The following is a 230,686-nucleotide window of genomic DNA, read 5'->3' as shown; positions in this document are numbered from 1 at the left end:
CAACCTGCGATCAATCGACACGACCATCGACACCTGCGAATACTACAAAGACCGCCAAGGTGAGGATTGGGAGGACATCAAGCCCAAAATCTACCGCAACTTTGGACACTATTTAAATAACAAAGCCGGAACCGATTACCTCTACCTCTTCCAAGACGGCAAATGGCATTTAAAAGAATAATAAACAATGAAACTACGGAATTTTATAGCTTGCCTGGATCAAGCGAAGCGCAATCTGCAAAAGCAGTGTGCAGATAACGGATTTACAGTTGATCTACTCGAAATCAGTGAGAATGCCGATATATGCTTGCTACACGAAAAGTACCTGCAAATTACCTACACCACCGATGATTATCAAACCTATATAATTGCGGAGATAGAGGGCGACAAACTGACTTTTATCGAAGTTGAGTTTCAAGAGTACGAATAATACATATAGTAGAACGTTCACTATTCCCCCGGTTTTTCTGACCGGGGAATAGCTCGTAAAATAATCGCATAATTATCTGAAAATGAATACATAACCGACGCAGTAAGCGAGAGTAGAGGCAAGCTTGCTTGACTATGCCGAGCTATAAGGAGGAAATCGAGCGATAGCGAAGATAAAGATGCGAAATGACTGGCGTGTTCGGAAAGATTGTGTTACCTTAGATTCAAGATAAACAACTAATACAAAGCAAATTATGGCAAAGAGAATAACAACCGCAGAGGCAACCGAAATGGCACAATTCTTCCTCAGTAAGAAATACGCAGGTACAATATCAGACTTCAGAGTCCACACAGAGGCCGGCGGTTCAAAAGCCATCGCAACCTGCAAGGTGGATTGCAAAATGTGGAATCAACACTTCAAAGTAGAGGTGGTTATGGATGCGGTTTACAATACCATCGAAGCCAGAGAGTATCACCACGAAGACAACCTTTCATTCTACCGCAATCCCGACCTGCAATAACTCTAAACAGTTAATAAACTCCACCCTTTATCCGAGGCGATCTGTTTGGTTGCTTCGGATATTTTGTTTGCGAGGGCTTTGGTGAGGGTGACTGTTCGAGGCTGTAGCGGTGAGGCGACAAGGGCGGTCATTATGCTGATGACAGAGGTTTCGGCCAGATTGTCGGCATAGAGGGTGATGTTTTGCGAGATTGTGCCGTTTACCCTAATAATTGTAAGAGAGTTGAGTTTGGTATAGAGGTTTTGGCCTATATTTATTTCCGTTTGCGATGAGCTGAAATCGATGCCTTCGATCCGCTCAAGTGCGGTGCATCCATTGATAAAATTGGTGAATTGAGTGGCTTTTGTGGTATTGAGTTCCGGCAATATCTGCAAACTACTGCATCCATTGAAAATATCGACTAACATTATCGCGCCGGAAAGATCCTGCCGATGGATTCGCTGAATGCTGTTACATCCATAAAATGCCTGCCTCCAAATCTTGATATTATGGCTACTGGGCATATCAATCTCAACCATGCCTTTGTTGTTGAAACAGATGGCACTCACATCCTCCACGCTACTCCAATCAAGTGTTGGCAGAGATAACAGAAAGGGATTGCCTCGAAAACGGTTCGACATATTGGGTATTACCTTATCTTGGAACGCTGGAATAAAATGAGATGAAATATCCCGACAGTTGGTATAATCAGTAATTTTCTCGCAGGTGACAATGCTCTCCTGCAGGACTCGTTGGAGCCAGGAATTGTCAAACCGCCCTTGTTGCAGGAGTGCATCAATTACACCGCCACTTGACGGTGGATCCGGAACAAACTCTTGAATCGGCATATCCTGTGTTCGGAATTCCAATTTTAGAATGTATGGGCGTGTTTCGGTGTATGCTACCGTTGCCGACAACTCCTCTTGGCTGATCTCCACTTTAATCTTCATAGACTTTTCCCCCGATTACATAAGGTTGCCAATACATCTCCACTCGCTCTTTACAAATCAATACCGCATCAGCTGAGTAGACTGCAATCTCCATCCGCAAATCACCGCAGAAGTTTTTGGTAACGCTGTTTGGAAGCGTAAGCGAATAGACACCTGCTTCGATTTGCTTGATATCATCGGGAGAACTCCCTTGGTATTTCACCATATTGTGGCTATTGCAGAGAATGAGTTTTATTCTTGTGGATGGCTCTAAGGCTTTGGGAGTGATTCCATCGCTTTCAAAGAGCCGAAAGATAATCTCTGTGGTTGCACCTTGTTTTAGCATAGTTGTTCGAGTTCGTTGATTCGGTTGCGTAGTAGTTGTCGCTCGGAATGGAGGTTAGCAAGGTAATATGGTAGCGGTTGTCCGGTTAATGCATATTCGTATGATTTGATAATCAGGTAGTCGGTGGCGGTTAGTTCGGATTTGAGGCGATCAATCTCGGCGGTGATTCTGTCAGGGTTGTTATCGACTACTTCGTAGTATCCGACAATCTGAAAGCCCTCGTCTCGGTATCGTAATTCTTGGGATTGAAATTCGGATAGCTGTATAGTTTGTGGTTGCTCCTCCACATAAATTTTAAATCCATCGGCGACCATCTGATTGATTATATCTTTATCTTGATCATCAGCATAAGTAGTGATTAGTTGTCCGTTATCAAGTTTTGCAAGTTGCATACTACCAGAATTTAGAGGTTAGAAAACAAAAGAAATAGAACTCGGCATCGTTGGCCGAAGCGTCATCCCCGGTGTATACCGTAAAGTTGCCGCTTGATTTGGTTACGGTATAAGCATATCCATAATTCGTGGCAAAGAGCACGAAGTAGTCATCAGAACCATAAAAGTAGCTTGAATTGGAAAAATTCACCGTATATCTGCCTGCCGATTGTCGGGAGGAGGTGATGTAACCACCCATAAAACTGATTACCCAACTTCGGAGTAATGTCCCATTAGAAGCCACCCTTCCGGCACAACTCAATCCGCACAATACATTGTTTGATCGATGTTTGGACGCATCACCTTGGAGGAATATTCCACCTGTGGCAAAAATGGCGGCAAACTTATCCGTTCCCGATGATGTGCTTTGCGAGGCAGAGAGATCGATGTAAAGTCCGGTTTTATATTTACCTGTGTAAGAGTTGCTGTAAGATTGGAGGATGCAGTTTTGAGCAATCGTTTCAGGCTGTCCCCAAGGCAAAACGGGAACGGATATTCCACTGCCTTCGGAAGAGTTTTGAAGTATGCCCTTATAAATCGAGATATTGGAGTTCGGATGCTTGACCTGCACCCCGGAGCCTTGACCCATATAAATGCCATCACTTGTGGTCTTTATCTCTACCACCGGATACGACTGAATGCCATCATAGAAGGCGATTGCATTGTTGTACTGTGTAATCTCCACTCTTTGTCCTGAAGCGGATGTTCGCAGATTTTTAACACCCAAGTTTTCAATATAGGCAAGTTCGGCCAACAGAATGCCTGTGGCCACGCTGTGAAATTCCCCTCCGAACGACTCCCAGTTGGCAGCGTTCCACGCTCCGGCAACACCGTTTGTCCCTTTGTAGATATAGTAACTCGAACCGTACTTGACCACGTTTCGTTGGTTGGCGGTATTGAAATAGGTGGTGGTTGATGAGAATATACCCCGATAGGTCAGCGTCTTGGCTGCATTGGATATAGCAGCATCGTACTTTTCGGTGTCGTTCATATCGTAAACTGTTGATGATGCCACATACCAGGTTACGGGAGCTGCACCGCCTGACAGATAGTAATGATTGATTGTGGAGAAAGTTCCTGTTGGGCCGCAGACCACCCGCCAGAGATAGATCTCGTATTTGCCTGTGCCGACCATCGGGGTCAACGCAACCGTTGTTCCCCCATTGCCATAAGCGTTGTGGGCGTTGCCCATCGTATAGCCGACAGGGATTTTGGCGATAATTCGAGAGACAAACACTCCGTTGGCACGAGTTTGAACGGACTGAACGTATCCTCCGTGATTAGGTGATGCCACACCATTTGTAGTAATCTGTAGGCAATAACCCGATGTGCTTGGGCAGTCGGATGGCCGTACGATCCGAGTTACGGAAACATTTCCGTTGCCTGCATTATTGTAGATGCCACAACTATTCACTCCGACCAAGAATTCAGGATCACGAAAAATCATTCGTCCGGTGATGCTATCGCCAATTTCGCCTTTCTCTCCTGTGTTGCCTGTATTGCCTTTCTCTCCGCTGATCCGCACAGCTCCGCTCCACGAAGTAGGTGTGGTGGCAGGTGGCACGACCGTTCCGGTTCGCATCCACAGGTATTCTCCAGTTGCGAGTGCCGGAGGAGTTGCCGTCCAACCCGATGTCGGGGCTGTGGTTGCCGAGCTGTTTTTGGCAAAGTTGTAGACGGTGTATTGTCCGTCTTTCCCATTTGAGCCATTCGATCCGTTATTGCCATTTGTACCATCAATCCCCGTAATCCGCACCGGAACACTCCACGTGCCTGCCACTCCGGTTGCACCGTTTACAGTAGCTTTCGACATCCACCACACGCCCGTAGCTGTCGGAGCATCCACCCAACCCGAAGGAACGGGAGTCGTACTCGTTGGTTTGGCAGGTTGAGTAGTCGAGGATTTGAATACATAGGCTGTCCAATTCCCTGTTGCTCCCGGATCGCCCTTTTCGGCGATATGAACCGTTATTTGTCCTCGTGCGATTACTGCCATGATTATTTCTCTATTTCAACTGTAAAAGTTGCCGCCACCGAAACTTCATCTCTCGTTACGGTAATGCTGCGCCCTGTTTTGATGCCCGATGTTCCCCAAGCGGCATCCTGAACACCAAGTTTATTGAACTTGCGCCATTTGCAAGTGGCTCCGGTAAAGAACGAATCCGGCAACAACGTTCCGTTCTGCCAACAGTTGACGGTCAGAACCGTAGAGGTCAATCCAGAAGTGAGTGTCGTGCCGGAGGGGGCAACAATCTCCACCTGGTACGGATCGGACATATCGGCAAAAGAGATAATATCCGAAACGGAGGTGTTGTATGTTCCACTGGCAGCATCGGTATCTTTGATTTCGCATTTGAACGACTCGAAGTTCAGCACCGCCGCTTCGGGAATGGTGATTTCGTTGGTGGTGTAACCCGTGATGCCGCCTGCATTGGCCGAGGTGATTTCTGCCCACGTTCCACTGCCGAGTTTGAACCATTTGTAGGTCACGTTGGTGTTGTCGATGGTCGAGCCTCGCCACATATCGCAATGAGCTTTCAGAGTTGCCGCATCGCCATTCTTAAACACCGTTCCGAGCGGAGCATAAGCAATGGCGCAGATTAACTGCCCGGCATTGGTAGTTTTTGTGTAGGTGATGGAGGTTTTAGCTTTTGTCTCGGCAGTTGTGTCGGGATCGACATAAATCACCTCGCACTCCACCTGCAACTGATTGACCGCAGTCATATTGTTTTTGATGGTCAAAGCATAAGGCGAAGCGGTCGCCGCCGTTGCTCCGTATGTCGAAAGCGTGGTCGAGCCATTGATTTTCCAAACGGGTACACCTTTGAGTCTCGATACCTGATTGGTCGCCACTCCCGTCACATAGACTTCGGGGGTAATCACCAAGAAGGGCGATGCCGTCCAGTTCGGAACATAGCTTGAGTTCTCCTTATTGAAAATCTGTGTGGTAGCCACATTGCTACCCAAATAGAGATTGATGGATTTACCATCGCTGAGATCCACAATCGTAATCTGACCTCTTGATATTACTGCCATATTAATCCAGGTTAAAGGTTTCTTTGATGCTCTCCACCATATCCAATCGCTCCCAGCCGAAAAACTCAATGCCGTCAACTGTGTAGGGCTTTCTACCGAAATGTCCATACGATGCGGTCGGCAGATAGATCGGACTCTTGAGCCCGAATCGCTCAACTATTGCCGCAGGACGCAAGTCAAATAGTTCAGAAGTCACCTCGGCAATCTCGGCATCGGTCAACTCCACTTTGGCAGTCCCGAATGTGTTCACCGAGATGCTCACAGGATCGGCCACGCCTATGGCGTATGCTAATTGTACCTGTACTTCATCGGCCACACCTGCCACTACAAGGTTTTTTGCAATATGTCGGGCCGCATAAGCCGCCGAGCGATCCACTTTCGAGGAATCCTTGCCCGAAAACGCCCCTCCACCGTGAGCTGCACGACCGCCGTAGGTATCCACAATAATCTTGCGACCCGTAAGTCCCGTATCACCTGCCGGGCCACCGATCACGAATCGTCCAGTTGGGTTGACCAATAGGCGGTAGTCGTCTTGGAATAGTTCGGCCAGTTGCGGATCTTTTGCCTGAACCCTCGGAATCAGATGTTCGGTGATATCATTTAGAATATCGTATGCCGAAACGGTATCATCGTGCTGTGTGGAAATCACAATCGTATCGACCCGAAGCGGTTTGCCATACTCGTTGTACTCGATGGTTACCTGGCTTTTGGCATCGGGCCGCAGATAGGTCATCACTTTGCCCTCTTTGCGAATGGCATCCAACTCCTGCAACAGTAGATGCGACAGAGCGAGTGTGGCCGGCATAAACTCTGATGTTTCATTGATGGCATAGCCGAACATGATGCCCTGGTCTCCGGCTCCCTGCTCGACTTGATCTACTCCTTGTCGAATATCAGGTGATTGCTCGTGGATTGCCGACAGAACTCCGCACGAGTTTGCCTCAAAACGGTACTCGGCATTGTTGTAGCCAATATCGGCAATGGTTTTGCGAACGGTTTGCTGGATATCCACATAGGCGTCGGACTTGACTTCGCCTGCCACAACCACCAAACCTGTGGTGCAGATTGTTTCACAAGCTACTTTAGCATTGGGATCTTGACGCAAAAATTCATCAAGGATCGCATCGGAGATTTGATCGGCTATTTTATCGGGGTGTCCTGCCGATACGGACTCAGAGGTAAAAAGGTAATTCTTCATTTTGCTTTATTATTATCATTGATTTGTACTTCACATTCAAAAGTGGCTCGGCGGTAAACATCCTCATTACTAATCATAACCGATTTGCCTGCGCCTTCGTGTTGCTGACTCCACACGGCATCGCCTTCTGGATTGTCAGATATCCGAAACCAGTTGAAGGCGTTATCAGGCAACGTGTCGGTAATATCTTTTGCCCCTTTGAATACTTTGGCTCGAAGCATCGTGGCAATATCGCTGTTGATAAAGTTCGAGCCGTTGCTCGAATAGATCTGTACCGAATAGGCATCCTCACCATCGTAGAGTTTGGTGATGGTGATAATGTCGTAATAAACTCCGCAGGCGAGGTAGCGCAAAGTGAGCGTGCGTTTTTCTCCCCATAGTTCCGAATCAGGAGATAGCTCAAAGGTGAGTGAACCGCTATCGGGAATGGTAATCCACTCCGAACCGTTTTTGTATTGCCACTCCCGTGCATCCTCCGGCGATGTGATGCCGAGTTCGGTGGCGGCCAGTGTTATGGTGGCAGGTTCGGGGATGTTGTCTTTGTAACGGAACACCTGCTCGCCCTGCACCGAAACTGCTCCCACAATCCAATCCTCACCCGTGTCGGGGTTGCGTTGCACCAAGCGTCCGCAGATGTAGGCATTTTCGAGCAAAGCTCCGTAGCCCTCAAGTTGCCCGAACACGGGATGGTTGATTTCCGAAAGGTCGCCAAGCTGCACTTTGATATTGCGTTGTTCGATCTTATCATCCGTCACCTTGTCGATGATACGGATATAGTTATGCCGCCCATCGAGGTAGATTGAACCTTGTCGGTTGGGATTGGGTTTGTTGCCCTGACGAGCCAAGGTCATAAACCGTTCGGGAAGAACGCCATTGAGTGAAATACAGTCAAAATGAACATCGTCAATGATTCCCGTTACTTCAAAGTAGGCGGTTTTGAATCCGGTAGGTTTGCCGTTCTCGTCCTGCGTGTAGAAAATACCTCGCAGAATATCCTTGTACTGAAAGTTGATCGTTACCTCGCCGGGCTTCTCTTTGAGGGTAATGAGAAAAATACCATCGTCATCATCCAATACATCGTCAATTACTCCGGCATCAGTTACCCAAAACTCGTTTCCGGTGGCGGTGATGCGGTTGTATTTGAGTTCGGGAACTTCGAGATACTCCTCAATGCTAAGGTTCTTCATTCGGGTATTGCCCGTCACACGCATATCGCCCGTGATTGCGCCGCCTGCCTTGTCGAATTTCTTTTCCAACTCCCCCGGCAGACCATCCACCTCCTCCAACGGATGAATGTGCTTCTCCGTTCCGATCGCCTTTTTCAGTTCCGCACCCGATACCTTGAGTGTAGCATCGGGATCGGGCGAATCCACCACAAACTCAAACAGATCGAACCCTTGCTCAATCACCGACTTGGCACTTTGTAGGTCTTTTATGCGTACTCCACTCATTCTTTATCAATTAGATGCGTGAAAGTACAGGCAGATTCATTAACTTTGTGGAAACTTTGTCACACTTGTATATAGGATTGCAGAGATAGTCGAACGGCAAAGGAGTTTGATAACATTATCTCTAAATAAAAATCCAATACATAGATCATATCAGTATGGCGTTAATTAATAAAATACTTCATCCGACGTTGAAACTCATTGACTCATTCAAAAGGATGAGGACAGGGCATGTAACAGGACTCTCTTTTGGATCAGATGCTGTAACGCTGATTTCAAAATCAGAGAATAGCATTAAATTGAAATTTGTAATTCCTATTACAGATTACTCTGCTGTAGACAATGCAAAACAGTCTAATCTACCAGAATTTCATTTCACGCATAACCACAAAAAATGGATAATACCTGCAAATGTGTCCAGGATTGAAAACATTCGTGATAATGTGCTTTGTGGTGGCTCTAATGATTTCTCATTAGCTTTAGATTCGCAGGCAATTTATGACGCAAAAATAGATATCAATCGCAAATACTTTTTTCGATATATAGTCCCGATCCCTAACCGTGCGTGGCATGATGACTATGATAGATACCATTATGAGAGTCATGGGAAGAATATTGATGGTTTGATTAAGATCACATGCCCTACAGATCAAATCCATTTATTTCAATTCGAATATAAAAAGCAATACTACCTCGTAATCGAATCAGGTGAAAAATATGAACTTGATCAGTTTGAAAAGGTGGCTTTTAATACACTTCTTACTCTTGGTTTTTTAAGTGGAACTTTGCATTTGAACGAAGTATTTATCGTTGCTGCCAATAGAAAAAGTTTCAATGTACCTGTTGGAATATATTTCAAAACATTGCGAAAATCCATTAAAGGTCAATACTCTATATTCACAACTAATGCTTATTCTGTTCTTATGCCATTGTCAGCAAAAATGACGGCTAAGGATGCCAAAGAAAGAATGTTGACGCTTATAGAAAGGCATTGGAAGTTCAGAATAGATAGGATTTCTATGGAAGTATTCTCAAATATGGTAACTCTTTTCAATGACCATGATTCAATAGCAAGAGCGGCATTAATGACTTTGTCTGCATCATGGTTGGAGCACGAAGTGCAGTCTGGGGTATATTGTATAGCATTCGAAACGCTTTGTAGTAAAATATATAAAACACATAGTCTCATTGCTCCTCGTGCTATCAGCGAGTGTAGCTGGAATTCATTAAAACCTGTATTTTCGGATGTAGTTACAAATACTACTTGTCTATCTGAAGACGAAATAAAGTTTATCAAGAATAAGCTGGAAAATTTAAATCAACCGACTAATGCAAGTAAGTTAAGACTGCCTTTTGAAGTTTTAGGATATAATTTGTCTCAAGCAGAAATTAAGGCTATTAACGATCGCAACAAATTTTTGCACGGTCATTTGAATATTGATAAGGGAGACAAAGAAATTGACAAGCTATTTTATACAAGTTTAATGTTTCATAAATTATGCTGTGTATTAATCCTTAAATTGAGTGGCTTTGAGGGGTATATCATAAATAATATTCCACTTCATGCACCATTCGTTAATTACGCCATACGCGAGTGGGGATTCAAAAGAATATAAGAACAAAAAATGTATAATTACTTATTTTCGGCTTATTCCATCATTTCCATATGCCGAACGATTAGCTTGAAAATAATTTGGCTCCATATAATATATATGACTACCCTCCCAACACATCAATCTTAAAATTCTCTTTACCGAGCACATATACCAAATCCCTGCCCTTGGCTGTCAGTTGACCGCTGAGGGCAATTTGTATATTCTGGGAGCCTCTGCCGCCGGACATCATTCCCTGTAGTTTGGATAGCGGAGCGATTACCTCCGGGTCAATTCGTGCATTGGGGTTATCACCCACCATTGCATAGGTTGGCCCGTAGGCAAGTCCACCCTTGGCAAGTTTCGGAGCGTTCTTCTGGGCATTTTTGTTGATGAGTGCCGTCATCACGGCTGCCGCCGCAACCATTGCCGCACCAATGGCAATCGCCGCCCAAGGGTTGGCAAGCACCGATTTGAGAGCCATCTTGAACGCAATAATCATCACGCCGAACTCGATCAACTGCGCCCCGATCTGCTTGAGAAAACTCGCCAACTGCAATAGAATCGCCTTCATCAATCCGTCAAAACCAAAATCCCCGGAGATAATCTGCCCGATGGCTTCTGCAGCGGCCTCGATACTTCCGGCGATAAAATTACTCAGCGATTCATCAAACCCCTTCATTACCTCGCTCACCTTATCCGACACAAAGGTCAGAGCCTCCGAGAACTTCCACCCTTTGGCAACCAGAGCCTCGGTGTATTTGCCGACAATGGCTTCGGTCTCCATAATGGAAGATTGTAGCCCCGAACTTGTCACCTCCGCCCAACCATAGATCCCCTCGGTTACGGTCTTGCGGATCTCCATCATCTGTTGTTGCGCCTTGGTGATAATGGGTTTCAGATCAGGTAATTTCACCTCAAGGGCAGGCATAATGGGTTTTACGGTTGCTGGCAGTATCGGTTCGAGTGGTTTTCGGTTGAGTTGTTCGGGCGTGATGTTTTGCAGGCGGTTTAACTCCTCTTTGAGTTTGGCAATCTCGGCATTGGCGGCGGCAATATCCTCTACGGTGGCATTGGGCAGTAACTTTTTCTTCTCCAACACCTCAATCTTGGTGGTCAAGTCATTGATCAACCCACTGCCACGAGTGGTTTCGGTATTGACACCCTTGAGAGCATTTGCCATATCATCGGCGATCTTTTTTGATTCTGCCTCGACACGTTGCCGCTCCTCGTAGGCTTGGGTGTTTCTGCGGATCGCCTCAGTCAGGGCTTCCTCCTCCATTTTGAGGTTGTCCCGCCGTTTGCCTTTGTTCAGGGCGTAGGTCAGTTTGGAGTAAGGAGAGTTTCCCTGCCAAGGAGACTCCCGTTCGTTGACCTCCTGCAGACGCTTGTTCTCTTTGAGTCGCTTTTCGAGTGTGCCGAGCGACAGTCCCTCGAACTGTGTAGTCATATCCTCCTGCAACTCCTTCTTGCGTTGGTAAGCATAGAAGAATGCAGCACCCAACGCCAATACAGCGGCAACGATCAACCCGACCGGAGAGAGCAGAGCCGTAAATCCGGCAGAGAGCATCGGCAGCATTCGGATAATACCACCCACGCCCATTGCCAATGGCCCGATAGCGGCAGCAATACCCGCTACGATAACGATCACCTCACGCATCTGAGGATTTATATTTTGAAGCACCGCCACTACTTGCGACAACGCTCCGACAATCTTGTTCACCACAGGCATCAGAGTTGCCCCTATCTGTTCCAAGAAATCACCCCATGAGTTTTTGAGTTGTTGCAATGCGCCGAGTCCCACTTTGGCTGCCGCTTCTGCCTGACCACCGTATTGTCGCTCCAACTCCTCCAATATCAACCCCTGCGCTTCGGCAAGGCGATTGGTCTCAGCAAGGTGTTTAATCGTAGCCGTATGCTCTTTGGAGAACTGAATACCTGCACGGGAGAGTGCCGTCAGATTTTTAACCGGATCGTTAAGTGCCTTACCCAACTGTATGGATGCGGACTTCAGATCACCGTCTAAGACGGTCGCCAGGTCGAGAGCCACCGCCTGCGTCCGTTTGAAATTCTCGCCTGCGATATTAGTAAAAGTGAGTAGTTGAGCGGTGGAGTCATTGAGTATCTTCTCATCCCCGAAGATGGTTTTGCCTTGTAGTTCGGAGGCAAAGCGTTTGAGTTGGTCGAAGTTGAGTTTAGCTGCACCGCCTGTCGATTTGATTGCCTGCTGTACCTTGGCTTCGGCTTTCGCCTGTGTATCGGCCAACGAAAGAGATACCGCACCCAAAGCGACAAGGGGAGCTGTCACTTTGAGCGACATCTCCTTACCGACTTTGTCCAACCGTTTGGTCAGCGCGTCCAATCCTTTCTCTACCTGCTTGGCTTTTTGCTGAAACTCATACGAGTCCGCACCAATCTTAATCAGCAGGTCGGCTATTCTTCGACTCATTTATTTAGAATATCATTTACTCGTTTTTTGCGTTCTTCCATCGTTAGTTCCTGCTGAATTGAGACGACCTCCTCCCAAGGCAGAGGAAACATCTGCGTCATTGGTTGCCGATCCTTTTTGTCGAGTTGGATACAGGTGGCAACCCATACAGACCATCGTTCCCGTTCCCACGCCTGTTTGGTGCGATTTTGCTCCAATTCACTCCAACCGATCCATGCGTAGATAAATTCAGCAGGAGTCAGCGCATTGAAATCATCGGGCCGCAAACCCATTTGTCCGACAGCAACGGCAAACCATTTTTCGTAGGTTACTCGCTCTGACTCTCCATCGCTATCGGCTGTACGTTTGGGTTTAATGCTCCCAACTTATCGGTCAGCGGAATCACCGCCTCCATAAAGATTTCCGATACTTCGAGAATCAGTTTCGGGTTCTCATCAAAGAGATCCCATACCTCGTCTTCGGTATATCGAACCTCGGATTTAGATTTTCTCGCTCCCTCATTCAGTCCCGAAACGGTCAGTGTAACAATAGAGTCCAGGCTACCGAGCGAATCGGTGGTGGTTACCGTATCGTGGAAATCTCCGTTTTGAAGTTTCGTGAACTCGTTGATCGCCTTGAGTCCGAAATGAATCGGCAAGGCTTTACCGTTTACGATAATCTCTTTCATGCTTGCGGAGTTTTAGGGGTTGGAGCCAGGTTGCCGCTTCCGGTGAGGCTGTACGAGTATGTTGCATTGTCGCCTGCAGGAGCACCAAGTGAGAATGAGGTGATAAATGCCTTGCCCGAATAGGTTTTGGTCAGTCCGGCCATCGGCGATTTGATCACCACATCGACAATCTTTTTGCTCAATACGATGCCGAGAATATCCTCGGAGGTATGAGCATTCTCGACCGAATCGTCTATTACCACCAAACCGTCACCATCCACCGACCACGATATGTCGCCCGGAGATTTCTCTTTGCCATTGGTATCTTTCGTTCGCAGTTCTTTGAGCTCCAAATCCACTTTTAGCGTATGCGTGGTGGCGTGAAGCGTGGTTTTCTCGTCCACCAAGAGGATAATATCCTCACCCTGTATTACTTTCTTTTCCATTTTTATATGATTCTGAATGTGAGTATATAGCCGTGAATATTATAATCCGGATAAAAACCATACTCCGAAGCCTTGTAGTAACATCGCTTGTCGGCAACGGGTTCTCCCTCCAACGCATGAATCACCAGATGCTTCAACTTCTCAACCTCCGACATTTTGGAGTGGTAGACCGACAAGTCAAACAGCGTGTTGTATCCGGCAATGCCGTGAATTGTTCGTACCGGAGTCTCCTCCGGCGTAGAGTATGCAGCATATGGCACAGGCGTTTCCGCATCCACCGCCCCGGCTTGTATCTTATCTCGGAGTTTGGGGATTGCCGCCTCCAACTTGGTAATCAACTCTTTTTTGAAATCGGTCATCATTTGACTGGTTTAAAATTCTTTGTTACAAATTTCTCTACTGCCGAAGCGAGTTCATCTCCGAAGATGGCTACCGTCCGTTCGTTGCTCTCCCGATAGGCTTGCTCTAAGAATGGGTTGGCTCTTATGCCTTTGACACTCTTAACAAATACCTTTTCGCCTTGCTGATTCACAAAGACGAGCATCTTACCCTTTCGGGATTTGCGGACATCAGATGTTCCTTCGTGGATGAATTTGCCGTAGTATTGATTGATCGCACCCTTTTTCTTGGTGCGCTCAAATACAGGCTTTACCGCTACCGACACCTCCGATTTCGATGCTTTGCGATCTTTGAACCGTACCACCCGAAGCATCTTTTTGAGTTTGCCACTTTTGATCGGCACTTTCCCCTTTGCCGATTGCAGCATTGGTTTGGCAGAACCTTTCAAAGCTGCAAGCAGCATACGTTTCTGCATATTGTTCGGCAGCTCGTCCAATATTGCTTTGGCCTCCTTGTATCCCTCAACTTTAATCTTCAACATTGGACTTGATGGTTTTTAGATGCAAATACTTTCGGCGCCCCTCCTCGTGAACGGAGGTGATCTTCATATCCCGACCATCGAGTCGGACAAACATTCCCGATTTGATTTTGTTGGAGTATCGAACCGTGAAGACCACTTCATTTTCGTGGATGATACGGCTGGCATAGAGATTCTCCCGACCACCACTTTCGGTTTTCTGGGCGTAGAATACGCCTATTTGCACAAGTTCCATCGTTCGCTCGTTGTAGTCATCTCGCTCTTGGCTGTAAGCCATTATTTCAATTCGAGTGTCAAACATCGCCGTAAGGTGTTACCCGCCAGGGAAGCAGAAGTTTTTCAGCGGTGAGTGAGAGTTCTGAAACAGAGCGGCCCACAATATTATCCGACTCATTGTCGTAGAGCGTTCCGAGAATCAAGAGGATAGCTGCTTTGATAGTATGAGGAATGTTCTCTTTCGAGTAGCCCACTACTGCTTTGATGGTGATTCGTTTACCGACATATTCGGAATCTACAAACAGAATGTCCTCGTAATCGGAGTTCAGCAGCGTATATTTATCTTCGGAAATGAGTTGTTGAGCTACAGAAAGCTCCAAGACCTCGGCAGTATGAATGGGCATACGGAGCAATATCGTGTCATCAGCAGGAGCAAGCAGATCAAAAACGACTACTTTTTCTCGAATAATCCGCCCGGTCATATCCTCCGCCACTGCAACTGCCATTTCGAGTTTAGCGGTAACCAACTCGTCGTTATAAGTGGAGTCACCCAATCGCAGATGCTGCTTGGCAAGTTCCAAAGTCAATGGAAACTCTCTGTACTGACCTTCGGTCTTCCTCCTTCGCACCTCGGCAGAGTCCAAGCGAGCTTGGCTCTGCTTTCGGTTTGTCGTCGGTTCAACTACTCTCATCGCCTAAGCATTGGCATGAACCAGTTTCTTGACAGGGTGCGTTCCGGCATCCAACAGAATACCGTCCACACGAGCGAAGCCGAACAATCCGATAGAGAGGTACTCTGCCAAGAGTTCGTTCAAACGAATCACCCGGAAATTCTTCACCATACGGATTTTGTACTTGGAGAAGTCCCCGAACAGCATCGAAGCATTACCTGCACCTATATTGGCCACATCGTCATTGAGAATATAGCTCTTGCCAAAGAGTGTCGGAGGTGTACCGTCTTTTGCTCCCTCTTGCCAGATGTAGCGTCCTGTGGTATCCTTAATTTTCACGAGCGACCACAGTGTCTCACGATTGAACATAAATCGTCCGTTACGTGCGTATGCGGAGTCCACCGATTTAAGCAGGTCGATAATATCGTCCAACTTAATGGCTGCGGCGGCAGGAGCGGCATCCGATGCGGTTGCCCAATTGATAATTCCTTTCGGTTTGCCTGTTCCATTGCCGATAGTCAAGTCCTCATTGATACCACGCCCAAAACTCTCCGCAAGCAGTCCACTCAGTAGTGACTCCAAGTCAAAGTTGCTATCCTGCAGTAACTCCTGCGACACAGGGACAATCGGAGTGCGGTAGGTGTAGGCTTTGAGCGTTTCCGAACCGAAGCTCGGTGCTTTCTTGGTCGATTGGTTGTACTCGGCAACGACTGTTGCTTTGGAAGTCGTGTCGTTGATGGTCGGCATAATCAGATCGCCTCCGGTCGAGGTGGTTAGAATCGTTCCGGCTTCGAACATACCGCCATATGCTTTGAGGGCGATTTCGATGTTGTCAGCGAGCGTTTTGGGAACAATCACACCGCCCGACAATCCGGTAATACCTGCACGTTTCTCAAAGATGGAACGGCTTTCGGGAGTGATCTCGTTACCACCACGCATCAGGTACTCCATAAAGGCAGTGCGGTACTCCTCGTCGGATGGTTGGTTTTGATTCTCTTTGCCTTGTGGTTTGTGGCGACTCTCGTAGGTCTGTTCCGCTTGGCGGCGTTCTACTTCTTGGAATCGCTCCTCCTGCTCGACCACCTTGTCGGCCTTCTCATAGTCGGACAACAGCGTGTCCCATCGGGTCTGCTCCTCGGCGGTCATCTCACGACCATCGGCACTCTTACGGAGTTCATCAATGGCGGTGTAAACGGTTGCTCGTTTCTCTCGGAGTTCTTTTAGTTTGCTCATTTTCTAATCGGATTTTTGATTGTTTTGAGGCAAACTTACCCTGAGACAGCTATGCTTTACTGAAACTTTGTCTCGGTTTGGAATATGATAATCATAAAGTTAGTATCTTTGCATCGATAACCAATTGAAAAATGAAAGCATATAAATACCGTTCAAATTTACTGGATGCTAAAACTCAGAAAAGACGAGATACGGATTCGTTATTGAACTATGAGTTTTATGCTTCTCGGTTTAGAGATCTGAATGACCCATTTGAAGGTTCATTCAAATTAAAAATGATAGATTCAGATAAAACAAAATTTTATCAAGGAGTGAATCCGATTGATAAAGGAATATATTCATTAGTGCTACCAAAGCAAGAAGACATATTTCCTTCAAATGAGTTGATGTGGGCGCATTATGCTGATTCACATAGAGGATTCTGTATCGAATATGAATTGGCGGAATTTGAAAATATCCTTACTCCTGATTTCGACATAAGAAATAGGATTAATATAGACTATCAACCCAATATGCCGTCAATTACAAATGCTGATTTTTTAGACGCTTTCGGCATTCAAAAGAAAGTGTTTGGCACAAAATCGTTGGCTTGGAGTTATGAAAATGAAATACGGTTGGTTTTTGAGAAGGCGGGAATTAAAAAATATTCCGATAATACAATAACAGGGATATATTTTGGATTACACATTGGTATTGATGAGCGAAACTTGATAGTTGATAGCCTAAAGAATAGGAATATATCTTTTTATCAAATAAACTGGATAGGAAATACGTATCAACTTTCATTTAGTCAGCTTAATGAAACAGATTTATACAACTATCAAATTGTCAGACAAAGTAGTAACCATATCGTAGATAACTATAATATTCTGTACAATGGAGTAAATAAAGATCGAGTTACGATGCAAAATTTCGTTAATGCGTTTAGAAGAGGAAAATCTAAGCCTATAAACATTACTATTTTTGATGATATGGACGTAGATAATTGCATTGATAAAAAGTCATGGGAAACAACAGAACAAGAACATCAATTATTAGCTAAACATTGGGTTGCTTATTCATCATTTGATGCTCCTGAAACTATTTGGATGTATCCTGAACGATGCTAATATTATCGAATGGATAACAGTTGCACCAACCGTTCCCTTGACTGACTTTCAGCAACGGAGCGGTTGGTTTCTTTTTGCTCCGGTTGATTGGTTTGCAGAAATTTCGTTTTGCGTTGTTCCAGGTGACGAACAGATGCTTCGGTATCCTTGTATGCCGGAAAAACTACGAGAGCGACATCAATCAGTTTGGAGAATTCGAGAATGGTGCGTTCATCGTATTCGAGACCGTTTTTCTCATCGGCATAAAGCCACTCGTCAGCCTCAACGATAAATTTGAAGGAACATTTATTGATATCGCCTCGGTGGACGAGTTCCAACATATCGTTGCCACGAGTCGTGTTCGGAGCTTCGAATGAGAACTTGAGACCGATATCGTCAACGGATAGGTTCAGAGTTCCGCTGATCGTCCGGGCCAGAATGTCATCCACATTGTGATTGAAGCACATAATCACATCCGAGAGGTCGCACTTCTCAAAAGCTGAACGAGCGATTTTCTCCCGAAACCAGCCCATAATCGGTTCGCTCCACGATTCGAACTTGGCGGCATACCCTGCAATGGTGCGACTGGCTGTGCCGACTTCTCGTTGCTCAATATGTAAATCGGAAATGAGGCATCTAATCTCGATTTCCTGTGGTTGAATTCTTTGGTTCTCCATTTATTGCGTTTTTAACGGTTTGCATATTCATTTGAACGAAATACTCATCACCACCCTCGTAGGCGTTCATATCTTCGAGCGAACGGATCTCATTGGCATTCATCGCACCAACGAAATTCATATTTTTATAATACTCAGAGCGGGTTTTTGCATCGCCACGTAACAGTCCATTAAGCCCGAACAAAAAGTAATACTCCTCAAACTCATCGTAGCGGAGCAACTTGCGATTGAACTCCTCCTCAAGTCGGACAAGGTATGGCATCAGGCAGTAGGTGACGAACTCCATTCCTTGGTGCTCAATGTTATTATTGGTGGCACGTTCCAAGTCAGCGATCATGTGGGGCGGAATGCCGTAGATGGTGGCAATCTCAGTCTTCTGAAACTTGCGAGTGGCAATAAACTGTGCATCTTCGGGAGGTATTGAAATGCGCTCATAAGTCATACCTCCTTCCAAAAGCAATGGGATATGGGCATTATGTAGTCCGACAGACTGTGCCACTAAATCTTTTTTGAGTCGTTGATATGCTTCGGGTTTGAGTGTCGATGGATATTTGAACACTCCCGACATATTACCACCTTGGTTGAAAAAACGTTCACCATACTCTTGTGCCGCCATTGTCAGAGACAAATTGTCCCGATGAACAGCTATCGGACTTTTGCCCTTAATGCCGTTGGTAGACAGACCTCGTAGGTGAATCAATTCATCATTGGGAAGCAGTTCTCCGTTATCCAATCTATAAAATAGCTCTTCGTTGGAATTGAGGATAGGTTCTACTTTAGCCGGATGAATCAGTTGAAGTCGGATTGGACGGGTATCCTTACCTCGGTGAATTCGGGCATACCCATTGCCCCACAATGCACACGAGATCATCAGGTGGTGCATCAGATCAAACCGATTGGAAAATGAGTTAGGGAGTTGGAGTAGCTTATGGCAAGCGTGAGCATATTGTCTCTCCCGACCTTTATCGGTACGCTTATAGAGGTGTATCGGTAGCGTTCCGACAGTCTCTGACAGGATACGCACACAAGCCCATACCGCCGAGAGATTCAATGCACCTTCTTCGGAAATATAAGGCTTGCGAGTCGCATCAGCAACCGTATCCGCCGTGAGAGCCTTGTTTACGGCATTCTCGAATTCGGCTGATACAACTCGCTCTTCACTACGGAATATATTAAAAGGAAACCACCTCATCAGTTACTCATTTTTGAGCAAACTTAATGAGGTGGCGGTGTTTTTTACCGAAACTATGTCTCAGATTTGGAGCATATTGGCAATTGTAGTAACTTTATGTGAAAATAAGATAGAATCATGGATGCAATACTGAGTTTTATAGTGAGTTATTTTGCAGGGAAATCATTAGATTACCTATTAGAAGATAAAGAAAATATAGCTACTGCAATTTCTGAAGTATATAATGAGACAAGGAAAACATACCCAAATACAGATGATATTGTAGATGGTGATATTAAGAAAATGCATTTTACATCTGCAAAAATCACAGAAGAGGCAGTTGTAAAATGGCTATTTGATGCCACATATTCTGTCAACGATTTGTGTGATGAACTTTCAGAAAGAAACAACATACAAGCCTTTACCACAAATGATATAGACAAATTTCTTTGTAAAATAGAAACTTGCTCAAAGCATCATGCCATTTTATCACCAATTATTGCAATTAAAAAAATTGAGGTTCTATCAAGTGATATTAAAACAATACTTAATCCTAATTTAATTATTTCTCCTGAAGAGTTTATTATTCAATATGAGCAACCTTCCCTTAGAATCGCTACGCCATTGAGTAATACNTAATGTTTGGCATAGGTCAGAAGATTACATCGGTTCGTACAGGCAGGTCGTGGTCTTCTGTATCAAAACCAACAACCCGAAGAATTTTCGCATTAGGATAGCGTTTACGGAGGTTGGCGGCCACCACATCGTATTTGGCGAAGTCGGCGGTATAAGCCGAGTCGCCATACTGTTCCCGATTCCTGCGGAGCGATTCGATCTCGTACTCGTGCCACTTCTCAATCTCGCCATTGTGCGTGGAGTATTTCCGGCGGCCATCCTCCAACAGATGGATTACTCGTTGATATTTCATGTTTAAACTAATTTGCGGTGATAACTTTTGAGTTTGATAAAGAGTTCCAATTCCAACCGGACGATCTCCAACGTAGGGAACTGTCCACGCTTGCGACCTTTGACATACTTTGTGTGCATCCGGCTGATAAAGACTTCCGCATCCCGACTGTCGATCTGCCGGGCGATAACTTTTGCACCTACAGGGATATTCCGTTTGCTATCCATCGGATTAGGAAAGAACTCGTGTTGTTGCTCCGAATAGTAGAGCGTGATGATTTCTATACCTTTCATAACTTTCCAAGTTACCGCAGGCTTTCGCCTTTGAATTCAACAATACGGCACAGATGCCCCAAACGGTCGAGAGTACGTTCACCATAGCGTTCCAACAACTCTTTCTTTGTCAGATTGGTGGTGGCGAATATGGGACGGTGGTACCTCTCGGCGGCATTCATAATCAGATTAAACCCCTCGCTCTTTTCGCCGTAATCATTCACCAGACTCTCTACACCCAATTCGTCAATGATTGGAAACGGTGTCTTGAGCAGATAGTCCAGATTGGTTTCCGGACGTTGGCCGTAGTAATACACCTGTGCCGATGGGGTCGGTTTGGTCAGTTCCTGACTGTGAACGACTCGAATCCATCTGTTTTTCAATCTCAGCAACACAGGTATTACACCCGAAATGATGATGCTTTTGCCTCTACCGCAGTCGCCCATCAGAAGCAGACCTTGATCTTTGGTATCGGTCATCCAGTCAATCACCTCCTCGTATTCGGGCAGGTGTTGGTAATTGTCGAACGTGGTATCCACCTCGCAAAAGATGGTGACGAACCCTCGGCGGCACTGTTCGTGGTCGCCCCACGACATCGGATTGGGTTCTCGGATGTCAAGACGTTTCTCTTTGACCATCTGTGAGATAATTTGTGATAATGTTTGCATATGGCTATTTTTTAGGTTTTCCGAATTTTTCGAGAATGCGGTTTTTATGCTCCTCCGTTTCGGGCTGTTTGATCTGCCCGATATGTTGTCCTGTGGCAGGTAGTGGCTGCCCTCGTGGTGTATATGCTTGCCGCTTGAGTTCGAACAGCCCTGCCCAATTGTTGGCCATGCTCTGGTCGATGATTGCCGCTGCGGTTTCCAGATTGTTTCCCGACAGATTACGGAGCATTGTCAGACATTTTCGGATGCCGATTTCACTTCGATAACTCTCCTTGCGAAGCCGTTTGTACTCCAACCAGGTGTGCATTAGTTCCCGCCAGGGCGGTTCGATGGTTTGCAGGATAGCATTGGTGTCCAATTGGGGTGCTTCTCTTTTTTCTTTCTTTTTGGCGCAACTTTTTCTTTCTTTTTTCTCTTCGGGGGATAGACTCGGAGGAGCATCTGCTCCGACCTCCATTTTCTCAGAATCTTCTTTTTCTGATTTTTCTTTATTACTCTCTGTATAGTTTAGTTTATATATAATAGTCGCATTTTGTTTCTCACTCTGAGACTCTAAATGCTGTATTCGATCCTCGTTTACCGCACTTTGCGTCTCACCGTGAGACTCTAACTGTTGTGAAAGAGAATAAATCGTGTAGAGACAACTTGCTTTTCCACCCTTGGTCGAGAAGTCAATCAACCCCGCCTCACGCAATCGCTCTCGTTCCCGATAAATACTTGCGCGTGGGATCATTGTCCGGGACTCTATGACAGACAGCGAGATTGGGAGTGGATTTTTCCACCCCGAACGATTGGCTATAAACATCAGTCCGTGCCACAACGTAATCGAAGCAGGGGTCAGCGAGTGAGTTTCGAGCCAATCATAGAACATCTTAATCTCTGCCATATAATTCATCATCTGCTTATTCCGTTACAAATTCGCTCGAACTCACTCATCTTTGTTCGGATAGATTCATTATCCTGTAAGGCTCCAATATGGCATAATACATCGCGCTTACTGATCCGGATTCCATTATTAAAAGGCTTACGACGAATTCCGTAACGCTTGCAGTCACGATCCATTTGACGCATCGACTTTCCCATCAGATCCGCAGCCTCCTGGCGGGTGATGTAGATATCATCAGCCATCGTACTATCCAGGCAACGCAACTCCTCCAATACCTTCTGCACCGAGAAGATACTATCCTGTAACTTGTTTATTATTTCTGCGTAATTCATACCTTGACACTTTACCGTTTCTGACTGCAAAGTTTGGGATATTAGCACACGCAAAAAAGGACGTCCGAGCGGACGTCCGATGAATAACCCATTGGAAAGTAATTACTTTTTCTCTTTAGGTGGGTAATTTATTTGGTTGGTATTCTTACCGAGAACCTGACTGCGAAGTTCATCCAGGAACTTGGTTTCGCCACGTTTCCGATCATAAAGTTCACTTTTGATTCTCCGTTCTCGGCCATTGAATGAAAAGCTAAACATCCACTCAAAGGCTTGTACGATTTGGATAAATTTGGCAGGTTGATTGTCAATCCCCTGAAGAATTTGGGACTCGTATATTGGAGCAATTATCTCCATTAGATTGAGAGCCTTGAACTCTGGCGTGAGATGGAGTGGTGATTTTGGCTTTGAAGAATATATGTGAAAGCCACTGGGGTATTTGAGTTTCAGGTTCAGCAACTCTTTTTCAACATCTATCTGTTGAATTGCTCTATTTAGCAGTTCGTTAGTAATTGTAATATTTTTCCCCCGCCTCACAATTTTGGGCGACTATCCCTCGCTGTAAGGTGGAGAATTCTATTAACAAGGAGCCAAGGTATCTATATTTAACTGCAAATTCCATTTCCGAATCCAATATAGCTGATAGTTCTCCTTGAAAATTTTTAAATACTTCTGATGCATCTAATTTTGAGATAAGCGTGTTGTCATGTACCGCAACATTTAATATTGCCAAAAAATCAGAGTTAACAATTTTATTCATTTTTATCATTTTTTTTAGTATTGTTAGTTTTGAAACATAAATAAAAAAGGCTCGCTTGTCATACCATGACAAGCGAGCCTCGGGAATAATATTCTTGGTAATCCTCCTTTATGCCTTTAACCTTAATTATAGACATTGTAAGTCTTTATAAGTAGGCTAATATTGCGATTGTCAACGACCAATCTGCTTGGCTTTTGCTGAGATAGAAGTTATTTTTAAGCGGAGAATTTCTGTTCTGTGAAATGATTTCTCCGCATATTTCAACCCTCGCTCCATATCATTAGGCGAGTATTTCTGAAGCAACATTTTAAGAGCATTCATTCGCTCTGTATCTGCCAGTCCTCTCTCAAGTTGTCCTCGGACAACAACACTCTGATAAGCTGTTGTAAATTTTTCAGATATAACTTCTGTGCGACCAACTATGGTAAAACTCACCTCATTGGATATATCCAAACAGCTCATTTTATACCCATCAGGGGCGCAATGAAAGTATATATAATCTTCATTCAAAACGTAATTCAGCGGAATACCATAAGCGGCAACAGCCCCGCATCTTGTCTCGACAAATGACAGAATGCCATATTCAGAGACTCTTAGCAAATCAAGAGAAGACTCCTCTGAAAGGAGTCTCTCTTGTCTGCGCACCGAGCTATTATCAAAATTTATCATCTCTGTGTTCGTGGTTTTTTAGCATTCATGGCCGCTTGCTGTTTCACTGGAATTGCTATTATCAGATACTTTCCCCTCAATAATAGCGTGAATACCAGCAATAGAATGGATATAATCCACGTAAGCACGCACATAGGCGCGACCTTGCTCTGGGGAGGCATCCTTCTTAACCTCAAGGGCTTTCATTTTATCATACTTAGCCTTTAACACTTTATTCATATGTGCATTGAGCTTCGAAAGCAACCCGTCAATATCTCCTGTCAAAATAGCATCATCGCTCATTTTTATAATAGGCTCTACACTATCAGATGACTTCAATCCCGTATAAGATGCGTTTTCCGAAGCTCGATGTAGACGCACTAATGTTTCGATAAAATGCTGTTCAACAACTCGATACACCTCCTTATCTCCATTTCGCAAGGAGTAGGTTTTGGTAAAAAGATCATTGATCTGCTTTTCATCGTCGGGGGTAATCCATTTGTAGAGTAGCTCAACCTTGTTAGTTTCCAAGGCTTTCTGTGCGTCTTTAATAACTGGGCCTGCGAATGAGTCACAGTGAGCGAAGGCCTTAGGTGACCCCGCCAGCAAGAATACGACACAGAAGAGTCCGGCAATAATCCAGTTTTGTTGGTGTTTTCTTACGGTTTCCATAGTGCTGATTATTTTAAGATAGTTTCAATAGCGGGCTGCGACCCTATGTTAAAGTTCTCAACGAGTACTTTAGTGACATTTGGCGAAAGGAATGCGGGAAGCGTTGGGCCAAGGTGAATATTTTTAACGCCGAGCGACAGCAAGGCCAACAATACAATCACGGCTTTTTGTTCGTACCATGCAATATTGTAGACAATCGGCAGGTCGTTTACATCTTTTAGTCCGAAGGCATCTTTTAGTGCAAGGGCAATCAAAGCCAACGAGTAACTGTCGTTGCACTGCCCAGCATCCAACACGCGAGGAATACCCCCAATATCTCCAAGTGGTAACTTATTGTAGCGATATTTGGCACATCCGGCGGTCAGAATTACCGTATCTTTCGGTAGAGCCTCTGCAAATTCGGTGTAGTAGTTGCGATCTTTCATACGTCCGTCGCAGCCCGCCATTACCACAAATTTACGGATTGCTCCCGACTTTACAGCCTCGACAACCTTGTCGGCAAGTGCTAAGACCTGTGCATGGGCAAAGCCTCCGACAATCTCGCCACTCTCAATTTCAATCGGAGCGGCGCAACGTTTGGCGTGCTCAATTACGGCTGAGAAATCTTTCTTACCATTTTTACGTTCCCCGATATGCTTAAAGCCTTCAAAACCTGATGCTCCCGTTGTATAAACACGGTCGGCATAGGTCGCCGTTTTGCGCGGTGGAACAATGCAGTTGGTCGTAAAGAGAATCGGGCCATTGAAGGACTCGAACTCCTCGGTCTGCTTCCACCACGAGCTGCCGTAGTTTCCAACAAAGTGGCTATATTTCTTAAATGCCGGATAATAGTGGGCAGGCAGCATCTCGCTGTGGGTGTACACGTCTACACCTGTACCTTCGGTCTGTTCCAGTAGATCCTGCATATCGCGCAAGTCGTGACCAGAGATCAAAATCGCAGGATTTTGGCGAACTCCGATGTTTACCTTCGTGATTTCGGGGTTGCCATAGGTAGAGGTGTTGGCTTTGTCCAAAAGAGCCATCGTTTTGACACCATATTCGCCACATTTCAACACGAGAGCAATAAGTTCATCCACACTTAGATCTTTTGTAGTTGCAACGAGCGCTTGCTGCATAAACTCATAAATATCGTCATCCTCATAGCCAAGATTTGTGGCGTGCTCGGCATAAGCAGCAACACCTTTCACACCATAAATAAGCAGCTCGCGCAGCGAGCGGATATCTTCATTCTCGGTTTGTAGTATCCCGACCTCAGCAGCTTTCTGCTCCATTTGTTCGAGCGTCGTGCCACTCCACGTCTGACATCCACAGTTGCATTCAGCCTTTGGGAGCGAATCTCTCAGAGCAATGGCCTCTTGGATGCCAGCGACAAAGCGCGTCTTGTCGAAGTTGGCATTGGTGATAGTCATAAAAAGTGACTCCATCACAAAACGATTGACCTTTGCGGGGACAAGCTCACCAACCTCTCGCATTCGGATCGTGCGCTGTGAAATCCCCTTCAATAGATAGATCAACAAATCTTGCAGACCTGCCACCTCCGGCGTTTTACCGCAAACACCCTTAACAGTACAGCCCTTTCCTAAGGCCGTCTCCTGACATTGATAACAAAACATAACTTTTCGTTTTAAATTGTTAATACTATAAATTATCTCTTTCTATGTTGATTGCCGTTGGAAAGACCACATTGTTCTCCAAATGAATGTGTTGATGTAGCGCACCATTAAACGCTTTTAATTTTGCCATCAAAAGTCGATAACTACCACAGCCATCCGAGGGTGTTTGGTAGCCTGCTGTCAATTCCTCCATGCGATGATAACGATCGCCTTCGGCTTGATGCTCGGCCATCATCACCGATATGGGAGCCTCGACACTGCCGCAGTGAAAATCAGGAATCGGCAAGCCGCTACTTACTGATTCACACATAACATATATATGTGGGAACAGCATAATCTCCTCCTTTTGCAGATGGTTTTCCAAATCCTCCAACGACCTTTCGAAAAGCTCTTTCACCTCCAGCAGCTCCGGGTGGCTGCATGAGTGAACATCGCACACTTTACGGAGTAACTCCATAATCTGTGGCCCTTGGGTGCGAATATTGCGGTGGTGAAACTTTAAGATGTAGTCACACAACAGATCGAGCGGCCAGCTCTTGAAGTCGATGACTTCGGAACTTTCGTTCTTGGGCTTATTCAAATCCTCGATCACTGTATCGACCTCAATACCGACTTTTGCACACGCATCAGGCAGCATATCCAATCCGTTACAGCAAAAATCAATGCCATATTTTTCGAAAATTGATGCGTTCGCAAAACTATTTGCAACGATCTGACCCACAGTCATCTCTTTATATTTTTCCATATTACTTTGTTTTAGTATTATACAGCAAAGTTAAGGCCTAAACAACATGTTGATTGTAACATTTGTTACGTACCTAAAAAGTTATTACCTTTGCAAAGGTTAAAATTCATTTTTATGGAAAAACAAGATCTGCTATTCTTCTGTACGATGTGTCGAGATAAGTCTGCGGAAGAGATCGAGAAGATACAATGTACGATACCTCATAGTTTGAAAACTTTCAAACGAGGTGAGCATGTTGCCTTTCAGGGCGACAAAGTTTTATTTTTAGCTATGCTTATCAGGGGGAGAGTCAAAACAGAAATTGTATCCAATTCGGGGCTAACTCTGCCTATGGAGGAGATAGCTGCGCCTTATCCGTTGGCAGCGGCATTTTTGTTTGCTGACGACAATCGATTTCCTGTTGATGTAATAGCAATGGAGGAGTGTGAAGTGCTGTTCATATCGAAAGAGTCCATCGAAAAGCAGATTGCCAAATGTCCCGGTTTTATGCGTGGTTTTATGGCGTTCAATGCCAATAGAATGCAGTACATCTCCGAGAGGCTGAAGATATTTGCACAAAAAGGAATCAAAGCCAAGTTGGGCTATTATATACTTTCCCGAGAAAAGAAAGGAGAATTTGATTTGGGTCGAAGTGTTGCTTCGTTGGCAAGTTATTTCGGCGTTGAGCGCCCATCATTGTCACGAGCCATCTCTGAAATGGTGGGGGACGGGACTATTACGTTCCGTTCGGGTAAGGGTACAATTTTAGACTTTGATGCACTCGAAGACATTCTCCTTTAATAGACATGTACACTACCTTGAGCTGCCGGAAGATAGCTAACACCGAGCCAAGTCGCCATAAGCAATAGGAATGAAATTAAAACGAGCCACAATGCAACGTTTTTCGACCAAACATCTCGACGTAGTCTTATATGTATATAACCGATGTATGCAGCAGCCGTAGCAGCAGCCCAAGTTTCTTTTGGATCCCACGACCAGTAGTGTCCCCAAGCCTCTTTCGCCCAGATTGCACCCATAAGTAATCCCAGCATTAGAAATCCATAGCCGACATAGATCATATTATCTATAAAATGGAACATCTTTCCATCGGATTGTTTTCGAGTCAGAGCAATAATAGCTCCGATAGTCGCAGCACCGAACATAGCATAGGAGAGGATATAAGAGGTTACGTGTGGAACAAACCAGATGCTTTGAAGTGCAGGTATCAAACTCTTAGAGTGTATTTCGGGTTTTACAAGGTTGATGATAACAAACACACTTGCCACCAGATTAGAAAAAGTGAGTACCCACGCATACTTCCAACGTCGGTAGGCTACGTATCCGACAGCGGAGATAAACAACGAGTACCATAGTCTGGTTTCACCCATCGTTCGCATTGGAGGGCGCTCGATGTGAATCCAAAAACCAATGACAAAAAGCAGAAAGAGGACGATTCCCAATAGCGTTAAGAGGTTTGCCGTCTTTTCAAGTCGATTGAAATTGACAAATACACCTGCCGACAACCACAACAGAATAACCGGCAATGCAAACCATATAAAATTACTCCACATCATGGACAGCCTCCTTTCTTTCTTTACCCCTCCATATCATAGCAACAGAGCCAATCATCATCATAACAATTCCCACATAAACAGGTATAAGCCAAGGATCGTAAACCAATTCAAAGCTACTGTATGCCGATAATCGCCCTGCATTGTTATCGTATCCGTGCTGGTATATTGTCCAATGATCTACGCTCAAAGGTTTATTGACTTCGAGCACCGTTTTTAAGTGTTTTTCGCTTTGGGTGAATACCTCTATATCGGAGGTAAAAATGCGTGGTTCGGCAACGGTCATCACCAGAGATGTTTGCTCATCGAGCGGCATTGTCATGAATAGTTGCGCTTGGTTGCCACCACAAATCCAACCGCTGTGTGTCGTGCCGTTTTTTGAGGCAGTAACCCTTACGGCCGCAGTCGCCCCGGGCATCGGAGCCTCACGGTAAGTGCTGTCACTGCCGCGTACGGCCTGATGAATATACCGATCAACCTTCACCTGCCAACCGTTGAGTGTTCCGCTTGGCATATCCTTATCTATCTGAAGAAAATGCGGTTTCCCGACAGGCAACAGATCTCCTGTTGTTTTATCAATAACGGCGAGTTTGGGCGGATAGTAGTCCATGTCGAAATCGTTCAAGGTAATGGCTATGGGAAGCTCTTTTACATTTTTTTGCTCGTCATAGACTCGCCACTCCGTCTCTCCCTCTGCAACATACATTACATAACGCTCCATATCGGCATAGCCCAATCCCGACGCTGAGAGAAAGAGCCATAACCCGATGTGGTTGAAGTAAAATCCCCAATCTCTCCGGTTGAATCTCTTTAATCGGCGCACAATCAGCCCCCCTAGAGCAATCAGCAATAAAGAATAGATAAAAACAAAAGCCCAATGACGAGTCATAGCATCCAATCCAAGCGGTGTAACACTCTTTGCGGAGGCCTGAGGCACAAGTCCCATAATGACACTCCCCAGCACAAAGGCTACGATCAGCGTAACACTCATTTCAACACTTGTAAACCATCGGGCGATACCTGTTTTTGGAGCAAATAGACCAAGCGCTATTGCGATTAATGCGACCAATCCTACCACTGCATAGTTCACAGGACGAGCAAACAGATAGAAATCAAATTCACCGACAACCATCTGCAAGCCTATGCCGACAGCGATTATAGTCCCTATGGAGATAATGCTTTCTGCATATCCCCAAGGAGTTTCCCATATCTGTTTTTTTCTATTGAGCATTAAATGTTGGTTGAAATAATTTTACCTTCAGCTTTAGCCTTCTCAACCCAAGAGGGCAGCGTTGTTTTTATCCACTTATCCTTTTGATCCTTTAGTAATTCCATATCCAGACCTATGTATTTCTGGGCTTTGTTTTTGGTTGATATGTCCGGCATTGACACATCGTTGATTCCAAGCGAAAAGAGAACTTTCTGCAACTCCAACTGTGCCTGCATAGAACGATCGAGGCTGTGAGCTAAGATACGTTGAGTCTCGACCGGAGCGTGGAACGATGCTCCGTGCGAAGCTACGGCAAAGTCCCAACGCCATTGTGCTTGACGAATCAGTTGTAGTGCCTGCTGCATTTTAGCTTCATCAGCACCATTGTCCCAAGCAGTTTTAGCCATAATATGAGCCTTACTTAATTCGGTTTCTACACGATCACGTATTTCGAGAGCCTTATCCTGATAATCATAAACATACTTTTTAAGATTCTCTTCGCTATCTCGGTGGCAAGTTTGACACGTTGAGGATATGTTCTTGAGCGGACTGACAATCTGATGGTCGGAGTATTTGATACCTCCTTCAACTTTATAGGGCATATGGCAGTCGGCACAACCCAGCCCTCGTTGAGCGTGTGGGCCCAACAGAAATAGCTCATAATCGGGGTGCTGTGCTTTAAGCATCGGAGCCCGACTGAGAGAGTGTGTCCAATCGGCATACTGGGCGTTATCATAATAGGCTTCCATTGACTCAACCGTCATTCCTCCGTCCCAAGGAAATGTTAGGTACTTGCCATCACCTTTAAAGAAATACTCAACGTGGCACTGTGCACACACCAATGTGCGCATCTGCTGAGGCGTAGCATCGTCAATATTCAGTCCTTGGCGCTGAAAAGCCTCAATAAGGGCGGGGCGCGTAATTGTAAGATTCATCGTTTGCGGGTCGTGACAATCGGCGCAACCTATCGGGTTGACCACCTCGCTACCGTGTGCACTCCACGCTGCCTTGTAAAACTCCTCTACACCTTTTTCTTGCATCAAGCGCGGCACATCGGGACTCTTGCAACTCCAGCAAGTCGAAGGCTGCATATCTTTGGTGCTGGCATCGGGCGTGCCGGTTCTGAGCGTATGGGTAACATCCTCCACAGCGTGCATATGGCCTCGTGGAGCCGAATAATCTCTCGAAAAAGCATATCCCGCCCACAGCACAACCATAGCAGGACGACTCTCCAGCACATCTTCGGGCATGTTGCCCAAGTGCTTGCTCTTGAAGTCCATATCTTTGGTCTTGCGCCATGTGTCGTATTCACGAGGATAGTTCAGACCCCACTCCTCGTTTTTGGCGTTTATACCCGTTATTTCGATCTTCTTATTGGCGTACAATGTTGCAATCTCTGCCCTGCGCTCTGTGATAGAGGCCGCCAGAAGTCCCAATAAAAAGACTCCAACCATAACAACGGTAAATATCAACCAACCGATGGCAGGGCGACGCCTGATTGTTTCTGCTAATTTCTTAAACATATCGTTATTGAGTTTTTTTGTTCGTTATTATCTTCTTGAGCCACTTAGGAACCGGAGATTCGGGCATAGGCGCTATCACATTGGGCGACGACGAAATATTGCTAACAGTCGTATGCGGAGTATTGCGATGACAATCCCAACACGCCTTACCCTCACCCTCTTTTGTCTGGGCAAACTCGATCATACCTGTCTTTACAAACTCCGTATTCAACTGCGTATGGCAACGGATGCAGTTGTTCATGATCACTCCGCTACTGGCATCACGCGGACGAATTACCTGCGGCTCTGCCTTGAATGTAAAAACAGTCGAGTGGTATAATCCATCCATCGCCTTGAAAGTATATTTATTGAAAACATTATCTTGCGGCACATGACAATCATTACACGAAGTCCACTTCCCGTGTGAGCTGTGCGACCAAGATTGATAATAGGGAGTCATAATATGGCAATTGATACACGCCGATGGATCATCGCTTGCATATGTATGGACTCTGGACATATAGATCGTATATACACCAAGACCCGCGAGAATTCCACCGATAACGAAAAGAGGAATTACAAACGGTCGCGGAATTGTAGCTAAAAACTTCTTCATATTAATAACGGCATGCAAGTTAGCAATATGCAAAGATAAAGACGTCAAATTAACAAAGCGTGATATTTGTTACATTTTGGTTTTTACTCTCAATTATTTCTACATCAGAAGAAACGGAGTACTTTTGAAATTAAAGCCACTGACTCTCAACAAAACAATAGATATATCTGTATTTTGGAATAATATTTGGATTATATTACAGATATATCTATATTTGCATTGAGTTAGGTGCATCTTGGAAAACGAAGTAAACCTAACTGCATTTAGCTAATCGTAATTTTTGCAAAAACAATACAGCTATGCACAGCGAAATATATGAAAAAACAGGTAGCGAACTCATTCGTGAAGTAGCACTAAGATACAGTAGCTACCGGAAAAGAATGGGATTTACGCAGAAAGATGTTGCACAAAAATCGGGATTAAGCCTCTTTACCATCAGTTCTTTTGAAAGCGGTTCTTCGACAGGTATTACGCTCGCATCGTTCATTAAGCTACTTCGAGCAATTGATTGCCTTGATGAGATAGAAAAGCTACTGCCGGAGCTGCCAGAAAGTCCCAAGCAATTATTTGTTAAACAGAATAAAATCAGATAAAATATGGAGACTAATGTTGTACGGGTTAGCTTATGGGGTATGGTTGTTGGCTATCTGTCATGGGACAAGAAAGGAGGGGTTGCCAACTTCGAATACGAATCTTCGTTTCTTGAGCAAGGGTTAGACATAGCTCCGCTGACAATGCCTATAAACTCTGTTCGTAGTAAAAAGGGATTGCCATGGGTGGGAGATAGGGATAAACTATATCAAGGATTACCCCCGATGATTGCAGATTCACTGCCCGATAAGTGGGGCAATTCACTCTTTACGGCATGGCTTCGGAGCAATAATATTTCAACTAAAAAGATAACGCCTATTGACCACCTTGCCTTTATCGGCAGTCGGGCAATGGGCGCATTAGAGTATGAACCTGCAAAGGAGCTTGGTGACAATTCGGCTTTCTCGGTCGATGTTCAACACCTGTACGAATTTGCAAAGAAGGTACTCAACGAAAGAGAGACAACGGTTCTAAACAGTGGAAACTCGATCCTTTGGCAGGACTTAGTAAAGATCAGCTCATCACCGGGTGGTAAACGCCCCAAAGCGATTGTTGCGCTCAATAACGATACGGGAGAGGTTATTTCGGGACAAGGATTTGTCCCGGCTGGATTCGAGCACTATATTCTAAAATATGACGACAACTCAGCCTATCCTTTTGCAAAATTGGAGTATGTCTATTGTCGTATGGCTGTTGATGCAGGCATCCATATTATGCCGTCCGAACTTCGCAGTTACGAAGGTGTTACACATTTCCTGACAAAACGATTCGACCGCCGAGGGAATGAAAAAATACATATGCAAACACTTGCTGCAATTTCTCCTGAGAGCGACAGCTATGAGGACATTTTTGCCCTTATCCGTAGGCTGAATCTGCCCTACGAGGATAGTCGCCAGCAATTTCTGCGTATGGTGTTCAATGTTATTGGTCGTAATGTTGATGATCACTCTAAAAACTTTGCTTTCTGCATGGACAATAGCGGCACTTGGCGATTGTCTCCTGCCTACGATTTAACTTATAGCGTTGATTTTGCAGCACCTGCCTACTCAAACAAGCATTCGCTGACAGTAAACGGCAAGAGTGAGAATATCACGCGTGCAGATTTAGAGAAAGTTGGAGCCGACAATGACATTATCGAATACAAATCATTGATAGACAAGGTCATTTCCGCAATCTCAAAATTCGAGAATTATTGCACAGAATTGGGCATTGACCATACGCTTGCCAAGAGCATTAAGGAGGATTTTGTAAAAATGTAAAAATTGATAATGTTGCAGATTCCAAAACTAAGACGCTTATTCTCAGAGAATAAAGAGTTGGAATAGGTTACAAATAACTTGACCGTCCGGAGAAAGAGTGTTACCTTTGGAATATAGATGCTGGAAGGCAATAAAGCGTTCTTTGACAAGGTAAAAGTATAGCTCACGGCGAGCTCGTAACCCAAATGTAACCCGAACCCTTTTTGAAATGGTAATTCTCTTACAAATAGCAGATTACAAACACAAGGTTCGGGAGAAAGCTGCGCCGAAAAGAGAGAAAAAACCTCAATATTTGGAGTTGAGAGAGGGCGAAAAATAGAGTGAAAATGAGCGTGTCTACATTTGTCTACTCAAACACGATTAGGATAGACATTTTCGTGTAACCACGCTGTAACCGAACCCTAAAAATGGCAATCGTAACTATCTGATAAACAAACAGGTTATATCAAAAACAGCTCAATCCCTATCTCTCCGCTGAACACTAAAGACAAATGGTGGAAAAGCTAAGATAAGTCCCGTAAAATTAAGGTTTTACGGGACTTTTTTATTTTGTCGACAGACAAGCAAAAGACAAGAAAATGCCCTGTTTGGACAAAGTAGTGTTACCTGATTGTATCCCTTGAAAGCAAAAACCGATGGTACAGTTCCAATTTCAGGGCGTATCACAGTCGGAAAACCATATATTTGCAGATATAAGCGGATTATGATATGGTGAATTTTAATGAATATATGAATGAGATTGATTTTTCAGAGTTTAAAAAGCCTTTTTTAGAAAAAGGAAAATCGATTGAATTTAAGAAGAGGGATTATTTTGTTAGGCAAAATGAGCCGTGTAAATTTATAGGATTTGTCCGAAGCGGTATTTTTAGATATACTTGTATCAATAATGATGGCAACGAACATATTGTTGGTTATAGCTTTGCGGAAGATTTTGTATGTGATTACCCGTCATTGGTGAAACATTTAGGTTCACTAACCAATATTCGGGCTGCTACAAATTCTTGAATTACTTTAAGGTTTTTACTATCCTCTTGAACTACTTTTGTTCTCATTTGTGATACACACTAAATGATATGGCAGCCCAAAATATAGGTAACACTTCGGATGCCGCTCCACTTGAAGAGTGGTTACAAACCATAGAACGAGTAGAGCAACAGTTTACCAATGTGAAGTATATTATTCCCGGTCATGGCAAATATGGAGGGAAAGAGTTATTCAAGCATTCCAAAACAATTATAGAAAATGAATTGCAGCGCCAAAGAAGACTGTAAAACGAGATATTTACGGAGGTGCTCTATTTACACTCTATGTTTGTTCACAAAGACTTTCAGGGTAAAGGTATTGCTACTCTACTTTTAAAAGAAATAGAGCGGTATGCAATTACAAAAGGGATTATGCGGATCACATCAGAAGTGAGTATAACCGCTCGCCCTTTCTTTGAAAAATGGGGCTATACAGTAGATATAGAACAAAAGCGTAGAGCTAATCAGCTTTGTTTGACTAACTTTTGGATGGCAAAAGAATTGAAAATAATAAAACCTTATTATGGTCGTATTCCTGCTTGTGGTGTATTTTGTGGTGGCTGTCCAATCTATGCACGAGATAAAAAAACTTGTTTGGGAGCAGATGTAAATAAAGTTCGTTGTGGAAAATGTAAGACATTTCATCTTTGTTGTGTGGAAAAAGGAATTACATGCTGTCATCAATGCGAAGTATTTCCTTGTGCAAAGTTTAAGAGCTTTGTTAAAAGGTGGTTAAAATATGGACAGGATTTTGTCGAAAACCAAAAACTGTTGAAACAGGTTGGTGAGATAGAGTTTTTGAAACGATATAATCAACAAACTTTCTAAAACTTGAAAGAATAATAATTGAGAAATAAAAATATACTCCTTATAAGATTCTTGTTTTTGAATGTTGTTATGATTGTCTATCCTATGGATAAAGTTCGACAAAAGGGTGGTATATTTGTTGTCGAATAGATAAAGGCAATTGTTTATGATAAAAAATATTCGTATGGCCAGCCAGCAATTGGCATCTCCTAATTTTGAAGAACCAAAAGCTCTCGTCTCGTGGATGGGAGCTATTCAGGCACAGGATTATGCGATGTCGAAGTGGGCTGTGGGTTCCAGATTGCAATCAGGTAGTTTGAAAACAGTAGATGAAGCTTTAAAACGGGGTGAAATACTGCGTACTCATGTACTACGCCCGACATGGCATTTAGTTGCTGCGGAAGATATTCGCTGGATGCTCAAACTTTCGGTACAGCGCATTAAATCGGCTTATGTCTCGTTTGCTAAAGGGCATCAGTTGGATATTACCGAAAAACAATATGGCCAGTTCAATGATTTAATCGTAAGAATACTTGAGGACAATAAAAGTCTAACGAAACAAGAGATTGAAGTAGAGATAAACCAAAGAGGAATAAAGACAGTAGAGCCTCTGCTAAGACGACTTCTTGGGAACTCCGAAATCGAGGGTGTGATTTGTAGCGGTGTAGACAAGGGCAATAAACCAACCTATGCGCTTCTTGACGAGCGTGCGCCACGGGTAGATAAAATTCATAAAGAAGAGGCATTAGCACGGTTGGCAAGCAGATATTTTCAGAGCCATTCCCCTGCCAGTCTCGTTGATTTTTCTTGGTGGTCGGGGCTTTCACTTACCGAAGCCAAACAAGCCATTGGACTTATCAAGTCAGAACTTATTACAGACTCCGACAATCTTTTTATGCACGAATCATACGAGGAAATCGCTCCATTACAAAATGATATTTTACATCTGTTGCCATCCTTCGACGAGTACCTTATCAGTTACAAAGACCGAACAGCTGTACTTGATTTGGAGCATCATCCCAAGGCTTTCAACCGTTTCGGTACGTTCTATCCAGTAATATTACATAATGGCAAAGTAGTTGGTAACTGGAACAAAACGATTAAGAAAGGTCAAGTAGTGATTAAAACCTCCTTTTTCGATGCGAAGTACCGGATCCGCAGAGAGTTGATCCAAAAAGCGGAAAGCAGATACAAAAGTTTTATCTGCAATCAATAATAAACAAATGCTCTTCGCCTCTTTATCTATTGGAGTTAGAGAAATATTCGCAGATTAGATTTAATTTGAATTGGCTTTTTGTATATAATTGGTACTGTGAAAAATAAGTATTGCAATATTCTTCTATATTTTGTTATATTTTAGGTAAAGGCTAAAAATAAATAGGAAAATGATAATTAAAGATTTTACAGATAACGATCTATATAAATTTACCACAATGAATGCTATTCAGAAGAAGTTTCCGGATGCTGAAGTGGTTTATCGTTTTGTGAATCGGGGAGAAACTGAATTTCCTGCTGGTTTTGCAGATGCGTTGCTTAATGAGATAGAAGCTATGCAAAATTTGTTTCTTACTCCTGAATCGGAGAAATTTATGCGCGACAAATGTTATTATTTTGATTCGGTTTTCTTTGATTTACTGAAAGGTTTCCGATTTAATCCTGCAGAAGTTTCTGTTATACAAGAAAGAGGTAAGCTGGATGTTGAAATTCGGGGACTTTGGTATCGTACGGTTTTATGGGAAGTTCCGTTGATGGCTATTATTTCAGAACTTTATTTCCGTATGACAAGGCAAACAGCCCATGAGGTAGAGAAGAGGGCGATTGCTAAAGCATATCAATTGGCAGAGATAGGAGCTGAACTGTCAGAATTCGGCACACGTCGTCGTTTTTCTTATGAAGTGCAGGACAAGGTTGTGGGTATTTTGAAAGAATATATGGGTACTTATATGAAAGGAACGAGTAACGTATATTTGGCAATGAAATATGCCCTTACACCAATGGGGACACATCCTCATGAATGGTTCATGTACCATGGCGCACATTATGGTTATCGTTCGGCAAATACTTTGGGGTTAAGTAATTGGGTGGATGTTTATGACGGAAATTTGGGAATTGCATTAACGGATACTTATACATCCGACAATTTCTTCTCTAGTTTTGATACCAAATATGCCAAGTTGTTTGACGGCTTAAGGTGGGATAGTGGTGACCCTTTCGTGTTTACTCAAAAAGCGATAGAACATTATAGAAAAAAACGTATAGATCCTCGTACAAAGACAATTGTTTATAGTGATGCATTAGATTTGGATAATATACGTAAGATTAAAGAATTTGTGGATGGAAGATTGCATGATGTATATGGAGTTGGAACTTATTTGACAAATGATGTAGGAGTAAGGCCTTTGAATATGGTTATTAAACTATTTGAGTGCAAACCTAAAGGTTATAAATTCTTTTTGCCGACAGTGAAACTATCCGATGTAGAAGGAAAACATACAGGTGATCCCGGAGAAATAGCATTGTGTATCCGGACTTTACGTTTGTGAGTGGTAAAAATGCCCAAAAGTAAATGAGATTTAATGATAATCAAGATTTATTTGAAATATAATTTGTACGTTTGTGAACTTTAAAACAATTTTATTTATAGGGTTCGCTTAATGTTGGACAAGTATTTCAAGAAGGACAAATTATTTGTTTTAGTCTTTCTTATTGGTGTTTTTATTTGTATCATGCTTGTTATTTCATATAATGAGCACGAGACGAAGAAATACCATATATTATTAATTCATTCTTTTGACCAGAATTGCAAATGGAAGGATGAAATGAACAATGGAGTAAAAGATTGTTTTGAAGATAATGGGGTTCATGTGGATATACAAACATTTTATTTGAATGCAGAATATCTTCCTGCTCAAGCAGAGTTGGATACCTTAAATTTCTTAATGGATCAATATCTGGATAAACCTCTTGATTTGATTTTGGTCTGTGATGACCAGGCTACTTTTTCTTTACTGGCAACGAATCATCCGCTTTCGCATAAGATTCCAATTGTATTTAGTGGTGTCGATTATGTAAATAATAAAGTTTTAGCAGGACATACAAATATAACAGGATTCACGACAAAGCCAAATTTTGTAAAATGTTATCACTTAGCTCAAAAATTATTTGGACGGATTGATGATTTAGCTATTATTGCGGAAGACACTTATTTAGGACGTGTTGGTGCAGATGAAGCTAGGTCTCAATTTGAGAATTACCAGGAAACAGCAACAATTTATAATTCTTTTCCTAATTATAATAAAACAGATACAATCCGTCCACTTTCTTCCATTGAATATCCTTTGCATATACGAATAGAACGTGTAGATAAACAAGAAGCAGAAGTCTTGAAAAAGATTTTATTTTACCGTTTGCATAGTTGTTGTATTTTACCGAAATGGAGTCCGTTTTATTCGGCTTTGGCTAGTATGGGGACTGCGCCTTTCTTAATGGTAAATAATGAAGGATTTGGTGATGGACGTATTGGAGGATATATGACTCCTAGCTATAATCAGACTTATGATGCTGCAGATTTAGGAATTAAACTTTTACGTGGAGGAAAAATTACAGATTTTCCGATAACTGCAAGTAAACAATATCCCGTTTTTGACTGGGATCAATTGAAATATTGGAAGATTAATTTAAATTCGTTGCCGCCAGATAGTATTATTCCAAATATGCCTTTAACTGTAAAATATAAGAAACATATCTGGTTTGGAGTCGTGTTTGTTGTTGTTTTAGTTATGTCTCTATTTCTTGTACTTATGCGTCTTTATAAGCGAGAGGCTTTAAATAAGAAAAGAATACGTAATAGATTATCGAAAGAACAATTAGAATTAAGCATCACAATTGATGCTTTGGATGAAGGTGTGGTTTATTTAGACAGGAAAGGGACAGTTCTTTCTATTAATAGAGCTGCTTTACAATGGCTTAAGTTAAGCGGCACACCTGATATTTATGTAAAATGTAATATCCGTGATTTATTCAATATACAAAATAAAGGGGAACCATATTATTTACAAAACCTGATAAATCGAATGGCACGGCAACAAGACAGCTGTAAGTTAAGCGATACGGCGGTCCTGGTCACAACAGATAAACATATATTTCCTGTTTCCGGTAATATAAGTAGTACAAATAGGAATGGTGATTTTTATGGAGTGATAATAACTTTTCGAGATGTGACGGATGAATATTCCGAAAAAGAGTTTCTTGCACTTAGTATGGTTGCAGGGGATGTTTTTGCTTGGAGGTATGATAACAGCTGTGATTATGTCATGTTTGATGAATCGTTTTTTCATTCATTTAATATACCTCATGAAGGGATGAATGCTATTTCTGCCCAGAAATTTAGAGATATCATTTATCCGGAAGATTATACCAGATGGAAAAAGGCGATTAAAGGCATCTCTTCCGGGAAAATAACGAAATCGACAATCCAGATTCGTCAAGACTTCAATGGCATGGGCTATCAGTGGTGGGAATATCGTATTACGTCATTACCTAAATCATCATTAGGAAATCATTATAAACTATTTGGTTTATGTTTAAATGTTGATAGGTTTAAGAAGATAGAAGAAGAACTGGTACGTGTGCGTGATGAAGCACGGGAATCTGATAGAATGAAAGGTGTATTTTTGGCAAATATGAGCCACGAAGTGAGAACACCTTTAAATTCGATAGTAGGTTTTTCTACTTTGCTTATTGAAGATAATGAACTGGGAGAAGATGAACGTGGAAGTTTTATTGAGATAATAAATGAAAACTGTCGTTTGCTATTGAATTTGATAAATGAAATTTTGGATATATCACGTGTGGAAAGTGGTATTCTTTTTCGCGATGAAGAATGTAATTTGACACAAATAGTGGAAGACTCTATTGAGGCGAGCCGTTCAGCATGTCCGGATTCTGTATGTCTGAAGGTTGAGGTTCCTGAAGAACCGGTATGCATATTAGGTGATAAGTTCCGTTTGAAACAATTGTTGGATAACTTGATAGATAATGCTTTTAAATTTACTGAACAAGGAAGTGTGACCGTTGGATACATTTTATCTGAAAACCTTAAAAATATATGTATTTATGTTCGTGATACCGGTATAGGCATATCCGAACAGGAGATACAAAAGATATTCAATCGTTTTTATAAAACAAATGATTTTGTGCGTGGAGGCGGTTTAGGCCTATCTATTTGCAAAGAAATTGTTCGGCGATTGGGTGGTGTGATCCGGGTAGAATCAACACTTGATAAGGGTAGTTGCTTTATTGTTGAAATTCCTTTTAAAACGGTCTGCAAAAAGAACGAATAAGATGTTCAAGTGGAATTTACATATTATTTTATCGGGGTTATTCTGTATTTTATGTATAGGGTTTACTGCATTGTGTGTGGCTTGTCATCAAACATATTCTAATGCAAATAATCCATACAATATATTATTAATCCATTCGTATCGTGCTGATTGTCCATGGAAAGCAGATTTAAATAAGGGAGTTGAAGATTGCTTGAAGGATTTCCGTATTTCTGCAGATATTAAGACCTTCTATCTGGATTCCGAATATTTTTCGAGTACAGAAGAGATCTCCGTATTGAATACATTATTGGATGGAACCTGGAGGCCTGATTTAATATTACTTTGTGATGATCCGGCTACTTTGGCACTAATAAAGACACAACATCCGTCAACATACGAAATTCCTATAGTTTTTTGTGGTGTAGACTATTACTGTGATTCATTATTGGAAGGACATACCAATATAACAGGATATACAACACGGCCTGATTATGCAAAATGTTTGGAATTGGTACATTCTTTATACCCTTCTGTTAAAAAAGTAATATTTGAAATTGAAGATAATACATTGGGTAAATTAGCTTTGAATGAATTAAAAAAGCAATGTAAGGCTGATATTATTCCGGATTCAATGCGGGTACAAATAAGTAATATGGATAAGGAGAAAGGAAAGCAGATTATGTGGAATTCTGTTTTTGCAAGTAATGTACCTCATATTATGCCGGTATGGAGTAATTTTTATTCCGGACGTGCACGAAATACGAATGTTCCTTTTTTTGCCGTGAATAGTGAAGGGTTTGGATTAGGTTATTTGGGCGGATATATGACTCCGGCCTATGATCAGACATATCAGGCTACTAAAACAGGGATTAGTATTCTGTCAGGTGAGTCCGTATCTGATTTTCCCGTTGTTTCGAGTAAACAAATTCCTGTATTTGATTGGGAACAAATGAAGAAGAGTGGTGTTTCAATGGACCAGTTGCCTCAGGGAAGTGTGGTCGTTAATATATCTTTTGGCGAAAAATATCATGATTCAATAGTTGTGGTGGTTATTGTTCTTTTGTTATTTGTAGGACGTCTGGCTTTTATGTTGGTTGGTTTATATCGGACGGAAAAGAAACAAAAGAGAGAGACTCAGAATGAACTGAAAGAACATCGAAAGAACCTGAAAACAATAATGTCATCTATTCGTGAAGGTGTTATTTCTATAGACTTAGAGATGAATATTTTTGCTATAAATCCTGCAGCTTTGCGATGGTTGCATTTGGATGGATGCGAAAATGGTTATATAGGGCGGAATATTTTTTCATTAATAGATATTGCTTTACCTGGCAGAGACCGGTACTTAAAAACTTTATTACAATCAGTTTTAAATAAAGATAAGTGTATTCATTTTGAGCAATCCAGCCAGATGTTTTCATTCGATAGCCAATATCATTTTCCTGTAGTAGGTGCATTATCTGCAATATATCAGAGCCGGCAGTTATATGGTGCGGTTATCACCTTTCATGATATTACGGAAGAATTTACTCAAAAGGAGTTTCTGACTTTGACAATGGGAACAGGAAATGTTTCATATTGGCATTACGATGCGTCAGGAATGAGACTTTTGGCCGATTCTTCATTCTTTACTTGTTATGACATACCGGACGATGGCTCTCATAGTATTTCTCTTAAACGTTTCCGTGAAATGATACATCCGGATGATTTGGAGGCATGGATAAATATTAGTAATAAAATGTTGCGGGTCGAAAATAAGAAGTTAAGAATGGAAATGCGTATAAATTTTAATGGCAAAGGATACCAATGGTGGGAATGCCGTTTTGCAAACCGATTCTTATCATCGTTCGATACTCGACAACTTTCTGTTTTTGGTATTTGCATTAATATACAAAAATTTAAACAAACACAAAATGCATTAGTTCTGGCACGTAATAAGGCACGTATGTCGGACAAGCTGAAAAGTGCATTTCTTGCCAATATGAGCCATGAAATACGAACACCGTTGAATGCCATTGTTGGTTTTTCTAATCTTCTAACTTCGGGAGATGACTATAGTGCTGAAGAGCGCAGACTTTTTATAGAGACAATTCAGAATAATTGCGATTTATTGCTTGCTCTTATTAGTGATATATTGGATTTGGCGCAGATAGAAAGTGGAACGATGTTTTTCAAAGACGAAAACTGTGATGTAAATGAATTGATAAATCAAATTGTAATCACTCAGCAGGTAATCATTCCAAATCGTTTGAAACTGATAGAGAAAATTCCATCAGAGACAATATGTATTATTACAGATAAATTGAGATTGAATCAAGTAATAACGAATCTGATTAATAATGCTGTTAAGTTTACGGAAAAAGGATCGGTTACTGTCGGTTATATTAAAGAGCCTGGTAATTATCTTTGTTTTTTTGTTGAAGATACAGGATGCGGTATACCTGAAAAAGATCAGAAAAATGTATTTGAGCGTTTTTTCAAAAAGAATGATTTTACGCAAGGAGCCGGCTTGGGACTTTCTATTTGTAGAATGATTGTAGACCGGATGAACGGAACAATAGAAGTTGAATCAAAAGAAGGAGTAGGTAGTCGTTTTAATGTAAAAATTCCTTATATTGCAGCCGGAAATAAACACAGTGGTGATGAATCATCTATAATTTGAGGGAAATACATAAAATATATAGTATGAATACAGAGACGAATGAAGCTCTACCAAGTGAGAGCCCGATAACAATTTTAATTGCAGAAGACGAAGAGAGCAATTATTTGTTGCTTAAAACGATTTTACAGAAACATTGTAATTTACTTCGTGCTAAAACAGGAAAGGAAGCTTTAGCCCTTTTCAAGGAAAATTGTGTCGATTTGATTTTATTGGATATAAAGATGCCTGAAATGACAGGAATTGAAGCATTAGGTGAAATTCGCAAAATGAATAAAGATATTCCGGTTATTATGCAATCTGCCTACGTTTTTGATTCGGATATGGATGCTGCTCGTAATGCAGGAGCTTCAGACTTTATTACAAAACCAATCAATTTGAAAATCTTCAAGGCTACAATTAGTAAATATTGTCCTTCTTTTGTGTGGTAAAAAAGGATTCATTCGGATGGGTTTGGAGTTTCTTTCGAAAGAAATTTTAGTTTCATCCGAATGGATATGTTTTATCATTTTGCCTTAATTTGAATGTGTATTAAGATGTTTTAGACTTTTGTGCATTTCATTTTGTTGATTTTTTTGTTATTTTTGTAGAAAAACGTCTCCCCGGCGTGTTTTTGTTATATTTCTGATCAATAAAATGAATTGCTTATGATAAAAAGAGAATCCCTTACATCCGACATTTCCAAACTGAGAAAAGAGTATAAACAAAATTTTCCTCAACTGTATAATATAGCAGAAGAGAGTGAAACTGTAGATACTTTTAAAAAAGTATTACGTTCTTATATCTCTACTTTTACTAGCATACGGAAAGATAATCAGAAACTAAGAAATGCGGCAGTAGTACGGATTCTTAATTTAATTGATCATGATGATACTTTTGTGGATGAATTATCAACCGGCGAGAAACTCCCTATCCGTACAATCCATTATTTATGGCATTTTCTTAGAGGAACATTGAATGAAAATGTTTCATCCGATTTGTTTATAGATGTTTATCATCAGTTTGAATTGTTGATGTGTCCTGAAATTATTTTGCCCGAACGTTCATTGGTAAAACGCCAGATGCATCGTTGGCCAACAGGATTGGATGAAAATGTTATTGCTATTCGCAATGCAGGCATAGAACGGATTATAGGCTGCTTGATACGTAAAATAGAACGTAGGCATGCCCCTTCTTCAAAATATCAATTTGAAGAAGGAATGTCTTATGAAGAGAAATACAGACAAGTTCATGAATGGTGGAATACGGCACGCTTCCATTTGGCAATGGCCATTAAAAGTCCTACGGAATTGAACTTTTTTTTAGGATACTCTCTTTCGGATGAAACTATGCAATTGTTGGCCAAAGCTAAAAAGAAAGGAATGCCTTTTTTCATAACCCCATATTATCTTTCTCTTTTAAATACAGGGAAAGAAGGTTTTGATGATAAGACAATTAGATCTTATATCCTTTATTCAAATGAGTTGGTTGATACTTATGGTGAAATAAAAGCGTGGGAAAAAGAAGATGTTGTAATTGCAGAAAAACCAAATGCCGCCGGCTGGTTGTTGCCGGAAGGGCATAATATTCATCGTCGTTATCCGGAGGTGGCAATCCTGATTCCGGATTCGATGGGACGTGCCTGTGGCGGGTTATGTGCATCTTGTCAGCGGATGTATGATTTTCAAAGCGAACGCTTGAATTTTGATTTTGAAGCACTGAAGCCAAAAGAAACATGGGATAAGAAATTGCGCCGTCTGATGCATTATTTTGAAGAAGATGCGCAACTCAGGGATATTTTGATAACAGGTGGCGATGCTTTAATGAGCCAGGATGCTACTTTACGTAAAATATTGGAGGCTGTTTACAAAATGGCGGTCCGTAAACGAAAAGCGAATGAAAGTCGTCCGGAAGGAGAAAAATTTGCAGAACTACAACGCGTACGTTTAGGTTCCCGTCTTTTAGCTTATCTACCTTTGCGGATAACGGATGAATTAGTGGCTATCCTGAAAGAGTTTAAAGAAAAGGCTTCGGCTGTTGGAGTTTCGCAGTTTTATATACAAACACATTTTCAGTCTCCTTTGGAGGTTACGCCGGAGGCAAAACGAGCTATTGAAGCTATTCAATCGGCAGGATGGACGATAACAAATCAGTTGGTGTTTACCGTAGCTGCATCCAGACGCGGACATACTGCAAAATTGCGTCAGGTATTAAATGCTTTAGGCGTGGTTTGCTATTATACTTTTTCTGTGAAAGGTTTTAAGGAGAACTATGCAGTGTTTACTCCTAACAGTCGTTCTTTACAAGAGCAATATGAAGAGAAAATATTTGGTATAATTCCGATAGATAAGCGTAAAGAACTACATTCATTGATCCGAAATGGATATCCGTTGGGTAAGAAACTGATGCATTTTTTGAAAGAAAATGATTTGTTGTTTGCATCAACGGATCGTAATGTATTGAACCTTCCTGCTATTGGTAAAAGTATGACATTTACTACCATTGGATTGACGGAAGAGGGGCAGCGGATCCTTAAATTTGATCATGATGCCAGTCGCCGGCATAGTCCGATCATTGATAAGATTGGAGAAGTTTATATAAAGGAAAATAAATCGATAGCCGCTTACCTTCGCCAGTTGAAGGAAATGGGTGAAGATATAAAAGAATATCATACTATTTGGTCATATACTGAAGGTATAACAGAACCTCGTTTCAGTATTTATGAGTATCCTGATTATCCGTTCGGTATAACGGATATAATGACGAATTTAGAGCTGGAAAATCATTAAAAGTGTATCTTTGTTTATAATTCAACTAAACCAATAAAAGGATGATACAAAACGAAAGAGAAATCAGGCGTCAATTGGTGTTACAGGCTGCAAATCAAATGATGATTGCTGCTCGTACAGCTCCAAAAGGTAAAGGCATAGATATTATTGAAATAGCAGTTGTTACGGAAGAGGATATACGTAAGTTGTCGGAAGAAATGCTGAAGCTGGCATCTGAAACGGGAATGAAATTTTTGTTGCGTGACGCGGACAATATATTGAGTGCTGATGCTGTTTTGGTTATTGGCACAATGCAGAAAACTCAGGGACTGAACTGTGCTCATTGTGGATATGCGACGTGTGTAGAAAAACCGGAGCTGGTTCCGTGTGCTATTAATATTGTAGATTTGGGAATTGCTATTGGATCTGCGTGCGCTACAGCTGCCGATTTGCGTGTTGATACCCGGGTGATGTTTAGTGCTGGTTTGGCTGCTCAACGTTTGCATATATTAGGTGATTGTAAATGTGTTATGGCAATTCCGGTATCTGCATCTTCTAAAAATCCTTTTTTTGACAGGAAACCCAAAGAGCAACCGATTGGATAGATATCAGTTATCAAATATGATACTTCATTATTATATAGATCCGGCTTTTGAAAACAAAGTGCTTAAATCTATCTTCTTAAAAAGTATTATCTTCATAAACTCTCTTTATTTGTAATCTGTTCCTTTCCAAATCAGATCAAGTAAAGATGAGTGATAATACAAACTTACAGGTGTCGGATGGTGTTCCGGTGCCACGTCGTTATTGGGCGATATTGGCTATCGGACTCGGTATTACTGTTTCCGTGTTGGATGGAGTAATAGCGAATGTTGCTTTACCTACCATTGCAAAAGACCTGCATACGAATCCTTCTCTTTCTATTTGGGTTGTTAATGCATATCAGTTGGCTATAACAATCTCGTTGTTGTCTTTATCTTCCATCGGCGAAATCTGGGGATATCGTAAAGTTTATACCTATGGGTTATTATTATTTAGCTGTACTTCTTTGGCTTGTGCATTATCCGATTCTTTGCCTACATTAATAATAGCTCGTACCTTACAAGGCTTTGGTGCGGCGGCAATCACTAGTGTGAATACGGCATTGATACGTATAATATATCCGAAACGTTTTTTGGCGAGAGGTATGGGGCTTAATGCTTTGGTCATTTCAGTGTCGGCAGCTGCAGGGCCTACAATTGCAGCGGGGATTTTATCTGTTGCCAATTGGCCGTGGTTATTTGCGATTAACATTCCTATCGGGGTGACAGCTTTATTGATAAGTTATAGATATCTTCCTCCGAATCCCATTAAAATAAAAGGGCGTCGTTTTGATATTGAAGGCGGATTGCTTAATGCTGTTACATTTGCTTTGCTGATTGCTATTATTGAAGGCTTTACCCATGATATAAATATTTATATTATTCTGATTGTTGTAACAATAGCGATTCTTACAGGATATGTTTATATCAAACGTGAAACAAAACAGGATTATCCGTTATTTCCGGTCGATTTACTTAAGATCCCAATTTTTTCATTATCGATTCTTGCATCTGTCTTTTCATTTATGTCGCAAATGTTGGCAATGGTATCTCTTCCTTTCTTTCTTCAACGAGTATTAGGCAAGGATGAGGTTGCAACCGGATTATTATTGACGCCATGGCCATTGGCAACCATGATCTTTGCCCCGTTAGCCGGTTTTCTATCTGATAAGATTAAAGCAGGAATGCTTGGTTGTATCGGAATGTTGATTTTTGCTACAGGCTTATTCTTGTTGGCAACAATGCCTTCTAATCCATCCAATATTGAAATTATTTGGCGAATGGCTATATGCGGATGTGGTTTTGGCCTATTTCAGACACCCAATAACAGTACAATTATAGGTTCTGCTCCGTCAAGCCGGAGTGGTGGAGCCAGTGGAATGTTAGGGACAGCCCGTTTGATGGGGCAGACAATGGGAGCTTCATTAGTCGCTTTGATGTTTAAACTATTTCCTGGCCACAGCATGCATGTTAGTCTTTTATTAGGATGTATAATTTCAGTGGTCGCAGCGTTTATAAGTGTTTTAAGGGTTGGAAATAAAATATAAAACAGACTTGGGATATATCCCCACTTTGTCACCTTCTGTCACCTTCTTCGGGGGGTATTCCTAAATTGCAAAATGATCTGATATCGGCTGTATGTTGTTGATTTGTATATTATTGTATCGTTGTTGCGAAATCATGCCTGTAACGCTTTAGTGCTTCCCGCGAACACTTTTTACTACTTTTCTCCTGACAGAAAAGTAAGCAAAACGTCCAAGATCGTTTCTGTCACTTTTGGCTTGACCCAAAAGTAACCAAAAGGTCAAGGCTGCACCGTCCGGGCTACTCCGGCAAAAGACTTCGCTTAACCAGCGGAACTCGCTTCGCTCAGACAGCCGCTGGTTTCGTCGCTACGTCTTTTACCTGCGTTTAACGCCCGGCCGCTGATGTCGGAGAGAAGAAAGCTAAGCTTTCTTTTAGGATGGCCGATAGAGCTTGCTCTTTTATGGCTTCAGCCTGGTTTCAATTGCCGTCTGCTTCAGCGAACGGATTAAGAGGGGATATATCTGTATTGGCTTCAGCCAAATTTCTTTCTGGGAATTCTATGTCATTTGTATGCAATAAACAGCTTATTTAAGCATCAGGGAAAGTGTTCGCGGAAGTGTTAAAATGAAATCTGTATTGACCGTTTTTAGGCGTTTGAAAACCGCGTTAGTGTATTGTAATATTGTCTATATTAGCAAATTGTATATTTGTATGGAGTGTCTATGGATAATTTTTCAGATTTTGAAACACCCCCCGAAGAAAGTGACAGAAGGTGACAAAGTGAACCCTTAAACGACCCTTTGTTGAGACTTTGATTCCGTGCTTTTTAGGTAGATAACTAAATTGAACAGGGTAGGCAATGAAACAACAAAGGGTAGGCAATTAAAAAGGGACAGCCTGGCAAATGAGATTTGTTAGACTGATCCTTTGTTCTTTTATTATTTCTTTTTTCCTTGATTGGCAACAGCTTCCATCAATTTTTTGATTTCTTCAGGATCGCCCAGGAAATAATCGCTCATTAGTTTTAGATCGTCATTAAACTCAAATACATAAGGTATTGCCGTCGGCAGATTCAGATGAACAATCTCTTCATTCGAGATATTTTTTAAATATTTGATAATGCCTCGTAGACTGTTCCCATGTGCTACTACTAATAATTGATTTGACGTTTTCAGGGAGGGGAAAATAACTTCTTTCCAATATGGGACAATACGGTCGACAGTATCTTTCAATGATTCCGTACGAGGTAATTCTTTATCAGGAACATCTTTGTAACGGATATCAAATCGCGGATTGCGCGGATCATCTTCCGGTAAAGGCAATGGAGCAATATCATAACTGCGTCTCCATATAAGCACTTGTTCATCGCCATACTTTTCAGCAGTTTCACTTTTGTTCAGCCCTTGTAGCATTCCATAATGTTTCTCGTTTAACCTCCAGCTTTTTTCTATTTGGATCCAATCCTGATCCATTCTGTCTAGTACGCAATTTAAAGTTTTTACTGCTCGCTTTAAGTAAGATGTGTATGCTTTATCGAAAACATATCCTTTTTCTTTCAATACATTGCCTGCTTTTAAGGCTTCTTGTATACCCTTTTCAGTTAGGTCTACATCTGTCCAACCGGTGAACCGGTTTTCTTTATTCCATAGACTTTCTCCATGGCGGAGTAACACTATACTTTTCATATTATCTAATTTATATGCTTGTTTATATATAACAAGACACAAACGAAAAAGATTATAGTTCCGTCAAAATGCTTTATCTTTACCTCTTGATTGATAAAAAATAATTATGGCATTAAAACGTTTCGGTGTGTCTTTGGAAGATAATGTATTGGATTCTTTGGACCAATATGTGGAAGAGAATGGTTTTGCTAATCGTTCTCAGGCTATCCGGTTTCTTATAGAAAAAAATGTGGCTGAGAAAAAATGGCAATGCAACCATATTGTTGCTGGTACTATTATTATCATGTACGATCAGGAAAAAAAAGAAATATATACAAAAATGACAGAAATCGAACGGATCTATAATGACGTTATCCTCTCTTCTTCGCAATATTATATCAATCAAAGTTTCTGCCTCCATATTGTAACAGTAATGGGAACAGCCTACAGATTGACGGAGTTGTCGGATCGTTTGACTACTATAAAAGGAATAAAACATGGGAAATTAGTGATGAGTCGCGCCGATTGATGCTTTTTTTTTCAAATCGTGTTACGTTTTATATAAATCGTGTTACTTTTGTGCGTTCAATAATATAATATTAACACGAAATATATGAAAAGGACATTTTTACTTATTTCCGGACTTTTGTCTGTATTTTTATCTTATGCTTCTGATACGGGAAAAATTGATAGCCTGATTAATTTGCAAGGTGTGGTGGTCTCGGCCAATAAGATTTTTGTAAACAGAAACAGTGTCCCGTTATCTATTTCAGTAATCAGTAGAAATGAAATTGAGTCAAGTAGCGAGTCTGCTTTGCTTCCTGTATTGTCTCAGCGTGTTCCCGGACTTTTTGTTACCCAGAAAGGAATTACTGGCTTTGGTGTGTCGGATGGTTCGGCCGGAATGGTTAACATCCGTGGAATAGGACAGAGTAACAGAGTGCTGATGTTATTTGATGGACAACCACAGTGGGCTGGCGTTTTCGGTCATGCGTTGCCAGACACTTATGTGGCTTCAGATGTAGAACGTGTAGAAGTTATCCGTGGTCCGGGTTCTTTACTTTACGGTTCTAACGCGATGGGGGGAGTTGTGAATATTATTACCCGCAGGCATAACCAGGAAGGACGTCGTACGCAAGCCCGTATTATGTATGGCTCGTATAATACGCAGAAATATATGATTAACAATGGTTATAATGTGGGCAACTTCAGTAGCTTCATATCTATAAATCATGATCGGACGGACGGACACCGACCCAATTCGGAGTTCCATATCACGAATGGTTTTTTGAATCTTGGTTATAAAATGAATGAACACTATAAAGTATCCGGAAACTTAACCCTTGCCAAGTATAAGACTCATAACCCTGGAATGATAACTGATCCGAAGATTGATAATATAATGAATATACTTCGCGGGACTACTTCTTTCGCTTTAGAAAATAACTATGAGAAGACCAGTGGCGCTATTCGTGTTTTTTATAATTGGGGTGATCATAAAATAAATGACGGACATAAACCGGATGCTGCTCCGAGTCCATTTCTATTCCGTTCGGATGACCATAATGCAGGGGTGCAAATTTATCAGTCCTTCAGGCTGTTTAAAGGAAATAGTTTTACTGCCGGTATCGATTATAAGAATTGGGGCGGACATGCGTGGCAGGACAGCATCAAAGGTACTCGTGGCGAAGTGGTGAATAAGACGGTAAATGAGATTGCCGGTTATGCTATCATGCAGCAGGATTTTTTTGATAAGTTGAGCATCAACGCAGGTCTTCGTTATGAACATAGCAGTGCTTATGGCAGTGAATGGGTTCCGCAAGCGGGTTTCGCTCTTCGTTTATTTGAAGGAAATACCATAAAGGGATCGTTTTCTAAAGGTTTTAGAAGTCCGACTTTGCGTGAATTGTATATTTCCTATTTACCTTATTCGAAAGCAAATCCTGATTTGTTACCGGAAAGTATGCTTAATTATGAGCTTTCTGTGGGACAGACATTTCTTGATAATCGATTGTCCGCCGAATTAACAGCTTTCTATATTGAAGGAAAAAATACTATAAGTACGGTCAATATGCAGCTGCAGAATGTAGGACACTTATATAATAAAGGTATAGAGTTTGATGCCCGTTATCAGATTTTGAATAATCTGAATTTAGGAATGAATTATAGTTATCTGCATACTAACAAACCTACAACTGCGGCACCTAAACATAAATTTTTTGCCGATGTGACATATTCGCCCGGTCGTTTTACATTTGATGTCAATGTGGAGTCTATTTCAGATCTCTATGTCAATGTAAATGATAAGAATCCGGTACAAAATTTAAAAGAAAATTATACCTTGTTAAATGCGCGTGTTGCTTATCGTTTCGGCACATTGGAGAAGGGCTTGAATTTATTCGTCAAGGGAGAAAATCTTACGGCAACCCGTTATCAGATTAATGTGGGATATCCCATGCCAAAAGCCGTTTTTATGGGTGGAGTGGATGTCACATTCTAAACCTTTTCATCTCATAGTTGTTCAACTTAGGTAATAAATCTAAACAGTGAACATCTATGAGACTATTTTTACAAGGGGCAGCTATCTTATTGGCTGCCGGACTAGCAAACGCCGCCCATGCGCAGGGCAAGACACAGAAAGTGATTATTGAAGATGATGACCCTAATGCGATCATGCTGGTTACCATCGACAAAGCAGGTGATGAGATTGTTCGCGTCATGAATGAGACTCAACCCCAACGGTTCCACGATCCTAAAGCTCCCCGTTTTATATTGACCGACCGAAAGGGACGTTTTGCCCTTGGTATAGGTGGATATGTGAAAGCTACTGCTGAGTACGACTTTGATGGAATTTCGGATGATGTCGATTTTTATCCTTCTCTTATCCCCAACAAAGGACAGGGTACGTATGCACGTAATCAATTCCAGATGGATGCAACTACCAGTACTATCTTTTTAAAATTGGTAGGACGTACCAAAAACCTGGGTGATTTTGTAGTCTATACTGCAGGTAATTTCCGTGGTGGCGACAAAGTATTCCAGTTACAAAATGCGTACGCATCTTTCCTCGGGTTTACATTAGGATATGATTACACTCTCTTTATGGATGCGGCCGGTGCACCTCCTACAATCGATTTCGCAGGTCCTAACGGTATGGCATTTCATCGTGCTACGCAATTCCGTTATGAACATACCTTTATGCAACGTCTGAAAATGGGTATCGCTGTAGAAATGCCGGATGTAGACGGACTCACTACTTCCAACGAACGTATAGGCGTACAACGTACTCCAAGCTTTCCTTTATATGTACAATATAACTGGAACAAGAGTAGTCATCTGCGTGTAGCAGGTATTTTCCGTAGTATGACTTATGATAACCTTGTAGCTCATAAAGCCGAGTCTGAAGCCGGATGGGGTGTATTGGCTTCAACAACTTTCAATTTGGGCAAGAGCCTGCAGGTGTTCGGCCAGGGTGTATACGGACGCGGCATCAGTCAGTATATGAATGATATCAGTAACCTGAATGTGGATATTGTTCCGAATCCGGAAAAGCAAGGCGAAATGCAGGTGCTTCCTATGATGGGTTGGTATGCAGGCTTGCAATACAATATCACTCCTAAAGTTTTTATTTCAAGTACATATAGCCAGTCCCGTCTTTATAGCGAAAAGGACTATCCCCGGACTCCGTCGGATCAATATCGCTATGGACAGTATTTGGTAGCTAATGTGTTTTGGAACATCACTCCCAATCTTCAGGCCGGAGTAGAATATCTCCATGGATGGCGTACAGACTTTGATGATATGACGCGTCAGGCAAACAGAATTAATGTATCTGCTCAATTCAACTTCTGATAAACGGTTATTTCTGCCACCGGAAGTGGTTTGATAGCCCCGGAATATCTATATTATTCCGGGGCTTCTGATTTTAAAACATTACCATTCGTCATTCTTCATTTCTACAGGAATATTGTCCCGAAAGTGCATGGATGCATGGGTACTGCCTGCTTCTGTTAAAATCTTTGCCATGATATAATTATTTAGTTAATAAATATTTGCCAAACTGATTAGAGGTTCGTATAATTTTTCTATGTCTTGTGCATCAATCTCTATTTCAACCTGATCGCCGGGAATCAGGGTTTCTCCTTGGGGAGAAAGCGTTTTACGGTCACGGCGTATGTTTTTAATAAAGCATCGTTCCGGTAAAGTAAGTTCTTCTGTTTTTTTCCCGTCAAAGTAAGAACCGTGCATAATTTCCACAAAGAGGCTGGAACGCTTTTGCTGGCTATAGGGTGGTTGGGCGATCATTTCATCATACAGTACAACATTAAACGGCTTGATTTGCAACAATTCGGTGAAATAATAAGTTAATCCTCCAACGATAATGGACGGATAAAAAACTTCCAAGTGTCCTGTTATTTCAGTAATCAATACAATGCCCGTTAATGGGGTGCGTACTACGGCTACTAAGAATCCTACCATACTGATAAGCATTATGTAGCTGATATTGGCCTCTGCTATATATCCGTATTTTACCAGTAATAAAGCTATAATCTGCCCGAATAAACCCCCTGTTACGAGTGTGGGAATAAAGTTTCCGCCCGGTAAACCGGAAGAAAAAGAAAAGGTGCTAAAAACCAAATGGATCAACATCATGGCTGTAATCCATAATATCGGTTTGTAACCATCCATTGCCTGCATGATAAGAAAATGTTCCCCACCTCCTGTGAGGTCAACTTCTAAAAGAGAAATCGTATAAGCAATAATTAGTAAATAAAGTAATTTTATATGAGCAGGTTGTTTGATTCGCGGATATATATTTTTGTTCCATAAGGTGAACCATGAATATAATTTTGCAAAGACAGAGATCACTACAGCCAATAATAAAAGAACTTTGAATCGCTCTAACATAGGCATGGAAGGAGCGATTGCATCGATTTTAAAATAAGGGTTTATTGGAAAGATGATACTGGCAATGCCTCCTGCTACCACGCCGGCTAACAGGGTGGTGATGGCTGTCTTGGGCGCATCAAAACGTTCTATGGATTCGATTACGAGTAATGAAGATGCCAGGGGGGCGGCAAAAGCAGCAGCCAGCCCGGCCCCGGCTCCGGCTGCTAAAAGTTGTTTTCGTTCGCCCGATAGTACACGACCCCACTTGGAAACGAGGTAGCCGATATATGAACCTATCTGAACACATGGGCCTTCCCGGCCTAATGATAACCCGGCGCTGAGAGATAATACACCTCCTGAAAATTTTGCAATCAATTGGAGTAATGGGTTTTTATAATCCACGCGTCCGTTGATTACTCCACGTGTTTGTGGAATACCTCCTCCTGTAATAAGAGGCATCTTTTTTACTAACCAGCTCACAAATATAAGGATGCCCCATAGTATGGGAAACAACAGCAAATGGAAATACCAGTGAGGATGCGAATCGAAGAAAGCTTTGCGGATGTCAAAAAATAGTTGGAGCAGATAATGGTATGGGACTGCTACCATCCCGGTGAGCAATCCCACAAATATGCTGACAAAATATAGACGGGCATCAATAAGTTTGAGCTTCCATATCCGTCGTTTTTTCAGTTCCCGGATATCCAAATTATTCCAATCCATGCTGTTCTTATTATCGACTACGATAATACAACAATTTAGAATGGGTTGGGTTTGCCTGCTTTATGACAAACAAAGATTATTAACAGAAACAAATATTGTCCTGGCTGTTACTTGATGAGATCCGATAGTTTGATTGCCTGGAATGTCATGTGCGCTACACTTGATTCGTAAAAAATACCAACGGTTTCTTTATCTATCATAGACAGGCAGGTATAGCCCCATCCCTCAGCTTCGTCCAACATTACCTGGTGTTCTGCGGGCCAGGTGAGTCCTTCATCCAGACTTGCTTTGATCGTAATATGGTTACGACGTTTTTGGGTATTGGGGTTAGAGAATAGAAGCAGTTTTTTGCCGGTGATATTATCTTTTGCATCTACTTTTATCAAACTTGCCATACATATGGGTTCCTGAAGTGCATGACGGCTGGAAGGATGTTCTTCCCATGTTTTCCCTAGATCGCGGGTAGTGGCAATGGCACGACTTCCTCCGCGGTTGTCGCGCATATTGAGCATCAGAACGCCCGGTTCCACTTCTACCACTTGCGATTCCGTTGTGTTTGTACGTGCCGGATTATGAAGATGCCATGTTTCTCCACGATCTTTACTATACATTATGCCTGCATTTGGGATACGGGTTGCATCTATAAACTGTATGGGAAAGACTAAAGTACCATCCTGCATTGTAATTCCACGTCCGGGACCTTGCAGAAGAAAATACCACGAAGGGTCTTTTACCTGTGAGGTTATATTAATGGGTTGACTCCATGTTTTACCATCATCTTCACTTTTTACAAGCATTAACTGGGCTGTCTCGTCCGGAGTCATTCCCGGCATGGAGTTCCACCATGCTCGTTCGTTTCCCATACCGTGTGTCCATGCAGCGACAATCCAAACAGTATTCGTTTTTTCGTCTACCAATATCGCAGGGTCGCCAACACCATTTTGTGCATGCGGAAGCCCACCGGCTTCTCCAAAGCTCATGGCTATGCGCATAGGTTCCCAGGTTTGTCCTTTGTCTGTACTCCGGCTAAGGCCTATGTCTACCATTTCCTGCAAATCCATACTATTGTTATAACGTATATCGTAAACTCCTAATAGTGTTCCATTATTGGTAGTTGCTAATCCGGGAATACGATAAGCGGCAACACCATCATCCCATGCCTGGCGCACTCCGATTCCTACACGACGGGTTTCTGCTTTTCCTGCCCAGGATACAATTGCAGATTTGTTATTGATTATTGCCTGCGGGATTGTGGCGGATATTTTGGAGAGTAAAGAAGTTTCCGGTTTCATTTCAATACTTATCCAATAATAGTTTACCCCATTTACCATAGATTGAGTGGTAGTGAAGGTAAGATTGTCGGATGGATTGTTTACTTCGTCTTTCTTCACGGAGTAGGACGGATTGGCTTTGCGGGTCCAGTCACGGGAGTGGCTTGAAATATAAGTTACCGGACTATAATGTGTTCCACTTCTTGATGGAGCTTCAACTCCTGCGTAATAAAGCCGTACTGATTGAATATCATCAATGTTTACCGATTGGTCAAACTGCAATGTCAGTTTGTTTAATATGTCGCCTTTTTGGGCAGGGATGCGTATTTCAAATAACACATTGTCTGTCCGGTCGATCAGTATAGGTATTTGGGGTTCATTTACAAACAGAGTATCAGTAGCAAATGAAATCAGGTGTAAGGCTAATAGGCCCAGCAACAAAAAAAGTTTTTTCATGGATTTAGTTTATTTGAATGATAAATAATATTTGCGTTTAGCTTTTCGAGGCTAAAGATACATTTTTTTGAGGTATCCAAAAAAAGAAAGGGAAAGTTTGAACCTTTTTCTTTTCCTTATGTTATAGTGATATAGTGTTTTTCATGGTATTAGAATTAAGTTAGATTAGGTTATCCGTCTTGTTCGTGAGAATAGGACGGTTTCTTTTTTATTAGGGTTTATATTTGGATGCTTCCAGTATTGTTTGTGCATTTGCATTTATCAGGGCTTCTGGTGTGCTGTTTGTTTCTTTCATATATTTATTAACGATCTGCCAACCTATCCACGTACCAACGTTTCCGGGAGCTTCATTAGCAAGATGGGTGGAAGGTGCATCCTCAAAGTATTTGGAAGTAGTCATGTGGTCCGGGGTAAAAAGATCCTTGCGTTCGATGATGGCTTTCCAGATATCTTCTTCATGTTCTTTGCACCAGTTGAGGTTTTGTTCGGTAAAACCAATCAAATCGGCTTGTGTTATCTCCGGCAATGCCTGGCTTAACAGGTATTTTATTTTTCCTTCATAAATCATACGGTCTAAAAGTACATTCTCTTTTCCTGTAAATGGATATTCGGACATGATCCAGCCTGCCAGATAATCGGGGACAATATTATGACGTTGCATTTTTTGTTTCTGGTAGTTGTAGAAAAAATCCTGATATAATGGAAAGTCTTTACCCATATATTTATCAATAGATATGGATAGCAAACTGTCACCTACAAGTACGTTCTGATTAAATCCGGATATGTGCATATATACTGCCGGAATTTGCATGGATGGAAAATTGGCATGAAGATAGTTGAATCCTTCTCCTAATTTTTTTTCTATATCCGAAATATCGTTATACTGCGTAATGGCTTCCATATACAGTTGTTTTAGTGTCGGCTCCGAATAAAAAGTGATAAGTTTAGGGAAGAAATTCGGATCATCCGGAGTCTGGATATTCAATATACCTTTGCCTAGAATATCTAGCATTTGGGGATATTGTTTGCGGAGCTGTACCTGCATGGTCGTATCTTTCGTATCGATCAGGACAAACAATTCTTTGTCAAAGCGTTGAATATGCATAGGCGTAGTCTCCGCATAATTTGTTGTATTCGTGTTTTGTCCGGTACAGCTAAATAATGTAACTGTAAAAAGCACCGTTAAAAAAGTTTTTGCTATCATCTTGTTCAAAATTATAAGCTATTAAAGAAACGGTTCTTCTTCTTTTATATTGTATAAATAACATCTAATCATTACCTTTGCCTCCCTTTTTAACAAAATCCGGTATGCAGTTCTCAAACAAACAAATATTACAGATAACATATCCCGTATTGATAAGTTTATTAATGGAGCACCTTATCGGGTTGACAGATACGGCTTATTTAGGACGGGTAGGTGAGGTAGAACTTGGTGCATCAGCCTTAGCCGGAGTCTATTACTTGGTAATTTATATGCTGGGCTTCGGGTTTAGTGTCGGAGCTCAGGTGCTGATAGCCCGCCGTAACGGGGAACAGGATTATTTAAAGATCGGGCCTGTATTTACACAGGGTATGCTATTTTTGTTGTTATTGGCGGCTGTCCTGTTTACATTGTCTAATTTTTATTCTCCTATATTATTACGCCATTTGATAGGATCGGAAGATGTTTATCTGGCTACAATGAAGTATATAGATTGGCGCGTATACGGATTCTTTTTTTCTTTTACCGCCGTCATGTTCCGGGCTTTTTATGTTGGAACTACCCATACGAAGATTCTTACCGCAAATTCTGTGGTTATGGTATTGACGAATGTAGTCCTGAACTATATTCTTATATTCGGTAAATTAGGTTTCCCTGCTTTGGGAATAGCAGGAGCTGCTATTGCATCTTCTATTTCCGAAGCTGTTTCTGTTTTATTTTTTATAATATATACATGGAAAAAGGTTGATTATAAGAAGTATGGATTGTTTCGGTATGAAGGAGTAGATTTTAGAATGCTCGGACAGATATTAAGTGTTTCTGTTTGGGTGATGATACAGCATGGTATTGCTTTTTGTGGTTGGTTTATCTTTTTTATTGCAGTGGAGCATTTAGGCGAACGTCCGTTGGCTGTAACGAATATAGTGCGTAGCATATCTTCTTTCCTGTTTATGTTTGTAAATGCATTTGCCTCGACTAACAGTTCCCTGGTTAGTAATTTAATTGGAGCAGGAGAAACAGAACAAGTTATGAAGCTGTGTCGTCGGATGGTACGCATCTGTTATTATTTTGTATTACCTATAGCATTGCTATTTGCTGTTTTTCCAGAACTGGTATTGCGTATTTATACGGATAACCAGGAGTTGGTAGCCGCTTCGGTTCCTTCTTTATGGGTAATGCTGTCATCTTATCTGCTGGCTGTTCCCGCATTTATTTTCTTTTTTAGTGTTTCGGGAACAGGGAATACACGTATTGCCTTGATTATAGATATAGTTAGTATTGCAGTGTATGTGCTTTATATATTCTATATTGTAATTAAGATGCAGCCTGAAATAGCTGTTTGTTGGACAACCGAATATGTATATAATATAATGATTCTTTCATCATTTTATTATATATGGAAAGGAAACTGGAGAAATAAGAAAATATAAAAATCATCCCGATCATTTTTTGGAAACATCGTTATGATTTGATAAAATGATCGGGGGCAATTATTCCAGTCCTTCTATTTCTTTTAGCCACAACGTAGCCATTGCATCACTGGGCATACGCCAGTCTCCTCGGGGTGAGAGACTGATTGAGCCGACTTTTGGCCCGTCGGGCAGACAATTGCGCTTAAATTGTTGCTGGAAAAAACGGCGGAAAAAGGTATGCAACCATCTTTTGATTGTTACATTATCATATTTGCCAGTAAAGGCTTTTTGAGCCAGATAATATATCTTGGACGGAGTAGAACCGAAACGTAAGAAATGATAAAGATAGAAATCATGTAGTTCGTAAGGACCTACTAAATCTTCTGTTTTTTGTTTAATGTTACCGTTTTCATCTGCCGGGATTAGTTCCGGACTGATTGGTGTGTCGATAATATCCAATAAAGTAAGACGTGACGTTTCATCGACTTTATGAAGAGCCACCCATTCAACCAGGTATTTAACCAGCGTTTTTGGTATGCTTCCGTTTACACCGTACATAGACATATGATCTCCATTATATGTAGCCCAGCCGAGAGCCAATTCCGACAAATCACCGGTTCCGATTACTAAACCGTTTTCCTGATTGGCAACATCCATTAGTATTTGCGTGCGTTCACGGGCCTGGCTGTTCTCGTAAGTAACATCATGTACATTGATATCATGATGAATATCTTTGAAGTGCTGTATACAGGCATCTTTAATAGAAATTTCCCGGAGTGTCACCCCTAAAGAATGTATCAGATTTACGGCATTATTGTAAGTTCTTCCGGTAGTGCCAAATCCCGGCATTGTGATTCCGATTATGTGTTTGCGTGAAATATGCAGGGCATCGAATGTCATAACGGCAACGAGAAGCGCCAGCGTAGAATCCAAGCCTCCTGAGATACCTATTATTGCTGTTTGAGCATGGGTATGCAACAAACGTTTGGCAAGACCTGCTACTTGAATGTGAAATATTTCATTGCACCGTTCATTCAGGGCATCACCGGACGGTATGAAAGGATGCGGATCTATAGGACGCGTAAGTTTACCGGAAAATTCAGGCAGTTTTACAGGAATGACCGTACAGTTTTTTTGAGAAAGTCCGACGTTTTCTTGTGAGAAACTGGTATTTGTCAATCTGTCGTTTTGCAGATTCTGAATATCAATTTCGCTTATGATAAGTTGTTCTTCCATACAGAAACGTTCGGATTTGTTTAATATCTTGCCGTTTTCTGCAATGATGCCGTTGCCGGCAAATACGAGGTCAGTGCTCGACTCTCCAAATCCCGCCGATGAATAAATATAACCTGCCAGACAACGCGCCGATTGCTGACTGATTAATGAACGTAGATAATGATGTTTGCCTATCAGCTCGTTGCTTGCCGAAATATTGAATAATAAGTTTGCTCCTTGTATTGCTAGCAAAGAACTGGGAGGAACAGGAACCCATAAATCTTCACATATTTCAATGCCGATCTTTATTTTATCTTGTGCAAAAATAAGATGGCGGCCAAGCGGATAGGATTGATTGCCTATTATAATAGTATCGCTGTTCAGATCGTCGGCTGAAGTAAACCAACGTTGTTCCTGAAATTCTTTATAGTTGGGCAGGTATGTCTTCGGTACTACAGCTACTATTTTGCCGCATTGAAAGATAACGGCAGCATTTATCAATCTGTTTTCGGTTACCAGAGGACAACCTACAATGGAGAGTATACCCGAATTGCCGGTTTCGTCAACTAGTTGTAGTAAAGCCTTTTCGGCATTACGAAGTAATGTTTGTTGAGTGAACAGATCAAAGCAGGTGTAGGAGGTTACCGACAGTTCCGGAAAAGCTATGATCTGTACCCCCTTTTCTGAAGCCTTGTGTATTAACCCTTTTATTTGTTGGATATTATAGAAACAATCTGCAACCAATACATGTGGTATGGCTGCAGCTACTTTAACAAATCCGTAGTCCATAATTCTTATCTTTGTTTAGCGACGCTCAAAGATAAGGGTTTTTAATGAATTAGGGAGTAACCGGGATATTTTTACTTTGCAGAGTAAGTTTGTTGAATCTTCTCCATAATAAAATACCTAACGTTGTAAGGCTGACCGGAAATCCGCACCATACACCAATGGCACCCCAGTCGAATATGAATCCGCACAGGTAACCAATTGGCAGGGCTAATCCGAAGTGGCAGACAAAAGCCATATAAGCCATATATTTTACGTCCGAGATTCCTCTTAACGCATTGGCAAATAATATTTGTAATCCGTCTCCGAATTGGTAAAGGATGACTGAGTAGGATAGAAGCGCCACCATTTCTACTACCTGTTTTTCCGGGGTAAACAAATATCCCATGCTGTTTTTGAAAATCAGAATAAGCGATACTACGACTATGGCAACAAACATAGTCAGATGTAATCCGGCGAAAGAAGCATAACGGATGCTGCTGTAATCGTTCCACTCTTTATAACTGCTTACACGTATGGTTACGGCTGCTGCAATGCCGTAGTAAACCATAAACCCCAATGTGGTGATTACCCCGACAACCTGATGCGCTGCCAGTGCCGTACTTCCCAACCATCCCATCATAATAACACTCAGGCTGAATGAGCCGGTTTCTACGCCCATCTGCAATCCTACAGGAAATCCTAACCGAACTAAATTGTTCAGGTTGATACGGTTGATAATACCTTGTTTGAATCCGGTTAAAAACCGGCTGTATTTGCTATGGTGGGTGAATATATATAAGAATGAGAAGAAGGTAATGATACGACTTGCCAGAGTAGATATACCGGCTCCGGTCAGCCCCATTTCCGGTACGCCACAATGACCGTATATCAGGAAATAATTGCCTATTATATTGAGTACGTTTGCGCTAAGCATAATCCACATGGGAGTTAACGTATCTGTTATTCCATCGCTGAATTGCTTGAAAGAGTTGAATAACATAGCAAAAATGACGGAAAATAATTGCAATATATAATACGGCCTGATGTAAGGCATCAGTTCGTTTGGCTGATTTAATACATCGATGTTGAGCAGTAACACCAGCATGCAAAGACTGATTAATATTCCAACAATAAAATTGATAAAAAGACTGTTCTTCAGTGTTTCGCCGGCTTTAGTGTAATCTTTTCCGGCAAATAATCCACCGATGATAGGCGTTAGTCCGTAAGAGAACCCCATACCGAAGATGAAAGCCAGGTTAAAGAAATTATTTACAAATGAAGCGGCTGCCAACTCGTTTGTACTATGGTGGCCTACCATTATATTATCGGCAAACCCAACAATGATAATGCCCAGTTGCCCTAACATTATAGGCACACCCAGGCGAATAGTTTTTTTATAGTGTTCTATGTAATTGGAAAGCATGTGGAGATATGAAGCGCATTTACATGATAATGGCATACAAACAATCCGGAATTATTTGTATGCCACTATATGTTATATTAAAGTATTTCTACGGATTCTATAACAATATTTTCGGTTGGACGGTCTTGTTTGTTGGTCTTAACATTCTGTATATTGTTTACCACGTCTAGTCCCTCAACTACTTCTCCGTAAACCGTATATTGATTATCCAGAAAAGGAACGCCTCCGATTGTTTTATAAATCTCGCGTACTTCCGGATTTAATTTGGTTTCTTCTTTACGTTTCTCGGCTTCCAGTTCTGTTTTGCCTATTAATGTATCTTTAAGGATATTTAGTTCGTCTCTGTTGCCACTCCGGTAAAGCTCCATAATTTTGGATTTGTTTTCTGTTTGCAAGCGCGCAAAGATGGATTGTTTCAATTGGCTTTCCATCTGTTTTTCCATTTGGCTCAGTTCGCTGTCGTTATATTTTTTGCCAGTTACAATATAGAATTGTGAAGCCGAAGATTCTTTGTTTGGGTTTACTTCATCTCCTGTACGTGCGGCACATAAGGCTCCTTGCTTATGGAAATATTTCGGATAGGCAAATTCGGCCGGCACGGTGTAACCCAAATCTCCTGCCCCTAATTGCTTGTTCATTGGTGCGTCTTTGGATGTAATGTCACCGCCCTGTATCATGAAATCTTTAATAACACGGTGAAAAAGGAGGCCGTTATATTGTCCGTCTTTTACCAGTTTAATAAAGTTGTCGCGATGTTTTGGCGTATCGTTATATAATTTCAGTTTGATGTCGCCTTTATTGGTGTGCATCACTACGAGTGTTTCTGTTGCTTGATTCTCCATATTTCAATCTTTATTTATTGACAATAGTCATTGTTTTAATCTTGATATTTTTTACCGGGCGGTCGTTCTCGTTGGTTTCCGTAAATTGTATTTTGTCTACTGCTTTCATGCCGCTTACTACCTCGCCGAAAACAGTATAGTTACCATCCAGATGAGGTGTTCCGCCTTCCAGCATATAGGCTTGTTTTTGTTCGGGTGTAAAGGTTGTGCCTTTTTCCTTGGTCATTTTATCCAGTTCCATTTCCGTGTAATACTTGCCGGTTACAATATAGAATTGAGAGGCCGAGGATGCCTTTTCCGGATTCTCTTCATCTCCCGTACGGGCAGCACAAAGCATTCCCCGTTTATGGAAATATTTAGGGAAAACTATTTCTGCCGGGATAGTATAATCAGGATCTCCGTCTCCCAGATGTTTGTCTATAGGGGCATCTTTTGATGTAATATCTCCACCCTGAATCATAAATTGCTTTATGACACGATGGAATAACAATCCGTCGTATAGTTTTTCTTTTACGTTCTTGATAAAGTTGTCCCTATGTTGAGGTGTGTCATTAAACAGTTTCACCTTAATCTTACCCATATCCGTATTAATCAGCACCAATGTCTCGGTTTCTTGCGCATGTAACGGGCAAAGCGAAAGAATAAATACCGAAACAAACAACAAAGTAAGGATTCGTTTCATATTTTATTTGCAATTAATTTGGAGGCAAAAATAGGAATAAAATATGAATAATTGATCATCTGCGCTTTTCTACTCTTGCAATCGCATAGCCGATAACCTATAACCTATAACCGAAGCAGTTCATCTTGATAAGGCTTATATAGATATACATCAGGATTGATAGTGCAATGAATAAGCAGGAAGATTCTTTGCACACAAAATAACAAATCGGCTGTCTAATAACAAGGTTAGATAGCCGATTTGTCTGTTATTTGATTTTTGAATCAGAATAGTTTTGAAGGATATTCTCCTGCATCCACTAATGCCTGTATCTTATCAACCACACCTTGACGGTCTGCAGCATAGGTAACGCCGAACCATTTAGATGTAGTATCTAAAACTTTCACACGGGCGGTGTTTTCTGTTATCAGTTTGTTTACCATTAAAGGAATGAAATATTCGCTTTTAAGATTACCCATATTTGCTTTCAGGAATTCTTTGAAAAATTCTTCTGAATATTCAAAATAATCAGGAGTAAACCCCCACATATTCATGGAAACAGGTGTATTTTCTTCTAATACAACTTTCTTTCCGTTTTCGTCTGTAAATTGGATATCTCCGTCAATACGTTCGATTGCAGTACGCTCAACAACGCCAGTAAGGAAGCCTGCCGCATTTGTTTCGCAAACGCCACGGGCAACGGAGCCGCTCTCACTCAATGTATTGCCAACACGGTAGCCAACCATGCAATAGTCGTTTTTCTTACCTGTCATTCCGGTTAGAGCTTTACCTAATACGGCAAAACTATCGCGTCCGTAAAAGTCGTCTGCATTGATTACGGCAAAAGGTTCGTTAATCACCTTTTTCCCCATAAGTACAGCGTGGTTTGTTCCCCACGGTTTTTCGCGTCCTTCAGGACAAGTAAACCCTGCCGGAAGGTCGTTTAAATCCTGAAATACTACTTCGACAGGAATATGGTTTTCATATTTGGAGATAATTTTTTCGCGGAAATCTTTTTCAAATGATTTGCGGATAACAAATACCAATTTTCCGAATCCGCCACGAATAGCATCGAAAATAGAATAGTCCATAATTGTCTCGCCGTTGGGGCCAAGGCCGTCTAATTGTTTTAATCCTCCGTAACGGCTACCCATACCGGCTGCCAGAACAAATAATGTAGGTTTCATAATGTCTATATTTTTTAGTGTTTCTCTATTCTGCGGGCAAAGTTAGCAATTTCTGTTATTTGCCTTGCATACTTTATTATTTTGTTAAATTACTGGCGTTAAATAAAGATTGTTAGCAGACTATTTGTTTTTATTTATACTACCTTTGCACCATCTTTTAAGGCTTAAAGTTAGTAAAATGAAAAAAACGAAGATGTTACCGTTTATGGCAGCTTGTATGGTTGCTTTGGTGGGCTGCAATACTCCTGCGAAAGAGATTGCAAAAGTGAAAGCCATTGATCTGGCAAATATGGATACGACAGTGGCTTCGGGTACTGATTTTTACGAATATGCATGTGGCGGATGGATTAAAAATAATCCGTTGAAACCTGAATATTCAAGTTTTGGTACTTTTAATGTATTAATGGAAAATAATCAGGAGCAACTCCGTAATTTGATTGATGAATTGGGAACTACTCCCCAACAAGCCGGAACCGTAGCTCAGAAAATAGGTACTTTATATGCGATGGGGCTGGATAGCACAAAACTGAACGCCGATGGTGTAAATCCTGTTAAGGAAGAGTTGGCTGCTATCAATTCGTTGGTTACAAAATCCGATATTTCAAAAATGGTTGCCACCCTGCATAAAGGAGGTATGTCTCCGTTCTTTGTTTATTTTGTAGCTGCTGATGAAAAGAATAGTTCTATGAATATTATGGGGCTGTATCAGGCAGGAATAGGCATGGGCGATCGCGATTATTATTTACAGACAGACGAAGCAAGTGAAAAGATGCGTGATGCATATCAGGCTTATATTAATAAATTATTCACTTTGGCTGGATATACTCCCGAACAGGCTGATGCTGCTGTAAATGCTGTAATGAAAATCGAAAAGAATATTGCTCAGATATCTTCAAGTCGCGAAGAATTACGCGATTCGCAAAAGAATTACAATAAACTTTCATTTGAAGACTTTAAAAAGCATAGCAGTGCTTTGGACTGGGATGTTTATTTCCAGTCTTTAGGCGTTCCGGATTTGAAGGAGTTGGATGCCAAACAGATTAATTTCTATAAAGGTTTGGAAGATTTGTTCAAAAACACATCGATTGATGAGCAGAAGGCTTATCTGGCATTTAACTTGCTGAACGCAGCAGCTCCTTACCTGAGTGACGATTTTGTAACTGCTTCTTTTGATTTCTACGGGAAGGTTATGTCGGGACAGCAGGAACAGAAACCACGTTGGAAACGTTCTCTTTCTACTGTGAATGGAGCTTTGGGCGAAGCTGTCGGCGAAATGTATGTAGCAAAGTATTTTCCGGCTTCTTCTAAAGAAAAAATGCTTCAGTTGGTTGGAAATTTGCAGAAAGCATTGGGCGAACGTATTGCTTCATTGGAATGGATGAGCAATGTAACCAAGGAAAAAGCTCAGGAAAAACTGGCTGCTTTTGGTGTAAAGATAGGCTATCCTGATAAATGGCGCGATTACAGCGGCCTGGAAATAAAGGACGATTCGTATTGGGCTAATGTGCGCCGTTCTAATATTTTTGATGCTGAATATTATCTGGCAGACTTGAATAAACCGGTGGATAAATCCCGTTGGCTCATAACACCTCAAACGGTTAATGCTTATTATAACCCGACAACGAATGAGATTTGTTTCCCTGCTGCAATTCTCCAGCCTCCGTTCTTTAATCCGGATGCCGATGATGCTGTAAATTATGGTGCTATTGGCGTGGTGATCGGACATGAGATGACTCATGGTTTTGACGATCAGGGACGTAATTATGATAAAGACGGTAATCTGACTGACTGGTGGACTGCCGATGATGCTAAGCGTTTTACGGAACGCGCCGACAAACTGGTTGAACAATATAATAATATTATTGTATTAGATACAGTACATGCTAACGGCCGTTTTACACTGGGTGAGAACATTGCCGACCATGGCGGATTGCTGGTAGCACATCAGGCTTATAAAAATTCATTGAAGGGTAAAGAGGCTCCGGCTCCGATTGATGGTTTTACTGATGATCAGCGCTTCTATTTAGGTTATGCAACTTTGTGGGGGCAAAATATCAGACCGGAAGAGATTCTTCGTCTTACAAAGATTGATCCTCATTCTTTGGGTAAATGGCGTGTGAATGCTGCTTTACGTAATATAGATGACTTTTATGCTGCTTTCGGAATAAAAGAGGGTGATCCGATGTATATGGCTCCTGCAGACCGTGTGGTTATATGGTAGTAATAATGATAAATAAAACAGCAAAGGCGTCTCTTCATTAGGGACGCCTTTTTTTATTGTTGGATTACCGTGTGCTACCTGGTAGCTCGACCGTTATAGTTTCTCCTTCTTTAGTGTTTTTGTGTAATAAGGTTTTATTACCAATTTTGACCGATATATCTATCTTACTTTGGTTTCGGTTTACTTCGATATCAAAAGAGGTTCCGAATGCTTTAATATTCCGTAAGCTCATTGTATTCCACTCCTTAGGCAGGCGAGGTGTGAAAAGGAATGATTTTAAACCGGTAGGACGGATTCCGAATAAACCTTCTGTTATGATGCGGCAATATAACCCGCTTTCGGCCGATAAATGGCGTTGACTTCCTTCCGGCCAGGCTTCGATAGCATAGGGGACGTGTTCTCCCAGTAAACGCTGGTTGGAATAGAACTTGAGATATTCGGTTGCTTTCTCTGTTTCACCACACGCATAGACTCCACGTAATGCGTACAAAGTAGAACGGTCCCAGAAAGTTTCGCTGCCGGCCTGTGTCAACAAACCGTTTTTTGTCCATAGACGCGGGGAGAAAAGGGCTTGGATAGTTGCTTCTTTGCGATTGTAAATGCCAACGGTCAGCGGAATACAAATCCATGAGCGTAGTATATCATTACCTTCGTAATATTGATATGTATCGAAGCCTTCTACTTTGGCTCCGAAATAGCTTTCCATGTTTTTGCGGAGAGTCTTAGCCTGTTTATCATAAGATGCCAATTGGGCCGAAGGTTTATGCAAATCTTTTCCTAAATATACAGCAGATAATAGGGCATCATAATATAATGAGGATGTACACAGGTTGGCTTTGCCCGCCGGAAAACGGTTTTCCAATTCGTCTGCATCGGAAGCTACTACACCTTCGCTGTTCAACTGGCGATGGCAATATTCCAGGCACCATTCAATCAAAGGCCATAGTTCTTCAGCTTCTGCTTTATCTCCTTCGGCTAAAGCATAACGCGCTGCCCCGTATGCAACCATCGCTGCATCACCACGGTCTCCGGCTCCTCCCCATACATCGGTACCTTCTGCTATAATGGAACTTGGTATCTTACTATATTCCCGATTCATAAACCGTGCGAAGTGCTTAAAAGAGTTCAGGGCTGATGCGTTTCCGGTTTCATATCCTAAATATGGAAAGAACGGATTGATATATTCGGCTTGGTCGTTAGCCCAGATTGCAGCATAGTAAGATTCGCCTCCCGGACCATGAAGCAATCCTCCTTTAGTGTCGTATATACTTTCGGAGCCGCGTATTTTTGCAAAGGCAAACATCGTGTTGATTACAGGATCCGGGGTTTCAAGAATCAGATTATTCCATAACCCGGAAACAAGACTTTTGCGGGCTTGCAGTTCTTTTTCAATATCGGGTTTAAGTTCTGTTTCCCCGTTTTTATATCCGGTTATGGATGTATAAAATACAAATGTTTCTTTGGGCCGGAGTTGTTTGGTTGCCGAACCTGTTATTTCGGATATAAGTTTGTAGCTACCGTCTACACCCATTGAAGGATCTGTATTTGTTATGGTTCGTGAAACGGGGACTTCGACTGTAATATTGGTTTCCCCCGTATTTTGCAAGATATATTTCTCGTATATGGCAGGATTGGATACGGAAGGGAAAATGGTGCGTATTAAGGATATGCTTGCATGGCCAGGGAAGGAAAAAGTGCTTTCTACAATCATTGTTCCGTCTAATGTTATTGTATGTACTTGTTCGTTTAATAATGATAATCCGTTTACAGTAATCATTTCGGGCGCATTCCATGCAAATTTTCTTGTAAGGCTGGCGTGTGTGTTGTTGGGAATTGTTCGCAACATAGGCCACACTAAGCTTTTATTCAGTCGAAAGGAGCCATCTTGATTCACCCCGTAACGTAATACGGTTGAAACTTTCAGACCACTCATTTCAATATGATCATAATGAGGTAGCTTATCTTTTACTTTCCATGAAATACTTCCGTTTGGATTAATTGTCCATCGGTTTTGCGCAACAAGTATCCCCGTACTTGTACAGAGACAAAAAAGCATGATAAGGAATTGTCTTTTCATAATAATATTGCTATTTAAAAGCACATGAATATATTACATATTGTTTTATTTACATGCAATATTCGTGAATTAATTAAAGATATGCAACGGGTTGAATAAAATAAGATAAAAAATGTCCGGTTTCCTATTGGCAGGTATTATAGATACCATACTCAAATAAACAGCAAGTTATTTTTTAATAGGCAGAAAAACGTATTTCAAGTAACCCCAAGTCACCTCGGAGTAACAATAGGAAGTTTTTCCGGACATTTGTTAGGTTTTTGTATTGGAATATTTGTCTTATAATGAATATTCTAAATCTTTATTCATAGTCATATTCCTCTGGCTTTTCATGAGCTGCTTGCTTTAATTGTATGCCACGCAATACAACCATCACTACGGTGATAAAGCCTAAGCATCCCATTATTACATCTTTAGTCATTATGTTAGAGAAGTCGGTAGTACCAACTAATACTAATGTGATAAATGATAGCATCATAACTGCATCTACCAAATCTTTATTTATTTTCATATCTTTCTGTTTTTTTAATTATGTACCTCACTTATTTGGATGTCTCTTCGTTAATCGCAGTCGCTTCTTCCGTGTTCCCGGAATTACTGAGACCTCTCATGATCCCATATAAACCGACACAAAGTGTGCCCATTACGATAACAAGTTTCAAATAGTCGTTTGTAATAATTGAACTACACGCAAGTACGCAACCTGCAATTGTGATAAGAACATAAAGATATATTCGGCCTTTGCCTGATTTATTTTTAGACATAATTGTATGATTTTAGAGTGAATAATAAATTGATTTGTGCTGAAAGAGCACAATAATTAAATGGTATAGAAGATATGGCTTCCATACGCAAAGACGCAATTATTCGCAATAAATCAAATAATGAGTTTCCGGAGGACAAAGATGTGATGCCCCATCCGGCAGAGAAGAGTTGATAAGTTTATGGTATGACAATCTGAATTAGTTTCAGATACTTTATGGAGTACGTTTATTCCTTTCAAGCGGATGAACTGTAGCGTTTTTTCTGCCCCTTTTTGAATACGTAACTCAAAGTTGTAATTGGTTGTTTGAATATTCCGGCGGGGCGTAAGACCGTTACTGCCTTTTAATTCACTGCTTAGTATTTCCAGATGATGTTGTATATCGGCAGAAGTTTTTTCTTTCATAAGAGTTTCCTGATTGGCAGCAATAGTATCGTTGTCCCTATTTACACCATCTTCCGGTGCAAGCAGAAACATACCAATTAGCAGACCTATTATAAATAGAATATTCTTCATGCTGCAAATATATATGAAATCTTAATAAAGTAACAACTATTTGGTTTTTTTGTTTTTACTTTTGCAGGTAAAATATGTAAAAGGTTGATATGAAAGAAGAAAAAACTCTTTTAAGTGCATGGCTGGAAGCTGCCAGGCCAAAAACATTGCCTGCTTCGTTTAGTCCGGTGTTAGTAGGATGTGCTTTGGCATATCGTGATGGTATGTTTCGCCTGGTGCCTGCTATACTTTGTTTATTAGTAGCTTTATTGGCACAAATTGCCAGTAATTTTGCGAATGATTATTTTGATTTTAAGAAAGGTGCGGATAAAGAAGACCGTTTAGGACCGGACCGTGCGGTGGCTTCGGGTTGGATTACTCCAAAAGCTATGTTGAAAGGAACTTTTGTCACCTTGGCATTGGCATGTCTTTGCGGATGTATGCTTTTGTTTTATGCCGGTTGGGAACTTATTCCGGTAGGTTTAGCCATTGCGATATGTGTGTTAGCTTATTCTGCAGGACCTTTTCCGTTGGCATATAATGGTTTGGGTGATGTTTGCGTGTTGCTGTTTTATGGAATGATTCCGGTTTGTTTTACTTATTATGTGCAAGCACTTTCTTTTTCTCTATTGTCTTTTTTATTATCATTGGCATTGGGTTTGTTGTCTGTCAATATTCTGATTGTAAATAATTACCGGGATTATGAACAAGATAAAGCAGCCAATAAGCGGACTACAATTGTTTTATTTGGCCGTAATTTTGGTCGCGTTGTTTATTTTATAAATGGGGTAGCCGCATTACTTATTGTGATGCCTTTATTATTAAGTAGTGCTTGGTGGATACATTTTGTATTTGGCGCTTTTGCAGTCCTTTTTATATCTACCTGGATGGAGTTGAAGCTTTACCGGGGGCGTGAACTTAATAAAACGTTAGCTCATACGGCGCGCAATGTTTTTTTGTTTTCCTTGTTATTGATGGTAGTTTTGCTCTATTGAATAAGTAATATCGTTTTATTCATTTATATTGGGTATTGGATTATGTATGCGGAACAGTATAAAACAAAAAAGGCTATCCATCACGGACAGCCAATCTTCATTGTTAACCTTAAATCTAATACCATGAAAAACACAGTGCAAATATATGGTGTTTATGTTTTATAGCATAACTTTTCGGCATAAATCTTTTGATATTTAACATTATTTCATTCTTGCGTCTGCTCCCCACATTAATTTTTCCCGCAAAGTCTGGTAAAAAGTATGGTTGTAACGCTTGATGACCTTTGTTGTATAATTAGCTTTACTTATTTCCAATTCTATACCGGTAGGGAATACTTCCGAACGGCCGTCCAGCGCAATAAGAAAATTGCTGCTCCTGCTCTCTACTCCTAATGTAATTGTATATGAATCAGGTATGACTAATGGACGGACATTTAATGAATGGGGAGCTACGGGACTTAATACAATATTGTTACTTTGCGGCAGTATGATAGGACCGTTTACACTCATAGAGTAGGCTGTAGACCCTGTAGGTGTAGCAACGACAAGGCCATCTGCCTGATAGGATGTCAAATAATCTTCATTTAACGAGGTGTGGATGGTTATCATGGATGATGTGTCACGTTTTAGAATTGCGATCTCGTTCAATGCGTAATTATAGCCATGATAGATGTGATCTTCCGTATGAAGACGTAGTAAAGTGCGTTCTTCTATGCGGTAGTAGTTTTTGAAAAGTTCTTCGAGAGTATCTTCTACTTCATTACTGCTTACATCTGCTAAGAATCCTAAACGTCCGGTGTTGATGCCGAGTATCGGGATATTTTGTTTGTTTACCCGTGCTGCTGTTCGTAAAAATGTTCCGTCGCCGCCGATACTTAAAGCAACATCCAGGTTAAATTCGTCTCCACTTATAAGTCCCGACATGGGTGGCTCGTATCCTAAAGCGTCGGTAAGGAATGTGTAAAATAGACTGTCTACATATACTTCGGCTTCCAGGGTATGTAGTTTTTCAAATAGACGTTTGATTAGGTTTTGTTTTTCAACCTGATGTTTACTGCCAAAAACTCCTACTTTCATATTTTAGTCCTTTCTTTTACATATTCATATAATGTAGCAATTCGTCCATCCGCTGCTGTAAAACATCGTCTACCATTCCTTTTTCCATGAAATGGTAGAGAACGGTATAATTAAACCGTTCAAAGCTGCGTATAACGGGCGATGCATCCTCCAAATCGATCTTAATGGAGATTAGCAACTTTCCTGTATCTTTATCCGTATGTGATAATAGATTTATAACATGGGCATTGTTGGATTCAACCAGACGGGCAATATCTGAAAGAACATAATCCTGAGGCATCATTTCGAGGACAATTATACTTCCTTCTGCTTCTGCATTACATAATTCGGATAAAGCCTCGATTAATTTGTCCCGGGTGATGGCTCCTGAGTAAATGCCTTCGGTGGAAACAACCGGTAGTAAGCTTAAACCATAGCGTGTTATGATTGCAAGTGCTTCGTGTAAATGGCTGTCCTCACGTACACTGGGTGCAAACATTACCGGTTCGCCAATAGTAATTGATGAGCTAGGTATGGCTAACAAATCTTTTTCCGAAAGTAAACACTGATATGTGTTTTCATTTAGTAATGGAAGATGTTTAAGTTTAAAATCATCCATTAGCCCTAAAGCGTATTCTACTGTGTCAAAACTTTTTAACACCGGAATATCTTTCATTATGAAATCTTTTACTAACATTTTTCTGTAAATTCCCCAAATCCTACTAAATTTGTCGATACTTTTGTGCAAATGTAATCAAGAAAAAAAGATATAACGATATTCGATGACAAATTTAAGTGTAAACATTAACAAGGTTGCAACTATTCGTAATGCGCGCGGCGGTAATATGCCGGACGTGCTGGAAGTCGCTCAGAATTGTGAATCTTTCGGTGCCCAGGGTATTACAGTTCATCCTCGTCCTGATGAAAGACATATCCGTTACAGTGATGTGTTTGCTTTGAAACCGTTGATTAAAACAGAGTTTAACATAGAAGGTTATCCCTGTGATGCATTTGTGGATTTGGTTTTGAAGGTAAAACCTACACAAGTTACGCTTGTTCCGGATGCTCCGGATGCAATAACGTCTAATGCAGGATGGGATGTGAAAATTCATTTTGACCGTTTGAGTGAGTTGGTCGATACTTTTACTACGAACGGTATCCGTACCTCTATTTTTGTAGGTACAGATTTGGATAATATCGTACTGGCAGCAAAAACCGGCACCGACCGTATTGAACTTTACACAGAGCCGTATGCAACTAAATATCCGGAGAATCGTGAAGAAGCTATTGCTCCCTTTATTGCTGCTGCACAACAAGCTAAAAATTTGGGTTTGGGAGTAAATGCCGGCCATGACTTGAATTTGGATAATCTGGCGTATTTTAATCAGAACATTCCTTGGTTGGATGAGGTTTCTATAGGACATGCTTTAATCTGTGATGCTTTATATTATGGATTGAAAGAGACTATTAAACTATATAAGGATTGCCTTTCGTAAATTAAAAATTGAAAATTCATAATTAAATTAAGTATGAGTATTTTACTTTCACTCCAGGCCACAGGAGCACAGGCAGCAGATCAGATGCCTGATCTAACATCAGTGGCACCACTTCCTACAGAGGCTGAGATTAATGTTATAGACCTTGCATTTAAAGGCGGGTGGATTATGATTGTGTTGTTGTTATTGTCTCTGATGGCAATATACATCTTTGTGCAGCGGTTAATGGTTATCCGCCGTGCCGGTAAAGAGGACGAGTCTTTTATGAACCGTATTAAAGATTATATTCATGAAGGTAAGTTGGATTCGGCGTTGAATCTTTGTCGTAGTACAAATACGCCTTCTGCACGTATGATAGAAAAAGGAATCACCCGTTTGGGACGTCCAATGAATGATGTCCTTGTGGCAATAGAGAATGTAGGTAACCTGGAAATTGCAAAGTTGGAAAAAGGTTTTCCTTTGATTGCTACGACAGCGGCAGGTGCTCCTATGTTAGGATTCTTAGGTACTGTGACTGGTATGGTACGTGCGTTTTTTGATATGGCTAATGCCGGAACGAATGTAGACGTCTCGTTACTGTCTAATGGTATTTATGAAGCTTTGGTCACAACAGTTGGAGGTCTTGTGGTAGGTATTATCGCTTTGTTTGCATATAACTATCTGGTTTCCCAGGTAGATAATGTTGTGAATAAGATGGAAGCCCGTACAATGGAATTTATGGATTTATTGAACGAACCAGCAAATTAATTGAGATGGCTTTAAAAAGAAGAACAAAAGTAAATGAATCTTTCAGCATGGCATCTATGACGGACGTCATATTTCTATTGTTGATTTTCTTTATGGTTACTTCTACTGTCGTAATTCCGAATGCTATCAAAGTCACCTTGCCGCAAGCTCAGAAGCAAACTGCAGCTAAACCGCTTACCCGTGTGACGATAGATGCCAATCTGAATTATTATGTAGCTTTTGGCAACCAACGGGAAAAACAGGTTTCATTTGAAGAGATTACTCCGTTTCTGCAAGATAGCTATGCCAAAGAACCGGAAATGTTTGTAGCTCTTTATGCGGATGAAACCGTACCTTATAAAGAAATTGTAAAGATTCTGAATATAGCGAACGAAAATAAGTTTAAGATGGTGCTTGCCACACGTCCGCAGAAATAACGTCTATGAAGTTTAATAAAGATGACATATATGGTATAGTTGGTACGGTTGCTTTCCATGCAGTACTTTTTCTTATCCTGTGGTTTTCGGTTTTGAAAACGATTATACCCGATGAAGATGGAGGCGTATTGGTCAATTTCGGAAACGTAGATGCTGCTGCAGGAATGTTTGAACCTAAGTATACCGGACAGGAACTACCTCAGGAGACGACAACGCCTCCTCCTCCGGAACCTGCACCTAAGGTTGAAGCTCCGAAAGAAGAATTGATAACTCAGGATATCGAAGAGAGTGTCGCTATTAATGAGGCTAAAAAGAAAGAAGAGAAACGGAAAAAAGAGGAAGCGGAGAAGAAACGCAAGGAAGAGATAGAAAAGGAGCGTATTCGTAAAGAAGAAGCTGAAAAGAAGCGTATAGCAGACGAACGACGTAAAAAAGAACAGGCTATTAGTAATAAAGTAGCCGGTGCTTTCGGTATGGGTAGTACCGATGGTAATAGTCAGGGCGATGCCGCTTCTGGAACAGGCAACCAGGGAAGTCCGTTTGGAAATTCCGATCATGGAGCAAATGAAGGAGTGGGAGGTTACGGCTCTTTTAATCTGAATGGTCGTTCTATCGGAGCCGGAGGACTACCGCGTCCTGCTTATACCATACAAGAGGAAGGGCGTATAGTGATTAATATTACAGTAGATCCGAAAGGAAATGTGATATTTACGGAGATAGGCCGGGGAACTAATATTGATAATGCATCTATGCGTAAAAGTGCTTTGGACGCTGCCCGTCGTGCTAAGTTTAATAGCATTAACGGAACAAATAACCAAAGCGGAACAATTACGTATGTTTATAAGTTTAAATAATATAATCGGATAAAGTCATGAAGAAAGCGTATGTATTCTTTGCTACCGGCTTCGAAGAACTGGAAGCTGTTGGAACCGTAGATATTTTACGTCGCGGAGGTATTAATGCGAAAACCGTTTCTATTACGGGCGAACGCAAAGTAACGGGTGCTCATGGTATGGAATTTGTGACAGATAGTTTGTTTGCAGAAACAGATCTAACGGATGCAGATGCTTTGGTTTTACCCGGAGGTATGCCTGGGGCAACTAATTTAAACAATTATGAGCCATTAAAAGAAAGGCTTTTAGAGCAATATCGTAATCAAAAGGTAGTTGCTGCTATTTGTGCCGCTCCGCTTGTGTTAGGAGGATTAGGTTTGTTGAAAGGCCGTAATGCTACTTGTTATCCGGGTTTCGAACCAAAGTTGGTTGGTGCAAATGTCACGGGTGAGGCGGTAGAAGTGGATGGCAATGTCATTACGGGTAAAGGCCCCGGATTAGTATTTAATTTTGGATTGGCATTGGTTGCTGCATTAAAAGGTGAAGCAGTTGCCGAAGAAGTAGCGGCGGGATTACTTTTGTAATTTAATCATTCTAAAATAAGAAGGGATAAAAGATAACCTTTATACAGTCTGTTAAAAGGTGGTAAAAGTCAGGTCTGACAGTTGTCGGGTCTGACTTTTCTTTATATTTGTATGTACGATTATTTCGGAATATGCTTTGATGTAGTTTTTTACGAAATTATAATAGATTGAACTAATAAAGATATTGCTATGAAAACACGACTGTTGATTATTTCTGTTTTCTTATTGTCTGCTATGACAAATGCTGCTCAGGATATGAAGAAGGATTATCTGGGAAAAGTGTTAGATAATTTGGAGAAGATTGAGTCTGCTACCTATACGGAGATTATGGAAGCCTGGGAACCGGGAGATACTATTGCCTCCTATCGGACTCCATTCATAGTGAATGAATATAACAATCCTATTGACACTATTATTGGTGCTTCTTATGCATGCTTTACGCCAAGTATTGAATTTTATGGCGGATATGATGGTGAAAAGAAAGCTATAGTATATGATGAGGATAAGATTATCGTTCTGGATGATTTTACAGCAAGGAAATTGCCGTTCAGGCTTGTTACGCCACCTTTCTTTAGCTTCACTAAGAATGTTATTAAATATGCACTTGAAACGAATGACAAGATTACGATGGAGCTTGATGATATGGCGGAATGTTATCACTTCAAATTAACCATAAAAGAAGATAAACAGGTCGAATTCTTTGGAAAAGCTTATTATATGGATAATCCGTATGCTTTTGATCCCACATCTGTTTATGAGCTTTGGATTCGAAAATCGGATGACCTGCCTTATAAATACAGAAGGGAGCAATGCCATAATATTTCCGTTGTTACATGCCAGGATGTTGAATGTAATAGGTTGTCTATTGAAGATTTTAATTTATCTGATTATTTTCCGAAAGACTTTGAAGTTCGTATGTATGGTCAAAAACGTAATGTGCCGGTTCTGCCGGAACTTACTGGAATAAAGGCTCCGGACTGGACGTTGAACGATATAAAAGAAAAAACTGTATCTTTGTCGGACATTAAAAGCAAAGTGGTATTATTAGAATTTACGGGTATTGGCTGTGGGCCTTGTATGGTATCCATTCCTTTCCTGAATAAATTAAAAGATGACTTTGGCGAGGATAAACTTGAAGTTGTGGCAATTGAAACATGGAAACGGAACGCACATTCCGGACAAAATTATGTGGATAAACACAATATAACTTATATGTTCCTGAGTGCTACGGATGCTGTAATTAAAGACTATCGGACTGGAGGAGCTGCTCCTGTCTTTTTTATACTGGATGAGCATCGAACGATAAGGAAAATAATAAATGGCTATAATAAAGAGGTTACAGATAAAGAGATACTTGATGCCATAACCGGATTATTAGAGTAAAAGTTAGTATACAAGTATATCATCGCAACTGGTATATGTTGATTGTTTAAAAAAAAGAAATTACGATGAGTAACCTCAAAGGTTTTGCGTTTGGTATTGCAACTTCTATAACGTTCGGTTTAATACCGTTATTTACATTACCTCTCATGGCTAGTGGAATGCTGTTTGATTCCATTCTTTTTTATCGTTTCTTTTTTGCTGCGATTTCTCTGGCGGGAGTTATGAAAGTGGAAAAGCAATCATTTCAGATGGACAAAAGGGATATTCCGGTGCTGATATTGTTGGGTGGATTTTATACAATATCCTCTTTGTTCCTGTTTTGGGGATATAACTTTATGGCAGCAGGAATTGCTACGACGCTCCATTTCACTTATCCTATATTTGTCGCTCTTATTATGATGACGATATTTAAAGAAAAGACTTCATGGGTAACTGTGTTTGCTATTCTTTTAGCCGTATCCGGTGTTGCACGTCTTTCTATAGGAGATGGAGAATTGGCTTTAAATCCCGTTGGTGTAGTTATTGTTCTTTTTTCGGCTGTAGGGTATGCTTTATATATAGTTACGGTAAATAAGTCGAGGGTACATGCTATGAATGGACGGAAACTTACCTTTTATGTATTTATAGTCAGTACATTCATGTTTCTTGTTAAGGCGTTGATGAATGGCGGGCTGCAACTGATACCGGATGGACAGTCATGGATGAATCTGATTTTATTAGCTATTGTTCCGACTGTGATTTCTAATGTCACTTTAGTACAGGCAGTGCATAATATAGGATCAACATTGACTGCTGTTTTAGGGGCAATGGAACCGGTGACAGCCGTGTGTGTCGGTGTTTTACTATTTAGTGAACCTTTTACTTCTCATGTTGCTTTAGGTATCCTTCTGATAATAGTAGCCGTGACTCTTATCATACTTTCCAAGTATATACAAAAAAGTTTACGGGGATTAAGGCATAAATGGATGGTGAATCATTAACTTTTAAACGTTTTTCTGTTTAAAAGTTTGTTTTAAAGACGAAAAAACTTATCTTTGCACCCGCTAATACAAACAGCTTAAATTAATTATTCAAACATGGCAACAAAAATTAGATTGCAAAGACACGGTCGTAAAAGCTACGCTTTTTATCAGATCGTAGTCGCAGACAGCAGGGCTCCACGTGATGGAAGATTTATTGAAAGGATAGGTTCTTATAATCCGAACACTAATCCTGCTACAGTAGATTTGAACTTCGAAAGAGCTTTGTATTGGTTACAGGTAGGTGCACAACCTACAGATACAACTCGCAATATTCTTTCTCGTGAAGGAGTTTGCATGAAAAAGCATTTGCTGGAAGGTGTAAAGAAGGGTGCTTTCGACGAAGCAGCAGCTGAAGAGAAATTTCAGGCTTGGTTGAAAAACAAACAGTCTTCTATTCAGGCTGTAAAAGACAAAGATAGCGAAGCTGCAAGAGCTGAAGCTAAGGCTCGTCTGGAAGCAGAGAAAGAAGCAAATAAGGCAAAAGCAGAAGTTGTAGCTAAGAAGAAAGCAGAATTGGCAGCTGCAGCCGCCGCTGCTCAAGCTGAAGAAGCTGCTCCTGCAGAGGAAGCTCCTGCAGCTGAAAGCGCTGAATAATTCGTGCTGGTGCTAAAATAAAAAAGAGGATATTCTTTTAGGATATCCTCTTTTTTGTATTGGTAATTATCTGATGAAATTTAGATAAGCAACTGAATTGATTTGAATAGAAGGCTAAAAGAAATAGGGTGGGCAACTAAATAAGAAAAGGTTTGTATCTTAGTTTTATTAAAAACAGATACAAACCTTTTCTTTTGCTTTTATATAGACTGTTGCGTCGTTTTTATTTCTTTTTACCGAGCAAGAAGCTATTAATTTGTTCAACAAAAGCTTCCTTAGGTAGGGCACCTTGTGCAACTTGCGGTTGCCCGTTCATCGGAATAAATAAAAATGTTGGTATACTTTGTATCCCGAATGCAGAGGCTAGCTCTTTTTCTTTGTCAACATTTACTTTATAAATCACAATGTCATTTTTGTAAGTTTCAGCAAGCTCATTTAAAATAGGAGCTACTTTCTTACACGGACCACACCAGTCAGCATAAAAATCAATTATGCAAGGTTTGTCTCCTTCGTAAACCCATTTGTTCGGACTTTTCTCGAAATCGAATACTTTAGAAAGAAACTCTGCTTTATTTAGATGCACAACTTCCGCGGTTGTTGCTTTCTCTGCTTGCTTTTCTCCTGTTTTTGCAGACATTGTACAACTAACCAAAAGAAGTACGACTGAGATTGCTAATAAACCTTTTAAATTTCTCATAAAAAACTGTTTACTGTATTAATACTGTCTACAAAAATAACAATAAATTGTCTTTAAACGTTCATACGGATAGCTAAAAGAAAAATAATAAACGAAAAAGAAAAATATAATGCCAAACGCTAGGAAGTAAAAAAAAACTTATTACCTTTGCACCGCAATCGAGAGAAAAATGGTTGCACGACTGGAGAGATGGCAGAGTGGTCGATTGCGGCGGTCTTGAAAACCGTTGAACTGAGAGGTTCCTGGGGTTCGAATCCCTATCTCTCCGCTGAACGCTAAAGACAAATAGTGGAAAAGTTAAGAAAAGTCCCGTAAAACCTTGATTTTACGGGACTTTTTTATTTTGTCGGCAGACAAGCAAATGCCCCGTTTGGACAAAGTAGTGTTACCAAATCGTTACTGAAAATCAGACGAAATAAATAGTAACGATTTTGATGTTAAGTTGCTGATATGTCGCTCGTTGTCTCTTAGATGTCTGTTCATAAACTAATTGTTAATCGTTCCTTAGCAGTGGGAAGTTATAACCCCATTGTTACGGACATAAAAAACAAGGTATATGAGCAAGAGTACATTTAAGATTCTTTTCTATGTTAGAAAGAATCTTAAATTACCATTTCTTAACCTCGCCTTGTGAAGTCTTCATATCTTTATTTCCATTATAAATTGCGAAACATTGCTCAGAAGCTACCCCCGATAGCTTTGCCCATTTGGAGATACCCTTGAAAAAGTCAGAAGAGTATGTGGCTCCTGATTTTATTTCGTATGCAAATTGTTTGCCTTCCTCTGTGCGCAATAAATCAACTTCATTGCCTGTACTATCTCTCCAAAATGAAAGATTGGGCTCTTTTCCTTTATTATATGCTTCCTTGATAAATTCATTAATTACAAGGTTCTCAAATAAACCTCCACGAAGAAAATGAGTCGCTATTTGGTCAGCGCTTTTTATGTCGAGAAGTGAACATGCTAGCCCTGTGTCATAGAAATAGAGTTTTGGAGCTTTTACTAGCCGTTTAGCATAGTTGTTGTGATCAGGTTTTAATAAATAGCAGATGTAACTTGCCTCCAAAATAGAAATCCATGAGGTTGCTGTGGTTACGGATACTCCACATTCATTGGCTAACGACGAAATATTGAGGAGCTGTCCAATACGTCCTGCACACAATTTCAAAAAACGAATGAATTTACTCAAGTCTCCAATATTCCGCATCAAACGAACATCACGTTCGACGTATGTCTGGATGTAGAATGGATAGTAGTCAGTAGGGGTAATGTCTTTGTCGTAAAGACGAGGATATGCTCCTTTGAAAATTTCTTCATTCACAGTAGGGGGGAGTATATTACCTTCTTTCATTTCTAGATGAGAAAAAGGCAATAGCCGAAGAATAGCAGTTCTACCTGCAAGTGATTGGTTGATGCTCTCCATTAAAAGAAAATTATGAGAGCCCGCAAGCAGGTACATTCCTTCTCTATTCTCTTTATCGGTATGAGTCTGAATATAGGAAAATATAGATGGCACTCTCTGCACCTCATCAATAATTGTTTTATCAGGATATGTAGCAAGAAAGCCTCTTGGATCTTCGGTTACGAACAATCTCATATCCGGATCTTCTAATGATACGTATTTATACTCTGGAAATGATGTTTTGAGTAACGTCGATTTACCTGATTGTCGTGGGCCCGTTAGGGTAACAATCGGATACTTTTTCGTTAGCTCCAATAGTCTGGTCTTTAATATTCTTTCTATCATATCAGATATTGTTTTGTGCAAATCTACTACAAAAAAGTGAATTTGCGAATTTGATATGAGACTATTTTGCCAAATGAATGATTTGTATTATCTTTATTTCTTAATGTTGAGATGGATGGACATCATGAAGACGATGTAGGACTGAGTCGGACAAACTTCAATTACTAAAACAGTACTAAGAGTAATATTGACATTATTATAACCTTGTAAATAAGGACTTGTCGAGGAAATTCATTACCCTATTTCTCTGCTGTAAACATTGACAATCAGTGTTTAATGAGAATAGCACCCGGTTTTACACCCAAGAATGTAAAGCTGGGTGTTTTTGTGTTATTTAAGATTCCCTATAAATAGGTTATGAAGTTATGCAGTATTTTGTTAATCTTGCATTTTGTAAATACATCATTAAAATCTTTCCTTATGAGAACAAGGACTTTATATGGAATACTAGTTTTATGCCTATTTGTCATAGGTATAGTACCGACCACGGCTCAAGAAAAAGAGCATTTTACAACTATTAAAGATAAGCATAGAATAGAATCTATGCAGAGACCGTTTATGATGTCGTTTTCTTTAGGTTCTAATTTTAATACCGGAGGAAATGATTATTCAGAATGGTTTGGTTCACGGGCGGATGTAGCTACCCAGTTTAACATGCGAATGAATGTTGCGTTTGCATGCAATTGGTGTGCTTATTTTGATTTAGGACTTTCTTTCTATAAAGTACAAACCGATGATTTAGTACAGAATATCGGTAACGCACTTCTTGACGAGTTGATTCCAGGTTTAAGTAAAATAAAACCTTCTGTGGCACTTGGAGTATCATATATTGTGGAAAGGAATAGGTGGCAGTTGATGCCAAGAGTCGGAATAGGGTGGATGTCTGCCGGTTGTTCTTCTGATAATTCGACAACGATTGATGGGAAAACTACTCGTTTGAAAATAGACAGGTCGCCTATGTTTTTCAATGCAGGAACATCTATAGGTTATCGTACATCAAATAAATGCAGTGTCATTTTTGATGTAAGCTATCGTTTTCCGATGCAATCTTGTAAAGCTATCCATACAACAACGTTGCCGGACATACCTCCTGTCATAGTTACAAATAAATCTCATTCATGGGCGAATGATTTGAGCGTTTCGATTGGTATTCAACTTCAAATGGACCTGAAAAAGAAGAAATAAAAATATAGCGCAGGTGCAAAGAAAAAGATTGTTGCACCTGCGCTATAGAGAGTAAGTTTTTTATTTTTATTTCTCTTTTTCTATCTGTTCCTGTACAATTGCATCTACAACTGCAACGGTGGTCAGATTTACGATGTCGCGGGTCGTGCTTTCCACATCTGTAAAGTGGATCGGCTTATTTAATCCCATTTGGATCGGGCCAATTGTCTCGGAAATTCCAAGTGCGTCCAATAATTTATAGGCACTGTTGGCTGAGCTTAGATTCGGGAAAATTAATGTGTTTACATCTTGGCCTTTTAGTTTATTGAACGGATACATCTCGTCGCGAAGTTTCTTGTCGAGAGCAAAGTTTACTTGCATTTCTCCGTCAATAACCATTTCCGGATAATTTTTATGCAGGAAATCGATGGCATCATGTACTTTTTGCGGACTACCTTTTTTGTCGGAACCGAAATTGGAATATGAAAGCATTGCCATTACAGGTTCATGTGCAAAGAACTTGACGGCATCATGCGTCAGACGTGCAATATCGATCAGTACGTCGGTAGAAGGATGACGGTTAATCAATGTGTCGGAAATAAAGAAAGTTCCTTTTTTGCAGGTAACAATATTCATTGCTCCGAAATGATTGTATGTGGGACGGATTCCGATGATTTCTTCCGCTAGTTTTGTCACTTCCGAATAACGGCTGTAAACGCCGGTAATGAACGCATCTGCATCTCCGGTTGCTACCATCATCATCCCGAAGGCATTGCGACCAACCATCTTTTCACATGCTTCGGCAAAAGTGACACCTTCGCGTGCCTTTTTTTCTGCAAGAATGCGGGCATAGCGATTGCGCCGTTCTTCTTCACGGTCGTGGCGCAGATTTACGATCTCTATACCTTCAAGGCTCAGATTTTCTTCGGCTGCCAGTTTTTGAAGTCGTTCTTCATTGCCTAATAAAATTGGTTGGCAAATACCTTCAGACTTAGCTTCAATAGCGGCTTTCAGCATATTTACATGGTTTGCTTCTGCAAATACCACACGTTTCGGATTTGCCTTGGCCATATCCGTGAAAGAACGAAGCATTTTATTATCGTATCCCATCATTTCACGCAAATGGTTTGCATAATCATCCCAGTCGGTGATTGTTTTGCGAGAAACTCCCGATTCGATGGCAGCTTTGGCTACAGCTATGGAAACGCGGGTTAGTAAGCGTGGGTCGAGTGGCTTTGGAAGAATATAATCGCGTCCAAAGGAAGTGCGTTTTAGCTTATAAGCCGCATTAACCACATCAGGAACAGGTTCTTTTGCCAGATCAGCAATCGCATGAACGGCACCTAGTTTCATCTCTTCATTAATTGCCTTGGCATGAACATCGAGTGCGCCGCGGAAAATATAAGGGAATCCTAATACATTATTTATTTGGTTCGGATAATCGGAACGGCCGGTTGCAAAAATGATGTCGTTGCGTGATGCCATTGCATCTGCATAAGAGATTTCAGGATTCGGATTAGCCAATGCAAATACGATCGGATTTGCATTCATGGAACGAACCATTTCCTGGGTTAATACGTTGGCAACAGACAAACCAAGGAATACATCACTACCTGCAACAGCTTCCTGCAATGTCTTTATATCCCGATCGGTTGCAAATTCGAGCTTAGCAGCATTCAAGTCGGTGCGTTTGTTTGATATAACGCCTTTACTGTCGCACATGATAATGTTTTCCTTGCGTGCTCCTAGCAATACATATAGTTTTGTACAAGAGATAGAGGCCGCACCGGCACCGTTTACTACGATCTGTACTTCTTCAATCTTTTTGCCGGTTAGTTCCAATGCGTTTAAAAGACCGGCAGCAGAGATAATGGCTGTTCCGTGTTGGTCGTCGTGCATGACAGGAATATCTAGTTCTTCCTTCAGGCGTGTTTCTATTTCGAAACATTCCGGAGCTTTTATGTCTTCCAGATTGATGCCTCCAAAAGTAGGTGCAATAGCTTTTACTGTTTGAATGAATTTTTCAGGGTCTTTTTCTGCTACTTCGATGTCAAATACATCAATGCCTGCAAAGATTTTGAATAAAAGCCCTTTTCCTTCCATTACCGGCTTTCCTGCCATTGGGCCAATGTCTCCCAAACCTAAAACGGCAGTACCGTTTGATATAACAGCTACCAGATTTCCTTTTGATGTATATTTATAAGCATCGAGCGGGTTCTTTTCAATTTCCAGGCATGGCTCGGCTACACCTGGCGAATAAGCTAATGATAAATCTGTTTGTGTACTGTGTGGTTTTGTGGGAATTACTTCAATTTTTCCAGGTTTGCCTTCGGAATGATACCGAAGCGCTTCATCTTTCGTTATTTTTGCCATATGTTCGTCGATTTTGTATTTTGTTTCTTTGTAAATTGCCTACAAAAGTAACAAATTATTATACAAATGCTATTTGATACTTACAATTAGTTTGTTGTTTTTTGTTATAATTTTGTTTGTTCTGCTAAAAGGATTAAATAGTTATTTTAAATGAAATATTGCTTAAAAACGATTGTTTTTTTATCTTTGTTGTCCCTAATCGGGATAAAGTTGGATGAGACAACATATAATTAAATATTTGAAGTGGTTACTACCGGTACTTTTTATTACGTACTATAGTTGTGTATCACTTTTTACACACGTGCATATTGAGTACGGCGTAACCATTGTACATGCTCATCCATTTAAAACTGATTCGAATAGTTCTTCTCATCATCACAATTCCTTAGCCGAAATACAGCTGTTCCATATACTCTCTTCGCTACATGCGACCGATGGAACGGTTCATCCGCTGCAACTACATTTTTATACACTTTATATAGGCGAAGTTTCTGAATCGCCGGTTTATCCGGCGTTTCCGGTTCCTGTGAAAGGGAATTTATATCTTCGCGCACCTCCTGTTTTAGCTTGATATTAAAAACATTCCTTTCGGAAGGATTTAGGATTCCTTTCGAAAGAAATTCTATTTTCTCTCGGAAAGAATTATATTCCATTGAAAGAATATGTTATTCCTTCCAAATAGATTATTAAGATCATATTAAATTATTTTTATCAAGCAATGAATAGGATATTTATACTTATACTATGCCTGTGTCATACCTTTTCGGTTTTATGGGCAGGAGATGATGATATGCGCCTTAATCCTTCGGATGCTAATGTAGTGGGACATATTTTGGACAAAAAAAGCGGAGAACATCTTTCTTTTATTAACGTCTATCTACACGGAACAACGATCGGTACTTCCACTGATGCTACCGGACACTATTACCTGAAAAATCTTCCGGAAGGTAAGTTTACTTTAGTGATGAAGTCTTTAGGTTATAAAACAATAGAGAAGCAATTGATTCTTAAGAAAGGAAAGACTTTGGAAGTAAACTTTGAAGCTGAAGAAGATGCTGTTTCATTGGATGGCGTTGTTGTTTCGGCAAACCGGAATGAGACGACCCGCCGGTTGGCTCCGTCTCTGGTAAATGTATTGGATGCGAAGGTTTTTGAGACAACCCATGCAACCTCTTTAGCTGACGGGTTGAACTTTCAACCGGGAGTGCGTGTGGAAAACAATTGTCAGAACTGTGGTTTTCAACAAGTTCGAATCAATGGGCTGGAAGGCCCTTATACACAGATCCTGGTAGATAGCCGTCCGATATTCAGTGCTCTTACCGGTGTTTATGGGTTGGAACAGATTCCTGCTAATATGATAGAACGTGTAGAAGTTATGCGTGGAGGAGGTTCTGCATTATTTGGTTCTTCTGCCATAGCAGGAACAATAAATATCATAACAAAAGAGCCATTGCGCAATTCTGCCCAATTGGCTCACTCCCTGACAATGATAGGAGGTAGCCGTCCTGATAATAATACCACATTGAATGCTTCATTGGTAACGGATGATCATAAAGCCGGAATTTACCTTTTCGGACAAAGCCGTCACCGTGCTTCGTATGATTATGACGGCGATGGTTTTTCCGAGTTAGGACAGTTGAATGCAAAAACGGTAGGTTTTCGTTCTTATTTGAAGACCAGCACTTATTCTAAGCTGACTTTCGAGTTTCATAATATTAATGAATACCGTCGTGGAGGCGACCAGATTGATCGTCCTCCTCATGAGGCCTTTGTTGCTGAGCAAACAGAACATAATATAAATGGCGGAGGGTTGAAATTCGACTTGTTTTCCAAAGACTACAAACATCGCTTAAATGTATATACTTCGGCCCAGCATACCAAACGTGATAGTTATTATGGAACGAACCAGAATCCGGACGCTTATGGACATACTACTGATATGACCTTTGTTGGTGGTACGCAATATTCATACAACTGGAATAAATGCCTTTTTATGCCTGCCGAATTTACCGGAGGCCTGGAGTATAATTATGACAGGCTGAAAGATGAGATGTTAGGTTATCATCGTATAGTTGACCAGACTGTACATATAGGAAGTCTTTTCCTCCAGAATGAGTGGAAAAATGATCGTTGGAGCTTTCTTGTCGGCGGCCGTTTTGATAAACATAACCTGATGGATCATGTTATTTTTAGTCCGAGAGCTAACGTACGTTTCAATCCGGTTGAAGATATCAATTTACGTTTATCTTATTCAAGCGGTTTCCGTGCTCCGCAGGCATTTGACGAGGATTTGCATGTTGCTGCTGTTGGTGGCGATGTAGCTATTATCCAGCTTGATCCTGATTTGAAAGAAGAACGGTCGAACAGTGTAAGTGCTTCGGTTGATTTTTATCATCGCTTTGGGCCTGTTCAGGTAAACTTTCTGGCGGAAGGATTCTATACGGATTTAAAGGATGTATTCTTCCTTCAGGAAGTAGGGAAGGATGAACAAGGTAACTTGATATTGGAACGTCGTAATAAAGACGGTGCCCGCGTAATGGGAATTAATTTGGAAGGTAAGATGGTTTATTCGTGGATGCAATTGCAGGCCGGTGCTACTATACAGCGTAGCCGTTATAAAGAAGCAGTGACGTGGAGCGAAACAAATCCGGGCATCCAGCCACAAAAGAAAATGTTCCGGACACCAGATGTTTACGGTTATTTCACTTCTGTTTTTACTCCAGTGAAACGTCTGTCCGCATCTCTTACCGGAACTTATACAGGAAGTATGTTGGTACAGCATTTGGCAGGTTATATTCCTGAAGATAGAGAAGAGAAAACGCCGGATTTTTTTGATATGAATATTAAACTGGCTTATGATATTCCTTTGTTTAGTTCTGTTAGTTTACAGATAAATGCAGGTGTACAGAATATATTCCAGGCATATCAGAATGATTTTGATCAGGGTAAAGATCGTGATTCGAAATATATCTATGGGCCCGGTACGCCCCGATGTTATTTTGTGGGGTGCAAGATCAGTTATTAAGGTATAAAGAATGAAGTCGTGTCAAAAGTCGGAATTAAGGAGCGCAGACGGAGCGCAGGCCATATTGATTATTAATAAAATCAGTCTGTGCTCTTCTGTGTGTTCTGCGTCATCTGCGTCCGGTAATAGCGTTTTGACACAACCTCATTCTTTATCTTATTTATTTTATATCTCTTCCGGTTGGCAATAAGGCCGGATTTCTACGTAATGTGAAGATGTTATTTTCTGATAAAAGAGTACCGGTGGTTGGGCAACTGTACTCGGCGGGGTGTTTGCCCCATCGGGATAGTCTGTATTTGCTTCCCGGTAAAGTTGTTGGCGATTCCATACCACCCGTACTATTATCACCCCACAATAAAAAGGTGTATTTATAAACTTTTGTTGATTTCCTCAATGTAATTCAATATTTCGTCCCGCCCCTCTCTTTTTTCGGATGAAGAGACTAAAATCGGTGGTAATTCTTCCCATGTTTCAAGTAATTTTTCCTTATAAGCTTTCAGGTTTTCTTGCAACCGCCCTTTGGTTATTTTATCTGTCTTTGTGAAGATAATAGTGAATGGAATACCGTTTTCACCAAGCCATTCCATAAATTCAAGGTCTATCTTTTGTGCTTCATGCCGGCAATCTACCAGTAAGAAAAGACAGACTAACTGTTCACGTTCTAATATATAGTCTTCAATAATGCACTTTAATTTTTCACGTCCGCTTTTGCCGTGTTGTGCAAACCCATAACCGGGAAGGTCAACCAAATACCATTCATTATTGATGATAAAATGATTAATAAGCTGTGTCTTGCCCGGCTTTTGTGAAGTCATGGCAAGCCCTTTCTTGTTAGTTAGCATATTAATAAGGGACGATTTGCCTACATTACTGCGTCCAATGAAAGCATATTCAGGTAAGTTTCCTTCCGGACATTTTTTTACATCCGTATTGCTAATTACAAATTCCGCACTTTTTATTTCCATAGGTTGAATTGTAAATTATAAATTATGAACTATGTATACTCGTTTGTTTGTTGTGTGCCGAAACTGCCCACAACCCTGCAAATGTAATACCTCCGTTAACCATCAGCATTTCATAACCAAAGGTATAGCCGGCATATTGTTTTACAAGATAATCCAGGGTAAAACAGATCAAAGGCGAGGCTATACATATATAAGGAACATATTTGTCGCGTGGTTGTTTACGGGTAAACAGGCCGAAAACAAACAGGCCTAATAACGGACCGTATGTATATGAAGCAATCATGTAAATGGCATCTATCACGCTCCGGTTATTAACAGCTTTAAATATAAGAATGATAATAGCGAATAATACGGAAATCATAAGATGTACTTTCAGCCGGGTACGTTTGGCCTTTTGTGCTTCTTCCTGTTCTACACCAAGAATATCTACGCAGAAAGAAGTTGTGAGTGCTGTTAATGCAGAGTCTGCACTGCTGAATGCCGCAGCAATAATACCGATGGTAAAGAATATCAGAATACTGCTCCCTAAAATACCCGAAGTACAGAACATGGGCAGAATATCATCGTTTAACTGAGGCAATTGTATTTGTTGCTGGTTGGCTAAGATTAAAAGTAATACACCCAGCGCAAGGAAGAGAAAGTTTACCGGAGTAAAAGCAAATCCGTAAGTGTACATATTCTTTTGTGCATCCTTTAGATTTTTGCATGAAAGGTTCTTTTGCATCATATCCTGGTCCAGGCCGGTCATCACAATGGTGATAAATATTCCGCTAAAGAATTGTTTGAAGAAGTTTTGCGTACTGTGCCAGTCTCCGAATTCGAATATGCGGAAGCGAGGACTTTCTACCAGCGTTTGTATCATGCCGCCGGTACTTAAATCCATCTTGTCTTTTACTTGCCAGATAATGACAATAAGCATGGCAACCAGGCATAGCGCCTGAATGGTGTCTGTCCAGATAATTGTTTTGATCCCGCTGCGGTATGTATAAAGCCAGACCATAAAAATACTAAGTATAACCGTTACTGCGAACGGAATGTTCCAAGTGCTGAACACGTAAGTCTGTAATATTAAAACAACGAGGTAAAGCCGGGCTGCCGCTCCTACGATTTTAGATAATAAAAAGAAGGAAGCTCCTGTTTTATAGCTACGCCGCCCTATACGGCTGTCAAGATATGAGTATATGGAAGTAAGTTGTAATTTATAATATAGAGGCAACAGTACTTTGGCTATCAGGATATATCCGACAAAAAAACCAAGAACCGTTTGCATATATGTCATATCTATTCCACGAACCATACCCGGGACTGATACGAATGTAACACCTGAAAGGGAGGTCCCGATCATACCGATAGAAACAATATACCAGGGCGATTTACGATTTCCGAGAAAAAAAGCTTCATTGCCGCTGTTCTTTCTTCCGGTAATCCAGGCTATCAATAATAGTATTCCAAAATAAGCCGCAATGATAAAGAGGATAATGTAGCTATTCATCGAGTGATTTTTATTTCCTGCAAATATACAATAAAGGAAGGAATTTCTGAACCGTTTAATATCTTTTCTCAACTTCCGCTCTGGGGAAATAATGAGCCAGAATTTGTTTGTAGTTATATCCTTTGGCACCCATTACGGCTGCGCCTATCTGGCACAATCCGACGCCGTGTCCCCAGCCGGCACCGGTTAAAATAAAGCGTTGTGGAATATCGCATGATACCTCTTTCTTATCTACTATAAATGCAGAACTATACAAATGGGTTTCTGAGAGCGTACGGCGTATTTCAAGTTCCTTGCCGATAATTAAACTTTGCCGTGTGCCGATAATCTTCAGCTTTACGATACGCCCGGATGTTCCGCGTTCTATTGGAATTAAATCTTGTATCTGACCGAAATCCATACCGCTTTTGCGATGGATAAGTTCGGAAAGTTGTTTTTGAGTGTATTCCACCTTCCAGCGATAAAAGTCAGTTGTTTCCTGATCGTAGTTGTTTAATACTTGTTTCAGAATGGTACTGTCATGTGTGTTGCAAAAGGCTTCCGGTGAGGTCCTTATCCAGTTTTCTGCGTTAGCTTCATTAGTAAGATCGGGATACTTTATCTCATCTTGACTGTCTTTTACGGTGGTAAGGTAGGAGTGAGGAACCGGTTCCCAGCAATTCTCGAACTTCTCGGTTATACCGCCGCAGCATTTGGAGAAACGGGTATCGCAGATTGTTTTACCATCGGTCAGTATTTCTCCGCGTGTTTCGCGTATTACTTGTTCTACGATTGGAGTAGAAGTGCGGGTAATGCCTTGATAACGCTGGCAGTGATCGTCTGCACAAACATCAAAGAATGCGTGATCTTCGCGGTCGTACCAACGAATCAGTTGCTCTCTGTCCCTGTAGTAACTTTGGTATTTCTTTTCCGAGGCCGATAGCATCGAACTTTTTTCTACCTGGGCAAGTAGCCAACTACGGGAAATAACAGCGTGTGCTTTTAGCAGTTCTTTTGATGCGTGTGCACTCATCTCAGACGAAATAACACTGGTTAAGTATAATTCGGCGTCTACTTGGTTGATCGTGATAATACCTTCTTTTCCGGCAACTAAATTTAAAGCGCCGTAAAAACGTTGGTCTTCTTGCCGCTGCCAATGGAACTGAACGCCAATGGTTACAGCTTTCAATTCGAAGGAAGCGTCCGGAGAAGTAGGTTCAAAGAATATTTCTTTATATAGTTTGCCGTTAAAAACAATATTTCCGTTTACAAACAAAGCGCGTTGTTCCCCGGTTAAGAAAGTGCCTGTTTCTGTATGTACGTATTCTGCATTAAATACGAATGATACTGCCTTTTCTGTTAATATACCTACGTTTACTACCGGTGCTTCCATGATCTGAATTATTCTTTTTTTGCTTTTAATGAAGTAATTGCCAGATAAGCCATGATTGCAATATACATTACAATGGCTAGCATCTCTGCCATTGTGCTGTTCATCCAATCTTCATTCACCAGATTAACTCCTCCAAAGCGAAGGGCGGCACTCACCACTCCCATTAAAGCACCTCCGGCTATGAATCCGGAAGCAAGCAGTGTACCTTTTTCCAATCTGGCAGAGTTCAGAGCTTGGTCTTTGCTACGGCTTCCTACGTACCAACTAATGGCTCCGCCTATTAGCAAAGGTGTGTTGAGTTCCTGAGGGATAAACATACCCAGGGCAAATGCCAATGCCGGGATTTTGCAGAAGTTCAGTACTATAGCCAATACGGCACCTATGGCATACAAAGCCCACGGCGCACCGGCCCCACTCATTAAAGGTTCTATAACAGCTGCCATAGCGTTTGCTTGCGGAGCGGCCAATTGTCCGGTAGTAAAACCGTATGTCTGATTCAGTATCAATATAACACCACCTACTGTTGCTGCCGAAACCAATGTTCCGAGGAACTTCCATGTTTCCTGTTTGGCTGGTGTACTTCCCAGCCAATATCCTATCTTTAAGTCGGTAATAAAACCTCCTGCCATAGATAGAGCAGTACAAACAACACCGCCAATAACGAGGGCGGAGACCATTCCTGCCGTTCCTTTTAATCCTGCGGCTACAAGGATGATGGAGGCTAATATAAGTGTCATCAACGTCATGCCCGAAACCGGGTTTGTGCCTACTATAGCAATTGCGTTGGCTGCAACTGTTGTGAAAAGGAAGGCAATAATACCAACCAGCAGTAGCCCTATTACGGCATAAAACCAGTTATCTAATACGCCAAAGTGAAAGAACAAATAAGTGATAATTAATGTCACAATTACACCGATGGATATAATTTTCATTGGGATGTCCCGCTGTGTCCGGATTGTTTCTTTTTCAGCGTCTCCGCCTTTTCCTTTCAGCTCTTTAGCAGCTAATCCTACAGCTCCGCGTATAATTCCCCATGATTTGATAATACCTATTACACCTGCTGTTGCAATACCGCCAATACCAATGTGGCGGGCGTAAGTAGTGAATATCTGTTCCGGTGTCATACTGCCTACAGTGGCGGTTATGGCATTATTGCCGAATGTGAGCACATCGGCACTGAAGATGGCGGACATAGCCGGGATGATAACTAACCAGACAAGGAATGAACCGGCACAAATAATCATAGAATATTTTAATCCGATGATGTATCCCAAACCTAATACGGCGGCACCGGTATTGACTTTCAATACGATTTTTGCCTTCTCTGCAAGCAATTCTCCGGCACCTATTATGCGTGTACTGACCGTTTCGCTCCACCATCCGAAAGTAGCGATGATGAAATCGTACAGCCCGCCTATTAATCCTGCAAAGATCAAAGGTTTTGCCTGACTGCCTCCTTTCTCACCGGACACAAGTACTTGGGTGGTAGCTGTAGCTTCGGGGAAAGGGTATTTGCCATGCATGTCTGAAACAAAATACTTACGGAACGGAATTAACAATAAGATGCCCAATATTCCGCCAAGCAACGAACTCATAAATACTTCAAAGAAATTTATGCTGATTTCCGGATATTTATCTTGTAAAATATACAAGGCCGGCAGCGTAAAGATGGCTCCTGCAACGATAACGCCGCTACTAGCCCCGATAGACTGTATGATGACATTTTCGCCCAGCGCGTTTTTCCGTTTGAATCCGCTGGATAGTCCTACGGCAATAATGGCGATGGGAATGGCCGCCTCGAATACCTGTCCTACTTTTAACCCCAGATAGGCTGCTGCTGCACTGAATAGTACGGCCATGACAAGTCCCCATAGAACCGACCAAGGCGTTACTTCCTTGTATTGTTTGTTGGGTGACATGATTGGCTTATATACTTCTCCTTCTTTCAGTTCCCGATAGGCATTTTCAGGCAGCCCGTTTACCTTTTCTTTGTTTTCTTCCATTACGGCATTAAAATGTTAGGTTTATTATTCGTCTAAGCAGCCTTGAATCTGGCTTGTTGTTGACAAAAGTATGTTATATCTTCGAAAGAAACAAATCCTTTCATTGCTATAATTAAATCTGGGATACAGCATGTTTTGTGCGAAAGATCGGGAATAAGTATTATTTTTACCAGGTATAAAATTAATTACTACCTGGCTAAAAATTAATTTTGACCATGCTGGAAATTGATTTTGACCAAGGACAAAAGAATAAAAATACAGTATCTTTGGGGTAAAATGTCGGTATTCCCGGATTAAGATATGCTATGGAAAGAACTAATTATTCGTTATCTTTGTGCTCAAATAGTTAGAGACAATGAGTGAAAGATACCCGTCGGCATTACTTGAAAGTGCAGTGAATGAGTTGGCTTCGTTGCCCGGAGTAGGGCGGAAGACTGCTCTGAGATTGGCTCTTTATATGCTTAGGCGTGATGTGGGCTATATCGAAAACTTTGCAGCGGCCTTGGTAGCTTTGCGTCGCGACGTAAAGTATTGCCGTGTTTGCCATAATATATGCGATGATGAGATGTGTGCTATTTGCGCCAATCCGCAACGGGATCATGAAACGGTTTGCGTGGTTGAGAATATAAAAGAGGTAATGGCAATAGAGAATACCGGTCAGTTTCGTGGTGTTTATCATGTGCTGGGAGGAATTATTTCGCCTATGGACGGAACCGGCCCCGGTGATTTACAGATTGATAGTTTGGTAGAGCGCGTGGCCCGTGGCGAGGTGAAAGAAGTGATTCTTGCTTTAAGTACGACGATGGAAGGCGATACTACAAATTTCTTTATCTACCGTAAATTGGCTCCTTATGATGTAAAAACGTCTATGATTGCCCGTGGAGTTTCTATTGGGGATGAGATTGAATATGCCGACGAGATAACTTTAGGACGTTCTATTGTTAACCGTACGGAATTTAAGATGAACAGCTAATCTGATGTAACTCATGTATGAAACGAAGATATCTATTATAATAGTAAACTACAACGTAAAATACTTCCTGGAGCAATGCCTTTATTCTGTACGGGCTGCAGTGTCGGGCATGGATGCTGATGTGTTTGTTGTAGATAATAACTCTACGGATGGTTCGGTAGAATATCTGCGTCCTTTGTTTCCTGAAGTTGTTTTTATTGAGAACTGCGATAATCCGGGTTTTGCAAAGGCCAATAACCAGGCTATTGCCCGGTGTAAGGGAGAATACGTATTGCTGCTTAATCCGGATACGGTGATAGGTGAAGAAAGTATCCGTTCGCTGTGCTATTTTATGGATGAAAATCCGCAATCGGGCGGAATAGGAGTGAAAATGTTGGACGGACACGGTGTATTTCTGGCGGAAAGTAAACGCTCGTTTCCAACGCCGTGGGTTTCGTTTTGCAAAATGTTCGGGCTGTCAAAGCTTTTTTCCAATTCACCTTGTTTTGCACGTTATAGTTTACCTTATCTGGACGAGAATAAGCAACATGAAGTTGAAGTATTGGCCGGAGCATTTATGCTGTTGCGCCATGAGGCTCTGGATAAAGTAGGCTTGCTTGATGAGGCTTTCTTCATGTATGGAGAAGACATTGACCTTTCGTATCGCCTGGTACTTGGCGGTTATACTAACTTTTATATACCTGAACGTATTTTGCATTATAAAGGCGAAAGTACAAAGCAGGGAGACCTGAAATATATCCGGGCATTTTACGGGGCAATGATTATTTTCTTTAAGAAGTATTATCCGCATTCCGGCATTGTAATGAGTTTCCTTATCCATGTTGCGGTTTGGCTTAAGGCAATCTTGTCTGCTCCTTTCCGGAAGTTCGGATTAAATAAAGGTAAGAAAAGTAAGCACCGCCGTTTGCTGGTATTATGTAATGAAGAACATTTTGAAGAAATAAAGAAGGCCTGTACCAAGCGTATGCCCGAACTCGAATATGTCAACCTTTGGGATTTGGATGAAGAGCATGCGATGGATGCGATTTGTCGTCGCAACCAGATGAAAGGCTTTACCGATTATGTTTTCTGCTATCCCGACGTCCGTTTTGAGCAAATGCTTCTTTTTATGGACAGGATAGTGAATAAAAAGGCTACATATCATATTTATACTAAAAAAAGTGGCCGGCTTGTATCGCCGGGTAAATGAGATGGCTCTGTTGGAAAATGAACATATCCGCCTTCGTGCGTTGGAACCGGAAGACCTGGATTTACTGTACCGTTGGGAGAATGACACTTCTCAATGGAATGTTGGAAATACGTTGTCTCCGTTCTCGAGATATATACTAAAGGAATATATTGCTAATTCCCATTTGAATATATATGAATTGAAACAGCAGCGTTTTATGATAGAGTTGAAGCCTGACGGGACAGCTATCGGAATGATCGATTTGTATGATTTTGAACCTCATCATAGACGTGCTGGGGTGGGAATTATGCTTGACCGGTTATATCAGGGGAAAGGCTTTGCTATGGAAGCATTGGATCTGACGGTAGAATATGCATTTTCATTTCTCCGGTTACACCAACTTTATAGTCATGTTCCTGCAAAGAATAGTCCTAGCAAAGCTCTTTTTGAACGTTGTGGATTTATACTTACAAGTGTTCTTGCAGATTGGATCGTAACAAAAGAGGGTTATTCGGATGTATACGTTATGCAACGAATAATCACCAAACTGACAGATAATTAATTCAAGTATGGATCTTTTGGATAATTTATCCAGGTTTCGTAACGGCTACCCATTTCTTTAAGCGAATCTTTCCAGAAAGATTCCCCTTCGGCAAACATTACATTGTCGTTGGCATTGCGGCTTACAATCCATGAATTTTGCGTTATCTCTTTTTCCAGTTGTCCTTGTGTCCATCCTGAATAACCGAGGAAGAATTTTACTTTTCCTTCTATGGAGTGTCCGTTAACGATATATCGTTTAAGTGCTTCAAAATTGCCGTCGAAATATAATTGATCGTTGATTTTTACAGCATCAGGAATGATGTTGTTTCCCAGTGAATGAATGAAAAACAAACGGTTCGGACTTACGGGTCCTCCTAGATAGATGGGTATTTCGGATAAATCTTCAAGTTCGGAGAAAAATGTATTTACAACCAGATCGGTTTTTTTATTTAATACAAATCCCATAGAGCCTTGTTTGGTATGTTCAATTAATAAAACAACGGATCGTTGGAAGTAAGCATCCTGAAGAAAAGGTTCTGAAATAAGGATACTGCCTTGTGCCGGCAGTACATTATTATGTGTTATTTTGAATATATCTTTATAAGCCGCCATAGTTATTGGGAATAAACTGATTGAAAAACACGGACAATGTAAGGCTTTTAAAGATGAAAAACAAATAAAAAGCCCGGCAGAATGGTTAATAAACGTAAATTTTGCCGGGCTTTTGTCATTTATAGCGGATGGTTTTCACTGAATATTTTTAATCGTTTTTCTAACAATTCATATTGATGATCTTTTATGAAAGAGGTGCAGGCACGCAAGCCTTGCTGGTTACTTCCTGTTGTACTCAAAGATATGGCACTAACGCCATAGTAGATGAGTTCTTGCATTAATTCTCCTCCCGTCATGCCCGGATAAGAGATGGTAAAGTAGAAACCATCGGCAATAGGCTCATCCAAGTCATGATTATATACGATCTGAAAACCATATTGAGTGAATATCTTTTTCAATCGTTCTGCACGCCTTCCGTATTCTTTCACTTCGGATATAAAGTCGAATGTCCCGTCTGAAGCAGCTTTGAACATGGCAGCCAAGGCATATTGTGCCGAGTGGCTTGTGCCGGAAGAGAGAGCATAAAGTACGCGATGGATATAAACCGTGCCAAATGTTCCTCCGCCATAACGCTGTGTAAGTCCCTGGTATGCGCGGTGGTATAATTTATCAGATATTGCTGTTACACCAATGCGTTGTCCGGCATAACTGAAAGCTTTTGATCCGGAGATTTGTAGTATGTAATTGTTTGTATAACGTGCAACACTTGCCTGATAAGGAGCTTTGAATGGTGTACCTAAATCTTTACGGAAATCCATCGCAAAATAGGCAAGGTCTTCAATAACAATAACATCGTGCTTGTTTGCCATGTCGCCGATAATCTTCAATTCATCTTCGGTGAGGCAGAACCAGGCCGGGTTATTTGGGTTGGAGTATATCATGGCTGCAATATTACCTTTGGAAAGGTATTTCTCCAGCACATCACGTAGCTTTTCTCCGCGGTATTCATAAACATCAAAAGATTCGTACTTATATCCCATAACCGTAATTTGCTGTTTTTGTACAGGAAATCCGGGATCGATAAATAGGATTGTATCTTTTCCGGGCGTGCATTGTCCGCTTACAAGGAATGAAGCGTAAGTTCCCTGCATGGAGCCTGTTACCGGTACACAGCCTTCTGGTGACACGTCTATATTAATAAAGGCTTTGATAAAACGTGAAGCTTCTGTTTTAACTTCCGGTATCCCGTTGATATTGGGATAGATGGATGCTATTCCGTTACGTAAAGCATTTATTTCGGCATCTACGCCGACTTGGGCTGCTTTAAGTCCGGGAACCCCCATCTCCATATGAATAAATTCTGTTTTTGTCTCTTGTTCCAATTGGGTAGAAATGGCTACTACTTCGCGGATAGTTGCTTTCCCGAAATCTGGAAGTCCATAGCCATCAATAACTTGTCTGGCCTTTTGATAATCTACAGGAGTATTTTTCATGATTATATTAATATGTTATACTGGGAAGCAAAAGTAGAAAAATAATCAGTGTGATCTAATTTTTTCTGCCGAAACTATTGCAAAATCAAATAATCGCTCTATCTTTGCACCGCATTCAACGGAATGATTTGTTTTAAAGAAATAATTGGTGCGTTAGTTCAGTTGGTTAGAATACATGCCTGTCACGCATGGGGTCACGGGTTCGAGTCCCGTACGCACCGCGAAGAAAGCTCTGAAATCGGAAAGGTTTCGGAGCTTTTTTATTTCTATTCGGTAATGAATGGCAATAAATATCTTCTACTGAATATTTTAGGGAAGATGATTCTATAAGAAAAGAATGTATTGTTGGAATAGGTAGGTTTTTTATCTTTTAATCAATACAGTCAGACGTAATGCTAAATCAAAAAACACCATCTTTGCATTTACATTCTGAGAAATATGCTTTTCTGCTTTGTCTAATTCTTTCATTATATCGATTACATTCCTTTCATTAACAAAAGGTGCGAATTTTACAGCGAAACCGGATTCATCGAGGTTCATGTAATTTAATTCCGGTGTTTGAAAACGGTACATGAAGTTTTCACGTATTAGATGTTGACAGTAAGCGAGGAAGTTTTTCTGTCTTTCTCTTCCTATGCCAGCCATTACGTCTGCCATGTTCTTCATATCTTTGACATTCCGGGCCCATGAATTACGCATCATGCTTTTGAATTGTTCCAGGAAAAACTTATTCTCTTCTCCCAAGCTGATCGCTTCCATGGCTTTGATAAAGCTACCGCATGATAAATGAGCTATATGTTTAGCGTCGTCTGCCGATAATCCGAATTTGGAAATCATTGACTGAGCAATATCCTGGGCTTGAATTGCTTTTACATTGATACGCTGTGCACGGGATAAAATTGTACCTAATACTTGATCGGGAGTTTCGGAAACCATCAGTATTATTGTATTCTGTGGTGGTTCTTCAATGACTTTTAGCAGTTTGTTGGCACATGTAGGGTGTAGCTTTTCCGGTAACCATACTAACAATATGCGGTATGCCGCTTCGTATATTTTTAGATTAAGCTTATGGATAATCTCGTCACTTTCTTTAGAATAAATCAATGCTTGTGAGTTGCCGGCCTCAATATAATCCAGCCAGTTGTCCATGTTAAAATAGGTATATTCTTTCAAGAATCCTCTCCATTCGGTAAGATAATCGTCGCAAACTTCCTTTTTCTTTTCTTTTTTGGCAACAATAGGGAATACGAAATGAAGGTCTGGGTGAACCAAATCATTAAACTTTAGGCATGAAGGACATTTTCCACAAGCATCGGTCTCTGTACGGTTCGTGCAGTTCAGATATCGGGCATATGCAAGAGCCAACGGAAATGCTCCGGCTCCTCCTTGTTCGGTTAATAACTGTGCATGGGGTACAGCACCTGTTTGTGCCGACTGTATTAATCGTTGTTTTATTTCTTCTTGGCCGATAATATCTTTGAAGTACATAAATCTTTATTGTTGTTTCGAAAGCATAGCAAAGGTAAGAATAATATCCATTTGCACAGACAGAACAAACCAAATAAGATGTACAATACAAAGTCGGTTACAAAAAATACGATATATTTCATGTCAATAAGAATAAAATTACGATAGTAAGACATGCTCATAACAAAATACCCCTATTGGAAGATGAAATATTTTTCAAAATATTTTATTCGGATAAAAATAATGATCTGTTTTGAATTTATTGAATACGTTTTTCAAGTATGATTTAACAATAACTTGTCTTTGTTTATCAGTTAGGTTGGATAACTACTCATAAAAAAATCATAGTTATGACTTTTTTAAGTCATAACTATGATCCGATAATATTATAATTATGAAATTTCAATTTCTCTTGAAAGGACTTAATACAGGACGATTGTTATAAAAGTTGTTACTCTATATTTTTTCTGATCTTTGTCAGATATTCCTTCATCTTTATAGAATCTTTATCTTTTATGATTTCCTGAAGGGTTTTAAGTTCTTCCTGGATACGTTCGATTTGATGAGGAGTTCTCGGGTTGAAAAGAATTTCCGTCAAAAGATAATCATCTTCTGATAAAAGTCCACGGGCGATTTTCATATGACGTTTGAATGTTGTACCCGGTGCGTCCTGGTGCTTCATAATGGCAGCAAAAACCATTGTCGATGCAAAAGGAATGCCTAATGAATAAGCCACTACTTTGTCGTGCTCCTCGAATGTGTACTCTCTAATATTCAAACGAAGGCTGGAATAAATATCTTTGAAGAATATTTTACCCAAATGATCGCCTTCGGAAATTACAATGGTGTTTTCTTTTTCAAGGCTTCCCAAATTAGCAAAAGTAGGACCAAACATCGGGTGGGTAGAAACGTAAGGAAAACCGCATGTTTCATAAAACTCTTTCAAATGCGTCTTTACAGATGCAATATCGGAAATGATACAATAAGTCTGCAAATAAGGCATAACCGATTTAAAAGCTTCAATCGTATAGCTTAATGTAACACAGTTTATTACTAGCTCAGGATTAAATTCGGCAACCTCTTCCGGTTTTTGCAGACGCAGGGCGTTGTAAATAAAACGCATCCGTTTAGGATCGTTTTCCAGTACGGCTACTTCATGTTCGAAACTTAACAGGTCGGTGAAGAAAGATCCCATCTTTCCGGCACCTAATATCAGGATTTTCATTTCTGTTCGTTCATTATAATCATCTGTTGGCGTACAGATTCTTCGTGTATTTCTTTTAATATCTCTTTTACAAAGTCCGGACTTAAATCCATCTGTTCGCCCATATTGGAGCGTTTTTCCAGAATCTCACTGTAACGAGGCGATTGTAAGATCGGCATATTGTGCTCCTTCTTATAAATACCTATTTCGCGCGACACACGCATACGTTTCGCCAATAGTTCCAGCAATTGTTCGTCTATACCGTCTATCTGACGACGTAAAGCAGCCAGATTTTCCGTTGTTTGATTGACGTCACGGATTACTAACAGGTTTAATACATAATCTAAAACGTCAGGCGTAACTTGTTGTGATGCATCGCTCCATGCACAATCAGGGTTACAATGTGATTCAACAATCAGACCGTCAAAACTAAGGTCCATTGCCTGTTGACATAAAGGAGCAACCAATTCTCTTTTTCCTCCGATATGACTAGGATCGCAGAAAATAGGCAAATCCGGCATGCGGCGACGCAATTCAATAGGAATATGCCATAAAGGAAGATTACGGTATATCTTTTTGTCGTATGAGCTGAATCCGCGATGAATTGCACCTAAGCGGTGGATACCTGCACCGTATAGACGTTCGAATGCGCCGATCCATAATTCTAAGTCGGGATTAACCGGATTTTTGATCAGAATGGGAATATCTACTCCTTTTAATGCATCTGCAATTTCCTGTACGGCAAACGGATTTACGGCTGTACGCGCGCCAATCCAAAGAATATCGATTCCGGCTTTCAGAGCTTCAAATACGTGATCTTTAGTAGCTACTTCGGTAGAAACATACATACCTGTTTCTTGTTTGACGCGCTTTAACCATTGCAAACCTAGTGCTCCTACACCTTCGAAACCTCCTGGTTTGGTACGCGGTTTCCATATTCCGGCACGGAATATTTTAACGCCTCTTGAGGCGAGTTCTTTTGCTGTTTCTAATACCTGCTCTTCTGTTTCTGCACTGCAAGGGCCGGCTATTACAATCGGACGTTTAGTATCTAATCCGGGTAATGAGATAGGTTCAATTTTCATTTCCATGTTATGATGTGTTTTATTAATTATCAAATTTCAATTATAAATTCTTGATTCTATTCAGAGCTTCTTCCAATGTCTCGTTTTTACAACAAAGCGAAATCCGGATATAACGTTCGCCGCGGCTACCGAAAATAAAACCGGGAGTAAGAAAAACATTTGCTCCGTATAATACTTTGTTGGCTATGGCTTCGCTGCCTTCTGCGTCGTCGGGTATGCGTCCCCAAAGGAACATTCCAACTTGTTTTTCATCGAATGTACAACCTAATGTGTGCATGATCTGGCCTGCCAAGTCCCGACGGCTGCCGTATGTACGGTTCATGTTGTCATACCATTCTTTCGGGGCTTTCAATGCTTCGACGGCTGCATATTGCATTGGTTTGAACTGTCCGGAGTCGATGTTGCTTTTTACTTTCAGAATCCATTGAACAAACTGTGCGTTAGATGCAAGCATTGCCATACGCCAGCCCGGCATGTTGTGCGCTTTACTCATTGAGTTAAGTTCGATACATATGTCTTTAGCTCCAGGTATACTCAAAATGCTGATCGGGTGATCGTTCAGTATAAAGCTGTATGGATTGTCGTTGCAAATGATAATGCCGTGTTTCTGTCCGAATGCAACCAGTTTTTCATAAAGTTCCGTTGTTGCATTGGCACCGGTCGGCATATTCGGATAGTTGGTCCACATCAGTTTTACGTTAGACAAATCCATCTTTTCCAGTTCTTCGAAATCCGGTTGCCAGCCTAGTTCTTCTTTCAGTTCATAAGGAATAAGGGTAGCTTCTACCAGTTTGCTTACAGAACTGTAGGTCGGATAACCGGGGTTGGGAATCAATACGCCATCACCCGGATTCAGGAAGGCAAGCGAGATGTGCAGAATACCTTCTTTTGAACCTATTAACGGTTGGATTTCTGTTTTAGGATCAAGGTCTACATTATACCATTTTTTGTACCAGCCGGCGAAGCCTTTGCGAAGCTCGGGAATACCAACATAAGGTTGATAACCATGTTCGTTTGCATTGTGAGCGTGTTCGCACAGCGCTTCGATCGTTTTTTCTGACGGAGGAAGATCCGGGCTGCCTACACCTAGATTGATTACATTCTTGCCTGCGGCATTCATTTCGGCTACCTCTTTTAGTTTTTTTGAAAAGTAGTATTCTTGCACGGCGTTGACACGTGCTGCTGGTGTGATGTTACACACTTTGTTTTCCTTCTGCATATTCGCCTAATATTTTTAAGTCTTTTGTCAACGGTCTGATAGCATCCAATGCTTGTTTGTAGCGGGTGAAATCTGTAAATGTGAGGTTGATATAAAACAGATATTCCCATTCGCGTCCGATAATTGGCAAGGATTGTATTTTTGTAAGATTCATATCGTAGAAAGAGAGAACGGAAAGAACTTTGGAAAGGCTGCCGGCAGTATGAGGAAGTGCAAAAACGAGAGAAGATTTGTTTCTGTCGGTTTCCCGGAGTAATTCGTCTGCAGTCCATCGGTCTGCTATGGCAAGGAAGCGGGTGAAGTTCCGTTTGTTTGTTTCAATTCCTTCAGCAAGTACTTCCATATTGTATATTTGTGCTGCCAGTTTTCCACAAATAGCTGCGTGTCCTTTTAGCTGATTCTCCGAAATCCAACGGGCACTCATGGCGGTATCTTCTTTCTCCACTACTTTTGCATGCGGTAATGTGTCAAGAAAGTCGGTACATTGCATCAGGGCGATAGGGTGGGAGTTTACCTCTTTAATCTCATGGATAGAAGTTCCCGGCAGGGCAACCAGCGAATGAGAGATGCGCAATTTGTATTCTCCTATGATGTTTAATCCGCTTTCACGAATCAACTCATGGTTTTGCAAAAGGCTTCCTGCTATTGTGTTTTCGATAGCCATAATACCAAGAATAGACGGATCTTTCTTAATCATCGAGATCACATCCCGAAATGTATTACACGGAACGATCTCAATATCTTCATCTTCGAAATAACTGCGGGCGGCTATATCATGATATGAACCGGCTATTCCCTGGATTGCTACTTTCTTTTTCATCTTATTTCTTTTTGCTCAAACTATTATATATACAAAAAAAGTCCCACCGTATTCGGCAGGACTTTATATTGTTTATTGATACATTCAATTATATTCATCAACACTCTACATACAAACTCCTGCCTTCACTCTGCTAAAGTAAAAGTAATAAAAGAAGTATGTAAAGCTAAATCGATTCATTAAATCTGTTCGTTTTAATTATGCAGCAAAAGTAACGATTTTTTGGTAACTACAAACAAAAAGTATAGTTTTTTTTATTTAAAGATCATTTTTATACCAATTTCTGAAAAGCTTGCAGCGTAAGCATCTCTTTAGGTACCGATTTTTTGATACTTTCGATTAGTATCCCGGCAATTGTGTGACGGATAAAATCTTTTCGTGTTACCCATACAATTTCACGTGTAGGCTTGGGAATAGCAAATGGACGGACTAAATCTTTTTGTTCATTGCTCAACTGATAAGTTGCTAATTGCGGAATAAAAGTAATACCGTTACCACTTTCAACCATCCGCATAAATGTTTCCAAACTTCCTAACCGGTAAGAAGCTTGGCGCAGTTTTACCTTTTCCATCTGACAGAAGCGCATCAATTGGTCACGGAAGCAATGTCCTTCATCCAGAAGCCAGAGATGTTCGTCGCTGATGTCTGCCGTACGTATTAATTCTTTTTTAAATACAGGATCACTTTTGGCAACATAACCAAAAAATTCTTCGTAATATAATGTATCTCCTTGTAGCTGCGATTCTATTGGTTGATTGGCGATAATGGCCGCATCTATTTCTCCGTTTAGTAATGCAGACATGGTAGGAGCAGTCTTCATTTCCATGATACGTATATCCATATCCGGATGTTTCTCTGATATTTGCTGAAAAAAACGAGGCAGAAGGTAAGGCGCAATTGTTGGTAATACGGCTAAACGAAATGTTCCCTTCAAAGTCTGTTCTTCTTCATTTACAATGTCTTTTATCAGTGAAGCCTGATATAAAACGTTTCGTGCCTGCTCAATAACCTTGCGTCCTGCCGGAGTAGGGCGTACGGGCTGTAGATTGCGATCAAACAGTTTAATGCCCAGTTCATCTTCCAGTTTCTGAATCATCATACTTAATGTGGGCTGGGTTACCCGGCAATGTTCAGCTGCTTTGGCAAAATGGCGGAATGAATCGACAGCTAGGATGTATTCAAGTTGTTGTATGTTCATAGAGTGCTTGTCATATATTGAATATTAAAACCTAATTGTACAAAGGTAATAATAATCTGTAATAATTTATATTGCTTTGGTAAAAAGAACTTTCCTGTTGTTTATAAAGTGTGTCTATGAACATATAAAAATTATCTGTTTGACAACGGCTTATCCGTGCCGTATCTTTGCAATACAAGAAAAACGAAACGTATAACAATTTAAAAGTAATAAGTATGAAAACATTAGATTTTATCCATTTAGAAGAATCAGCAGCAAATAAAGTAGTAGCAGCTTTACAACAGTTATTGGCAGATTATCAGGTGTTTTACACAAATATTCGTGGTTTCCACTGGAATATTAAAGGACATGGATTTTTTGTTCTTCACAGCAAATTCGAAGATATGTATAACGATGCAGCCGGAAAGGCGGATGAATTGGCAGAACGTATTTTAATGCTTGGCGGAACTCCAGTAAATAAGTTCAGTGAATATCTGAAAGTTTCCAGGGTGAAAGAAATATCAGGAGTATCTTGTGGTGATGAAGCTTTGAAAAATATCCTTGAAACTTATAGCCTGTTTATTGCAGAAGAACGCAAATTACTTTCTCTTGCTTCTGAACTAGGAGACGAGGCTACTGTTGCATTGATGAGTGATTATTTGAAAGAACAGGAAAAAACTGTTTGGATGTTGGTTGCTTTTTCATCTTGTGATTGCAAAAATTCTTAAGTTAATTGGTTACACTATTCATTGCGTTAGTGAAGAGGGCAGGAAGTGATTCCCGCCCTTTTGTTTTGTGTACTACTTGAAATTAAAAAAAAGGATATTTGTTTTAGTTCTATACATTATGTTGGTAACTGTGTATTATAGGGAAATAATTACCTTTGCAAAAAATACTGTAATACTATGCTGAAACATATTGTTATGTGGAAACTGAATGAACAGGCCTTGGCCGCTTATAAAGTGAACCCTCGTCATGCAGAGGTTAATTCATATTGCAAGAAGATACGTGAGAGTCGTGTTGTCGTTGATTTTTACGAATAAAAAGAATGGAAGCGAAAGTAATATTACCGGCCGAATGGCATCCGCAGAGTGCGGTGCAGCTTACATGGCCGCACGAAGGGACAGACTGGGCGCCTATAATCGACGAGGTTGTTCCTTGTTTTGTGGCGATTGCTAAAGAGATTATAAAACGAGAGATGCTGCTGGTTGTTTGTCCGGATGAAGCAATGGTTCGCGCACAGTTAGGCGATGTGGATTATAGCCGTGTTATATTCCGTGAGATGGAGACAAACGATACGTGGGCTCGCGATCATGGTGGAATCTCTGTTTTCGATGGAGCACAAGCTGCCGTATATGATTTTGTTTTTAATGGCTGGGGCATGAAGTTTGCTGCTAATTATGATAATCTGATTACGAGAAAACTGTTTCATACGAAAACTTTTTCAGAAGAAGTTATTCCTGTTAATATGCAACCTATCGTACTGGAAGGCGGTAGTATAGAATCGGATGGAGAAGGAACGTTACTAACAACGGTAGAATGTCTGTCTTCTGTCAACCGAAATGAGTATCTGGGACAAGAGCAATTAGAATATCATTTGAAAGAAATATTCGGACTGGACCGTATTCTTTGGCTTGAAAGCGGCTATTTGGCAGGAGATGATACAGATAGTCATGTTGATACGTTGGCTCGTTTCTGTAGTCCTGATACAATAGCTTATGTACAGTGCACCGATGAAGGAGATGAGCATTTCGAAGAATTGCAGGAGATGGAACAAGAGTTGAAGGCTTTCACCCGGAAAGATGGTAAACCTTATAACTTGGTTCCTCTTCCTATGGCCGATAAGGTGGAATGGGAGGGAGAGCGTTTGCCTGCTACGTATGCTAATTTTTTGATAATAAACGGAGCCGTACTTGTGCCGTTTTATAATTCACCTAAAGATGAGGTGGCGAAAGCTGCGCTACAACAGGCTTTCCCTAATCGTGAGATCGTTGGTGTTAATTGTTTACCGCTGATTAAGCAACACGGATCATTACATTGTGTAACTATGCAGTATCCCGAAGGATTTGTTATTTCCCTTTCAAAAGAGAAGTAATAATTAAAGCATATAATAAATTTATATAGATAAAATGAAAGTCGGATTAATTCAACAAGCAAACAGTAGTGATATTACTGCCAACATAGACAAATTAAAACAGAATATTTGTAAAGCTGCAAATCTGGGTGCAGAATTGGTTGTTTTGCAAGAATTACATAATGGTCTTTATTTTTGCCAGACAGAAGATACTAATTTGTTTGACCAGGCAGAAACGATTCCGGGACCTTCTACAGAAATATTCGGTGCTTTGGCAAAAGAACTAGGCATTGTTCTGGTTTTGTCTCTTTTTGAGAAACGTGCCCCGGGACTTTACCATAATACAGCTGTAGTGCTTGAAAAAGATGGTTCTATTGCAGGTAAATACCGGAAGATGCACATCCCTGATGATCCGGCTTATTATGAAAAGTTTTATTTTACACCTGGCGATCTGGGGTTCGAGCCGATCTCTACATCGGTAGGCAAGCTGGGTGTACTGGTGTGCTGGGATCAATGGTATCCCGAAGCCGCTCGTCTTATGGCTATGCGTGGTGCCGAGATGCTTATTTATCCTACGGCTATCGGTTGGGAAAGCAGCGATACGGATGAAGAGAAGCAGCGCCAGCTAGGTGCTTGGGTAACTGTTCAGCGCGGACATGCTGTTGCGAATGGCTTGCCTGTTATTACAGTAAACCGTACAGGACATGAGCCGGATCCTTCCGGACAAACAAAAGGCATTCAATTTTGGGGCAATAGCTTTGTAGCTGGCCCGCAAGGTGAACTGATAGCCGAATTTTCGAATAATAAAGAAGAAGTACGCGTTATTGATATAGACAAGTTACGGAGTGAAAATGTGAGACGCTGGTGGCCTTTTTTCCGCGACCGCCGTATCGATGCGTTTGGAGGATTAACCGAACGGTTTTTGATATAAACGAATATTATTTATGATTGTATATACAAAGCAGGAGGCTATTTCCCGGATGAACCATTTCGGAATGTCGGGAGAGCCTTTTTTATTCTGTATAGATTACAAACAAGAGAGGATATTTGTTGAAAAGCCGGAACTGATTAATCCGGGTGAATTTCTTTATGACTTGAATGGCTTAACGAATACGGATAAAGAATCTCATGAATTATTATCTTCGGAGATAAAGTGGAAAATAAATCCGGTTTCTTTTGAAGAATATACTGCATCTTTTGATATTGTCAGTCGTAACATTCATGCCGGCAATTCTTATCTGGTGAATCTCACTTCCGAAACGCAGGTTCAAACGAATTTATCATTGGAAGAGATATTTTATCATTCTATAGCTAAATATAAATTCCTATGGAAAGAGCATTTTGTCGTATTTTCTCCTGAAATATTTGTTCGTATTAGCGATAATGTAATTTCTTCTTATCCGATGAAAGGGACGATCGACGCTTCCCTGCCCGATGCGAATAACCGTATTATGAATGATCCCAAGGAGGCAGCAGAGCATGCTACGATTGTTGATTTAATACGAAATGATTTGAGTATGGTAGCTACAGGTGTTTCTGTCCCTCGTTTCCGTTATATAGATGAGTTGCGTACCAACAGCGGGTATCTGTTGCAAGTAAGTTCTGAAGTAAAAGGTTTTTTGCCGGATGATTGGCGTTCTCGGGTAGGAACAATACTTTTTACTCTTTTACCGGCAGGTTCTATTACAGGTGCCCCGAAAAAGAAGACAGTGCAGATAATAGAAGAGGCGGAAACATACGAACGCGGTTTCTATACCGGCATAATGGGATATTTTGATGGATTTAATCTGGATAGTGCAGTTATGATACGTTTTATTGAACAACGGCAATCCGCTTTCTATTTTAAAAGTGGAGGAGGGATTACTTCGCAAAGTAATGTATCGGATGAATATAATGAAATGAAACAGAAAGTGTATGTGCCGATTTATTGAAACAATCCGTATTGAAGAGGGGCGGATATATAATTTGCTTTATCATAACCAACGTTTGAATCAAACGCGAAAGGCCGTTTTTGGCATTCATACAGAGTTGGATTTATCAGGCATTATAGATTCGGAAAAGTGTCGTGAACGGACGAAATGCCGAGTTGAATATGGAGAAGAAATTTGTAAAGTGGAATATTTCCCGTATAATATCCGTCCGGTTCATTCATTGCGATTGATCTGCTGTGATGATATAGATTATCATTATAAAAGCACGAACCGTGAACAACTAGATGATTTGTTTGCAAAGAGAGGTGCTTATGATGATATCCTCATTGTGAAGAATGGGTTGGTGACAGATACTTCAATATGTAATATTGCTTTTTGGAATGGTGCGCGTTGGGTTACTCCTGCTCAGCCCTTATTACCCGGAACGAAAAGGGCTTCTTTGTTGAGTGCGGGGATGTTGGTTACTAAAGATATCGCAATAGATACTTTAGGCGAATATTTATCTTACCGTCTGTTCAATGCAATGATTGATTTTGGCGAGCTTGAACCGAATATTAATAGTATCGGTAGATAATTACCAGAATTTGTTGTATTCGGCACTATATTCAAAACCTGCTTTTTGCAATTTATTTATCAGGGATTTTTTGTTTATTCCCATGTCGTCGCAGAGTTTATCCAAAGATGAATAGTCGTCACGCAGTTTCATATTTATAACGCTGAAAAGCATCATCGGATCGTTAGGTAATTCCATCTTATTCTTCTTTTTATTTTGTGGATGCAAAGTTAAGGATCATTTTGGAAAATCATCCCGATGTTTTTATAAAATGATCCCGATGATTTTTTGACAACATCGGGATCATTCTGATTTTGGCAGTCTCAATACGAAACGGATAAGGGCGACAAATACTTTTCCATATTTATCCAGCTTCATTTGCCCGACACCATGTATCTCACTAAACTGATCGATGGTGACAGGTTTCTTTTTTACAATATCTTCAAGTGTGTCATCGGAGAAGATAACATACGGAGGCTGTTCTTGACGCTCAGCGATTTGTTTGCGTAACTGGTTAAGTGAATCAAGTAAAGTTTCATCGATAGATTCCGAACTGATCGGGCGAATAGGACGTGCTTTGAAAGAAGGCAACATTCTCGGATGTTCAAGGTCGTCAGGCTCTTTATAAATAGCAAGTTGTGTCTTCATTTCTCCATATAATACTTTTGTGCCGAGCGGGGTGACTTTAAAGTTATTCTCTCTGGTATAATCTACTTCCAGATAACCAAGTTGAGTCATTTGATATAAATACTCTTTCCACTCTTTATAAGACAGGTTTTTCCCGGCCCCGTAAGTCTTCAGTTTATCGTATCCTTTTTTTATGATTTCGTTCTGATTGGATGCACGTAAAATCCCAATGGTTAGTCTCATGCCTATACGTTGGCCTGTCCTGACGATGGCGCTTAGCGCTTTTTGTACTAAAACAGTTCCGTCGAAACGTTCCGTCGGATTTTTGCAAACATCGCAGTTGCCACAGTCGTGTTCGGATTCTTCACCGAAATAACTTAACAGAATACGGCGGCGGCATATGTTTGCTTCGCAATAGCGTTTCATATGTTGTAGCTTTTCCATATTAATCTCTTTTTGCTGACTGCCTTCTATAAACCACTTTAGAACAATTAAGTCATTCATTGAATAAAAAAGGAGTGTATTGCTTTTCATTCCATCACGTCCTGCACGCCCTATTTCCTGGTAATAATTTTCGATACTGGATGGCATATTGTAGTGTATAACCCAACGGACATTGCTTTTATCTATACCCATGCCGAATGCAACAGTTGCACATATTACTTCTATGCGGTCTTTAATAAAATCGTCTTGTGCCTTTTCCCTGATATTCGGAGGAAGCCCCGCATGATATGCTGTTGTTTTTATATTGTATGTTGCAAGTGTTTGAGCTAACTCTACGGTATCATTTCGTTTCATACAGTAAATGATACCGCATTGTCGCTTATGGGCATAGATGAAATGTATTATAGCGGCTAGTTTATCTTTTTTATTTAGTCCGCGTCGTACGGTAAGCGATAAATTCGTACGGTCGAAAGAGGAAACATATGTTTCGGGGTCGTGTAATTTTAATTGTTGTATTATATCGTTTCGCGTAATCTTGTCGGCTGTGGCAGTGAGTGCTACAATCGGAACTTTAGGAAACCGTTCTTTTAATATGGATAGTTGTGTATATTCCGGTCTGAAGTCGTGTCCCCAGTGCGAAATACAATGTGCTTCGTCAATTGCAATTAAAGAAATATCCAATCGGGGAAGCAGCCAGTCTATCTCGCTCATTACTTTTTCCGGCGAGATGTAAAGTAGCTTCACTTTACCCTGCATGCAAAATTGTTTGATATTTTGCTTTTCATCTTCCGGCGTCGTGCTGTTGAGGGCTGCTGCCGGTATGCCATTTGCAATTAAAGCACCTACCTGATCTTTCATTAGGGCAATCAGAGGTGATACAACGACTGCTGTTCCCGGTAAATAGATAGCAGGTAATTGGTAACAGATTGATTTACCTCCGCCGGTAGGCATTAATACCAATGAATCTTTTTTTTGTAATATTCGTTGTATTATTTCTGCTTGTTGAGGGCGAAAAGAAGTATATCCGAAAAATTTCTTTAACAGTTTTAGTAATTCATTCATATAAATAAAGAGGGAAGTAGGTGTTAATTGACAAACATACGGAAATATCTCTTGATAATCTAATTTTCTATTACGACAGGTTTTAATTGGGCATCGAAATATTGCGGTTTAGATAATTAAATCCTGCTTGTTATAAGACATTTTTATAGCTACTTGATTAATTATTATGGAACTCAAAATAAAAATTGCTATCTTTGTGCCATTATTTACATAAAGAGCCGTGATGGCTTAACTATTATTTTAGATGACATTTGAACAATTGAATTTGATTGAGCCTATACTTAAGGCTCTAAAACAAGAAGGTTACACTATTCCAACCCCTATACAAACCGAAGCTATTCCAGTGGTATTAAAAGGATATGATTTGCTGGGATGTGCACAAACAGGAACCGGTAAGACGGCAGCATTCTCAATTCCTATTATACAGAAACTCGAAGAACAGAAGGTTTTAGGACATTCACGTGGTATTAAGGCACTAATTCTGACTCCAACACGGGAACTGGCTATCCAGATAGATGAAAGTTTTGCGGCATATGGGCGTTTTACCAAATTACGCCATACGGTGATATTTGGAGGAGTAGGGCAAAAACCGCAGACTGATGCGCTGAGAAGTGGTGTGGATGTACTTATCGCAACACCGGGCCGTTTGCTTGATTTGATAGGACAAGGTTATATCAATCTGAAATCTCTTGATTTTTTTGTACTCGACGAGGCCGACCGGATGTTGGATATGGGTTTTATACATGATATTAAGAAAGTTCTTCCATTGCTGCCTAAAAAGAGACAATCGTTATTTTTCTCGGCTACCATGCCTCAAGAGATAGAACGGCTGGCAGATACTATTCTTTCAGACCCGGAGAAAGTAGAGGTAACTCCTCCTTCTTCGACAGTAGATAAAATCGAACAATTTGTTTATTATGTGAAGAAGAGTGAGAAAATGGATTTGCTGATAAAATTGTTGCAAGATAAATCGCTTGAATCGGTGCTTATATTCACCCGGACAAAACATGGGGCAGATAAAGTAGCCCGCGTCCTGACAAAAGCGGGAGTCGGTGCTGAGGCTATTCACGGAAATAAAAGCCAGACAGCACGCCAACGTGCTTTGTCAAACTTTAAGGACAGGTCTACACGTGTATTGATAGCAACCGACATAGCAGCGCGTGGCATAGATGTGGATCATCTTTCGCATGTAATTAATTATGAGTTACCGAATGTGCCCGAAACTTATGTACACCGTATCGGACGTACGGGACGTGCCGGACGGGAAGGGATTGCTTTTTCATTTTGTGATGTTGAGGAGGTTCCGTTGTTGAAAGATATTCATAAGCTCATAAACAAACAAATACCGGTGGCCGGTGGTAATGAATTTGAGACGGCGGAAGTTAAAATAGCTGTTGCTGAGAAGAAAGAAGCTTTGAGAGAAGAGTCGAAGAAACGTAATATGTTTGGCAGTAAACGAGACGGCAGCTATTGGCGGAATAAGAAAAGACAGGCGCAAAATGGAAAGCAACAACAGAAAATAGCCGGTAAAAAGTAAGAAATCTTGTTTGTCCGGTTTTCTTTATGTTAAAATCATAATATGAAAATCGAAATATTTAAGTATGTTTGCAAATGAGAAATGCAAGCTTACAAGAATAGATCTGTGCAGATTATTAAAGAAGATATAATTGCTCGTATTAACAAAGGAGATGCCAAAGCGTTTGAACAGTTATACATTGCTTTTTACGTATATCTGTGTGCTGTGGCAACTAAATATATATACCATGCCGAAGCAGCACAAGAGATTGTAAACGATGTGTTTTTGAATGTCTGGAATAACAGGAAATCATTAACTTATCCTGTAAATGCTTATCTGGTTCGTTCCATACAGAATAGATGCCTTAATTATCTTCGCCAGCAACATTTACAGGAAATACCTTTATCTGATATACAAGAAAGTTTGTTGAATATACAGGAGCATCAGGTTGAAGTAGAGGCTCATCCTCTGGCAAAACTTGAAAATAAAGAATTTGAGGAGAAAATATTATCGGCTGTTAATCAATTACCTGAAAAATGCCGTGACATATTTGTACAATATCTTTATTATAATAAATCGTACGATGAGATTGCAAAAGAGAATAATATTGCAACCAGTACCGTGCGTGTACAAATTAAGATAGGACTATCCAAGTTGAAGGATATTTTAGGGGATATTTATCCGGCTTTTCTTCTTATATATGATTTTTTTCAAAAATAATTACATTTCTTTTAAACGCAACTTATCATTTGTGTGTATTTATTATAAAACGTAGTTTAAAAATACGTTATTGTATATCTGAATAAAAGAAATGGAAAACGCAAATATAGAAAATCTTCTTTTTGATTATTTTTCAGGTAATCTGTCTGAAGCCGAAGAAAAAGAATTATTACAATGGCTGGAGTCTGATGAATCCCATTCGAAAATTTTTTCAGAAATGGCCGATTGGTGGGCTATAGCACACGTGCCTCTTTTTGTTTCGGATATGAAATCTGATTTTGAAAAGCATTTTGGAAACTTAAATACAACAGTTCTTCAAAATAAAGTTAGTCGTAAAATAGGTTTGTGGAGTAAAATTGCTGCATCTATTTTAATATTGATTTCCATAGGGACGTTTTCTTTTTATATGGGCAAAAACAGTGTTAAGGAAGAAATGGCATATTTTGAAACAGTAACTCCGATGGGAACTCGTTCAAAAGTCATTTTACCAGACCATTCTGTTGTATGGGTCAACGCCGGTTCTTCTTTAAAATATAGTAAGGACTTTAACCAAAAAGAGAGGGAAGTCTTATTGGAAGGTGAAGCTTATTTTGAAGTTCAACCGAATCATTCGAAACCTTTTATTGTAAAGGCCGAGATGTTGGATATCCAAGTTTTGGGAACTCATTTTAACGTAAAAGCATATCGTGACGAACAACTAATGGATGTGTCTTTAGTTTCCGGGAAAGTAAATATCCATTTAAATGATGACGATCATAAGTCAAAAGAGGTGGTGCTGGCTCCAAACCGTATGTTCAGCTTTAATAAAGAGAACAAATGTGTAAAAATAGTTGAGATAAAAGGTGATGATTCATACGCTTGGACAAACGGACATCTGAAATTTACAGAACAACCGTTTTCAGAGATCGTAAGAGATTTGGAACGTAAATTCAATGTGAATATATCTATTGATAGCGAATCATTACAAAATGAAATATTTTCGGGAAGCTTTTCTCCAGAGTATAGTTTAAACGAAATTTTGCGTGAAGTAGACATGGATCATAAATATACGTGGAAACGAAACGGAAATGAAATTGTAATACGAGATAAATATAAATAAAGAGTACTAATCTAAACTAGTAAAATATGACATAGAAATTACGAAAAAACTAAATTATTCTCAAAGAACGAGATTTTTTTATTATCGAAAAAACAAGAATTATTTACAAATCTAACTTTTCATGAAAATGAACTACTTAAAAAAGACCAGTAGGCTTGTGGTTACTGCTTGTATGCTTGCAGGTATGCCTTTAGTATCTGGAACCGTTTCTGCTTCCGAATTACAGACACAGACAATGTCGGTTCAGGCAGAGACAACAACGCTGAGAGAACTTTTTGACTTAATCGAAGCTAAGTTTAATTATTCTTTTCTTATACGGAACAATGACATTAATATGAATGAACGTATCACTATGGATATGTCAAACCGTTCTGTTGAGGAAATATTGAAAAGCGCACTTAAAAATCAGCATGCTGATTTCTATGTAAACGATAACCGAATTATCGTTTACAAAACTTCATCTAAACAAGGTTCAAATCCGGTTGTATCAGAAAAACAGGCTGCTCAACAAACTCAGAAGATTGCAGGAACAGTTGTTGATGCGCATACAGGTGAACCGATCATTGGTGCGAATATCCTTGTGAAAGGAACTACAAACGGAACAAGTACCGATTTTGATGGCAACTTTGTGTTGGAAGATGTTCCGGCCAATGCTACATTGGTTATTTCATATATTGGTTATCTTCCTTTGGAGATGAAGTCGACCGCAGGGAAAATGACTATCCGTTTGAAAGAAGATACACAAAATCTGGATGAAGTTGTAGTTGTTGGCTACGGTGTTCAGAAGAAAGAAAGCCTTACCGGTGCCATGCAGGTGGTAAGCAGCGATAAGTTGTTGGATGCAACGACTCCTTCGGTTGAAAACTTGTTGTCCGGTAAAGCTCCAGGTGTATATGTCACATCCGGTGGTGGACAGCCGGGAGCTGCAGGTACGGTTGTTATCCGTGGTAAATCTACTGTAAACGGTAGTACAGACCCGCTTTGGATTATTGACGGTGTTATTGTTGGCAATAGTGCGGGAAGCTTGAACCCTTCGGATATTGAATCTATGTCAATTTTGAAGGATGCTGCCTCTACTGCAATTTACGGATCTCAGGGTGCTAATGGCGTAATCGTTGTTACAACAAAGAAAGGTAAAACAGGTAAGGCTACCATCAATGTTTCAGCAAAGATGGGGGTAAACCAATTGAACAGAGGTAACTTTGAAATGATGAGCCGGGACGAATTGCTCGGTTATTATAAATCGTTTGCAAACCAACAGGCTATTCCTCAGGAAACATGGGATAAGATTGGTCAGGGATATGACTATGATTGGTGGAAAAACGGTTCTCAGTTGGGGTTTGCGCAAGATTATAACTTATCTGTGTCTGGTGGTTCCGAGAAGATAAAGACATACATTTCTGCCGGTATTTATGATGAAAACGGAGCAGTTAAGGGATATGACTATACTCGTTATAATTTTCGTTTCAATGTAGATTACCAGGCAACAGACTGGTTGACTATTAAACCGAAAGTATGGGGTACGCGCAGCGACATAATGGACCAGCAGCATAGCCTGGGTGCAATGTATGAGAACATGCCTTGGGATTCGCCTTATGATAAAGACGGTAACCTGATTCAAGCATACAGACCTTCGAGCTGGGTAAGTTCGGACCACGTAAACTACCAGTATGATTTGCAGTGGAACTATAAAAAGACAACTAAGTATGAATTTATGGGTAACTTTGATTTTGATATCAAATTTACGGACTGGTTGACTTTCTCTTCTGTAAATAACTATAAGTATGGCAGTACTTTATATAAGAAATATGATGATCCGCGTTCTTCCGGAGGACAAGCTGAAAATGGTCAGTTGCAAGATAAAACTACTTCATACTATCGTGTTTACAGCAACCAGTTGCTGCGTTTTAACAAAGTATTCGACAAGCATTCGATTAATGCGATTCTGGCGTATGAATGGAATACATATACAGCTCAGGTAACAGATCAGATAGCTACAGGTTTCGCTCCTGGTTTTAGCGTTGGAGATGCGACAATTGTACCCAAAAAAGCCAAAGGTAGCCAGAACGAATGGGCTGTTCAGTCTTATCTGTTCAATGCCAATTATGCATACGACAGCCGTTATCTGTTGTCATTCTCTTTCCGTCGTGACGGTGCTTCAAACTTCGGAGAAAATGCAAAATATGGTAATTTCTTTTCTATAAGCGGCGGTTGGAATATCCATCAGGAAAACTTCTTTAAAGCAGATTGGGTACAACAACTAAAATTACGCGCAAGTTATGGTTCCGTAGGTAATCGTCCGACAGAATTGTATCCTCAGTATGCTTTGTACAGTATGGGTACAGGTTATAACGGCCTTCCGGGCGCTATTATTTCACAGGTGGAGAATAAAGATTTGACGTGGGAAAAAACATATACGGCTGGTGTTGGTATAGATGCTATCTTGTTTGACCGTTTGACTGTTAACCTGGATTATTATAATAAAAAAACAACCGATTTGCTGTATAACGTGCCTCTTCCTGGCGTAACAGGTGTAACAGGAATGTTCCGTAATGTCGGAGCCGTTAAAAATAATGGTTTTGAAGCAACCGTGGCTGTCGACATTCTGAAAGGCGGAGACTGGAACTGGAATGTATCTGCTAATATCGGTGTAAACCGTAATAAAGTGACAGAGCTTTACGGAGACAAATCGGAAATTGTTATTGCAAATGCAAACTCAGGTATTTTAGGCCCGATCGATAAGATATTGAAGCCGGGTGAAGATGTGGATACCTGGTATGCTACAGAATGGGCAGGTGTTGATCCTGAAACCGGATCACCTCTTTGGTATACAACAAATGAAGCCGGAGAACGCGTAACTACTTCAAACTATAGCGACGCTTCTAAGCATCAGGTAATAGTTGGCAAACAAACGCCGGACTTTTACGGAGGTTTCTCAACCGACTTGTCATGGAAAAATATAGACTTGTCGGCTGTGTTCGGCTATTCTGTTGGTGGGCAGATTTTCAACTACGACAGAACTGTCTATGATTCGGATGGCGGTTATACCAGTTACAACCAACAGAAACTGTTAAGCGGTTGGAGCCGTTGGGAAAAACCGGGAGATATTGCTACGCACCCGAAAGCAGAATATGGAAACTTATCACAGTCAAACAAACCTTCTTCCCGTTATTTGGAAGATGCTGACTATCTGCGTCTGCGTAATTTAACGATTGGGTACACTTTACCTTGTAAGATTCCGTATATAAGCAATTTCCGCTTATTCTTCTCTGGCGAGAATTTGTTTGTGATATCAGGCTTTTCCGGTATAGATCCGGAACTTCCGTCTAATACGGATATAGCTACAGGAAAAAAAGTAGCAGGAGCATCGGGAGTAGCTTCTTCTCCTTATCCAATGGCTCGTAAGTTTATGTTTGGTTTGAATGTTTCATTTTAATTAAAGAGAAAACAAATGAAGAAAATAGCTATATGGGCGCTTGCCGCTGTTACATTAATGACAAGCTGCGATCTGGATCGTTTTCCATATGATAAATATTCTAAAGATAAGATTGATGCCGACAAAGTTGCTGCATTCGACATATTATTAAACGGGTGCTATGCAAAGTTGAAAAGTGCATCAGATGTATTCCATCGTACCGGTGAATACCCGGGTGATAATATCTGCAAAGATAAACCTACTACCAATCCGTTTGGTACATATATTACTTATCAGCATACGGTAAATAACTCACAGTTGTCTTCAACCTGGAATAATGCGTATAATATAATTTCGCAGACAAGTGATTTGATGAAGATGGCTAATGAAGGCGAATCGCCAGAAATCGACCAGAAACTGGGTGAGGCATATTATATGAGAGGTTTGATGTATTTCTACCTTTGCCGTGTGTTTGGCCGTCCCTATTATCAGGAGCCGGAAAAGAATATGGGAGTACCTATTGTAAATGGTATGCCGGATGATATTGCCAATTTGCAATTGCCGGACCGTTCTTCTGTAAAAGATACATATGCACAGGCAATTAATGACTTGAAAAAGGCAGAATCGTTGATGACTACTTATACATCGGCTTCTTACGCTTCGAAGTATGCCGCACAAGCTATGCTGGCTAAAATCTATATGTATATGAGCGGTACTTTTGAAAATCCGAATACCGATTATGCAAAAGAATCTTTGAAATATGCTGACGATGTAATCAATAGCGGCAAGTTTAGCTTGCTGAGTCGTACCAGCTTTATGAGATACAACGAACTGGCTCCGGATGATGCTTCGCAGACAGAGACAATTTTTGCTGTTAAATTTATCAGTTCGGACATTACGAGTTATACGAGTGCTATCGGCAGTATGTATGCTACTATTAATGAGGTAGGTTGGGGTGAGATTTATGCCAGTGCCAAATATCTGGATATTTTGTATGAAACAGGCCGTGGTAATGATGCCCGCGAAGCATTTATACATCCGGACTATAAACTTGATGACAAAGGTAATAAAACCCGTAATTTCCGTTTTGTTGCTAATGTTGTTGCAAATGGTAAAGTGAGCGGATATACTTATAAGCAATGTGATGTGAAAGTGGGAAGTGATGGTAAATTAGTTGCTGCCGTTTTGGATTCAAAAGAGTATCCGCTGACATTACTGGATGAGGCTAGCCGTAAATATTCGATTGTATATGAGGGTACGACATACTACGGATATGATGATTATTTTATGAATACCAGCCAGGGACATCCTAAATTCTTTAATTATAAATGCTCTATGCAGGAAGGTGTTTCGCATTTGTATTCACCTATTATATCTCGTCTGGGGGAAGTATATTTAATACGTGCAGAAGCAAATGCCAAATTAGGAAATTATGCAGATGCACTGAAAGATTTGAATATGGTACGTGAACGCTCTATTGTAAATGGTGGCTATCAGACATTAAATGCATCGAATGCCCATCAATTGATTATGAAAGAGCGCCAGTTGGAACTTGCTTTTGAGGCTGACCGTGGTTTTGATGTCTATCGTGTTGGTGATACGATGACCCGGCATTATCCCGGTTATCATGACGGAACAATTGAATTTTTGGCAACAAGCCCGTTAGTAGTCCAGTATATACCGAAGTCTGAAATTGACGCTTATCCTGGTACTTTGACTCAGAATCCGTAAATATTGAGTAATGAAAAGAAGTTCATCAATAATAAGTATACTGGCAGGGGTAACCCTGCCGGTCTCTTTATTGGCTCAAACCCAACCTAAGCAACCGAACATTATTATTATAGTTGCGGACGATTTGGGATATGGCGATTTAAGTTGTTATGGTGCACATCGTATTCATACTCCGGGGATGGATCGTATTGCCAACGAAGGAATACGTTTTACTCAAGGTTATTGTACGGCAGCAACTTCTACCCCTAGTAGATACTCTCTTTTGACTGGTTTGTATCCATGGACAAATAAAGATGCAAAAATTTTACCGGGCAATGCCGCTTTAATCATAGACAATCAGCAGATAACATTACCTAAAATTATGAAACAGGCTGGATATGTAACCGGTTCTGTTGGTAAATGGCATTTGGGATTAGGTGATGGTGCTGTAGATTGGAATAAGACTGTATATCCCGGAGCGAAGGAAGTTGGGTATGACTATTCTTTTATTCAGGCTGCAACTAATGACCGGGTACCTTGTATTTTTATAGAAAATGGTAAAGGAGTTAATTTGGATTCTGATGATCCGCTCTTTGTAAGTTATAAAGAAAATTTTCAGGGCGAACCTACAGGAAAAGATAATCCGGAAATGCTTCGGATGCATCCGAGCGTGGGACATAGCGGTTCTATTGTCAACGGAGTTCCCCGTATTGGTTTTCAAAAGGGAGGCAAAGCTGCTCAGTGGAAAGATGAAGATATGGCAGAATTATTTCTGGAAAAGGCCAAAGGTTTTCTGAAAGATAATAAAGATACCCCTTTCTTTTTATATTATGGCTTACATCAGCCTCATGTGCCACGTGTTCCAAATCAGAAATTTGTGGGAAAGTCTGGAATGGGGGCAAGGGGTGATGTGATTTTAGAAGCTGATTGGTGCGTTTCTGAATTTTTGAAGGAACTGGATCGATTAGGGCTTACCGAAAACACCTTAATTATCTTTACCAGCGACAATGGCCCTGTGCTAGATGACGGCTATCAGGATCAGGCTGTGGAACTTGTTGGAGACCATAAAGTGGCAGGTCCTCTTCGTGGTGGCAAAACGAGCTTGTATAATGGTGGAACCTGTATTCCGTTTTTGCTTCGTTGGCCGGCAGTGGTAAAGCCGGGTGTTTCTAATGCTTTGGTTTGCCAGATGGATTTATTGGCATCTTTGGCGTCTCTGGTTGGACAAACTTATTCGGATAAAGTTGACAGCCAAAATACGCTCCCTGTATTTTTAGGACGGAGCAGTAATGGGCGTAAAGAGCTTGTTTTGGAAGGCTATTTTAATTATGCTTTGCGTGACGGGGACTGGGTAATGATACCTCCATATCCCGACTTTTTAAACGATCCGGAGGATGCTTCTTTTTGCGGCCGCAGTAATTGTTATCAACTATATNGTTTTTCTCTTTTTTTCTCTTCCTGAAAAAACTTATCATCCATTCTGCATTATTGAACTTCCACTTTCTTGTAAAGCTTCTCTTCATTGTCATGAGAACACAAGGTTGTCAGGCACTTATCGCTTAACTTAATGACATTGTGCTTCAGCTGACGGCAATTGAAACCAGGCTAAAGCCATAAAAGAACAGGCTCTATCGGTCATCCTTAAAGAAAGCTTAGCTTTCTTCTCTCCGGCATCAGCGGCAGGGCGTTAAACGCAGGTAAAAGACACAGCGACGAAACCAGCGGCTGTCTGAGCGTAGCGAGTTCCGCTGGTTCAGCGAAGTCTTTTGCCGGAGTAGCCCGGCCGGAGTAGCCTTGACCTTTTGGTTACTTTTGGGTCAAGCCAAAAGTGACAGAAACGATTTTGAGCGAAGCGAGTTCCGCTGGTTCAGCGAAGTCCTTTGCCGTAGTAGCCCGGACGGTGTAGCCTTGACCTTTTGGTTACTTTTGGGTCAAGCCAAAAGTAATAAAAAAGTGTTCGCGGGAAGCACTAAAGCGTTACAATTATGATTTCGAAATAACAATACAATATTGTGTAAATCAACAATATATAACCAATATCAGATCATTTTGCAATTTTGGAATAAGCCCCGAAGATGGTGACAGAAGGTGACAAAGTGGGGGCATTCCCAAAGTCAGTAATTTGTATTTCATATTGTTGTTTGTTGCAAAATGTGGCGAATAGTAGTATGATGCTTATAACCGTTAATAAATTCGTTTTCATGTTATTAAATTTTAGCTGTTATCTTTTGTTTGTTAGAACCGTGGGTAATGAGTTTGTTGTTAGATATTTAATATATGATTAACATAATACAAATCGAAAGTTTTCAGGATGTTTGTTCAAACATTAATACTTAAATATGGTTACATTGTCAGTTATTCTTTTAAATGTCCTATTTTTGTAAAATCGAATGACTAATTCCAAACAGAAATGAAAAAGTATATATTCTTATTGTTTGCAGGAATCGCCGGTTTGGTATCTTGTGGTGATGATGATAAACCGTCTCTTCCGGAACTGAATAAACTAACGAAAATAACTTGCTATAAAAATGGCAGCACAACTCCTGAGTTTGTGAAAGAGATTACATATAATAGTGATGGGGAAATATCATATATTATTGAAAATAATACAGATAAAAAGCAATTTTTGTATTCGGGTAATACGATTGTTGTAGCTGCGACAAATGCTGCAGATGCTACTTCTACGGAATACATATTAAGCGGTAAGACTATTGTAAAGAAAAAGGTATCCGATAAAAATCCTTATAAGAATGAGATATATGTACGTGATGAATATGACTATGGATATAATAGAAGTGCATTGGTGCAAACATCATGGATAGCTACTAGTCCGACCATAGACGGCAAATATGAAACCCGGACGTATAAGGATGCTGAAAAATATACATGGCAGGATGATAATGTAGTACGTTTTACTGAGGATAAGAGTGAGATGGTTTATGAATATGGAAATAATAATCTTCGTCCTCATAATTTCCCGTTTCGCGTAATAGCATCTTTTGCCCCTGTGGGGATGGATGTTGTAACACCTTTAAACCTGGCTTACGGTGCTCAAAACAGGAATTTGCCAACCTATGCTTATTGGTATAATTTCCCTGATACTAATACAAAATGTGCAGAGTATACTTACAACTTCTCTTCTATGGGAGATTACATTACCGGTATGACTATACAAGAAAAGATATATGCAATAAATGGGACTCCTGGTGCCGATAATACCTATACATATTCTTTTGAATATGCAAATTGAATAACTATTTTAATAAATCGGGACGAAGTTGGGCAGTACGTTCTTGTGCCTGCTGTAAGCGCCATTCTTCAATTTTACGCTGATGTCCGGAAAGTAATACATCCGGCACTTTCCATCCTTTGTAGTCTGCCGGACGTGTATAAACGGGAGGAGCTAATAAGTTATCTTGGAAAGAGTCCGATAGGGCGCTTTGTTCATCACCAATTGCTCCCGGGATAAGACGGACCACCGCATCGGTAATAATAGCTGCGGCAAGTTCTCCTCCTGTAAGTACATAATCGCCTACCGAAATTTCTTTTGTAATGAGGTGTTCGCGGATACGATAGTCAATACCTTTATAATGTCCGCATAAGATAATGATGTTGTCAAGTAGAGACATACTGTTAGCCATTGGCTGGTTAAATACTTCTCCGTCGGGAGAGGTATAGATTACTTCATCGTATTTACGTTCGTTCTTCAGGAAAGAAATAGCACGGTCAATCGGCTCTATTTGCATTACCATACCGGCTTCGCCACCAAAAGGATAATCATCCACACGCCTCCATTTATTGGTTGTATAATCTCGCAGATTATGTAAATGAATTTGTGCTAATCCGTTATCCTGAGCTCTTTTTACTATGGAACAATTGATCATTCCGTCGATCATTTCGGGTAATACGGTAAGTATGTCGATACGCATATGGATTTGTATAAGTATATTTGTCACAAAAGTACGGCATTATTTTATAGTTGTCAAGAACTTGCCGGATTTTGATTTCGGTGCTGTATGCGTCGGCTCAGTATCAAACCTATTACTATAAATTTGACTGGACCGGGAAGAAGTTTTTTTTCGAATCGGGCATAAAAAAAACACTGAACAAAGGGCTGGGATGCCGGCTATCTTGAGTGATCTTCCCAAGCCATCACGGGTGGGGAGGTACATCATCATCTATTCAGGGAAATGCTGTTTTTTCCGGGTTTTAATAGAGCTTTTTTTTTTGAATAAAAATAGTTCGAATGAAATATTATAAAAAGCTTTGATTTATGAGGTTTTTAAAACATTGCAGAATAAAGTCTATACTCATTTTGAATAATTATTCTATTATTTGTACCTTTGCGAGTCAATTTGCCGTTGGCGGAGAATGCCGCAGGTGCATATTTGCTTGATTGAATAAATTTTATAGCGATGAATATATCTTACAATTGGCTGAAAGAGTATCTTGATTTCGATTTGCAGCCTGAAGAAGTTGCAGCAGCACTAACATCTATCGGCTTGGAAACCGGCGGGGTAGAGGAAGTTCAAACGATTAAAGGCGGGCTGGAAGGATTAGTTATCGGTGAAGTTCTTACTTGTGAAGAACATCCTAATTCAGACCATTTACATATTACAACTGTAAATGTAGGCGGTGGAGAACCTTTGCAGATTGTGTGTGGAGCGCCGAATGTTGCAGCCGGACAGAAAGTCGTGGTGGCAGTGAACGGTACGAAGCTGTATAGCGGTGATGAAGTCTTTACTATCAAACGGTCTAAAATTCGTGGCGTAGAATCGAACGGTATGATTTGTGCCGAAGATGAGATTGGTATTGGCACAAACCATGCGGGAATTATAGTTCTTCCGGCTGATGCGGTTGTGGGTACTCCTGCTAAAGAATATTATAATGTAAAGAGCGACTATGTGCTGGAAGTGGATATCACACCAAACCGTGTAGATGCAACTTCCCATTTCGGTGTTGCCCGTGATTTAGCTGCTTATTTGAAGCAAATGGGTAAACCTGCCGAATTGAAACGTCCGGCAGTAGATGCTTTCAAAATAGATGACGACACTCCGGCTATTGAAGTTGTTGTCGAAAATAAAGAGGCTTGCCTTCGATATTCCGGTATAACGATAAAAGGAGTGACTGTGAAGGAAAGTCCGGAATGGTTACAGAATCGTTTGAAGGTAATAGGTTTGCGTCCTATTAATAATGTAGTAGACGTAACAAATTTCATTTTGCACGAGTTAGGTCAGCCATTGCATTCATTTGATGCCGGAAAGGTGAAAGGCAATAAAGTAGTTGTAAAGACTTATCCGAACGGAGTAAAGTTTGTAACGTTGGATGGCGTGGAGCGCACTTTGACTGATCGTGATCTGATGATTTGCAATACGGAAGAACCAATGTGTATCGGTGGTGTATTTGGTGGTTTGGATTCGGGAGTTACGGAGCAAACAACCGATGTGTTCCTTGAATCGGCTTGTTTCCATCCTACGTGGATTCGTAAAACCGCTCGCCGTTTCGGTTTGAATACAGATGCTTCTTTCCGTTTCGAACGTGGTCTGGATCCAAATAATACAATTTATGTATTGAAGCGTGCTGCTTTGCTGATTAAGGAATTGGCTGGAGGTAAAATTACAGGCTCTGTTCAGGATATTTATCCGGAACCGGCAAAGCCATATGTTGTAGAACTTTCTTATAAGAAGGTAAATTCTCTTATTGGTAAGGAAATTCCTGTAGAAACAGTTAAAAGTATTCTTGCAAGTCTGGAAATGGAGATTGTTTCGGAAACGGCAGAAGGTTTAACCATACATGTTCCTGTATATCGTATTGATGTGCAACGTGATGTGGATGTAATTGAAGATATCCTCCGTATCTACGGATATAATAATATAGAGTTCAGCGATAGTGTAAAATCTAATCTGAGTTATAAGACTCCGACGGATCGTAGCTATGACTTGCAAAATCTGATATCTGAACAACTTTGCGGTTGCGGTTTCAACGAAATTATGAATAATTCGCTTACGCGTTCAGCTTACTATGAAGAGTTGTCTACATATCCGGTGGCCCATTGTGTAATGCTGATGAATCCGTTGAGTGCCGATCTGAACAGCATGCGTCAAACTTTGTTGTTTGGTGGTTTGGAAAGCATCGAACATAATACAAACCGTAAGAATGGTAATATCCGTTTCTTTGAATTTGGTAATTGCTACGATTACAATATTGACAATAAAAAGGAAGATCAGACATTGGCTCAGTTCAGTGAAGATTATCGTTTGGGGCTTTGGGTTTGTGGTAACCGGGTTGAAAATAGCTGGGCGCATCCTAATGAAAAATCTTCTGTTTATGAATTAAAGGCTTATGTGGAAAATATATTGGTTCGCTTAGGTGTCAATCTGAATAAAGTAATCTTCGGTAACCTGACAAGTGATATTTATTCGGCTGGTTTGACTATAACGACTGCTTCGGGCCGTCAGTTAGGAACAATGGGTATTGTAAACAGGAAGGTTTGCAAGGCTTTGGATATTGACATCGAAGTATATTATGCTGAATTATCATGGACATTACTTATGAAGGAAGTCAAGAAGAATAAAGTTACATTCAGCGAAATTTCTAAATTCCCTGCTGTTAAACGTGACTTGGCACTGCTGCTTGATAAGCATGTACAATTTGCCGAGATAGAAAAGATAGCAGTGGAAAGCGATCGTAAGTTGCTGAAAGAAGTTTCTTTATTCGATGTATATGAAGGAAAGAACCTTCCTGCCGGTAAAAAATCGTATGCTGTCAGCTTCTTCCTTCAGGATGAAGGCAAAACTTTAAACGATAAACAGATCGATGCTATCATGAAGAAGATTCAGACAAATCTGGAACAGAAACTTGGTGCACAATTGAGATAATAAACATTATACAAAATATAACAAAATAACAGATATGGGAAGAGCGTTTGAGTTCCGTAAAGCAAGAAAATTTAAACGTTGGGGCAATATGGCCCGCGTATTTACTAAGTTGGGTAAAGAAATTACAATTGCAGCAAAAGCTGGCGGACCGGATCCTGAAAACAATCCTCACTTGCGTGCATTGATGCAAAATGCCAAGAAGGAAAATATGCCGAAGGAAAATGTGGAACGTGCAATCAAACGTGCCGTAGAAAAAGACTTTTCCGGATATAAAGAGATGAACTATGAAGGCTACGGTCCTTATGGAATTGCAATCTTTGTAGAAACAGCAACAGATAATACTACTCGTACTGTTGCAAATGTACGTAGTTATTTCAATAAGCATGGTGGATCATTAGGAACAAGCGGAAGTCTTGAATTTTTGTTCGATCATAAATGCGTATTTCATATTGCAATGAAGGATGGTGTTTCTTTGGAAGATCTGGAATTGGAACTGATTGATTACGGAGTAGATGAACTGGACGCAGATGAAGAAAGTAACGAAATTGTGATTTATGGTGAGTTTGCGCAAAATTCGGCTATTCAGAAATATTTGGAAGAAAATGGTTTCGAAATTACGAGCAACGAATTTGTTCGTATTCCGAACGATTTGAAAGAAGTAACTCCGGAGCAACGTGAAGGAATAGAGAAGTTAATAGAAAAGCTGGAAGAAGACGATGATGTTCAAAATGTTTTCCATAATATGAAGGAAGACGATCATGAAGATGAAGAGTAATATTTAATCATAATGGAATAGATATTAGGCAGTGGTAAGGAATTTAATTCCTTTACCACTGTTTGTTTTTTTGATACTTTTTGTTTTAATTTGGCAATTAAAGAACTCTCAAATGCTACTAATATGAAAATGATTAGACAAACTTTACTTATTTGCTTTGTTGCATTGATGTTTACTGTAAGCAACACTGGGTTGGCTCAGAAGGAACTGGGCGTTTTTAATACGATGGCCATAGGCTTGAGTGCCAGTACAAATGGTATTGGTGTAGATGTTGCTACGCCTATAACGCCTCGCTTTGCTTTACGTGGAGGTGTGGATTTTATGCCTGGTATTAAGTTTAATACGGATGTAGATGTGGAACTTAGTGGAGAATTCGCTGAACTTTATCCGGATCCGACAATTGATTTGGAAGGAGGCCTTGGTCGTGCCAGCGGCAATCTGCTGGTTAATTATTATCCCTTTAATAAAGGTACTTTCTTTATTACTGCCGGAGCTTACTTTGCAGGTTCCAAAATGATAAAGATAAAAGGGCATAGTGATGAACTGGAAGAATATATAGATAAAACCGGTGCAGCAGGAGTTGTTGTTGGCGATTATACGATTCCGGTAGATAAAGATGGAAATGTCTCTGGTGGTCTTAAGGTATTCGGTGTTCGTCCTTATGTTGGCCTTGGATTCGGACATGCTGTTCCCCAAAAACGAGTAGGCTTTATGTTTGAGCTGGGTGTTCAGTTCCACGGAACTCCAAAGGTGTATACCGATTATGGAGACTTGGGTACGGCATTTGAAGTAACTGACGATAGCTTTACGAAAATTATTGATAAACTAACTGTTTATCCGGTTATGAAATTCCGTATATGCGGTCGGTTATTATAATAAACCGGATGTAATAATTCAGGCTTTTAATTTTACAATAAACAATACAGGGCTTTTCTCGTTAGCATATTCGGGAAAAGCCTTTTTTATTTCCTGTCCGGATTTACAGAAACAATACGATTGATTATACAAATCCATAGCCTGTAACTCTGGTACAGCTCCGGTATGGTAAAAGTTGTCTTTAAATCCGCCTTGTACTTGCCAGGATTGGTTGTTAAGTGTGTCATAACAGAATGTGTAGCTGCCTTTTTCATTATGCTTATTATGGTAGGTAGAAACCCAGAAACGGCTGCCGAAGCGTATAGGATACAACAATATGCCGTCTGCAGAATAATTCTGTTCTTCTTTGTCTTGTTGCTCCTTTAAAAATAATGTATCACGTAGTAGCTTATTTGTCTCAGTGGAAGGAGAATAAGCATAGATTATCCCTGTGTCTCCGGAAACGGAAAGAGTTGGAGGTAAACAGGAAATTCCGCAATCCTTGCGTCCCAGGTTTGCCTGAACCAATTTGTGTGTTTTCATTTTCTGAAAAGAAGAGTCATATTCTACAACTTGTTTTTCCAGGTACGAAACCTTGGTAGAGGAATCGTTTTTTATACATTCTTCCGTAGTCCATATATGATTATTGTATAAAGAAATAGAAGACATGCGATGTCCGGGCAAGTCACTCTTTAGTTTCTTTTTATCGATTAACTGACCGTCGTACGAGTAATAATGAATATCGTCAACATTTCCTAATACAATAAGCTGGCGACTTACCGGATTCACTACGTAACCGGCTACTTTGATAGTATTTGGATCCGTAATACGACAAATAAATTCTCCCTTTCGGTTGAAACGATACAATGTTCCTTCGCTTATAAGAAACAGATTATTGCCTTCCTTACGTACATTTTTCACTTTCTCAATGGAGTGTTTTCCTGCAGTTTGTAATGGAATGGCAACCACTTCGTCGGCAATATCGGATAACGAGCCAACCAGATGATTTTCTGTTAGTTCGTTTGCTGTAAATAATTCGTATCCTTGCTTGATACAAACAATTGCTATAATTGCCAGTAATATCAGAAAAGCCCGTTTCATGTGTTATGTGATTTGTGACTTGTATTAATAACGGGGGATTAAGCATTTTATTGAAAATAATATGAAATATTATGTGGTTCTTGTGAGCTTTTTGTCGTAGGATGAAATAAAATGTATCTTTGCCACTAATATATTTCAGTGATAATATGAAGACTGTAACTGATAGGTGGCTGATATATGAGAATGGGCATTTATTTTTCTTGTCGTCGTCGTATGTTTTATATCTTGGTTGTTGAATTCTACAATTGCTATGTCTCTGGTTGTTAAAGAAAAGATAGTTATCGAAAAAATGATCCGTCTTTATTGCAGGCACAAGGAGGGGAATGCAATCTTGTGTGCAGATTGCATGGAGTTGTTGCAATACGCACACACCCGCTTAGACCGTTGTCCGTTTGGAGACAAAAAGGGTTCGTGCCGGAAATGTAAGATACACTGTTATAAACCTGAAATGCGGGAGCGTATAAAGACCGTTATGCGTTATTCAGGTCCGAGAATGTTAATATATACTCCCTGGATTACAATACGGCATTGGTTTAAATGATTCTGCCAGTTATGTCAGGCTTGTAAGAAAACCCATTTATCGCCTTCACTCATCTTTTCGTCGTAACAGAAACCTTCCCATGAGAATGATTTAAGTTCTTCCGGATCGGAAATGCGGTTTTTTATGATAAAGCGGCTCATTTGTCCTCTGGCCATCTTAGCATAGATAACAATCGTGTTGGCTTTTCCATTCTTCCAAACCCTGAATTCCGGTGTGATGACGCGTACGGATTGTTCTACTTTTTTCCAATCGAACGACGGTTGTATATCCATGCTAGCCAAATAGATAAGTGTGTTGCCTGCTTTTTTGATATCATCAATAAGTAATTGTGTCTGACGTGGGCGCCAGTAATTATACATGTTTCCGTAACCTAATTCGGGTAGTTTTACATCAAATTCCATGCGATAAGGCTTAATCAGGTCAAGCGGGCGCAGGAGTCCGTAGCAAAAGGATGCAAAACGCATGTGTTCTTGTGCGAATAAAAAGTCTTCCTTGCTAAAGTCTTTTGGGTTTATATTCTTGAAAACCACACCTGTATAGGCTAGTATTGCTTGTAGAGGCTTATTATCTTCCGAATGAAACTCCTGAAAACGCAGATAATTTTCCGTAGCCAGTTTTGGACTCAATTTCAGTATTCGGGCTAATTCGTCCTTAGAAAATTGCGTCATGTTAAGCGCTATTTCGTTTGCCTCTTTTGAAAAACGGGGTAATGTCTCTGCGGGAGCTTTCAGTTTAGACGTGCCGGTCATTGTTTTAGCCGGCGAGATAAGAATAAGCATATCGTTTTCTTTTGTTTACTCGTTTATGAAGTGAAGATAATGATAATTTATTCATAGTCCGTTCTTTTCTACTATAAAAAAGATTCAATCGGTATCATAATGTAGTTTGACCGTCTTTTAATCTCTGTATAAATTCGGCTACATTCCGTCCGTCCATAAGACCGTGATGAACACTTATCGATATAGGAAGTAAAAGTTTCTCTTCGTCCTGTATCAGTTTCCCGGTAGAAATTCTGGGCACAGAGTCTCCTGTTTTAATTGAGCCCGCATGTTTCATTTCAGAGAAAGCGAACCAAGGCAAAGCCGAGTAACGAATAACATCTTCTCTTCCTGTATTTTCAGAAAAAGACAAGCCGGTACTATTCTTAACTCTGTTTATTTCTTTTTCGGCATTTTCAATAAATAAGTCGAGGTTTGCATCATATTCAAAAAATCCAAAACCAAAAGTTCCGTCTTCTCGCCCTATGGTGGGCGAAATATTGATTTTATCATATTGTACCACTTGTCTTTTCTCTATGCGTAATTTGAAAGCGGTTGTGTCATTTATGCATTTTAGCAGGAAATGCACGGAATAGAGGAAAAAAGATATTCCCCTTTTTTTACTCTGCTGGTATACATTAGTAAAATCAACAGTAGTGGTAACCCCAAAGAAAGGGTCGTCAAACGCTGAGAAGAAGTTAAAATGCTCTTTTCTATTCCAGTCGTCCAGATTTATAACTTGTTTCATTTCTTATATTTTTGTGCTATCGTATTTACCCGGCTCTTTTCTGAATGTTTAACCTTAATGTTGAGAGGTGTTTTAAAGATAGAATATATCGGTACAAATGTACGAAAAGTGTACTTTTTAATATGATTATAAGCGGCACTTTTTTACAGCCATCCTTTGGATTACATTAAAATTTTGAATGTCGAACGCATAACTCTTTGTCTGTTTTGTCCGAACGTTTGATCTTCCATTTAAAATATGGAGAGAATGTGGAATTGGAAGGAATAGGCCATTTACGGTATGAAGAAGATATGATTTTCCTTGTAGCTTCAGAACCTATCTGAAAAACATTCTGTTATAGATATACTTAATGAATCGTTAAAAAGTATATTTATGAAAAAGAGAAGAGTGTTTGCTGCACTGATGGTTAGTGTAGCCTTCGGGACGATACTACCGGGACGGATTGATGCATGTACGAGAGCTGTGTATTTGGGGCCTGATAATATGGTTGTTACCGGACGTACTATGGATTGGCGCGAAGACCCGCTGTCAAATCTGTATCTTTATCCGAGAGGAATACAGAAGAAGGGGGCTATTTCGGACAATACCGTGTCCTGGACATCTAAGTATGGAAGTGTCGTAACTGCGGGCTATGATATTGGTGTATGTGACGGAATGAATGAAAAAGGCTTGGTTGCCAATTTACTTTTCCTGACGGAATCTTCTTATGTTCGTTCTAATGATACCCGCCCCGTTATGGGTATAAGTATCTGGACACAATATGTATTGGATAATTTTGCTACGGTAGATGAGGCGGTTGCCGAATTGTCAAAACAAATCTTTCGTATGGATGCACCGGATTTGCCTAATGGTGCGAAATCTACATTGCATCTTTCTATCTCGGATGCGACCGGAAATAGTGCTATTTTTGAATATATCAATGGAAATCTGATTATCCATGAAGGTAGGGAATGTCAGATTATGACAAATTCTCCTACATACGACAAACAACTTACACTGAATGATTATTGGAAACAGATTGGCGGTTTGGTTATGTTGCCCGGTACAAACCGTGCATCCGACCGTTTTGTGCGTGCATCATTTTATATTCAGGCTCTTCCGCAGACAAGCGACTTTCATCAGGCGGTAGCCGGAGTGTTTAGCGTGATGCGTAATGTATCGGTACCTTTGGGCATATCTGTTCCCGATCAGCCTAATATTGCTTCGACACGTTGGCGTACGGTGTCGGATCAGAAGAATAAAGTTTATTATTTTGAGTCAACAATGAGCCCTGATATATTCTGGATTAACTTTAAAGACCTGAACTTTAACTCCGGTGCTCCGGTACGAAAACTGACGCTGGTCAATGGTGAAATTTATGCAGGTAATGCAGCCGGTAAATTCCAGGATAATAAAGGGTTGACATTCTTGTTCGGGATATAAATACTTTTTTGAGGGTTTTAACTGGTAAGTCTAAAAGACGTTTTTTGAAGGGAAAAAAGCGTTTTTTAGACTTACGTGCTTTTTATATCTGATATATTTGTAAATATTAATGAATAAATCTAATACAGAGATAGGGCTTATGCATGAATTTGTAACAGCTCAGATTAATAAATGGTAAATATCAAGAGTTTGGTAGTTAGTCATACTTTTATTAATAATGAGGCATGAAGCTATGAAAATCAGACCGGTTATTAATGAAAATACTTTCCGTGGAATTTATGACGAGTACTATGGGTATTTATGCCGTAACTTGAGCTTCTACACACATGATATAGGGGCAATAGAAGATATTGTTCAGGAAATATTTGTCAAGTTATGGAATGAACGGGATTTATATGAGATTGATAATTTGAAAACCTATCTATCTGCCTGTGCTAAAAATAAAATGCTGAATTATCTGCGCGACGAACAAACCCGGAAAAACTTATTGAATACGTGGGCTAAAAATACGAATGAAGTATCTAAGGCCATTAATTGTGTTGACGAAAAAGAGTTGGGTTTGTTGATGCTTCAGGCCATAAACAATCTTCCTCCCAAGTGCCAGAAAATTTATTTGTTGAGCCGCGAAGAGAAACTGTCTTATAAACAAATAGCCGAATTGCTGCGAGTTTCCATAAAAACAGTAGAGACACAAATGGGCATAGCCATACATAGGATTAAAGAATTTGTGGCCATGCATTATACTTCGAAATAATATTTTAAAAAAAAGATAAAAGCTTTTAGGGGTTTTCATTCTGTTTAAGTGTCATAAATATAAATAAGAAAAACAGAATGAATAATAACATAATCCCATATTCTATAATAGCGAAATATCTTGCTGATGAGTTGAATGATGAAGAGCGCATCTTATTCGAAAAGTGGAGGGCTGCTTCTCCTGAAAATGAAAATGTCCTGAAAGATTTGCAATATCAATGGAACGGATTGCTTCCTTTGCCGGAATCTGCTTTTCAAAAAGGTAAATTTAATACATGGGAGAAGATAACAAAAGAGATTAATCTGGGAAAGAAGAGTTTCCATCTCAGATGGATTGTTGCTGCAGCTTCCGTTGCTTTTCTGCTGGGTTTGTCTATCCCTTATTTAACAAAATCTATGTCTGAAAATACGGTGCCAATTGCAGCTCAAACTGTTGTGGTTGCGCCTTCCGGACAGAAATCATATACGTTGTTGCCGGACGGCACAAAGGTATGGCTAAATTCAGATTCAAAGCTGACTTATTCTACCTCATATAATACGAAAGAGAGATTGGTTTATCTGGAGGGTGAAGCTTATTTTGATGTAGTGAGAAATGAAAAACTTTCTTTTATCGTGAAGACCGGGATTGTGGATGTAAAAGTATTGGGAACAGAATTTAATGTGTCGGCTTATTCTACGAATGATATAATTCAGGTAGCTCTGATACGGGGAAGTATAAAATTGGAATCTGCTCACAATGCTTCTTTATTGGCAATGCTTAAGCCGGGAGAGAAAGCCGAGGTTAAGAGGTCTGGGCTGCATTGTTCTGTTCTGTCTTGTGATGTGGATACCGAAAGTTCGTGGAGATTAAATAAACTGTGTTTTGAGGGTGCTTATGTTTACGATGTATTTCAGAAAGTGGAACGTTGGTATGGGGTGAAGTTTAATATACTGAATGAGAATAAAGAGTATCGTTATTGGTTTACCTTAAAGACGGAATCGTTAACCGAATTGCTTCAATTAATAAACAAGATTACTCCTATAGAGTATAAAATAGAAGGAGAGGAGGTGACATTGACTTATAAATGATTATTTGGAAAGTGGATAAAAAAAGGTATGAGAAACGGCCATTTCTCATACCTTAAAGCATAATAAATACTCCATACGCGTTATGTGTTACTGTGTTTTAAATACAGTAAATGAAGGAGTTTTGTATTTGTGCAAAGGTATAATTATTTTTTGATTAACTTAAATCTATTTACAATGTTTAAATCTAGAAGAATATTATTCATTGTCTGTATATTGACATGGATATCGGCGGTGAGTTTTGCACAGACTGTTACTGTGGATTTATCCTTTCGGAATGCCACACTGAAAACGGTTATATCGGAGATTGAGAAGCAGACAGACTATACATTTATGTATCACAATGATATAGACCGGGAACAATCTGTTTCTGTACAAGTAAAGAAAGAAAAATTAGGAACCGTCCTGAACAAGATATTTTCTCCGATGGGAATAATATATGAAATCACCAACAAACAGATTATATTAAAGAAAAAACCGGCAAATACGTCTAAGAAGCTAACTGGAATTATTAGGGACGATCAAGGTATACCTGTTATTGGTGCAAATGTTGTAGAAAAGGGTACGACTAATGGCACGATAACAGACATAAACGGCGAATTTATACTTGATATGCCGGAAAGCGGCATTATACAGGTTTCTTATATCGGTTATAATACGCAAGATGTAAAGATAGGGACAGATAATACGGTGGATGTCCGGTTAACGGAAGATACTCAGAAACTGGAAGAGGTTGTTGTTGTTGGTTATGGCTCTATGAAAAAGAGGGATCTGACAGGAGCCGTTTCCCAATTAAAAGGCGATGATATTGCAGATCTGCCTCTTAGGAGTGCTTCGGATGCATTGCAAGGAAAAGCAGCCGGTGTAACTATTACATCTACTTCGGGAAGTCCGGGCTCTATGGGAACAGTACGTATTCGTGGTGTAGGTACGATTAATAACAATGACCCGCTTTATGTTGTAGACGGATTGCCCCAAACAGGTATCGGCTGGTTGAATCCTCGGGATATTGAAAGTATGGAAGTGCTGAAAGATGCTTCGGCTCAGGCTATTTACGGAGCACGTGCCGCTAACGGCGTTATTCTGATTACGACAAAGAAAGGAACGGCTGGCACTACTTATAAAACTACATTGGAATTTGACATGCTGGTAGGTTTTCAGAATGCAGAAAAGACATACGATATGTTGGATGCGGAAGGATTCATGAAATATAAGAATATGGCTTATGAGGCATCAAACAAACCGTTACTGGATGATTTCTCGACACCGGAAAAAAGGGAAGCTATTCTGGCATTTCTGGAAAATAATGGCGGTCGTGCCGGAACAAACTGGTGGAATGAGATTGAGAATCCGAATGCTATATCTCAGACGTATAATCTCTCTTTGTCGGGAGGGATTGATAAAATGCGTTATCGTTCCAGTTTTGGATATATGAAGCAAGATGGTATTGTTAAGGCAACGGATTATGAGCGTCTGACCGGACGTGTAAACTTGGATTCCGATGTCTTCAAATGGCTGAAGGTTTCATCAAATACGAATGTAATATATGAAATGCGCCGTAATACAAGAGAAAATGATGCTTATAGCAGTACCGTGTTTTCGGCATTAACGGCAGATCCTATTACCCCTGCTTACCGTAATAACCTGACGGGAGTACCTGATTTTCTTGAGAGCCGTATCATGGATGGTTATGAACCGACTAATCCTTTTTCGCAATATGCCGGAATTTTGTATTCTAATAAGCCTAATCCTTTGGCGCAGACTGATCGGCTGGGGCAGAATGTCTGGAAAGGATTGCAATTAAAAGCAAATGTGTCGGCGGAGATAAAGTTATTCCGTTTCCTGTCGTTTAAATCCAGTATCGGATTGGATTTATCCCGTACGGCAAGTGATAGTTTTTCTCCTAAATATTATTTGAATGCAACGGATCAGGTGTCGGATGCAACAGTTGGACGTAATATAGGCCAGACTGATTATTGGGTTTTTGATAATTATTTTTCTTATAATGATAAGTTTGGTAAGCATACTGTTTCTGCAATGGCGGGTATGTCTGCCGAGAAGAACCGGTATGAAACGACAGTAACTTCTAAACAGGGTTTGGTAAATAATGATAAAAGCCAGCAAATACTGAATGCTGCAACAAAGAATCCAACTTCATCGGGAGCGATAACTATCAGCTCTTTAAATTCGTATTTCGGTCGTTTGTTTTATTCGTATGCGGATAAATATATGCTTACGGCAAATATACGTTGGGATGGTTCTTCCAACTTTGCAGCGGGTAATAAGTGGGGCGTATTTCCTTCCGTGTCGGGAGGTTGGTATTTTAGCGAAGAATCGTTTATAAAAGAAGCTATAGGCGATTGGTTCTCACAAGGTAAATTAAGGGTTGCGTGGGGAGAGATAGGTAATCAGGATGTAACTTCCGGCGCTTATTTGACGAAGTTTGCCAATAGCTCTTATTATATGGTAGGTGAGCCATTGAATCCCTGGCTAAGTGGTGGACGCTCAAATGTTGGTAATCCTGATTTGAGATGGGAGACAACCCGCCAGCTGGACTTTGGTTTGGATTTGGCTTTCTTTAATAATGCCTTAAAAGTAAATATAGACTATTTTGACAGGGAGACTTCGGATATGTTGGTGCAGGTTCCGATTCCGGCTTCTGTAGGTTTGCCTAATACTCCGTGGAGCAATGCCGGTAGTGTAAGTAATAAAGGTTTTGAATTTGTAGTAGACTATCAAGGGCATATCGGACGGGAGTTCAACTATAATGTAAATGGAAATATCTCCACCTATAAAAACAAGGTTATCAGTCTTGGCGGCGGTACTAACATTCCTGGTAAAACCCATCTGGGCAATCAGGTAAATACAATGATTGAACCGGGTAAACCTATCGGTTATTTTTATGGATATAAGATGGATGGAGTGTTTCAGACACAGCAAGAAATAGATAATTATAGAGGTGGCCCTGACAATACGGTTATTATGCCGAAAGCAGAACCGGGTGATTTGAAGTTCCTGGATTTGAATAATGATGGGAAATTAGGCGAAGAAGACCGCACGATGATAGGTAATCCTCATCCCGATTTTACTTTTGGCCTTACATTGGGAGCTGATTATAAGGGATTCGACTTTTCTGTATTTTTCCAGGGATCGGTAGGTAACGATATCTTGAATATTCTTAAATATGATATTTATTCAGGAACAGGATGGTATAATGCGCCTAAGGATATCTTTGATAAATTCTGGTCGGGACCAGGCAGTACGAATGAAAACTTTGCAATTAGTGCGAATAGCCGCGATAATCTTACAATGTCTGAATGGTTTATAGAAGATGGTTCTTATGTTCGTTTGAAGAACTTGACTGTTGGGTATACGATTCCTGAATCTTTGACAAAGAAAATTACAATTAAGAATTTACGTGTTTTTGTTGCAGCTCAGAATCTGTTTACTATTACCGGTTATTCGGGCTTAGATCCTGAATTGGGTAATACGAATCCTCAGTTTATGGGAATAGATATGGGGTGGTATCCTCAAGCACGTTCATTTATGTTTGGTTTGAGTATGAAGTTATAACCTTAAATTAATAGATACGATATGAAAACATTAAAATATATTTGTCTGGCTGTGTGTAGCTTATTGCTCACTATTAGTTGTTCGGATGCGTTTCTGGACAGACCTACTTTGGGTTCATTGGATAAAGATACCTGGTTGAATACGGAAGATGCCGGAAGTAAAATGTTATCGATGTGCTATACGCCTATGTTGGCAGGGAATGAATATCAAGGATTTAAGTATGAATTTTTTGATTGCATAACGGATGATATGCATAAAGGAGGATCGGATGCTGCGGATAAAATAAGGATTACGGATATAGCCAGAGGAAATCCGTTGACATCGGCCTTGCTTTTGGAGAGAGTATGGAATCATCGTTTTCAGGTAGCCATATCCCGGTGTAATGTTTTATTAGAAAATGTTACTTTAGAAACGCCTCTTATCCAAAGCGGCGGTGCGTATGTGTCAAAAGAAGAAAAAGCGCGTTGGATTGCAGAAGCCCATTTTCTGAGAGCTTACTATTATTTTGATCTGATGATGATATTTGCGAATGTCCCTATTGTAGAAAAACCGTTGAATGCAATTGATAAATCATCCATAACCCGTGCTCCAATGTCTGAAGTCTATAGTTTTATAATGAAAGATTTGGAAATAGCTTTGGCTGAATCGAATATACCTTCTGCAAAAAATCTGCCGGTATCGGAACTGGGACGTGTAACGCGCGAAGCGATACATGCATTTAGAGCCAGGGTTGCATTATTCAATAAAGACTATGAATTAACAATAGCCGATTGCAAGAAAGTGATTGATTCGGGAGCCTATGAGCTGGTGCCGAATTATGAAGACTTATTTAATAGTGTGGAGAAAGGATATAAATCCAAAGAGTGTATATTTATGACTTATAATAGTTATAATCCTCCTTATTCGAAGGGAAGTCCGTCTCTTATTTTCTTTGTAGGCAGAGGTCCGACTGGCGGTTGGGGAGGCGAAGTTCCAACGTACGATTTGTTGAATGAGTATGAAGCAAAAGATCCCCGTAAAGTACATACGATTTTGTCTCATGGAGATATTTTCTTGAAAAAAGATGGCAATCAGGAAATTCATGATTATACGGGCTATGACAACTATACCAAATTGCAAAGCCGCAAACATTATGTAGATCATTTTAGAAGGCCGGATGCCGGTCTGCAGAAAACAGACTGGTCATTTTATAATATCAGGTATGCAGACGTTTTACTAATGTATGCGGAAGCATTAATTGAATCAAAGGGAAATCAACAAGAAGCTATAGATGCCTTGAATAAGATCCGGGAAAGAGCATTCCTTACAACTTCACCTGTAGACAACTATGCTGTTTATCGTGAGTTTAATATTAAAGATCCTGTTACGAAGGCTGAATTTGAAGCCAATTATAAGATAAAACAAGGGGATGATTTACGAAAGGCTGTTCGTCATGAACGCAGGATAGAACTGGCTGCCGAAGGACAACGTTTTTATGATTTGATACGATGGAATATCTTTGTTGATAAGATAAAACAATTTGCTTCTACACCGGAAGGGGTTGCTTCCGAGAAAGGAATGTATATTTCTGATAAAACGTGGCCATATCCGATTCCTCAATCTGAAATAGATAAAGTGGGAGGGGCTTTATTGCAGAACGATAATTATAAGTAATTGATTTTTGCGAAAGAAGCATTATAAGCTTTAAAGATTGTCAGCATTAAATTTTAATAAGAAAATAAATAGGTGTTATATGCCGGTAATTATTTATTTTGCTATCGTAATTATTAATTACTCAAACCCATAATTTAGTTTGTAAATGAAAAAGATGATTATGTGCGCTGCCTTTATGGTAGCAATGGCTTCTTTCACAGTTGTAAATGCCCAGAATTCGAATGCAAAGAAAGCTGCAAAGATTGAGCAGTGCAATAAGAAGTGTGGAAAGGAGTGTGATAAATTTTGTGACAACGCAACTTGTAAAGCAGAAGGTTGCCAAGCTGGAAATTGTATAAAAGATAAATCAGCTTGCCAGAAAGATGCTAAAGCATGTTGCAAAGGCAAGCCGGCAAATAAGAAGAAAGGAAGTTAATTAAGGAATAGTTAGTTCCTTCTTTTTAGAAATATGGAATCCCGTTGGTTGAAACTGAAAAGTTCAAACCGGCGGGATTCTTTATGGATGAATGCACCTGCCGCTAAAATATAAAAGGTAGCTGAAGAAACCAAACCGTATATAAAACCTTTTCCCTTTTTCTTTTGTTTTCAAACCGAAAAACCATCAGTTTGACGTTTAGTTAAGACGGACAGGCAGTGGCTTTTCCTTTGTTTTTATAATATTAAGACAAAATGTCAGTTTTGGGCTTTGGTATTTGTTTTGTAGATATGTAAGTGCGGTTAGCAATTGAAAAAGAATAAAAGAAAGGAGATAACTATATGAATTTAAACAATTTTACAATTAGGTCGCAAGAGGCTGTTCAACAAGCTGTACAGATTGCCACCCAACATGGGCAACAGGCTATAGAAGCTGTTCATTTGTTGAAAGGTGTCATTATGACGGGTGAAAGCGTGACCAATTTTATTTTTCAGAAACTGGGCGTAAATATTCAGAATTTGAATCGTGTTTTGGATAGCCAGATCGATTCGTTGCCTAAAGTTTCGGGAGGAGAACCTTATTTATCTGGTGAAGCAAATGCTGTATTACAGAAAGCAATTAGCTATTCTTCCAAAATGGGCGACCAGTATGTTTCGCTGGAACCTATTATTCTGGCCCTGTTAACGGAAAAAAGTACTGCTTCCCAGATATTGAAAGATGCCGGTGTTTCTGAAAATGAACTGCGTAAAGCAATTGAAGAATTGCGTAAGGGCAATAACGTAACCAGCCAGTCTGCAGAAGATACATATGATGCACTAGGCAAATATGCTATTAATTTGAATGAACGTGCACGTAGTGGTAAACTGGATCCTGTTATCGGACGTGATGACGAAATTCGTCGCGTGTTACAGATTTTAAGCCGTCGTACCAAGAATAATCCGATCCTTATAGGTGAGCCTGGGGTTGGTAAGACTGCTATTGCCGAAGGTCTTGCACATCGTATTGTCCGTGGTGACGTACCGGAAAATCTGAAGTCCAAGCAGATATTCTCATTGGATATGGGTGCTCTGATTGCCGGTGCAAAATATAAAGGCGAATTTGAAGAACGCCTGAAAGCGGTGGTGAATGAAGTTACTAAGTCGGAAGGAGAAATAATTCTCTTTATCGATGAAATTCATACATTGGTTGGAGCTGGCAAAGGCGAAGGAGCAATGGATGCGGCTAATATCCTGAAACCGGCTTTGGCTCGTGGAGAACTGCGGTCTATAGGCGCTACTACGCTGGATGAATATCAGAAGTATTTTGAAAAGGATAAGGCTTTGGAACGCCGTTTCCAGATAGTTATGGTGGAAGAACCGGATGAATTGGATGCCATTTCCATACTTCGAGGATTGAAGGAAAAATATGAGAACCATCATAAAGTGCGTATTAAAGACGATGCGATTATTGCGGCAGTACAGTTGTCAACGCGTTATATTACGGATCGTTTTTTGCCGGATAAAGCTATCGACCTGATGGATGAGGCAGCTGCCCGTTTACGTTTGCAGATTGACTCGGTGCCGGAATCGCTGGACGAAGTTTCACGTCGTATCAAACAATTGGAGATTGAACGTGAGGCAATCAAGCGCGAAAACGACAAGGCAAAGCTGGAACAACTTAATAAAGAGATTGCTGATCTGAAAGATGAAGAAAAGAAGCAAAAAGCCCAATGGCAAAGCGAGAAGGAGCAGATCAATAAGATACAGCAAAACAAAATTGATATAGAGAATCTTAAGTTCGAAGCTGAAAAAGCCGAACGTGAAGGCGATTATGGTAAAGTTGCAGAGATCCGTTATGGTAAGGTTAAGCAAAAAGAAGAAGAGATAGCCGAAGTAGAAGCAAAGCTGAAAACAATGCAGGGTGCCGCTGCTATGATTAAAGAAGAGGTAGACAGCGAAGATATTGCCGATGTTGTTTCGCGTTGGACAGGTATTCCGGTAAGTAAGATGATGCAAAGTGAAAAAGATAAACTATTGCGTCTGGAATCGGAACTTCATACGCGTGTTATCGGACAGGAAGAAGCTATTGGTGCTATAGCAGATGCGGTGCGGCGTAGTCGTGCCGGGTTGCAAGATCCAAAGCGTCCGATTGGTTCATTTATCTTCTTAGGAACAACCGGTGTAGGTAAAACAGAATTGGCAAAAGCGTTGGCTGAATATCTGTTTGACGACGAGAATATGATGACACGTATAGATATGAGTGAGTATCAGGAAAAATTTAGTGCTACTCGCTTGATCGGTGCACCTCCGGGATATGTAGGTTATGAAGAAGGTGGTCAGCTTTCTGAAGCTATTCGCCGTAAACCCTATTCTGTAGTCTTGTTTGATGAAATAGAAAAAGCACATCCGGATGTTTTCAATATACTGCTCCAGGTGTTGGATGATGGACGTCTGACTGATAATAAGGGACGCGTGGTTAATTTCAAGAACACGATTATCATTATGACCAGTAATATGGGTTCGTCTTTGATTCGTGAGAACTTTGAAAAGATAACACCTGAAAACCATGAGAAAGTTGTGGATGAAACAAAAATTCAGGTATTGGAATTATTGAAGAAAACGATCCGCCCTGAATTCTTGAACCGTATTGATGAGATCATTATGTTTACGCCGTTGAACGAGGAAGAAATTCGTCAGATTGTAACGTTGCAATTAGATGGCGTGAAGAAAATGCTGGCACAAAATGGCATTGCTCTCAATTTCACCGATGCTGCGTTGGCATTTATTTCCGAGAAAGGTTTTGATCCTCAGTTTGGTGCCCGTCCGGTTAAGCGTGTGATCCAGAAATATGTTCTTAATGAATTATCAAAAGAAATTCTGGGACAGAAAGTAAATAAAGACCATCCGATCACAATTGATAGCGAAGGTGATGGACTGGTATTCAAAAATTGATTAAAAGCGAAAGCCTTAGTAATGTTTTTGAATAGTTGAATAGTTTTATGGATTTAATTATTTATTTTTGAATATCTCCATGCTCGAAAACAGGAGATAAGGATAAATATTAAATTCGATTGCTATGGAAGTAAAGGCCTTTATTGAAAATTATAAAGAGGCGTTTGGTGCAGAAACCGAACTGCCTCTTGTTTTTTGGTATTCTGATACGCCGGTTAGGATTGTGGAAAAGGTAGGCGGATGTCTGTTTAAATATATACAAGAAGTCAGGAATGGCGAGTTTGTTAGCCTTAATGCTGATAATATAGGTTGTGGCGGCGGTAAATTTTATACGGGTTTTGCTGATATGCCGGACTATGTACCCGAATTTGTTTCTGTGAAAGAAAAATACCGCAAGACTCCCGAAATGGTAAAGGAACAACTAGACTCTTTAAGAGTGCCCAGGACACGGATGGCTTTTCTTAATTTTGCCCGTTTGGATAAGATTGATAGTTTTGACAATCTGGAAGCCTTGCTGTTTTTTGCTAAACCCGATGTGCTTTCCGGTCTTTCAACCTGGGCTTTTTTTGATAATGGAGCAGCCGATTCTGTTGCTGTGCCTTTTGGTTCGGGCTGTTGCAGTACGATAACCCGTGCTGTTCTGGAGAATAGAAAGAAGGGGAGGAGTTGCATCTTGGGTTTCTTTGATCCTTCTGTCCGTCCTTATTTTGAACCGGATATTTTGAGCTTTACAATCCCTATGTTCCGTTTTAAGGAAATGTATCACACGATGCGTCAGTCATGTTTATACGATACGCATGCCTGGAAAAAGATTAAAGATAGATTGTAGTCAAATAAATGTTAGTTATATTATACAAGTAAAAGTAGTATCTTTGTAAATATTAATAACCAATAAAACGAAGAGTTATGAGCGAAAAAAACGATTTTATCTATGATGAAGACGATTCTGTAAAGTTTATTCAGAATTATCTTCCGCAAGAACTGAAAGGCAAGTTCAGTAATGACGATATCAATTATATTGTAGACTTAATCTATGAGTTTTATGAGTCAAAAGGATATCTGAATGAAAATGACGGCGACGATAAAGAAATAGATATCGATGAAGATGAATTAGTTGATTTTGTGATTAAGAATGCTCAGAAAGACGGAGTAGGAAAATATAATGCAGACGAAATTACTTTTATTGTTCAAGGTGAATTAGAATATTGTGATTCTATCAACATGTTCGATTGATAAACTGTTGTATATAGAAAAATTAGTTCACTAAAAGGAATAAGAAATGAGAAGTATTAAATTATTATCTGTTTTGTTGTTGAGTATGGCTGTTGTTTTTTCTAGTTGCAGTACATGGAATAATACAGCTAAAGGTACGGCTATTGGTGTTGGTGGCGGAACTGCTGTTGGGGCTGGAATCGGGGCATTAGCCGGTAATACCGCCTTAGGTGCAATTATTGGAGCTGCAGTAGGTGGTACGGCTGGAGCTTTGATAGGGAAAAAGATGGATAAACAAAAGAAAGAACTGGAGGCAACATTACCGGAAAGTACAACTATTGAAACCATTAATAATGGAGAAGCATTGAAAGTTACTTTTGATTCGGGGATATTGTTTGCAACCAATTCAAGTACGTTGAGCGATGCTTCTAAAAGCGCATTACGCAACTTTGCAACAAGCCTGAAAGCGAATCCGGATACGAATATTAAAATTATAGGTTATACGGATAATACGGGAAAGGTTGATTATAATCAGCTTTTATCAGAAAAGCGGGCAAAGAGTGTTTATGACTATCTGATGCTGCAAGGCGTTAGTAGCGACCGTATGATTTATGAAGGAAAAGGTGTACATGATCCGGTTGCTTCAAATGACACTCCTGAAGGCCGTGCATTAAACCGCCGTGTGGAAATTGTAATTATGGCTAATGAAAAAATGATACAAGAGGCAAAACAAGGAACACTGCAATAATTCTTTGTATGCTGCGTTTTAACAAATGGCCTCTGTTTCTAGTTATTTAGAGACAGAGGCCGTTTGTTTATAATATGAATTATTGGTGTTAGGATGAAGAAATTAGTCTATATATTATTTGTTATAGTGACATTGTTTGCAGCATTGCTGGCTATGGCAGGTTTTGCATCAGGATATATTCATCCGGAAGGGCAGGAATGGATAGCATTTCCCGGGTTGATACTTTTGCCTGTATTAGTGGTTAATTTGATTATAGGACTGATATGGTGGATAATGGATGGACGTTGGGGATGGCTTTCTGCTTTTGTGTTATTGTTGAATTTGGGTTTTATATTTTCCATGTTTCAGTTTCATGTAAAACTCGATACTAAAAAACAAACGGACCGGGATATAAAAATAATAACATATAATGTAGATAATTTTCATTTGGGTGGCATTAATACTTTTGGGGAAATTATTGATTGGGTGAATAAAGAAAGGCCGGATATTGTCTGCTTTCAGGAATGCCCGGGGAATTATTTTATGCCGGAAGATTCTTTGTCAAAAACTTTTTCATTTTTACCTTACTTTTGTTCTACGGCAGAAGTTTCTTCTACTTCGGGTTTGGCCGTTTTTAGTCGTTATCCTATTCTGAGTTATGAACCGATTATATATCCGGGGTCAAATAATAAGTCAATGAAGGTGACATTGGATATACAAGGTGATACCGTGCAGCTATTTACAAATCATTTGCAAACAACCAGTGTAAATTCAATTAAACCTCGTTTATATCAGGCTAAAGAAAGTATGAATTCTCAGGAAGGTACGGAAGCCGCATTCCAACTGGCTTTTCAAATGAAAAAAAATTTCGTATTACGTGCTATGCAGGCCGATTTTGTTCGTCAACTGATAGATAATAGTACGGGAGATATTATTGTATGTGGCGATTTTAACGATACTCCGGCTTCTTATGTATATAATCATATAAAAGGAAACCTGACGGATGGTTTTCGTGATTCCGGTTCCGGATTTGGATATACCTTTCGTGAATTGAAACGAATCTTTAGAATTGATTATATTTTTTATTCCGGAAGCTTTGAAGGTTTACGTTATGATTCTCCAAATTTGCCGTGGAGCGATCATAAACCTGTTGTTTGTATGATTCGTAAGAAGATTTTGTAATAAATTGATTTATAGTTATTTGGTTTCTATTTAACAAGGGTTTAAGAATCTTGTAAATTGTTCTTCCTTGTTAATTAACATAAGCTCGAGAAAACCTTCACAACCTTTTTTTATCTCTTCTTGTTTCAATAGTGACTTATATATAAGCACAAATAATAGTATAAACTGTTTTAAACGTTGAATGAGATGAAAAAGATTTTTCCTTTATTTCTGTTGGTTCTTTTACTGGCTTCTTGCCAGAAAGACCCGGATATGTCAAAACTAGACAACGACTTCCTTGTATTTACAAATTATGACAAGGACGCGAATTTTGCATCATTTAGTACATTTTATGTTCCTGATAGCGTATTGGTAATAGGTGATAATGAAAAGCCTCAGTACTGGACAGCCAATGAAGCAGACGATATTATCACGACACTCGTGAAAAGTATGGAAGCCCGTGGTTTTACACGTACAATGGAAAAGGATGATGCAGATCTTGGTTTGCAGGCTTCTTATGTAGAAAACACGCATTATTTTGCGGACTATAATGATAATTATAACTATCCGTACTGGTGGTGGAATTATCCTGGATATTGGAGACCTGGTTACTGGGGACCAAGCTGGGGCGACTGGTATTATCCGTATCCTGTAGTTTACAGCTATAGTGTAGGTTCATTACTTGTTGAAATGCTGGATTTGAAAGTTCCGGCTCCAACGGCAACCAATTCTAAATTGCCTGTATTATGGACTGCTTATATGAGCGGCTTGTTATCCGGTTCAAATAAACTTGATATTCAGTTGAGTGTTCGTGCAATCGAACAGGCATTTGTACAATCTCCGTACATCAAGAAATAAATAAATGCGAATTAGTAAAAGTTTGAGTTCTATGAAAAAGATAAGTAAATCAATAAAATTAGTCGCTTTACTTGTAGCCTGTTTAGCGATTCCGTCTCTGGCTGGCGCCCAGGTTGTAAAAAATGCATATTTTAATATTGACTGGCAGGTGAATTCTCCATTCGGTCAAGATTTCTCAGATAAGACCAGCGGCTGGGGTGCACACTTTGAAGGTGGTTATTATTTTACACCGAATATTTCAGGAGGTTTATTCCTGTCATATCATACAAATAATAAGTATATCGACCGTCAGACTTTGCCGGTAAGTTCTACTTCTGTAATTACTGCCGATCAGCAGCATTCTATCTTCCAGTTACCGTTTGGTGCTGTGTTCCGTTATAACTTTGCTCCCGAAGGTCAGTTCCAACCTTATTTGGGTGCTGGATTAGGTGCAAGCTATAGTGAGATGTCTTCCTATATGAATGTTTTGAAGGTTTACGATCGTAACTGGGGTTTCTATGTTTCTCCCGAAGTAGGTATGAATATTTACTTTACACCTCAGAAACAATTCGGTGTACATATCGCAGCCTATTATAATTATGCAACAAACAAAGGTGAAGTCTTGAATTATTCGGTTGACGGACTGAATAACTGGGGTATTCGCTTAGGTGTTGCCTTCTAAATGGAAAGTTTGTTCTTTTAAGTGTTTTATGTAGTTTAGGGAAACGGAAGGCTTTGTAATAAGCCTCCCGTTTTTTGTTTGTGGATAGGTATAGTTTTTCAACTAGTGAAAAAATTCTTGATTTGTGAAAAGTCGGATATAATGGCATCTGCCGTTTCATTTCCTTTATAAGCACTCCATCCGATACTTTTTAACCAGATTGTCTGGCAACCAATATGTGTCGAAGGTATGATGTCTTTATCATAAGAATCTCCGATAACGACAATGTTTTTTGCCGGTAAATTTAATTTTTTTATTCCTAAATTAAAAATGGCCGGATCGGGTTTTCTAATTCCAACAACTGCCGATTCTATAATTGATTTGAAAAGATGATCCAATTTAAAATCTACTAGTACCGATTCTATGTTACCGTAAAAGTTAGATACTAACACTAATGGATATTGTCCGGATAATTCGTTAAGAATAGGGCGTGCAGCATCAATTGCTTTTTGCGCATACGAATAGCACCAACCTGCAATTTTATTTTTCACTTCTATTGTAGCCCATTCGTTAGATAAATATCCTTCTTGTTCAAGCCATTTAATTTGCAGATCTGCTTTTATATGAAGCATATCCAGAAAATTATGGTGTGGTTGAACCAAAGGATTTTTACCCATTGTTCTCTCGCCAAAAACATAAGCTTCGCGGAATACATCTTTGGAGACTGGTATTTGAAAAGCTTCATAAGCCATCCATATTACTTCAGCCCAATGCATTCCATTGCTGTCGATTGTTCCACCATAATCGAATATGATACCTTTTACTTGTTCCGGATTAAACATATTATTTAAGATTAAGATTGGAGTTCTTTACTGAATATACTGCAGAAGCGCTCATGTGTTGCAATCATATAAACCAACATGATGTTCAGGACTGTTAGTTCGAATACAAAATATAACCATGGCATATTGATAAATAAACTTACAAATAAAGCTATCACGCGTGTATTGAACGATAGCATGTTTGTATACTTCATTAAAGGAAGACTTTTTTTCCTGAAAGAAATACGGAACCATTCCGGTGCTTCATCTTTATACTTTGTACGGATAAGATTCATCATTTGCTGGAATTTGGGAGTCAACTTTTCTTGTCCGACCGTATAATTAATGTAGAAAGTCTCGAATAATTTATAGATGAAATCCTTCTTCCAACTTAGCTTCGTATAATTTTCTTTTAAAATCGGAGAATATGATAATTCGCTGCCAGACTTTCCCTTTAGGAATAACAGATGAATATTTCTGTAATAATCGGCCATGGCAGCTTGTTTACTGTGGAAAAATCCGGTAACGGCTGCTAATATCCATATCCAAATACCCCACGTAGGTGTTAATCGTAAACAAATGGCAGCATAAATAGAGATAAACCAAAAATCGCCGGCAGTTCCATCTAAAATACGTCCCAAAGGTGTCTTTTTGCCAGTCATACGAGCCAGTTGGCCGTCTGCACTGTCGTACGAATTTGCCCATACCAGCAGTAACATACCAATGATATTGATAACTAAGCTCTGGTAGTAAAAACAAATGCCGGCGGCAATGCCGATGAATATACTTGCTATGGTTATACTGTTAGGGGAAACTCCGAATTTATTAAAAAAGAGTGCCCATTGATAACCGATTGGGCGATAAAAATGTATATCTATAAACTCTTCGGTATCCATCGATTTTAAGGTCGATGCCAACTCCGGAGATATGTTTTTTTCATTCATAAACAGATGATTTTAATTCGAAAAGCTGTGTTATTCCGTTATTAAATCCAGAATACGTTTTGCAATATGGGGAGCAGCATCATCCCTGCAGGGGGCAAAGCTAGGCCAGTCATTAAAGTCTATTAACCGGATATCTCCGTCTTCCGACACAATGCAATCTCCGCCGTAAATGTGGATGTTCAATACTTTTGCCGCATCATTGCACATTTGCTGAAGCGTAGCTTCAGCAAAGGGTATACCCTTTGCTGTTCCATTAATAACTTCTAATCCGAATTTGCTATGGTGTAAATTTGACGGATAGAACCAGTAAAAGAAATCGGTTCCCGTTACACCATAAAATTTGATTAAATCTCCAACCAGATGTTCGTTAATTACTGCCGTAGGTATTCCGCGTATTGCGTATTCTTTTAAAATACTTTTTGCTTCCTCCGGATTACGGACGTATGTCACATCTTCGCGGTGAATGGCATGGAAGTCGCCTCTTTTTATCCAACAATTATAAAATCCTGCATTTTCCAATGCTTCGGTTGGGTCTTCATTTGTAGGTAAAATCAGACTGTGAGGGTGTGAAATATGATTGGACATCAATAATCGTGTCATTTTTTCACGAGTGCAGTTCTCTATACCATAACCGGAGTTAACAATGAAGTAACCATTGTTTTCCATTTGTTGCAGCTTATGGATAGATTGCCAGTCGCGAACCATGTTGAAGATGGCTTTTTCGCGGATGTCTTTTGTAATTAAATCAGATTCGATGTATTCGTTTACGGTGCAACCTAACCGGCGTAAATGTTCTGCTGCCAATGAGAAAATAGCGGCATCATTGCCTATATGGTTCGGCGAAAATTGGTTTCCTCTGCGAATACCTGCAATAACTAATTCGTTCATGTTATGCTGTATATGTTATGACTTAAGAAATTGTTCGGCCTTTTGAATGTCTTCCGCATGGTCTACATCAACAATCTTGCTGAAAGGATATGCTTTTAGTTTTAAACCTTCGGCAATTAGTTGACGCTGATAGTTGCGCATGCGAGACATACCTTGACTTATCGAATTATTTAGTATAGCCAGACCGGTGCGTTTTAAACAATATATACCTCCCGATATGTACCGGCAGTTGTTACTGTTTTTGTCCAGAAAATTACGGATCATAAGATCCTTATCTGTTTCAACATAAAGCGGCTTTTCATCATCGATAAAATCTGTTACGGCCATAAGTCCGTCCAGCTGGTCGTTTTCTTGGAAAGCTTGTATATATTTGCTGAATTCTTCTTCTTTAAAGATTGTATCTACAGTTGTGAGACACACGTTGTTTCCATCCAGAAAATGACTTAACTCGTAAAAACTGTGCATAGAGCTAGGTGTAGATTTTACTAGCAGATAGAACGGAACAGGTAATTGTAGTTTATTTAGATATTCTTGTACTTCTGTCATCTCTTCATTTACGATGATGTTTATAGATGAAGCGTTATTCTTCAAGAATACGTCTATTAAACGATCAATCAAAGTGACACCATTTAGTTTGACCAATGGTTTTGGCCATTTCACACCTTCTTGCGCTAATCGAGAACCCTCGCCTGCGGCAATTATTGCATAATCCATTTGTAACCTTCCAAAATTTGAATAATCGCGCAAAATTACAACATTTTGGTGAATGAATTAGGCCATATATGTAATATAATTGGTCAAAACTGTTATTATTCATCTAAAAATAGTAATAAAAAAGGTGTGATGGCAAAAGTTCCATTTCCATATTTATATTTGTTACTGTATTTTTCTTACGTTTGCATGAAATTTATAAAAGACAAATGAAGACTTCCATTTTTGTTCTCTGTTCCAGGTTGGCTGTATTATCAATTTTAGCTTGTTTCTCTGCTAAGGCCGGGAATAATTTGCAGGATCAATCTTCTGTGGATTCTTCAGGTATCAACAATTTGGTTTTCAAATCAGATTATAAAATAAATCCGGATAAAAAAGGAGAATTGTTATTTCAGTTAGATAATATAAATTTCTTCAAGGATAATGAGTATTCGACATCTTTGATGAAAGGATATTCTCTTCCTGGGCTTTGGGTGCAGCCTAAATTAGTTTATTATCCGCTTAAAAATATAAAATTGGAATTAGGAGCTCACCTTCTTCGTTATTGGGGCGCAAATAAATATCCGAATATGGCATATCAGGATATTGCGAACTGGAAGGGAGACCAGTATCAGAAAGGATTCCATGTGTACTTGCTTTTTCGTGCACAGGTAGCTTTGTCTAAACATGTTAATATCGTTTTGGGGACTTTGTACGGAGGCGCAAATCATAATTTAATCGAGCCTTTATACAGCCCTGAGTTGAATTTAACCGCTGATCCTGAAACCGGTCTTCAGCTATTATATAATTCCCGTTTGCTGGATTTGGACATATGGGTGAATTGGGAAAGCTTTATTTTTCGTGAAGATTTACATCAGGAAGCATTTACTGTTGGGCTATCCACGCGTTTTAAACTGAATCGTCCCGAATCCCGTTTTCATTTCTATATTCCGATACAAGGGTTAGCCCAGCATAGAGGGGGGGAAATTGATACATTATTTACAAATTCGGTTCAAACTCTGATGAACGGTGCCGCCGGAGTAGGGGCAGTGTGGAATATCAATCATCCGGTCTTTAAGAATGTAAATGTGGAATTGGATGGTACGGGATATTATCAGCAAGCCGGAAAGTTATGGCCATTTAACAGCGGTGCAGGACTTTATGCACGTGCTTCCGCCGATATCTATGATTTTCGTGTAAAGACATCCTATTTTGCGTGCCATAATTTTATTTCAATGTTTGGTCTTCCTTTTTATGGAGCTGTTTCTACAAAAGAAAAAGATGTTACCTACGAAAACCCAAAGATGCTTTACTGGGGAATAGAATATGCACATAGTTTTGGAAAAGGTTTTTCTTTGGGTATAGATTTGGATATATATAGAAGACTGTTTTGTAATAAAATTGGCGGAGAATATGAATATCCAAAGGGTGATGGTCCCAGTACTAGTTTCTCGGCTGGAATATATTTACGTATAAACCCTTCTTTTTTGTTGAAGAAGTTCTGATCCTTTTTCAAAATGATCCCGATCATTTTTATAAATCATCAGGATGTTTTTCTTAAATCATCGGGGACCTATTTTTAATTGTATCCGGAAGGGATTTTGATTTCTTCCGAGAGAAATTGATTTTTCTTTCGGATGGGAGCTTAATTCTGTTCTTTTGTTATTAAGAATTTTTGTTTGCTAATAATTTGCTAATTTAATACAGTTATTTTTAAATTTGTGACTTGTTTGTATATGAGTAAATACTTTAAGCGGATATGGATTCTTGCAACCGTGAATTTATCTGCAGTAATAACTGAACTGAAGAAACAGAATTTTCAGGGTTCACGTACTATTGAGTGTGAGTTAGAAAGAAAACAGCGCGAATAGATTATTAAAACGCGCGAATATCTGCAGAATTTGTAGGATAATTAATATCTTTGCTACAATTCATTTAAATAATAAAATAATTAATCAATTAATCGGAATAATATTAGATTTATTACCATGAGGACAAATAGAAGAGACTTTCTAAAAACATTGGGAGGAGTTGCGGCTTTTACCATTGTGCCACGTCACGTGCTGGGGAACGGGTTTATTGCCCCGAGTGATCAATTGACAAAAGGTATTATTGGTACAGGCGGTATGGGATGTGGCCACGTAAATTATGCTGGAACACGTTTGGTTGCCGTTTGTGATGTAGATAAGAACCACTTGGAAACAGGAAAACATCTGGTAAGCGATAAAATTGCAGCTTATCATGATTTTCGTGATTTAATTACCGATCCGAATGTAGATATCGTACATATAGCAACGCCACCTCATTGGCATGGCTTAATGTCTGTAGAAGCTGCGAAAGCAGGGAAGGATATTTGGTGTGAAAAGCCGATGACCCGTACCATAGGTGAAGGTAAGCGTGTTATGGAAGCCGTAAAACAATACGGAAATATGTTCCGTTTGAATACCTGGTTCCGTTTTGCCGACCCATTCTATGGATTGGGAACTCCGGTTAAACCGTTGAAAAAATTAGTTCAGAGTGGTATGTTAGGCTGGCCTTTGAAGGTAACGATCAGCAAGCATACCGGTTTTGACTGGAAATTCTTCTGGGTAGGAAAAGAATATCTTGAACCGGAATCTGTTCCTGCAGAATTGGATTATGATATGTGGTTAGGGCCGGCGCCATATAAACCATATAATGCACATCGTGTGCACCAGACATTCCGTGGTTATTGGGATTATGATGCAGGTGGTTTGGGTGATATGGGACAACATTATATCGATCCTGTACAATATATATTAGGTAAAGATAATACCAGCCCTGTTAAAGTAGAGGTTGATGCTCCGCAACAACATCCGGATGCGGTTGGAACTTGGCGTTCTATAACTTATACTTATGATGATGGTTGCCAGATTGTATTATGGGGTGGTGATTACGGAAATCCTGATACACCTTATATATCAGGTCCTAATGGCAATGTTTATAAAAACTTTGTTTGCGATATTCCTAATTGGGAAAAGAAATTATCCGATTATCCGGAGCCGGAACCTCAGGTTACGGACTTTATAGAATGCGTTAAGACACGCCAACCGTTTGCTTTGAACGAACGGAATGGTTTCCGCTCTGCGACGATTGTAAACATGGGTGGTATTGCTCTCCGTTTGAATCGCACTTTGAACTTCGATCCTGTTAAATTGGAATTTATTGATGACGAAGCTGCAAATCGTTTATTGGATCAGCCAATGCGTGCTCCGTGGAATATCTGATGAATTAAATTGTAAATTGAATATTGTAAATTATGAAAAAAGTATATTTATCAATCAGCACTTTGCTTTTGTGCGGAAGCATGCTGATGGCACAATCGCCGGCAAACCGCACATCTAAGACTGTGGCGGCCGATGTGTTGGCTCAGATGCCTGCTGCACAACAAGCTGAATATAATAAGTTAATTGGCGACCTGAGTGCTGCCGGAGAAGATGCGGTTATGACTTTGGTTGATATGATTAATGCACCGGGTAAAGGCAGCAATGCAAAGGTGGATTATGCTTTGAGCGGACTTTCTCATTATGTCATGGCAAAAGGAAATGAAAATTCCCGTTTGGTTACGGCTAATGCTTATCTGAAGGCGCTTGACAAAGTGAGCGATCGTGAGGCTAAAGCATTTATTATTCGTCAACTGCAGATAATTGGCAAAGATGAGTGTATTGAAACCTTGGCTACTTATTTGAATGATGAAAGTTTGAGTGGCCCGGCTGCACGTGCATTGTCATCAATAAATAGCGAAAATGCCGGAAAAACTTTATTATCGGCATTGATGCGTCGTTCGGGTACACCGAAAACTCAGAAGGATATTGTTCAGGCTATTGCAGCTGCCCAGGTAGATGGTTCGGAAGCTGCTTTGAAAGCCTTATTGGGTTCATCGGATGAAAACATGCAGAAAGAGGTACTATATGCGTTGAGCCGTGTAGGAACAAAAGCTTCCCTGAAAGATTTGGCGGAAGCTGCTGCAAAGGCTAACTACACGATGGAAAAATCCGGTGCTAATGAGGCATATATCGCTTTGATAAAACGAATAGCAGGGCAGGGTGATATAAAAGATGCAGAAAAGGCAGCAAATGATTTATTGAAAAAAGCTACAAAAGCTAATAAAACGCAGAGCCGCGATGCCGCATTACAAATTTTGTTATCGTTGCAGAATGCAGATGTGGCAAAACTCGTTCAGGCTGCTTTAAAAGATGCTAATAAAGAATATCGTAATGCTGCTTTGAGTTATGCTTCCGATTATGCTAATAAAGAATTATACGTTGAGCTGGCTAAAAATATGGTAAAAGCCAAACCGGAGGTAAAGGTAGATATTCTGAATTGGTTAGGACGTGAAGCAAAAAGACCTTCACAACATGATATAATACAGAACCTGGATTTGCGTTTTGATTTACCATTCCGTCAGGTGTTGGTTGAACAGGCAGGTAATGCTGATTATAATGTGAAAGAAGCTGCTGTTTGGACTATGGTTAAGATTGGAGATAATTCATATATACCGGTTTTGTCCAATTTGCTTACAAGTAATGACAAACAAGTTATCTTATTAGGCCAGGATGCTTTGGCTGCTTTTCCGGGTGATATAGATAATGCGGTTGCAAAAGCAATTTCTTCATCAACAGATGCCGGAAAGATTGCAGGTTTGGAGTTGTTGGCTATGCGTAAAGCGGACGGAACTCTGAATGCAGTGTTAGAACAAATAAAGTCTGGTTCTCCGGAAGTAAAAACGGCTGCATATAAAGCATTGAAAGACGTTGTTTCTGAAAAAGACTTTACACAGATGTGCGGAATGTTGGAAACAGCAGATGCAAATGCAATTGCCCCGATTCAGCAAGCTGTAATTGCTTCTATTGCTAATTTGCCTGTATCCGGGCAGGTTTCTAATGTTACCCGCCGTATGCTACAGGCTGGTGAGAGCAAGAAGCATTTGTATTATATCGTATTAGCTTCGACAGGAGATAAAGATGCTTTGGCAACGATTGTTTCCGGAGTTAAAAATGGCCGGAGTACAGCAAAAGATGCTGCTTTGGAAGCATTGCTGAGCTGGAAAGGCATTGAAGCTGCCGACGAATTATTTGCAATTTGTCAGGGAAATCCTTCAAGCCAGGTATTCGATAAAGCCCTTGCCCGTTATGTGCAGTTGGTTTCAAATCCTGCATTTACCGGTGAAAACCGTTTGCTTAGTTTACGCAAGGCGATGGATATAGCAAAGACAGATGCCCAGAAAGTTGAAATTCTGAAACAGGTAGAAAAAACCGGAACATTCCTTGCTTTGTTGTATGCCGGTGAGTTTTTGGATCAGAAACCTCTACAACAGGCAGCAGCCAATGCTGTTATGAATATTGCTTTAAATAACAAGGATTATACGGGGCAAAATGTAGAAGCTTTGCTGAATAAAGTAATGCAAGTGCTGGATAATCCGGATGCCCATTATCAGAAAGAGGCTATTAAGAAACATTTGTCTGAAATGGCGAAGACTGAGGGCTTTGTTTCTCTTTTCAATGGAAAAGATTTGACAGGCTGGAAAGGTTTGGTTGAAAATCCGATAGTTCGTGCTAAAATGAAACCGGCACAGCTTGCCAAAGCACAAGAAAAGGCAGACGAAATGATGCGCCGTGATTGGAAAGTTGAAGACGGATTGCTTGTATTTGAAGGTACAGGTTATGATAATTTATGTTCGGAAAAACAGTATGGCGATTTCGAAATGTATGTAGATTGGATGCTTGATCCTGCAGGTCCTGAAGCAGATGCAGGTATCTACTTGCGTGGTACGCCTCAGGTTCAGATTTGGGATACTTCCCGTGTAAATGTTGGAGCTCAGGTGGGTTCAGGCGGCTTGTATAACAATCAGGTTAACCCGAGTACACCATCTAAAGTTGCTGATAATAAACTGGGAGAATGGAATACATTCTATATAAAGATGGTTGGCGACCGTGTAACCGTTGTTTTAAATGGCGAAAAGGTGGTTGATAATGTAATTTTGGAAAATTACTGGGATCGTAAACTTCCTGTTCCGGCAATCGACCAGATCGAATTGCAGGCTCATGGCAGCAAAGTTTACTATCGTAACATCTATGTAAAAGAGTTGGAACGTCAGGAACCGTATAAGCTTTCTGCAGAAGAAGCAAAAGAAGGTTTCAAAGTCTTGTTTGACGGAACTAATATGCACGAATGGACAGGAAATACAGTTGACTATACTTTGGAAGATGGTTGTATTTCTATGATTCCGAGTAAAAGTTTCGGTGGTAACCTTTATACTAAAAAAGAATACGGAAACTTTGTTTATCGTTTCGATTTTCAGTTGACACCCGGTGCTAATAATGGCGTTGGCATCCGTACACCGATGGATGTAGATGCAGCATATAATGGTATGGAAATCCAGATTCTGGATTGTGAGAATCCTATATACAAGGATATTACTCCATTACAACATCATGGTTCCGTATATGGTATTATTCCTTCTCAACCAAATCATCACGAAGCCATTAAGCCGGTTGGCGAATGGAATACGGAGGAAATTGTTGCCGATGGCGATCATATCCGCGTAACAGTTAATGGTGTTGTGATTCTGGACGGTAATATCCGTGACGCAGTAAAGAATGGTACACCTGACGGTAAGCAACATCCGGGATTGTTCAATAAGAAAGGACATATCGGTTTCTTAGGCCATGGTTCTCCGGTGAAATTCCGTAATATCCGTATAAAGGAACTGAAATAGTACTTATATAATATACATAAAAAAGAAAAGCGGCTGATTCGGCCGCTTTTCTTATTATATATTTGTTGTTATTCTTTTTCTCCGAAAGCTAAATCTCCGGCATCTCCCAATCCGGGAACTATATAAGAATGTTCATCCAGCTCTTCGTCGAGTGCGGCTACCCAGACAGTGGTTTTGTCATCCGGCATTTTATGTTGAATATATTCTAACGCCTGTCTGCTTGCTATGATAGAAGCAACATGAATATGTGCAGGATGTCCTTTGGTAAGCAAGGCCTTATAAGCCAGTTCCATTGAACTGCCGGTAGCCAGCATCGGATCAGTGATGATAAGTGTCTTATTTGTTATTCCGGGAGAAGCGATATATTCGATATGAATATCGAAATTTAAACGATCTTTATATTTACGATATGCGGAAACAAATGCGTTTTCGGCATAATCCAAATAACTTAGGAAACCTTGGTGGAAGGGAAGGCCGGCGCGCAAAATAGTACTGATAACTATTTGGTCGTCCGGTGTACTTGTAGGCGCAATGCCTAAAGGCGATTGGATATTTTTTGTACTGTAGGTAAAATCCTTACTTATTTCATAAGCCATTATTTCACCAATTCGTTCAACGTTTCTGCGGAAACGTAAGCTGTCTTTCTGGATATTTACATCCCTTAGCTCTGCTATAAACCGGTTGAGGATCGAATTTGATTCTCCGAGATTTACTATTTTCATACCTCTGAATTTCTCGGTTTCAAAAATAGTAAATATAGAAATACCTGCCAACAATTCAATTGAGTTATTGGCAGGTATATCGGGGTTATGCCTTTTTGAGGTGGGCGTTCATTGCCTCCAATAAAAATTTACCCGGTTTGAACTTTACAGTCGTACGTGCCGGAATCATTACAGGAGTTCCTGTTTTGGGATTTCTGGCTAAACGTTGCGTTTGTGCTCTTGGAGTAAGTGTACCAAAACCTATAAGTGCAATCTCTTCGTTTTTCGACATTTGTTCTGTAACGATTTCAATGTATGCATCTAATGCTTTTTTAGCTTCTTGTTTTTGCATTCCGGCTTTGCTGGCCAATGCGTCAATAAGTTCTGCTTTGTTCATGTGTGCTCTTGTTTTTGATTATTTGACATTTACAAAGGTACATCCTGATCTGGATTTATCAGTTCCTTTATCCGGATATACGATTTTGTTTGCGTTTCTTATTAAACAAGGCTTATGCGTATTTGTTACGATTAGAGAAACAAAAAACGTTAAGTAATGTTTAGTTGCGGAATACGAAACAATGTCTTAATTTTGTCAGGTTATAAAAATGATAAGAGATGAAAATAGAACAGAATTACTCGCTGGAAAAACATAATACATTTCATATACCTGTGAAAACACGTTGGTTTATGGAGTATGATAGTGAAGACGACCTGGAACGCATATTGCGTGATGAATATTTTCAGGAATGCCTATCGCTTCATATCGGGAGTGGGAGTAATCTTCTGTTCTTAAATGATTACAATGGCATAATCCTCCATTCTAATATAAAAGGAATCCATCTGGCAGGGGAGACAGAGAAAAGTGTGCTGCTCCGTGTCGGCGCTGCCGAAAAATGGGACGATGTTGTTGCCTATGCCGTATCTAACGGTTGGGGAGGAATAGAGAATTTGTCTTTGATTCCTGGTGAAACAGGCGCCGCTGCCATTCAGAATATCGGTGCATATGGGGTCGAAGCAAAGGATGTTATAGAGACTGTAGAAACTTACAACCAGCTATCTTTCCAAAAGCGTATCTTTACTAACCAGGAATGCGAGTATGCGTATCGGACAAGCTATTTTAAGAATGAGCATAATGATCCGCATATTATAACCTATGTGAATCTGCGTTTACAAAAAAATCCTCAGTTTTCTATTAATTATGGGAACTTGAAGGAAGAACTTGCCAAATATTCCGGAATAACTTTATCCACGATACGCGAGGCTATAATTACTATACGTAAAGAGAAATTACCTGATCCTGAAATAATGGGTAATGCCGGTAGTTTCTTTATGAATCCGGTTATTACTACGGATCATTTTGAGAAATTAAAAGTAAACTATCCTTCTATTCCTTCTTATCCGTCTTCGGATGGCAAAATAAAGGTTCCTGCAGGGTGGTTGATCGAGCAGTGTGGTTTTAAAGGTAAATCCCACGGTACGGTTGGGGTTTATGAGAAACAGGCTTTGGTATTGGTTAATTTAGGTGACGCAAGAGGGCATGAGATAGCTTTGGTTGCCGAAAGTATTCGCACGGCTGTGAATGAACGTTTCGGAATAGAACTCGTTCCTGAGGTTAAATATGTAGGATGATGAAAATAACTTTTCTTGGAACCGGCACTTCCACGGGTGTTCCTGAAATTGGTTGCCAGTGTGAAGTCTGTACCAGCAAAGATCCGCGCGACTGGCGTTTGCGTACTTCTGTTTTGGTTGAAACCGGAGGGAAGACGATATTATTGGATTGCGGCCCGGATTTCCGTTGGCAGATGATTACAAATAAAACATACCATCTGGATGCCGTTCTTATTTCCCATGAACATTATGATCACGTTGGCGGTTTGGATGACTTGCGTCCTTTCTGTCGTGTACGTGGTGTCGATATTTATGCCGAAGATTATGTGGCTGAAGCAATAGAGACACGTATTCCGTATGCTTTCAGGATACATAAATATCCGGGTGTTCCTAATTTGGAATTACATCGTATTGGTATGGAACCATTTGAAGCGGCGGGTCTTTCTGTTATTCCTATCCGTGTTATGCATGGCAGACTTCCGATTTTGGGGTATCGTATAGGCAATATGGCTTACCTTACGGATTTGAAGTATCTGCCGGAAGAAGAATATGCAAAGTTGGAAGGATTGGATATGTTGATTATAATGGCGCTTCGAAAGGAAGATCAGCCTCATCCTACGCACGAGACATTGGGAGAAGCGCTTGTTAATATAGCCCGTATTGCTCCTAAAGAGTCATACCTTATCCACATGGGCCACAGGATTGGGTTGCATGCAGTGGTGGAAAAAGAGCTTCCTCCTCATGTCCATCTTGCTTATGACGGACTAAAGGTTGAGTTGTAAAGGTGTTACATCGGGCTGCATCCGGTATAATATACCATGTTGTCGTCATGATATATTTCCGGTGTGATATGTAATTGAGGAAAGACCGTTTCAATTCTTTTAGATAGTGTATCGGCCATTTGGTTGTATAGTGTATCTAATGATGCGAAGTAGGGCTGACTTCCGAAGCAACATACTTTACCTTCGTTTGTAAATACATCTGCCAGTAACCATTTGTCATGTATGCGCCATTGAAGAGAATCGTTGAAATTGACATATAAATCCAGTTTGTTTGCCGGAACAATAAGGTTTAATGGCGCATGTATATCGGCCAGTTGCTGTGTTTTATCAAGCTCTTTTGTAATTGACCTTTTATTCTTTATTTGTTGTTGGGCTACAGATTCCAATAGTTTCTTACTGTAACTGGCAACGAAAACTCCCTGGTGTTGGTAATATCCGAAAAACTGTCTTCCGGATTCGGGGTAATAAGTGAAGGTTATTCCGTCTTTTACTGTTTTTTGCGGACTGTATATCCCTAAAAGAGGCTTCAATACTTCTTTTTCTATTAGTAAATCGAATCCTCCGTCTGCATGAGTGTACATAACAATACCTTGTGAATGAAACGAAAACAGAGTAGAAGGCATGGAAGGTGTTTTTTGCAAAATGGATAGGTAGATGTCCGGCAGGTAAGAAGAGAAAATATCGTGTAGCTGTTGATGCTTAAGGATTACGTTCGTCAGTACAGCTGGTTTGTTGACAGCAAGTAACGCATTGGGTTCAGGAGCAATCAGGCTGTATAAATCCGTCTGGACAGCCGTCTTTTCTTCTTCCATGGTTCCGAAGAAGAACCAGACTGCCAGTATTGTAGCCATGACTACTACAATGCAGACGATTATTTCCTGTTGGTAAGCTTTCATTTATTTCATGGCTGCTTCAAAAAGTATTTACACCAAGGCTTTAATCCGCATGTTTCGCACTTTGGCTTTCTGGCAATACAAACATATCTGCCATGCAAAATCAGCCAGTGATGGGCAATGGAAATGAGCTCTTGTGGTATATGTTTTACTAATTCCTTTTCAGTTTCCAAAGGCGTCTTGCTATTGTCTGTCAACCCAATCCGGTTAGATACACGGAATACATGAGTATCGACAGCCATAGCCGGTTTCTCAAAGACTACAGAGGCTATTACGTTTGCAGTTTTTCGTCCAACGCCGGGCAGCTTTTGCAGTTCGTCTATGTCGGAAGGAACGATGCTTTTGAAGTCGTTGACTAACATCTTGGCCATTCCGACAAGATGCTTGGCTTTATTGTTTGGATAGGAAACACTTTTTATGTATTCATAAACCACTTCAGGCGTAGATTCCGCCATTACTTCCGGTTCGGGAAACGCTTCGTACAATGCCGGAGTAATCATGTTTACCCGTTTGTCTGTACATTGTGCGGAAAGGATAACTGCTATTAATAATTCGTATGGATTTTTGTAGTGCAATTCTGTTTCGGCAACCGGAACATTTTCTTTGAACCAGTTCAATACTCCTTTATATCGTTCTTCTTTACGCATAATTATTTTATTAAAGTCAATGTATTCTTACCCAGTAATAATCCCAGGAAGACTGCTAATAAACCTAATATGTTACTTGCAAAGATATTAATTAATGCGAGTTTATATTCCCCCGTCCTCATAAAAGTTAGGGTATCTAATGTAAAAGATGAAAATGTGGTGAATCCGCCGAATAATCCGGTGAAAAGAAATGCACGTGTGTTAGGAGAAAAACTGAACGCTTCGGCAAGGCTCCAACAAAAGCCTATCAGAAAAGAACCGATTACGTTTACGGAAAGGATTCCGAAAGGAAAGGAGTAAAGCATCGCCTTTTGTACCCACGTGGAAACTCCATAGCGTAGTGCCGAACCGATAGCTCCTCCTGCAATTAAAAGTAATACCTTTATCATAATCCCTGTGTGTTTTCCCCGGGCCGGGTTAAAAGCCCGGGGCATGGTAAATGATTTAGGTTCTCAACTTAATTGGCTGATTCAAATTCTCTCAGGAAACGAACGTCGTTTTCCGAGAACATACGTAGGTCTTTAACCTGGTATTTTAGGTTTGTTATACGTTCTATACCCATACCTAAGGCGTAACCTGAATATACTTTACTGTCGATGCCACAGTTTTCAAGCACATTCGGGTCTACCATTCCGCATCCCAGTATTTCTACCCATCCGGTTCCTTTGCAGAACGGACAACCTTTTCCGCCGCAAATGTTACACGAAATATCCATTTCGGCAGATGGCTCGGTAAATGGGAAATAAGACGGACGCAGGCGGATTTTCGTATCCGGGCTGAACATTTCTTTTGCAAAGAACAACAAAGCTTGTTTCAGATCGGCAAAAGAAACGTTTTTGTCCACATACAATGCTTCTACCTGGTGGAAGAAACAGTGGGCGCGATAAGATATTGCTTCGTTACGATATACACGTCCCGGGCAGATAATACGGATAGGTGGTTCCTGCTTTTCCATAACGCGGGTCTGTACCGACGAAGTATGCGTACGTAATAATACATCCGGATTATGTTGTATGAAGAAGGTATCTTGCATATCGCGTGCAGGATGATCTTCGGCAAAATTCAGGGATGAGAATACATGCCAGTCGTCTTCAATTTCAGGACCTTCGGCAATACTGAATCCCAGTCTTCCGAATATGTCGCATATTTCTTTCTTAACGATTGAAAGCGGGTGACGCGTTCCCAATTCAATAGGATAAGCCGTACGGGTCAGATCGATGTCGTCATCAACAGTCTGTACGTTTTCAAATCGTTCTTTAAGTTCGTTTATTTTGTTCTGAGTGGTTTCCTTCAGTTCATTAAGGAATTTACCAACCTCTCGCTTCTGGTCGGCAGCTACATTGCGGAAATCATTCATCAACAAGGATATTTCACCTTTTTTACTGAGGTATTTTATACGCAAAGCTTCGATCTCTTCAGCATTTGCCGCTTTCATATTCTCTACTTCCTGAAGTAGATCCTTAATCTTATTGATCATTGCTAATCCTTTTTGTATTCAGCGGGCAAAGGTACTTTTTTCTCTTGGATAGTGCAATTGATATGGGATGTTTTTTCTTTTTTATTGCCGCAGGGCAAACGCATTAGGATTTTTTCTTTCTTTCCTGTGTTTTTTGTACTTTTTTCTACCTTTGCTTTGTATCTCTAACTTATATTCTTTATGACTCCTTCTTCTGATTACTCTTTATTATTATCTTTTGCTCGTGATGTTGAAGACTTCCGTACAGGTAATCGTCTATACTACCCTTCCTGTAGCATTATTTTCATGGCTTTTGTTGGTATCCTTTGTGGAGGTAAAGACTGGGATGATATCGTTGAAATCGCTGAATCTAGTGAAGATTTGCTCTCTGAGTACTTAGGTTCTTGTTTTGTTGGTGTGCCTTCCCATGATACTTTTAGTCGCTTTTTCTCTTTGGTTAATCCCTCGAGTTTGGAACAGTCTTTTCGCAAGACTATGTCAGCCCTTCAATCTCAATTACGCGGCGATTTGGATCATTCTCAGGCTAGTAAAGATAAAGAAATAGTAGCCTTTGATAGCAAATATGCTGCCTCTGTAACCGATGTTTCTGGTTTGAATGTAGTTACTGCTTATGCTACCGGAACCGGATTGTGTTTAGGACAGGAGGTGGCAGATAAAAAGATAAACGAGCCCGAGCAACTTCGCAAATTAGTTACAGACCTTTATTTGGCAAGTACTATTATTACTGCGGACGCTCTACATTGTCAAAAAGAGTCTATCAAAGCTATTACAGCAGCTAAAGCTGATTATCTGATTATTGTGAAAGCCGATCAAGAGAAATTATATGAAGGTATATTAGAAGGGATTCGAGTAGAAAACAACCGTGATAAAGCTAAATGGATAGATCATGCCGAAGAAATAACCCGAGGACATGGGAGAGAAGAAGTCCGTATTTGTCATTCCTGTTCTCATTAGGGATGGATACCTGAGTGTGGAAAAGAATGGGAAGGAATCAAAAGCTTTGGTACAATTACTTCCCAAAGAACGATACTGTCTACAGGAGAAACGACCACAGAAACAAGATGTTTCATATCTTCCTTGGAGAAAGATGCACCCATGCAATTGAATATCATACGAAATCACTGGAAAATAGAGAACAATTTGCATTGGCAACTAGATGTATCTTTTAATGAAGATGAGACCAAAATGAAAAAGAACCAAGTGTTAAACCTGGCTATATTAAGAAAAATGGCAATGCAGGTACTGAAAGCCTTTACATACAAAAAAGGAGCATCCTTGAAAAAGAAAATGTTAGCAGCAGCATTAAAGCCCAATATAAAGAAAGAGATAATGAAAAAGGCAATGGTACTATATCAAAAATCCTAATGCGTTTGCCCTGTTTATTGCCGGTCTATTATTAAGTTGACAATTATCGGCCGCTAAGTTGATAGTTGTCGGCCATACGGTTGACAATTGTCAGCCGCTCGGTTGATAATTATCAACTTATTTTTATATCCCCGTTCTATTGAATATCAAGCTTGATATTTATTAATCTTTAATATTTCAAAGGATTGGCAGGGATTGATATTTATTTTATCTTCGCCCCCAGCAAATATTTCAATTATAGTAAATGGAAATAGTCATAATTATTGGCCTTATCGTTTTAAATGGTGTTCTTTCTATGTCTGAAATTGCTCTGGTATCCGCTCGCAAGGCCCGTTTGGAGATGGAAGCAAAACGTGGAAACAAATCGGCAAAGAAAGCACTACAGTTATCTAATGAGCCGGATAAGTTTTTATCCACAATCCAAATCGGCATTACGTTAATAGGTATATTGACCGGTTTGTATTCGGGTGAAGCTTTTGCAAAAGATTTTGCCGATCTGATAGCGGTTAACCCTGTCTTGCAGCCGTATGCTTTGGGAATTGCTAAAACCACAATTGTTATTATTGTAACCTACCTTACTTTGATATTCGGCGAACTAGTGCCTAAACGTATCGGTATGGGATATGCAGAGCGGGTATCAATGTTGATAGCCCGCCCGATGAATATACTATCTTTAATAGCCTCTCCGTTTGTATGGTTGCTTGCTAAGAGTACTGCTATTACAATGAAGGTGACCGGAGTAAAAACAAATGAAGAAAACAGGGTGACGGAGGAAGAAATCAAAGCTATAGTGAAAGAAGGATTTGATGGAGGAGAAGTTCAAGAGGTAGAACAAGATATTGTTGAGCGTGTATTTAACCTGGGCGATCGGAATGTAGGCTCCATTATGACTTACAGGAGCGAATTGGTTTGGTTGGACATAACCGATAGTATAGAGGAGATTCGTAAGAAAGTTCAAGAAAACTTGTTCAATATTTATCCTGTTTCCTCTGAAAAGTTTGATAATGTATTAGGTGTCGTTTATCTCAAGGATTTGTTTGGGCGTATCGATGCACCGGATTTTTCCTTGTCACAGGTGATTCGACCGGCTCAATTTGTTCCTGAAAATCAAAGTGTGTACAATGCTCTGGAACAGTTTAAACAGGCACGTGTGAAATATGCTATTGTAACGGATGAATTTGGAGGCATTCAAGGTATCGTTACATTAAAAGATATTATGGAAGGACTTATAGGCCAAGTGCCGGAGCTGGGTGAAGAGCCGGAGATCGTTCAGCGTGCCGATGGAACATGGCTGATGGATGGTCAGCTGTCGTTTTACGATTTTCTGGAACATTTTGACTTGGAAGATCTTTATGCCGAGCATGATTATAATACGCTAAGCGGCCTGATACTCGAAATACTGGAACATGTTCCGAAAACAGGTGAAACATTTTCCTGGTTAAACTTCGAATTTGAAATCGTCGATATGGACGGGGCACGTATAGATAAGGTGCTGGTGAAACAATTGGATTCGCCAGCAAAACCTTGATTTATATTTCCGAAAGCTTATGCAATACTTCCATCCGGCCGAACAGGATCAGGATGTCGTTTTCTTCAATGACAATTTCGTCGGTAAGATGATCTATAACGGTGTATTGCGTTTGCTTAAGTCCGATCAGGTTCCGTATTTCTTTGGCGCGTTCAACTCCCACTAAGCGTACGCCGAAGTTCTCTTCAAAATTAATGGTGCCGATACTTTGCCCAACTAATGTGGAAGGCGTTTTTATCTGGTAAAGATGATGTGTTTCGGTAACCTGGTACCAGTGTTTGAACAGATTGCCTAACAATGCTTGCGAAGCATAATTGCCAGCAAAATCTTGTTCGGGAGTGATTATTTCTTCTACACCTATGGCACGTATTACGGTTTCGTGGATAGATGAGATGGAACGTACAATCAGTTTGCCTGCATCCAAGCTTTTGAGTAGGGAAACAGTTTGTACGGAGGTTCCGAAATCTTTGCCGTATGTTACAATAATAGCATCCATTTCTGTCAATGGAAGCGTACTTAATGCTTCGCGGTCGGTCGTGTCTAGCGCAATGGCTCCGGATATGGCTTGCTTTACCGAGTCTACCCGATGAAGGTCTATATCCACGCCGATAACTTCGTTGCCAATGCGTGTAAGGTTCTCCGCAATGGAGCGTCCCAGGTTTCCTAATCCGATAACTAGATATTTCATAAGTATATTTTTTATTACATGAGTATATTTTCTTGTGGATACGTATAATTCTTCTTTGTATATTCTTTGCATAAACTATAGAAGAAGGTAAATACACCAATACGTCCGATCAGCATGGTGCAGATAATGATAATCTTTCCGGATTCTGAAAGTGTCGGGCTGAAATCCAAACTAAGTCCTACTGTGCTTAAAGCCGAAGTCGTTTCGAATATTAAAGTGAATATCGGAGCATCTTTTTCGGTATAAGACAATATCCATACGGCAACGCTCAAATAGATGAAGTATAAAACGATAATGGCAAAAGCCCTGCGTATTGCAAAAGGAGCTATTTCCCGTTTACGGACTTCTACTTTTTCTTTTTCCCTGGCGGAATTGTAGGTCGTAACCAATGCAACGAAAACGGTGGTAACTTTTAGTCCGCCGGCTGTAGACATCGGGCCGGCACCAATCATCATCAGGATAAGCGTGAGCATCAGTGTAGGAGGTGCTAATGTTGTCATATCTGCAACGTTGAATCCTGCAGTTCTGGGGGTAACAGCTCCTAGAAAGGCATTAGCCAGTTTTTCTTTCCAGGGAAGTCCGCTCAATGTATTATTGATTTCAAAGAGCAAATAAAAGGCGGTTCCTCCGATTAATAGCACCAAGGTACATATTACGACGATATACGTGTGTATATTGATAATACGGGGAGTATGAATATAGTGTTTTTGTTGTCCAAGCAGAATTTTTATCCAATTGAGTAGCTGATGATGCAATAACTTTAAGTAATTAAATACGATAGGGAAACCTAATCCGCCGAGAACAATCAGCAGTGCAATCCATACATGAAGGTTGGGTTTGTGGGCGACCAAAGGATCGTATAAGTTATCACTCAGCGTAGAAATCCCGGCGTTACAGAAGGCGGATATAGCATGAAAGACTGAAAAGAAAATCTCCTGTGTTATGCCTCCCGGAATAGATCCCCTGATATCCAGATAAATCAGATAAGTTCCGATCCCTTCAATGAAAAGTGTCACGAAAAGGATATTGATAATAACCTGAAACAAACCTCCTATACGATCTTCATTCAGCATGTCTTTTAACATCATCTTGCTGATGAATGAAGATTTGCCCATGAATGAGAGTGCAAAAAAACTGGTAAATGTCATTACCCCTATTCCTCCGATTTGTATTAACAGCATGATGATGATAAGCCCGGTTTGTGTGAATGTAGTGCCTACGTTTACGGTTGTCAGTCCGGTTACACAAACTGATGTTGTAGCAGTAAACAAGGCATCTAAGAAGTGAATGCCGTGGTGTGTTGCATTAGGCAGCATAAGGAGCCCGGCTCCGACTAAGATGACAAATACAAAGCTTAACAAGAACAGTAAAGATGGCTTTATGTGGCTTTGCATTAAAGTGAAAGTCTGTCTCGACAAATGTATTGTGCCGAGTAAAACCATTAAGATATATACGAATATCGGACTTGTCATAAAAGACAGGTAAGGCAAAGATTGCGCAATAGCTTCTCTAAAGAATATCTTGGCTGATAAGACAGCAAAGAGTAAGAAATAAATACTGATATCCAGATAAAGCATCTTTTCCTGTATCACATCTTTGAAACGTGTAAAATAACGAAGTGTAATACCTATAAAGAAGCCCATTAATATAGAGAGCCGGGCTGTATAAAGGAGTTTTGCGATCTCGGGAGTCTGTACGAATCCGAATTGATAAATAAGAACAAAAAAAGATGCTATGGAAGCTAATAAAATAATGCCTTCAGCCAAACCGTTGATTATCCCTTTTATTTTCGCCCAGAAAATCCGGAGTGAAAAATAAAGCTGCCTTAAGTCCATATAAATGATCTTTTTTTATTGTTAAAAACAAAAGTATTAATAAAACCGCTATTACGCGAATAATGTTGAGAATTGTTTATATTTGCACGCCTCTTAAATCGGTAACAAGGAAAAACACAAATGAAAGATTTTCAAGTATAATCAAGAATTAATTCAATATAAAAATGTATTTGTTAGGATGTGACATTGCTAGTTCTTCTGTTAAAGTATCTATTGTAGATGAAGAAAGCGGACAGACTATCGCTTCGGATTTTTATCCGAAGGAGGAAGCTCCTATAAAAGCTTTAAGGCCGGGTTGGGCAGAACAAAACCCGGATGATTGGTGGAATTATTTAAAGATTGCTGTTAAAGGCGCATTAGAGAAAGCTCCGGTTTCGGGAAGCGATATAAAAGCGATAGGTATTTCTTACCAGATGCATGGTTTGGTTGTGGTTGATAAAAAGATGGAAGTATTGCGCCCTTCCATTATCTGGTGTGATAGTCGTGCTGTTCCTTATGGTGAGAGAGCTTTGCGGACTATTGGAGAAAAGCAATGTTTTTCGCATTTGCTTAATTCTCCCGGAAACTTTACTGCTTCAAAACTGGCTTGGGTGAAAGAGTACGAACCGCAGTTGTATAAATCGATATATAAGATAATGTTCCCCGGCGACTTTATTGCCATGCGAATGACTGGCAGTATTGTGACTACGGTATCCGGTTTATCGGAAGGAATATTCTGGGATTTTGAGAAAGACGCATTGTCTGAAGATTTGATGAATTACTTCGGATTCGATAGAGATTTGATTCCTGATATACGCCCTACCTTTGGTTTGCAGGGCGAACTGCTTGGTTCGGTAGCTGCGGAACTGGGGCTGAAGAAAGGAACACCGGTTACTTACCGTGCCGGAGACCAGATAAATAATGCATTATCACTAAACGTGCTAAACCCGGGAGAAATTGCTGCAACGGCAGGAACTTCGGGAGTGGTGTACGGAGTAAACGGAAAAGTAAGTTTTGACACTTCTTCCAGGGTAAATACGTTTGCCCATGTCAACCATTCGTTAAACAACCCGCATTTGGGCGTATTGCTGTGCATAAACGGTGTAGGAATACTTAATTCGTGGATAAAGCGGAATGTGGCTCCCGAGGGAATTAATTATGATGAACTGAACGAGCTGGCTGCAACTGTGCCTATTGGTTCCGAAGGGCTTTCCGTATTGCCTTTTGGAAATGGTGCCGAACGTATGTTGCAAAATAAGCAGATCCATTGTTCTATGCACGGATTGAACTTTAATATACACAATAAGGCACATATTGCACGTGCAGCCCAGGAAGGTATTGTCTTTTCATTCAAATACGGAATGGATATAATGAATGAAATGGGAATAGAAATCGAGATAATTCGTGCGGGCAATACAAATATGTTTTTAAGTCCTATTTTCCGGGATGCATTGGCAGGAGTAACAGGCACTGTTATCGAACTGTATGATACAAACGGAGCTGCAGGTGCTGCAAAAGGTGCTGGTATCGGTGCTGGTATTTATAAATCGGCGGAAGAAGCATTTGCCTCTTTGAAGAAGATCGATGTCATAGAGCCGGACGGACTGAAGGCCGATAAATATTGCGGTGCTTTTGATATTTGGAAAGACCGGCTGAATAAAGAATTGACTGTTTAAAACAAAATCCGACATGCGTATAGTTAAACGAATATTGATATGGTGCCGGAATATTTTGATATTCTTGTTTTTGTCCAGTATATTGGCCGTTGTGGCCTATAAATATATTCCGGTATATTATACACCATTGATGTTTATTCGTTTATATGACCAGTTTCATGACGGAAAGAAAATGAAGTTGGATCATAAGTGGGTTCCTTTATCCGAAATAGCACAACCTTTGGTACAGGCCGTCGTTGCTTCCGAAGACAATTTGTTTCTTGATCATCATGGTTTTGATATTGAACAGATACAAAAGGCGCGCACTGATGCGGAAAAAGGTAAACGGGTGAGAGGGGCAAGCACTATTTCGCAACAGACAGCAAAGAATGTTTTCTTGTGGCCGGGAAAAACGTATGTACGTAAAGCCATAGAAGCCTATTTTACCGTACTGATAGAATGGATTTGGGGAAAAGAGAGAATCATGGAGGTTTATCTCAACTCAATTGAAATGGGAGACGGCATTTATGGTGCCGAAGCTGTTGCGCAAGCACATTTTCATAAGAAAGCCTCACAACTTACGAAAGGTGAAGCAGCTTTGATTGCCGCATCTTTGCCAAATCCCCGTAAATTCAATTCCGGAAAACCTTCTCCTTATATGCTCAAACGGCAAACAAAAATTATGTCCCTTATGGGAAAGTTGCTTAAAATAGAAATGGGCTATGGAGCAGGAGAGCAAAATATAGATACAGGCAAAATTAAAAAAAGAAAAAAATGGAGAGCTTCATCTATCATGACCTGGGACGCATATCCTACGCTGATGCATTAGAATGCCAGACCTCGGCTTTCGAAACCTTGCTGGCTGCCAAAAAAGACGGAACGGAAGGAGTGAATGAATTATTCTTTTGCGAACATCTTCCTGTGCTGACTATTGGCAAAAGCGGCAAAGATTCTAATCTGCTTGTCACGGAAGATTTGTTGAAGCAGCGCGGAGTCTCTTTCTTCCATATTAACCGCGGAGGAGATATAACCTATCATGGTCCCGGGCAGATAACAGGCTATCCCGTGTTTGATCTGGAATGCTGGGGTTTGGGATTGAAACAGTATATTGATCGCCTGGAAGAGATTGTTATCCGTTTTCTGGCATTATACGGAATCAAAGGGGAACGGCTCGATGGTGCTACCGGTGTCTGGATCGATCCGGACGTGCCCGGACGTGCCCGGAAGATATGCGCTATCGGGGTAAAGAGCAGCCGTTTTGTTACCATGCATGGTTTTGCCTTGAATATAAATACCGATTTAACATATTTCTCCCTCATTAATCCGTGTGGCTTCAAAGATAAGGGTGTAACATCGCTGGAGAAGGAACTCGGAACTTCGCAAGACTTCGAACTGGCAAAAGCCCGCTTACTTTCACTCTTCAGGGAATTGTTTGTCTGATGGAATATAAAATACATTTTGCTCCTTTGCAGGGATACACCGATAATGTGTACCGTGAAGCACATGCGCAGGTATTCGGGGGAGTGGAGTTTTATTATACGCCTTTTGTCCGTCTTGAGAAAGGCGGATTCAGAAATAAGGAACTCCGGGATATTTTGCCCTCCGGTTCCGGCTGTTGCAGAGTTGTCCCCCAGCTTATAGCAGCTACTCCCGAAGAATTCAGGCAAATCGCTGCTTTGTTTTATGCTAACGGCTACAGGCGGGCAGATATAAACCTGGGCTGTCCTTTTCCGATGCAGGCCCGTTTACACAGAGGTGCAGGTATTTTGCCTTTTATAGATGAAGCAGAGGCGCTACTGAATACGGTAGAAGAATTTCCACAAATACAGTTTTCTGTTAAGCTAAGGCTGGGGTGGGAGACGGCGGATGAATCCAGGGTGCTTTTGCCTGTATTGAACCGGCTTCCTTTGGAACATATAACGTTGCATCCGCGATTGGGTGTACAGCAATATAAAGGAAGTGTGGATATGGACGGTTTTACTGCTTTTTACCAGGCGTGCAAACATCCTCTTTTTTATAATGGAGATATTGAAACACAGGAAGACATACGGGATATAACGTCGCAATTTCCTCTGTTGAAAGGTATAATGTCAGGGCGTGGCTTATTGGCACACCCGTGGCTTGCTGTGGAGTATGAAAAAGGAAAAGAGCTCTCTGCTGTTGAAAGAAAAGAAATGCTGGAAACTTTTCATGCCCGATTATTGACAGGGTATCAGGCACGGTTGGAAGGCGGCGAACATCAGGTTCTGGCCAAACTCAAAACCGTGTGGGATTATTTATTGCCGCAAGCCGATAAGAAGTTACGGAAGAAGATTCTCAAAAGTAATACCCTGGATGCATACTGCCAGTCCGTGAAAGAATTATTCAGGGTTTATCCTTTTATTGGATAGTTTTAGTTCCCTTGCTATGTAATGGCTTTAGCCTGGTTTTAGTTACCGTCCGCTTCAGCGGACGGCCTAAAGGATGTTCTCTTTGTTGGCTTTAGCCTAAGTTCAGTTGCCGTCTACTTTAGTGGACGGATTAAGGGATGTACATTCTCTGTTGGCTTTAGCCAAATTTCTTTCCGGAAATCTCCTTTTAGCTTTCCTCTCCGGTTGGGCTAAAGCCCTTGAAAGGGGAGAATCTACAGCCTCCGTCGGTTAAAACCGACGGCAATTGAAACCAGGCTAAAGCCATATTCTATCTACCAATCAGATATCCCGGACACAGCGAACATTGCCTTTGGAGATCGTTGTGTCGCCGCTACCGAAATTGCCACTGCTGAAGTAGAGTATGCAGCGTCTGCCGACGTTGCCACTGTTGACCGAACTACTCCAGTAGAAGTAACTCGTATTAAATGCAGCGAAACCGGATATAGCTTCTAACTTAGATTTATTCTGATACATAGCGAACAACTCGATATAAGTAGGAACACGCCAACCGCTACCCTTACCTTTACAATAATCAATAGCAGGCTGATAAATAGAAGTACTGCCACGCTCTGTTTTCTCAACCTCGATGGAATAAGGAGTACTTATAGTAGCATCAGAAGATTTACCTTTATAATCGGAACCGGTTGTACCGGAAGAAGCACCACCATCGTAATTGAATGGAGGATAACCTGTAAGGTCAGACTGGGCAGCTTTGTAAGCATCGGCTACGGACTGGGTGATGGTGATTCCATTTGGCGGTACTAATGTACCCCGCACACAGCGAACATAGTTGTGGCTGAAGCCCGTGCCGTTGAAACTGTTATTGCCATAGCTGAAGTGCAATGTGCAGCGGAAGATGGCATTGCCATTGTAGATCGAACTACTCCAGTACCACTGGCTGATGAACGCAGCGCAACCGGCGCTTTGGAGGGCTGATCTATTATCATACATTCCCTTTAACTCTATTGTTGTAGGAACACGCCAACCTGTACCTAATCCTTTACAATAGTCAATAGCAGCCTGATAATTAGAAATAACACTGCCACGTTCTGTTTTCTCGACTTCGAAAGAATAAGGCGTATTTACAGTAGCGGTAGAAGAAACGCCCATATAATCGGAACCCGTTGTACCGGAAGAAGCGCCACCATCGTAATTAAAAGGTGGATAATTTGTAAGGGTATACTCCTGGGCATCCAGTCTAGCCTTGTAAGCCGTAGCCAACGCTTGATTAACCGGTACCCACACTGAAGCCACGCTGTGCCATATCCTCGGATCATCAGCTTTATAGTATAGGTTACCGGTGCTGTTCGTTACATAGTTTCTAATAAATTCAAGCGAATTGTTTACGTTTACCGTCAGCGTGTAGTTGGTGTGTCGGCGTAACGAGAAGTCTCCCACACTGCCGCTTTTGCCCATAAAGACGTCGAAGTGGCATGTGTAGGCATCGTCTGTTGCCAGGGTTTTGCTTCCTGTCAGCGTTACCCTCGCAGCATTGGGTGCTTTCAGCCTGTTTCTTTCGGTGGCGTTAGTGGCCGAGTAGCCGGATTGTACGTTTTCTCCTACATACCAGGTTACGGTGTTTGCATTTACGGAGGTGGAGTTCTCCACTCCTGCGGGGTTTGTGTTGCTTCCTGTTCCGTCGTAGTTGTTTTTTGTTCCGAAGCACTTTTTTCCTGCGTTTACGAGTTGGATTCCTGTGCGCGGTATGGTTCCTCCGCCTTGTGAGCTATAGGGTATGGAGAAGGTTTGATTCACTACCGTCACTTTTGCCAGTGTGCGGTAGAGCTGTACGGAGGCTGTGCCACCAAAAGCACCCGATGACAAGTTAACCGTTGCCGTTCCGGCGTAGGGTACGTCTGCATCTGTGGTTATATTGTTCGTCATCACCAGTGTTTGAAAGTTTGCATAGTTTCCTGTGAAGTTCGCAAAGTTTCCTGTGCCTCCCGTGCTGGCGTAGCTGTTTGTTGCCGCATTGTCGTTTGCTACAATCACCAGCCGGCAACTTGTTGCTGCCGGATCAGCTACGTTTGTAAAGGTTACTATTTTGTTTGTGTTTGCCGTCATGGTTCCGATGTTGGCTCTGCCGTTGAACGTTCCGTCGCTCTTAAAGAGGAGGGCGTAGACGTTTTTCAGCGTTGTTGGCGCTTTGGTCATCGGACTGGAAACAGCAACGCTGTCCGCATCACTCGATACCAGTTCGTAGCTGAAGCCTGCTTGCGCTGCTTCGCTTCCCGGGGCTGCTTCGCGGATCAGCGCTCTCGTCTCCGGTATGGCTTCTACGTCGGTTTTGAGCGTAAGCGTCAGGGTGTGCCCTGTGGTTTTGTCTTTTTCTAGTCCGTCGTCGTCGTTGCAGGCGGTCAATGCAGGCAGCATTGCCAGCATTATCAGGAAACCGGCCGCGAGGTAGCGGGTTTTGATCGCTTTTGTTTGTTCCATAACTTTGAATTTAGAGAGTTAATATTAGGTTGAAAATTGAGAAATCCGTTCTGTAGAGCCTCTGTAGGCCTACGGAGGTATCACCGGAGCTCCGGCAACGGTTTTGTAGGGGTACAGAATGGCTGCCGGCGCGTCTGTAATGGTTTTGTAGGCCTACAAAATGGCCGCAGCTGCTCCGGTAATGGTTTTGTAGGGGTACGGAGGTTTTTCGTGTGGTACGGACACACGTTTTCGGCAGGCTGCAAGGGCAGCCTGCTATGTTTTGATTGTTTTTTACGTGAAAAAGGGGGGTGGAGGAAAGGTTACGTTTTTTTTGCAAAATTTCCTTCTTCATGAAGAAGGACTGCGGAACATACATGTTCCGCAGATATATGTCTTATACAAGGAATGTATTTCATCTTGTTTATGAGATGTTGCGGGGGCAAAGATAGGGAATTATTTGATAGAATCTTTCGGGGCGGGGGAGATTGTTGTTGAATCCCGTGGTATGGCAGGAGGGAGCAGACGTTTCCTGCGTTTGAATATTTCGGAAGGACGAGTAAAGTCTTTTTTGAACATGATGCCTACACCTTGCGTGGTAAGGGATTGCTTGAGGTATTGATACATATCATTGGCATGGTTATAGGCTTTCAAACGTATTTCCCCGTTTTTAGTCAGTTTATATTCCAGGTCGAATTCTCCAATGAAAACGTTTTTCTGGTTCGTATTGTAGTAGCTGTTTTTATAGCCGAAGTTGCCGTTAATCAGCAGACGGTTGTCCAGTAGCTGGCTACTGAGCAGCATTTCCATTTCGGTATTTCTATCGTTGAAACCTTCTTGCCCGGCACGGATATTTGCTCCGATCTGTACTTTGTCGGTGAAACTGTTCAATATGCCGGATAGCTGCGACGATATGGCAGAGGAGGCTACGGCGTTGAATTCGTTGCTCGACCTCGTGTTGGTAGAGTAATCGGGGGTGTAAAACTTATTCAACACAAGTAGGTATACGATCTGTCTTGTCATCATGTCTTCCGTATCAATGAAGCTTCTCATCTGGCGTTCCAGTTCTTCGTTGGAGCCTGGCAATTCCAGATCGAAAGAAATTGCGGGAGTACGCAACATACCGTCCAGTTTTAATACGCAGTTTACCGGAACGCTCGGGCGCGGGCTTTCCATAACCAGGCTTTGGTCCAGGTCGGCCAGGTTGGCTGTCAGGTTATAAATGGCATTGATGTTCATATTTGCGTTGAACGGGTCGCCCCGGAAATCAATGCTGCTGCCTTCGCGTATTTTAAAGTCTTTATGTATGATTTGTTGCAGGCTGAAATTGTAGTTGCCGCTTATAATATTCACTCCGCCATACATGCGTAAATCGGACTTCGTACCATATTGTATTTGCAGACTGCCGGATGCGTTCCCTCTGATTTTATCGCCGGCAATAGGATCCATAATCAGTTCTATATTGGCATCGGGTGTGATGTCCAGCAAGAAGTTCATTCGCAGTTCGGCTCCTTCGTCGTTGGCAAACAGAGGGGTCTTTACCGAATCGGTTGACAATACAGTCGTATCTTTCGGCAATTTCTTTTTATCTACAAAAGAGATGAAGTCGTAATCCGTGACCGAGTTGTTGTTCATGAAGTCGAGATATACGGATGTCTTCGGCTCACTTTGCATATTGATATCGAAGTCTATCAGCTTTTCGTTTCCGGCTATGGTTGCTGTTCCGCTTCCGTATACGGTGCCGTAAATCATGGGATTTTGTTTCTCCGGCACATCATACATGAGCATTTTGTTGGCATTGACATTTACCTGGAAGTCGAAATCATGGAAGTGTTTATGATTGAATTTGAGACTCACTTTACTGGTATTGCCAAATTTATCCAGCACTGTTATGTTGCGTAAGTTGACAGATTTTGAATCGAGATGAATGGAGTCAGAAAATGTATAGTATGTATTCAGAAATTCGATACCCAAGCCAGCATCCTGTATGTATGCGTCTCCTTCTACCGAAAGCGCTTTAAACGGGCCGTGCAGGTGGATGTTGCCAAAGGCGCGTCCTTGCAGGTTCTTGATCACCTTGTCTAAAAACGGATGCAGGAATGCTATATTCATGTCGTTTGCATCGAAATGCAGGGATAATCCGTCATTCGGCCCGACAGGAAAGACATAGCCGTTTACATCCGTCCACGTACTGTCGTTTTTATAAATACTGCCTAGCATCAATATCCCTTTCTGGGCATCGTCCCATTCGCTGAACAGATTCAGGCGTCCTAGTTTTACCTGGTTGAATGAGAAATCCTGAACTTCCAGGTCGGTGTTTAACATACGGCTGTTATAAAGGTCGTTGATGTTGAACTTTCCGGTAGCTTTGCCTCCGAATTGTAGTACCGGGATATTCAGGATGTCGAATACATAGCTAAGCTCTATCTGCTTTAAATCCAATTTCAGCGTATCGAGAGGCTCGTTGGAGACAATACCGTCCAGATGGATATATTCCTGGTTGTGGGAGACATGAAAATTGTGTATGTTTATTTTACCATCCCTGATTGTTATACCTGAAGGGGCTATGTGCCATAATGAATCCGCTATTGTGAGGGGGCTTGGGTTGACTGTAATCTCTGTCCGCAATGTGGGAGAGGCTTTTTCGTTTTCTTCTTCAACGAATAATGCGGAGGCTGACAGGTCGGCTTTAAATAAACGTTTCTTGTTGTTTGCCCATCCTATCAAAGTGTTAAGCCGGTTTTCTTTCGCATCCGCTTTCAAGTCCAGATAATTGCGTAAGCCTTTAGCATTGTAATTGATCGCCTTGAGTTGAAGGTCTACTTTATCTTCCGGATTTTCGCAAGTAAGATAGCCGGATTCGAACATGGATTTACCAATTTTGAATTTGGGCAGGAATGCTTCTATTCTGAACTTATTGTATATGTTATTATAGTGTCCTGTGATACGGCTCGGGGTTTGCACCGTAAAAGGCAATTTTAATGTTTGCGATAAAGCTTCCGTATTTTCGATTGTGAGCAATAAGGAAAAGTTGTTTTCCTGTGTCTTCTGTTTTTTTTGCGTCACGTTTATTAATGCGGGAATATAGCCTTTGAACGTATTCATGAAGCTGGGCACGATTGTTTTAAACGAGTATGCCCCGGCTATTTCTCCGTTCAGGATATCCGATTTAATACTCAACAAACGGTCGTCCGAATGGCCGGAGGCCGTTACTTCCAGTTTCTTTAAGTAGAAACTGCTGGGGGTTGTTTTAAATGATACATTGTCTATTGTAAAACTACCTTCGATGTTATCTATATTGTCTCCGGTGAAATCGGCATTCATGGACAGTGATATTTCCGGATTTTCATATTTGTCGGTTAAGTGCAAGCTATCCGGCCTGAAGTGTTGCAGGTCTGCCGTGAAGTTGAATATTGAGTTTTTGCCCTGGTGTTTAAATATTCCTTCGGCGTAAAGCGCACCATTCGGATCATTTATTTCAAGCGAGCCATTAAAACCATTCTTCTGGAATTTGCCGGCAAGCTGGATATTTTCGTATTTGTATTTCTTGTAATCGAGTTCATTGATTTTTGCTTTGATAGAACCCGAAAATGATCCGTTAACCGGACGGCTGGCATCCAGGCTGATGTCAAAACGCGTGTTACCGTACGGGTTTTCTTCATTGAAGAGCTCATTTATGTGCAATTCGGAAGAAGCAATGTGGCCTTTCAGGTAGGCAGCTATATTTTTTTCTTTGTTGCTGCCGAAAATAAGGTCGGTTTGTATGGAGCCTATTGCCGAGGAAAGTTTGCCGAAAGCCACCAGGTTGTCGAAGAATCCCGATATTTCTCCGGTAAAGTTAATAGTTCCCAGATTCACGATAGGAGCGGGTAAAATTACCTGCTGTTTACTGAAATTATTTACCAGCCCCGATAATCCTTCCGTAGTGATATACATTTTATTGACCTGCCCGAACACATAAGCCTCTTCAGGATGGGTAATGTTTTTCAGTTCCATCTTCCCGATAAAAAGCATTTTGTCGCTATACTTCAGTGTCAGGCGTTTCAGGTCGATATTATTGATATAGCCGGATGCCTCGGCTGATAATTCGATTGTATCCGTAAAGTTCCTGAAGGCCGGAACGAAAGGTGACAAATCTTTCAGGCATATCTGGGAAGGGGCAATATTCAGGTTTAAAGGAGCATTGTTTATGAGTTGCGAAATGCTGTCTACGGTGGCAAGATCAATGGTTGCCCGGTCTATTTTCAGGTCTGTTTGGGGGAGTTTTATTTCGAAGTTGTTGATAAACGCACTATCCCTGTTTCCAACAATGTTCAGGGATAATTTGTCCAGATAGAAACCGGATGATTCGTCAAAGCTCATTTTTTTAATGTTTGCATTCAGACTGTCTTTGTTGAATGCTTTTAATGAGATTTTTGCACTCAGGTTCCGGATATTTACATGTTTTGGATTGAACTTACTGGGTGTAGTGTCTTCACTGGCTACATTGTAACTGAAATTTCCCCGTTTTATCAGGATGGAATTAAAGCGAAGGTCTATGTTTTTATCTTTCTTAGCCGTGTCTTTGCTGGCGAAAGCATCTATTACAAATTGAAGGTTGAGCTTGTCGGAAGGTGTTTTCTTGGACAGGTTTACCGAAAATCCGAATAAGCGCACAGTTGTAAAGACAAAACGTCCTTCAACTAAAGGTAATACTTCAAACCCTGCTGCCACGTGGTTCGCTTCGAATAAAACTTTGCCTTCCTGGTCTTCCAGGTACAGGTTTTCCAGCACCAAACGGTTGAACCATTCGATGTCTACCTTTCCTATCTTTACAGGAACACCCAGCAGTGCCGATAATTCACTGGTTGCAGTTGCCGATAGCTTTTTCTGAATGAAAGGAACGCTCACCAAAATAGCCGGAACCGCATAGAATATCCAGAATAAAGTAAGCAGGGTAATGATTATGTATTTAAGCCCTCTGATATCGTTTCTGTTTTTCGGGAACAAATTTACATAAATTCTTTGACTCTCCACTTCCTTCGGGAAACTTGATTATTACTTTTTTCGGTTTCTTTTAAAGGAAAAATCAGTTTCATTAAGACGAAACCTATAGAAACATCTCGTTTTTTGAGACAGGCGTCTGATGTTCAATATGTGTTAAACTGTTTGTCTGCTCCGAATGCTTTTCGTTAATTTGCAGAAAAAAAGAAGATAATGAGTGTAACGATATTAGGGATAGAATCTTCTTGTGATGATACTTCCTCTTCCGTAATCCGCGACGGTGTGATGCTGTCAAATGTAATTGCCAGTCAGGCTGTACACGAAGCCTATGGCGGAGTTGTTCCCGAATTGGCATCCCGTGCCCATCAGCAAAATATTATTCCGGTAGTGGCTGAAGCGATTAAACGTGCCGGTATCGATAAGTCCGAACTGAGTGCTATTGCATTTACACGTGGACCCGGGTTAATGGGGTCTTTGCTGGTTGGAACTTCTTTTGCCAAGGGATTGGCTACTTCACTGGATATTCCGATGATAGAGATAAACCATTTGCAGGCACACGTATTGGCTCATTTTATAAAAGAGACACCGGATGACGATCATGCTCCTTCTTTCCCTTTCTTATGTTTACTGGTTTCAGGCGGTAACTCGCAAATTATTAAGGTGAACGCTTATAACGACATGGAGGTGATAGGGCAGACAATAGACGATGCTGCCGGAGAGGCTTTCGATAAATGTGCAAAGGTGATGGGGCTGGGCTATCCTGGCGGACCGGTAGTAAACCGGCTGGCTAACGAGGGTAATCCGGATGCTTTTCAGTTTAGCAAACCGCATATTCCGGGATATGATTATAGTTTCAGTGGTTTGAAGACTTCGTTTTTATATACACTGCGCGATAAGTTGCAGGAAGATACGGACTTTATCGAAAATAACAAGAAAGATTTATGTGCATCGTTGCAAGCTACTGTTATCGATATTTTAATGAATAAATTGCGTAAGGCGGCAAAAGACCTGCACATAAATGAAGTGGCCGTTGCTGGTGGCGTGTCGGCAAACTCAGGGCTCCGTGATGCTTTTCTTGATCATGCTAAACGGTATGGCTGGAAGGTGCATATTCCTAAATTTGCTTTTACAACAGATAATGCTGCCATGGTAGCTATTACCGGGTATTATAAGTATTTGGATAAAGATTTCTGTCCGATGGATGCCGCTCCGTTTTCGAGGGTGCTAATCTGATAAATGGAATAATGAGATGAATGTAGAGATAATAACAATAGGCGACGAGTTGCTTATTGGCCAGGTGATTGATACGAATTCGGCCTGGATGGGCCGGGAATTGGGCGATGAAGGTTTCCATGTTGTATGGCGTACTACGGTTGGGGATGAAGAACAAGATATGCTGGATGCTTTTGATGCTGCTATGCACAGGGCACAGATCGTACTTGTGACCGGCGGTATCGGTCCTACTAAAGATGATATTACCAAGAAGACGCTTTGTAAATACTTTGATAGCGATATGCACTTTTCAGACGAAGTGTATAAAAATATAGAAAGTATTTTTTGCCGGACCGGGCGTACAATGAATGAACTTACCCGTAGCCAGGCAATGGTTCCTGATAAATGTACCGTAATCCAGAATCAGGCAGGTACGGCTCCGTGTACCTGGTTTGAAAGGGATGGCAGGGTACTGGTTTCCATGCCGGGTGTTCCTTATGAGATGAAATGGTTAATGACGAATGAAGTTATTCCCCGTTTGAAAAATAAATATCGCCGTGATCTGTTTATCAAGCATCAGACTTGTTGGGTGACCGGCTATTCGGAATCGGCTCTGGCAATTAAACTGATCGATTTTGAAAATGCATTACCTTCATTTGTTAAACTGGCCTATCTTCCTCAACCCGGAATTATCCGTCTTCGTCTTTCAGCCTACGCATCCGCAGAAGAAGATGCGAAACAGGTTATATCCGAACAGAAAAATAAATTGCATGCCTTATTGGAAGGAAGTATTCTGGTGGAAGAAGACAAACCGTTGGAAGAATTGGTAGGGGAGAAGTTACGCTCTTTGCATTTAATGATGGGAACGGCCGAAAGTTGTACCGGAGGACGTATTGCAGGAATGATTACCTCTGTGGCCGGTAGCTCTGAATATTTTTCAGGCAGTGTGGTGTCTTATTGTAATGAGGTAAAACATAATGTGCTCGGAGTCTCCGAAGATGATTTGAAGCAATATGGAGCAGTGAGCCAGCCTGTTGTGGAACAGATGGCTATGGGAGCTATTCGGGTTTTAGGTTGTGACTGTGCGGTTGCTACATCAGGCATTGCCGGACCCGGGGGTGGAACACCTGATAAGCCTGTAGGTACAGTTTGGATTGCAGCCGCTTATAAGGATAAAGTGGTGTCGGAATGTTATCATTTTGGGGCTATTCGTGAACAAAATATCCAACGTTCTGCTAACACTGCACTGTTGATGTTGCTGAATCTACTTTAAAATGAAGCGATGGCCGGCGCAATGAGCCGGTATCCTTCTTCATTTGGGTGTACCCCGTCGCTGAATAGGGATTCGTCTATTTTGCCATCTTTTCCAAGAAGAGCTACACCGGCATCAATATAAATATAGCTTTCTTTATCGACCATTTTATTAATTTGTTCGTTAAGTTGTTTGATCCGTGCTTCGCGATCCTTTCGCGGGAGAATGCCTACAACTTTGATAGCTGCCTTTGGTTGGCGCTCGCGAATGGCCGACAGGAGAAAACGAAGGCCTTCGATAATATCATTGTCGCTGTTTATGTCCACGTTGTTGGTCCCTATCATTAATACAATCTTTTGGGTTTCGAATCCGCTTAATTCGTCGTGGTAAATACGCCAAAGAACATTCTCGATACGGTCGAACCCAAATCCCATATTGTGAAAACCTTCTTTCCGCATCACTTTGTTCCAGCTATCTGTGCCGTTCCGGCGTGGTCCGATAGGCTCTCCTCCCCAAAAATGGGTAATTGAATTTCCTAATATAACGGCTTTGGGTGTTTCTTTTTGGCTTAAAGCCAGAATATCCTGATGGCGTGCCTGCCATTCGTAATTGTGCGGCTCTCTGCGTTGGGTTACGGGTGTGGTGGTAGATAACTTGCCAACAGGTAGTTTTAATATTTCACGTACTTTCTTTTCAATGGCACGACTTTGTGCTTCCATTCCATAATCGGAGGGATGTACATAATCTACCCATCCATCGGCTGGCAGATCGAGCTCGTCATGCGAAAGATAAAAAATGTCTTTTACGCCTTCCTTTATCAGTTGATCAAATGCTTTGTGCTGGCTTATGTTTTTTTGCGTATAAGCATTAAACATGCTACTGTCTGTGTCTGCATTACTACATCCTGCATGATCGATTAACAGGATAGGGGTATTTCTTGTTTCTCGTATCTGATGTACGGCATCACATACCAACCGGATTATTTCCGGTTCTGTTTTTCCATATATATTGGGCAGGCAATCCAGAATATAGAGACGGGCATCTATTTCGGTAATGAATTGCAAAACACCTTGTTCAAGACGGCCATTGCCTGAAAAGCCTAGATTAATCAACGGATATTCCAGAGACCGCTGCATGATGGTACTCCACGCCATTGCCGGACGTGAGGCGCATGCCCCCTGGGAAACGGATGTTCCGTACAGAACAATAGGTTTCTCCTGAAAAACAGGAATGAATGTCAATTCGCAGCTATCGGGTACACCTATTTCCATCCATTGTACACTGTTATACAGTGGAAGATACAAACTATACTCATATCCATGGGAATGAAGCGGACTCTTTTCTGTGATATTGTAAAAATACTGGATTGTGTCGCCAAAAGAATATCCGCCGTAACAGAAATGGCTTTTCCCGTTTTCGTCTTTACAATACATATCTACACCTGATACACCGGTAGATGGCATGTGAGGCATGTTTAACGGACCGCTTACCGTGTAGCGGACTTTTATCCGGGGTGCATTACTGTAGAAATGAATGGAGAGGCCCGACGAGTTGCGCGACAGTTCCCATACTATCGGTCTGACGGCTTGTTCAGCCCGGTTGGGAAGTCTTACATATGTTTTTCCTATTTCATTTGTCCAGCCTTGATTCTGAATAACCGGAATATCTGTTTTCTGCGGATTATACCAGCGCCATTGTGCATTTGCCAGAGAAAATGTGAAGCAAAATAGTAATAGATAGAGTGGTCTCATGTGTGTGATAGATAAAATAGAACATTTGTTTCTGAATAAGGGCAAAGATAAGAAATTAATAACTGCGAAAAAATATCAACAGATACATTTCAACTATAAGAAGTTATGACTAGATTTGCGTATAATTAAAATAATAGAAAATGGAATCAATACAGGAAAAAGCTGCTGCAATAGTAGCCAATGCACAAATTATTACATTGGCATCTATTGATGAGAATGGTTATCCGCGACCGGTTGCAATGGTAAAAATCAAGGATGAGAAAGGAGATATTTATGTATCTACCGGAACAAGTTCGGCAAAGACGGCTCATTTCAAAGCTAATCCTAAAGCCGGAATGTCTATTGTAGAGGGTGGCAATAGTATTGTTTACACTGGTGAGGTGGAAATTGTAACTGACGAAGCGCTGAAACATACTCTTTGGGGAGACTGGATGCTGGAACATTTTCCGGGAGGTGTGAATGATCCTGAATATTGCGTATTGAAGTTTATTCCGAAATCCGCCACTTATTGGATTGATAATGTATTTGTAAAAGACGGAAAATATATGAATCTTTTCTGCCAGAGTTGTGGTATGCCAATGCAAACATCTGAATTATTCGGAACAAATAAAGACGGTTCGGTGAATCAGGAGTATTGTTGTTATTGCTACAAGGATGGAGGATTTACTCAGGATTGTACAATGGACGGGATGATTGAACATTGCATTAAATATCTTGACGAGTTTAACGGAGCCTGTAATACTCAATTCTCGAAAGAAGAAGCGATTGCACAGATGAAAGAGTTTTTTCCAAAACTCAAACGGTGGAAGAAGTAAACAACAGATTGAGATGTAAATATTTAATACCATAATACCATGAATGTAAAAGCATTATTGTTTTTCTGTGTTCTTCTGGGAAGTATGCCTGCAATGGCCCAAAAGAATTATAATCTGCAATCGCCGGATAAAGTATTGCAGGCGCAGATCACGGTTGGCGACGATATTCAATTTTCGTTAACTCATGACGGGACTGAGGTTTTGGCTCCATCCACTATTTCTATGACATTACAGGATGGGGAAGTATTGGGAGCTAAGCCCAAAGTGTCAAAAGTGGTGAAGGCTTCGGTTGATAAGGAGATACTTTCTCCTTTTTACAAGAAATCCGTAGTAAAGGATGAATATAACGAAGCTACCATTTCCTTTGCGGGTAATTACAGTATTGTATTCCGCTTGTATAACGAAGGATTGGCATATCGTTTTGTAACAAAAAAGAAAGGTGATATTATTGTGGTAGGAGAGGAAGCTGAATATAACTTTTCTAAAGACCATAAAGCATTTGCCGCTTATGTAAACAATAAGGCTGAAACATTTGAGAAGCAATATTTTAATTCATTTGAGCAACCTTATGTAAACGAATCTATTACTAAGCTGAACAACCAGCGTTTAATGATACTTCCTTTTTTGGTGGAATTGGATAATGGTAAGAAAGTTTGTATTACAGAAGCCGACCTTGAAGAGTTTCCCGGAATGTTTCTGAATAATTCAGCAGATAAGCCATGTTTGAAAGCAATACATGCTCCTTTTCCTAAAATAGAAGAACAAGGCGGACATAACCGTTTGCAGATGCTTGTCAAAGAACGTGAGAATTTTATTGCGAAGACAAAAGGTACGCGTTCTTTCCCTTGGCGTGTGTTTACTGTATCTACAGATGATAAAGAACTGGCCGATTGTGATATGGTATATCGTCTGGCTTCCCCTTCCAAAGTGAGTGATATTTCGTGGATCAAACCCGGAAAAGTCGCTTGGGACTGGTGGAATGACTGGAATCTATATGGTGTCGATTTTCGTGCTGGGATAAACAACGAAACCTATAAATATTATATAGATTTTGCTTCGGCTCATGGTATCGAGTATGTTATATTGGATGAAGGTTGGGCAGTGAATCTGCAGGCAGATATGTTGCAGGTAATTCCTGAAATCAATTTGCAAGAATTGGTAAATTATGGAAAAGCAAAGAATGTAGGTATTATTTTGTGGGCTGGTTATTGGGCTTTTGCGCGTGATATGGAAAATGTGGTCAAGCATTATGCAGATATGGGTGTGAAAGGATTTAAGATAGATTTTCTGGATCGTGATGACCAGAAGATGGTTGAGTTTGTCTACAAAGCAGCTAAAGTATGTGCCGAAAATAAGATGCTTGTGGATTTTCATGGTGTATTTAAACCAACCGGATTACAGCGTACATATCCGAATGTGCTGAATTATGAAGGTGTAAACGGTTTGGAGCAATTGAAATGGTCGCCCGAATCGTATGATATGGTTACGTATGATGTCACAATTCCGTATATTCGTATGATGGCTGGTCCGATGGATTACACACAGGGAGCTATGCGTAATGCATCCCGTTGGAATTATCGTCCGGTTAATTCTGAGCCTATGAGTCAGGGAACGCGTTGCCGCCAGTTGGCTACTTATGTGATATTTGAATCGCCGTTTAATATGCTTTGTGATAATCCATCTAACTATATGCGCGAAAAAGAATGCACGGAGTTTATTGCCAATGTTCCTACTGTATGGGATGAAACTGTTTCTTTGGATGGCAAAGTAGCCGAATATATCGCTATGGCGCGTAAGCATGGTGATGATTGGTATGTTGGTGCTTTGACAAACTGGGAACCGCGGGAGTTGACTCTTGACCTTTCTTTCTTGGGCGAAGGTAATTATAAAATAGAATTATTTAAGGATGGTATCAATGCCGATCGTGCGGCTTGTGATTATAAAAAAGAAATTCTTTCTGTTCCGGCTGATCGCAAGTTGAATATAAAAATGGCTCCCGGCGGTGGTTATGTTGCCCGTATTTATAAATAATGAAATGTAGAATTGGTGTTTCGGGAATTCATCTCGGCCATTTATAAAAAAGATCCCGATGATTTGACTAAATCATCGGGATCTTTTTTATAATTATGTATTAGGTTGTATGTCGTCCCATTCTGCTTGATTATTGGCACCTATTAGCCAGTTGAATACATAGTGGCGTTCTTGTACAACTCCGCTTTCCAGAGATGCTGGTGTTTCTTTCCCGTGTATTCTGGCATCTACACAAGCCCAATTATAGCGGAGAATCAGGTCGGCTTCATCTAATATTTCGTCTTTTCCCCGCATCCGGATTTTCTCTTGCAAAGAATCCTGAGTGTGGTTCCATAAAATAGAAGCGATTCCGCGAACGTCGCATATTTCTTCTGGGTAATTTAATTTATCCAGCCCTAATGCCCAAAGCAATACAGTACAACATTCGTACCTCCAGACAAACTGGACGCATTCGTTTTTTTCGGGAGATTCGTTGTCAATATAAGCTGTTTCGGCAGGTGAAAAGGAAATAGGGTATCGTTTTTTCACTTCGTCTATATATTCCAACGCATTTTCGCGGCTTCCTTCTTCTGATAGTATGACTTCAGAATAAACAGAAACAGCAAACAGAGATGCGAGACGTTTCAATATTTCTTCCGGCGTGCGTATTTGAGCTTCTGCTTCTGTTATGGAACTGCGTAAATGTGAAGCATAAGGTATGCCTTTTTCTTTTAACTTTTCAATAGAGTGTCGTTGCCTGGCTTTATCGGCTTCGGTGTCTTCCGGTCGGTTGGTATCCAGATAGTCGGCATTTGCAACAGGAGAGAATTTTTCCAACTCTGTTTCGCCTTTTATGGAAAAGACCAGTTCGCCTGTTCCGTTGTATATTTCCATAGCCGGGAAAAGTAGGAACCCTTTTATCTCATTTGCTATAGCAAACATTGTGTTAATAAGGTAATTGGTACGATTCTGATCTTCGTTTTCTTCAAAAGTGATTCCTGTTATGGAATTAAAATATTGAATCTGGTATATGATATTCTTTTTTATGTCTTCATGCTTTGTCTCAGCTTGCGCGAAATAATTTGCCATACCAGTTTGATGATTGCTTACAAATTGGGGATCGGTGTTGCTGTGATTGAAAAAGAATGTCATTTCGGTATCGTCCTGTAGTATCAAGGTTAGTTGTTTGTCTTTTTCGTCATATTCTTTAGTTACAGGATTAAAATGCTTTTTGATGGCTTCCGGAATGCGGGCTTGATTGCCAATTACCGTATATAATGTGATATTTCTTTTTTCCATGACAATATAAATTTAGAGTAAATGATTAATGGAAGCAAGATACGTTTGAAATATGGAAAAAGGAAGATGTTGTAATTTTTTTTACAAAAAAGTTGTCCAAAGTTTGGAGATTAAAAAATAAAGCCTACCTTTGCACCGCAATCAGACATAAACAACGTTCCTGATTTGCAAAACGGGGTGTAGCGCAGTCCGGTTAGCGCACCTGCTTTGGGAGCAGGGGGTCCCAGGTTCGAATCCTGGTACCCCGACATAGAAGATCAGATAGCTATTATTAGCTGTCTGGTCTTTTTTTTATACCCTCAGGTTTTCGATGTAATTTCTTTTTATTTTGTAAATTTGTAACCGGTTTAGAACAATGTGCCTTTTATCAATAATGTATGAAAACGAATAGAAGAGAATTTCTCAAGACTCTTGGAGGGGTGGCTGCTTTTACCATTGTGCCACGTCACGTGTTAGGAAGGGGTTTTATTGCCCCAAGTGATCAATTAACAAAAGGAATTATAGGAACAGGAGGCATGGGGTGTGGCCATGTAAACTATGCGGGGACACGTTTGGTTGCTGTTTGTGATGTAGACAAAAACCACTTGGAGCAGGGTAGGCGGTTGGTGAATGAAAAGATAGCGGCTTATCATGATTTCCGTGATTTGATTTTAGATCCGAATGTAGACATAGTCCATATTGCTACCCCGCCTCATTGGCATGGAATTATGTCTGTTGAAGCAGCGAAGGCGGGAAAAGATATCTGGTGTGAAAAGCCGATGACCCGTACTATTGGAGAAGGAAAACGGGTCATGGAGGCTATAAAGCAGAATGGGCGTATGTTTAGGTTAAATACGATATACCGTTTTGCCGATTCAATGTTCTATGGACTAGGCACACCTGCAAAACCGTTGAAGAAGTTGATTCAAAGCGGTATGTTGGGTTGGCCATTGAAGGTAACCATTAGCAAACATACCGGCTTCGATTGGAAATTCTTCTGGGTAGGGAAAGAATATCTCGAACCGCAACCAATACCAAAGGAACTGGATTACGACTTCTGGCTGGGGCCGGCTCCATATAAGCCATATAATGCTCATCGCGTACATCAAACTTTTCGCGGCTATTGGGATTATGATGGAGGAGGTCTGGGAGATATGGGGCAGCATTATATTGATCCTGTTCAATATCTTTTGGGTAAAGATGAAACCAGTCCTGTGAAGGTGGAGGTCGATGCTCCGCAGCAACACCCTGATGCAGTAGGTGTATGGCGTTCTATCACTTATACATATGATGATGGTTGTCAGATCGTACTTTGGGGTGAAGATTTCGGTGATCCTAACACACCTTATGTGTCAGGCCCGAAAGGCAACGTGTATAAGAATTTTGTATGTGATATTCCGAATTGGGAGAAGAAGTTGGCCGATTATCCTGAGCCGGAACCTCAGGTGACAGACTTTCTGGAAAGTGTGAAGACCCGTCAACCATTTGCATTGAACGAGCGAAATGGTTTTCGTTCGGCGACAATTGTCAATTTGGGAACAATTGCTCTCCGCTTGAACCGTACTTTGAATTTTGATCCCGTAAAACTGGAGTTTATTGACGATGAGGCCGCAAATCGCCTGATCGATCAGCCGATGCGTGCTCCGTGGAATATCTGATCCTTTTGGATAATACTTGAAATATTTTAGCTATCACAGAAAGGATATTCCTGCTGTGATAGCTTTTTTTATTTATTTGCTGAGAAGTGTTAGTCGGTGGAAGCAACCCGAAAAGATTAATTACCGCTGAGATTTCAGCCAGGCTGCATAATCAGAATAAAACTTATCAGCTTTAGGTTGTCCTAATGTTGCAATCGAGCCGGGTTTGCTCATAAATCCGCTATATTGATAAATCAATATTTTTTCAACGAAAGGAGAAACATCTTCCATTTGCACTAAAAGGCGGTCGAATGTAGAAGGAATTGCCGGACTAGTATAGACAGGCCCTTCAAAATCAAAAATTTCCAGATCCGCCCAGATTTTTGCACGCCCTGCTTTGTTATGAGCTTTAGACAAAGCTTCAAAATACTTACCTACCTCTCCTGCTTTTGATTTTTGTACGCCAACTTCATCTTGGTAAGCGATAATATCCACATCCAGTTTTTCCAACCGTTTTGCATAATAATCGTCAGCTTTTACAGTCCGCGTTCCGTAAGGAGCAATCATTGTCTTACAATTTGGGGTCAACTTATGAGCCAGTCTGGAATTATCATTTACATAACCTATTGTAATATCATCCATTGTCTCAACAAGGTTTGATTCGTTTGGATAATACCAGCCGTAAAAGCTCTTATGATGGGAATATTTTTCGGCAACCTCTTCCATGCCCTTAGCACGTAAGGCTGCAATTTCTTTGCCTGTCATCATTTTACCCAATTCGCGGGGATCTCCCCAATAATCGTTGCTGACAAAGAATTTTATCCCAAATTCATCAGCGGCGCTAAGGACTGTTTCCAATGGATCGGGAGAAGCCAAATCATACCTGGGTTGCAATTTGGAAGGATAAAAAGTTTTTCCATCATCGGCAACTGAAAGTAATACGAGATATTCCATACCTAAGTCGCGGATGTCTTTTATCATTGCCCGCCACTGTTCATCAGTGTATTTATAAAGAATAGGGTTCCAATACTTTGCAGCAGCATGAGAATGATGTAGAAACTCGAACCAGGAGCCGGCAACCGGTTTTATATTCGGGTTTTGTTTGTACTTTGATGCTATCAAGTCGTTTGGTATCAATGCTGCAGTGGCAGCTAGTCCTGTTAATTGTAGAAATTTACGTCTATCCATAATTAGTATTAAATATAAAATGTCTCCAGGTTAATAAATTAAGTTGTTAATTATATATTTATGCTGCAAAAATAATAATTAAAAGACTATTTTGTTTGACTTAATTTATAAATAATGGTAATTTAAAGAAGTGTTTTGATGATAAATAATGAAAAATTGAAGAATAAGTAAATGTTTTTCTTTAATTAGCATTGTTTTTTGTATTTTTGTGCGAGTACGAAATAAAAAGACTCTATTATTCATAAAATTGATTTTAACTATAGAAGAATCAGTGTGATTTTTTATAATAAGTTTGTTGATGTAAGATTAAATTTTTTTGCTAAGTATGAAAAAGCTGTTTGTAGGTACTATCTTTTTAGTTATGGTATCGTTGTTCTCTTGTCTGTGTGCAGGTGAGCCAATCCGTGTTATTGTGTTTGGGGCTCATCCGGACGATTGTGATGTGAATGCTGGAGGGACGGCTGCATTGTTTGCACAAATGGGGCATAAGGTAAAGTTCGTTTCTTTGACGAATGGTGATAAAGGACACCATCAGATGCAGCCGGAAGCCTTAGCTGCCAGAAGAAAAAAGGAAATGCAAGAAGCCGGACGCAGTTTAGGTATCGTATATGAAAATTTGGATAATCATGATGGCGAATTAATGGCTACTTTGGAAAACAGGAAAAAGGTAATCCGTATGATCTGTGACTGGAAGGCTGATGTTGTAATTACCCATCGTCCGAATGATTATCACCCGGATCATCGGTATGCATCAACAATCGTACAAGATGCAGCTTATATGATTTCTGTTCCGTTAATGGTTCCGGGAGGCGAACCTTTGTTAAAAGCTCCAGTGTTTTTATATATGCAGGATAGTTTCCTAAAACCAAATCCTTTTTCTCCGGATATCGTAATTGATATAACTCCTGTGGTAGAAAAGAAATTAGATGCTATTTGTGCTCATGAATCACAGGTGTATGAATGGTTGCCATGGAATGGAGGTTATGAAAATGACGTGCCTGCTGACGCGCCGGGTAAAAGAAAATTGTCGGCTGATCATTTTTTGTGGCAGAAGATGTCTGATAGATATATAGAGCCGGCGTTAAAGTGGTATTCTCCGGAACAGATTAAATCTATAACTTATTTTGAAGCTTTTGAAGTTTGTGAATACGGAAATGTACCGGACAGAGAAACAATATTACAATTGTTTCCTATGTTACCGAGATAATGTTGAGATAATTATATGTAGAAACACGACAACCGAATTAAAACCCATAGGCACAATGAATGCTTAGCATAAAATGGTTGTCGTGTTTTGTCCAAGAGAAATCTGTGGTCGACCCAAAATGGAAGTGCTCTAAATGAATTAAGTCGTAAACTAATTCGAAGTGCGTGGAGAATTGAACTTTCTTTGTATGTTCATGTTCTTCGTTATGCTCATGTTTATGATTGAAGAAAGTAATACCCGGCATTATCGCTATGTTCAATTTATCAAATAACTCATATTTTCCTCCTACACTAAGAGTCCAATATGAACCATGTGATGAAACCTGTTCTATGCTGCCGCATCAGGTTCAAAACTTCTTATCCGGACTTTAATATAAAGTATTAAATGTTCGTTTGAAATTAATAATAAGCAATGAATAATAATATTATTATAATATTTATCTTTGCGGTTGCCGTAGCATTTTTAACGTATTAGTCTGCGGTGGAGCGGGTTGTTTTGATAAACAATCTTTTGTAAGTATACGAAAATTAAATAGATAAATCAGAAATGTACAGAACGAGAACTTGTGGCGACTTACGTCTGGCAGATGAAGGACTTGTAGTTACTTTGTCCGGATGGGTGCAAAAAACACGTAAAATGGGTGGTATGACGTTCGTTGATATCCGCGACCGTTATGGTATCACACAGCTTGTCTTTAATCAGGAAGTAGACGCTTCTCTTTGTGAAAAAGCAAATAAACTGGGACGTGAATATGTGATTCAGGTAACCGGAACAGTGCGCGAACGTTCCAGTAAGAACTCAAACATACCAACGGGAGATATAGAGCTGATTGTTTCGGAGTTGAATATCCTGAACTCGGCCGTTACCCCTCCATTCACGATTGAAGATGAAACCGATGGCGGAGATGATTTGCGTATGAAATTCCGTTATCTGGATTTGCGTCGTAATGCTGTCCGCAAGAATCTGGAACTACGTCATAAAATGACTTTCGAGGTACGTAATTATTTGGATAAACAAGGATTTTTAGAAGTAGAAACACCTATTCTGGTTAATTCTACGCCCGAAGGTGCACGCGACTTTGTTGTTCCTTCACGTATGAATCCGGGACAATTCTATGCACTTCCGCAGTCTCCCCAGACACTGAAGCAATTGTTGATGGTTTCGGGTTTTGATCGTTATTTCCAGATTGTTAAGTGTTTTCGTGATGAAGATTTACGTGCCGACCGTCAGCCTGAATTTACACAGATAGACTGTGAAATGAGTTTTGTTGAACAGGAAGACATCATTACTACTTTTGAAGGAATGGCAAAACATCTGTTTAAAACAATTCGTGGTGTAGAGATAAAAGACGCATTTCAGCGTATGACTTGGCATGATGCTATGAAGCTATATGGAAGCGACAAACCGGATTTACGTTTCGGCATGCCGTTTGTCGAGTTGATGGATATTTTGAAAGGTCACGGTTTTTCAGTATTTGATAATGCAGCTTATGTTGGCGGTATTTGTGTTGAAGGTGCGGCTACTTATACCCGTAAGCAGTTAGATCAATTGACCGAGTTTGTGAAACGTCCGCAAGTTGGTGCTAAAGGTTTGGTTTATGCCCGTGTGGAAGCAGATGGCAGTGTGAAATCAAGTGTGGATAAATTCTATACGCAGGAAACATTGCAGAAGATGAAAGAAGCTTTTGGTGCAAAACCGGGTGACTTGATTTTAATTCTTTCAGGCGATGATATAATGAAGACTCGCAAGCAGCTATGCGAATTGCGTTTGGAAATGGGCAGTCAGTTAGGTTTGCGTGATAAAGATAAATTTGCTTGTTTGTGGGTGATCGACTTCCCGTTGTTTGAGTGGAGTGAAGAAGATCAGCGATTCTATGCAATGCATCATCCGTTTACCTCTCCGAAGCCCGAAGATATTCCGTTGCTGGATAGCGATCCGGGTGCAGTTCGTGCTAATGCTTATGATATGGTTATCAATGGTGTTGAAGTAGGAGGCGGTTCTATCCGTATCCACGACAGCCAGTTGCAGAATAAAATGTTCCATTTGCTTGGCTTTACGGAAGAAAGCGCACAAGCTCGTTTCGGCTTCCTGATGAATGCTTTCAAATATGGTGCACCTCCTCATGGAGGTTTGGCTTACGGCCTGGATCGTTGGGTCTCATTGTTTGCCGGTTTGGATTCAATTCGTGACTGTATAGCATTCCCGAAAAACAATTCCGGACGTGATGTCATGTTGGATGCCCCGTCAATTATCGACGATTCTCAGTTGGAAGAACTTTGCATACAAGTCAACGTAAAAGAATAATTCCGTATAAGTAAAAAAGATTCCATTCGGGAGAAATTGAAATTTCTCCCGAATGGAATTTAATTTTCTTCCGAAAGGAATCAAAAACAGATATTAGGAATGATATGCTGAAGGTAAAAGATATATTGAAGGAAATAGAGCATTTTGCCCCACTGCCGTTGCAGGAAGGTTTCGATAATGCCGGCGTACAGGTTGGTGATGTGAATCAGCTTGCTACAGGTGCGATGCTCTGCCTGGATGTTACCGAAGAGGTAATAGACGAGGCGATTGAAACAGAGTGTAATTTGATCATTTCTCACCATCCTTTGGCCTTTAGAGCGTTTAAATCGCTTACCGGTTCTACTTATATAGAACGTTGCTTGATGAAAGCCTGTAAGTATGATCTGGTTATTTATGCTGCCCATACGAATCTGGATAATGCAGTAGGCGGAGTAAATTATCGTTTGGCAGAGATGATAGGTTTACAGAATATCCGTATTCTCAGTCCTCAGAAAAATGCGTTATTAAAACTGGTGACATTTGTTCCCGAAGCGTATGCCGAAATTATGCGTACTACCTTATTTAATGCCGGAGCAGGAAGTATTGGTAATTATGATTCTTGTAGTTATAATCTGTATGGCGAAGGAACTTTCCGTGCTAATGAAGGATGCAATCCCTTTTGTGGCGAAATCGGAGAAGTGCATATAGAAAAAGAAGTTCGTATAGAAACGATTTTACCGGCTTTCCGTAAATCTGCAGTGATGCGTGCTTTGCTATCCGTTCATCCTTATGAAGAACCAGCTTTTGATTTTTATCCGCTTGATAATACTTGGAACCAGGCAGGTTCGGGTGTGGTAGGAGAATTGGTGGAAAGTGAGGATGAATTGAGTTTTCTGCAAAGAATCAAGGATTTGTTTCATGTAGGATGCGTGAAACATTCGCCCTTTACAGGTAAGCAAATTCGTGAAGTGGCGGTTTGCGGAGGAAGTGGTGCCTTTTTGATAAAAGATGCCATAGCCTACGGGGCAGATGTGTTTATAACCGGAGAAGCTAAGTATAATGACTTTTATGATGTGGAAGATCGTATTTTGTTGGCAGTTATAGGGCATTATGAATCCGAAGTCTGTACAAAAGACATCTTTTATAATATAATATCGAAAAAATTCCCTACCTTTGCAGTGCATTTATCGAGTGTTAATTCAAACCCAGTAAAATATTTATAGAATGGCTACAGATAAACAATCAGCTGAAAAAGAATATACAGTTGAAGAAAAGCTTTCTACACTGTATCAACTTCAGACGATGATGACTGAAATTGATAAGATCAAAACGCTTCGCGGTGAACTTCCTTTGGAAGTACAGGATTTGGAAGATGAGATTGCAGGATTGGAAACCCGTCTTCAGAATTATCAGTCAGAAATTAAAGATTTTGAAACTTCTGTTGTTGATCAAAAACATAAGATTACAGAATCTACCGGACTGATTGAAAAATATAAATCACAGTTGGATAATGTACGCAACAACCGTGAATTCGACAATTTGTCAAAAGAAATTGAATTTCAGGGATTGGAAATTGAATTTTCAGAAAAGAAGATCCGCGAATTTGGCGAGGCTATTAATGTCAAGAAGAATGAAATTGCTGAACTTACTGAAAAACTGGACGGTCGTAAGGCTGATTTAGTTCAGAAGCAGGATGAATTGGAACAGATTATTTCTGAAACAAAACAAGACGAAGAAAAACTTCGTGAAAAAGCTAAAAAACTGGAAGCTGTCATAGAGCCCCGTTTGCTGGCTGCCTTTAAAAGAATCCGTAAAGGTGCGCGCAATGGTTTGGCGGTAGTGTATATCCAGCGTGATGCCTGTGGTGGTTGCTTCAACAAGATTCCGCCTCAGAAACAAATGGATATTAAATTACGTAAAAAGATCATTGTTTGCGAATATTGCGGACGTATTATGATTGACCCTGAATTGGCAGGTGTGGAAGATTAAGTATTCTGTTTAGATAGACAATATTGGATTCCCCTCTTGAGTAAAGGCTTTATTGCTTATAATTCAAGAGGGGAATTGGTTATTAACTTATCATGATAAATACCATTCGTACATATATAGAAAAACACCGGTTACTTGCTGATGATGGCAGGCCTGTGTTAATTGGGTTGAGTGGCGGAGCTGACTCTGTAGCTTTGCTGGCCTTGCTTGTACGTTTGGATTATCCGTGTATGGCTGTTCATTGTAATTTCCATTTACGCGGAGATGAATCTATTAGAGATGAACATTTTGCAAAAGACTTTGCCGACTCATTGCATGTTCCTTTTTATAAGGTCGATTTCGATACGACTGCTTATGCCGGAGAAAAACATATCTCTATTGAGATGGCAGCCCGTGAGTTGCGTTATACTTGGTTTGAAGGGATGCGTTGTAAGCTGGATGCTCAGGCTATAGCTGTTGCTCATCATCGGGATGACAGTATAGAAACGTTATTAATGAACCTGATTCGTGGAACAGGTGTACGCGGTATGCGCGGTATTCGTCCTAAGAATGGATATATCGTACGTCCGTTGTTGCCGGTGAGCCGTGAAGAAATTCTTAAATGGCTGGCCGAACAACACTATTCATATGTTACGGATAGTACAAATTTGTCGGATGCTTATACACGTAATTTTATACGGCTGAGAGTACTTCCGCTTTTAGAGGAGATTAATCCGGCAGTACGGAATACAATAGCAAGAACGGCGGAACATTTATCGGCTGTAGAAACTATATATAATAATGTGATAGAAAATGCCCGCAACCAAATAATGGTTGCGAAAGATAGCCTTTCTGTAAAAACTTTGCTCACTTTCCCATCGCCTGATACTATTTTGTATGAGTTGCTGAAACCTTTTAATTTTACCAGATTAGTAACTGATGATATTTATTTGTCTTTACGAGGAGAATCAGGCAGGCAGTTTTATTCTTCTACCCACCGTTTGATTAAAGACCGCGATTATTTATTTTTATCTTCTTTACAGGAAAAAGAGGCGAAAATTTATATTTTAGATGAAAAAACAACAGAATGTAGTGAACCTGTTGAACTATCTTTCCGTAAGATTGTTTTAAATAAGGAATTTCATATTGAGAAAAATAAGCACATAGCTTATTTTGATTATGATAAGCTTACTTTTCCTCTTTCATTGCGAACATGGCAAGAAGGAGATTGGTTTATTCCTTTTGGAATGACTGGCCGTAAAAAGTTAAGTGATTATTTTTCCGATCATAAATATACTATATTTCAGAAAGAACAAACAAGGTTATTATGTAGTGGAGATAATATCATTTGGTTGGTTGGTGAGCGGTCTGATAATCGTTTTCGTATAGATAAAACAACAAAACATATACTGATTGTAAAATTTTTTTGTTGAATTCAACTGAATCTGTAAAAATGTTCTTACATTTGCAAAGATTTACTCCGCAGATGTGTTACTAATAATTCGAGTTAGTTAGACAATCCGGTTTTTACATGAAACATTTAAACTAATTAAGATACAATGATAACGTTGTGCACGCGTCTTTCCATGGCTGTGCGTGCGGCGTTTATATTATTTACTTCGCAATATGCAAAAATATAACATTCTAGAACTAAATGAAAAACTTCTTCCTGAACTTCAGAGTATAGCGGAAGAGTTAGGTATTAAGAAAGTCAGTAGCCTTAAAAAAGAGGAACTTGTATATAGGATCCTTGATGAACAAGCAATTTCTTTCGCAGGAATACAAGCCGAAAAAGAGGCTAAAAAGGCGGAAAAGCAAACCCGTACCAAAAAGACCTCTAAAGCTGTGACAAAGACTGCAAAGGCTGAACCTAAAGAAGATGCTAAAAAACAGGAAATAAAACCTGCTGCTGAAAAGGTGGAAGCAAAACCTGCAGCTGAAAAGAAAGAACAAAAAGAGCAACAACAGGATCGTAAAAAACGGATTCGTATTGAAAAGAAAGAAAAGGTTGCCGGGGCTATAGCGCCGGTTTNCGTGTGGCTATCGCCCGTGCTGTGGTTTCCAACCCGAAGATCATCCTTGCGGATGAGCCTACCGGTAATCTGGATTCAAAGAATGGGGCGGAGGTAATGCAACTCCTCACCGAGCTGAATAAGGAAGGAACCACAATTGTAATGGTGACCCACTCCAAGCATGATGCGAGCTTTGCCCACCGTGTTATCAATTTGTTCGACGGTAGCATTGTATCTTCGGTTAGCGAGTTTATTTAATAGATAAATAGATGAAGACTATTATACGAAATTTCATGTTTGTCTTGCGGCGCTTCAAGATGGCGATGTTGCTGAACGTGTTTGGTCTGAGTATCGCTTACGCTGCCTTTATGATCATTATGATGCAGGTATCGTACGATAATCATTTCGATTCGTGCCAGCCCAATGCCACTTCTATCTTCCGCATGGACAGATCCGGATGGGGCGGATCTTCAGCCGTTTCTTCCCGTCCGTTGGAACGGACAGCCAGGGAGTTGTCGCCTCATATAAAGTATGGCGTTGTTCTCTCTTCATGGGGAAACAATACTTTCTTCTCCGTTGAGCATAATGGCGAAAAAGCAAATTATAAGGAGCAGTTTAAAGCTGCAACACCGGATTTACCCCATGTATTCGACTTCGATTTTACAGAGGGTGACGCTAATGCGCTTTCTGCTCCCAACTCTGTGATCATCCCCGAGAGCTTTGCCCGTAAGTATTTTGGTAATGAACCGGCTTTAGGCAAGGCACTTCTTAACCCTGATAATGGCGAAACCTACCGCACGATAGGCGGCGTATATAAGGACTTCCCGCGTAACTCATCGCTCACCAATATCATTTATGAGCGGATGAGCGACTCCGAAAACTATGACCAGTGGGGCAACCAGAACTACCAGATATTCTATCGTCTGGATGATCCGGCAAATGTTGATATAACGAAGTCGAACATCAAGAAGAATATAACGGCAGAAAGAGTATTCAATACGGAAGACGATTTGCAGTGGGATAAAAACGGCGTAGACCTTACCTTTACACCGTTGTCCGAGTTGCACTTCCTGGGAAAGGTAGACTATGATCCGTTTCCCAAGGCAAGCCGGCAGACAATCATTGTCCTTATCAGTATAGCACTTGTCATTCTGATCATTGCCGGCATTAACTTTACTAATTTCAGCACGGCACTGACGCCGATGCGTATTAAAAGTATCAATACGCAGAAAGTTCTGGGAAGCCCGGATACTTTGTTAAGGGGCAGTTTGCTGCTTGAAGCCATAGGCATCAGCCTGCTTTCATATCTGTTGTCGCTGGGGTTATTGCATATAGCCAATATAACGACGGTCGCATCCCTGGTGGAGGTCGATCTCTCTTTTGCACAGCAACCTTTTATTATTGCCGGTATGGCAGGCGTTGCAGTGCTGGTAGGCTTGCTGGCCGGTTTATATCCGTCTTACTATATCACTTCATTTCCGCCGGCGCTGGTCTTGAAAGGCAGTTTCGGGCTTTCGCCTAAAGGACGTCACTTGCGTAGTGCATTGGTAAGTGTCCAGTTTATAGCATCGTTTGCTTTAATAATCGGCTCACTCTTTATGTATCTGCAGAATTACTATATGCAGCATACACCGTTGGGTTATGATAAAGATGAGATGATTGTGGTTCATATCAACCAGAAGATTAATGACCGCCGCGATGCGTTTGTTTCCCAGCTCAAAACCTTCTCGGGTATTAGCGATGCTACCTATGCACATTCACTGCTGGCAAGTGGAGACACCTATATGGGCTGGGGATTCAAGATGAATAATAAAAACATCAACTTCCAGTGTATTCCGGTCTCTTCCTCTTTTCTGAGGGTGATGGGTATCGATGTGCTCGAAGGGCGCGATTTCCGTCCGGAAGACGACATCAACGGAGGCTATTATATTTTCAACCGAAAAGCCGTAGAGCAATATGACATAAAGCTGGGTGACAAGATTAACGGTGATGAAGTTATAGGCTTTGTTCCCAATATTAAATTTGCTTCCCTTCGTACCGAAGTATCACCGATGGCCTTTTATATCTGGGGAAAGAGTATGTGGCGGGATGCCAACGTACCTGTTTTCTTCAGCGTAGCTTATGTCAAGGTAAAAGCCGGTAGCGATTTGCGTGCTGCAATGGAGCATGTGCAAAGCACATTGAAAAAGTTTGATCCGGCTTATCCGTTCGATGTCAAGTTTTACGATGAAGTCTTGCAGTCTACCTACGAGAAGGAGCAGAAGATAAGTTCGCTTATCACATTATTCAGTTTGATAGCCGTGTTTATCTCAATTGTGGGAGTATTTGGACTGGTGGTGTTCGACAGCGAATATCGCCGTAAGGAAATAGGCGTGCGCAAGGTGCTGGGCTCCACTACCGGGCAAATCCTGATCATGTTTAATAAAACGTACTTACGCATTTTGGTAATATGTTTTGTCTTGGCGGCTCCCATTGCAGCTTATGCTATTTCGGGTTGGCTCGAAAACTTTGCCTACCGTATCCCGATGTACTGGTGGGTGTATGCCATTGCTTTTGTATTAATACTTATCATCACTGTGGCTACTGTTACATTCCAGAACTGGCATGCTGCAAACAGCAATCCGGTGAACAGTATCAAGAGTGAATAATAAACCGGGTTTGTATGAAAACGATAATACGTAACTTTCTAAGTGTGTTGAGGCGGTTTAAAATGGCAACCGCATTGAACCTGGCCGGTCTTGCGGTTGCCTTTGCTGCCTTTATAATCATACTTATACAAGTAAATTTCGAACGTAATTTCGATAAATGCCATCCTACTGCCAACCGTGTTTATCGGTTGGATCTGACGGGAGGAGGGACTTTCTCCACTATTTTGCCCCGTGCTTTCATTGAAGCCTTTATTTCGTCGTCTCCGCATATTGAAGCGGGTACACTTATTAATCCGTATATCGGGCCGATATACTTCTCGGTGCAGGAGGGGGGAGAGAAGCATGGTTTCAGAGAGACGATACAGACGTGCCACCCGGCTATTACGAGCGTTTTCGGTTTCCCTATTGTAGAAGGAACGGCAGATTGTCTGAAAGAACCGGATAAGGTGATTATCCCCCGGAGTTTAGCTTCCAAATTATTCGGTAGCCAGCCTGCCGTTGGAAAAGCAATCCGGGCCGAAGAACCGGTCTGGTCCAAAGAACGTCAAGATTTTACGGTAGGAGCGGTGTATCGCGACTTCCCCGGCAATACGCAGATGCGCAATGTTATTTATTCTGCAATGGACGAGAACTTTGCACGGACTAACTTCGCGGCAAGCAACTATATCTGTTATGTGTTGCTGGACGACCCGTCATCGGCCCGGGATGTGGTGGATAACTTCAACAGGCATTTCGACTTCACTAAGATCGGCGATTCAGGCCAACGTGTTAAAATAGTTCCGTTGACAGATATATATTACCTGAATGAAGACCATGACGGCAACATCTTCCATAGTGGCGATAAGGAGGTGATGACGTTATTGTTCTGGATCGCAATCCTTATTATCATTGTGGCCGCAATTAACTTTACGAATTTCAGTACAGCTCTTACACCGTTGCGGATAAAAAGCATCAATACGCAGAAGGTACTGGGTAGCTCAGACCGTTTGCTTCGCGGATCGCTGTTGATAGAGGCCATTGCTATATGTATGATCGGTTGGTTTATCAGCCTGTTCATCGTATGGGCATTGAATGAAACCGCTTCGTTGCCGTTTATCGACGCCGATCTGAGCCTTTCCGGCAATCTTCCTGTTGTATTGCTTTCGGCAGTGATAGTTTTGTTGACAGGTGTAATTGCTGGTATCTACCCTGCCTATTATATAACCTCTTTCGCGCCTGCTCTCGTATTGAAAGGCAGCTTTGGCCTGTCTTTTTCGGGACGTAAACTGCGTACGGCACTGATAAGCATTCAGTTTGTAGTCTCGATCATGCTGATTATAGGCGCTTGCTTTATGCGCTTACAGAATAGTTATATGCGTAGCTTCTCGTTAGGCTTCGATAAAGACCAGATTGCTATTATTGAGTTGGGCGGACAATTATACAAGGAGCATCACGAAACGTATGCAAACCGCCTCAAAGACTATCCTGGCATAGAAGATGTGGCCTTCTCCATGCAAAAGCTAGGTTCGAGAGATGGCTATAGTACCAGCGGCGGTGAGTATAAGCAGAAGGAGTTCCATTACTTTATGTTACCTGTCTCGGATAATTTCTTAGGCACAATGGGTATCCGTGTTACCGGCGGCCGCGATTTCCAACGTTCCGACAGCCAGTCGCCCGACTATGCTTATATCTTTACCGAAACAACCCGGAAAGAGATGGATATGGACGCCGGCGATCTGTTTGGCGGCTGGGGCGGCCATACCGGACGTATTGCCGGTTTCTGCGAAAACGTCAAGTTTACTTCCCTTCGCCAGGGAGAGAACAATATAGGCTTTTTCGTAACGGAAGGATTCAGCCTGCCCGTCTCTTATGTCCGTTTGAAAGCCGGTACGGATGTGCATGCAGCGGTGGAGCATATCCGTAAAACTCTTGCCGACATTGATCCGGCTTTTCCGTTTGATGTCGAGTTCTATGATACGGTATTCAACAACCTGTATCATCGGGAAGAGAGTCTGCGAAGCATGATAACCCTGTTTAGTTTGCTGGCTATCATCATTTCTCTGGTAGGTGTGTTTGGCCTGGTTGTGTTTGAAACACAGTATCGCCGTAAAGAGATTGGGATCCGCAAGGTGCATGGAGCAACCGTGCGTGAAATACTGGCCATGTTTAATAAAGCCTATTTCCGCATTGTAGCCATTTGTTTTGTGGTGGCAGCCCCGGTTGCCAGGTATGGTGTGAAAACATGGCTCGAAAGTTTTGCCTACAAGACACCGATGTATTGGTGGGTGTTTGCCATTGCCTTTCTTATAGTAATGGCCATAACGATGGCAACTGTTACTTTCCAGAACTGGAAAGCTGCTAATGCGAATCCTGTAAACAGCTTGAAAAGCGAGTAGGAGGTATTTACCTCTTATTCGTTTTTATCCACCAGTCCATTTTCCACGCCAATAGTAAAATAAGGGCGGAAAGACTAATACAAACCAGAGAAAACCACACACCGAATCCGTTTACAAAAAGGATCGGGATAAATGTAATCAGCAGGATTTCAATGGGAGCAATGGGCAGGTAGGCCATAGCATAATCATCCATCGCCATAGTGCCCGTCCACCAACCCCAAGCAAAGATTGTCCGTTCAAACCAGAATGTCCTAGAAAGCTTTCTCCCGAAGTAAAACGTAATGATAAAAATCAGAACTGTCCCTGCAAGTATCAGAACAATAAGGGGAACTGCATATTTTATAATCACACCTAACTTATTAGTCCGGCAACAAAAGCACAACTGAATACGGGCAGTTCCATGACCTCCGTAAAAACCGGTGGATAACATAATGCCGAATGCATCATTTAGCTCTGGCCATATTCATTTAAGAACAAATATCCCGAATAACCCGATTAATCCCCATTGCAACAGCATGCCCATTTGAGCATAAGCCCACATAGGACCTACTCTTTGAGCAACTTGTTTAATGGATATATTGGGTGAAGATAAAGGTAATGCTCCGAATATCAAAGCAATGAGAATCGCCGCATATGTTCCCAAATTGTTGGATGAGTTTTATTTTTACCCGTATGATCTTTCCAATCAAAAGTAAAATCGAAATAAATCCCAGATCGTGCATGTTTGTTATTTGGATATAGTTTACCAAATATATCTTTTTCTGCTGAAAAATCCGTCTTAGAGTATGATTATATCAATGTTTAGCTAATTATTTGTTTTTTATCATTATAACAATTAGTAAAAAGTACAGTAATAAGTTTTCTTTTTAGCAGGCTGGAAATCAATTTATCCCTTGGTCGAAATTAATTTTGCCCCAGGTGAAAATTAATTTTGAGCTGCCCAAAAGAATAATATTATAGCTCTGGGATAATAAATATATACGTACGAAAAGATAATATATGGTATTGATTTTGTTAATTTGTAAGTGCAAAAATAGTGATGATATGCTTCTTTAAGTAGCCTTTATTGATTTTTTAGAAAAAAGGAAGACGTAATGCTTTCACAAAGTAAAGAGATTCTATTACTTTGTGAACAGAAATAATAAGTTGAATTTAATTAGATATATCATGAAGAGAAAATGTGTTTTGGTTCTCGCTTTAGCAACCATTTTGGTTTGGAATAGCAAGCCTGTCGCGGCGGCTAATGAAAATGAGGCCTTTGATCCGGTAGAGTATGTTAACCCCTTAATGGGGACACAATCCAGTTTTGAGCTATCAACAGGAAATACCTATCCTGCCATTGCCCGTCCGTGGGGTATGAATTTTTGGACGCCACAAACAGGAAAAATGGGTGACGGATGGCAATATGTATATACAGCGAATAAAATTCGCGGATTTAAACAGACTCATCAACCAAGCCCGTGGATCAATGATTACGGGCAGTTTGCTATTATGCCTGTCGTTGGCAAGCCCGAATTTGACCAGGATAAGCGTGCCAGCTGGTTTTCGCATAAAGGAGAGATTGCCAAGCCGTACTATTATAAGGTATATCTGGCAGAATATGACGTGGTAACGGAGTTTACGCCGACAGACCGCGCTGCTCTTTTCCGTTTTACTTTCCCTGAATCTGAAAATTCGTATATTGTTGTCGATGCTTTTGATAAAGGTTCGTACATTAAGGTGATTCCGGAAGAAAATAAAATTATTGGCTACAGTACGAAAAACAGTGGCGGCGTGCCTGGTAACTTCAAGAACTATTTCATTATCGAGTTCGATAAACCGTTTACTTATGAAGCTACTTTTGCCGATGCAACTTTGAAAGAAGGGGTGAAGGAACAGAATTCGGACCATGTTGGTTCTGTAATCGGCTTTAGGACGAAGAAGGGTGAAGTGGTTCATGCCCGTATAGCTTCTTCGTTTATCAGCTTTGAACAGGCGGCTGTCAATATGAAGGAATTGGGTAATGATAGCTTTGAAACATTGGTATCCGAAGGAAAGAAGACTTGGAATGATGTGTTGGAACGTATTGAAGTAGAAGGCGGTTCGTTAGACCAGTTCCGTACGTTCTATTCCTGCATGTATCGTTCGTTACTTTTCCCCCGTAAGTTTTATGAAATAGATGCAGCTGGAAAAGTGGTTCATTACAGCCCGTTTAATGGCGAAGTATTACCGGGGTATATGTTTACTGATACGGGTTTCTGGGATACGTTCCGTAGCCTATTCCCATTTCTGAACCTGATGTATCCTTCGATTAGCAAGGAAATGCAGGAAGGTTTGATCAATACATATAAAGAAAGCGGGTTCTTCCCCGAATGGGCTAGCCCGGGACATCGTGGATGTATGGTCGGAAACAATTCTGCTTCTGTTCTGGTGGATGCTTATATGAAGGGTGTTAAGGTGGATGACCTGGAAACCATGTATAAAGGGTTGATCCACGGGACAGAGAATGTACATCCGGAAGTGTCTTCCACAGGTCGTTTAGGACACGAATACTACAATAAACTGGGTTATGTTCCGTATGACGTAAATATTAATGAAAATGCAGCCCGTACATTAGAGTATGCTTACGACGACTGGTGTATCTGGAAGATCGCAAAAGATTTGGGACGTCCTAAGAAGGAAGTAGAGCTGTATGCCCGTCGTGCATTGAATTATAAAAACTTGTATGACAAGGAAACGATGTTGATGCGTGGCAAGAAGGAAAACGGTGAATTTATGGCTCCGTTCTCTCCTCTGAAATGGGGTGACGCTTTTACGGAGGGTAACAGTTGGCATTATTCATGGTCTGTGTTCCATGATCCGCAGGGATTGATCGACCTGATGGGTGGCAAGGAAAACTTCGTGATGATGCTCGACTCTGTATTCAATGTTCCGCCCTTGTTTGACGATAGTTATTATGGCCAGGTGATCCATGAAATACGTGAAATGACGGTTATGAATATGGGTAACTATGCGCATGGTAATCAGCCTATCCAGCACATGATCTATTTATATAACTATGCCGGTCAGCCTTGGAAGGCACAGTATTGGTTGCGTCAGGTAATGAACCGCATGTATACACCGGGTCCTGATGGTTATTGCGGTGATGAGGATAACGGACAGACTTCTGCCTGGTATGTGTTTACGGCCTTGGGTTTCTATCCTGTTGCTCCCGGAACAACACAATATGTGTTGGGTGCTCCTTTGTTTAAGATGGCTACGTTGCATTTTGAGAATGGAAACAGCCTGGTTATCAATGCTCCGGATAATAGTGAGAAGAATATCTATATCGAGTCTATGACGTTCAACGGTAAGAATTATACGAAGAACTATCTGGATCATAACGATCTGTTCAAAGGTGGCGTTATCGACTATAAGATGGGTGATAAGCCTAATTATACCCGGGGCATTAATCCGGAAGATATGCCGTATTCATTCTCTGTAAACGAGGAAGGAATCAGTAAACTATCTCCGGTTACGGCACCTAAATCAAAGAAGAAAAAGTAGACAGTATGAATAGTTGTTTTAAGACAAAAGCACTGACACATATGGGCAAAGTGTGTTTTGTGGCGGCTTCGGCATTAGTGCTGGCTTCGTGTGCTCCCGGAGGAGGACATGATCCGGCAAACTGGAAAGCCCCGGTAGATTACGTAAATCCGTATATGGGGAATATCAGCCATTTGCTGGTTCCTACGTATCCTACCGTGCATTTGCCAAACAGCATGCTTCGTGTATATCCTGAACGGGCAGACTTTACGGGCGACCGTTTGGGAGGCTTGCCAATTATAGTAACCAGCCATAGAGGTAGTTCTGCCTTTAATCTGAGCCCGTATCAAGGTGACGAATCCGGCCTGCAACCGGTTATTAACTATAGTTATGACCGTGAAAAGGTTATGCCGTATCGCTATCAGGTATATCTGGATGACAACAATATTGATGTGGATTTTGCTCCGTCTCACCAAAGCGCTGTTTACAAGATTACTTTTGAGAAAGATGGCCCTGCTTATCTTGTCTTTAACAGCCGTAACGGACAACTGAAAGCCGAAGGAAATGCCGTAAGCGGTTATCAATATGTAGACAAAAAGACAAAAGTATATCTGTATGCCGAAACGGATAAGAAACCCGAAAACTGCGGTGCACTGGCAGGCAGAACCGTTAAGTTCGGTGATAATACGGTGGAAGGAGAAAATGCGGCTTTAGTTCTGGCCTTTGGCGATGGCGTAAAGAACCTGGGCGTCCGTTATGGTATTTCTTTTATCGACGAAGCGCAAGCTAAGAAAAACCTTGAACGTGAAATCGCAGCTTATGACGTTGATGTAGTTGCCAAGATTGCACGTAATGACTGGAATGATGCCTTAGGCAAGATCCAGGTAACCGGCGGTAGCGAGGATGATAAAGTTGTATTTTATACTTCTTTGTATCGTTGCTATGAACGGCCTGTCGCATTAAGTGAAGATGGACGCTATTATAGTGCTTTTGACGGAAAGATACATGAAGATGACGGCCGTACATTTTATACCGACGATTGGATATGGGACACTTACCGTGCTACTCATCCGTTGCGCATCCTGATAGATAATGAGAAAGAGGATGATGTTATTAATTCATATCTTTTGATGGCTGAGCAGATGGGTACGGATTGGATGCCTACTTTTCCTGAAGTAACAGGAGACTCCCGTCGTATGAATTCTAATCATGCTGTAGCTACCGTTATTGATGCTTACCGTAAAGGTTCACGTGGTTTTGAGCTGGAAAAAGCATATATTGCGGCAAAGAAAGGAATAGAAGAGAAGACCTTGATACCATGGTCGGCCGCTCCTGCCGGTTGGCTGGATGAATTTTATAAGGAGCATGGTTATATCCCTGCTTTGAAACCGGGAGAAAAGGAAACTGTTCCTAATGTTTCTATTTGGGAGAAACGCCAGCCGGTGGCCGTTACTCTGGGTACGGCTTACGATGAATGGTGCTTGTCGCAGATTGCTCAGGAATTGGGTAAGACGGATGAAGCAGACTATTATTTATCGAAGGCGTATAATTACCGTAATCTGTTTAATCCGGTTACCAAGTTTTTCCACCCCAAGGATAAAGATGGCAAGTTTATAGAACCATTGGATTACCGTTATGATGGCGGATTAGGCGCCCGCGATTATTATGGAGAGAATAATGGTTATATTTATCGTTGGGACGTGCAGCATAATATTGCCGATTTGATTTCCTTAATAGGCGGTAATGAGGCTTTTATATCGGCTCTCGATTCGATGTTCAATACGCCGCTCGGTATGTCTAAATGGCAATTTTATTCATTCTTGCCCGATCATACAGGCAATGTAGGTATGTTCTCCATGGCAAACGAACCAAGTTTGCATATACCTTATTTATATAACTATGCAGGTCAGCCTTGGAAGACTCAGAAACGTATCCGTACGTTGCTTAATCAGTGGTTTCGCAATGATTTGATGGGAGTTCCGGGTGATGAAGATGGTGGTGGAATGTCTGCTTTTGTTGTGTTCAGCCAGATGGGCTTTTACCCGGTTACTCCAGGTTCGCCTACTTATAATATAGGTAGTCCGGTATTTACAGACGTTAAAATAGATATGGGTGGCGGAAATACCTTTGAAATAAGGGCTTATAATGCATCTGAAGAGAATAAATATATTCAATCGGCCAAATTAAACGGCGTTGCTTTGAATCAACCTTGGTTTAATCACAGTGACATTGCTTCCGGTGGTTTATTGGAATTTGAAATGGGGCCAAAAGCCAATAAAGAATGGGGGATAGCAACGCCTCCTCCTTCGGCTGCTCCGATGCCAATTGATAAATAGGTTTTGATCGATGGTAAAATGAAAGCGGGTGTTACGATCATCAACGTAACACCCGCTTTCATTTTGAGACGGCTTATATTATGCTGTTTTTTTCGGGCTGTTTAATGGCAAAGTAAACCAGAAAGTAGACCCTTTTCCTACTTCGGAGTCCACACCGATATTACCTCCCAGATATTCTATAATTGTTTTGCTGATGGTTAATCCTAGGCCTGTACCTTGTTTGAACGTGTTAGCTTTTACAAAACGTTCGAAAATGTGTTTTTGATCCGTTTCATTAATACCGATACCTGTATCTTTCACGCAGACTTTTATAGTGTCGTCTATTTTTTCGTAATAAAGGGTTATACTTCCTTCATTAGTGAATTTGATAGCATTATTTATGAAGTTTGATATAACTTGTATGATACGTTTTTCGTCAGTCATTAACGAAATGGAAGGTAAATTGTTGCTGAATATAAGGTTTACGCCCGGTTTCATTTTAATAGAGTTGGCAATAACTATTTCTCCGCATATCTCCTTTATGTCCAGTTTTTCGATATGATAATCCAGTGTACCTGCTTCAATCTTGGAGAAGTCAAGGATGTCGTTGATTAATTGAAGTAGAAGGTCATTGTTTTTATGGATAATATCCAGATAAGTTTGTCTTTCTTCCTGATCGTATGTTTCAGCAATAATATCGGAGAAACCGACTATTGCATTTAATGGCGTTCGTATTTCGTGACTCATATTTGCGAGGAATGCAGATTTTAAGACATCTGCTTCTTTTACTTTTGCAAGTTCAAGCTCTTTTTGCCACATTTCTTCCCTTTTCATTTGGTTTTCGGTATCATCAAATACCATATACAAGTAGCCGAATATGCTGTTGTCTATATCTTTTAAAGGAACACCTTTTACTTGTAAATGTTTTATGCCTTTAAAATTATCCGAATTATAATAGCCACTCTCGTTTACAGTATTGAAGTTATAATCGAGTCGGAATTCTACGTCTTCTCCTTTTTTTAGCTTTTTATTCACCCATTTAGGTATATTCGGGTTTTTAAACATGTTGACACCTAGTACTAGGTTTTTAGAGGTTTGGAAAATGTTTAAGTCTGCTTGGTTCAAATCTAACAAGTTTCCGTTTTCGTCATACAATTCCACGCCCCAAGGTAACTTATCGAATATGATTTGAAATTTGGATTCGCTCTTTAGTTTTTCTGCTTCTGTATATTTTGCTATACCTTTGGCACGGGTTCTTTCGATAGCAATGGAAAGGATGTCGGCAAATACGCGCAGGTTTTCCAGGTCGAAAGCTGTCCAGAATCGTTTTAATTTGACTGAATCCAAGCCAATGAAACCACGTACTTTGCTTTCGTAGAATACAGGAATGGATATTAATGATTGTACGTTTTGTATTTTAAGAAGTTCATGCTCTGCACATGCTTCTACAGGCATTGATTCTATGTCGTTGAGTATAATATCTTCTCCGTTACTTATCTTTTTTATCCACCAGGGTACATCTTCTGTATGTAGCCGACGAAGTAGATCTTCGCGCATAGATAGAATTCCATCACAGGTAACTTCGTTTGTAAAGTCTACCATACGTTCTTTTTCATCTAAAATGCCGATATAGACACGGTCTACATCGAAAAATTCTAAAACTTTAAGTAAAGCATGATCTATAGCTGCCCCCTGTTCAAAATTGATTAGAATTTTCAGGATTTTCGACATAATCTCTCTTAACGAAATTAAATTTTCAAGGAAATTGTCTCCTTTGTAATCAACGTCATTATTGGATATATTTATTAAACTACCAGGGGATGTATTCATTTTGACTAATATGGGTTTTCCATTTGTTCCGGGCAAAAGTACTGGTTAATTTTTAAATTTGTATATTAAATGCTGTAGATTATGTTAATGTAAGTATTATGATACTTAATAATGATTCCTTTCACGGAATTCTTTAGGAGTTAGCCCTTCTTTTTTCTTGAAAAAAGTTGAAAACTGTCCGATAGTTTCAAATTTTAGTATGAAGGCTATTTCCGATATATTCAAAAAAGAAGCCGTTAGCAATTCTTTGGCTTTCAGTAGTTTCTGTTGTGATTGGTATTGAGCGGGTGAAACTCCGGTATATTCTTTGAACATTCTGCGAAACCAGGAGTAGCCAAGCCCTAATCGAAATGCAATTTCTTCTGGTGTTAGCGGATTCTCGATATGTTCTTTCATTAATATACGTGCTTCATTAATCTTATCGACGATATATGTATTCGTAAAGGAATTGTTTTTCTCTTTGTAGTAAACAGTTCCCAGTATATGTAGAACGATACTGGAGATCATCTGCTGATAGCCTGATTTTTCCTGAGAGGCGATTTTTAAGATATCTTCATACAAGCCTACTATGGTAGCACTTATTCCTATATGAAGCATGGGTTCGTCTTTGTTAAAGAATTTGTTTTTAATACATTTGTCTACATGGATGCCACGGAAGCCAACCCAATATTCATCCCAACCGGATTCTGTATCCGGATAATAACTATGCCATTCGCCGGGAAAGAGAAGTAACATGGTTCCTGCACTAACCTTTTTTTTCTTGCAGGATTGTGATGAAAAATATCCACTTCCCTTAGTGATATAAACAAGCTGGCATTCGTTGAGTACTCGCCCGTTTTGGGGTTTGAAATCATAATTTTCAGGATGGCGTGATAATGGATATTGTCCTTTGGGAGGAATAAATTGGTAACCGATGGTTGTTACGACAATACCCCAGTCTTCGTCTGTTGGGCTGATAGAGAGATAATGTAGCTGATCTTTTTTTATTCCACTCATTTTAAGACGGGGATGGTTCTGGAAGCAAACATACAAAAATATGTTGTAATGAGTATAAAAGACTGTCAGAATTGAAAGGTTTAATATCATTTTCATAAATAATATAAGGATTTGATTATTTATTTTTGCTATCAATAAAAGATATACTTGATCTGATGATGAAAAAATACCACTTTTTAGCTTTTGATATAGGAGCCACTAGCGGTCGTGCTATGGTAGGTACTTTGGAAGAAAACCATTTTTCCATTCAGGAGGTAAATCGTTTTCCGAATACATTAATTGAAATTCATGGTAAATTGTATTGGAATATATATCGTTTGTATGATTCATTGAAAGAGACACTGGTTCTTTGTGCCGGAAAAGGAATACATATAGATTCTATCGGTATTGATACATGGGGAGTAGATTTCGGTTATATTGGTAAAGACGGCTCATTACTCGGACTTCCGCGCGCTTATCGTGATCCATATACAAAAGGTGCTCCTGATGAGTTTTTCAAGTGTATTTCCCGGCGGGAAGTATATGATTATACAGGTATTCAAATTATGGAATTTAATAGTTTGTTCCAGCTTTTCAGGGCAAAAAAAGAAAAGTGCTCGTATTTGGAACATGCGGATCAAATATTATTCATACCTGATTTGTTATCATATTTATTAACCGGGCGAAGAATCTGCGAGTATACGGATGCTTCTACTTCTCAATTATTAAATGCCAGATCAAAACAGTTTGAGACCGCATTGTTTGATGTGGCAGGTCTGCCATCAGACATAGTTGGTCCGGTTGTTATGCCCGGAACAATAATAGGTTTCCTTACAGATGAACTTGCACGTAATACAGGAATAGGAAAAATTCCTGTTGTAGCGGTGGCTGGACATGATACTGCTTCTGCCGTTGTAGCTGTTCCGGCTTCCGATTCTAGCTTTGCTTATTTGAGTAGCGGAACATGGAGTTTGATGGGAATAGAAACAGATCAACCTGTTATTAACGATGTTTCATACAAACATAATTTTACAAATGAAGGAGGAATAGAAGGGACGATCCGTTTTCTAAAGAATATTACTGGCATGTGGTTGCTTGAACAATGCCGGAAAGAGTGGGATAAAGAAGGATGTTTTTATTCTTATCAGCAAATTATGGAGATGGCAAAGCATAAGACTTCTTTTTATTCTCTTGTCGATCCGGATAGTCCTTGTTTTATTAATCCTGTAAGTATGACTGCTGCAATTAAAACATATTGTGACGAAACTGGTCAAATTCCTCCCCGGGAAAATGCAGAATTTGTACGTTGTATTTTTATAAGTTTAGCAGATCGATATCGGCAGGTTCTCGAACTTTTATCTGAAATGGCACCTTTTGATATAGATAAATTACATGTTATAGGTGGTGGCGCAAAGAATTATTTTTTGAATCAGCTTACGGCAAATGCCATAAAGCGTCCCGTGATTGCCGGACCTTATGAGGCAACTGCTGTTGGCAATTGTATGGTACAGGCAAAAGCGCTGGGTGTTGTTGCTGATAGATGGGAGATGCGGCGTATTATAGCTTCATCACTTCCTGTCGAAATTTTTTATCCGGAAAACAATTAATTAAATAGTACCATGATAAAAGAAAGTTTGATTCATCAGGCATTTGAAATGGCAGCCGAACGATATGCTGCGGTAGGAGTGGACGTGCATAAAGCTTTAAATGATATGCGGAAGATTTCTTTATCTCTGCATTGTTGGCAGGCTGATGATGTATCTGGTTTTGAGAATCAGGGTAATTCTTTATCCGGAGGTATTCAGGTAACCGGCAATTATCCCGGACGTGCACGTACAATAGATCAATTACGCGCTGATATATTGAAAGCTAAGTCATATATTCCGGGACGGCATCGATTGAATTTACACGAGATATATGGCGATTTTCAGGGGAAAAAAGTTGATCGTGATGCCGTAGAACCGAAACATTTTGAAAGTTGGATGCAGTGGGCGAAAGTGAATGATTTTAAATTGGATTTCAACAGTACCTCTTTTTCTCATCCGAAAAGCGGGGATTTGACGTTGGCAAATCCGAATGATGAAATACGTAATTTCTGGATTGAACATACGAAACGTTGTCGCCTGATCAGTGAAGAGATGGGAAAATATCAGAATGATCCTTGTATGATGAATTTGTGGATTCATGACGGAAGTAAAGAAGTGCCGGCTAGTCGTTTGAGATATCGTCGCATTTTGGAACAGTCGTTGGATGATATATATTCTGTTGATTATAAAAATATGAAAGATTGTATAGAAGCCAAGCTGTTTGGTATCGGCTTGGAGAATTATACAGTGGGTTCATACGATTTCTATTTAGGTTATGGGGTGAAAAAAAATAAGATCGTTACACTGGATACAGGTCATTTCCATTTAACAGAAAGTATTGCAGACAAAGTATCGTCTTTACTTCTTTTTACGCCGGAGATAATGTTGCACGTGAGTCGTCCGGTTCGCTGGGATAGTGACCATGTAGTGACTTTGACCGATGATCTTTTAGATTTGGCTCGTGAGATTATTCGTTGTAATGCTCTGGACCGGGTACATATCGGCTTGGATTATTTTGATGCTACGATTAATCGTATCGGGGCTTATGTCATCGGTAGCCGGGCAACGCAAAAAGCATTTATGCAGGCTTTACTGGAGCCTATCCGCTTACTTTGCCAATATGAAGATGAAGGTAAATATTTTGAACGGCTGGCTTTGCAGGAAGAGGCCAAAAGCTTACCTTGGGGAGCCGTCTGGGATATGTTCTGTTTGCAGAATGATGTACTGGTAGGAGAGTCATATATAAATGAGGTTGAGCGTTATGAGAAAGAAGTAACCGGTAAACGATAGCAAAAACTACCAAAATGAATAAAGAAACAGATATGGATGAACTTAGAAGTAATAAACCGCTGATGGCGGAGATAGATCGTATTGCAGAAGTTGCCGGCTATTTATGGACTAAAGGTTGGGCCGAACGTAACGGAGGGAACATCTCTGTAAATGTTACTTCGTTGATGGGCGATGATGAAAGACAATTGCCTCCTATTTCTCCTTTAACTCCTCTGGCGGAGTCTATGACCGGATTATGCGGACATGTTTTTTACGTGACCGGAACCGGAAAACGTATGCGTTATATAGCTCAGGATCCTTTTGCTAATGGGGCTATAATACGTATTTCTGCTGATGGAAAAGCATATGAAATAATAGCGGAACAGCCTATATCACCTACTTCAGAATTACCATCTCATTTGATGATGCATAATTTTCTCAGAAAGTCGGGACGTGATAGCCGGGTAGTCCTTCATACGCATCCGACAGATCTCATCGGAATGACACATTGCAAACCATTTACAGATTCGGGTGTGATTACGCGTACGCTGTGGAGTATGATACCGGAGTGCCGTATTATTGTGCCTAAGGGGGTGGGTATTGTTCCATATGAGATTCCCGGCACATTGGAGTTAGCTCATGCAACTATAAAGCAATTGGAGAAGCATGATGTTGTCTTTTGGGAGAAACATGGAATTTTGGCTGTAGGAGAAGATATAATAGAATGTTTTGATGCTATCGATGCGCTTAGTAAAGCAGCTCAAATCTATTTCAGCGCCCGTATGGCCGGATATGAACCTGAGGGAATGACAGACAAGCAGGTCGATGATCTTGTAGGTGCATTCAATTTGTAATTATATTGAGTAAAAAGAATAGTGTACCGTACCATGAAATATTACTTTACTCTGGTTTCTTTGTTTTGTGTTGTTGTCGGTTGGGCTCAGCAGCGTGACAGCCGTGTACGCGAGTATCTTTCTCCTGTAAAGATACTGTGGCAGTCTTGTGATATTCCAGGAATAAATAATTTGTTACAACAGGGAAACGGACAATCTGAGTTAGCAATCGGTGATCTTTGTATACTAAAGAGTACGGAAAAGGAACAGGCATCTGTGTTATTGGATTTCGGTAGAGAGATTCAAGGTGGAATTCAGTTTGTGACAGGAATGTCGCCGTCACATCAGCCTGTAGCTGTCCGTGTTCGCTTTGGCGAATCTGCCAGCGAGGCTATGTGTGATATTGATGGTCATAATGGAGCATCTAATGATCATGCAATGCGTGATTTCACACTTCAGCTACCCTGGCTTGGGGTGGCAGAAGCCGGTAACTCCGGTTTCCGGTTTGCCCGTATTGATTTACTTGATAAATCTGCGGAACTGTACTTGAAAGAAATTCGCGCGATCTCCATATATCGTGATTTGGAATATAAGGGCTCTTTTAGTTGTAACGACGAACGACTGAATGAAATATGGAAGACCGGAGCATATACGGTACAACTTAATATGCAGGAATATCTTTGGGATGGCATTAAGCGCGACCGTCTTGTGTGGGTTGGTGATCTGCATCCTGAAGTTATGACGGTGAGCTGTGTGTTTGGTTATAACGAAGTAGTTCCTAAGAGCCTTGATCTGATTCGTGATATTACACCATTACCTCAATGGATGAACGGAATCAGTTCTTATTCTCTTTGGTGGCTTCTTATTCAACGTGACTGGTATAAGTACCAGGGAGATTTCAATTATCTGAAAGCTCAGCAGAAATATCTTACCGGGTTGTTAGAACTACTTCTTACTAAAATAAATGAAAAGGGTGTAGAGCAGTTGGATGGTTTTCGTTTTCTGGACTGGCCATCCAGCGAGAATGCTGAAGCTATTCATGCAGGATTACAATCACTTATGGTGCAAGCTTTTGATGCGGGAGTGGAACTGTGTTCAATTCTGGATGAAGAAGCACTTGCTGCTCGATGTAAGTCTGCGGCTCAACTATCACGTAAAGCCGGTCAGTATTTGAATCCGGCCGGAACTAAACAAGCCGCGGCTCTTATGGCTATATCAGGCTTGATGGTTCCCGGAAAAGTAAATGATATGTATATATCTGCCGGCGGTGCTAAAGGCTTCTCAACCTTTTATGGTTATTACATGCTTCGTGCAATGGCACTGGCCGGAAATTATAAAGGTGCTTTAGATATTATCCGTACCTATTGGGGCGCCATGCTTGATTTGGGGGCTACTACCTTTTGGGAGGATTTTGATATGGACTGGTTGCCTGATGCGGCACGTATCGATAGCCTTGTTCCGGTAGGAAAGAAGGACATTCATCGTGATTACGGTAAATTTTGTTATCAGGGTTATAGACATAGTTTTTGTCATGGCTGGGCTTCAGGTCCGACAGCATGGCTTAGTGAATTTATACTTGGTGTTCATGTAGTGGAACCTGGTTGCCGGGTTGTACGCATTATACCCGAATTGGGTGATTTGCAATGGGTGGAAGGAACCTTTCCTACACCTCATGGAGTAATAAAAATACGCCATGAACGTGATGCAAACGGAAAAGTAAAAAGTTCAATTGATGCACCGGAGGAAATTGTAATTATCAAAGAATAATCATAAACATATTAATACATGAAAAGACAACTTATTTTAGTCTCGCTACTCGTTTCCTTACTTATAATAACGGGCTGTGACCGGAAGAACGAAGGAACTGTTCCGGTTAATTTGCGTACCGAATATCTGACGGATCCGATTGGAATTGATACTACCTCACCACGCTTTACATGGGAATATCAGAGTACTGATGACAGTTTTGTACCTACACGTACGGAAGTCACCGTTTCTACTTCCCCTGATATGAAACAAAACAAAAAAGTGTTGAACTGGCAGAGTAGTAAACCGGAAAACCGTATGTCTGAAATAGGTAAACTGTCACTTCAACCGGCTACGCATTATTATTGGACTGTTACGGTTTGGGATGCCGATGGACGCGAATGTCGTACTTCTGAAGTGGCATCATTCGAAACCGGCTATATTTCTTTTCCTGTCTTTTCTTCAAAATGGATAACAGATGGCAATAATAAAGATTTTGAACCTGCACCTATGTTCCGTAAAACTTTTACTGTAGGCAAGGCTGTACGGGATGCACGTCTTTATGTGGCTTCTGCCGGATATAACGAAATGTTTATCAATGGAGAAAGGGTAGGAGGTCATTATCTTGATCCGGGATATACACATTTTGATAAACGTATTCTGTATGTTACCCATGATGTAACCGGTATGGTGAAAGAAGGGGATAATGCAATAGCTGCCGTGTTAGGTAATGGCTGGTATAATGTACAGTCTGTTGCTGTATGGGATTTCGAAAAAGCACGTTGGCGAGATCGTCCCCGTATGTATTGCGAACTTCGCTTAGTCTATGACGATGGTTCCACAGACAGTATTGTGACTGATGAAAGCTGGCGTACGGCCGTTGGCCCGTATATTTATAATGATCTTTACAGTGGCGATATGTATGATGCGACATTGGAAGAAAAAGGTTGGAACAATACAGGTTTTGATGATAGCCAATGGAAGCTTGTTACAGTTACGGCCTCTCCGGCTTCTAAGGTTGTCGCTCAGCAAATGCCGCCTATCCGTATTACACAAGAATATGCTCCGGTAGATATGAAAGCATTTGGCAATAAACTTTACGTTTATTCTTTTCCGAAGAATATCGCAGGTTTCTGCCGTCTCAAAGTTAAAGGAGAACGTGGTACGCGTATTACTTTGAAACATGGTGAACTGCTGAAAAAAGATGGTCGTCTGGAACAGGGAAATATTAATATTTATTACCATCCGGTTAAACCTTACGAAATGTTTCAGACCGACGTATATACACTGCGGGGCGATGGTACGGAAGAGGTATTTATACCTGCTTTTACTTATCATGGATTCCAGTATGTGGAAGTGGAAAGTGATAAACCTGTTGCCCTTACTAGTCAGAGTCTTACTGCATTAAGTGTGCATACGGACGTAAAACCGGTAGGGCGTTTTGAATGCAGTAATCCGATGTTGACTAAAATATGGGATGCTACAATGCAGGCTTATGTGAATAATTTACACAGTATTCCCACAGATTGCCCGCAACGCGAAAAGAATGGCTGGACGGCTGATGCACATGTCGCTGTTGATCTTGGTCTGTTAGGTTTCGATGGCATTACATTCTACGAAAAGTGGATGAATGACTTTATTGATAACCAACGCGACAGTATTGGCGATATTTCCGGTATTATTCCTACTGCAACCTGGGGATATGGTGATTGGCCGGGACCGGTTTGGGATGCGGCTATGTTTATTATTCCGAATGCCCTTTATAATTATTATGGTACACAGCATAGCATAGAGCAACTGTATCCAACCATGGAACGTTATCTGGAATATCTTAAAACGAAGGAAACACTGGAAGGTACACTGGCGAATGGAATTGGTGATTGGGTATTCTGGAAAACCTCTACTAATACGGAATATACTTCTACAGCATATTATTATTTGGATAATGTACTTATGGCGCGTTTTGCAGGCTTGTTGAAGAAGGATGCAACTCCTTATCAGCAGAAAGCCGGGGAGTTAAAGGCAATCATCAACAAAAAATTCTTCAATGCCGAAACGGGCGAATATGCCGGAGGTACACAAGCTGCTCAAGGTGTGGCATTATATCTGGGGCTTGTTCCCGAAGGTAAAGAGGAATTGGTGGCGAAAACTTTACGTGACAAGATTGTTGCAAATGATTGTTTTCTTGATTTCGGGCTGCTTGGTAGTAAAACTGTCCCTGCCATGCTTACAAAGTATGGATATATTGAGGATGCAATGAAGATGATATTAAAAACCGAAGCTCCATCCTGGGGTTATTGGGTGGAAACGATGGGATATACTACTTTGCCCGAAACTTGGAAAATGAATGATAAATTTGCAGATGCTTCTCTCAACCACGTTTTTATGGGTGATGTTTCTGCCTGGATGATGAATACATTAGCCGGTATTAATTATGACCCGTCTTCTCCGGGATTCGGGCATATACTGATCACTCCTCATTTTGTGAAGGAACTGGATTGGGCCAGGGGAGATTATCATTCGGTGCGTGGACGTATCATGAGCGAATGGAAGCGTGATGGCAATCATGTGATACTTGATGTAACTATACCGGCCGGTTGTACTGCCGACGTGATTGTAGACGGTAAAACCCAATCATTGGGTAGTGGAACACATACACTTACTTTTTGATAATAATATATTACATATGAAGAAATCTATTTTCCTTTTAACCTGTTTTGTGTTCCTGCTTTTAATTGGGCAGGAACTAGCCGGACAAGGGCAAGCTCAATGGATTACAACGGAAAGATGCCAGAGTGCATCAAATACATGGCTTGCTTATCGTAAAACATGCACAATTCATCATGTACCGGATAAACTTCTGGCTAAAATTGCCGCAGATACTAAATATTGGCTTTGGATTAATGGAAAAATGGTTGTCTTTGAAGGCGGATTGAAACGTGGTCGGTCTCCGCATAGTACCTATTATGATGTGGTGGATATTGCACCATACCTTTGGGAGAACGAGAACACAATAGCCGTACTTGTCTGGCATTTTGGAAAAGATGGTTTTGCACATGTAAACAGCGGAAAGGCTGGGTTGCTGTTTGAAGCCATAGGCGAAGACGTTACTTTGTTGTCTGATGAAAGCTGGCAGTGCACACTTTATGATGCTTATCAGAATACCGGAGCACCTTATCCCAATTATCGTTTGGCGGAAAGCAATATCCGTTTTGATGCCCGCCGGATGATAGCAGATTGGTATAAACCGGATTTTGAAGGTTCTTTTCCGGGTGCACAACTTGTTGTTGCTGCTACAGAAACATTCGGAACACTTGTGGAACGTTCTATTCCTCAATGGAAGAATAGCGGGTTGATAGCTTATCCTAAAGTCAGGTATTCTAAAGCAGGCGATACTCTTTTCTGTAGTTTGCCTTACAATGCGCAAGTCACGCCATACCTGAAAGTAGAGGCAGGCGAAGGAAAAACAATTCATATTTTAACCGATAATTATGGAGGAGGTAGCGAATTGAATGTTCGTGCCGAGTATATTACAACTAACGGACTGCAAGAATATGAAAGTTTAGGCTGGATGAACGGGCATGAGGTTCTTTATATCATTCCCGAAGGTGTGAAGGTGTTGGATGTCAAATATCGTGAGACAGGTTATAATGCCGGTCTGGACGGTGCATTTCGTTGTGACGATCCTTTCCTGAATGAGCTTTGGAAGCGTAGTGCCCGTACATTGTACATAACAATGCGCGACAATTATATGGACTGTCCTGACCGTGAACGTGCTCAGTGGTGGGGCGATGAAGTGAATGAACTTGGAGAAGCTTTTTACGCACTTTCTCCCGAAGGTCAGAAACTGGCATTGAAAGGAATCTATGAGTTAATAAATTGGCAGCGTGCAGACGGAACGCTTTATTCTCCTGTCCCTGCCGGAAATTGGGCAAAAGAACTTCCTTTACAAATGTTGGCTTCGGTTGGATGGTATGGTTTCTATACCCAATATTATTATAGTGGAGACAGCTCTTTTGTTTCTGCCATATACGATGGCCTGCATCGTTATTTGCACGAAGTTTGGAAGACGGATGACAGTGGACTTCCTATTGAACGTAATGGTGGATGGAGTTGGGGCGACTGGGGCGAAAATGTTGATATGGGTGTACTTACAAACTGTTGGTACTATTTGGCATTGAAAGCAGAGCATGCCTTTGCTGTGCAGTTGGGAAAAATATCGGATGCAGAAGAAATCTGTCGTATGATGAATACGATCGAGAAATGTTTTAATACTAAATTCTGGACAGGAACAGAATATAGGGCTCCCGGTTATCGTGGAGCAACAGATGATCGTGCGCAGGCAATGGCTGTTGTTTCAGGGCTTGCTTCTCCCGAAAAATATAAACCGCTTTTGAAGATATTTAAAGAACAATACAATGCAAGTCCTTATATGGAGAAGTATGTTCTCGAAGCATTATTCAGAATGAATCAACCCGATTTTGCTATTTTGCGGATGAAACAACGTTATAAAAAAATGCTCGGATATCCTTATTCAACCTTATTTGAAGGTTGGGGAATAGGAGCAGATGGTTTCGGCGGCGGAACTATTAACCATGCATGGAGCGGAGGGCCGTTGACAATATTGAGCCAGCAGGTTTGTGGTGTGGAACCTACATCTCCAGGATTCAAGACCTTTAAGATCGCTCCTCAGTTGGGTTCTTTGCACGAAGCAGAAGCGGTGATTCCTACGCATTATGGGAATATAGAGGTAAAGATACGGAAGAATGGTCGTACACAGGCGTTTAGAATCAAAGTTCCCGAAGGTACTGTAGCTGAATTATTATTACCCGGTAAAAAGACAGAAATACTTTACCCTGGCGTACATAAACTAAATAAGTAAACTTTGCGATAGCATAAACGAACGTTTTTTTCCTATGATTTATAATTCAGCCCCTTAACAAAGCTGTCTTGTTGTCATAATAATGACGCGTTTTATCATAATATAAACCAATACATTCGGTTTTGTCTGTTGTGCAACATATAGATTTTGTCTATTTTTGTGCCCGATCATCAACGTGGTAATAGGTGAATGGCAAAAGCTAGAAAAAAAACACTGACGCGAAAAAAAACGAAAAGGCAAAACCATGCTTCTCCTTTTATATCTGTGGTGAAGCGTTTGTTTATTTGGATAAGTGTGGTAGTTGCATGTGCAATTGCGTCGTTGTTTGTATATGATTATTTGTTTCCGGTAAAGAAGACGGTTCCGGTTTCTGAAAATCGGCAAGAAATTCCGGAAACACCTGAGAAGAAGATTACAAAGGCTGTACCGTCCGGAACTTCCTCAAAATCATTTAAACTTCCGGTTAATGCCGAAATTCCCCGTTTACAGGTTAAGCAGAAAGAACAGGTTGTCAAGCACGAAGGATATACTGTTTCTTATAATTCGGATTACAGGATTGCCAACTGGGTAGCTTACGAGCTGACTGCTGCAGAGGCAAAGAGCAAAAAAACGAATCGTTCTAATAAATTTGTTCCCGATCCGATGGTGAAAGGAGCTTCGGCTACAAATGAAGATTATACCCGAACTGGCTACGATAGAGGACATTTGGCGCCGGCGGGCGATATGAAATGGTCGGCAAAAGCAATGCGGGAATCTTTTTATTTTAGTAATATCTGTTCTCAGAAACCTGGTCTGAACAGAGGCATCTGGAAAGATCTTGAAGAGCAATGTCGGTTATGGGCAATGGATAACAGAATGCTGTTGATAGTGACCGGACCTGTAATTTCTGACGATTTGAAACGGATGGGGAAAAATAAGGTAGCTGTTCCTGCGTTATTTTATAAGGTAATTTGTACTATTGCAAACAATAAACCCGAAGGTATTGCATTTTTATTTGAAAATAGAGATTATAGGGATATTTCATTAGAGTCGGTCGCTATCCCGATTGATAGTGTAGAAAAGGTAACCGGTATTGACTTTTTTCCATCTTTTCCTGACGATCACGAGAGCAGGATGGAAGCTGGGATCAATTGGAATGTATGGTCTTTCTAGCCGAAACAATAGCATAATACATTATGTTGTATTTTATAGAAACAGATTAAAATAAATAATAAAAAGCGATTTACAATGAGTGGAAAATTAATCCCCGTTTTAGCATTGGCAGCACTGATATCATCTTGTAGCCAACCTCCTGTGAAAGAGCAAGGTCCTCGCCCTGTAAAATTGGCGGAAGTGGTTTCTCTGAATAGGGTGGAAAAGTCATTCAGTGGAGTTGTATCTCCTGATCAGTTTAGTGACCTGGCATTTAAGATGTCGGGACCGCTCATCTCACTGAATGTAGAAGAAGGCCAGAAGATTCGTACAGGACAAGTGGTAGCCGAAATAGATCCCCAGGATTTCAAATGGGAATTTGAAGCCAAGAAAGCATCATTTCAAACGGCGGAAGCTCAGTTGCAGCGTGCCGAGAAACTGTTGTCCAAGCAAGCTATCTCTAAGCAGGAGTATGAATCGACCGAAGCTACCTATTCTAATGCGAAAGCAGCATTTGAATATGCACAAAATCAGTTGACTCAAACAAAATTGCGTGCTCCGTTTGATGGCTTTATTCAGAAAAAATATGTTGAAAACTATCAGAAAGTGCAGGCCGGACAAGGCATTGTTTGTTTGATTAACCCGAACAAACTTCAGATACAGTACACAATGCCTGAATCGAGCATTAATTACTTTTCCAACCCATATAGCCTTTATGTGGAGTTTGACAATTACAAGGGCATTCGGTTTAAGGCAAAAGTGAAGGAATATGTGGAAGCGTCGCCCGATGGTTCCGGCGTTCCTGTTTTTTTGTATATAGATGATCCTGAGTTTAATTTGGATAAATATAAGGTAGCTGTTGGTTTTTCTTGCCGCGTGATCCTGCATGTGGAAACAGGAAGTTTTAATGAGGGAGCAGTCATGATTCCGATTTCCTCAATTGTGGCAGGCGAAGGAAATAATAATATGTATGTATTTGTTTACAATAGCCAGAGCCAAAAAGTTGAACGCCGTCAGATTAAGGAAGAAGAACTGCTGGGAAAAGACCGTGTCGTTGTTACGGAAGGTTTGCAGGCCGGCGAGAAGATTGTAACAGCCGGTGCCACCCGATTAGTTGACGGTCAACAGGTAAAAGTATTAACAGATTAAGCAGATAAACAATGAATATACCAAAATATTCTTTAGAAAATAAGAAGATTATATATTTCTTTTTGGCAGTTCTGCTGATAGGAGGTGTATACTCTTTTTTTAAATTGCCAAAGAAGGAAGATTCGCCCTTTGTGATTAAGCAGGCCGTCTTGGTTACGCAATATCCGGGCGCAACCCCTTTAGAGGTTGAAAAGTTGGTGACAGAGCCTATTGAACGTGAGATACAGTCAATGGCTGACGTATATCAGATTAAATCGGAATCATATTTCGGTATGTCTAAAATCTCGATAGAACTTCAACCCACACTGGATCCGAATTATATGCCGGTTAAGTGGGACGAGTTACGTCGTAAGGTAGCTAATATTCAGCCGCAACTTCCTACCGGAGCTTCTGCTATTAATGTGAGCGATGACTTTGGGGATGTTTTCGGTATTTATTATGCCCTTTCTGCGGATGAAGGTTTTACTTATAAGGATATGCGTGACTGGGCGCAGAAGATAAAAACCGAGTTGACCCCCATACCCGGTGTTCAGAAAGTTTATTTGTATGGCGAACAAACACAGGTTGTAAATATTCGTATATCGGTTCCTAAGCTGGCCAACTTGGGTATAGATCCCAATTCTATACAACAGGTATTGCAAACGCAGAACTTACTTGTAAATACCGGGGAATTAGGCACCGGAACATATCAGCTACGTGTAAATGCCGAAGGAACTTACAAAAGTATTGAAGATATCCGCGATCAGTTGATTGTAACGAAGAGCGGGAGTGAGGTTCGTTTAGGAGACATTGCTATTATAGAACGCGGCTATATGGATCCGCCTTCTAACTTAATGCGTGTAGATGGTAAGCGTGCAATCGGTATAGGTGTGGCTACAGGGGCAAAGGATGATGTTGTTGCTGTAGGAAACGCCGTATCGGATCACCTGAAAGAGATGGAGCAGCTTTTCCCTATCGGCATGGAACTGAAAACGATTTATCCGGAAAACAAGATTGCGGATGAAGCGAATAATGGTTTTATTCTGAACCTGATCGAATCGTTGTTGATTGTAATTGTTATTATCTTCCTGGTGATGGGTTCCCGTGCCGGTATGTTGGTGGGGAGCTCGTTATTATTCTCTGTGGGAGGTACATTGCTGATCATGCTTATCTGGGGTGTCGGGCTGAACCGTACGTCATTGGCTGCATTTATTATTGCAATGGGTATGCTTGTGGATAATGCCATCGTGGTGACAGATAATGCCCAGGTGGGTATTAAGCGTGGATTGTCGCGTTATCAGGCTTTGATAGATGGAGCAACCAAACCTCAATGGGCTTTACTTGGTGCAACATTTATTGCAGTTTGTTCGTTTTTGCCGATGTATCTGGCTCCGGCTGCCGTTGCCGAAATTGTAAAACCTTTGTTTATTGTATTAGCCGTATCTTTGGGATTAAGCTGGATATTGGCATTAACGCAGACAACTACATTTGGTAACTTTATATTGAAAGAGGCTAAGCCGGGCGAAGCTAAAGATCCCTACGATACCAAGTTGTATCATAAATTTGAGAAGGTGCTGGCTCGTTTGATCAAACGCAGATATGTAACATTGGTATCTGTTATTGCAACCTTGTTCCTCTCTCTGTTTATTATGGGTATTATGCCGCAGAGTTTCTTCCCGATCATGAATAAGCCTTACTTCCGTGCAGATTTGATTTTCCCTGAAGGATATGGTATTGAGGATGTGGAACGGAATGTAAAGAATATTGAAAATTATTTGAAGACGAATGAGAATATTAAGTCTTATTCATTTACAATGGGTGGTTCTCCGGTTCGTTATTATCTGGCTAGTTCGTCGGTAGGACCGAAACCTAATTTTGCAAATGTGTTGATTGAAACCAAAGATGCTAAAGATGCAAAAGGGGAAGAGGGCAAGTTTTATGATTATATGGTTGCCAATTATCCTGAGATTTTGACTCGTTCGGCATTATTTGCATTGTCTCCGGTTCCGGATGCAGCAATTGAAATTGGGTTCATTGGTGATAATATAGATACATTGGTTGCATTAACTGGGCGTGCCCAGGATATTGCCCGTTCGAATGATATGGTAATGGAAGTCCGAAATAGCTGGGGAAACAAGGTGCCGGTATGGAAGCCGCTGTATTCCCAGGAAAAAGGTTTAAGACTGGGTATCACCCGCCAGCAGGTGGCTTATTCACTTCGCTCGGCAACGAATGGAGTCCCGTTGGGCGAATATCGCGAAGGCGATGTATTTATGCCTATCTTAATGAAAGATGCCGACCGCGATTCGATGAACCTGAATGATATAAAGACTTTGCCGGTTTATAGTGCAAAAGGCCGCTCCGTTAAGGTCGAGCA

General features: G+C 40.6%; 190 protein-coding genes, 3 tRNA genes and 6 pseudogenes (2 of these 199 cut by a window edge). 109 read left to right on the top strand and 90 right to left on the bottom strand.

What is annotated here, in order from left to right; genetic code table 11:
- The 3 genes from CTY47_RS01515 to CTY47_RS01505 all read left to right on the top strand — a co-directional run.
- Positions 1–181, top strand: partial view of a hypothetical protein gene (locus CTY47_RS01515; RefSeq protein WP_099463106.1) — the 3' portion only. It extends 149 nt beyond the left edge of the window; only the last 181 of its 330 coding nucleotides appear in the window; its start codon lies beyond the left edge, outside the window; it ends in the stop codon at positions 179–181.
- 6 nt (positions 182–187) lie between these two features.
- The gene (locus CTY47_RS01510) at positions 188–430 is read left to right on the top strand and encodes a hypothetical protein (RefSeq protein WP_099463105.1); all 243 of its coding nucleotides are present in this window, start codon (positions 188–190) and stop codon (positions 428–430) included.
- Between the two features lie 253 nt (positions 431–683).
- Positions 684–950, top strand: a complete 267-nt coding sequence (locus tag CTY47_RS01505) for a hypothetical protein (protein WP_099463104.1) — start codon at positions 684–686, stop codon at positions 948–950.
- A gap of 2 nt (positions 951–952) precedes the next feature.
- Here the strand turns inward: CTY47_RS01505 and CTY47_RS01500 are convergent, their stop codons facing one another.
- From CTY47_RS01500 to CTY47_RS01470, 7 genes are read right to left on the bottom strand one after another with little or no spacing between them, the layout of a single operon-like run.
- Positions 953–1,879, bottom strand: coding sequence for a leucine-rich repeat protein (locus tag CTY47_RS01500; protein ID WP_099463103.1), 927 nt, complete (start codon positions 1,877–1,879; stop codon positions 953–955).
- Complete coding sequence (locus CTY47_RS01495) at positions 1,869–2,204, bottom strand: hypothetical protein (protein WP_099463102.1); 336 nt, start codon at positions 2,202–2,204, stop codon at positions 1,869–1,871. Before CTY47_RS01495 ends, CTY47_RS01500 begins: the two co-directional genes overlap by 11 nt.
- Positions 2,198–2,596: a hypothetical protein gene (locus tag CTY47_RS01490; RefSeq protein ID WP_099463101.1), complete on the bottom strand. Its 399-nt coding sequence runs from the start codon at positions 2,594–2,596 to the stop codon at positions 2,198–2,200. Before CTY47_RS01490 ends, CTY47_RS01495 begins: the two co-directional genes overlap by 7 nt.
- A 1-nt stretch (position 2,597) precedes the next feature.
- On the bottom strand, positions 2,598–4,631 hold the full coding sequence (locus CTY47_RS01485; protein WP_099463100.1) for a hypothetical protein: 2,034 nt from the start codon (positions 4,629–4,631) through the stop codon (positions 2,598–2,600).
- 2 nt (positions 4,632–4,633) lie between these two features.
- Entirely contained in the window at positions 4,634–5,671 is a 1,038-nt protein-coding gene (locus CTY47_RS01480; RefSeq protein WP_099463099.1) for a hypothetical protein, read from the bottom strand.
- Between the two features lies 1 nt (position 5,672).
- A complete protein-coding gene (gene metK, locus CTY47_RS01475) occupies positions 5,673–6,869 on the bottom strand; it encodes a methionine adenosyltransferase (RefSeq protein WP_099463098.1) in 1,197 nt (398 codons plus the stop codon).
- Positions 6,866–8,320 carry a hypothetical protein gene (locus tag CTY47_RS01470; RefSeq protein ID WP_099463097.1) on the bottom strand — a complete coding sequence of 485 codons (1,455 nt, stop codon included), beginning with the start codon at positions 8,318–8,320 and terminating at the stop codon, positions 6,866–6,868. Before CTY47_RS01470 ends, metK begins: the two co-directional genes overlap by 4 nt.
- 155 nt (positions 8,321–8,475) lie before the next feature.
- Here CTY47_RS01470 and CTY47_RS01465 point away from each other — a divergent pair, with 155 nt between their 5' ends.
- The gene (locus tag CTY47_RS01465) at positions 8,476–9,933 is read left to right on the top strand and encodes a hypothetical protein (RefSeq protein WP_099463096.1); all 1,458 of its coding nucleotides are present in this window, start codon (positions 8,476–8,478) and stop codon (positions 9,931–9,933) included.
- Positions 9,934–10,033: 100 nt separating this feature from the next.
- Here CTY47_RS01465 and CTY47_RS01460 read toward each other — a convergent pair whose 3' ends face one another.
- The 8 genes from CTY47_RS01460 to CTY47_RS01420 all read right to left on the bottom strand — a co-directional run bounded on the left by CTY47_RS01460 (position 10,034) and on the right by CTY47_RS01420 (position 16,447).
- A complete protein-coding gene (locus tag CTY47_RS01460) occupies positions 10,034–12,358 on the bottom strand; it encodes a phage tail tape measure protein (RefSeq protein ID WP_099463095.1) in 2,325 nt (774 codons plus the stop codon).
- A gap of 307 nt (positions 12,359–12,665) precedes the next feature.
- Entirely contained in the window at positions 12,666–13,025 is a 360-nt protein-coding gene (locus tag CTY47_RS01450) for a hypothetical protein (protein ID WP_099463093.1), read from the bottom strand.
- Positions 13,022–13,450, bottom strand: coding sequence for a phage major tail protein, TP901-1 family (locus tag CTY47_RS01445; protein ID WP_099463092.1), 429 nt, complete (start codon positions 13,448–13,450; stop codon positions 13,022–13,024). The genes CTY47_RS01450 and CTY47_RS01445 overlap by 4 nt, the downstream gene beginning before the upstream one ends.
- 2 nt (positions 13,451–13,452) lie before the next feature.
- Complete coding sequence (locus tag CTY47_RS01440; protein ID WP_143813310.1) at positions 13,453–13,812, bottom strand: hypothetical protein; 360 nt, start codon at positions 13,810–13,812, stop codon at positions 13,453–13,455.
- On the bottom strand, positions 13,809–14,330 hold the full coding sequence (locus CTY47_RS01435; protein ID WP_099463090.1) for an HK97-gp10 family putative phage morphogenesis protein: 522 nt from the start codon (positions 14,328–14,330) through the stop codon (positions 13,809–13,811). Before CTY47_RS01435 ends, CTY47_RS01440 begins: the two co-directional genes overlap by 4 nt.
- Positions 14,317–14,628 carry a phage head closure protein gene (locus tag CTY47_RS01430; RefSeq protein WP_099463089.1) on the bottom strand — a complete coding sequence of 104 codons (312 nt, stop codon included), beginning with the start codon at positions 14,626–14,628 and terminating at the stop codon, positions 14,317–14,319. Before CTY47_RS01430 ends, CTY47_RS01435 begins: the two co-directional genes overlap by 14 nt.
- Positions 14,621–15,235 carry a head-tail connector protein gene (locus CTY47_RS01425; protein WP_099463088.1) on the bottom strand — a complete coding sequence of 205 codons (615 nt, stop codon included), beginning with the start codon at positions 15,233–15,235 and terminating at the stop codon, positions 14,621–14,623. Before CTY47_RS01425 ends, CTY47_RS01430 begins: the two co-directional genes overlap by 8 nt.
- Positions 15,236–15,238: 3 nt before the next feature.
- Entirely contained in the window at positions 15,239–16,447 is a 1,209-nt protein-coding gene (locus CTY47_RS01420; protein WP_099463087.1) for a phage major capsid protein, read from the bottom strand.
- Positions 16,448–16,578: 131 nt separating this feature from the next.
- Between CTY47_RS01420 and CTY47_RS01415 the strand changes: the two genes are divergently transcribed.
- Positions 16,579–17,556: a DUF2971 domain-containing protein gene (locus CTY47_RS01415; RefSeq protein ID WP_099463086.1), complete on the top strand. Its 978-nt coding sequence runs from the start codon at positions 16,579–16,581 to the stop codon at positions 17,554–17,556.
- A gap of 2 nt (positions 17,557–17,558) precedes the next feature.
- On the opposite strand, the gene CTY47_RS01410 is transcribed toward CTY47_RS01415, so the two are convergent.
- The 13 genes from CTY47_RS01410 to ric form a co-directional block, all read right to left on the bottom strand.
- Entirely contained in the window at positions 17,559–18,212 is a 654-nt protein-coding gene (locus tag CTY47_RS01410; protein WP_099463085.1) for an HK97 family phage prohead protease, read from the bottom strand.
- Complete coding sequence (locus CTY47_RS01405; RefSeq protein WP_099463084.1) at positions 18,172–19,404, bottom strand: phage portal protein; 1,233 nt, start codon at positions 19,402–19,404, stop codon at positions 18,172–18,174. Before CTY47_RS01405 ends, CTY47_RS01410 begins: the two co-directional genes overlap by 41 nt.
- Before the next feature lie 631 nt (positions 19,405–20,035).
- Positions 20,036–20,311: a hypothetical protein gene (locus tag CTY47_RS01395; RefSeq protein WP_099463082.1), complete on the bottom strand. Its 276-nt coding sequence runs from the start codon at positions 20,309–20,311 to the stop codon at positions 20,036–20,038.
- A gap of 2 nt (positions 20,312–20,313) precedes the next feature.
- Positions 20,314–20,583, bottom strand: a complete 270-nt coding sequence (locus CTY47_RS01390; RefSeq protein WP_099463081.1) for a hypothetical protein — start codon at positions 20,581–20,583, stop codon at positions 20,314–20,316.
- Between the two features lie 11 nt (positions 20,584–20,594).
- A complete protein-coding gene (locus CTY47_RS01385) occupies positions 20,595–21,230 on the bottom strand; it encodes an ATP-binding protein (RefSeq protein WP_143813308.1) in 636 nt (211 codons plus the stop codon).
- Positions 21,231–21,234: 4 nt separating this feature from the next.
- Positions 21,235–22,116 (bottom strand): hypothetical protein, encoded by an 882-nt coding sequence (locus CTY47_RS01380; RefSeq protein ID WP_143813307.1) that lies wholly within the window; start codon positions 22,114–22,116, stop codon positions 21,235–21,237.
- An 8-nt stretch (positions 22,117–22,124) separates the two neighbouring features.
- On the bottom strand, positions 22,125–22,448 hold the full coding sequence (locus CTY47_RS01375; RefSeq protein ID WP_099463078.1) for a hypothetical protein: 324 nt from the start codon (positions 22,446–22,448) through the stop codon (positions 22,125–22,127).
- 102 nt (positions 22,449–22,550) lie between these two features.
- Complete coding sequence (locus CTY47_RS01370) at positions 22,551–22,982, bottom strand: RteC domain-containing protein (RefSeq protein ID WP_099463077.1); 432 nt, start codon at positions 22,980–22,982, stop codon at positions 22,551–22,553.
- Positions 22,951–23,205, bottom strand: a complete 255-nt coding sequence (locus tag CTY47_RS01365; RefSeq protein WP_143813305.1) for a hypothetical protein — start codon at positions 23,203–23,205, stop codon at positions 22,951–22,953. The genes CTY47_RS01370 and CTY47_RS01365 overlap by 32 nt, the downstream gene beginning before the upstream one ends.
- Before the next feature lie 171 nt (positions 23,206–23,376).
- A complete protein-coding gene (locus tag CTY47_RS01360; RefSeq protein WP_199163380.1) occupies positions 23,377–23,874 on the bottom strand; it encodes a pyridoxamine 5'-phosphate oxidase family protein in 498 nt (165 codons plus the stop codon).
- 18 nt (positions 23,875–23,892) lie between these two features.
- The gene (locus CTY47_RS01355; RefSeq protein WP_099463075.1) at positions 23,893–24,525 is read right to left on the bottom strand and encodes a DUF6448 family protein; all 633 of its coding nucleotides are present in this window, start codon (positions 24,523–24,525) and stop codon (positions 23,893–23,895) included.
- Positions 24,526–24,533: 8 nt separating this feature from the next.
- The gene (gene hcp, locus CTY47_RS01350; protein ID WP_099463074.1) at positions 24,534–26,138 is read right to left on the bottom strand and encodes a hydroxylamine reductase; all 1,605 of its coding nucleotides are present in this window, start codon (positions 26,136–26,138) and stop codon (positions 24,534–24,536) included.
- 25 nt (positions 26,139–26,163) lie between these two features.
- The gene (gene ric, locus CTY47_RS01345) at positions 26,164–26,883 is read right to left on the bottom strand and encodes an iron-sulfur cluster repair di-iron protein (RefSeq protein WP_099463073.1); all 720 of its coding nucleotides are present in this window, start codon (positions 26,881–26,883) and stop codon (positions 26,164–26,166) included.
- A 114-nt stretch (positions 26,884–26,997) separates the two neighbouring features.
- Here ric and CTY47_RS01340 point away from each other — a divergent pair, with 114 nt between their 5' ends.
- Entirely contained in the window at positions 26,998–27,663 is a 666-nt protein-coding gene (locus CTY47_RS01340) for a Crp/Fnr family transcriptional regulator (RefSeq protein WP_099463072.1), read from the top strand.
- Here the strand turns inward: CTY47_RS01340 and ccsA are convergent.
- Genes ccsA through nrfH form a run of 4 tightly spaced genes read right to left on the bottom strand, consistent with a single transcriptional unit; the run spans position 27,660 to position 31,761 of the window.
- Positions 27,660–28,436: a cytochrome c biogenesis protein CcsA gene (gene ccsA, locus CTY47_RS01335; protein ID WP_099463071.1), complete on the bottom strand. Its 777-nt coding sequence runs from the start codon at positions 28,434–28,436 to the stop codon at positions 27,660–27,662. The two genes, CTY47_RS01340 and ccsA, sit on opposite strands and share 4 nt — an antisense overlap.
- Entirely contained in the window at positions 28,423–29,664 is a 1,242-nt protein-coding gene (locus CTY47_RS01330) for a cytochrome c biogenesis protein ResB (protein WP_143813304.1), read from the bottom strand. Before CTY47_RS01330 ends, ccsA begins: the two co-directional genes overlap by 14 nt.
- Positions 29,664–31,166, bottom strand: coding sequence for an ammonia-forming cytochrome c nitrite reductase (gene nrfA, locus CTY47_RS01325; protein WP_099463070.1), 1,503 nt, complete (start codon positions 31,164–31,166; stop codon positions 29,664–29,666). The genes CTY47_RS01330 and nrfA overlap by 1 nt, the downstream gene beginning before the upstream one ends.
- A gap of 4 nt (positions 31,167–31,170) precedes the next feature.
- Positions 31,171–31,761 carry a cytochrome c nitrite reductase small subunit gene (gene nrfH / locus CTY47_RS01320; protein WP_099463069.1) on the bottom strand — a complete coding sequence of 197 codons (591 nt, stop codon included), beginning with the start codon at positions 31,759–31,761 and terminating at the stop codon, positions 31,171–31,173.
- Between the two features lie 299 nt (positions 31,762–32,060).
- On the opposite strand from nrfH, the gene CTY47_RS01315 reads away from it, so the two are divergent.
- From CTY47_RS01315 to CTY47_RS01255, 13 genes and pseudogenes are all read left to right on the top strand, one after another.
- Positions 32,061–32,354 (top strand): helix-turn-helix domain-containing protein, encoded by a 294-nt coding sequence (locus tag CTY47_RS01315; protein WP_099463068.1) that lies wholly within the window; start codon positions 32,061–32,063, stop codon positions 32,352–32,354.
- Between the two features lie 3 nt (positions 32,355–32,357).
- Entirely contained in the window at positions 32,358–33,611 is a 1,254-nt protein-coding gene (locus CTY47_RS01310; RefSeq protein WP_099463067.1) for a type II toxin-antitoxin system HipA family toxin, read from the top strand.
- A 708-nt stretch (positions 33,612–34,319) separates the two neighbouring features.
- On the top strand, positions 34,320–34,616 hold the full coding sequence (locus CTY47_RS01305) for a Crp/Fnr family transcriptional regulator (RefSeq protein WP_233202065.1): 297 nt from the start codon (positions 34,320–34,322) through the stop codon (positions 34,614–34,616).
- 68 nt (positions 34,617–34,684) lie between these two features.
- Positions 34,685–34,882, top strand: a complete 198-nt coding sequence (locus CTY47_RS01300) for an MBL fold metallo-hydrolase (RefSeq protein ID WP_099463066.1) — start codon at positions 34,685–34,687, stop codon at positions 34,880–34,882.
- Between the two features lie 24 nt (positions 34,883–34,906).
- Positions 34,907–35,137: pseudogene (locus CTY47_RS17565) on the top strand (GNAT family N-acetyltransferase); the annotation flags it as partial.
- A gap of 469 nt (positions 35,138–35,606) precedes the next feature.
- Positions 35,607–36,656 (top strand): winged helix DNA-binding domain-containing protein, encoded by a 1,050-nt coding sequence (locus tag CTY47_RS01290; protein WP_099463065.1) that lies wholly within the window; start codon positions 35,607–35,609, stop codon positions 36,654–36,656.
- A gap of 169 nt (positions 36,657–36,825) precedes the next feature.
- Entirely contained in the window at positions 36,826–37,983 is a 1,158-nt protein-coding gene (gene pncB, locus CTY47_RS01285) for a nicotinate phosphoribosyltransferase (RefSeq protein ID WP_099463064.1), read from the top strand.
- Between the two features lie 342 nt (positions 37,984–38,325).
- Positions 38,326–40,782, top strand: a complete 2,457-nt coding sequence (locus tag CTY47_RS01280) for a sensor histidine kinase (protein ID WP_158228492.1) — start codon at positions 38,326–38,328, stop codon at positions 40,780–40,782.
- Between the two features lies 1 nt (position 40,783).
- Positions 40,784–43,426: an ABC transporter substrate binding protein gene (locus CTY47_RS01275; RefSeq protein ID WP_099463062.1), complete on the top strand. Its 2,643-nt coding sequence runs from the start codon at positions 40,784–40,786 to the stop codon at positions 43,424–43,426.
- 23 nt (positions 43,427–43,449) lie between these two features.
- Complete coding sequence (locus tag CTY47_RS01270) at positions 43,450–43,854, top strand: response regulator (protein ID WP_099463061.1); 405 nt, start codon at positions 43,450–43,452, stop codon at positions 43,852–43,854.
- A 216-nt stretch (positions 43,855–44,070) separates the two neighbouring features.
- Positions 44,071–46,191, top strand: a complete 2,121-nt coding sequence (locus CTY47_RS01265; protein ID WP_099463060.1) for a KamA family radical SAM protein — start codon at positions 44,071–44,073, stop codon at positions 46,189–46,191.
- Between the two features lie 41 nt (positions 46,192–46,232).
- Positions 46,233–46,775 carry a ferredoxin domain-containing protein gene (locus CTY47_RS01260; RefSeq protein WP_099463059.1) on the top strand — a complete coding sequence of 181 codons (543 nt, stop codon included), beginning with the start codon at positions 46,233–46,235 and terminating at the stop codon, positions 46,773–46,775.
- Positions 46,776–46,921: 146 nt separating this feature from the next.
- A complete protein-coding gene (locus tag CTY47_RS01255) occupies positions 46,922–48,298 on the top strand; it encodes an MFS transporter (RefSeq protein WP_099463058.1) in 1,377 nt (458 codons plus the stop codon).
- A gap of 918 nt (positions 48,299–49,216) precedes the next feature.
- Here CTY47_RS01255 and gpmA read toward each other — a convergent pair.
- The gene (gene gpmA / locus CTY47_RS01250) at positions 49,217–49,963 is read right to left on the bottom strand and encodes a 2,3-diphosphoglycerate-dependent phosphoglycerate mutase (protein WP_099463057.1); all 747 of its coding nucleotides are present in this window, start codon (positions 49,961–49,963) and stop codon (positions 49,217–49,219) included.
- A 106-nt stretch (positions 49,964–50,069) separates the two neighbouring features.
- On the opposite strand from gpmA, the gene nikR reads away from it, so the two are divergent.
- From nikR to CTY47_RS01235, 3 genes are all read left to right on the top strand, one after another.
- Entirely contained in the window at positions 50,070–50,471 is a 402-nt protein-coding gene (nikR, locus tag CTY47_RS01245; protein WP_099463056.1) for a nickel-responsive transcriptional regulator NikR, read from the top strand.
- An 84-nt stretch (positions 50,472–50,555) separates the two neighbouring features.
- Complete coding sequence (locus CTY47_RS01240) at positions 50,556–52,442, top strand: TonB-dependent receptor plug domain-containing protein (protein WP_099463055.1); 1,887 nt, start codon at positions 50,556–50,558, stop codon at positions 52,440–52,442.
- Between the two features lie 56 nt (positions 52,443–52,498).
- Positions 52,499–53,794: a DcaP family trimeric outer membrane transporter gene (locus CTY47_RS01235; RefSeq protein WP_099463054.1), complete on the top strand. Its 1,296-nt coding sequence runs from the start codon at positions 52,499–52,501 to the stop codon at positions 53,792–53,794.
- A gap of 189 nt (positions 53,795–53,983) precedes the next feature.
- Here CTY47_RS01235 and CTY47_RS01230 read toward each other — a convergent pair whose 3' ends face one another.
- From CTY47_RS01230 to gldB, 3 genes are all read right to left on the bottom strand, one after another.
- Positions 53,984–55,555, bottom strand: a complete 1,572-nt coding sequence (locus tag CTY47_RS01230) for a ClC family H(+)/Cl(-) exchange transporter (protein ID WP_099463053.1) — start codon at positions 55,553–55,555, stop codon at positions 53,984–53,986.
- Between the two features lie 107 nt (positions 55,556–55,662).
- Positions 55,663–57,282: a sialidase family protein gene (locus CTY47_RS01225; protein WP_099463052.1), complete on the bottom strand. Its 1,620-nt coding sequence runs from the start codon at positions 57,280–57,282 to the stop codon at positions 55,663–55,665.
- 211 nt (positions 57,283–57,493) lie between these two features.
- Entirely contained in the window at positions 57,494–58,486 is a 993-nt protein-coding gene (gene gldB, locus CTY47_RS01220) for a gliding motility lipoprotein GldB (RefSeq protein WP_099463051.1), read from the bottom strand.
- A gap of 104 nt (positions 58,487–58,590) precedes the next feature.
- Between gldB and CTY47_RS01215 the strand changes: the two genes are divergently transcribed.
- On the top strand, positions 58,591–59,913 hold the full coding sequence (locus CTY47_RS01215; protein ID WP_099463050.1) for an MATE family efflux transporter: 1,323 nt from the start codon (positions 58,591–58,593) through the stop codon (positions 59,911–59,913).
- A 60-nt stretch (positions 59,914–59,973) separates the two neighbouring features.
- On the opposite strand, the gene CTY47_RS01210 is transcribed toward CTY47_RS01215, so the two are convergent.
- From CTY47_RS01210 to CTY47_RS01190, 5 genes are all read right to left on the bottom strand, one after another.
- On the bottom strand, positions 59,974–61,899 hold the full coding sequence (locus tag CTY47_RS01210) for an NAD(+) synthase (protein WP_099463049.1): 1,926 nt from the start codon (positions 61,897–61,899) through the stop codon (positions 59,974–59,976).
- Positions 61,900–61,948: 49 nt separating this feature from the next.
- On the bottom strand, positions 61,949–63,301 hold the full coding sequence (locus CTY47_RS01205) for an MATE family efflux transporter (RefSeq protein WP_233202063.1): 1,353 nt from the start codon (positions 63,299–63,301) through the stop codon (positions 61,949–61,951).
- Between the two features lie 77 nt (positions 63,302–63,378).
- Entirely contained in the window at positions 63,379–64,143 is a 765-nt protein-coding gene (locus CTY47_RS01200) for a peptidylprolyl isomerase (protein ID WP_099463047.1), read from the bottom strand.
- A 10-nt stretch (positions 64,144–64,153) separates the two neighbouring features.
- Positions 64,154–64,825, bottom strand: coding sequence for a peptidylprolyl isomerase (locus CTY47_RS01195; RefSeq protein ID WP_099463046.1), 672 nt, complete (start codon positions 64,823–64,825; stop codon positions 64,154–64,156).
- A 263-nt stretch (positions 64,826–65,088) separates the two neighbouring features.
- On the bottom strand, positions 65,089–65,991 hold the full coding sequence (locus tag CTY47_RS01190; protein WP_099463045.1) for a glycosyltransferase family protein: 903 nt from the start codon (positions 65,989–65,991) through the stop codon (positions 65,089–65,091).
- Between the two features lie 178 nt (positions 65,992–66,169).
- Between CTY47_RS01190 and CTY47_RS01185 the strand changes: the two genes are divergently transcribed.
- Positions 66,170–68,212, top strand: a complete 2,043-nt coding sequence (locus CTY47_RS01185) for a M13 family metallopeptidase (protein ID WP_099463044.1) — start codon at positions 66,170–66,172, stop codon at positions 68,210–68,212.
- A gap of 64 nt (positions 68,213–68,276) precedes the next feature.
- Here the strand turns inward: CTY47_RS01185 and CTY47_RS01180 are convergent, their stop codons facing one another.
- The 3 genes from CTY47_RS01180 to CTY47_RS01165 form a co-directional block, all read right to left on the bottom strand.
- On the bottom strand, positions 68,277–70,289 hold the full coding sequence (locus tag CTY47_RS01180) for a glucosidase family protein (RefSeq protein ID WP_099463043.1): 2,013 nt from the start codon (positions 70,287–70,289) through the stop codon (positions 68,277–68,279).
- Between the two features lie 301 nt (positions 70,290–70,590).
- Entirely contained in the window at positions 70,591–70,800 is a 210-nt protein-coding gene (locus CTY47_RS01175; RefSeq protein ID WP_099463042.1) for a hypothetical protein, read from the bottom strand.
- Positions 70,801–71,166: 366 nt separating this feature from the next.
- Entirely contained in the window at positions 71,167–71,568 is a 402-nt protein-coding gene (locus CTY47_RS01165; protein WP_099463040.1) for a hypothetical protein, read from the bottom strand.
- Positions 71,569–71,657: 89 nt separating this feature from the next.
- Between CTY47_RS01165 and CTY47_RS01160 the strand changes: the two genes are divergently transcribed.
- Complete coding sequence (locus CTY47_RS01160; RefSeq protein WP_099463039.1) at positions 71,658–72,542, top strand: 1,4-dihydroxy-2-naphthoate polyprenyltransferase; 885 nt, start codon at positions 71,658–71,660, stop codon at positions 72,540–72,542.
- Between the two features lie 201 nt (positions 72,543–72,743).
- On the opposite strand, the gene CTY47_RS01155 is transcribed toward CTY47_RS01160, so the two are convergent.
- Both CTY47_RS01155 and CTY47_RS01150 read right to left on the bottom strand, forming a co-directional pair.
- Positions 72,744–73,619: an NAD kinase gene (locus CTY47_RS01155; protein WP_099463038.1), complete on the bottom strand. Its 876-nt coding sequence runs from the start codon at positions 73,617–73,619 to the stop codon at positions 72,744–72,746.
- Between the two features lie 16 nt (positions 73,620–73,635).
- Positions 73,636–74,295 (bottom strand): CBS domain-containing protein, encoded by a 660-nt coding sequence (locus CTY47_RS01150; protein WP_099463037.1) that lies wholly within the window; start codon positions 74,293–74,295, stop codon positions 73,636–73,638.
- Between the two features lie 85 nt (positions 74,296–74,380).
- Here CTY47_RS01150 and CTY47_RS01145 point away from each other — a divergent pair, with 85 nt between their 5' ends.
- The 8 genes from CTY47_RS01145 (at position 74,381) to CTY47_RS01110 (ending at position 80,673) form a co-directional block, all read left to right on the top strand.
- Positions 74,381–75,094 carry a pyridoxine 5'-phosphate synthase gene (locus CTY47_RS01145; protein WP_099463036.1) on the top strand — a complete coding sequence of 238 codons (714 nt, stop codon included), beginning with the start codon at positions 74,381–74,383 and terminating at the stop codon, positions 75,092–75,094.
- A 33-nt stretch (positions 75,095–75,127) separates the two neighbouring features.
- Positions 75,128–75,841 carry a MotA/TolQ/ExbB proton channel family protein gene (locus CTY47_RS01140; RefSeq protein WP_099463035.1) on the top strand — a complete coding sequence of 238 codons (714 nt, stop codon included), beginning with the start codon at positions 75,128–75,130 and terminating at the stop codon, positions 75,839–75,841.
- Between the two features lie 5 nt (positions 75,842–75,846).
- Positions 75,847–76,257 carry an ExbD/TolR family protein gene (locus tag CTY47_RS01135; protein WP_099463034.1) on the top strand — a complete coding sequence of 137 codons (411 nt, stop codon included), beginning with the start codon at positions 75,847–75,849 and terminating at the stop codon, positions 76,255–76,257.
- A gap of 5 nt (positions 76,258–76,262) precedes the next feature.
- On the top strand, positions 76,263–77,111 hold the full coding sequence (locus tag CTY47_RS01130) for an energy transducer TonB family protein (protein ID WP_099463033.1): 849 nt from the start codon (positions 76,263–76,265) through the stop codon (positions 77,109–77,111).
- Between the two features lie 17 nt (positions 77,112–77,128).
- Positions 77,129–77,674: a DJ-1 family glyoxalase III gene (locus CTY47_RS01125; protein ID WP_099463032.1), complete on the top strand. Its 546-nt coding sequence runs from the start codon at positions 77,129–77,131 to the stop codon at positions 77,672–77,674.
- A gap of 189 nt (positions 77,675–77,863) precedes the next feature.
- Positions 77,864–79,057 carry a peroxiredoxin family protein gene (locus tag CTY47_RS01120; protein WP_099463031.1) on the top strand — a complete coding sequence of 398 codons (1,194 nt, stop codon included), beginning with the start codon at positions 77,864–77,866 and terminating at the stop codon, positions 79,055–79,057.
- A 65-nt stretch (positions 79,058–79,122) separates the two neighbouring features.
- Entirely contained in the window at positions 79,123–80,037 is a 915-nt protein-coding gene (locus CTY47_RS01115; protein ID WP_099463030.1) for a DMT family transporter, read from the top strand.
- 96 nt (positions 80,038–80,133) lie between these two features.
- Positions 80,134–80,673 carry a 30S ribosomal protein S16 gene (locus CTY47_RS01110; protein ID WP_099463029.1) on the top strand — a complete coding sequence of 180 codons (540 nt, stop codon included), beginning with the start codon at positions 80,134–80,136 and terminating at the stop codon, positions 80,671–80,673.
- A 223-nt stretch (positions 80,674–80,896) separates the two neighbouring features.
- Here CTY47_RS01110 and trxA read toward each other — a convergent pair whose 3' ends face one another.
- The gene (gene trxA, locus CTY47_RS01105; RefSeq protein ID WP_099463028.1) at positions 80,897–81,370 is read right to left on the bottom strand and encodes a thioredoxin; all 474 of its coding nucleotides are present in this window, start codon (positions 81,368–81,370) and stop codon (positions 80,897–80,899) included.
- Between the two features lie 183 nt (positions 81,371–81,553).
- Here trxA and CTY47_RS01100 point away from each other — a divergent pair.
- Positions 81,554–81,638: transfer RNA gene (locus CTY47_RS01100), tRNA-Ser, on the top strand.
- Positions 81,639–81,977: 339 nt separating this feature from the next.
- Here the strand turns inward: CTY47_RS01100 and CTY47_RS01095 are convergent.
- Positions 81,978–83,117 carry an ATP-binding protein gene (locus tag CTY47_RS01095; RefSeq protein WP_099463027.1) on the bottom strand — a complete coding sequence of 380 codons (1,140 nt, stop codon included), beginning with the start codon at positions 83,115–83,117 and terminating at the stop codon, positions 81,978–81,980.
- A gap of 420 nt (positions 83,118–83,537) precedes the next feature.
- Here CTY47_RS01095 and CTY47_RS01090 point away from each other — a divergent pair, with 420 nt between their 5' ends.
- On the top strand, positions 83,538–84,302 hold the full coding sequence (locus tag CTY47_RS01090; protein WP_143813303.1) for a hypothetical protein: 765 nt from the start codon (positions 83,538–83,540) through the stop codon (positions 84,300–84,302).
- Positions 84,303–84,368: 66 nt separating this feature from the next.
- Here the strand turns inward: CTY47_RS01090 and CTY47_RS01085 are convergent, their stop codons facing one another.
- Positions 84,369–86,654, bottom strand: a complete 2,286-nt coding sequence (locus CTY47_RS01085) for an NADP-dependent malic enzyme (protein WP_099463025.1) — start codon at positions 86,652–86,654, stop codon at positions 84,369–84,371.
- 344 nt (positions 86,655–86,998) lie between these two features.
- Complete coding sequence (locus CTY47_RS16885) at positions 86,999–87,307, bottom strand: hypothetical protein (protein WP_158228491.1); 309 nt, start codon at positions 87,305–87,307, stop codon at positions 86,999–87,001.
- A gap of 65 nt (positions 87,308–87,372) precedes the next feature.
- Between CTY47_RS16885 and CTY47_RS01075 the strand changes: the two genes are divergently transcribed.
- The gene (locus CTY47_RS01075) at positions 87,373–89,679 is read left to right on the top strand and encodes a TonB-dependent receptor (RefSeq protein ID WP_099463023.1); all 2,307 of its coding nucleotides are present in this window, start codon (positions 87,373–87,375) and stop codon (positions 89,677–89,679) included.
- A 368-nt stretch (positions 89,680–90,047) separates the two neighbouring features.
- Here CTY47_RS01075 and yihA read toward each other — a convergent pair whose 3' ends face one another.
- Genes yihA through CTY47_RS01055 form a run of 4 tightly spaced genes read right to left on the bottom strand, consistent with a single transcriptional unit; the run spans position 90,048 to position 95,511 of the window.
- On the bottom strand, positions 90,048–90,644 hold the full coding sequence (gene yihA, locus CTY47_RS01070) for a ribosome biogenesis GTP-binding protein YihA/YsxC (RefSeq protein WP_099463022.1): 597 nt from the start codon (positions 90,642–90,644) through the stop codon (positions 90,048–90,050).
- 22 nt (positions 90,645–90,666) lie between these two features.
- Positions 90,667–92,136, bottom strand: coding sequence for a sodium:solute symporter (locus CTY47_RS01065; protein ID WP_099463021.1), 1,470 nt, complete (start codon positions 92,134–92,136; stop codon positions 90,667–90,669).
- 55 nt (positions 92,137–92,191) lie between these two features.
- Positions 92,192–93,508, bottom strand: coding sequence for a SpoIID/LytB domain-containing protein (locus tag CTY47_RS01060; protein WP_099463020.1), 1,317 nt, complete (start codon positions 93,506–93,508; stop codon positions 92,192–92,194).
- Positions 93,509–93,516: 8 nt separating this feature from the next.
- The gene (locus CTY47_RS01055) at positions 93,517–95,511 is read right to left on the bottom strand and encodes an OPT family oligopeptide transporter (protein WP_099463019.1); all 1,995 of its coding nucleotides are present in this window, start codon (positions 95,509–95,511) and stop codon (positions 93,517–93,519) included.
- Between the two features lie 355 nt (positions 95,512–95,866).
- On the opposite strand from CTY47_RS01055, the gene recR reads away from it, so the two are divergent.
- The 3 genes from recR to CTY47_RS01040 are packed head-to-tail and all read left to right on the top strand — an operon-like array spanning position 95,867 to position 98,214.
- On the top strand, positions 95,867–96,484 hold the full coding sequence (gene recR / locus CTY47_RS01050) for a recombination mediator RecR (RefSeq protein WP_099463018.1): 618 nt from the start codon (positions 95,867–95,869) through the stop codon (positions 96,482–96,484).
- 13 nt (positions 96,485–96,497) lie between these two features.
- Positions 96,498–97,673 carry a glycosyltransferase family 2 protein gene (locus CTY47_RS01045; protein WP_099463017.1) on the top strand — a complete coding sequence of 392 codons (1,176 nt, stop codon included), beginning with the start codon at positions 96,498–96,500 and terminating at the stop codon, positions 97,671–97,673.
- 1 nt (position 97,674) lies between these two features.
- Complete coding sequence (locus CTY47_RS01040) at positions 97,675–98,214, top strand: GNAT family N-acetyltransferase (RefSeq protein ID WP_099463016.1); 540 nt, start codon at positions 97,675–97,677, stop codon at positions 98,212–98,214.
- On the opposite strand, the gene CTY47_RS01035 is transcribed toward CTY47_RS01040, so the two are convergent.
- Entirely contained in the window at positions 98,211–98,807 is a 597-nt protein-coding gene (locus tag CTY47_RS01035) for a YqgE/AlgH family protein (RefSeq protein WP_099463015.1), read from the bottom strand. The genes CTY47_RS01040 and CTY47_RS01035 overlap by 4 nt on opposite strands.
- Positions 98,808–98,926: 119 nt before the next feature.
- Positions 98,927–100,240 carry a pyridoxal phosphate-dependent aminotransferase gene (locus CTY47_RS01030; protein ID WP_099463014.1) on the bottom strand — a complete coding sequence of 438 codons (1,314 nt, stop codon included), beginning with the start codon at positions 100,238–100,240 and terminating at the stop codon, positions 98,927–98,929.
- 147 nt (positions 100,241–100,387) lie between these two features.
- Here CTY47_RS01030 and CTY47_RS01025 point away from each other — a divergent pair.
- Positions 100,388–100,461: transfer RNA gene (locus CTY47_RS01025), tRNA-Asp, on the top strand.
- Positions 100,462–100,603: 142 nt separating this feature from the next.
- On the opposite strand, the gene CTY47_RS01020 is transcribed toward CTY47_RS01025, so the two are convergent.
- The 6 genes from CTY47_RS01020 to CTY47_RS00995 form a co-directional block, all read right to left on the bottom strand.
- A complete protein-coding gene (locus tag CTY47_RS01020) occupies positions 100,604–101,728 on the bottom strand; it encodes a DNA polymerase III subunit (protein ID WP_099463013.1) in 1,125 nt (374 codons plus the stop codon).
- A 430-nt stretch (positions 101,729–102,158) separates the two neighbouring features.
- Positions 102,159–102,932, bottom strand: a complete 774-nt coding sequence (locus CTY47_RS01015; RefSeq protein WP_099463012.1) for a prephenate dehydrogenase/arogenate dehydrogenase family protein — start codon at positions 102,930–102,932, stop codon at positions 102,159–102,161.
- Positions 102,929–103,996 carry a bifunctional 3-deoxy-7-phosphoheptulonate synthase/chorismate mutase type II gene (locus CTY47_RS01010; protein WP_099464025.1) on the bottom strand — a complete coding sequence of 356 codons (1,068 nt, stop codon included), beginning with the start codon at positions 103,994–103,996 and terminating at the stop codon, positions 102,929–102,931. The genes CTY47_RS01015 and CTY47_RS01010 overlap by 4 nt, the downstream gene beginning before the upstream one ends.
- A gap of 40 nt (positions 103,997–104,036) precedes the next feature.
- A complete protein-coding gene (locus tag CTY47_RS01005) occupies positions 104,037–105,215 on the bottom strand; it encodes a pyridoxal phosphate-dependent aminotransferase (RefSeq protein ID WP_099463011.1) in 1,179 nt (392 codons plus the stop codon).
- The gene (locus CTY47_RS01000) at positions 105,190–106,035 is read right to left on the bottom strand and encodes a prephenate dehydratase (protein WP_099463010.1); all 846 of its coding nucleotides are present in this window, start codon (positions 106,033–106,035) and stop codon (positions 105,190–105,192) included. The genes CTY47_RS01005 and CTY47_RS01000 overlap by 26 nt, the downstream gene beginning before the upstream one ends.
- A gap of 271 nt (positions 106,036–106,306) precedes the next feature.
- Positions 106,307–107,233 (bottom strand): hydrogen peroxide-inducible genes activator, encoded by a 927-nt coding sequence (locus CTY47_RS00995; protein ID WP_099463009.1) that lies wholly within the window; start codon positions 107,231–107,233, stop codon positions 106,307–106,309.
- Between the two features lie 215 nt (positions 107,234–107,448).
- Here CTY47_RS00995 and CTY47_RS00990 point away from each other — a divergent pair, with 215 nt between their 5' ends.
- The 6 genes from CTY47_RS00990 to CTY47_RS00965 all read left to right on the top strand — a co-directional run bounded on the left by CTY47_RS00990 (position 107,449) and on the right by CTY47_RS00965 (position 111,791).
- Positions 107,449–107,940 (top strand): Dps family protein, encoded by a 492-nt coding sequence (locus CTY47_RS00990; RefSeq protein ID WP_099464024.1) that lies wholly within the window; start codon positions 107,449–107,451, stop codon positions 107,938–107,940.
- A gap of 177 nt (positions 107,941–108,117) precedes the next feature.
- On the top strand, positions 108,118–108,255 hold the full coding sequence (locus CTY47_RS00985; RefSeq protein ID WP_099463008.1) for a Dabb family protein: 138 nt from the start codon (positions 108,118–108,120) through the stop codon (positions 108,253–108,255).
- Positions 108,256–108,260: 5 nt separating this feature from the next.
- A complete protein-coding gene (locus tag CTY47_RS00980) occupies positions 108,261–109,307 on the top strand; it encodes an agmatine deiminase family protein (RefSeq protein ID WP_099463007.1) in 1,047 nt (348 codons plus the stop codon).
- A 34-nt stretch (positions 109,308–109,341) separates the two neighbouring features.
- A complete protein-coding gene (locus tag CTY47_RS00975) occupies positions 109,342–110,217 on the top strand; it encodes a carbon-nitrogen hydrolase (RefSeq protein WP_099463006.1) in 876 nt (291 codons plus the stop codon).
- A gap of 13 nt (positions 110,218–110,230) precedes the next feature.
- Positions 110,231–111,217, top strand: a complete 987-nt coding sequence (locus CTY47_RS00970; RefSeq protein WP_099463005.1) for an aminodeoxychorismate synthase component I — start codon at positions 110,231–110,233, stop codon at positions 111,215–111,217.
- Positions 111,201–111,791, top strand: a complete 591-nt coding sequence (locus CTY47_RS00965) for an aminotransferase class IV family protein (protein WP_099463004.1) — start codon at positions 111,201–111,203, stop codon at positions 111,789–111,791. Before CTY47_RS00970 ends, CTY47_RS00965 begins: the two co-directional genes overlap by 17 nt.
- Here the strand turns inward: CTY47_RS00965 and CTY47_RS00960 are convergent, their stop codons facing one another.
- Both CTY47_RS00960 and recQ read right to left on the bottom strand, forming a co-directional pair.
- Entirely contained in the window at positions 111,792–111,968 is a 177-nt protein-coding gene (locus tag CTY47_RS00960; RefSeq protein ID WP_099463003.1) for a DUF4250 domain-containing protein, read from the bottom strand.
- A 105-nt stretch (positions 111,969–112,073) separates the two neighbouring features.
- A complete protein-coding gene (gene recQ / locus CTY47_RS00955; protein ID WP_099463002.1) occupies positions 112,074–113,903 on the bottom strand; it encodes a DNA helicase RecQ in 1,830 nt (609 codons plus the stop codon).
- A gap of 244 nt (positions 113,904–114,147) precedes the next feature.
- On the opposite strand from recQ, the gene CTY47_RS00950 reads away from it, so the two are divergent.
- The 6 genes and pseudogenes from CTY47_RS00950 to CTY47_RS00925 form a co-directional block, all read left to right on the top strand.
- Positions 114,148–115,440, top strand: a complete 1,293-nt coding sequence (locus CTY47_RS00950; RefSeq protein WP_099463001.1) for a DEAD/DEAH box helicase — start codon at positions 114,148–114,150, stop codon at positions 115,438–115,440.
- A 105-nt stretch (positions 115,441–115,545) separates the two neighbouring features.
- On the top strand, positions 115,546–116,139 hold the full coding sequence (locus CTY47_RS00945; protein ID WP_233202061.1) for an RNA polymerase sigma-70 factor: 594 nt from the start codon (positions 115,546–115,548) through the stop codon (positions 116,137–116,139).
- Positions 116,140–116,230: 91 nt separating this feature from the next.
- Positions 116,231–117,238: a FecR family protein gene (locus tag CTY47_RS00940; protein WP_099462999.1), complete on the top strand. Its 1,008-nt coding sequence runs from the start codon at positions 116,231–116,233 to the stop codon at positions 117,236–117,238.
- 121 nt (positions 117,239–117,359) lie between these two features.
- Positions 117,360–120,674 (top strand): SusC/RagA family TonB-linked outer membrane protein, encoded by a 3,315-nt coding sequence (locus tag CTY47_RS00935; RefSeq protein ID WP_099462998.1) that lies wholly within the window; start codon positions 117,360–117,362, stop codon positions 120,672–120,674.
- A 15-nt stretch (positions 120,675–120,689) separates the two neighbouring features.
- Positions 120,690–122,384 carry a RagB/SusD family nutrient uptake outer membrane protein gene (locus tag CTY47_RS00930; protein ID WP_099462997.1) on the top strand — a complete coding sequence of 565 codons (1,695 nt, stop codon included), beginning with the start codon at positions 120,690–120,692 and terminating at the stop codon, positions 122,382–122,384.
- 10 nt (positions 122,385–122,394) lie between these two features.
- Positions 122,395–123,798, top strand: a pseudogene (locus tag CTY47_RS00925) (sulfatase-like hydrolase/transferase); the annotation flags it as partial.
- A gap of 609 nt (positions 123,799–124,407) precedes the next feature.
- Here CTY47_RS00925 and CTY47_RS16880 read toward each other — a convergent pair.
- On the bottom strand, positions 124,408–124,566 hold the full coding sequence (locus CTY47_RS16880) for a hypothetical protein (RefSeq protein WP_158228490.1): 159 nt from the start codon (positions 124,564–124,566) through the stop codon (positions 124,408–124,410).
- Between the two features lie 207 nt (positions 124,567–124,773).
- Between CTY47_RS16880 and CTY47_RS00905 the strand changes: the two genes are divergently transcribed.
- Complete coding sequence (locus CTY47_RS00905; protein ID WP_099462993.1) at positions 124,774–125,613, top strand: DUF5032 domain-containing protein; 840 nt, start codon at positions 124,774–124,776, stop codon at positions 125,611–125,613.
- Positions 125,614–125,617: 4 nt separating this feature from the next.
- Here the strand turns inward: CTY47_RS00905 and trmD are convergent, their stop codons facing one another.
- Positions 125,618–126,292 (bottom strand): tRNA (guanosine(37)-N1)-methyltransferase TrmD, encoded by a 675-nt coding sequence (trmD, locus tag CTY47_RS00900; RefSeq protein WP_099462992.1) that lies wholly within the window; start codon positions 126,290–126,292, stop codon positions 125,618–125,620.
- Positions 126,293–126,778: 486 nt separating this feature from the next.
- On the opposite strand from trmD, the gene pheT reads away from it, so the two are divergent.
- The 3 genes from pheT (at position 126,779) to CTY47_RS00885 (ending at position 130,892) form a co-directional block, all read left to right on the top strand.
- Positions 126,779–129,241, top strand: a complete 2,463-nt coding sequence (gene pheT / locus CTY47_RS00895) for a phenylalanine--tRNA ligase subunit beta (protein ID WP_099462991.1) — start codon at positions 126,779–126,781, stop codon at positions 129,239–129,241.
- A 34-nt stretch (positions 129,242–129,275) separates the two neighbouring features.
- Positions 129,276–130,016: a YebC/PmpR family DNA-binding transcriptional regulator gene (locus tag CTY47_RS00890; protein ID WP_099462990.1), complete on the top strand. Its 741-nt coding sequence runs from the start codon at positions 129,276–129,278 to the stop codon at positions 130,014–130,016.
- A gap of 123 nt (positions 130,017–130,139) precedes the next feature.
- Positions 130,140–130,892 (top strand): hypothetical protein, encoded by a 753-nt coding sequence (locus CTY47_RS00885; protein WP_199163379.1) that lies wholly within the window; start codon positions 130,140–130,142, stop codon positions 130,890–130,892.
- 18 nt (positions 130,893–130,910) lie between these two features.
- Here the strand turns inward: CTY47_RS00885 and CTY47_RS00880 are convergent, their stop codons facing one another.
- Positions 130,911–131,972 carry a 6-bladed beta-propeller gene (locus CTY47_RS00880; RefSeq protein ID WP_099462989.1) on the bottom strand — a complete coding sequence of 354 codons (1,062 nt, stop codon included), beginning with the start codon at positions 131,970–131,972 and terminating at the stop codon, positions 130,911–130,913.
- 250 nt (positions 131,973–132,222) lie between these two features.
- On the opposite strand from CTY47_RS00880, the gene CTY47_RS00875 reads away from it, so the two are divergent.
- Positions 132,223–132,513, top strand: coding sequence for a nitrous oxide-stimulated promoter family protein (locus CTY47_RS00875; RefSeq protein ID WP_099462988.1), 291 nt, complete (start codon positions 132,223–132,225; stop codon positions 132,511–132,513).
- A 14-nt stretch (positions 132,514–132,527) separates the two neighbouring features.
- On the opposite strand, the gene yaaA is transcribed toward CTY47_RS00875, so the two are convergent.
- Together yaaA and CTY47_RS00865 are read right to left on the bottom strand one after the other, a co-directional pair.
- Entirely contained in the window at positions 132,528–133,292 is a 765-nt protein-coding gene (gene yaaA, locus CTY47_RS00870) for a peroxide stress protein YaaA (protein ID WP_099462987.1), read from the bottom strand.
- Between the two features lie 94 nt (positions 133,293–133,386).
- The gene (locus CTY47_RS00865) at positions 133,387–134,019 is read right to left on the bottom strand and encodes a chloramphenicol acetyltransferase (protein WP_099462986.1); all 633 of its coding nucleotides are present in this window, start codon (positions 134,017–134,019) and stop codon (positions 133,387–133,389) included.
- Between the two features lie 402 nt (positions 134,020–134,421).
- Between CTY47_RS00865 and CTY47_RS00860 the strand changes: the two genes are divergently transcribed.
- The 13 genes from CTY47_RS00860 (at position 134,422) to CTY47_RS00800 (ending at position 150,449) form a co-directional block, all read left to right on the top strand.
- Positions 134,422–135,441 (top strand): linear amide C-N hydrolase, encoded by a 1,020-nt coding sequence (locus tag CTY47_RS00860; protein WP_233202102.1) that lies wholly within the window; start codon positions 134,422–134,424, stop codon positions 135,439–135,441.
- 232 nt (positions 135,442–135,673) lie between these two features.
- Positions 135,674–136,195: an RNA polymerase sigma-70 factor gene (locus CTY47_RS00855; protein ID WP_233202060.1), complete on the top strand. Its 522-nt coding sequence runs from the start codon at positions 135,674–135,676 to the stop codon at positions 136,193–136,195.
- 77 nt (positions 136,196–136,272) lie between these two features.
- Positions 136,273–137,262 (top strand): FecR family protein, encoded by a 990-nt coding sequence (locus CTY47_RS00850; RefSeq protein WP_099462984.1) that lies wholly within the window; start codon positions 136,273–136,275, stop codon positions 137,260–137,262.
- A gap of 174 nt (positions 137,263–137,436) precedes the next feature.
- Positions 137,437–140,832: a SusC/RagA family TonB-linked outer membrane protein gene (locus CTY47_RS00845; RefSeq protein ID WP_199163378.1), complete on the top strand. Its 3,396-nt coding sequence runs from the start codon at positions 137,437–137,439 to the stop codon at positions 140,830–140,832.
- A 21-nt stretch (positions 140,833–140,853) separates the two neighbouring features.
- A complete protein-coding gene (locus tag CTY47_RS00840; protein ID WP_099462983.1) occupies positions 140,854–142,485 on the top strand; it encodes a RagB/SusD family nutrient uptake outer membrane protein in 1,632 nt (543 codons plus the stop codon).
- A 145-nt stretch (positions 142,486–142,630) separates the two neighbouring features.
- A complete protein-coding gene (locus tag CTY47_RS00835; protein WP_099462982.1) occupies positions 142,631–142,900 on the top strand; it encodes a hypothetical protein in 270 nt (89 codons plus the stop codon).
- A 341-nt stretch (positions 142,901–143,241) separates the two neighbouring features.
- On the top strand, positions 143,242–145,830 hold the full coding sequence (gene clpB, locus CTY47_RS00830) for an ATP-dependent chaperone ClpB (RefSeq protein WP_099462981.1): 2,589 nt from the start codon (positions 143,242–143,244) through the stop codon (positions 145,828–145,830).
- A gap of 124 nt (positions 145,831–145,954) precedes the next feature.
- Positions 145,955–146,659: a DUF169 domain-containing protein gene (locus CTY47_RS00825; RefSeq protein WP_099462980.1), complete on the top strand. Its 705-nt coding sequence runs from the start codon at positions 145,955–145,957 to the stop codon at positions 146,657–146,659.
- 77 nt (positions 146,660–146,736) lie between these two features.
- The gene (locus CTY47_RS00820) at positions 146,737–147,063 is read left to right on the top strand and encodes a hypothetical protein (RefSeq protein ID WP_099462979.1); all 327 of its coding nucleotides are present in this window, start codon (positions 146,737–146,739) and stop codon (positions 147,061–147,063) included.
- A gap of 46 nt (positions 147,064–147,109) precedes the next feature.
- A complete protein-coding gene (locus tag CTY47_RS00815; protein WP_099462978.1) occupies positions 147,110–147,790 on the top strand; it encodes an OmpA family protein in 681 nt (226 codons plus the stop codon).
- 93 nt (positions 147,791–147,883) lie between these two features.
- Positions 147,884–148,951, top strand: a complete 1,068-nt coding sequence (locus tag CTY47_RS00810; protein WP_099462977.1) for an endonuclease/exonuclease/phosphatase family protein — start codon at positions 147,884–147,886, stop codon at positions 148,949–148,951.
- A gap of 186 nt (positions 148,952–149,137) precedes the next feature.
- On the top strand, positions 149,138–149,788 hold the full coding sequence (locus CTY47_RS00805) for a DUF4136 domain-containing protein (RefSeq protein WP_099462976.1): 651 nt from the start codon (positions 149,138–149,140) through the stop codon (positions 149,786–149,788).
- A gap of 31 nt (positions 149,789–149,819) precedes the next feature.
- On the top strand, positions 149,820–150,449 hold the full coding sequence (locus CTY47_RS00800) for an outer membrane beta-barrel protein (RefSeq protein ID WP_099464020.1): 630 nt from the start codon (positions 149,820–149,822) through the stop codon (positions 150,447–150,449).
- Between the two features lie 98 nt (positions 150,450–150,547).
- Here the strand turns inward: CTY47_RS00800 and CTY47_RS00795 are convergent, their stop codons facing one another.
- From CTY47_RS00795 to CTY47_RS00780, 4 genes are read right to left on the bottom strand one after another with little or no spacing between them, the layout of a single operon-like run.
- Positions 150,548–151,270 (bottom strand): HAD family hydrolase, encoded by a 723-nt coding sequence (locus CTY47_RS00795; RefSeq protein WP_099462975.1) that lies wholly within the window; start codon positions 151,268–151,270, stop codon positions 150,548–150,550.
- Between the two features lie 11 nt (positions 151,271–151,281).
- The gene (locus CTY47_RS00790; protein WP_099462974.1) at positions 151,282–152,193 is read right to left on the bottom strand and encodes a CDP-alcohol phosphatidyltransferase family protein; all 912 of its coding nucleotides are present in this window, start codon (positions 152,191–152,193) and stop codon (positions 151,282–151,284) included.
- Positions 152,194–152,223: 30 nt separating this feature from the next.
- Positions 152,224–153,081: an ATP-grasp domain-containing protein gene (locus CTY47_RS00785; protein WP_099462973.1), complete on the bottom strand. Its 858-nt coding sequence runs from the start codon at positions 153,079–153,081 to the stop codon at positions 152,224–152,226.
- Between the two features lie 15 nt (positions 153,082–153,096).
- A complete protein-coding gene (locus CTY47_RS00780) occupies positions 153,097–153,795 on the bottom strand; it encodes a nucleotidyltransferase family protein (protein ID WP_099462972.1) in 699 nt (232 codons plus the stop codon).
- Positions 153,796–154,001: 206 nt separating this feature from the next.
- Here CTY47_RS00780 and CTY47_RS00775 point away from each other — a divergent pair, with 206 nt between their 5' ends.
- From CTY47_RS00775 to CTY47_RS00765, 3 genes are all read left to right on the top strand, one after another.
- The gene (locus tag CTY47_RS00775) at positions 154,002–155,276 is read left to right on the top strand and encodes a hypothetical protein (RefSeq protein ID WP_199163377.1); all 1,275 of its coding nucleotides are present in this window, start codon (positions 154,002–154,004) and stop codon (positions 155,274–155,276) included.
- A gap of 483 nt (positions 155,277–155,759) precedes the next feature.
- A complete protein-coding gene (locus CTY47_RS00770) occupies positions 155,760–157,016 on the top strand; it encodes a Gfo/Idh/MocA family oxidoreductase (protein ID WP_099462971.1) in 1,257 nt (418 codons plus the stop codon).
- Positions 157,017–157,048: 32 nt separating this feature from the next.
- Positions 157,049–160,507, top strand: a complete 3,459-nt coding sequence (locus CTY47_RS00765; RefSeq protein ID WP_099462970.1) for a DUF1080 domain-containing protein — start codon at positions 157,049–157,051, stop codon at positions 160,505–160,507.
- A gap of 68 nt (positions 160,508–160,575) precedes the next feature.
- Here the strand turns inward: CTY47_RS00765 and upp are convergent, their stop codons facing one another.
- Positions 160,576–161,229 (bottom strand): uracil phosphoribosyltransferase, encoded by a 654-nt coding sequence (gene upp / locus CTY47_RS00760; RefSeq protein WP_099462969.1) that lies wholly within the window; start codon positions 161,227–161,229, stop codon positions 160,576–160,578.
- Positions 161,230–161,314: 85 nt separating this feature from the next.
- On the bottom strand, positions 161,315–161,605 hold the full coding sequence (locus tag CTY47_RS00755; protein WP_099462968.1) for an HU family DNA-binding protein: 291 nt from the start codon (positions 161,603–161,605) through the stop codon (positions 161,315–161,317).
- Positions 161,606–161,823: 218 nt separating this feature from the next.
- Between CTY47_RS00755 and murB the strand changes: the two genes are divergently transcribed.
- Positions 161,824–162,837 (top strand): UDP-N-acetylmuramate dehydrogenase, encoded by a 1,014-nt coding sequence (gene murB, locus CTY47_RS00750; protein WP_099462967.1) that lies wholly within the window; start codon positions 161,824–161,826, stop codon positions 162,835–162,837.
- Positions 162,837–163,598 carry an MBL fold metallo-hydrolase gene (locus tag CTY47_RS00745; RefSeq protein ID WP_099464018.1) on the top strand — a complete coding sequence of 254 codons (762 nt, stop codon included), beginning with the start codon at positions 162,837–162,839 and terminating at the stop codon, positions 163,596–163,598. Before murB ends, CTY47_RS00745 begins: the two co-directional genes overlap by 1 nt.
- Before the next feature lie 5 nt (positions 163,599–163,603).
- Here the strand turns inward: CTY47_RS00745 and CTY47_RS00740 are convergent, their stop codons facing one another.
- The 4 genes from CTY47_RS00740 to pheS all read right to left on the bottom strand — a co-directional run bounded on the left by CTY47_RS00740 (position 163,604) and on the right by pheS (position 166,615).
- Positions 163,604–164,494, bottom strand: a complete 891-nt coding sequence (locus CTY47_RS00740; protein ID WP_099462966.1) for a hypothetical protein — start codon at positions 164,492–164,494, stop codon at positions 163,604–163,606.
- A 5-nt stretch (positions 164,495–164,499) separates the two neighbouring features.
- A complete protein-coding gene (gene nth, locus CTY47_RS00735) occupies positions 164,500–165,138 on the bottom strand; it encodes an endonuclease III (RefSeq protein WP_099462965.1) in 639 nt (212 codons plus the stop codon).
- 2 nt (positions 165,139–165,140) lie between these two features.
- Complete coding sequence (gene crcB / locus CTY47_RS00730) at positions 165,141–165,527, bottom strand: fluoride efflux transporter CrcB (protein ID WP_099464017.1); 387 nt, start codon at positions 165,525–165,527, stop codon at positions 165,141–165,143.
- 68 nt (positions 165,528–165,595) lie between these two features.
- Positions 165,596–166,615: a phenylalanine--tRNA ligase subunit alpha gene (gene pheS, locus CTY47_RS00725; protein WP_099462964.1), complete on the bottom strand. Its 1,020-nt coding sequence runs from the start codon at positions 166,613–166,615 to the stop codon at positions 165,596–165,598.
- 180 nt (positions 166,616–166,795) lie between these two features.
- Here pheS and CTY47_RS00720 point away from each other — a divergent pair.
- The 3 genes and pseudogenes from CTY47_RS00720 to CTY47_RS00710 form a co-directional block, all read left to right on the top strand.
- A pseudogene (locus CTY47_RS00720) lies at positions 166,796–167,800 on the top strand (ISAs1 family transposase); the annotation flags it as partial.
- Positions 167,801–167,980, top strand: a complete 180-nt coding sequence (locus CTY47_RS17200) for a hypothetical protein (protein ID WP_233202117.1) — start codon at positions 167,801–167,803, stop codon at positions 167,978–167,980. It begins immediately after the preceding pseudogene.
- Between the two features lie 244 nt (positions 167,981–168,224).
- A complete protein-coding gene (locus CTY47_RS00710; RefSeq protein WP_099462961.1) occupies positions 168,225–169,508 on the top strand; it encodes a hemolysin family protein in 1,284 nt (427 codons plus the stop codon).
- A gap of 1 nt (position 169,509) precedes the next feature.
- Here CTY47_RS00710 and CTY47_RS00705 read toward each other — a convergent pair whose 3' ends face one another.
- On the bottom strand, positions 169,510–170,196 hold the full coding sequence (locus CTY47_RS00705; RefSeq protein ID WP_099464016.1) for a potassium channel family protein: 687 nt from the start codon (positions 170,194–170,196) through the stop codon (positions 169,510–169,512).
- Between the two features lie 14 nt (positions 170,197–170,210).
- A complete protein-coding gene (locus CTY47_RS00700) occupies positions 170,211–172,031 on the bottom strand; it encodes a TrkH family potassium uptake protein (protein WP_099462960.1) in 1,821 nt (606 codons plus the stop codon).
- Between the two features lie 164 nt (positions 172,032–172,195).
- On the opposite strand from CTY47_RS00700, the gene CTY47_RS00695 reads away from it, so the two are divergent.
- Genes CTY47_RS00695 through CTY47_RS00680 form a run of 4 tightly spaced genes read left to right on the top strand, consistent with a single transcriptional unit; the run spans position 172,196 to position 176,055 of the window.
- Positions 172,196–173,686 carry a xylulokinase gene (locus CTY47_RS00695; RefSeq protein WP_099462959.1) on the top strand — a complete coding sequence of 497 codons (1,491 nt, stop codon included), beginning with the start codon at positions 172,196–172,198 and terminating at the stop codon, positions 173,684–173,686.
- A gap of 13 nt (positions 173,687–173,699) precedes the next feature.
- A complete protein-coding gene (mtgA, locus tag CTY47_RS00690; protein ID WP_099462958.1) occupies positions 173,700–174,494 on the top strand; it encodes a monofunctional biosynthetic peptidoglycan transglycosylase in 795 nt (264 codons plus the stop codon).
- A complete protein-coding gene (gene lipB, locus CTY47_RS00685; RefSeq protein WP_099462957.1) occupies positions 174,440–175,105 on the top strand; it encodes a lipoyl(octanoyl) transferase LipB in 666 nt (221 codons plus the stop codon). The genes mtgA and lipB overlap by 55 nt, the downstream gene beginning before the upstream one ends.
- Positions 175,105–176,055, top strand: coding sequence for a tRNA-dihydrouridine synthase family protein (locus tag CTY47_RS00680; protein ID WP_099462956.1), 951 nt, complete (start codon positions 175,105–175,107; stop codon positions 176,053–176,055). The genes lipB and CTY47_RS00680 overlap by 1 nt, the downstream gene beginning before the upstream one ends.
- A 300-nt stretch (positions 176,056–176,355) precedes the next feature.
- On the opposite strand, the gene CTY47_RS00675 is transcribed toward CTY47_RS00680, so the two are convergent.
- Together CTY47_RS00675 and CTY47_RS00670 are read right to left on the bottom strand one after the other, a co-directional pair.
- Complete coding sequence (locus tag CTY47_RS00675) at positions 176,356–178,512, bottom strand: DUF1566 domain-containing protein (RefSeq protein ID WP_099462955.1); 2,157 nt, start codon at positions 178,510–178,512, stop codon at positions 176,356–176,358.
- A gap of 435 nt (positions 178,513–178,947) precedes the next feature.
- Positions 178,948–183,426, bottom strand: coding sequence for a translocation/assembly module TamB domain-containing protein (locus CTY47_RS00670; protein ID WP_099464015.1), 4,479 nt, complete (start codon positions 183,424–183,426; stop codon positions 178,948–178,950).
- Between the two features lie 261 nt (positions 183,427–183,687).
- Here CTY47_RS00670 and tsaD point away from each other — a divergent pair, with 261 nt between their 5' ends.
- Together tsaD and CTY47_RS00660 are read left to right on the top strand one after the other, a co-directional pair.
- Entirely contained in the window at positions 183,688–184,707 is a 1,020-nt protein-coding gene (gene tsaD / locus CTY47_RS00665) for a tRNA (adenosine(37)-N6)-threonylcarbamoyltransferase complex transferase subunit TsaD (RefSeq protein WP_099462954.1), read from the top strand.
- Positions 184,708–184,723: 16 nt separating this feature from the next.
- The gene (locus CTY47_RS00660; protein WP_099462953.1) at positions 184,724–185,959 is read left to right on the top strand and encodes a CinA family nicotinamide mononucleotide deamidase-related protein; all 1,236 of its coding nucleotides are present in this window, start codon (positions 184,724–184,726) and stop codon (positions 185,957–185,959) included.
- Here the strand turns inward: CTY47_RS00660 and CTY47_RS00655 are convergent.
- Positions 185,956–187,689, bottom strand: coding sequence for an SGNH/GDSL hydrolase family protein (locus CTY47_RS00655; RefSeq protein WP_099462952.1), 1,734 nt, complete (start codon positions 187,687–187,689; stop codon positions 185,956–185,958). The two genes, CTY47_RS00660 and CTY47_RS00655, sit on opposite strands and share 4 nt — an antisense overlap.
- A 140-nt stretch (positions 187,690–187,829) precedes the next feature.
- Between CTY47_RS00655 and CTY47_RS00650 the strand changes: the two are divergent.
- The 3 genes and pseudogenes from CTY47_RS00650 to CTY47_RS00640 form a co-directional block, all read left to right on the top strand.
- A pseudogene (locus CTY47_RS00650) lies at positions 187,830–188,192 on the top strand (pyridoxamine 5'-phosphate oxidase family protein); the annotation flags it as partial.
- Positions 188,193–188,234: 42 nt separating this feature from the next.
- Positions 188,235–188,504: a zinc ribbon domain-containing protein gene (locus CTY47_RS00645; RefSeq protein ID WP_099464014.1), complete on the top strand. Its 270-nt coding sequence runs from the start codon at positions 188,235–188,237 to the stop codon at positions 188,502–188,504.
- A 39-nt stretch (positions 188,505–188,543) separates the two neighbouring features.
- The gene (locus tag CTY47_RS00640) at positions 188,544–190,535 is read left to right on the top strand and encodes a glycoside hydrolase family 97 protein (protein ID WP_099462951.1); all 1,992 of its coding nucleotides are present in this window, start codon (positions 188,544–188,546) and stop codon (positions 190,533–190,535) included.
- 93 nt (positions 190,536–190,628) lie between these two features.
- Here CTY47_RS00640 and CTY47_RS00635 read toward each other — a convergent pair whose 3' ends face one another.
- Positions 190,629–191,813 (bottom strand): DUF4272 domain-containing protein, encoded by a 1,185-nt coding sequence (locus CTY47_RS00635; protein WP_099462950.1) that lies wholly within the window; start codon positions 191,811–191,813, stop codon positions 190,629–190,631.
- Between the two features lie 173 nt (positions 191,814–191,986).
- On the opposite strand from CTY47_RS00635, the gene CTY47_RS00630 reads away from it, so the two are divergent.
- Together CTY47_RS00630 and CTY47_RS00625 are read left to right on the top strand one after the other, a co-directional pair.
- Positions 191,987–192,061 (top strand) — tRNA-Pro (locus CTY47_RS00630).
- A 129-nt stretch (positions 192,062–192,190) separates the two neighbouring features.
- The gene (locus tag CTY47_RS00625; RefSeq protein ID WP_099462949.1) at positions 192,191–193,450 is read left to right on the top strand and encodes a Gfo/Idh/MocA family oxidoreductase; all 1,260 of its coding nucleotides are present in this window, start codon (positions 192,191–192,193) and stop codon (positions 193,448–193,450) included.
- Between the two features lie 120 nt (positions 193,451–193,570).
- Here CTY47_RS00625 and CTY47_RS00620 read toward each other — a convergent pair whose 3' ends face one another.
- Complete coding sequence (locus CTY47_RS00620) at positions 193,571–194,617, bottom strand: DUF4434 domain-containing protein (protein ID WP_099462948.1); 1,047 nt, start codon at positions 194,615–194,617, stop codon at positions 193,571–193,573.
- 325 nt (positions 194,618–194,942) lie between these two features.
- On the opposite strand from CTY47_RS00620, the gene CTY47_RS00615 reads away from it, so the two are divergent.
- The 9 genes and pseudogenes from CTY47_RS00615 to CTY47_RS00575 all read left to right on the top strand — a co-directional run bounded on the left by CTY47_RS00615 (position 194,943) and on the right by CTY47_RS00575 (position 207,110).
- Positions 194,943–195,824: a PIG-L deacetylase family protein gene (locus CTY47_RS00615; protein WP_099462947.1), complete on the top strand. Its 882-nt coding sequence runs from the start codon at positions 194,943–194,945 to the stop codon at positions 195,822–195,824.
- Positions 195,825–196,370: 546 nt separating this feature from the next.
- Positions 196,371–198,128, top strand: a complete 1,758-nt coding sequence (gene aspS, locus CTY47_RS00610) for an aspartate--tRNA ligase (protein ID WP_099462946.1) — start codon at positions 196,371–196,373, stop codon at positions 198,126–198,128.
- 104 nt (positions 198,129–198,232) lie between these two features.
- Entirely contained in the window at positions 198,233–199,330 is a 1,098-nt protein-coding gene (locus tag CTY47_RS00605) for a Nif3-like dinuclear metal center hexameric protein (RefSeq protein ID WP_099462945.1), read from the top strand.
- Between the two features lies 1 nt (position 199,331).
- Complete coding sequence (locus tag CTY47_RS00600) at positions 199,332–200,096, top strand: zinc ribbon domain-containing protein (protein ID WP_099462944.1); 765 nt, start codon at positions 199,332–199,334, stop codon at positions 200,094–200,096.
- A gap of 92 nt (positions 200,097–200,188) precedes the next feature.
- Positions 200,189–201,508 carry a tRNA lysidine(34) synthetase TilS gene (gene tilS / locus CTY47_RS00595; protein WP_099462943.1) on the top strand — a complete coding sequence of 440 codons (1,320 nt, stop codon included), beginning with the start codon at positions 200,189–200,191 and terminating at the stop codon, positions 201,506–201,508.
- Between the two features lie 193 nt (positions 201,509–201,701).
- A pseudogene (locus CTY47_RS00590) lies at positions 201,702–202,103 on the top strand (Rho termination factor N-terminal domain-containing protein); the annotation flags it as partial.
- A gap of 5 nt (positions 202,104–202,108) precedes the next feature.
- Positions 202,109–202,345 (top strand): annotated as a pseudogene (locus CTY47_RS16875) (ABC transporter ATP-binding protein); the annotation flags it as partial.
- Between the two features lie 11 nt (positions 202,346–202,356).
- Positions 202,357–204,735 (top strand): ABC transporter permease, encoded by a 2,379-nt coding sequence (locus CTY47_RS00580; protein ID WP_099462941.1) that lies wholly within the window; start codon positions 202,357–202,359, stop codon positions 204,733–204,735.
- Between the two features lie 14 nt (positions 204,736–204,749).
- Positions 204,750–207,110 (top strand): ABC transporter permease, encoded by a 2,361-nt coding sequence (locus tag CTY47_RS00575; protein WP_099462940.1) that lies wholly within the window; start codon positions 204,750–204,752, stop codon positions 207,108–207,110.
- Between the two features lie 7 nt (positions 207,111–207,117).
- Here CTY47_RS00575 and CTY47_RS17195 read toward each other — a convergent pair whose 3' ends face one another.
- Both CTY47_RS17195 and CTY47_RS17190 read right to left on the bottom strand, forming a co-directional pair.
- A complete protein-coding gene (locus CTY47_RS17195) occupies positions 207,118–207,540 on the bottom strand; it encodes a hypothetical protein (RefSeq protein WP_233202059.1) in 423 nt (140 codons plus the stop codon).
- A gap of 33 nt (positions 207,541–207,573) precedes the next feature.
- Positions 207,574–207,753 (bottom strand): hypothetical protein, encoded by a 180-nt coding sequence (locus CTY47_RS17190; protein WP_233202058.1) that lies wholly within the window; start codon positions 207,751–207,753, stop codon positions 207,574–207,576.
- Between the two features lie 524 nt (positions 207,754–208,277).
- Here CTY47_RS17190 and CTY47_RS00565 point away from each other — a divergent pair.
- Together CTY47_RS00565 and CTY47_RS00560 are read left to right on the top strand one after the other, a co-directional pair.
- A complete protein-coding gene (locus CTY47_RS00565; protein ID WP_099462939.1) occupies positions 208,278–210,635 on the top strand; it encodes a GH92 family glycosyl hydrolase in 2,358 nt (785 codons plus the stop codon).
- 5 nt (positions 210,636–210,640) lie between these two features.
- Positions 210,641–212,950, top strand: coding sequence for a GH92 family glycosyl hydrolase (locus tag CTY47_RS00560; RefSeq protein ID WP_394340678.1), 2,310 nt, complete (start codon positions 210,641–210,643; stop codon positions 212,948–212,950).
- Between the two features lie 78 nt (positions 212,951–213,028).
- On the opposite strand, the gene CTY47_RS00555 is transcribed toward CTY47_RS00560, so the two are convergent.
- Together CTY47_RS00555 and CTY47_RS00550 are read right to left on the bottom strand one after the other, a co-directional pair.
- Positions 213,029–214,759: a GAF domain-containing sensor histidine kinase gene (locus CTY47_RS00555; RefSeq protein WP_099462937.1), complete on the bottom strand. Its 1,731-nt coding sequence runs from the start codon at positions 214,757–214,759 to the stop codon at positions 213,029–213,031.
- A 105-nt stretch (positions 214,760–214,864) separates the two neighbouring features.
- Positions 214,865–215,755, bottom strand: a complete 891-nt coding sequence (locus CTY47_RS00550) for an AraC family transcriptional regulator (protein ID WP_099462936.1) — start codon at positions 215,753–215,755, stop codon at positions 214,865–214,867.
- 158 nt (positions 215,756–215,913) lie between these two features.
- Here CTY47_RS00550 and CTY47_RS00545 point away from each other — a divergent pair, with 158 nt between their 5' ends.
- From CTY47_RS00545 to CTY47_RS00505, 9 genes are all read left to right on the top strand, one after another.
- Positions 215,914–217,341 (top strand): rhamnulokinase, encoded by a 1,428-nt coding sequence (locus tag CTY47_RS00545; RefSeq protein WP_099464013.1) that lies wholly within the window; start codon positions 215,914–215,916, stop codon positions 217,339–217,341.
- 12 nt (positions 217,342–217,353) lie between these two features.
- Positions 217,354–218,610: an L-rhamnose isomerase gene (locus CTY47_RS00540; protein ID WP_099462935.1), complete on the top strand. Its 1,257-nt coding sequence runs from the start codon at positions 217,354–217,356 to the stop codon at positions 218,608–218,610.
- A gap of 32 nt (positions 218,611–218,642) precedes the next feature.
- Positions 218,643–219,443 (top strand): rhamnulose-1-phosphate aldolase, encoded by an 801-nt coding sequence (gene rhaD / locus CTY47_RS00535; protein WP_099464012.1) that lies wholly within the window; start codon positions 218,643–218,645, stop codon positions 219,441–219,443.
- A gap of 33 nt (positions 219,444–219,476) precedes the next feature.
- Positions 219,477–221,189, top strand: coding sequence for an alpha-L-rhamnosidase-related protein (locus CTY47_RS00530; protein WP_099462934.1), 1,713 nt, complete (start codon positions 219,477–219,479; stop codon positions 221,187–221,189).
- An 18-nt stretch (positions 221,190–221,207) separates the two neighbouring features.
- Positions 221,208–223,838, top strand: coding sequence for a family 78 glycoside hydrolase catalytic domain (locus tag CTY47_RS00525; RefSeq protein WP_099462933.1), 2,631 nt, complete (start codon positions 221,208–221,210; stop codon positions 223,836–223,838).
- 16 nt (positions 223,839–223,854) lie between these two features.
- Positions 223,855–226,050 (top strand): alpha-L-rhamnosidase-related protein, encoded by a 2,196-nt coding sequence (locus CTY47_RS00520; protein WP_099462932.1) that lies wholly within the window; start codon positions 223,855–223,857, stop codon positions 226,048–226,050.
- A gap of 189 nt (positions 226,051–226,239) precedes the next feature.
- Positions 226,240–227,202 (top strand): DNA/RNA non-specific endonuclease, encoded by a 963-nt coding sequence (locus CTY47_RS00515; RefSeq protein ID WP_099462931.1) that lies wholly within the window; start codon positions 226,240–226,242, stop codon positions 227,200–227,202.
- 75 nt (positions 227,203–227,277) lie between these two features.
- Positions 227,278–228,330, top strand: coding sequence for an efflux RND transporter periplasmic adaptor subunit (locus CTY47_RS00510; protein WP_099462930.1), 1,053 nt, complete (start codon positions 227,278–227,280; stop codon positions 228,328–228,330).
- Between the two features lie 11 nt (positions 228,331–228,341).
- Positions 228,342–230,686, top strand: partial view of an efflux RND transporter permease subunit gene (locus CTY47_RS00505; protein WP_099462929.1) — the 5' portion only. 697 nt of this gene lie beyond the right edge of the window; only the first 2,345 of its 3,042 coding nucleotides appear in the window; the start codon lies at positions 228,342–228,344; its stop codon lies off the right edge, out of view.

The organism is Parabacteroides provencensis, from assembly GCF_900232875.1.
In the GTDB taxonomy this organism is placed as follows: domain Bacteria; phylum Bacteroidota; class Bacteroidia; order Bacteroidales; family Tannerellaceae; genus Parabacteroides; species Parabacteroides chinchillae.
Note: the sequence above shows the minus strand (reverse complement) of the source record. Positions and strands in the feature narration are given on the sequence as shown.

Bases quoted from the DNA above. Each gene is read 5' to 3' on its own strand.
- CTY47_RS00550 (WP_099462936.1), bottom strand. From the start codon at position 215,755: ATGAGTGGAATAAAAAAAGATCAGCTACATTATCTCTCTATCAGCCCA.
- nikR (WP_099463056.1), top strand. From the start codon at position 50,070: ATGGCATTAAAACGTTTCGGTGTGTCTTTGGAAGATAATGTATTGGAT.
- CTY47_RS01395 (WP_099463082.1), bottom strand. From the start codon at position 20,311: ATGAAATATCAACGAGTAATCCATCTGTTGGAGGATGGCCGCCGGAAA.
- CTY47_RS00905 (WP_099462993.1), top strand. From the start codon at position 124,774: ATGAAAAAGTATATATTCTTATTGTTTGCAGGAATCGCCGGTTTGGTA.
- CTY47_RS01235 (WP_099463054.1), top strand. From the start codon at position 52,499: ATGAGACTATTTTTACAAGGGGCAGCTATCTTATTGGCTGCCGGACTA.
- CTY47_RS00985 (WP_099463008.1), top strand. From the start codon at position 108,118: ATGCTGAAACATATTGTTATGTGGAAACTGAATGAACAGGCCTTGGCC.
- CTY47_RS00700 (WP_099462960.1), bottom strand. From the start codon at position 172,031: ATGGACTTAAGGCAGCTTTATTTTTCACTCCGGATTTTCTGGGCGAAA.
- CTY47_RS01130 (WP_099463033.1), top strand. From the start codon at position 76,263: ATGAAGTTTAATAAAGATGACATATATGGTATAGTTGGTACGGTTGCT.
- CTY47_RS00600 (WP_099462944.1), top strand. From the start codon at position 199,332: ATGGCTACAGATAAACAATCAGCTGAAAAAGAATATACAGTTGAAGAA.
- yihA (WP_099463022.1), bottom strand. From the start codon at position 90,644: ATGGAAATAAAAAGTGCGGAATTTGTAATTAGCAATACGGATGTAAAA.
- CTY47_RS01405 (WP_099463084.1), bottom strand. From the start codon at position 19,404: ATGAGGTGGTTTCCTTTTAATATATTCCGTAGTGAAGAGCGAGTTGTA.
- CTY47_RS01385 (WP_143813308.1), bottom strand. From the start codon at position 21,230: ATGCAAACATTATCACAAATTATCTCACAGATGGTCAAAGAGAAACGT.
- CTY47_RS00890 (WP_099462990.1), top strand. From the start codon at position 129,276: ATGGGAAGAGCGTTTGAGTTCCGTAAAGCAAGAAAATTTAAACGTTGG.
- gldB (WP_099463051.1), bottom strand. From the start codon at position 58,486: ATGATAGCAAAAACTTTTTTAACGGTGCTTTTTACAGTTACATTATTT.
- CTY47_RS00655 (WP_099462952.1), bottom strand. From the start codon at position 187,689: ATGAGACCACTCTATCTATTACTATTTTGCTTCACATTTTCTCTGGCA.
- CTY47_RS00820 (WP_099462979.1), top strand. From the start codon at position 146,737: ATGAGCGAAAAAAACGATTTTATCTATGATGAAGACGATTCTGTAAAG.
- CTY47_RS00540 (WP_099462935.1), top strand. From the start codon at position 217,354: ATGATAAAAGAAAGTTTGATTCATCAGGCATTTGAAATGGCAGCCGAA.
- CTY47_RS01490 (WP_099463101.1), bottom strand. From the start codon at position 2,596: ATGCAACTTGCAAAACTTGATAACGGACAACTAATCACTACTTATGCT.
- CTY47_RS16880 (WP_158228490.1), bottom strand. From the start codon at position 124,566: ATGAAAACGAATTTATTAACGGTTATAAGCATCATACTACTATTCGCC.
- CTY47_RS01360 (WP_199163380.1), bottom strand. From the start codon at position 23,874: ATGATAAATTTTGATAATAGCTCGGTGCGCAGACAAGAGAGACTCCTT.
- CTY47_RS01460 (WP_099463095.1), bottom strand. From the start codon at position 12,358: ATGAGTCGAAGAATAGCCGACCTGCTGATTAAGATTGGTGCGGACTCG.
- CTY47_RS00965 (WP_099463004.1), top strand. From the start codon at position 111,201: ATGTGCCGATTTATTGAAACAATCCGTATTGAAGAGGGGCGGATATAT.
- ccsA (WP_099463071.1), bottom strand. From the start codon at position 28,436: ATGATGTGGAGTAATTTTATATGGTTTGCATTGCCGGTTATTCTGTTG.
- upp (WP_099462969.1), bottom strand. From the start codon at position 161,229: ATGAAAATAGTAAATCTCGGAGAATCAAATTCGATCCTCAACCGGTTT.
- CTY47_RS01205 (WP_233202063.1), bottom strand. From the start codon at position 63,301: ATGCTTTCCAATTACATAGAACACTATAAAAAAACTATTCGCCTGGGT.
- lipB (WP_099462957.1), top strand. From the start codon at position 174,440: ATGGAGAGCTTCATCTATCATGACCTGGGACGCATATCCTACGCTGAT.
- CTY47_RS00975 (WP_099463006.1), top strand. From the start codon at position 109,342: ATGAAAGTCGGATTAATTCAACAAGCAAACAGTAGTGATATTACTGCC.
- CTY47_RS01275 (WP_099463062.1), top strand. From the start codon at position 40,784: ATGTTCAAGTGGAATTTACATATTATTTTATCGGGGTTATTCTGTATT.
- CTY47_RS01185 (WP_099463044.1), top strand. From the start codon at position 66,170: ATGAAAAAAACGAAGATGTTACCGTTTATGGCAGCTTGTATGGTTGCT.
- CTY47_RS01145 (WP_099463036.1), top strand. From the start codon at position 74,381: ATGACAAATTTAAGTGTAAACATTAACAAGGTTGCAACTATTCGTAAT.
- CTY47_RS00785 (WP_099462973.1), bottom strand. From the start codon at position 153,081: ATGAACGAATTAGTTATTGCAGGTATTCGCAGAGGAAACCAATTTTCG.
- CTY47_RS01115 (WP_099463030.1), top strand. From the start codon at position 79,123: ATGAGTAACCTCAAAGGTTTTGCGTTTGGTATTGCAACTTCTATAACG.
- CTY47_RS01125 (WP_099463032.1), top strand. From the start codon at position 77,129: ATGAAGAAAGCGTATGTATTCTTTGCTACCGGCTTCGAAGAACTGGAA.
- CTY47_RS01450 (WP_099463093.1), bottom strand. From the start codon at position 13,025: ATGAAAGAGATTATCGTAAACGGTAAAGCCTTGCCGATTCATTTCGGA.
- mtgA (WP_099462958.1), top strand. From the start codon at position 173,700: ATGCGTATAGTTAAACGAATATTGATATGGTGCCGGAATATTTTGATA.
- CTY47_RS00835 (WP_099462982.1), top strand. From the start codon at position 142,631: ATGAAAAAGATGATTATGTGCGCTGCCTTTATGGTAGCAATGGCTTCT.
- CTY47_RS01440 (WP_143813310.1), bottom strand. From the start codon at position 13,812: ATGATGACCGATTTCAAAAAAGAGTTGATTACCAAGTTGGAGGCGGCA.
- CTY47_RS00555 (WP_099462937.1), bottom strand. From the start codon at position 214,759: ATGAATACATCCCCTGGTAGTTTAATAAATATATCCAATAATGACGTT.
- CTY47_RS01010 (WP_099464025.1), bottom strand. From the start codon at position 103,996: ATGAAAATTGAACCTATCTCATTACCCGGATTAGATACTAAACGTCCG.
- CTY47_RS00990 (WP_099464024.1), top strand. From the start codon at position 107,449: ATGAAAACATTAGATTTTATCCATTTAGAAGAATCAGCAGCAAATAAA.
- CTY47_RS00850 (WP_099462984.1), top strand. From the start codon at position 136,273: ATGAATAATAACATAATCCCATATTCTATAATAGCGAAATATCTTGCT.
- CTY47_RS00530 (WP_099462934.1), top strand. From the start codon at position 219,477: ATGAAATATTACTTTACTCTGGTTTCTTTGTTTTGTGTTGTTGTCGGT.
- CTY47_RS00620 (WP_099462948.1), bottom strand. From the start codon at position 194,617: ATGGATAGACGTAAATTTCTACAATTAACAGGACTAGCTGCCACTGCA.
- CTY47_RS01165 (WP_099463040.1), bottom strand. From the start codon at position 71,568: ATGAAGAATATTCTATTTATAATAGGTCTGCTAATTGGTATGTTTCTG.
- CTY47_RS00705 (WP_099464016.1), bottom strand. From the start codon at position 170,196: ATGAAATATCTAGTTATCGGATTAGGAAACCTGGGACGCTCCATTGCG.
- nrfH (WP_099463069.1), bottom strand. From the start codon at position 31,761: ATGAAGAAGTTTTTAGCTACAATTCCGCGACCGTTTGTAATTCCTCTT.
- CTY47_RS01175 (WP_099463042.1), bottom strand. From the start codon at position 70,800: ATGAAAATAAATAAAGATTTGGTAGATGCAGTTATGATGCTATCATTT.
- CTY47_RS01410 (WP_099463085.1), bottom strand. From the start codon at position 18,212: ATGGAGAACCAAAGAATTCAACCACAGGAAATCGAGATTAGATGCCTC.
- CTY47_RS01230 (WP_099463053.1), bottom strand. From the start codon at position 55,555: ATGGATTGGAATAATTTGGATATCCGGGAACTGAAAAAACGACGGATA.
- CTY47_RS00660 (WP_099462953.1), top strand. From the start codon at position 184,724: ATGAATGTAGAGATAATAACAATAGGCGACGAGTTGCTTATTGGCCAG.
- gpmA (WP_099463057.1), bottom strand. From the start codon at position 49,963: ATGAAAAGTATAGTGTTACTCCGCCATGGAGAAAGTCTATGGAATAAA.
- CTY47_RS00790 (WP_099462974.1), bottom strand. From the start codon at position 152,193: ATGAATGAAAAAAACATATCTCCGGAGTTGGCATCGACCTTAAAATCG.
- CTY47_RS01160 (WP_099463039.1), top strand. From the start codon at position 71,658: ATGAAAGAAGAAAAAACTCTTTTAAGTGCATGGCTGGAAGCTGCCAGG.
- CTY47_RS00525 (WP_099462933.1), top strand. From the start codon at position 221,208: ATGAAAAGACAACTTATTTTAGTCTCGCTACTCGTTTCCTTACTTATA.
- rhaD (WP_099464012.1), top strand. From the start codon at position 218,643: ATGGATGAACTTAGAAGTAATAAACCGCTGATGGCGGAGATAGATCGT.
- CTY47_RS16885 (WP_158228491.1), bottom strand. From the start codon at position 87,307: ATGGAATATAATTCTTTCCGAGAGAAAATAGAATTTCTTTCGAAAGGA.
- ric (WP_099463073.1), bottom strand. From the start codon at position 26,883: ATGGAAAAATATAAAGAGATGACTGTGGGTCAGATCGTTGCAAATAGT.
- CTY47_RS00740 (WP_099462966.1), bottom strand. From the start codon at position 164,494: ATGAAAGCTTACCAACAGGAAATAATCGTCTGCATTGTAGTAGTCATG.
- nrfA (WP_099463070.1), bottom strand. From the start codon at position 31,166: ATGTTTAAGAAATTAGCAGAAACAATCAGGCGTCGCCCTGCCATCGGT.
- CTY47_RS01225 (WP_099463052.1), bottom strand. From the start codon at position 57,282: ATGAAAAAACTTTTTTTGTTGCTGGGCCTATTAGCCTTACACCTGATT.
- CTY47_RS00780 (WP_099462972.1), bottom strand. From the start codon at position 153,795: ATGGATTATGCAATAATTGCCGCAGGCGAGGGTTCTCGATTAGCGCAA.
- CTY47_RS00825 (WP_099462980.1), top strand. From the start codon at position 145,955: ATGGAAGTAAAGGCCTTTATTGAAAATTATAAAGAGGCGTTTGGTGCA.
- hcp (WP_099463074.1), bottom strand. From the start codon at position 26,138: ATGTTTTGTTATCAATGTCAGGAGACGGCCTTAGGAAAGGGCTGTACT.
- CTY47_RS00575 (WP_099462940.1), top strand. From the start codon at position 204,750: ATGAAAACGATAATACGTAACTTTCTAAGTGTGTTGAGGCGGTTTAAA.
- CTY47_RS17195 (WP_233202059.1), bottom strand. From the start codon at position 207,540: ATGTTATCCACCGGTTTTTACGGAGGTCATGGAACTGCCCGTATTCAG.
- CTY47_RS00860 (WP_233202102.1), top strand. From the start codon at position 134,422: ATGGTTAGTGTAGCCTTCGGGACGATACTACCGGGACGGATTGATGCA.
- CTY47_RS17200 (WP_233202117.1), top strand. From the start codon at position 167,801: ATGAAAAAGAACCAAGTGTTAAACCTGGCTATATTAAGAAAAATGGCA.
- trmD (WP_099462992.1), bottom strand. From the start codon at position 126,292: ATGCGTATCGACATACTTACCGTATTACCCGAAATGATCGACGGAATG.
- recR (WP_099463018.1), top strand. From the start codon at position 95,867: ATGAGTGAAAGATACCCGTCGGCATTACTTGAAAGTGCAGTGAATGAG.
- CTY47_RS01120 (WP_099463031.1), top strand. From the start codon at position 77,864: ATGAAAACACGACTGTTGATTATTTCTGTTTTCTTATTGTCTGCTATG.
- CTY47_RS01315 (WP_099463068.1), top strand. From the start codon at position 32,061: ATGCACAGCGAAATATATGAAAAAACAGGTAGCGAACTCATTCGTGAA.
- CTY47_RS00970 (WP_099463005.1), top strand. From the start codon at position 110,231: ATGATTGTATATACAAAGCAGGAGGCTATTTCCCGGATGAACCATTTC.
- CTY47_RS00710 (WP_099462961.1), top strand. From the start codon at position 168,225: ATGGAAATAGTCATAATTATTGGCCTTATCGTTTTAAATGGTGTTCTT.
- CTY47_RS01495 (WP_099463102.1), bottom strand. From the start codon at position 2,204: ATGCTAAAACAAGGTGCAACCACAGAGATTATCTTTCGGCTCTTTGAA.
- CTY47_RS00795 (WP_099462975.1), bottom strand. From the start codon at position 151,270: ATGTTTAATCCGGAACAAGTAAAAGGTATCATATTCGATTATGGTGGA.
- murB (WP_099462967.1), top strand. From the start codon at position 161,824: ATGAAAATAGAACAGAATTACTCGCTGGAAAAACATAATACATTTCAT.
- CTY47_RS01310 (WP_099463067.1), top strand. From the start codon at position 32,358: ATGGAGACTAATGTTGTACGGGTTAGCTTATGGGGTATGGTTGTTGGC.
- CTY47_RS00565 (WP_099462939.1), top strand. From the start codon at position 208,278: ATGAAGAGAAAATGTGTTTTGGTTCTCGCTTTAGCAACCATTTTGGTT.
- CTY47_RS00880 (WP_099462989.1), bottom strand. From the start codon at position 131,972: ATGAAACGGGCTTTTCTGATATTACTGGCAATTATAGCAATTGTTTGT.
- CTY47_RS00840 (WP_099462983.1), top strand. From the start codon at position 140,854: ATGAAAACATTAAAATATATTTGTCTGGCTGTGTGTAGCTTATTGCTC.
- tilS (WP_099462943.1), top strand. From the start codon at position 200,189: ATGATAAATACCATTCGTACATATATAGAAAAACACCGGTTACTTGCT.
- CTY47_RS00810 (WP_099462977.1), top strand. From the start codon at position 147,884: ATGAAGAAATTAGTCTATATATTATTTGTTATAGTGACATTGTTTGCA.
- CTY47_RS00645 (WP_099464014.1), top strand. From the start codon at position 188,235: ATGAATCTTTTCTGCCAGAGTTGTGGTATGCCAATGCAAACATCTGAA.
- trxA (WP_099463028.1), bottom strand. From the start codon at position 81,370: ATGAGAAATTTAAAAGGTTTATTAGCAATCTCAGTCGTACTTCTTTTG.
- CTY47_RS01015 (WP_099463012.1), bottom strand. From the start codon at position 102,932: ATGAAAATCCTGATATTAGGTGCCGGAAAGATGGGATCTTTCTTCACC.
- CTY47_RS01110 (WP_099463029.1), top strand. From the start codon at position 80,134: ATGGCAACAAAAATTAGATTGCAAAGACACGGTCGTAAAAGCTACGCT.
- CTY47_RS01060 (WP_099463020.1), bottom strand. From the start codon at position 93,508: ATGGAAGCACCGGTAGTAAACGTAGGTATATTAACAGAAAAGGCAGTA.
- CTY47_RS01260 (WP_099463059.1), top strand. From the start codon at position 46,233: ATGATACAAAACGAAAGAGAAATCAGGCGTCAATTGGTGTTACAGGCT.
- CTY47_RS01300 (WP_099463066.1), top strand. From the start codon at position 34,685: ATGGCAGCCCAAAATATAGGTAACACTTCGGATGCCGCTCCACTTGAA.
- CTY47_RS01000 (WP_099463010.1), bottom strand. From the start codon at position 106,035: ATGAAAAAGAAAGTAGCAATCCAGGGAATAGCCGGTTCATATCATGAT.
- CTY47_RS01240 (WP_099463055.1), top strand. From the start codon at position 50,556: ATGAAAAGGACATTTTTACTTATTTCCGGACTTTTGTCTGTATTTTTA.
- CTY47_RS01470 (WP_099463097.1), bottom strand. From the start codon at position 8,320: ATGAGTGGAGTACGCATAAAAGACCTACAAAGTGCCAAGTCGGTGATT.
- CTY47_RS01055 (WP_099463019.1), bottom strand. From the start codon at position 95,511: ATGGAAGAAAACAAAGAAAAGGTAAACGGGCTGCCTGAAAATGCCTAT.
- CTY47_RS00855 (WP_233202060.1), top strand. From the start codon at position 135,674: ATGAAAATCAGACCGGTTATTAATGAAAATACTTTCCGTGGAATTTAT.
- CTY47_RS00865 (WP_099462986.1), bottom strand. From the start codon at position 134,019: ATGAAACAAGTTATAAATCTGGACGACTGGAATAGAAAAGAGCATTTT.
- CTY47_RS01150 (WP_099463037.1), bottom strand. From the start codon at position 74,295: ATGTTAGTAAAAGATTTCATAATGAAAGATATTCCGGTGTTAAAAAGT.
- CTY47_RS01140 (WP_099463035.1), top strand. From the start codon at position 75,128: ATGAGTATTTTACTTTCACTCCAGGCCACAGGAGCACAGGCAGCAGAT.
- CTY47_RS00625 (WP_099462949.1), top strand. From the start codon at position 192,191: ATGAAAACGAATAGAAGAGAATTTCTCAAGACTCTTGGAGGGGTGGCT.
- CTY47_RS01020 (WP_099463013.1), bottom strand. From the start codon at position 101,728: ATGTACTTCAAAGATATTATCGGCCAAGAAGAAATAAAACAACGATTA.
- CTY47_RS00560 (WP_394340678.1), top strand. From the start codon at position 210,641: ATGAATAGTTGTTTTAAGACAAAAGCACTGACACATATGGGCAAAGTG.
- CTY47_RS01190 (WP_099463045.1), bottom strand. From the start codon at position 65,991: ATGAAACCTACATTATTTGTTCTGGCAGCCGGTATGGGTAGCCGTTAC.
- CTY47_RS00930 (WP_099462997.1), top strand. From the start codon at position 120,690: ATGAAGAAAATAGCTATATGGGCGCTTGCCGCTGTTACATTAATGACA.
- CTY47_RS01505 (WP_099463104.1), top strand. From the start codon at position 684: ATGGCAAAGAGAATAACAACCGCAGAGGCAACCGAAATGGCACAATTC.
- CTY47_RS00515 (WP_099462931.1), top strand. From the start codon at position 226,240: ATGGCAAAAGCTAGAAAAAAAACACTGACGCGAAAAAAAACGAAAAGG.
- CTY47_RS01195 (WP_099463046.1), bottom strand. From the start codon at position 64,825: ATGAAACGAATCCTTACTTTGTTGTTTGTTTCGGTATTTATTCTTTCG.
- CTY47_RS01085 (WP_099463025.1), bottom strand. From the start codon at position 86,654: ATGGCAAAAATAACGAAAGATGAAGCGCTTCGGTATCATTCCGAAGGC.
- CTY47_RS01340 (WP_099463072.1), top strand. From the start codon at position 26,998: ATGGAAAAACAAGATCTGCTATTCTTCTGTACGATGTGTCGAGATAAG.
- CTY47_RS01430 (WP_099463089.1), bottom strand. From the start codon at position 14,628: ATGTTTGACACTCGAATTGAAATAATGGCTTACAGCCAAGAGCGAGAT.
- CTY47_RS00675 (WP_099462955.1), bottom strand. From the start codon at position 178,512: ATGGAACAAACAAAAGCGATCAAAACCCGCTACCTCGCGGCCGGTTTC.
- CTY47_RS01355 (WP_099463075.1), bottom strand. From the start codon at position 24,525: ATGGAAACCGTAAGAAAACACCAACAAAACTGGATTATTGCCGGACTC.
- CTY47_RS00770 (WP_099462971.1), top strand. From the start codon at position 155,760: ATGAGGACAAATAGAAGAGACTTTCTAAAAACATTGGGAGGAGTTGCG.
- CTY47_RS01375 (WP_099463078.1), bottom strand. From the start codon at position 22,448: ATGAATTACGCAGAAATAATAAACAAGTTACAGGATAGTATCTTCTCG.
- CTY47_RS01365 (WP_143813305.1), bottom strand. From the start codon at position 23,205: ATGAATAAAATTGTTAACTCTGATTTTTTGGCAATATTAAATGTTGCG.
- CTY47_RS00755 (WP_099462968.1), bottom strand. From the start codon at position 161,605: ATGAACAAAGCAGAACTTATTGACGCATTGGCCAGCAAAGCCGGAATG.
- CTY47_RS01435 (WP_099463090.1), bottom strand. From the start codon at position 14,330: ATGTTGAAGATTAAAGTTGAGGGATACAAGGAGGCCAAAGCAATATTG.
- CTY47_RS00635 (WP_099462950.1), bottom strand. From the start codon at position 191,813: ATGGAAAAAAGAAATATCACATTATATACGGTAATTGGCAATCAAGCC.
- CTY47_RS01210 (WP_099463049.1), bottom strand. From the start codon at position 61,899: ATGGACTACGGATTTGTTAAAGTAGCTGCAGCCATACCACATGTATTG.
- CTY47_RS00745 (WP_099464018.1), top strand. From the start codon at position 162,837: ATGAAAATAACTTTTCTTGGAACCGGCACTTCCACGGGTGTTCCTGAA.
- CTY47_RS00980 (WP_099463007.1), top strand. From the start codon at position 108,261: ATGGAAGCGAAAGTAATATTACCGGCCGAATGGCATCCGCAGAGTGCG.
- recQ (WP_099463002.1), bottom strand. From the start codon at position 113,903: ATGAATGAATTACTAAAACTGTTAAAGAAATTTTTCGGATATACTTCT.
- CTY47_RS01005 (WP_099463011.1), bottom strand. From the start codon at position 105,215: ATGCAGAAGGAAAACAAAGTGTGTAACATCACACCAGCAGCACGTGTC.
- CTY47_RS01380 (WP_143813307.1), bottom strand. From the start codon at position 22,116: ATGGCAGAGATTAAGATGTTCTATGATTGGCTCGAAACTCACTCGCTG.
- CTY47_RS00520 (WP_099462932.1), top strand. From the start codon at position 223,855: ATGAAGAAATCTATTTTCCTTTTAACCTGTTTTGTGTTCCTGCTTTTA.
- CTY47_RS01255 (WP_099463058.1), top strand. From the start codon at position 46,922: ATGAGTGATAATACAAACTTACAGGTGTCGGATGGTGTTCCGGTGCCA.
- CTY47_RS00615 (WP_099462947.1), top strand. From the start codon at position 194,943: ATGAAAAAGCTGTTTGTAGGTACTATCTTTTTAGTTATGGTATCGTTG.
- CTY47_RS00765 (WP_099462970.1), top strand. From the start codon at position 157,049: ATGAAAAAAGTATATTTATCAATCAGCACTTTGCTTTTGTGCGGAAGC.
- CTY47_RS01480 (WP_099463099.1), bottom strand. From the start codon at position 5,671: ATGGCAGTAATATCAAGAGGTCAGATTACGATTGTGGATCTCAGCGAT.
- nth (WP_099462965.1), bottom strand. From the start codon at position 165,138: ATGCGTAAAGAAGAACGATATAAAGGAGTATTGAACTGGTTCAAAGAA.
- CTY47_RS00845 (WP_199163378.1), top strand. From the start codon at position 137,437: ATGTTTAAATCTAGAAGAATATTATTCATTGTCTGTATATTGACATGG.
- CTY47_RS00680 (WP_099462956.1), top strand. From the start codon at position 175,105: ATGGAATATAAAATACATTTTGCTCCTTTGCAGGGATACACCGATAAT.
- CTY47_RS01465 (WP_099463096.1), top strand. From the start codon at position 8,476: ATGGCGTTAATTAATAAAATACTTCATCCGACGTTGAAACTCATTGAC.
- CTY47_RS01445 (WP_099463092.1), bottom strand. From the start codon at position 13,450: ATGGAAAAGAAAGTAATACAGGGTGAGGATATTATCCTCTTGGTGGAC.
- CTY47_RS00815 (WP_099462978.1), top strand. From the start codon at position 147,110: ATGAGAAGTATTAAATTATTATCTGTTTTGTTGTTGAGTATGGCTGTT.
- clpB (WP_099462981.1), top strand. From the start codon at position 143,242: ATGAATTTAAACAATTTTACAATTAGGTCGCAAGAGGCTGTTCAACAA.
- CTY47_RS01180 (WP_099463043.1), bottom strand. From the start codon at position 70,289: ATGAAAAGACAATTCCTTATCATGCTTTTTTGTCTCTGTACAAGTACG.
- pheT (WP_099462991.1), top strand. From the start codon at position 126,779: ATGAATATATCTTACAATTGGCTGAAAGAGTATCTTGATTTCGATTTG.
- CTY47_RS01200 (WP_099463047.1), bottom strand. From the start codon at position 64,143: ATGGAGAATCAAGCAACAGAAACACTCGTAGTGATGCACACCAATAAA.
- CTY47_RS01045 (WP_099463017.1), top strand. From the start codon at position 96,498: ATGTATGAAACGAAGATATCTATTATAATAGTAAACTACAACGTAAAA.
- CTY47_RS00875 (WP_099462988.1), top strand. From the start codon at position 132,223: ATGTCTCTGGTTGTTAAAGAAAAGATAGTTATCGAAAAAATGATCCGT.
- CTY47_RS01420 (WP_099463087.1), bottom strand. From the start codon at position 16,447: ATGAGCAAACTAAAAGAACTCCGAGAGAAACGAGCAACCGTTTACACC.
- aspS (WP_099462946.1), top strand. From the start codon at position 196,371: ATGTACAGAACGAGAACTTGTGGCGACTTACGTCTGGCAGATGAAGGA.
- CTY47_RS01215 (WP_099463050.1), top strand. From the start codon at position 58,591: ATGCAGTTCTCAAACAAACAAATATTACAGATAACATATCCCGTATTG.
- CTY47_RS01485 (WP_099463100.1), bottom strand. From the start codon at position 4,631: ATGGCAGTAATCGCACGAGGACAAATAACGGTTCATATCGCCGAAAAG.
- CTY47_RS01425 (WP_099463088.1), bottom strand. From the start codon at position 15,235: ATGAGAGTAGTTGAACCGACGACAAACCGAAAGCAGAGCCAAGCTCGC.
- CTY47_RS01500 (WP_099463103.1), bottom strand. From the start codon at position 1,879: ATGAAGATTAAAGTGGAGATCAGCCAAGAGGAGTTGTCGGCAACGGTA.
- CTY47_RS01510 (WP_099463105.1), top strand. From the start codon at position 188: ATGAAACTACGGAATTTTATAGCTTGCCTGGATCAAGCGAAGCGCAAT.
- CTY47_RS01030 (WP_099463014.1), bottom strand. From the start codon at position 100,240: ATGAAAAATACTCCTGTAGATTATCAAAAGGCCAGACAAGTTATTGAT.
- metK (WP_099463098.1), bottom strand. From the start codon at position 6,869: ATGAAGAATTACCTTTTTACCTCTGAGTCCGTATCGGCAGGACACCCC.
- tsaD (WP_099462954.1), top strand. From the start codon at position 183,688: ATGAGTGTAACGATATTAGGGATAGAATCTTCTTGTGATGATACTTCC.
- CTY47_RS01290 (WP_099463065.1), top strand. From the start codon at position 35,607: ATGATAAAAAATATTCGTATGGCCAGCCAGCAATTGGCATCTCCTAAT.
- CTY47_RS01090 (WP_143813303.1), top strand. From the start codon at position 83,538: ATGAGAACAAGGACTTTATATGGAATACTAGTTTTATGCCTATTTGTC.
- CTY47_RS00640 (WP_099462951.1), top strand. From the start codon at position 188,544: ATGAATGTAAAAGCATTATTGTTTTTCTGTGTTCTTCTGGGAAGTATG.
- CTY47_RS01330 (WP_143813304.1), bottom strand. From the start codon at position 29,664: ATGCTCAATAGAAAAAAACAGATATGGGAAACTCCTTGGGGATATGCA.
- CTY47_RS01135 (WP_099463034.1), top strand. From the start codon at position 75,847: ATGGCTTTAAAAAGAAGAACAAAAGTAAATGAATCTTTCAGCATGGCA.
- CTY47_RS01415 (WP_099463086.1), top strand. From the start codon at position 16,579: ATGAAAGCATATAAATACCGTTCAAATTTACTGGATGCTAAAACTCAG.
- CTY47_RS00545 (WP_099464013.1), top strand. From the start codon at position 215,914: ATGAAAAAATACCACTTTTTAGCTTTTGATATAGGAGCCACTAGCGGT.
- CTY47_RS01040 (WP_099463016.1), top strand. From the start codon at position 97,675: ATGGCTCTGTTGGAAAATGAACATATCCGCCTTCGTGCGTTGGAACCG.
- CTY47_RS00960 (WP_099463003.1), bottom strand. From the start codon at position 111,968: ATGGAATTACCTAACGATCCGATGATGCTTTTCAGCGTTATAAATATG.
- CTY47_RS00580 (WP_099462941.1), top strand. From the start codon at position 202,357: ATGAAGACTATTATACGAAATTTCATGTTTGTCTTGCGGCGCTTCAAG.
- CTY47_RS00605 (WP_099462945.1), top strand. From the start codon at position 198,233: ATGCTGAAGGTAAAAGATATATTGAAGGAAATAGAGCATTTTGCCCCA.
- crcB (WP_099464017.1), bottom strand. From the start codon at position 165,527: ATGATAAAGGTATTACTTTTAATTGCAGGAGGAGCTATCGGTTCGGCA.
- CTY47_RS00995 (WP_099463009.1), bottom strand. From the start codon at position 107,233: ATGAACATACAACAACTTGAATACATCCTAGCTGTCGATTCATTCCGC.
- CTY47_RS01155 (WP_099463038.1), bottom strand. From the start codon at position 73,619: ATGAAAGTAGGAGTTTTTGGCAGTAAACATCAGGTTGAAAAACAAAAC.
- CTY47_RS00510 (WP_099462930.1), top strand. From the start codon at position 227,278: ATGAGTGGAAAATTAATCCCCGTTTTAGCATTGGCAGCACTGATATCA.
- CTY47_RS00950 (WP_099463001.1), top strand. From the start codon at position 114,148: ATGACATTTGAACAATTGAATTTGATTGAGCCTATACTTAAGGCTCTA.
- pncB (WP_099463064.1), top strand. From the start codon at position 36,826: ATGATAATTAAAGATTTTACAGATAACGATCTATATAAATTTACCACA.
- CTY47_RS00775 (WP_199163377.1), top strand. From the start codon at position 154,002: ATGAAGACTTCCATTTTTGTTCTCTGTTCCAGGTTGGCTGTATTATCA.
- CTY47_RS00805 (WP_099462976.1), top strand. From the start codon at position 149,138: ATGAAAAAGATTTTTCCTTTATTTCTGTTGGTTCTTTTACTGGCTTCT.
- CTY47_RS01065 (WP_099463021.1), bottom strand. From the start codon at position 92,136: ATGAATAGCTACATTATCCTCTTTATCATTGCGGCTTATTTTGGAATA.
- CTY47_RS01270 (WP_099463061.1), top strand. From the start codon at position 43,450: ATGAATACAGAGACGAATGAAGCTCTACCAAGTGAGAGCCCGATAACA.
- CTY47_RS01035 (WP_099463015.1), bottom strand. From the start codon at position 98,807: ATGGCGGCTTATAAAGATATATTCAAAATAACACATAATAATGTACTG.
- pheS (WP_099462964.1), bottom strand. From the start codon at position 166,615: ATGATCAATAAGATTAAGGATCTACTTCAGGAAGTAGAGAATATGAAA.
- CTY47_RS00885 (WP_199163379.1), top strand. From the start codon at position 130,140: ATGAAAATGATTAGACAAACTTTACTTATTTGCTTTGTTGCATTGATG.
- CTY47_RS01390 (WP_099463081.1), bottom strand. From the start codon at position 20,583: ATGAAAGGTATAGAAATCATCACGCTCTACTATTCGGAGCAACAACAC.
- CTY47_RS01265 (WP_099463060.1), top strand. From the start codon at position 44,071: ATGATAAAAAGAGAATCCCTTACATCCGACATTTCCAAACTGAGAAAA.
- CTY47_RS00800 (WP_099464020.1), top strand. From the start codon at position 149,820: ATGAAAAAGATAAGTAAATCAATAAAATTAGTCGCTTTACTTGTAGCC.
- CTY47_RS01305 (WP_233202065.1), top strand. From the start codon at position 34,320: ATGGTGAATTTTAATGAATATATGAATGAGATTGATTTTTCAGAGTTT.
- CTY47_RS01075 (WP_099463023.1), top strand. From the start codon at position 87,373: ATGAATAGGATATTTATACTTATACTATGCCTGTGTCATACCTTTTCG.
- CTY47_RS01095 (WP_099463027.1), bottom strand. From the start codon at position 83,117: ATGATAGAAAGAATATTAAAGACCAGACTATTGGAGCTAACGAAAAAG.
- yaaA (WP_099462987.1), bottom strand. From the start codon at position 133,292: ATGCTTATTCTTATCTCGCCGGCTAAAACAATGACCGGCACGTCTAAA.
- CTY47_RS00695 (WP_099462959.1), top strand. From the start codon at position 172,196: ATGTATTTGTTAGGATGTGACATTGCTAGTTCTTCTGTTAAAGTATCT.
- CTY47_RS00935 (WP_099462998.1), top strand. From the start codon at position 117,360: ATGAAAATGAACTACTTAAAAAAGACCAGTAGGCTTGTGGTTACTGCT.
- CTY47_RS00940 (WP_099462999.1), top strand. From the start codon at position 116,231: ATGGAAAACGCAAATATAGAAAATCTTCTTTTTGATTATTTTTCAGGT.